Source organism: Nitrosopumilaceae archaeon AB1(1) (assembly GCA_033471095.1).
Taxonomy (GTDB): domain Archaea; phylum Thermoproteota; class Nitrososphaeria; order Nitrososphaerales; family Nitrosopumilaceae; genus Nitrosoabyssus; species Nitrosoabyssus spongiisocia.
In genome coordinates this window covers 519,045-749,730 of record CP136752.1, presented here as the reverse complement: position 1 = coordinate 749,730, position 230,686 = coordinate 519,045, and the positions used below count along the sequence as shown (strand labels likewise).

Annotated in this window: 259 protein-coding genes, 9 tRNA genes, 1 other RNA gene and 4 pseudogenes (1 of these 273 running past the window's edge); 130 read left to right on the top strand and 143 right to left on the bottom strand. The window is 33.5% G+C overall.

Features of this window, described 5'->3' with window-relative positions; all coding sequences use genetic code 11:
• A protein-coding gene (locus tag R1F52_04460) for an AbiV family abortive infection protein (protein ID WOV92379.1) crosses the window boundary here: on the bottom strand, positions 1-245 show its 5' end (the start). The gene continues 529 nt to the left of window position 1, outside the view; the window shows 245 of its 774 coding nt (coding positions 1-245); its start codon is at positions 243-245; its stop codon lies beyond the left edge, outside the window.
• Between the two features lie 591 nt (positions 246-836).
• Complete coding sequence (locus R1F52_04455; GenBank protein WOV92378.1) at positions 837-1,079, bottom strand: hypothetical protein; 243 nt, start codon at positions 1,077-1,079, stop codon at positions 837-839.
• Between the two features lie 373 nt (positions 1,080-1,452).
• Between R1F52_04455 and R1F52_04450 the strand changes: the two genes are divergently transcribed.
• From R1F52_04450 to R1F52_04440, 3 genes are all read left to right on the top strand, one after another.
• Positions 1,453-1,737, top strand: a complete 285-nt coding sequence (locus R1F52_04450; GenBank protein WOV92377.1) for a hypothetical protein — start codon at positions 1,453-1,455, stop codon at positions 1,735-1,737.
• Between the two features lie 10 nt (positions 1,738-1,747).
• The gene (locus tag R1F52_04445; GenBank protein WOV92376.1) at positions 1,748-2,257 is read left to right on the top strand and encodes a hypothetical protein; all 510 of its coding nucleotides are present in this window, start codon (positions 1,748-1,750) and stop codon (positions 2,255-2,257) included.
• 151 nt (positions 2,258-2,408) lie between these two features.
• Positions 2,409-3,794 carry a P-loop NTPase fold protein gene (locus tag R1F52_04440; GenBank protein ID WOV92375.1) on the top strand — a complete coding sequence of 462 codons (1,386 nt, stop codon included), beginning with the start codon at positions 2,409-2,411 and terminating at the stop codon, positions 3,792-3,794.
• 104 nt (positions 3,795-3,898) lie between these two features.
• Here the strand turns inward: R1F52_04440 and R1F52_04435 are convergent, their stop codons facing one another.
• From R1F52_04435 to R1F52_04405, 7 genes are all read right to left on the bottom strand, one after another.
• A complete protein-coding gene (locus tag R1F52_04435; GenBank protein ID WOV92374.1) occupies positions 3,899-4,987 on the bottom strand; it encodes a Fic family protein in 1,089 nt (362 codons plus the stop codon).
• Positions 4,988-5,627: 640 nt separating this feature from the next.
• Positions 5,628-6,737, bottom strand: a complete 1,110-nt coding sequence (locus R1F52_04430) for a tetratricopeptide repeat protein (protein WOV92373.1) — start codon at positions 6,735-6,737, stop codon at positions 5,628-5,630.
• Positions 6,738-7,589: 852 nt separating this feature from the next.
• Positions 7,590-8,699 carry a Fic family protein gene (locus tag R1F52_04425; protein WOV92372.1) on the bottom strand — a complete coding sequence of 370 codons (1,110 nt, stop codon included), beginning with the start codon at positions 8,697-8,699 and terminating at the stop codon, positions 7,590-7,592.
• 511 nt (positions 8,700-9,210) lie between these two features.
• Positions 9,211-10,278: a hypothetical protein gene (locus tag R1F52_04420; protein ID WOV92371.1), complete on the bottom strand. Its 1,068-nt coding sequence runs from the start codon at positions 10,276-10,278 to the stop codon at positions 9,211-9,213.
• Positions 10,271-11,254, bottom strand: a complete 984-nt coding sequence (locus tag R1F52_04415; protein WOV92370.1) for a hypothetical protein — start codon at positions 11,252-11,254, stop codon at positions 10,271-10,273. Before R1F52_04415 ends, R1F52_04420 begins: the two co-directional genes overlap by 8 nt.
• A gap of 93 nt (positions 11,255-11,347) precedes the next feature.
• Positions 11,348-12,703 (bottom strand): pentapeptide repeat-containing protein, encoded by a 1,356-nt coding sequence (locus tag R1F52_04410; GenBank protein WOV92369.1) that lies wholly within the window; start codon positions 12,701-12,703, stop codon positions 11,348-11,350.
• Between the two features lie 616 nt (positions 12,704-13,319).
• A complete protein-coding gene (locus R1F52_04405; GenBank protein WOV92368.1) occupies positions 13,320-13,769 on the bottom strand; it encodes a hypothetical protein in 450 nt (149 codons plus the stop codon).
• Between the two features lie 213 nt (positions 13,770-13,982).
• Between R1F52_04405 and R1F52_04400 the strand changes: the two genes are divergently transcribed.
• A complete protein-coding gene (locus R1F52_04400; protein ID WOV92367.1) occupies positions 13,983-15,155 on the top strand; it encodes a redox-regulated ATPase YchF in 1,173 nt (390 codons plus the stop codon).
• Positions 15,156-15,164: 9 nt separating this feature from the next.
• The gene (gene kae1 / locus R1F52_04395; GenBank protein ID WOV93866.1) at positions 15,165-16,127 is read left to right on the top strand and encodes a KEOPS complex N(6)-L-threonylcarbamoyladenine synthase Kae1; all 963 of its coding nucleotides are present in this window, start codon (positions 15,165-15,167) and stop codon (positions 16,125-16,127) included.
• Here the strand turns inward: kae1 and R1F52_04390 are convergent.
• Both R1F52_04390 and R1F52_04385 read right to left on the bottom strand, forming a co-directional pair.
• Complete coding sequence (locus R1F52_04390; protein ID WOV92366.1) at positions 16,124-16,426, bottom strand: hypothetical protein; 303 nt, start codon at positions 16,424-16,426, stop codon at positions 16,124-16,126. The two genes, kae1 and R1F52_04390, sit on opposite strands and share 4 nt — an antisense overlap.
• A gap of 16 nt (positions 16,427-16,442) precedes the next feature.
• Positions 16,443-17,138, bottom strand: a complete 696-nt coding sequence (locus R1F52_04385) for a hypothetical protein (protein WOV92365.1) — start codon at positions 17,136-17,138, stop codon at positions 16,443-16,445.
• A gap of 118 nt (positions 17,139-17,256) precedes the next feature.
• On the opposite strand from R1F52_04385, the gene R1F52_04380 reads away from it, so the two are divergent.
• Positions 17,257-17,787 (top strand): AAA family ATPase, encoded by a 531-nt coding sequence (locus tag R1F52_04380; protein WOV92364.1) that lies wholly within the window; start codon positions 17,257-17,259, stop codon positions 17,785-17,787.
• Between the two features lie 30 nt (positions 17,788-17,817).
• Positions 17,818-19,320: a tRNA guanosine(15) transglycosylase TgtA gene (gene tgtA / locus R1F52_04375; GenBank protein WOV92363.1), complete on the top strand. Its 1,503-nt coding sequence runs from the start codon at positions 17,818-17,820 to the stop codon at positions 19,318-19,320.
• Positions 19,321-19,379: 59 nt separating this feature from the next.
• On the opposite strand, the gene R1F52_04370 is transcribed toward tgtA, so the two are convergent.
• On the bottom strand, positions 19,380-19,682 hold the full coding sequence (locus tag R1F52_04370; protein WOV92362.1) for a 4Fe-4S binding protein: 303 nt from the start codon (positions 19,680-19,682) through the stop codon (positions 19,380-19,382).
• A 183-nt stretch (positions 19,683-19,865) separates the two neighbouring features.
• Positions 19,866-20,009: a hypothetical protein gene (locus tag R1F52_04365; GenBank protein WOV92361.1), complete on the bottom strand. Its 144-nt coding sequence runs from the start codon at positions 20,007-20,009 to the stop codon at positions 19,866-19,868.
• 243 nt (positions 20,010-20,252) lie between these two features.
• Between R1F52_04365 and R1F52_04360 the strand changes: the two genes are divergently transcribed.
• The 4 genes from R1F52_04360 to R1F52_04345 all read left to right on the top strand — a co-directional run bounded on the left by R1F52_04360 (position 20,253) and on the right by R1F52_04345 (position 22,867).
• Positions 20,253-21,503 carry an MBL fold metallo-hydrolase RNA specificity domain-containing protein gene (locus R1F52_04360; protein ID WOV92360.1) on the top strand — a complete coding sequence of 417 codons (1,251 nt, stop codon included), beginning with the start codon at positions 20,253-20,255 and terminating at the stop codon, positions 21,501-21,503.
• The gene (locus tag R1F52_04355; protein ID WOV93864.1) at positions 21,500-22,315 is read left to right on the top strand and encodes a DNA repair protein; all 816 of its coding nucleotides are present in this window, start codon (positions 21,500-21,502) and stop codon (positions 22,313-22,315) included. Before R1F52_04360 ends, R1F52_04355 begins: the two co-directional genes overlap by 4 nt.
• Positions 22,316-22,346: 31 nt before the next feature.
• Positions 22,347-22,423 (top strand) — tRNA-Arg (locus tag R1F52_04350).
• Positions 22,424-22,522: 99 nt separating this feature from the next.
• A complete protein-coding gene (locus R1F52_04345; protein ID WOV93863.1) occupies positions 22,523-22,867 on the top strand; it encodes a hypothetical protein in 345 nt (114 codons plus the stop codon).
• Here R1F52_04345 and R1F52_04340 read toward each other — a convergent pair.
• Positions 22,864-23,328, bottom strand: coding sequence for a plastocyanin/azurin family copper-binding protein (locus R1F52_04340; GenBank protein WOV93862.1), 465 nt, complete (start codon positions 23,326-23,328; stop codon positions 22,864-22,866). The two genes, R1F52_04345 and R1F52_04340, sit on opposite strands and share 4 nt — an antisense overlap.
• A 168-nt stretch (positions 23,329-23,496) precedes the next feature.
• On the opposite strand from R1F52_04340, the gene R1F52_04335 reads away from it, so the two are divergent.
• The 4 genes from R1F52_04335 (at position 23,497) to R1F52_04320 (ending at position 25,855) form a co-directional block, all read left to right on the top strand.
• Entirely contained in the window at positions 23,497-24,120 is a 624-nt protein-coding gene (locus R1F52_04335; GenBank protein ID WOV93861.1) for a matrixin family metalloprotease, read from the top strand.
• A gap of 52 nt (positions 24,121-24,172) precedes the next feature.
• Positions 24,173-24,586 carry a hypothetical protein gene (locus R1F52_04330; GenBank protein ID WOV93860.1) on the top strand — a complete coding sequence of 138 codons (414 nt, stop codon included), beginning with the start codon at positions 24,173-24,175 and terminating at the stop codon, positions 24,584-24,586.
• Positions 24,552-24,854 (top strand): hypothetical protein, encoded by a 303-nt coding sequence (locus R1F52_04325; protein ID WOV93859.1) that lies wholly within the window; start codon positions 24,552-24,554, stop codon positions 24,852-24,854. Before R1F52_04330 ends, R1F52_04325 begins: the two co-directional genes overlap by 35 nt.
• A gap of 134 nt (positions 24,855-24,988) precedes the next feature.
• Positions 24,989-25,855, top strand: a complete 867-nt coding sequence (locus R1F52_04320) for a CFI-box-CTERM domain-containing protein (protein WOV93858.1) — start codon at positions 24,989-24,991, stop codon at positions 25,853-25,855.
• A 69-nt stretch (positions 25,856-25,924) separates the two neighbouring features.
• Here R1F52_04320 and R1F52_04315 read toward each other — a convergent pair whose 3' ends face one another.
• From R1F52_04315 to R1F52_04285, 7 genes are all read right to left on the bottom strand, one after another.
• Positions 25,925-27,496, bottom strand: a complete 1,572-nt coding sequence (locus R1F52_04315) for a cytochrome b N-terminal domain-containing protein (protein ID WOV93857.1) — start codon at positions 27,494-27,496, stop codon at positions 25,925-25,927.
• On the bottom strand, positions 27,477-28,088 hold the full coding sequence (locus R1F52_04310; GenBank protein WOV93856.1) for a twin-arginine translocation signal domain-containing protein: 612 nt from the start codon (positions 28,086-28,088) through the stop codon (positions 27,477-27,479). Before R1F52_04310 ends, R1F52_04315 begins: the two co-directional genes overlap by 20 nt.
• A 96-nt stretch (positions 28,089-28,184) precedes the next feature.
• Positions 28,185-29,135 (bottom strand): methyl-accepting chemotaxis protein, encoded by a 951-nt coding sequence (locus R1F52_04305; GenBank protein ID WOV93855.1) that lies wholly within the window; start codon positions 29,133-29,135, stop codon positions 28,185-28,187.
• Positions 29,136-29,233: 98 nt separating this feature from the next.
• Positions 29,234-31,801 carry a hypothetical protein gene (locus R1F52_04300; protein ID WOV93854.1) on the bottom strand — a complete coding sequence of 856 codons (2,568 nt, stop codon included), beginning with the start codon at positions 31,799-31,801 and terminating at the stop codon, positions 29,234-29,236.
• Between the two features lie 21 nt (positions 31,802-31,822).
• Positions 31,823-34,024, bottom strand: a complete 2,202-nt coding sequence (locus R1F52_04295; GenBank protein WOV93853.1) for a hypothetical protein — start codon at positions 34,022-34,024, stop codon at positions 31,823-31,825.
• Positions 34,025-34,440: 416 nt separating this feature from the next.
• Positions 34,441-35,760 (bottom strand): ThiF family adenylyltransferase, encoded by a 1,320-nt coding sequence (locus tag R1F52_04290; GenBank protein WOV93852.1) that lies wholly within the window; start codon positions 35,758-35,760, stop codon positions 34,441-34,443.
• A complete protein-coding gene (locus R1F52_04285) occupies positions 35,757-36,965 on the bottom strand; it encodes a threonine synthase (protein WOV93851.1) in 1,209 nt (402 codons plus the stop codon). The genes R1F52_04290 and R1F52_04285 overlap by 4 nt, the downstream gene beginning before the upstream one ends.
• Positions 36,966-37,167: 202 nt before the next feature.
• Here R1F52_04285 and R1F52_04280 point away from each other — a divergent pair, with 202 nt between their 5' ends.
• Complete coding sequence (locus tag R1F52_04280; GenBank protein WOV93850.1) at positions 37,168-37,620, top strand: hypothetical protein; 453 nt, start codon at positions 37,168-37,170, stop codon at positions 37,618-37,620.
• Here R1F52_04280 and hisI read toward each other — a convergent pair.
• A complete protein-coding gene (gene hisI / locus R1F52_04275; GenBank protein WOV93849.1) occupies positions 37,617-37,943 on the bottom strand; it encodes a phosphoribosyl-AMP cyclohydrolase in 327 nt (108 codons plus the stop codon). The two genes, R1F52_04280 and hisI, sit on opposite strands and share 4 nt — an antisense overlap.
• A 109-nt stretch (positions 37,944-38,052) precedes the next feature.
• On the opposite strand from hisI, the gene R1F52_04270 reads away from it, so the two are divergent.
• Both R1F52_04270 and R1F52_04265 read left to right on the top strand, forming a co-directional pair.
• Positions 38,053-38,124 (top strand) — tRNA-Ala (locus R1F52_04270).
• Positions 38,125-38,162: 38 nt separating this feature from the next.
• Entirely contained in the window at positions 38,163-38,513 is a 351-nt protein-coding gene (locus R1F52_04265) for a zinc ribbon domain-containing protein (protein WOV93848.1), read from the top strand.
• A 5-nt stretch (positions 38,514-38,518) separates the two neighbouring features.
• Here R1F52_04265 and R1F52_04260 read toward each other — a convergent pair whose 3' ends face one another.
• The 5 genes from R1F52_04260 to R1F52_04240 form a co-directional block, all read right to left on the bottom strand.
• Positions 38,519-39,034, bottom strand: a complete 516-nt coding sequence (locus tag R1F52_04260; GenBank protein WOV93847.1) for a zinc ribbon domain-containing protein — start codon at positions 39,032-39,034, stop codon at positions 38,519-38,521.
• A gap of 99 nt (positions 39,035-39,133) precedes the next feature.
• On the bottom strand, positions 39,134-39,457 hold the full coding sequence (gene trxA, locus R1F52_04255) for a thioredoxin (protein ID WOV93846.1): 324 nt from the start codon (positions 39,455-39,457) through the stop codon (positions 39,134-39,136).
• Between the two features lie 353 nt (positions 39,458-39,810).
• Positions 39,811-40,233: a hypothetical protein gene (locus R1F52_04250; GenBank protein WOV93845.1), complete on the bottom strand. Its 423-nt coding sequence runs from the start codon at positions 40,231-40,233 to the stop codon at positions 39,811-39,813.
• A gap of 87 nt (positions 40,234-40,320) precedes the next feature.
• On the bottom strand, positions 40,321-40,629 hold the full coding sequence (locus tag R1F52_04245) for a hypothetical protein (protein WOV93844.1): 309 nt from the start codon (positions 40,627-40,629) through the stop codon (positions 40,321-40,323).
• 165 nt (positions 40,630-40,794) lie between these two features.
• The gene (locus R1F52_04240; protein WOV93843.1) at positions 40,795-41,004 is read right to left on the bottom strand and encodes a hypothetical protein; all 210 of its coding nucleotides are present in this window, start codon (positions 41,002-41,004) and stop codon (positions 40,795-40,797) included.
• Between the two features lie 41 nt (positions 41,005-41,045).
• Here R1F52_04240 and R1F52_04235 point away from each other — a divergent pair, with 41 nt between their 5' ends.
• Together R1F52_04235 and R1F52_04230 are read left to right on the top strand one after the other, a co-directional pair.
• Positions 41,046-41,846 carry a hypothetical protein gene (locus R1F52_04235; protein WOV93842.1) on the top strand — a complete coding sequence of 267 codons (801 nt, stop codon included), beginning with the start codon at positions 41,046-41,048 and terminating at the stop codon, positions 41,844-41,846.
• Between the two features lie 778 nt (positions 41,847-42,624).
• Complete coding sequence (locus tag R1F52_04230; GenBank protein ID WOV93841.1) at positions 42,625-43,107, top strand: signal peptidase I; 483 nt, start codon at positions 42,625-42,627, stop codon at positions 43,105-43,107.
• Between the two features lie 57 nt (positions 43,108-43,164).
• Here the strand turns inward: R1F52_04230 and R1F52_04225 are convergent, their stop codons facing one another.
• A complete protein-coding gene (locus R1F52_04225; protein ID WOV93840.1) occupies positions 43,165-44,682 on the bottom strand; it encodes a 4-hydroxyphenylacetate 3-hydroxylase N-terminal domain-containing protein in 1,518 nt (505 codons plus the stop codon).
• An 82-nt stretch (positions 44,683-44,764) separates the two neighbouring features.
• Positions 44,765-46,852 (bottom strand): acetate--CoA ligase family protein, encoded by a 2,088-nt coding sequence (locus R1F52_04220; protein ID WOV93839.1) that lies wholly within the window; start codon positions 46,850-46,852, stop codon positions 44,765-44,767.
• Positions 46,853-47,648: 796 nt separating this feature from the next.
• Between R1F52_04220 and R1F52_04215 the strand changes: the two genes are divergently transcribed.
• Positions 47,649-48,035, top strand: coding sequence for a hypothetical protein (locus R1F52_04215; GenBank protein ID WOV93838.1), 387 nt, complete (start codon positions 47,649-47,651; stop codon positions 48,033-48,035).
• Here the strand turns inward: R1F52_04215 and R1F52_04210 are convergent.
• A complete protein-coding gene (locus R1F52_04210) occupies positions 48,032-48,913 on the bottom strand; it encodes a radical SAM protein (GenBank protein ID WOV93837.1) in 882 nt (293 codons plus the stop codon). The two genes, R1F52_04215 and R1F52_04210, sit on opposite strands and share 4 nt — an antisense overlap.
• Before the next feature lie 23 nt (positions 48,914-48,936).
• Positions 48,937-50,433: a phosphate ABC transporter substrate-binding protein PstS gene (pstS, locus tag R1F52_04205; protein WOV93836.1), complete on the bottom strand. Its 1,497-nt coding sequence runs from the start codon at positions 50,431-50,433 to the stop codon at positions 48,937-48,939.
• A 226-nt stretch (positions 50,434-50,659) separates the two neighbouring features.
• Here pstS and R1F52_04200 point away from each other — a divergent pair, with 226 nt between their 5' ends.
• Both R1F52_04200 and R1F52_04195 read left to right on the top strand, forming a co-directional pair.
• Entirely contained in the window at positions 50,660-50,929 is a 270-nt protein-coding gene (locus R1F52_04200; protein ID WOV93835.1) for a hypothetical protein, read from the top strand.
• A gap of 141 nt (positions 50,930-51,070) precedes the next feature.
• Positions 51,071-51,295 carry a hypothetical protein gene (locus R1F52_04195; protein ID WOV93834.1) on the top strand — a complete coding sequence of 75 codons (225 nt, stop codon included), beginning with the start codon at positions 51,071-51,073 and terminating at the stop codon, positions 51,293-51,295.
• A 180-nt stretch (positions 51,296-51,475) separates the two neighbouring features.
• On the opposite strand, the gene R1F52_04190 is transcribed toward R1F52_04195, so the two are convergent.
• A complete protein-coding gene (locus R1F52_04190) occupies positions 51,476-52,363 on the bottom strand; it encodes a DDE-type integrase/transposase/recombinase (protein ID WOV93833.1) in 888 nt (295 codons plus the stop codon).
• A gap of 290 nt (positions 52,364-52,653) precedes the next feature.
• Between R1F52_04190 and R1F52_04185 the strand changes: the two genes are divergently transcribed.
• The 3 genes from R1F52_04185 to R1F52_04175 all read left to right on the top strand — a co-directional run bounded on the left by R1F52_04185 (position 52,654) and on the right by R1F52_04175 (position 54,291).
• A complete protein-coding gene (locus R1F52_04185; protein WOV93832.1) occupies positions 52,654-52,821 on the top strand; it encodes a hypothetical protein in 168 nt (55 codons plus the stop codon).
• A 107-nt stretch (positions 52,822-52,928) separates the two neighbouring features.
• Positions 52,929-53,471 (top strand): exosome complex RNA-binding protein Csl4, encoded by a 543-nt coding sequence (locus R1F52_04180; protein ID WOV93831.1) that lies wholly within the window; start codon positions 52,929-52,931, stop codon positions 53,469-53,471.
• A 13-nt stretch (positions 53,472-53,484) separates the two neighbouring features.
• Positions 53,485-54,291 (top strand): prephenate dehydratase domain-containing protein, encoded by an 807-nt coding sequence (locus R1F52_04175; GenBank protein ID WOV93865.1) that lies wholly within the window; start codon positions 53,485-53,487, stop codon positions 54,289-54,291.
• Here the strand turns inward: R1F52_04175 and R1F52_04170 are convergent.
• Positions 54,288-54,779: a hypothetical protein gene (locus R1F52_04170; protein ID WOV93830.1), complete on the bottom strand. Its 492-nt coding sequence runs from the start codon at positions 54,777-54,779 to the stop codon at positions 54,288-54,290. The genes R1F52_04175 and R1F52_04170 overlap by 4 nt on opposite strands.
• Positions 54,780-54,821: 42 nt before the next feature.
• Complete coding sequence (locus R1F52_04165; GenBank protein ID WOV93829.1) at positions 54,822-55,559, bottom strand: 6-hydroxymethylpterin diphosphokinase MptE-like protein; 738 nt, start codon at positions 55,557-55,559, stop codon at positions 54,822-54,824.
• A gap of 125 nt (positions 55,560-55,684) precedes the next feature.
• Between R1F52_04165 and folP the strand changes: the two genes are divergently transcribed.
• Positions 55,685-56,464 (top strand): dihydropteroate synthase, encoded by a 780-nt coding sequence (folP, locus tag R1F52_04160; GenBank protein ID WOV93828.1) that lies wholly within the window; start codon positions 55,685-55,687, stop codon positions 56,462-56,464.
• On the opposite strand, the gene guaB is transcribed toward folP, so the two are convergent.
• Positions 56,459-57,898, bottom strand: coding sequence for an IMP dehydrogenase (guaB, locus tag R1F52_04155; GenBank protein WOV93827.1), 1,440 nt, complete (start codon positions 57,896-57,898; stop codon positions 56,459-56,461). The two genes, folP and guaB, sit on opposite strands and share 6 nt — an antisense overlap.
• Before the next feature lie 92 nt (positions 57,899-57,990).
• Between guaB and thsA the strand changes: the two are divergent.
• The 3 genes and pseudogenes from thsA (at position 57,991) to guaA (ending at position 61,777) form a co-directional block, all read left to right on the top strand.
• Positions 57,991-59,681, top strand: a pseudogene (gene thsA / locus R1F52_04150) (thermosome subunit alpha).
• Between the two features lie 52 nt (positions 59,682-59,733).
• Positions 59,734-60,261, top strand: coding sequence for a hypothetical protein (locus R1F52_04145; GenBank protein WOV93826.1), 528 nt, complete (start codon positions 59,734-59,736; stop codon positions 60,259-60,261).
• Entirely contained in the window at positions 60,242-61,777 is a 1,536-nt protein-coding gene (gene guaA / locus R1F52_04140) for a glutamine-hydrolyzing GMP synthase (protein ID WOV93825.1), read from the top strand. The genes R1F52_04145 and guaA overlap by 20 nt, the downstream gene beginning before the upstream one ends.
• On the opposite strand, the gene R1F52_04135 is transcribed toward guaA, so the two are convergent.
• From R1F52_04135 to R1F52_04125, 3 genes are all read right to left on the bottom strand, one after another.
• A complete protein-coding gene (locus tag R1F52_04135; protein WOV93824.1) occupies positions 61,771-62,637 on the bottom strand; it encodes an ROK family protein in 867 nt (288 codons plus the stop codon). The two genes, guaA and R1F52_04135, sit on opposite strands and share 7 nt — an antisense overlap.
• Positions 62,638-62,641: 4 nt before the next feature.
• Positions 62,642-64,246, bottom strand: a complete 1,605-nt coding sequence (thsB, locus tag R1F52_04130; protein ID WOV93823.1) for a thermosome subunit beta — start codon at positions 64,244-64,246, stop codon at positions 62,642-62,644.
• A 172-nt stretch (positions 64,247-64,418) separates the two neighbouring features.
• Positions 64,419-66,167: an adenine deaminase C-terminal domain-containing protein gene (locus tag R1F52_04125; GenBank protein ID WOV93822.1), complete on the bottom strand. Its 1,749-nt coding sequence runs from the start codon at positions 66,165-66,167 to the stop codon at positions 64,419-64,421.
• A 102-nt stretch (positions 66,168-66,269) separates the two neighbouring features.
• Here R1F52_04125 and R1F52_04120 point away from each other — a divergent pair, with 102 nt between their 5' ends.
• Positions 66,270-66,551, top strand: a complete 282-nt coding sequence (locus R1F52_04120) for a 50S ribosomal protein L44e (protein ID WOV93821.1) — start codon at positions 66,270-66,272, stop codon at positions 66,549-66,551.
• Positions 66,548-66,745 (top strand): 30S ribosomal protein S27e, encoded by a 198-nt coding sequence (locus R1F52_04115; protein WOV93820.1) that lies wholly within the window; start codon positions 66,548-66,550, stop codon positions 66,743-66,745. The genes R1F52_04120 and R1F52_04115 overlap by 4 nt, the downstream gene beginning before the upstream one ends.
• Here R1F52_04115 and R1F52_04110 read toward each other — a convergent pair.
• The 5 genes from R1F52_04110 to R1F52_04090 form a co-directional block, all read right to left on the bottom strand.
• Positions 66,728-67,309 (bottom strand): NTP transferase domain-containing protein, encoded by a 582-nt coding sequence (locus tag R1F52_04110; GenBank protein ID WOV93819.1) that lies wholly within the window; start codon positions 67,307-67,309, stop codon positions 66,728-66,730. The two genes, R1F52_04115 and R1F52_04110, sit on opposite strands and share 18 nt — an antisense overlap.
• A complete protein-coding gene (cobS, locus tag R1F52_04105) occupies positions 67,306-68,040 on the bottom strand; it encodes an adenosylcobinamide-GDP ribazoletransferase (protein ID WOV93818.1) in 735 nt (244 codons plus the stop codon). The genes R1F52_04110 and cobS overlap by 4 nt, the downstream gene beginning before the upstream one ends.
• Positions 68,033-68,995, bottom strand: a complete 963-nt coding sequence (locus tag R1F52_04100; protein WOV93817.1) for a cobalamin biosynthesis protein — start codon at positions 68,993-68,995, stop codon at positions 68,033-68,035. Before R1F52_04100 ends, cobS begins: the two co-directional genes overlap by 8 nt.
• Positions 68,995-69,831, bottom strand: a complete 837-nt coding sequence (locus tag R1F52_04095; protein ID WOV93816.1) for a cobyric acid synthase — start codon at positions 69,829-69,831, stop codon at positions 68,995-68,997. The genes R1F52_04100 and R1F52_04095 overlap by 1 nt, the downstream gene beginning before the upstream one ends.
• Complete coding sequence (locus tag R1F52_04090; protein ID WOV93815.1) at positions 69,831-70,856, bottom strand: histidinol-phosphate transaminase; 1,026 nt, start codon at positions 70,854-70,856, stop codon at positions 69,831-69,833. The genes R1F52_04095 and R1F52_04090 overlap by 1 nt, the downstream gene beginning before the upstream one ends.
• Before the next feature lie 89 nt (positions 70,857-70,945).
• On the opposite strand from R1F52_04090, the gene asd reads away from it, so the two are divergent.
• From asd to R1F52_04075, 3 genes are all read left to right on the top strand, one after another.
• A complete protein-coding gene (gene asd, locus R1F52_04085) occupies positions 70,946-72,025 on the top strand; it encodes an aspartate-semialdehyde dehydrogenase (GenBank protein WOV93814.1) in 1,080 nt (359 codons plus the stop codon).
• Between the two features lie 129 nt (positions 72,026-72,154).
• A complete protein-coding gene (locus tag R1F52_04080; protein WOV93813.1) occupies positions 72,155-72,619 on the top strand; it encodes an Lrp/AsnC family transcriptional regulator in 465 nt (154 codons plus the stop codon).
• Between the two features lie 3 nt (positions 72,620-72,622).
• Positions 72,623-73,552: a heme o synthase gene (locus R1F52_04075; GenBank protein ID WOV93812.1), complete on the top strand. Its 930-nt coding sequence runs from the start codon at positions 72,623-72,625 to the stop codon at positions 73,550-73,552.
• Positions 73,553-73,556: 4 nt separating this feature from the next.
• Here R1F52_04075 and R1F52_04070 read toward each other — a convergent pair whose 3' ends face one another.
• The 7 genes from R1F52_04070 to R1F52_04040 all read right to left on the bottom strand — a co-directional run bounded on the left by R1F52_04070 (position 73,557) and on the right by R1F52_04040 (position 78,707).
• On the bottom strand, positions 73,557-73,790 hold the full coding sequence (locus tag R1F52_04070; protein ID WOV93811.1) for a hypothetical protein: 234 nt from the start codon (positions 73,788-73,790) through the stop codon (positions 73,557-73,559).
• A gap of 156 nt (positions 73,791-73,946) precedes the next feature.
• Entirely contained in the window at positions 73,947-75,269 is a 1,323-nt protein-coding gene (locus tag R1F52_04065; protein ID WOV93810.1) for a UbiD family decarboxylase, read from the bottom strand.
• Positions 75,262-75,603 carry a hypothetical protein gene (locus R1F52_04060; protein ID WOV93809.1) on the bottom strand — a complete coding sequence of 114 codons (342 nt, stop codon included), beginning with the start codon at positions 75,601-75,603 and terminating at the stop codon, positions 75,262-75,264. The genes R1F52_04065 and R1F52_04060 overlap by 8 nt, the downstream gene beginning before the upstream one ends.
• Before the next feature lie 13 nt (positions 75,604-75,616).
• The gene (locus R1F52_04055) at positions 75,617-75,856 is read right to left on the bottom strand and encodes a hypothetical protein (protein ID WOV93808.1); all 240 of its coding nucleotides are present in this window, start codon (positions 75,854-75,856) and stop codon (positions 75,617-75,619) included.
• Between the two features lie 228 nt (positions 75,857-76,084).
• Positions 76,085-77,401, bottom strand: coding sequence for a UDP-glucose/GDP-mannose dehydrogenase family protein (locus R1F52_04050; GenBank protein WOV93807.1), 1,317 nt, complete (start codon positions 77,399-77,401; stop codon positions 76,085-76,087).
• Positions 77,402-77,485: 84 nt separating this feature from the next.
• A tRNA-Gln gene (locus R1F52_04045) sits at positions 77,486-77,576 on the bottom strand.
• A 90-nt stretch (positions 77,577-77,666) separates the two neighbouring features.
• The gene (locus R1F52_04040) at positions 77,667-78,707 is read right to left on the bottom strand and encodes a DUF354 domain-containing protein (protein WOV93806.1); all 1,041 of its coding nucleotides are present in this window, start codon (positions 78,705-78,707) and stop codon (positions 77,667-77,669) included.
• Positions 78,708-78,842: 135 nt separating this feature from the next.
• Here R1F52_04040 and R1F52_04035 point away from each other — a divergent pair, with 135 nt between their 5' ends.
• The 3 genes from R1F52_04035 (at position 78,843) to R1F52_04025 (ending at position 82,351) form a co-directional block, all read left to right on the top strand.
• A complete protein-coding gene (locus tag R1F52_04035; GenBank protein ID WOV93805.1) occupies positions 78,843-79,223 on the top strand; it encodes an ATPase domain-containing protein in 381 nt (126 codons plus the stop codon).
• A gap of 33 nt (positions 79,224-79,256) precedes the next feature.
• Complete coding sequence (locus R1F52_04030) at positions 79,257-79,505, top strand: hypothetical protein (GenBank protein ID WOV93804.1); 249 nt, start codon at positions 79,257-79,259, stop codon at positions 79,503-79,505.
• 107 nt (positions 79,506-79,612) lie between these two features.
• Positions 79,613-82,351: a DEAD/DEAH box helicase gene (locus R1F52_04025; GenBank protein WOV93803.1), complete on the top strand. Its 2,739-nt coding sequence runs from the start codon at positions 79,613-79,615 to the stop codon at positions 82,349-82,351.
• On the opposite strand, the gene R1F52_04020 is transcribed toward R1F52_04025, so the two are convergent.
• Entirely contained in the window at positions 82,348-83,733 is a 1,386-nt protein-coding gene (locus R1F52_04020; GenBank protein ID WOV93802.1) for a single-stranded DNA-binding protein, read from the bottom strand. The two genes, R1F52_04025 and R1F52_04020, sit on opposite strands and share 4 nt — an antisense overlap.
• Before the next feature lie 53 nt (positions 83,734-83,786).
• Here R1F52_04020 and R1F52_04015 point away from each other — a divergent pair, with 53 nt between their 5' ends.
• From R1F52_04015 to metK, 4 genes and pseudogenes are all read left to right on the top strand, one after another.
• Positions 83,787-84,731 carry an ABC transporter ATP-binding protein gene (locus R1F52_04015; GenBank protein ID WOV93801.1) on the top strand — a complete coding sequence of 315 codons (945 nt, stop codon included), beginning with the start codon at positions 83,787-83,789 and terminating at the stop codon, positions 84,729-84,731.
• The gene (locus R1F52_04010) at positions 84,715-85,476 is read left to right on the top strand and encodes an ABC transporter permease (GenBank protein WOV93800.1); all 762 of its coding nucleotides are present in this window, start codon (positions 84,715-84,717) and stop codon (positions 85,474-85,476) included. Before R1F52_04015 ends, R1F52_04010 begins: the two co-directional genes overlap by 17 nt.
• A gap of 112 nt (positions 85,477-85,588) precedes the next feature.
• Positions 85,589-85,804: an LSM domain-containing protein gene (locus tag R1F52_04005; protein ID WOV93799.1), complete on the top strand. Its 216-nt coding sequence runs from the start codon at positions 85,589-85,591 to the stop codon at positions 85,802-85,804.
• Between the two features lie 4 nt (positions 85,805-85,808).
• Positions 85,809-86,969: pseudogene (gene metK / locus R1F52_04000) on the top strand (methionine adenosyltransferase).
• On the opposite strand, the gene R1F52_03995 reads toward metK, so the two are convergent.
• Entirely contained in the window at positions 86,946-87,803 is an 858-nt protein-coding gene (locus R1F52_03995) for an NAD(P)H-binding protein (GenBank protein ID WOV93798.1), read from the bottom strand. The pseudogene metK and the gene R1F52_03995 overlap by 24 nt on opposite strands.
• 103 nt (positions 87,804-87,906) lie before the next feature.
• Here R1F52_03995 and R1F52_03990 point away from each other — a divergent pair, with 103 nt between their 5' ends.
• From R1F52_03990 to R1F52_03975, 4 genes are read left to right on the top strand one after another with little or no spacing between them, the layout of a single operon-like run.
• Positions 87,907-88,992, top strand: a complete 1,086-nt coding sequence (locus R1F52_03990) for a cobalt-precorrin-5B (C(1))-methyltransferase (GenBank protein WOV93797.1) — start codon at positions 87,907-87,909, stop codon at positions 88,990-88,992.
• Between the two features lie 41 nt (positions 88,993-89,033).
• Positions 89,034-90,089 (top strand): cobalamin biosynthesis protein, encoded by a 1,056-nt coding sequence (locus R1F52_03985; protein WOV93796.1) that lies wholly within the window; start codon positions 89,034-89,036, stop codon positions 90,087-90,089.
• On the top strand, positions 90,086-90,838 hold the full coding sequence (locus R1F52_03980) for a CbiX/SirB N-terminal domain-containing protein (protein WOV93795.1): 753 nt from the start codon (positions 90,086-90,088) through the stop codon (positions 90,836-90,838). Before R1F52_03985 ends, R1F52_03980 begins: the two co-directional genes overlap by 4 nt.
• Complete coding sequence (locus R1F52_03975; GenBank protein WOV93794.1) at positions 90,828-91,463, top strand: precorrin-8X methylmutase; 636 nt, start codon at positions 90,828-90,830, stop codon at positions 91,461-91,463. The genes R1F52_03980 and R1F52_03975 overlap by 11 nt, the downstream gene beginning before the upstream one ends.
• Here the strand turns inward: R1F52_03975 and R1F52_03970 are convergent.
• Positions 91,452-92,801: a cobyrinate a,c-diamide synthase gene (locus tag R1F52_03970; protein ID WOV93793.1), complete on the bottom strand. Its 1,350-nt coding sequence runs from the start codon at positions 92,799-92,801 to the stop codon at positions 91,452-91,454. The genes R1F52_03975 and R1F52_03970 overlap by 12 nt on opposite strands.
• A gap of 85 nt (positions 92,802-92,886) precedes the next feature.
• Between R1F52_03970 and cobO the strand changes: the two genes are divergently transcribed.
• From cobO to R1F52_03955, 3 genes are all read left to right on the top strand, one after another.
• Complete coding sequence (gene cobO / locus R1F52_03965; protein ID WOV93792.1) at positions 92,887-93,420, top strand: cob(I)yrinic acid a,c-diamide adenosyltransferase; 534 nt, start codon at positions 92,887-92,889, stop codon at positions 93,418-93,420.
• Positions 93,421-93,524: 104 nt separating this feature from the next.
• The gene (locus R1F52_03960) at positions 93,525-94,319 is read left to right on the top strand and encodes a S1 RNA-binding domain-containing protein (GenBank protein WOV93791.1); all 795 of its coding nucleotides are present in this window, start codon (positions 93,525-93,527) and stop codon (positions 94,317-94,319) included.
• A gap of 3 nt (positions 94,320-94,322) precedes the next feature.
• Positions 94,323-94,493, top strand: a complete 171-nt coding sequence (locus R1F52_03955) for an RNA-protein complex protein Nop10 (GenBank protein ID WOV93790.1) — start codon at positions 94,323-94,325, stop codon at positions 94,491-94,493.
• On the opposite strand, the gene R1F52_03950 is transcribed toward R1F52_03955, so the two are convergent.
• The 5 genes from R1F52_03950 to R1F52_03930 form a co-directional block, all read right to left on the bottom strand.
• Positions 94,475-96,619 (bottom strand): STT3 domain-containing protein, encoded by a 2,145-nt coding sequence (locus R1F52_03950; protein ID WOV93789.1) that lies wholly within the window; start codon positions 96,617-96,619, stop codon positions 94,475-94,477. The two genes, R1F52_03955 and R1F52_03950, sit on opposite strands and share 19 nt — an antisense overlap.
• A gap of 56 nt (positions 96,620-96,675) precedes the next feature.
• Positions 96,676-97,119 (bottom strand): YbhB/YbcL family Raf kinase inhibitor-like protein, encoded by a 444-nt coding sequence (locus R1F52_03945; protein ID WOV93788.1) that lies wholly within the window; start codon positions 97,117-97,119, stop codon positions 96,676-96,678.
• A 33-nt stretch (positions 97,120-97,152) separates the two neighbouring features.
• Positions 97,153-97,527, bottom strand: coding sequence for a twitching motility protein PilT (locus R1F52_03940; GenBank protein ID WOV93787.1), 375 nt, complete (start codon positions 97,525-97,527; stop codon positions 97,153-97,155).
• On the bottom strand, positions 97,520-98,785 hold the full coding sequence (locus tag R1F52_03935) for a translation initiation factor IF-2 subunit gamma (protein ID WOV93786.1): 1,266 nt from the start codon (positions 98,783-98,785) through the stop codon (positions 97,520-97,522). The genes R1F52_03940 and R1F52_03935 overlap by 8 nt, the downstream gene beginning before the upstream one ends.
• Before the next feature lie 150 nt (positions 98,786-98,935).
• Positions 98,936-99,199 (bottom strand): S6e family ribosomal protein, encoded by a 264-nt coding sequence (locus R1F52_03930; protein ID WOV93785.1) that lies wholly within the window; start codon positions 99,197-99,199, stop codon positions 98,936-98,938.
• A 664-nt stretch (positions 99,200-99,863) separates the two neighbouring features.
• Here R1F52_03930 and R1F52_03925 point away from each other — a divergent pair.
• The 6 genes from R1F52_03925 (at position 99,864) to R1F52_03900 (ending at position 103,899) form a co-directional block, all read left to right on the top strand.
• A complete protein-coding gene (locus tag R1F52_03925) occupies positions 99,864-100,946 on the top strand; it encodes a DegT/DnrJ/EryC1/StrS family aminotransferase (GenBank protein WOV93784.1) in 1,083 nt (360 codons plus the stop codon).
• A complete protein-coding gene (locus R1F52_03920; GenBank protein WOV93783.1) occupies positions 100,943-101,779 on the top strand; it encodes a sugar phosphate nucleotidyltransferase in 837 nt (278 codons plus the stop codon). The genes R1F52_03925 and R1F52_03920 overlap by 4 nt, the downstream gene beginning before the upstream one ends.
• A 557-nt stretch (positions 101,780-102,336) precedes the next feature.
• Positions 102,337-102,409 (top strand) — tRNA-Gly (locus R1F52_03915).
• A gap of 86 nt (positions 102,410-102,495) precedes the next feature.
• Positions 102,496-103,260, top strand: coding sequence for a helix-turn-helix domain-containing protein (locus R1F52_03910; GenBank protein WOV93782.1), 765 nt, complete (start codon positions 102,496-102,498; stop codon positions 103,258-103,260).
• Positions 103,261-103,262: 2 nt separating this feature from the next.
• On the top strand, positions 103,263-103,727 hold the full coding sequence (locus R1F52_03905; protein ID WOV93781.1) for a metal-dependent transcriptional regulator: 465 nt from the start codon (positions 103,263-103,265) through the stop codon (positions 103,725-103,727).
• A gap of 4 nt (positions 103,728-103,731) precedes the next feature.
• Complete coding sequence (locus R1F52_03900) at positions 103,732-103,899, top strand: hypothetical protein (GenBank protein ID WOV93780.1); 168 nt, start codon at positions 103,732-103,734, stop codon at positions 103,897-103,899.
• Here the strand turns inward: R1F52_03900 and R1F52_03895 are convergent.
• Positions 103,896-104,324 (bottom strand): secondary thiamine-phosphate synthase enzyme YjbQ, encoded by a 429-nt coding sequence (locus tag R1F52_03895; protein WOV93779.1) that lies wholly within the window; start codon positions 104,322-104,324, stop codon positions 103,896-103,898. The two genes, R1F52_03900 and R1F52_03895, sit on opposite strands and share 4 nt — an antisense overlap.
• Before the next feature lie 226 nt (positions 104,325-104,550).
• Here R1F52_03895 and R1F52_03890 point away from each other — a divergent pair, with 226 nt between their 5' ends.
• Complete coding sequence (locus R1F52_03890) at positions 104,551-104,943, top strand: hypothetical protein (protein ID WOV93778.1); 393 nt, start codon at positions 104,551-104,553, stop codon at positions 104,941-104,943.
• A gap of 86 nt (positions 104,944-105,029) precedes the next feature.
• The gene (locus R1F52_03885; GenBank protein WOV93777.1) at positions 105,030-106,073 is read left to right on the top strand and encodes an mRNA surveillance protein Pelota; all 1,044 of its coding nucleotides are present in this window, start codon (positions 105,030-105,032) and stop codon (positions 106,071-106,073) included.
• On the opposite strand, the gene cutA is transcribed toward R1F52_03885, so the two are convergent.
• On the bottom strand, positions 106,063-106,380 hold the full coding sequence (cutA, locus tag R1F52_03880; GenBank protein ID WOV93776.1) for a divalent-cation tolerance protein CutA: 318 nt from the start codon (positions 106,378-106,380) through the stop codon (positions 106,063-106,065). The genes R1F52_03885 and cutA overlap by 11 nt on opposite strands.
• A 43-nt stretch (positions 106,381-106,423) precedes the next feature.
• On the opposite strand from cutA, the gene R1F52_03875 reads away from it, so the two are divergent.
• The 3 genes from R1F52_03875 (at position 106,424) to ffs (ending at position 108,867) form a co-directional block, all read left to right on the top strand.
• On the top strand, positions 106,424-107,626 hold the full coding sequence (locus R1F52_03875; protein ID WOV93775.1) for a site-2 protease family protein: 1,203 nt from the start codon (positions 106,424-106,426) through the stop codon (positions 107,624-107,626).
• Entirely contained in the window at positions 107,623-108,513 is an 891-nt protein-coding gene (locus tag R1F52_03870) for a TIGR00269 family protein (protein ID WOV93774.1), read from the top strand. Before R1F52_03875 ends, R1F52_03870 begins: the two co-directional genes overlap by 4 nt.
• 40 nt (positions 108,514-108,553) lie before the next feature.
• An RNA gene (gene ffs / locus R1F52_03865) (signal recognition particle sRNA) lies at positions 108,554-108,867 on the top strand.
• Positions 108,868-108,875: 8 nt separating this feature from the next.
• Here the strand turns inward: ffs and R1F52_03860 are convergent.
• Together R1F52_03860 and R1F52_03855 are read right to left on the bottom strand one after the other, a co-directional pair.
• Positions 108,876-109,151, bottom strand: a complete 276-nt coding sequence (locus R1F52_03860) for an acylphosphatase (protein ID WOV93773.1) — start codon at positions 109,149-109,151, stop codon at positions 108,876-108,878.
• A 20-nt stretch (positions 109,152-109,171) separates the two neighbouring features.
• Positions 109,172-109,900: a 50S ribosomal protein L2 gene (locus R1F52_03855; GenBank protein WOV93772.1), complete on the bottom strand. Its 729-nt coding sequence runs from the start codon at positions 109,898-109,900 to the stop codon at positions 109,172-109,174.
• A gap of 166 nt (positions 109,901-110,066) precedes the next feature.
• On the opposite strand from R1F52_03855, the gene R1F52_03850 reads away from it, so the two are divergent.
• The 13 genes and pseudogenes from R1F52_03850 to R1F52_03790 all read left to right on the top strand — a co-directional run bounded on the left by R1F52_03850 (position 110,067) and on the right by R1F52_03790 (position 121,339).
• Positions 110,067-110,675 carry a nucleotide exchange factor GrpE gene (locus tag R1F52_03850; GenBank protein ID WOV93771.1) on the top strand — a complete coding sequence of 203 codons (609 nt, stop codon included), beginning with the start codon at positions 110,067-110,069 and terminating at the stop codon, positions 110,673-110,675.
• Entirely contained in the window at positions 110,668-112,671 is a 2,004-nt protein-coding gene (gene dnaK, locus R1F52_03845; protein WOV93770.1) for a molecular chaperone DnaK, read from the top strand. The genes R1F52_03850 and dnaK overlap by 8 nt, the downstream gene beginning before the upstream one ends.
• 54 nt (positions 112,672-112,725) lie before the next feature.
• Positions 112,726-113,769, top strand: coding sequence for a molecular chaperone DnaJ (gene dnaJ, locus R1F52_03840; protein WOV93769.1), 1,044 nt, complete (start codon positions 112,726-112,728; stop codon positions 113,767-113,769).
• Between the two features lie 67 nt (positions 113,770-113,836).
• Positions 113,837-113,921 (top strand) — tRNA-Leu (locus tag R1F52_03835).
• A 77-nt stretch (positions 113,922-113,998) separates the two neighbouring features.
• Positions 113,999-114,250: a hypothetical protein gene (locus tag R1F52_03830; GenBank protein ID WOV93768.1), complete on the top strand. Its 252-nt coding sequence runs from the start codon at positions 113,999-114,001 to the stop codon at positions 114,248-114,250.
• Positions 114,192-114,653, top strand: a complete 462-nt coding sequence (locus R1F52_03825; GenBank protein ID WOV93767.1) for an HD domain-containing protein — start codon at positions 114,192-114,194, stop codon at positions 114,651-114,653. Before R1F52_03830 ends, R1F52_03825 begins: the two co-directional genes overlap by 59 nt.
• 115 nt (positions 114,654-114,768) lie before the next feature.
• Positions 114,769-114,981 (top strand): hypothetical protein, encoded by a 213-nt coding sequence (locus tag R1F52_03820; GenBank protein WOV93766.1) that lies wholly within the window; start codon positions 114,769-114,771, stop codon positions 114,979-114,981.
• Positions 114,978-115,262: a hypothetical protein gene (locus tag R1F52_03815; GenBank protein ID WOV93765.1), complete on the top strand. Its 285-nt coding sequence runs from the start codon at positions 114,978-114,980 to the stop codon at positions 115,260-115,262. The genes R1F52_03820 and R1F52_03815 overlap by 4 nt, the downstream gene beginning before the upstream one ends.
• A 62-nt stretch (positions 115,263-115,324) precedes the next feature.
• Positions 115,325-115,900, top strand: a complete 576-nt coding sequence (locus tag R1F52_03810; GenBank protein WOV93764.1) for a hypothetical protein — start codon at positions 115,325-115,327, stop codon at positions 115,898-115,900.
• Between the two features lie 74 nt (positions 115,901-115,974).
• Positions 115,975-118,161 (top strand): CDC48 family AAA ATPase, encoded by a 2,187-nt coding sequence (locus R1F52_03805; protein WOV93763.1) that lies wholly within the window; start codon positions 115,975-115,977, stop codon positions 118,159-118,161.
• Positions 118,162-118,241: 80 nt separating this feature from the next.
• Positions 118,242-119,468, top strand: a pseudogene (gatD, locus tag R1F52_03800) (Glu-tRNA(Gln) amidotransferase subunit GatD).
• A 2-nt stretch (positions 119,469-119,470) separates the two neighbouring features.
• Entirely contained in the window at positions 119,471-120,826 is a 1,356-nt protein-coding gene (gatE, locus tag R1F52_03795) for a Glu-tRNA(Gln) amidotransferase subunit GatE (GenBank protein WOV93762.1), read from the top strand.
• A 3-nt stretch (positions 120,827-120,829) separates the two neighbouring features.
• Positions 120,830-121,339, top strand: coding sequence for a hypothetical protein (locus R1F52_03790; protein ID WOV93761.1), 510 nt, complete (start codon positions 120,830-120,832; stop codon positions 121,337-121,339).
• A gap of 1 nt (position 121,340) precedes the next feature.
• Here the strand turns inward: R1F52_03790 and R1F52_03785 are convergent, their stop codons facing one another.
• The 6 genes from R1F52_03785 to R1F52_03760 form a co-directional block, all read right to left on the bottom strand.
• On the bottom strand, positions 121,341-121,586 hold the full coding sequence (locus R1F52_03785; protein ID WOV93760.1) for a hypothetical protein: 246 nt from the start codon (positions 121,584-121,586) through the stop codon (positions 121,341-121,343).
• 77 nt (positions 121,587-121,663) lie between these two features.
• The gene (locus R1F52_03780) at positions 121,664-122,815 is read right to left on the bottom strand and encodes a hypothetical protein (protein WOV93759.1); all 1,152 of its coding nucleotides are present in this window, start codon (positions 122,813-122,815) and stop codon (positions 121,664-121,666) included.
• Between the two features lie 128 nt (positions 122,816-122,943).
• Complete coding sequence (locus tag R1F52_03775) at positions 122,944-123,312, bottom strand: hypothetical protein (GenBank protein WOV93758.1); 369 nt, start codon at positions 123,310-123,312, stop codon at positions 122,944-122,946.
• Positions 123,313-123,376: 64 nt separating this feature from the next.
• Complete coding sequence (locus R1F52_03770; protein WOV93757.1) at positions 123,377-123,718, bottom strand: nascent polypeptide-associated complex protein; 342 nt, start codon at positions 123,716-123,718, stop codon at positions 123,377-123,379.
• Positions 123,715-124,188: a PUA domain-containing protein gene (locus R1F52_03765; protein ID WOV93756.1), complete on the bottom strand. Its 474-nt coding sequence runs from the start codon at positions 124,186-124,188 to the stop codon at positions 123,715-123,717. The genes R1F52_03770 and R1F52_03765 overlap by 4 nt, the downstream gene beginning before the upstream one ends.
• A gap of 38 nt (positions 124,189-124,226) precedes the next feature.
• The gene (locus R1F52_03760) at positions 124,227-125,099 is read right to left on the bottom strand and encodes a methyltransferase domain-containing protein (GenBank protein WOV93755.1); all 873 of its coding nucleotides are present in this window, start codon (positions 125,097-125,099) and stop codon (positions 124,227-124,229) included.
• Positions 125,100-125,215: 116 nt separating this feature from the next.
• Between R1F52_03760 and R1F52_03755 the strand changes: the two genes are divergently transcribed.
• From R1F52_03755 to R1F52_03740, 4 genes are all read left to right on the top strand, one after another.
• Positions 125,216-126,241 carry a phosphate uptake regulator PhoU gene (locus R1F52_03755; GenBank protein ID WOV93754.1) on the top strand — a complete coding sequence of 342 codons (1,026 nt, stop codon included), beginning with the start codon at positions 125,216-125,218 and terminating at the stop codon, positions 126,239-126,241.
• A 1-nt stretch (position 126,242) separates the two neighbouring features.
• The gene (hflX, locus tag R1F52_03750; GenBank protein WOV93753.1) at positions 126,243-127,337 is read left to right on the top strand and encodes a GTPase HflX; all 1,095 of its coding nucleotides are present in this window, start codon (positions 126,243-126,245) and stop codon (positions 127,335-127,337) included.
• On the top strand, positions 127,334-127,753 hold the full coding sequence (locus R1F52_03745) for a tRNA (cytidine(56)-2'-O)-methyltransferase (GenBank protein WOV93752.1): 420 nt from the start codon (positions 127,334-127,336) through the stop codon (positions 127,751-127,753). The genes hflX and R1F52_03745 overlap by 4 nt, the downstream gene beginning before the upstream one ends.
• Before the next feature lie 119 nt (positions 127,754-127,872).
• The gene (locus tag R1F52_03740; GenBank protein WOV93751.1) at positions 127,873-128,259 is read left to right on the top strand and encodes a transcription factor; all 387 of its coding nucleotides are present in this window, start codon (positions 127,873-127,875) and stop codon (positions 128,257-128,259) included.
• 128 nt (positions 128,260-128,387) lie between these two features.
• Here R1F52_03740 and R1F52_03735 read toward each other — a convergent pair whose 3' ends face one another.
• Complete coding sequence (locus R1F52_03735) at positions 128,388-128,549, bottom strand: hypothetical protein (GenBank protein ID WOV93750.1); 162 nt, start codon at positions 128,547-128,549, stop codon at positions 128,388-128,390.
• A 32-nt stretch (positions 128,550-128,581) separates the two neighbouring features.
• Positions 128,582-129,127, bottom strand: coding sequence for a hemerythrin domain-containing protein (locus tag R1F52_03730; GenBank protein ID WOV93749.1), 546 nt, complete (start codon positions 129,125-129,127; stop codon positions 128,582-128,584).
• A 230-nt stretch (positions 129,128-129,357) separates the two neighbouring features.
• Between R1F52_03730 and R1F52_03725 the strand changes: the two genes are divergently transcribed.
• Both R1F52_03725 and R1F52_03720 read left to right on the top strand, forming a co-directional pair.
• Positions 129,358-129,921 (top strand): methane monooxygenase/ammonia monooxygenase subunit C, encoded by a 564-nt coding sequence (locus R1F52_03725; GenBank protein WOV93748.1) that lies wholly within the window; start codon positions 129,358-129,360, stop codon positions 129,919-129,921.
• Positions 129,922-130,022: 101 nt separating this feature from the next.
• Positions 130,023-130,241: a hypothetical protein gene (locus R1F52_03720; protein WOV93747.1), complete on the top strand. Its 219-nt coding sequence runs from the start codon at positions 130,023-130,025 to the stop codon at positions 130,239-130,241.
• On the opposite strand, the gene R1F52_03715 is transcribed toward R1F52_03720, so the two are convergent.
• The 25 genes from R1F52_03715 to R1F52_03595 all read right to left on the bottom strand — a co-directional run bounded on the left by R1F52_03715 (position 130,238) and on the right by R1F52_03595 (position 151,245).
• Entirely contained in the window at positions 130,238-130,894 is a 657-nt protein-coding gene (locus R1F52_03715; protein WOV93746.1) for a dihydrofolate reductase family protein, read from the bottom strand. The two genes, R1F52_03720 and R1F52_03715, sit on opposite strands and share 4 nt — an antisense overlap.
• Complete coding sequence (locus R1F52_03710) at positions 130,888-132,054, bottom strand: amidohydrolase family protein (protein ID WOV93745.1); 1,167 nt, start codon at positions 132,052-132,054, stop codon at positions 130,888-130,890. Before R1F52_03710 ends, R1F52_03715 begins: the two co-directional genes overlap by 7 nt.
• On the bottom strand, positions 132,045-132,770 hold the full coding sequence (locus R1F52_03705) for a GTP cyclohydrolase IIa (protein WOV93744.1): 726 nt from the start codon (positions 132,768-132,770) through the stop codon (positions 132,045-132,047). The genes R1F52_03710 and R1F52_03705 overlap by 10 nt, the downstream gene beginning before the upstream one ends.
• Positions 132,767-133,183 carry a 6,7-dimethyl-8-ribityllumazine synthase gene (ribH, locus tag R1F52_03700; protein ID WOV93743.1) on the bottom strand — a complete coding sequence of 139 codons (417 nt, stop codon included), beginning with the start codon at positions 133,181-133,183 and terminating at the stop codon, positions 132,767-132,769. Before ribH ends, R1F52_03705 begins: the two co-directional genes overlap by 4 nt.
• On the bottom strand, positions 133,180-133,854 hold the full coding sequence (gene ribB / locus R1F52_03695) for a 3,4-dihydroxy-2-butanone-4-phosphate synthase (GenBank protein WOV93742.1): 675 nt from the start codon (positions 133,852-133,854) through the stop codon (positions 133,180-133,182). The genes ribH and ribB overlap by 4 nt, the downstream gene beginning before the upstream one ends.
• 65 nt (positions 133,855-133,919) lie before the next feature.
• Positions 133,920-134,507 carry a riboflavin synthase gene (locus tag R1F52_03690; GenBank protein ID WOV93741.1) on the bottom strand — a complete coding sequence of 196 codons (588 nt, stop codon included), beginning with the start codon at positions 134,505-134,507 and terminating at the stop codon, positions 133,920-133,922.
• A gap of 39 nt (positions 134,508-134,546) precedes the next feature.
• Entirely contained in the window at positions 134,547-135,410 is an 864-nt protein-coding gene (locus tag R1F52_03685; protein ID WOV93740.1) for a CoA ester lyase, read from the bottom strand.
• Between the two features lie 6 nt (positions 135,411-135,416).
• Positions 135,417-136,496, bottom strand: a complete 1,080-nt coding sequence (locus tag R1F52_03680) for a zinc-binding dehydrogenase (GenBank protein WOV93739.1) — start codon at positions 136,494-136,496, stop codon at positions 135,417-135,419.
• Positions 136,497-136,532: 36 nt separating this feature from the next.
• Positions 136,533-136,799 (bottom strand): DNA-binding protein, encoded by a 267-nt coding sequence (locus R1F52_03675; GenBank protein ID WOV93738.1) that lies wholly within the window; start codon positions 136,797-136,799, stop codon positions 136,533-136,535.
• A 14-nt stretch (positions 136,800-136,813) separates the two neighbouring features.
• Complete coding sequence (locus R1F52_03670; protein WOV93737.1) at positions 136,814-137,266, bottom strand: 30S ribosomal protein S19e; 453 nt, start codon at positions 137,264-137,266, stop codon at positions 136,814-136,816.
• A gap of 34 nt (positions 137,267-137,300) precedes the next feature.
• Positions 137,301-137,600: an RNase P subunit gene (locus tag R1F52_03665; GenBank protein WOV93736.1), complete on the bottom strand. Its 300-nt coding sequence runs from the start codon at positions 137,598-137,600 to the stop codon at positions 137,301-137,303.
• Positions 137,601-137,638: 38 nt separating this feature from the next.
• A tRNA-Gly gene (locus tag R1F52_03660) sits at positions 137,639-137,712 on the bottom strand.
• Positions 137,713-137,776: 64 nt separating this feature from the next.
• Positions 137,777-138,433 carry a ribosome biogenesis protein gene (locus R1F52_03655; GenBank protein WOV93735.1) on the bottom strand — a complete coding sequence of 219 codons (657 nt, stop codon included), beginning with the start codon at positions 138,431-138,433 and terminating at the stop codon, positions 137,777-137,779.
• Between the two features lies 1 nt (position 138,434).
• Positions 138,435-139,556: a hypothetical protein gene (locus R1F52_03650; protein ID WOV93734.1), complete on the bottom strand. Its 1,122-nt coding sequence runs from the start codon at positions 139,554-139,556 to the stop codon at positions 138,435-138,437.
• A 30-nt stretch (positions 139,557-139,586) separates the two neighbouring features.
• The gene (locus tag R1F52_03645; GenBank protein ID WOV93733.1) at positions 139,587-142,229 is read right to left on the bottom strand and encodes an adenosylcobalamin-dependent ribonucleoside-diphosphate reductase; all 2,643 of its coding nucleotides are present in this window, start codon (positions 142,227-142,229) and stop codon (positions 139,587-139,589) included.
• Positions 142,230-142,504: 275 nt separating this feature from the next.
• Positions 142,505-144,568, bottom strand: coding sequence for an anaerobic ribonucleoside-triphosphate reductase (gene nrdD / locus R1F52_03640; protein ID WOV93732.1), 2,064 nt, complete (start codon positions 144,566-144,568; stop codon positions 142,505-142,507).
• A gap of 397 nt (positions 144,569-144,965) precedes the next feature.
• Positions 144,966-145,091: a hypothetical protein gene (locus tag R1F52_03635; protein WOV93731.1), complete on the bottom strand. Its 126-nt coding sequence runs from the start codon at positions 145,089-145,091 to the stop codon at positions 144,966-144,968.
• Between the two features lie 288 nt (positions 145,092-145,379).
• On the bottom strand, positions 145,380-145,745 hold the full coding sequence (locus R1F52_03630; GenBank protein WOV93730.1) for a hypothetical protein: 366 nt from the start codon (positions 145,743-145,745) through the stop codon (positions 145,380-145,382).
• 416 nt (positions 145,746-146,161) lie between these two features.
• Positions 146,162-146,563: an OB-fold domain-containing protein gene (locus tag R1F52_03625; GenBank protein WOV93729.1), complete on the bottom strand. Its 402-nt coding sequence runs from the start codon at positions 146,561-146,563 to the stop codon at positions 146,162-146,164.
• Entirely contained in the window at positions 146,535-147,689 is a 1,155-nt protein-coding gene (locus R1F52_03620; protein WOV93728.1) for a thiolase domain-containing protein, read from the bottom strand. The genes R1F52_03625 and R1F52_03620 overlap by 29 nt, the downstream gene beginning before the upstream one ends.
• A gap of 465 nt (positions 147,690-148,154) precedes the next feature.
• Positions 148,155-148,961 carry a carbon-nitrogen hydrolase family protein gene (locus R1F52_03615; protein ID WOV93727.1) on the bottom strand — a complete coding sequence of 269 codons (807 nt, stop codon included), beginning with the start codon at positions 148,959-148,961 and terminating at the stop codon, positions 148,155-148,157.
• A gap of 31 nt (positions 148,962-148,992) precedes the next feature.
• Entirely contained in the window at positions 148,993-149,169 is a 177-nt protein-coding gene (locus tag R1F52_03610) for a 4-oxalocrotonate tautomerase family protein (GenBank protein ID WOV93726.1), read from the bottom strand.
• 24 nt (positions 149,170-149,193) lie between these two features.
• Positions 149,194-149,958, bottom strand: a complete 765-nt coding sequence (locus tag R1F52_03605) for a rhomboid family intramembrane serine protease (GenBank protein ID WOV93725.1) — start codon at positions 149,956-149,958, stop codon at positions 149,194-149,196.
• A 36-nt stretch (positions 149,959-149,994) separates the two neighbouring features.
• Complete coding sequence (locus tag R1F52_03600; GenBank protein ID WOV93724.1) at positions 149,995-150,744, bottom strand: PD-(D/E)XK nuclease family protein; 750 nt, start codon at positions 150,742-150,744, stop codon at positions 149,995-149,997.
• Between the two features lie 90 nt (positions 150,745-150,834).
• Positions 150,835-151,245 carry a PIN domain-containing protein gene (locus R1F52_03595; protein WOV93723.1) on the bottom strand — a complete coding sequence of 137 codons (411 nt, stop codon included), beginning with the start codon at positions 151,243-151,245 and terminating at the stop codon, positions 150,835-150,837.
• A gap of 44 nt (positions 151,246-151,289) precedes the next feature.
• Here R1F52_03595 and R1F52_03590 point away from each other — a divergent pair, with 44 nt between their 5' ends.
• Positions 151,290-152,045, top strand: coding sequence for a DUF6293 family protein (locus tag R1F52_03590; GenBank protein WOV93722.1), 756 nt, complete (start codon positions 151,290-151,292; stop codon positions 152,043-152,045).
• Here the strand turns inward: R1F52_03590 and R1F52_03585 are convergent.
• Positions 152,042-152,248 (bottom strand): hypothetical protein, encoded by a 207-nt coding sequence (locus R1F52_03585; protein WOV93721.1) that lies wholly within the window; start codon positions 152,246-152,248, stop codon positions 152,042-152,044. The genes R1F52_03590 and R1F52_03585 overlap by 4 nt on opposite strands.
• 1 nt (position 152,249) lies before the next feature.
• Complete coding sequence (locus tag R1F52_03580; GenBank protein ID WOV93720.1) at positions 152,250-153,902, bottom strand: peptidase; 1,653 nt, start codon at positions 153,900-153,902, stop codon at positions 152,250-152,252.
• 89 nt (positions 153,903-153,991) lie between these two features.
• Between R1F52_03580 and R1F52_03575 the strand changes: the two genes are divergently transcribed.
• Both R1F52_03575 and R1F52_03570 read left to right on the top strand, forming a co-directional pair.
• Positions 153,992-154,786, top strand: a complete 795-nt coding sequence (locus R1F52_03575; GenBank protein WOV93719.1) for a CFI-box-CTERM domain-containing protein — start codon at positions 153,992-153,994, stop codon at positions 154,784-154,786.
• Positions 154,787-154,884: 98 nt separating this feature from the next.
• A complete protein-coding gene (locus R1F52_03570) occupies positions 154,885-155,775 on the top strand; it encodes a PEFG-CTERM sorting domain-containing protein (protein ID WOV93718.1) in 891 nt (296 codons plus the stop codon).
• Between the two features lie 10 nt (positions 155,776-155,785).
• Here R1F52_03570 and R1F52_03565 read toward each other — a convergent pair whose 3' ends face one another.
• Complete coding sequence (locus R1F52_03565) at positions 155,786-156,394, bottom strand: hypothetical protein (GenBank protein WOV93717.1); 609 nt, start codon at positions 156,392-156,394, stop codon at positions 155,786-155,788.
• A 105-nt stretch (positions 156,395-156,499) separates the two neighbouring features.
• On the opposite strand from R1F52_03565, the gene R1F52_03560 reads away from it, so the two are divergent.
• Positions 156,500-156,868 carry a hypothetical protein gene (locus tag R1F52_03560; protein WOV93716.1) on the top strand — a complete coding sequence of 123 codons (369 nt, stop codon included), beginning with the start codon at positions 156,500-156,502 and terminating at the stop codon, positions 156,866-156,868.
• A 7-nt stretch (positions 156,869-156,875) separates the two neighbouring features.
• Here the strand turns inward: R1F52_03560 and R1F52_03555 are convergent, their stop codons facing one another.
• Together R1F52_03555 and R1F52_03550 are read right to left on the bottom strand one after the other, a co-directional pair.
• Entirely contained in the window at positions 156,876-157,082 is a 207-nt protein-coding gene (locus tag R1F52_03555) for a hypothetical protein (protein WOV93715.1), read from the bottom strand.
• Positions 157,083-157,367 carry a hypothetical protein gene (locus tag R1F52_03550; protein ID WOV93714.1) on the bottom strand — a complete coding sequence of 95 codons (285 nt, stop codon included), beginning with the start codon at positions 157,365-157,367 and terminating at the stop codon, positions 157,083-157,085.
• An 891-nt stretch (positions 157,368-158,258) separates the two neighbouring features.
• Between R1F52_03550 and R1F52_03545 the strand changes: the two genes are divergently transcribed.
• Both R1F52_03545 and R1F52_03540 read left to right on the top strand, forming a co-directional pair.
• Positions 158,259-159,023: an N-6 DNA methylase gene (locus R1F52_03545; GenBank protein ID WOV93713.1), complete on the top strand. Its 765-nt coding sequence runs from the start codon at positions 158,259-158,261 to the stop codon at positions 159,021-159,023.
• Complete coding sequence (locus R1F52_03540) at positions 158,998-159,747, top strand: TaqI-like C-terminal specificity domain-containing protein (protein WOV93712.1); 750 nt, start codon at positions 158,998-159,000, stop codon at positions 159,745-159,747. Before R1F52_03545 ends, R1F52_03540 begins: the two co-directional genes overlap by 26 nt.
• Here R1F52_03540 and R1F52_03535 read toward each other — a convergent pair.
• On the bottom strand, positions 159,733-160,548 hold the full coding sequence (locus R1F52_03535) for a HincII family type II restriction endonuclease (protein ID WOV93929.1): 816 nt from the start codon (positions 160,546-160,548) through the stop codon (positions 159,733-159,735). The genes R1F52_03540 and R1F52_03535 overlap by 15 nt on opposite strands.
• A 100-nt stretch (positions 160,549-160,648) precedes the next feature.
• Here R1F52_03535 and R1F52_03530 point away from each other — a divergent pair, with 100 nt between their 5' ends.
• On the top strand, positions 160,649-161,107 hold the full coding sequence (locus R1F52_03530) for a hypothetical protein (GenBank protein ID WOV93711.1): 459 nt from the start codon (positions 160,649-160,651) through the stop codon (positions 161,105-161,107).
• Positions 161,108-161,307: 200 nt separating this feature from the next.
• Positions 161,308-161,541 (top strand): hypothetical protein, encoded by a 234-nt coding sequence (locus tag R1F52_03525; GenBank protein ID WOV93710.1) that lies wholly within the window; start codon positions 161,308-161,310, stop codon positions 161,539-161,541.
• A gap of 9 nt (positions 161,542-161,550) precedes the next feature.
• Here R1F52_03525 and R1F52_03520 read toward each other — a convergent pair whose 3' ends face one another.
• Positions 161,551-161,961 carry a hypothetical protein gene (locus R1F52_03520; protein WOV93709.1) on the bottom strand — a complete coding sequence of 137 codons (411 nt, stop codon included), beginning with the start codon at positions 161,959-161,961 and terminating at the stop codon, positions 161,551-161,553.
• Positions 161,962-162,102: 141 nt separating this feature from the next.
• Positions 162,103-162,651: a hemerythrin domain-containing protein gene (locus R1F52_03515; protein ID WOV93708.1), complete on the bottom strand. Its 549-nt coding sequence runs from the start codon at positions 162,649-162,651 to the stop codon at positions 162,103-162,105.
• A gap of 126 nt (positions 162,652-162,777) precedes the next feature.
• Between R1F52_03515 and R1F52_03510 the strand changes: the two genes are divergently transcribed.
• Positions 162,778-164,124, top strand: coding sequence for a cation:proton antiporter (locus tag R1F52_03510; GenBank protein ID WOV93707.1), 1,347 nt, complete (start codon positions 162,778-162,780; stop codon positions 164,122-164,124).
• Here the strand turns inward: R1F52_03510 and R1F52_03505 are convergent.
• The 3 genes from R1F52_03505 to R1F52_03495 form a co-directional block, all read right to left on the bottom strand.
• Positions 164,121-165,035 carry a TFIIB-type zinc ribbon-containing protein gene (locus R1F52_03505; GenBank protein WOV93706.1) on the bottom strand — a complete coding sequence of 305 codons (915 nt, stop codon included), beginning with the start codon at positions 165,033-165,035 and terminating at the stop codon, positions 164,121-164,123. The two genes, R1F52_03510 and R1F52_03505, sit on opposite strands and share 4 nt — an antisense overlap.
• 176 nt (positions 165,036-165,211) lie before the next feature.
• Positions 165,212-166,657 (bottom strand): type I glutamate--ammonia ligase, encoded by a 1,446-nt coding sequence (glnA, locus tag R1F52_03500; protein ID WOV93705.1) that lies wholly within the window; start codon positions 166,655-166,657, stop codon positions 165,212-165,214.
• Between the two features lie 63 nt (positions 166,658-166,720).
• On the bottom strand, positions 166,721-168,007 hold the full coding sequence (locus R1F52_03495) for a lysine 2,3-aminomutase (GenBank protein WOV93928.1): 1,287 nt from the start codon (positions 168,005-168,007) through the stop codon (positions 166,721-166,723).
• A gap of 151 nt (positions 168,008-168,158) precedes the next feature.
• Between R1F52_03495 and R1F52_03490 the strand changes: the two genes are divergently transcribed.
• Positions 168,159-169,904: a mechanosensitive ion channel gene (locus R1F52_03490; GenBank protein WOV93704.1), complete on the top strand. Its 1,746-nt coding sequence runs from the start codon at positions 168,159-168,161 to the stop codon at positions 169,902-169,904.
• Between the two features lie 40 nt (positions 169,905-169,944).
• Positions 169,945-170,835, top strand: a complete 891-nt coding sequence (locus R1F52_03485; protein WOV93703.1) for a ribose-phosphate pyrophosphokinase — start codon at positions 169,945-169,947, stop codon at positions 170,833-170,835.
• Between the two features lie 273 nt (positions 170,836-171,108).
• Here R1F52_03485 and R1F52_03480 read toward each other — a convergent pair whose 3' ends face one another.
• From R1F52_03480 to R1F52_03465, 4 genes are all read right to left on the bottom strand, one after another.
• Positions 171,109-171,387 carry a hypothetical protein gene (locus R1F52_03480; GenBank protein ID WOV93702.1) on the bottom strand — a complete coding sequence of 93 codons (279 nt, stop codon included), beginning with the start codon at positions 171,385-171,387 and terminating at the stop codon, positions 171,109-171,111.
• Positions 171,388-171,389: 2 nt separating this feature from the next.
• The gene (locus R1F52_03475; protein WOV93701.1) at positions 171,390-171,782 is read right to left on the bottom strand and encodes a PaREP1 family protein; all 393 of its coding nucleotides are present in this window, start codon (positions 171,780-171,782) and stop codon (positions 171,390-171,392) included.
• Positions 171,782-172,003: a hypothetical protein gene (locus R1F52_03470; protein WOV93700.1), complete on the bottom strand. Its 222-nt coding sequence runs from the start codon at positions 172,001-172,003 to the stop codon at positions 171,782-171,784. Before R1F52_03470 ends, R1F52_03475 begins: the two co-directional genes overlap by 1 nt.
• 251 nt (positions 172,004-172,254) lie before the next feature.
• Positions 172,255-172,328: transfer RNA gene (locus R1F52_03465), tRNA-Pro, on the bottom strand.
• Positions 172,329-172,381: 53 nt separating this feature from the next.
• Between R1F52_03465 and R1F52_03460 the strand changes: the two genes are divergently transcribed.
• On the top strand, positions 172,382-172,576 hold the full coding sequence (locus R1F52_03460) for a hypothetical protein (GenBank protein WOV93699.1): 195 nt from the start codon (positions 172,382-172,384) through the stop codon (positions 172,574-172,576).
• Here the strand turns inward: R1F52_03460 and R1F52_03455 are convergent.
• Positions 172,573-173,313, bottom strand: a complete 741-nt coding sequence (locus R1F52_03455) for an SDR family oxidoreductase (GenBank protein WOV93698.1) — start codon at positions 173,311-173,313, stop codon at positions 172,573-172,575. The genes R1F52_03460 and R1F52_03455 overlap by 4 nt on opposite strands.
• A 154-nt stretch (positions 173,314-173,467) precedes the next feature.
• Here R1F52_03455 and R1F52_03450 point away from each other — a divergent pair, with 154 nt between their 5' ends.
• Positions 173,468-173,683, top strand: coding sequence for a DUF5678 domain-containing protein (locus R1F52_03450; GenBank protein WOV93697.1), 216 nt, complete (start codon positions 173,468-173,470; stop codon positions 173,681-173,683).
• 61 nt (positions 173,684-173,744) lie between these two features.
• Here the strand turns inward: R1F52_03450 and R1F52_03445 are convergent, their stop codons facing one another.
• Positions 173,745-173,918 carry a hypothetical protein gene (locus tag R1F52_03445; GenBank protein ID WOV93696.1) on the bottom strand — a complete coding sequence of 58 codons (174 nt, stop codon included), beginning with the start codon at positions 173,916-173,918 and terminating at the stop codon, positions 173,745-173,747.
• 37 nt (positions 173,919-173,955) lie between these two features.
• Here R1F52_03445 and R1F52_03440 point away from each other — a divergent pair, with 37 nt between their 5' ends.
• Positions 173,956-174,174, top strand: coding sequence for an AN1-type zinc finger domain-containing protein (locus R1F52_03440; protein ID WOV93695.1), 219 nt, complete (start codon positions 173,956-173,958; stop codon positions 174,172-174,174).
• Here R1F52_03440 and R1F52_03435 read toward each other — a convergent pair.
• Both R1F52_03435 and R1F52_03430 read right to left on the bottom strand, forming a co-directional pair.
• Positions 174,171-174,449, bottom strand: coding sequence for a hypothetical protein (locus R1F52_03435; protein WOV93694.1), 279 nt, complete (start codon positions 174,447-174,449; stop codon positions 174,171-174,173). The two genes, R1F52_03440 and R1F52_03435, sit on opposite strands and share 4 nt — an antisense overlap.
• Positions 174,437-175,036: a hypothetical protein gene (locus R1F52_03430; GenBank protein WOV93693.1), complete on the bottom strand. Its 600-nt coding sequence runs from the start codon at positions 175,034-175,036 to the stop codon at positions 174,437-174,439. Before R1F52_03430 ends, R1F52_03435 begins: the two co-directional genes overlap by 13 nt.
• Before the next feature lie 48 nt (positions 175,037-175,084).
• Here R1F52_03430 and glnA (R1F52_03425) point away from each other — a divergent pair, with 48 nt between their 5' ends.
• The 6 genes from glnA (R1F52_03425) to R1F52_03400 are packed head-to-tail and all read left to right on the top strand — an operon-like array spanning position 175,085 to position 180,113.
• Positions 175,085-176,545 carry a type I glutamate--ammonia ligase gene (gene glnA / locus R1F52_03425; GenBank protein WOV93692.1) on the top strand — a complete coding sequence of 487 codons (1,461 nt, stop codon included), beginning with the start codon at positions 175,085-175,087 and terminating at the stop codon, positions 176,543-176,545.
• A 12-nt stretch (positions 176,546-176,557) separates the two neighbouring features.
• Positions 176,558-177,076, top strand: a complete 519-nt coding sequence (gene thpR / locus R1F52_03420) for an RNA 2',3'-cyclic phosphodiesterase (protein ID WOV93691.1) — start codon at positions 176,558-176,560, stop codon at positions 177,074-177,076.
• A complete protein-coding gene (cca, locus tag R1F52_03415; GenBank protein ID WOV93690.1) occupies positions 177,073-178,401 on the top strand; it encodes a CCA tRNA nucleotidyltransferase in 1,329 nt (442 codons plus the stop codon). Before thpR ends, cca begins: the two co-directional genes overlap by 4 nt.
• Positions 178,376-179,116: a serine/threonine protein kinase gene (locus R1F52_03410; protein WOV93689.1), complete on the top strand. Its 741-nt coding sequence runs from the start codon at positions 178,376-178,378 to the stop codon at positions 179,114-179,116. The genes cca and R1F52_03410 overlap by 26 nt, the downstream gene beginning before the upstream one ends.
• Positions 179,113-179,715, top strand: coding sequence for a hypothetical protein (locus R1F52_03405; protein WOV93688.1), 603 nt, complete (start codon positions 179,113-179,115; stop codon positions 179,713-179,715). Before R1F52_03410 ends, R1F52_03405 begins: the two co-directional genes overlap by 4 nt.
• Positions 179,716-179,765: 50 nt before the next feature.
• Positions 179,766-180,113 (top strand): dUTPase, encoded by a 348-nt coding sequence (locus R1F52_03400; protein WOV93687.1) that lies wholly within the window; start codon positions 179,766-179,768, stop codon positions 180,111-180,113.
• Here R1F52_03400 and R1F52_03395 read toward each other — a convergent pair.
• From R1F52_03395 to R1F52_03385, 3 genes are read right to left on the bottom strand one after another with little or no spacing between them, the layout of a single operon-like run.
• Positions 180,107-181,189, bottom strand: a complete 1,083-nt coding sequence (locus tag R1F52_03395; protein ID WOV93686.1) for a DegT/DnrJ/EryC1/StrS family aminotransferase — start codon at positions 181,187-181,189, stop codon at positions 180,107-180,109. The two genes, R1F52_03400 and R1F52_03395, sit on opposite strands and share 7 nt — an antisense overlap.
• A 12-nt stretch (positions 181,190-181,201) precedes the next feature.
• Positions 181,202-181,516, bottom strand: coding sequence for a transcription factor S (locus tag R1F52_03390; protein WOV93685.1), 315 nt, complete (start codon positions 181,514-181,516; stop codon positions 181,202-181,204).
• On the bottom strand, positions 181,516-181,794 hold the full coding sequence (locus R1F52_03385) for an RpoL/Rpb11 RNA polymerase subunit family protein (protein ID WOV93684.1): 279 nt from the start codon (positions 181,792-181,794) through the stop codon (positions 181,516-181,518). Before R1F52_03385 ends, R1F52_03390 begins: the two co-directional genes overlap by 1 nt.
• 45 nt (positions 181,795-181,839) lie before the next feature.
• On the opposite strand from R1F52_03385, the gene R1F52_03380 reads away from it, so the two are divergent.
• The 3 genes from R1F52_03380 to R1F52_03370 all read left to right on the top strand — a co-directional run bounded on the left by R1F52_03380 (position 181,840) and on the right by R1F52_03370 (position 182,830).
• Positions 181,840-182,376: a hypothetical protein gene (locus tag R1F52_03380; GenBank protein WOV93683.1), complete on the top strand. Its 537-nt coding sequence runs from the start codon at positions 181,840-181,842 to the stop codon at positions 182,374-182,376.
• Between the two features lie 109 nt (positions 182,377-182,485).
• Positions 182,486-182,671 carry a hypothetical protein gene (locus R1F52_03375; GenBank protein ID WOV93682.1) on the top strand — a complete coding sequence of 62 codons (186 nt, stop codon included), beginning with the start codon at positions 182,486-182,488 and terminating at the stop codon, positions 182,669-182,671.
• A 3-nt stretch (positions 182,672-182,674) separates the two neighbouring features.
• The gene (locus R1F52_03370) at positions 182,675-182,830 is read left to right on the top strand and encodes a hypothetical protein (protein WOV93930.1); all 156 of its coding nucleotides are present in this window, start codon (positions 182,675-182,677) and stop codon (positions 182,828-182,830) included.
• A gap of 3 nt (positions 182,831-182,833) precedes the next feature.
• Here the strand turns inward: R1F52_03370 and R1F52_03365 are convergent, their stop codons facing one another.
• Positions 182,834-183,322, bottom strand: a complete 489-nt coding sequence (locus tag R1F52_03365) for a dual specificity protein phosphatase 23 (GenBank protein ID WOV93681.1) — start codon at positions 183,320-183,322, stop codon at positions 182,834-182,836.
• Positions 183,323-183,345: 23 nt separating this feature from the next.
• Positions 183,346-183,966: a cyclase family protein gene (locus R1F52_03360; protein WOV93680.1), complete on the bottom strand. Its 621-nt coding sequence runs from the start codon at positions 183,964-183,966 to the stop codon at positions 183,346-183,348.
• A 106-nt stretch (positions 183,967-184,072) separates the two neighbouring features.
• On the opposite strand from R1F52_03360, the gene R1F52_03355 reads away from it, so the two are divergent.
• Positions 184,073-184,330 (top strand): Lrp/AsnC ligand binding domain-containing protein, encoded by a 258-nt coding sequence (locus R1F52_03355; protein WOV93679.1) that lies wholly within the window; start codon positions 184,073-184,075, stop codon positions 184,328-184,330.
• Here the strand turns inward: R1F52_03355 and R1F52_03350 are convergent.
• Positions 184,323-185,480, bottom strand: a complete 1,158-nt coding sequence (locus R1F52_03350; GenBank protein ID WOV93678.1) for an aminotransferase class V-fold PLP-dependent enzyme — start codon at positions 185,478-185,480, stop codon at positions 184,323-184,325. The two genes, R1F52_03355 and R1F52_03350, sit on opposite strands and share 8 nt — an antisense overlap.
• Positions 185,481-185,502: 22 nt before the next feature.
• Here R1F52_03350 and R1F52_03345 point away from each other — a divergent pair, with 22 nt between their 5' ends.
• Positions 185,503-186,054, top strand: a complete 552-nt coding sequence (locus tag R1F52_03345) for a hypothetical protein (GenBank protein ID WOV93677.1) — start codon at positions 185,503-185,505, stop codon at positions 186,052-186,054.
• A gap of 89 nt (positions 186,055-186,143) precedes the next feature.
• The gene (locus R1F52_03340) at positions 186,144-186,443 is read left to right on the top strand and encodes a 4Fe-4S binding protein (GenBank protein ID WOV93676.1); all 300 of its coding nucleotides are present in this window, start codon (positions 186,144-186,146) and stop codon (positions 186,441-186,443) included.
• 58 nt (positions 186,444-186,501) lie between these two features.
• Here R1F52_03340 and R1F52_03335 read toward each other — a convergent pair whose 3' ends face one another.
• Positions 186,502-187,899 (bottom strand): aspartate kinase, encoded by a 1,398-nt coding sequence (locus tag R1F52_03335; protein ID WOV93675.1) that lies wholly within the window; start codon positions 187,897-187,899, stop codon positions 186,502-186,504.
• Between the two features lie 30 nt (positions 187,900-187,929).
• Positions 187,930-188,661: a proliferating cell nuclear antigen (pcna) gene (gene pcn, locus R1F52_03330; GenBank protein ID WOV93674.1), complete on the bottom strand. Its 732-nt coding sequence runs from the start codon at positions 188,659-188,661 to the stop codon at positions 187,930-187,932.
• 242 nt (positions 188,662-188,903) lie between these two features.
• Here pcn and R1F52_03325 point away from each other — a divergent pair, with 242 nt between their 5' ends.
• Both R1F52_03325 and R1F52_03320 read left to right on the top strand, forming a co-directional pair.
• Positions 188,904-189,557 carry a hypothetical protein gene (locus tag R1F52_03325; protein ID WOV93673.1) on the top strand — a complete coding sequence of 218 codons (654 nt, stop codon included), beginning with the start codon at positions 188,904-188,906 and terminating at the stop codon, positions 189,555-189,557.
• Positions 189,541-190,365, top strand: a complete 825-nt coding sequence (locus R1F52_03320; protein WOV93672.1) for a hypothetical protein — start codon at positions 189,541-189,543, stop codon at positions 190,363-190,365. Before R1F52_03325 ends, R1F52_03320 begins: the two co-directional genes overlap by 17 nt.
• A gap of 301 nt (positions 190,366-190,666) precedes the next feature.
• Here the strand turns inward: R1F52_03320 and R1F52_03315 are convergent, their stop codons facing one another.
• Positions 190,667-191,632 (bottom strand): hypothetical protein, encoded by a 966-nt coding sequence (locus R1F52_03315; protein ID WOV93671.1) that lies wholly within the window; start codon positions 191,630-191,632, stop codon positions 190,667-190,669.
• A 73-nt stretch (positions 191,633-191,705) separates the two neighbouring features.
• Between R1F52_03315 and R1F52_03310 the strand changes: the two genes are divergently transcribed.
• On the top strand, positions 191,706-192,389 hold the full coding sequence (locus R1F52_03310; protein ID WOV93670.1) for a hypothetical protein: 684 nt from the start codon (positions 191,706-191,708) through the stop codon (positions 192,387-192,389).
• A gap of 486 nt (positions 192,390-192,875) precedes the next feature.
• A complete protein-coding gene (locus R1F52_03305; protein ID WOV93669.1) occupies positions 192,876-194,183 on the top strand; it encodes a serine hydroxymethyltransferase in 1,308 nt (435 codons plus the stop codon).
• Here the strand turns inward: R1F52_03305 and R1F52_03300 are convergent.
• A pseudogene (locus tag R1F52_03300) lies at positions 194,170-197,496 on the bottom strand (DNA polymerase II large subunit). The gene R1F52_03305 and the pseudogene R1F52_03300 overlap by 14 nt on opposite strands.
• Before the next feature lie 53 nt (positions 197,497-197,549).
• Positions 197,550-198,293 carry a geranylgeranylglyceryl/heptaprenylglyceryl phosphate synthase gene (locus tag R1F52_03295; protein WOV93668.1) on the bottom strand — a complete coding sequence of 248 codons (744 nt, stop codon included), beginning with the start codon at positions 198,291-198,293 and terminating at the stop codon, positions 197,550-197,552.
• 60 nt (positions 198,294-198,353) lie between these two features.
• Between R1F52_03295 and R1F52_03290 the strand changes: the two genes are divergently transcribed.
• Positions 198,354-198,716 carry a hypothetical protein gene (locus R1F52_03290; GenBank protein WOV93667.1) on the top strand — a complete coding sequence of 121 codons (363 nt, stop codon included), beginning with the start codon at positions 198,354-198,356 and terminating at the stop codon, positions 198,714-198,716.
• A gap of 1,155 nt (positions 198,717-199,871) precedes the next feature.
• Positions 199,872-200,345: a hypothetical protein gene (locus R1F52_03285; protein WOV93666.1), complete on the top strand. Its 474-nt coding sequence runs from the start codon at positions 199,872-199,874 to the stop codon at positions 200,343-200,345.
• A 79-nt stretch (positions 200,346-200,424) separates the two neighbouring features.
• Here the strand turns inward: R1F52_03285 and R1F52_03280 are convergent, their stop codons facing one another.
• Positions 200,425-200,940, bottom strand: coding sequence for an NAD(P)H-dependent oxidoreductase (locus R1F52_03280; GenBank protein WOV93665.1), 516 nt, complete (start codon positions 200,938-200,940; stop codon positions 200,425-200,427).
• A gap of 97 nt (positions 200,941-201,037) precedes the next feature.
• On the opposite strand from R1F52_03280, the gene R1F52_03275 reads away from it, so the two are divergent.
• From R1F52_03275 to R1F52_03260, 4 genes are read left to right on the top strand one after another with little or no spacing between them, the layout of a single operon-like run.
• On the top strand, positions 201,038-202,030 hold the full coding sequence (locus R1F52_03275) for a MoxR family ATPase (protein ID WOV93664.1): 993 nt from the start codon (positions 201,038-201,040) through the stop codon (positions 202,028-202,030).
• A gap of 10 nt (positions 202,031-202,040) precedes the next feature.
• Positions 202,041-202,919 carry a DUF58 domain-containing protein gene (locus R1F52_03270; protein WOV93663.1) on the top strand — a complete coding sequence of 293 codons (879 nt, stop codon included), beginning with the start codon at positions 202,041-202,043 and terminating at the stop codon, positions 202,917-202,919.
• 3 nt (positions 202,920-202,922) lie between these two features.
• Entirely contained in the window at positions 202,923-203,870 is a 948-nt protein-coding gene (locus R1F52_03265; GenBank protein ID WOV93662.1) for a VWA domain-containing protein, read from the top strand.
• Entirely contained in the window at positions 203,867-205,486 is a 1,620-nt protein-coding gene (locus R1F52_03260) for a hypothetical protein (protein ID WOV93661.1), read from the top strand. The genes R1F52_03265 and R1F52_03260 overlap by 4 nt, the downstream gene beginning before the upstream one ends.
• Positions 205,487-205,529: 43 nt before the next feature.
• On the opposite strand, the gene R1F52_03255 is transcribed toward R1F52_03260, so the two are convergent.
• Positions 205,530-205,604, bottom strand: a tRNA-Arg gene (locus R1F52_03255).
• A gap of 102 nt (positions 205,605-205,706) precedes the next feature.
• Here R1F52_03255 and R1F52_03250 point away from each other — a divergent pair.
• Positions 205,707-205,780, top strand: a tRNA-Val gene (locus R1F52_03250).
• A gap of 3 nt (positions 205,781-205,783) precedes the next feature.
• Here the strand turns inward: R1F52_03250 and R1F52_03245 are convergent.
• Entirely contained in the window at positions 205,784-206,284 is a 501-nt protein-coding gene (locus tag R1F52_03245) for a hypothetical protein (GenBank protein WOV93660.1), read from the bottom strand.
• 78 nt (positions 206,285-206,362) lie between these two features.
• Here R1F52_03245 and R1F52_03240 point away from each other — a divergent pair, with 78 nt between their 5' ends.
• Positions 206,363-206,854 carry a CopD family protein gene (locus tag R1F52_03240; protein ID WOV93659.1) on the top strand — a complete coding sequence of 164 codons (492 nt, stop codon included), beginning with the start codon at positions 206,363-206,365 and terminating at the stop codon, positions 206,852-206,854.
• On the opposite strand, the gene R1F52_03235 is transcribed toward R1F52_03240, so the two are convergent.
• Positions 206,843-207,253, bottom strand: coding sequence for a hypothetical protein (locus tag R1F52_03235; protein ID WOV93658.1), 411 nt, complete (start codon positions 207,251-207,253; stop codon positions 206,843-206,845). The two genes, R1F52_03240 and R1F52_03235, sit on opposite strands and share 12 nt — an antisense overlap.
• A 430-nt stretch (positions 207,254-207,683) precedes the next feature.
• Between R1F52_03235 and R1F52_03230 the strand changes: the two genes are divergently transcribed.
• Positions 207,684-208,883, top strand: coding sequence for an AAA family ATPase (locus R1F52_03230; GenBank protein ID WOV93657.1), 1,200 nt, complete (start codon positions 207,684-207,686; stop codon positions 208,881-208,883).
• Here R1F52_03230 and R1F52_03225 read toward each other — a convergent pair.
• Entirely contained in the window at positions 208,876-209,739 is an 864-nt protein-coding gene (locus R1F52_03225; GenBank protein ID WOV93656.1) for a metallophosphoesterase, read from the bottom strand. The two genes, R1F52_03230 and R1F52_03225, sit on opposite strands and share 8 nt — an antisense overlap.
• An 18-nt stretch (positions 209,740-209,757) precedes the next feature.
• On the bottom strand, positions 209,758-210,294 hold the full coding sequence (locus R1F52_03220; protein ID WOV93655.1) for a hypothetical protein: 537 nt from the start codon (positions 210,292-210,294) through the stop codon (positions 209,758-209,760).
• A 53-nt stretch (positions 210,295-210,347) separates the two neighbouring features.
• Between R1F52_03220 and R1F52_03215 the strand changes: the two genes are divergently transcribed.
• Entirely contained in the window at positions 210,348-210,890 is a 543-nt protein-coding gene (locus tag R1F52_03215) for a stage II sporulation protein M (protein WOV93654.1), read from the top strand.
• Here R1F52_03215 and cbiE read toward each other — a convergent pair.
• Both cbiE and R1F52_03205 read right to left on the bottom strand, forming a co-directional pair.
• Positions 210,887-211,588, bottom strand: a complete 702-nt coding sequence (gene cbiE, locus R1F52_03210; protein WOV93653.1) for a precorrin-6y C5,15-methyltransferase (decarboxylating) subunit CbiE — start codon at positions 211,586-211,588, stop codon at positions 210,887-210,889. The two genes, R1F52_03215 and cbiE, sit on opposite strands and share 4 nt — an antisense overlap.
• Before the next feature lie 3 nt (positions 211,589-211,591).
• Positions 211,592-212,083 (bottom strand): hypothetical protein, encoded by a 492-nt coding sequence (locus R1F52_03205; GenBank protein ID WOV93652.1) that lies wholly within the window; start codon positions 212,081-212,083, stop codon positions 211,592-211,594.
• An 80-nt stretch (positions 212,084-212,163) separates the two neighbouring features.
• On the opposite strand from R1F52_03205, the gene R1F52_03200 reads away from it, so the two are divergent.
• The 3 genes from R1F52_03200 to R1F52_03190 all read left to right on the top strand — a co-directional run bounded on the left by R1F52_03200 (position 212,164) and on the right by R1F52_03190 (position 214,088).
• Complete coding sequence (locus R1F52_03200) at positions 212,164-212,589, top strand: peptidylprolyl isomerase (protein ID WOV93651.1); 426 nt, start codon at positions 212,164-212,166, stop codon at positions 212,587-212,589.
• 66 nt (positions 212,590-212,655) lie between these two features.
• On the top strand, positions 212,656-213,750 hold the full coding sequence (locus tag R1F52_03195) for a CFI-box-CTERM domain-containing protein (protein WOV93650.1): 1,095 nt from the start codon (positions 212,656-212,658) through the stop codon (positions 213,748-213,750).
• A gap of 26 nt (positions 213,751-213,776) precedes the next feature.
• Positions 213,777-214,088 carry a hypothetical protein gene (locus R1F52_03190; protein ID WOV93649.1) on the top strand — a complete coding sequence of 104 codons (312 nt, stop codon included), beginning with the start codon at positions 213,777-213,779 and terminating at the stop codon, positions 214,086-214,088.
• Here the strand turns inward: R1F52_03190 and R1F52_03185 are convergent, their stop codons facing one another.
• Complete coding sequence (locus R1F52_03185) at positions 214,089-214,724, bottom strand: ACT domain-containing protein (protein WOV93648.1); 636 nt, start codon at positions 214,722-214,724, stop codon at positions 214,089-214,091.
• An 86-nt stretch (positions 214,725-214,810) separates the two neighbouring features.
• Between R1F52_03185 and hsp20 the strand changes: the two genes are divergently transcribed.
• The 4 genes from hsp20 (at position 214,811) to cobJ (ending at position 219,543) form a co-directional block, all read left to right on the top strand.
• Positions 214,811-215,329, top strand: coding sequence for an archaeal heat shock protein Hsp20 (hsp20, locus tag R1F52_03180; GenBank protein ID WOV93647.1), 519 nt, complete (start codon positions 214,811-214,813; stop codon positions 215,327-215,329).
• Positions 215,330-216,000: 671 nt separating this feature from the next.
• The gene (locus R1F52_03175) at positions 216,001-217,773 is read left to right on the top strand and encodes an ATP-binding protein (GenBank protein WOV93646.1); all 1,773 of its coding nucleotides are present in this window, start codon (positions 216,001-216,003) and stop codon (positions 217,771-217,773) included.
• 570 nt (positions 217,774-218,343) lie between these two features.
• Complete coding sequence (locus tag R1F52_03170; GenBank protein ID WOV93645.1) at positions 218,344-218,580, top strand: hypothetical protein; 237 nt, start codon at positions 218,344-218,346, stop codon at positions 218,578-218,580.
• A 189-nt stretch (positions 218,581-218,769) separates the two neighbouring features.
• Positions 218,770-219,543 carry a precorrin-3B C(17)-methyltransferase gene (cobJ, locus tag R1F52_03165; GenBank protein WOV93644.1) on the top strand — a complete coding sequence of 258 codons (774 nt, stop codon included), beginning with the start codon at positions 218,770-218,772 and terminating at the stop codon, positions 219,541-219,543.
• Here cobJ and R1F52_03160 read toward each other — a convergent pair.
• From R1F52_03160 to R1F52_03145, 4 genes are all read right to left on the bottom strand, one after another.
• Positions 219,540-220,574: a tyrosine--tRNA ligase gene (locus R1F52_03160; protein WOV93643.1), complete on the bottom strand. Its 1,035-nt coding sequence runs from the start codon at positions 220,572-220,574 to the stop codon at positions 219,540-219,542. The genes cobJ and R1F52_03160 overlap by 4 nt on opposite strands.
• 81 nt (positions 220,575-220,655) lie before the next feature.
• The gene (locus tag R1F52_03155) at positions 220,656-221,120 is read right to left on the bottom strand and encodes a hypothetical protein (GenBank protein ID WOV93642.1); all 465 of its coding nucleotides are present in this window, start codon (positions 221,118-221,120) and stop codon (positions 220,656-220,658) included.
• Between the two features lie 314 nt (positions 221,121-221,434).
• Positions 221,435-221,728 (bottom strand): hypothetical protein, encoded by a 294-nt coding sequence (locus R1F52_03150; GenBank protein WOV93641.1) that lies wholly within the window; start codon positions 221,726-221,728, stop codon positions 221,435-221,437.
• Between the two features lie 28 nt (positions 221,729-221,756).
• Entirely contained in the window at positions 221,757-221,885 is a 129-nt protein-coding gene (locus R1F52_03145; GenBank protein WOV93640.1) for a hypothetical protein, read from the bottom strand.
• A 125-nt stretch (positions 221,886-222,010) separates the two neighbouring features.
• Here R1F52_03145 and R1F52_03140 point away from each other — a divergent pair, with 125 nt between their 5' ends.
• Positions 222,011-223,156, top strand: a complete 1,146-nt coding sequence (locus R1F52_03140; GenBank protein WOV93639.1) for an alanine--glyoxylate aminotransferase family protein — start codon at positions 222,011-222,013, stop codon at positions 223,154-223,156.
• Here the strand turns inward: R1F52_03140 and R1F52_03135 are convergent.
• The gene (locus tag R1F52_03135) at positions 223,153-223,731 is read right to left on the bottom strand and encodes a hypothetical protein (protein ID WOV93638.1); all 579 of its coding nucleotides are present in this window, start codon (positions 223,729-223,731) and stop codon (positions 223,153-223,155) included. The two genes, R1F52_03140 and R1F52_03135, sit on opposite strands and share 4 nt — an antisense overlap.
• A gap of 199 nt (positions 223,732-223,930) precedes the next feature.
• Between R1F52_03135 and R1F52_03130 the strand changes: the two genes are divergently transcribed.
• The gene (locus R1F52_03130) at positions 223,931-224,632 is read left to right on the top strand and encodes an FKBP-type peptidyl-prolyl cis-trans isomerase (GenBank protein WOV93637.1); all 702 of its coding nucleotides are present in this window, start codon (positions 223,931-223,933) and stop codon (positions 224,630-224,632) included.
• On the opposite strand, the gene R1F52_03125 is transcribed toward R1F52_03130, so the two are convergent.
• The gene (locus R1F52_03125) at positions 224,627-225,649 is read right to left on the bottom strand and encodes a sn-glycerol-1-phosphate dehydrogenase (GenBank protein ID WOV93636.1); all 1,023 of its coding nucleotides are present in this window, start codon (positions 225,647-225,649) and stop codon (positions 224,627-224,629) included. The genes R1F52_03130 and R1F52_03125 overlap by 6 nt on opposite strands.
• Before the next feature lie 68 nt (positions 225,650-225,717).
• Here R1F52_03125 and R1F52_03120 point away from each other — a divergent pair, with 68 nt between their 5' ends.
• Together R1F52_03120 and R1F52_03115 are read left to right on the top strand one after the other, a co-directional pair.
• Complete coding sequence (locus tag R1F52_03120) at positions 225,718-226,350, top strand: proteasome subunit beta (GenBank protein ID WOV93635.1); 633 nt, start codon at positions 225,718-225,720, stop codon at positions 226,348-226,350.
• Between the two features lie 8 nt (positions 226,351-226,358).
• Positions 226,359-228,287 (top strand): beta-CASP ribonuclease aCPSF1, encoded by a 1,929-nt coding sequence (locus R1F52_03115; GenBank protein ID WOV93634.1) that lies wholly within the window; start codon positions 226,359-226,361, stop codon positions 228,285-228,287.
• On the opposite strand, the gene sepF is transcribed toward R1F52_03115, so the two are convergent.
• From sepF to R1F52_03100, 3 genes are all read right to left on the bottom strand, one after another.
• Positions 228,279-228,557, bottom strand: coding sequence for a cell division protein SepF (sepF, locus tag R1F52_03110; protein WOV93633.1), 279 nt, complete (start codon positions 228,555-228,557; stop codon positions 228,279-228,281). The genes R1F52_03115 and sepF overlap by 9 nt on opposite strands.
• Before the next feature lie 41 nt (positions 228,558-228,598).
• A complete protein-coding gene (locus R1F52_03105) occupies positions 228,599-229,585 on the bottom strand; it encodes a tRNA (5-methylaminomethyl-2-thiouridylate)-methyltransferase (GenBank protein WOV93632.1) in 987 nt (328 codons plus the stop codon).
• Positions 229,586-229,647: 62 nt separating this feature from the next.
• Positions 229,648-230,016 carry a hypothetical protein gene (locus R1F52_03100; protein ID WOV93631.1) on the bottom strand — a complete coding sequence of 123 codons (369 nt, stop codon included), beginning with the start codon at positions 230,014-230,016 and terminating at the stop codon, positions 229,648-229,650.
• Between the last annotated feature and the right edge of the window lie 670 nt (positions 230,017-230,686).

The following is a 230,686-nucleotide window of genomic DNA, read 5'->3' as shown; positions in this document are numbered from 1 at the left end:
CTATGCAAATTATTATCCCAGTAATCTTTTGTAATGTCTTTTTTCTCAAAATGAAACTTACATAGCTGTGCACATTTAGATGATTCTTCAAAAGATAAACATGCTAATGAAATCGCTGACTGATATTCACAATTTTTACGCAATATGTCACTATGATCCATTAAAGATTTTGCATATTTTGAACTATGTCTAATACCATCCCATATCTCTCTATGGAAAATATGAATTTTAGAACCATCAGACATGATTAAATTTAAAAAGTCAATATATTTAAAATTACACATGACGTTTTTAGAAGTAACCTATATTTTATAGCATATTTATCAGAATCATTAATAGCACCCGAAGATGCAACAGAACCAACTCTATGACTGTAAGGTGACTGATGATTTACACAATGTATCCGTATTAAATTACCTATGACAAGAGATAGAGTAAACGAGTAAACATACATTCTTCAAATATTTATATTTTGTTCACATTCTAACGAAGTTTTGTATTTTCATATAAATGACTTCGTTGTTATGCCATATTTTTGATATGATGTCAGGTCCACCAAAATTTCATGTGTAAATAATGGAAAAGTATACGTTGCGAGTCATTAGACATGAGATCATACATTTTTGTCCCATAATATTATTATGTGACACAAATTAAGATTAGAGAATTAAACTTAGTATTTTTTCAATAAAGATAGTATGTATTCTACATTCCGAGTTAGAGTGTTATTTGACATGTTACAATATTTTATAATATTTGTTTCTGAATATGGTTAGAGCTTATTTTTCATCTCATTCATAATATATTTAAACTAGAATATCTTGAAAAATAAATTACTATTCAGTTATTTGATCCTCTGTATGATCCATTACATAAAACACCAATCCACGTATGTAAGATGTTACACGTATGTAAGGTGTTACACCTATGCTGTTATTTTCATTGACCAAAGTATGTTCCCATGATTTGATAGACTGCCCTTTTCTTCTCATCCACAGATACTCACATTGAGATCTAGTAATTATGGAATCACTTTTTGTAGAACCTGTTTGAATATGGATATTTGTACGTAATTTCACAAAATAAAACAATTTATTGCGAGGTTTTGTCTTCATTTCTGTGTTTTGGGGAATATCTTTACAATAATTCCAAAAGACATCAATATTCATTATTTGTAATTTTCAAAATTTACTAATAAGCATTTCCAAGGTCTTGCTATCTTAACAGAACATTATGGAGATTGTGTAAGATTTAGAATATCAAAGAATTTGTAAAATTTATCTCAAGTATAACCTAAAGACTGGAATTTAATCGTAGATATGATCATTCTCTATAACAACAAATAAAACTCAATTTGTATTTTTGAAGCGAATTTCACATACTCCTCAAACATCACAGAGATTTTAGAATGTGCTAGAAAAATAATTATAGCACTGATAGTTTGTTGTTTGCATGTATGTTAAGTTTTGTGATGAGGAATATGATATAACTAAAAATTGTAACACAATAAAATTTGGTACATTACATGAATATAGAAAGAAGTGTGAGTCAGACATACGAAAGGATCCTACAGAAGGAAAGTTGGAAAAAATAATGCGTAATATGAAAATTATAGATAAAAAAGATACGTCTAAATTCGATATACCTTGGAATAAGAATGTAAAACGATACACCATTACAAATTCTATAGATGCAAATATTCACATATTTAGACTTATCTTACTGTCCGGTACTTAATTCTGATATCTTGAATTCATATAAAAAACATTTTAACACGAATTCATACTGGACAATTACTGATGATTTCATAAAGTTATTTGCACTATACTTGCGTGAAATTTATGCTGCGTCACTTACAAAGGATGATTTTCAATCAAAACACAAAGAATTGTTTAAGTTGAATGATCCTGAATTCCAAGTAGGATATTTTGCTGAACAGATAAAATATGTGTCTGAAAAGAGTTTAATATTACATTGTAACAAAAAAATAAATACTGACAGTAATGACTTTGATAAATTACGTGGTATTAGTAATGATGAAATGTTTAGGAATATATTTTCCAAACCTAATAAATTCAAATTTGAAAATGAATTTCGTATTGCGGTTGCACCGTTTTATGGTTCTAAACATCCTTTACAGTTAGAAATGGTAGATAAGCCAAAAATTGTAAATATTAATAAAAATTATAAATTGGTTAATATACTCAAATTTATAAATAATATACATTACTTTGACAAAATATATCCATATATTTAATTTTGATTAGACTATGAACACAAGTTTTCATATTTTTGAAATAAATTCCATTTGAGAATATGCGTCGAAGAGTTACAGAACCTCAAATACAACCATTTTTAAATTATAATTATGACAAAAATTAAATAGAATTGGATTTTATTTGAGGTCAATGCAACCTAGACGCCGAGCTCATTATAATAATAAGAGATTAAATCTAAAAATCGATCAGATTTTAGAAAGTATGAAATTACTATCTGATCAACCTGGCACAACAAAAGATACTTTTGGTTCTCAAGAATTTGCGGAGAATATTTGTTCACATTTACTGGATCAAGGGGCTATAACTCCATTTACTATTGCAATTAATGCTCCTTGGGGCATGGGTAAAACTACAGTTTTGAAAATGATCCGTGATGAAATCAAAGAAAAGAATCAAAAGCAAAAATTAATTTTATTTAATCCATTGGAATATGAAAAAATGGATGTTACAATTTCATTATTCGTAAAAATTAAAAATGAGGTTGGTGGAGAAAAAGATAAAAATAATAAAAAATTATTTAATATTGTTAAATTAGTTACAGATGTAACTCTTCGAAATTTTCTAAGTATTAGTCTTGAGGATTTACAGAAAAATTTTGATGATTATGCAAAAAATATTACTGATGTTGAAACGTTAACATCTCAATTGGAAGAATTAATCGGAGACGAGAAAATAATTATATTCATAGATGATTTAGATCGATGTTCTGCCGAAAATATTATAAAAATTCTAGAATCTATTAAATTATTTACGATTGTTAAAAATACTATTGTTGTAATTGCTGTTGATATATTGAGACTAGAAAGGGCATTAGAATTAAGATATAGTTCAGATTTGGGAAAGAACGAAGGTAGGGAATACTTAGAAAAGTTATTTCCACTTATAATTCCATTACCCGAAAAATCACCTACACAAATAGAAACATTCATTTTTAAATTGATACCCACATTTGATCAGGTTTATGTTGACATTTTAGTAAATATTTTACCATATAACCCACGAAAAATAAAACGAATGTTAAATCTGGTATATGTTAATTTGCTAACTTGGGCAGATGAAGGAAGTTCGGTGGAAGTAATAAACATAAAGTTCTTATTTAATTTTAGGATATTATGTTGCTGGATATTATTGGTATCATATCATCCAGATTTTGCTAGAGAGATTCAACGCAAACCGAGTAATTTAATCACAGTATCCACATTATGTAATAAATGTGAAATATTTGAAAATTTAAAAAAATTAGTGTTTGCTTTTAAACCAAGAAGAGAAGGAATGAATACTTTCAAATTACAAGATATAAAAATTCTACCAGAAATTATGACACATGAAGTATATGAGTTATTACTAAAAATAGAAAAAGAGTCAGAATTATTTAAAATTTTATCAGAGCTTGCCAATGATTTTGAGTTAGAATTTAATAAAGATTTCCCACTAGAATTTAACAAAAGTACAAGATACAATACTATCACTAAGTATTACCGTAGAATAACAAATATTTTAAATAATATGGTTTGAGGTTCCATAACATTCATCAAATGTTTCAATTATTTCTTCTCCATAATTCTATGAATAACACCCAAAGATGTTACAGAATATCATCAAGGTAGTTTTATTTTCTTCTATGTTTCTTCCAACTCAGCCAAAATTGTTTTGTATGTTTTCTCCCCGATCATATCGCTCATAATTTTTCTCATATTATCATTTTTGAAAAGTGAGTACAAGCTAGTTTTAGTAAGAAAATATGAAAATGTTGCATCCATTCGTGTAAACAAAAAAGTAAATAATGGAATATACTCGCCAGTATTTCCTTGAACTAATGAATTTAGATATTCAGTTCTATTCTCTGGAGTAATATAGATTGGCAGAAATCCTTCTTTTATCAACATATAATTGAGTAATTCTCTTCCCACTCTACCATTACCATCTTGAAATGGATGAATCTCTTCAAATTTCTGATGGAAATATGAGACAGCTTCAAATGGGTGAATTCCATCCTTTAATTTACTTGTATATTCAGCAACAAGGAGTTTCAGTTGGGAAGAAATCATTTCTGGCGGAGGTAGAGTATATTCAATTCCCAAAAGTATTGCTTTACTCGTTCTATATTCTCCTGCATTGATTAATTTTCCATCATATCCACAAATTCCAGTCATCAAAAGTTTATGAATTTGTAAAATCATTTTTTCAGTAATATTTCCAGAATATCCATCCATATACTTTTTAATATGATTGTAATTTCCAACTTCAAATATTTCATTTATAGTTTTATTCTTCGGAGTAAGGTTACTTGCAAGTAGTCTAGATGCTTCAATCTCTGTCAATGTATTTCCTTCAATTGCGGTGGTTCCATATACATATTTTATAAACAATATTTTTTCAAAATCCTCTAATTCTTGTGGATCAAGTAATTTTTTTAAATGTGTAAAAATAAATGATTGTAAAGCTAAAACATTATTATAAAAATCTATATCGATAGAATCTGCAAAAAAATTAAATTTGTATTGGTCTTTCCATGTAGTAGACATTAATTTGAAAATTTTTGGTAAATGAATTGCAAGTGCAGAATGTTTTTCTTCTGCTAATTTGTGTTGTGATGCATCCGCCCTGCATACACAAGTATTGATCACTTTATAGACTCCATCAAGTTTGACAGAATCTTGAAAATAGTAGTAAACTTTTCCTTTAATGGTTTTTTTCACTAGAGTCATAATTAACTAATTATATACATATTTAGTTATTTAAGACTAATCATTAGTTAACTTTTAGTTAACGATATTGTAAAAATTAGTTAATGCTCTAAATCTACAAAGGAAGGAGTCAAAACATACTCTTCAAGAATCTAGCGTCTTTACAAGAGGATGATAAAACATTATACACTGCTCAAAACTCTGAACTTTTCAGTCTAGTGTTAAACTCGGGACATATGTATACGAATAAGAGTCATAATAATTTAATTTTCATGAACCCTGATTTAACACCCCTGCCAAATACCCCTCATTTTGAACGGTATAATTCTTAAAAAAAAATCTTATATAGTTATAGTAATAAAATATAGTATGAAATGTTTACAAGCTGGCAAAGGTGGCGGCGACGGAAATTCTGGTGGAGCTAGTAAAAATGATAATCCATCAGGCGATAATCCACACAAGTAATCTTCTTTTTAAAAATAAATTATGCAACTATTAATATGCATATGTAATTTTTTATATTTTTCCAAACTTAGATCTTTTCAATTTAATGTTCAATTCGACTCTTTATGTTTAACAATTCCCTCCCAAAATATTCTATAATAAATTCCTAGTTGAGCAAGATTCCAAAAAGCGTCGAATTGGGAACAGTGTACGATAATTACATAGAATCACGTTTACCAAGATTAGATAATGCAGTATTCCGACCTTGTATTGCTTCAACATAAGTTGGTTTTAAGGTAATAGCTTTCTCAAAGCATTTTAGTGACTCTTCAAATTTTTGAAGGTTGGATAATATCATTCCTTTATGATTCCACGCTTCAGCAGAATCTGGTTTTAAAGTAATAGCTTTGTTAGCACCCTCTAACGCTTCATCAAATTTGCCTAATTTACGTAATACATCTATTTCCCAAAGCCACGGTCCGACATTATCTGGTATTAAAGTAATAGATTTTTCAAAAATCTCTAGTGCTTCTTTAAATTTATCCATATAGTATAACACGATACCTTTTCCAACCCATGCTTCACCATAATTTGGATCTAAAGCAATGGCTTTGTTAGCACTCTCTAACGCTTCATCAAATTTGCCTAATTTACATAATGTATATATTTTCCAAAGCCACGCATCAACATAATTTGGTTTTAAAGTAAGAGAGTTCTCAAAGAGATTTAATGCTTCTTTAAATTTATCTGTATAGAATAATACGATGCCTTTTCCAACCCATGCTTCAACATAATTTGGATTTAAAGCAATGGCTTCATCATAACATTCTAATGCCATTTTACTATTAGTATTAGACAAATAATTTCCTTTAAACGCATAAAAAGATTGACATCCAAGAACTGATTTTTCTAATATGTCAAGAATAAGTTTTTCAGTTATATCATAGCCGTTATTTATATTATATTTGGTAGGCATTACAGTATGTACTACATCATGTCTACTTGTAAACAATTTGTCCATGTCTGCTAATAGATCATCATCAACAATTTGTATATCATAATCTTTAAGATTAGAAATAGAATTTACACTTTGAAATGAGTATGATGATGAAATTATAAGTTCCTTTGAAAGTATTTTTAAATTATCAAGAGACTGACTTTTTAAAGTTATTTCATTAGGGAGTTTTTTAAATTTTTTATTTTTAATTTGTTCAGATATTATTTGTCTACAAAATTGTTCAAATACAGTAACAAGTCGTATAATTACATAATGTTTTTCATGTTGTTTCTCTGTATTTAGTAGATTTCTTAACGAAAAAAACTCCATCCATTACATTCGTAAATTCTTGATTTATAAGATTATGTGTGAGTGGTGGTGTTGTTCTTCTTTCCAATGAAAAATTATTGTTATGAGTTAATAAAATCCTAATTAAATATGACAGCATACATTTTACTAAAACAAAACTAGTTGAACACATAAACTATTCAAGACATATCCTAATTGAACTCCCTTGTGAAATCACCCAAATTGTGAACAGAATAGTGTTCGTTCAGATTGGCAGAAACACCTATAGAACAATCTCGTACTTCACATATCGCAATTCATATTTGTAATCTCTACGTATTTGATTAATTATTTTCCATTTTTTTTAATTGTTCTGCAATCGATTCAAACCATTTTACAATCTTGGTAAGATCAGATTTTTGCTCTATATCATGGATAGCAATTGTATGCAATATTCCGTGTCTAGCAAAGTATATTCCAACATTTTTGATTTTTGGAGGTTTATTTTTTATTGTTTACAATACACAATAGCCAATAATATCATGATTTCGGTTAAACCACTTTGTAAAGATAATAAACAAAGATTAGTTATTTATTGACAAAAAATAATATAAATATGTTAGAATGAATTTACCTTGTTATAAGACCAAAGCAAATATTACATTTTTCTTTTCCACTAGGCGTACTTGATGTGTATTTAGCATTAGATGTGCTTAAATTACATTTGGGTGGGTCTTTATGATATCAATCACCCTTTACATAATATCCCATGTATATTAAATGACCATCTCATTAATAAATGTTCGAACTAGCGGTTATGTACATTATCAAGTGTTTCAACTATTTCTTCTCTATGGTTCTATGAATAATTCCCAAAGATGTTACAGAACCTCATCAAGGTAGTTTTATTTTCTTTGATGTTTCTTCCAACTCAGCCAAAATTGTTTTGTATGTTTCCTCTCCAACCATATCGTTCATAATTTTTCTCATATTATCATTTTTGAAAAGTGAATACAGGTTAGTTTTAGTAAAAAAATATGAAAATGTTGCACCCATTCGTGTTAACAAAAAAGTAAATAATGGAATATACTTATCAGTATTTCCTTGAACTAATGAATTTAGATATTCAGTTCGATATTCTGGAGTAATATAGATTGGTGGAAATCCTTCTTTTACCAACATATAATTGAGTAATTCTCTTCCCACTCTACCATTACCATCTTGAAATGGATGAATCTCTTCAAATTTCTGATGGAAATACGAGGCAGCCTCAAATGGGTGAATTCCATCCTTTAATTTACTTGTATATTCAGCAACAAGGAGTTTTAGTTGGGAAGAAATCATTTCTGGCGGAGATGGAGTATGTTCAATTTCCAAAAGTATTGCTCTACTCGTTCTATATTCTCCTGCATTGATTAATTTTCCATCATATCCACAAATTCCAGTCATCAAAAGTTTATGAATTTGTAAAATCATTTTTTCAGTAATATTTCCAGAATATTCATTCATATACTTTTTAATATGATTGTAATTTCCAACTTCAAATATTTCATTTATAGTTTTATTCTTTGGAGTAAGGTTACTTGCAAGTAGTTTAGATGCTTCAGCCTCTGTCAATGTATTTCCTTCAATTGCGGTGGTTCCATATACATATTTTACAAACAATATTTTTTCAAAATCATCTAATTCTTGTGGATCAAGTAATTTTTTTAAATGTGTAAAAAGAAATGATTGTAAAACTAAATTACTATTCAAATAATCCATATCGGTAGAATCTGCAAAAAAATCAAATTTGTATTGATTTTTCCATGTAGTAGACATTAATTTGAAAATTTTTGGTAAATGAATTGCAAGTGCAGAATGTTTTTCTTCTGCTAATTTGTGTTGTGATGCATCCGCCCTGCATACACAAGTATTGATCACTTTATAGACTCCATCAAGTTTGACAGAATCTTGAAAATAGTAGTAAACTTTTCCTTTAATGGTTTTTTTCACTAGAGTCATAATTAACTAATTATATACATATTTAGTTATTTAAGACTAACCATTAGTTAACTTATAGTCAACGGGGTTATAAAAATTAGTTAAATTACCTCAAATCTGCAAAGGAAGGAGTCAAAACATACTCTTCAAGAATCTAGCGTCTTTGCAAGAGGATGATAAAATATTACACTGATTAAAACTCGGGACTTTTCAGTCTAGTGTTAAACTCGGGACATATGTATACGAATAAGAGTCATAATAATTTAATTTTCATGAACCCTGATTTAACATCCCTGCCAAATGCCCCTCATTTTGAACAGTGCACACATTACATACCAGCAATCCATACAGAAAATAAAATATTCGGACGGCTGGATCACTACTAATAGTTTGAGATCTTACTATGTTGTGTACTGAATATCTAATCTCTATTGCCCATTGCTTAGAGTACTAGTTTACTAGTTCTTGAGCATAATCTTTTACATATTCTATATGCAAGTATTAATTAAGTTTTGATCGACATTCTTGCTTTTTATTTTTCAAACAATATGACAATATTTTTTAAATATTTACTATAATAAAATAGTGCCTCGTTAAAATTTTCGAAACTATCTATTTGAGGTAATTTCATGTCTTCGATTTTTTGATATTTTTCTAATGAATTTTTAATTTTATCAAAATATTCTTTAAATATAATTGGGTTAAATTCTTTTAGTATTTCAAGTATATTATTTGCACACTGAGATTTCTGTTCTTTATCAAGAGATTCTTTAAATTGTATGTAATTAGTTGCGAGTATCAATTTATTTTTATTTGAATCACCGGGATTTTTTTCAAACAAATCATGGATTTCTTGTATTTTTTTATGATCATATTGTATAATCCAATTTACATAATCTGAGACACTCTTCTTCAATGATGACTCTTCATAATTTTGTGATATTTTATCTGGAGAGATTATTTTGTAATCTTCATTTACTATAAATTTGTTTAATTTAGCATTTAAAATAAAATTGTACTTTGATTGTTTATTTGGATCTACGACATGTGTTGAGAAAGATATCAGACGCATGGATATTGGTAAAAACGCAATAATTTTTTGTGGTAGTTCTGGATCATCTAATAAAATGGCGATCTTTTTATCAGTGAATATAGAATATAAAATTTCATTCAATAATGGTATTGCTATATTTAGATTTGTTGGATTTAGTACTTGTTTAGAATCAATTCTTAGTGTTGATAATTTTCGAATTCTTCTATCTTCTCTATAATACTCATCAAATATTCTACTATCATTATTACATTTTTTGAAATCATTTTTTGAAATAATCATTGTGTGATTATACAATGTATTGCTTCTACCATCGTGACCAATCCCCACATTTTTAATTCTACTATATGCTACTAGATCATCTTCAAGTAAAACCAAAGATCTTGATTCTTTAAAAAATTTTAGTTCCACCCCAATTGGATACATATATAATTTTAATTGAGATATAATATTCCGTGTGATGCCTTCACTTTGTGCAACAATCTGATATCCACTTTTTTTAATATGTGTGCTTGTATAAATAAATTGTTCTATATTTAATTCATTCATTACTATCTACATCAAAAATCCATGAAATAAATTTATTATATTCTGATTCAGTATATGATAAAGGTAATTTTACTTTTAATTTGTTTGAGGCGATTGAAGTCGATTGAACTGACAATTTAAAGAATGTATAATTATTTTTTGGTACATTTATAGTTAAACTTGATTTTAAACCAAGATATAAATCAGCCAATTCATCTACTGTAATTTCTTGGTTGTCTGTAGATAATTCATCTACTGTAATTTCTTGTTTGTCTGTAGATAATTCATCTACTGTAATTTCTTGTTTGTCTGTAGATAATTCATCTACTACTGCAATCGTTTGTTTATCTCTAGACAATAAATCTGATTTGTTAAAAATTATCGCAATAGTTTCCTTCATCTTTTCATCTTCATCGAAATGGTGTATTTTGTTCTTTATTTTTCTAATATTCATAATCATCTTATTTACAGATGCAATATCTGTATCCCAATCTTCTATCTTTGCGCAGTCAATTATAATCACATATTTTTTTGCAAATGCAAGATAATCAGCACCACATGAGAGAATCGTATTTAGTCTTTCATCGATATCAGGATATGCATCGACCAAAAATGTTTCATAATTCTCTCCGGACATATCGTTCAATTTTAATTCAAATTTCACCGGTACACCTTCCGTATTGTGTATCTCAATAGTAAGATCGGGGTACTCCTCTCCTGGAGTATGTGGTGGAAACTTGCCACGTTTCATATCGCGAATTATATCATTAATTTTTTGATCTCCACTCGTGTATACACCTAACCATTTTCCATTACTATTTGGAATAAATGATTTAAATAATGTACGAGCAGTTATAGCACTAATTACAGTTTTACCAGATCCGGCTACTCCAAGGAATGCCACCATTTTTGAATCTTTATATTTTTCTATTCCATTTTGAATTTGTTGTAATAATTCTGGTGTACTCATATCTAAAATTATTAATTGTCTATCCAATAAATATTACTCTAATGTATATAATCAAAACTGCGTCGATGTTTACCTGTTCACGTTATCTGATAATCACCATATATATTTAAACAATCGAATCTAGTGCCTAAATCTTCTTTCAAATTTTCTTCGTAATGTAATAAACCAAATTCCTAAAATAGGTATTAATAAAAGGCGAAAGAAATGATCGGTCAGATTAAATTCATTGGTATAAGAAAACAATGCAAAATACCTGTTCAACGCCATAAATAATTTATTAGAATCAAATACCACATTTGCGTTCCCTGACATCATTTCATCTATCATACAGCTGTCTAATTCTATATAAAAGAAAATTATAGTTAAAACAGATATTCCAAGTGTCCATAAGAAAATTCTGTGTAGACTCTCACCATAATTTGCTAGTATACTATAACATTTTGATAATATTACATATCCATGACGTCTTCTAGACTTTGCTAGTATACTATAACATTTTGATAATATTACACATCCATGCCGTCTTCTATACTTTGTATTGTCATCATTTTTGATATATCCAATATATTTTCTTCTCAAATTCATCTCTCCTATAAAAAATTTCCCAGCCTCCTCATACATAAGCCGAAATTCATAATTTTCTCGAAGATTTCTATAAACCGTAAGAGCTACAGATAATTTATGTTTATCAGGATCAGCAAAAAATTTTCTTTCATCAAATATTGTATAACCATGATTTTCATCCCACGATGTAAATTCATTAAATTTTATCCGTGTAATATCCGTATCCACAAAAGAAACTTTTGATAAATCTTCTCCAAAGTTAATGAGATGTTGTTCTTTGAAATCAGCATTTCTAAATTCTGCAATTGTTGAAAACACACATTCAGAAAAATTTGTTTTACCTACAAATGTGCAATTTTGTACACGCAATTCGACAAATTGTGTTGCTTGAAAATTTGTATTCTTTAATTCACAATCTATAAATTTAAGTGATTTAAAATTCCCACCGATAAAATCATTTTCTGATAAACTACAATTTTCAAATTTAAGTTCTGATATCTCATCTTTACATTTAACATTGTTAAAACGAAAGCTATTTGCAACATCAAGTTTCTTACCATACATACCTTCAGAAAATCTAGCATGGGAAAAATCCATTGCTTTAAACTTTACATCAATGAATTTGACACTACCTCGAAATTCTGCAAAATTAAAAAATATGGATATGTTATCATATTCCTTTTCACGTAGAGTAATAGATGGAATCTTACATCCAATAAATTCAAGTGTTCCACCTAAGATGATTACTTGATCTAACTCTTTTTCAAATTCTTCCCTAATTCTATCTTCATTTAATTTGAAATTCTTATGATGAAATAAACAAAAATTTCCATCGTCTAGGCACTTCCTATTGCATTCATACGTTTTATATTCTGCCGTTTGACATAATCGAATATTCGATTTCGTATTCACATTTCCCATCTCTGCTCATAATTTACCTTAATCATTCTCTCATATTATATAAATTGAAAATTCTCTCATAGTAACCCGTTACCACTTTTCTTGTGTGGTCATTCAGGTCTAATCCAAACTAAAGAACGAAGAGTGACATCAGGTATTGTCAAGTTATCGGGACTTATTCATAAATAGAGAATTTCATTAAAACTACTCAGTTTCAAATCATACATAATTCTCTAAGAATTTTTTCAACATTAGAAAAATAACAATCAGGACATGGGTTTGTCGGTTCTATATCTATTCGATTTGGCGCTTTACGTGTAGTTTTTCCATATTTTCTAAGAACATCTGCTATCCAACAAGGCTTAACCGATTTATTATATCTTTGTCTGTGAATTAGATCAACTTGTTTGTATGTCATAGTGTATGGTGGTGAGAACCTCTTTAATTAATTTATAGTATATAATAAATTATTTTTATTAAATATGTGATTTATACTTGAGAATAAACCATCAGAAGTTTCAGGGATTGTCACTGATGGTAAGAACCGATAGAAAATATTAGCGCAGAATTCTAGTATAAACCAAATATGAATAATTGATAATTTGATTTAGTTTTAAAGTTGATAAAATCATATTGGTGCGTATTTAATTGTAACAGCATAATGATATTCTTTTTTATAAATATCCTCGTATGAAAAAATAATAGCCATATTAGAATCATGATTTTCATTATTATCGTTCCAAGTTCCTTGAAAAGGGCAATAGGTGTAATCTTTACTGGATTTTAAATATGAGATTTTAATGTTTTTTGTTTTAAATGTAAGTTTGTCTGAACATAATTCTATATCTATATTTTTTGCTAGACCGCCATGATTCTGAATTATTAAATTTACTATATATGAATCCCGTTGACAATCATTTTTTACGAAGTTAGTTCTAAATGAAAGATAAGGAATTGCATTATGAACTTTTTCATCATCTATGCGCTTAACCAATTTATTACTGTAATGTGCATGTACAAGGACTGTACCGATCAGAACTAGAATAGTTATGATGGATAATAAAATTTCACCAGTCATATCATACATATCATACATTTCATGCTCACTATATAACATATTAAATTAAGAGTTTATCAGCATAGTTCTGATCACAAGAGAATCATGATTTATCCGATTATATCAGGAATGTTATACTTACTTATCGATAACTTGACATTATCTACAAGTCCCTCTAACTTGACAATACGATATTTAAAAATACAAAAATACAATACATTTACACCATAAATCATGCAGATTGGACTATTAGGAAAAGCAAACGTTGGCAAATCCACATTCTTCTCAGCAGCAACAAACACTAGCGTGCAGATTGGCAACTTTCCATTTACCACCATAAAACCCAATGTAGGGGTGACACATGTAACTACAAAATGTGTATGCAAAGAGATGAATCTATCTCATGATATACCTGCATGCAAAAACGGTACACGCTACATACCAGTAAAGATTATTGATATCGCCGGACTAGTCCCAGGAGCGCATGAAGGAAAGGGATTGGGAAATCAATTTCTAGATGATGCACGGCAGGCAGATATTCTAATACACGTAATAGACGGATCCGGCTCTACTGATATCCAAGGACAACCAACAACTCTAGGATCACACGATCCAAAAGAGGACATAACATTCGTAGAGCAAGAATTTGACAAATGGTTTCTAAACATTCTAGATCGTGAATGGTCTAGACTAATCAAAGAGGTAGGGCAGAAAAAGATTAGCCTAATAGAGGGAATTACAAAACGCTTCAGCGGACTTGGCGCACAAGATTTTGATGTACAATCTACTTTGCAGGACACAAATCTTGCAGGACGCAAACCAGCTGAGTGGAGTGAGGACGAAAGAGAATCATTCGTCACGGCACTGCGAAAAAGAATCAAACCAATAATTAACGCTGCAAACAAGGCGGATCTATACGCAGATACAATCCCAAAGAAACTTGATGCTAATCCGTGTAGTGCAGAGACTGAACTATTACTCTCAAAGGCGACAAGTGCAAAATTAATCAATTACACACTAGGGGGATTATCATTTGTTATAACATCAGAGATATCTGATGCACAAAAAAACGCATTAAACATGGCAAAAGAGGTATTGAATAAATTCAACGGTACTGGAATTCAAAATATACTGAATATAGCTGTATTTAAAAAATTAAAGAGAATAACGGTATACCCGGTAGAGGATGAGAAAAAATTATCAAACAAAGACGGGGTCATACTACCGGATGCAAGATTACTAACAACTGGCTCCACGGCAAAGGATTTGGCATTTACCATTCATCAAGATATAGGAAGTGGATTTTTGCACGGAATTAACATAAAGACAGGACAACGAGTAGGTGCAGATTACACACTACAAGATTTAGATATTATCAAGATTGTATCGACAAAGAGTAGAGGATAATGATTCTGTCTGGGAATAGAGAGTACCGCACATACATTTTCTTGTGCCATAATTAATGATAAAGAAATTCTCGCAGACGTCAGAAAGATATACCGACCAAAGAAAGGAAGTGGCATTCATCCACGGGAAGCGTCAAGACACCACATTAATCATGCAACGAATGTATTATCACAGTGCTTTAAACAATCAGGATTAACAGTCAAGGATTTAGATTTGATTTCATACGCTGCAGGTCCCGGTTTAGGACCCTGCCTTAGAGTAGGAGCAGTTGTTGCAAGATCATTATCCATACATCACGATATACCAATCTATCCCATTAATCATGCCATTGGACATATTGAACTGGGTAAAATGCTGACAGGCGCTAAAGACCCACTAATTTTACTCGTATCGGGGGGTCATACCATGATACTTGCCTTTGTAATGAATCATTGGAGAATATTCGGTGAAACACTAGACATTACTTTGGGACAATTGTTAGATCAGTTCGGCAGAAGTCTGGGCTTTGCATCACCGTGCGGCCCACAAATTGAACAATTGGCACAGAAAAGCTCCACATACATTCCTCTCCCCTATACCATACACGGAAATGATGTATCATTTTCCGGATTACTATCTGCCACAAAAAAGATTACACCTCAGGGAAGAGAAGCTGCCTGTTTCTCACTTCAAGAGACAGCGTTTGCCATGATCTGCGAAGTGGTAGAGCGAGCTATAGCTCTAACTGCTAAAAAAGAGATACTAATCGTCGGAGGAGTGGTAGCGAATAAAAGACTAGTAGAGATGTTTGGAATAATATCCAAAAGATACAAGTGTAAATTTTATGCAGCTCCGCCACAGTATGCTGGGGATTGCGGCTCACAAATTGCATGTACTGCGCTTCAACAAGCAAAAAATGACAAGGGGAGTAGAATACAAGATACATTTGTCAGACAATCATGGAGATTAGATACGGTAAAAATATCCTACTAGGGTAATGCCTTTTGTATTGTTTTCAGCCATTTACGATTACTAAACACACCAAACTTGTACGTCTTGTTTTCATCTGATTTCACACGTATGCATACTTTTTTCATCAGCCAACCCTCTTTCCACACACTATCAATATCATCCAGGGAGACGTCAAGTATAGTATCACCGAATTTCTTGCTAAAGTCTGCAATTCTCCCCCGTGTTTTATCAAACGCAATTCTTTGACTGGTCAGAGTCAAGATGCCCGAACCCAGTGTATCCTCTGAGCAGTCTTCTTGTAGTATACGTTTTTCATCCATGGTTGTCATAAATTCATCATCTAAAAAAATCTATAGTACTGGTAATGTGTCGTTTTAATCTCTTGATATCTAGACTGGTCAGTGTATGATGAGTGATGTACTGGCTCTGCCACAATCCAGATTCTCTAATTGATTTGATTGGGGAGTGATTCCCAAGCCAATGCTTTGAGGGTGTGCATTCTTTGCACTGTGCCAGTGTTCCAATCAATTTTGACTCTAGCCCCATGTAATCGCGCTCTAGTTTCTTATCATCATGAATAATAAATCTAAACGAAAAATTTCTTTTCAACATATCGCCTATCTGCTCCTCTATTCTTTTCTCCAAAGATACATTACGTATGGAGTTATGAATATTCTGATTAATTTTCGAGGCAAACGATACATTCCAAGTATTCAGATAATTAATCTTTTCATTAATAATTATAGCTCTACCAAGATTTTTTCTAAATATACTTCTGTCTTTCGGAGCTGCTTTATTTTTGAATATCTTTATTTTTTCTACATAGTGATCATTCATCTTGGAGGCAAAGTTTGTTTTATAGTGAGTGCCAACTCTGACTATTCTCAACTTTGACTTTCCATGACCCCACAATTCTCCTTTTTCATAAAAAAAGTATATTCCGCTATTAGGCATGCTATAACGATTTGTGGGATAGTGAACCATTGGTAATTTGTCCAATAATTGATGCAATTCACAACATACATCAGACAAAAATTTTCACCATTATACAAAGTATGATTAATCATATAATTAAACAAGATATGATGAAACGTTATTATTCATTAATCATTACAGAAGCAATTTATGATATATTAATAATAATAATTTATTGATAGGAATCACAGGCACGCCAGGGGTTGGGAAACACACCGTCACGAATCTCATATCAAAGCGATTAGACCATTCCATCTTAGATTTAACAAAACTAGTTTTGGAATCGAATCTGGATGCAGATAATGTGGATACTGATACACTGGGAAGAATGGTAGAGGAAAAAGTTGTAAATAATATGATTCTGGTAGGGCACCTTTTACCGTATGTCATTAATAATTTAGACATCACACACATCATCATACTACGACGCAACCCCTATGATTTAAGAGAGATTTATCAGAGTAGAGGATACACAGAGCAGAAGACTCTTGCAAATTTAGGTAGCGAGATACTCGGTACCATTACTAGTGATGTGACGCAAATCTCTAATGTAAAGACATCTCAGATAGATACCACAAAGATAACAGCAGATGATACAGCTACGATGATAATCAATCTACTAGATGGCAAAGAGATACCCTGTGATGTAGACTGGCTGGAAATGATCAAGCAAAAGGGAGATTTACAGGAATTTTTCAAATATTAATTATTATTACATGTAAATTACGATATATCATTGTTTGAGATAAAAAAGACAGACCTGGCAGGACGCATTGGGATATTGCATACCAATCACGGAATAGTCGAGACACCGGCGTTTGTACCTGTAATTCATCCCTACAAGCAGACAATCCCAACTGATACTTTCAAGAAGATGGGTTTTGAGATGGTAATTACTAATGCGTATATCACCATGAAACATTATGGTGATGAGGCGATTAAACGTGGCATACACGATATCATAGGATTTGATGGTAGTGTAATGACAGACTCTGGCGGATATCAGGTATTAGAGTATGGAGATGTGGATGTCACCCCAGATGCAATGGCAAAATTCGAGACTGGTATTCTGTCAGATATACCAATTCCACTTGACAAACCCACAGGATTTGGTCTGCAGTATGAAAAGGCAGATGAGTATGTAAATCACACACTTGACGTCTCAAAGAGAACGATACAGAATAGAAAAGACAACGGGCAGATGTGGATGGGACCAATCCAAGGAGGCGAGCATGAAGAGTTGGTGATAAAATCATCAAAAGAGTTGGTAGAGTATGGTTACGACATTTTAGCGTTGGGAAGCCCTGTAGAATTTATGGAATCGTACAGGTATAATCTACTTGCAAAGATGATTCTATCAGTAAAGAAAAATATACCTGCGTCCATTCCATTACATCTATTCGGTGCAGGTCATCCACTTACCATTCCTTTAGCCATATCACTAGGATGCGATACATTCGATTCTGCATCGTATGTTCTGTATGCTAGATACGGAAGGTACATCACAGAGGACGCTACAAAATTAATTTCAGAGATTGAATACTTTGGGTGCAGTTGCCAGGTGTGCTCAAATCATACACCTAGGGAAATATTAGACATGTCAGAGGAGGACAGAATTAGTAGTATCGCTTTACATAATCTATACGCCATAAAATTAGAAGTTGACAGGGCAAAGCAGGCAATACATGAGGGAAGATTGTGGGAGTATGTCATNGAAAAAGCTCGAGCACATCCAAAGTTGTTTGAATCAATTCCCGTATTTACAAGCAATACAGAATATCTAGCAAAGGCCACACCAAAATTCAAGTCCAAAGCTGTATTCTTTTTTGCAAGAGAAGATCAGTATAGACCGGAGGCACATACGTTTAGAGAAATAGTATCTAAATTTAAAACAGAAAAAAACCAGGTAGCATTCATGGGTGACACTAGCATAAAACCGGTGTACAGCTCTGCAGAGTATACTAAATTATTCACTACTTTATCGAATCCAGACCAGATACAATTTTGTCAGTATAATCCATTTCTTGGTGTAATACCATTAGAGTTGTCAGACTTTTACCCTGCAGCACATAATGTAACTACAAGCGGACCGTTCAATCCATTAGAGTTTCCCACATTTGCAGAATCGTGGGAAAACTTTTTTGAGATGAATAATTTTGATACAATCCACATACCTGATGATCAATTCATCAAACATTTCACAAAAGAGTTTAAAGATTTAGAGATTAATATACTATAATTCTATGCGCATAGATTATGTCTAGAGAATTAAAAAAGAAAGAAAGTAATAAAGACTAATTATAGAGCGGCGTCTTCGGCCCAGCCCTTGATAAATACACCGTTTTTGTGTAGTGGAACAGGTTGTCCAGCGGTATAGTTCATTGGTCTCATCCAAAAGATTGATTTTGTTGGACAGACACCAATGCATGCACCGTCTGATATACAACGTTCTGGGTAAAATACGAATGCTTTACCTCTTTTCCATCCCTCTACGGGTTTTACACGGAGTACGTCGGGGCCAAGAGTTGTACAGATTTCTACACATAGTGCACATCCGATACATCTCTGCTCATCCACATCTGGAAGTATTGCTATTGGCATATAGTCACTACGTGTATAGCCTATTTAAACTATCATCTAAATTCATAACGAGGTTATATGTTTGGCAACGTGTGCAAAATGTAAATTAAAAAAACAGAAAACGTAGAAAACGTTTATTTTCTCATAGCATCAATTTGGCCACTAGTTACCCAATCCAACAGCTCTGCTGAGGAGGGGTTTAGGTCAGACTTTTTTATTCATTAAATTCTGAACCCAAATCCAGTTGATCTGGTTTAAGAGTGGTTTGTTTGATTCGTCTTTAGCACGGACTTTGGCAACTAGAGCGGAGTCTTGTTGCTTAATCCATTCGTCATAGGATCTTCCCATAATTACTTCAATAAGCTTACACTAATTAAAGCTTTTGAAATTCCACGATTATAGACTATGAACATGCTTGACGAATGGTTAACATTATGAGAAAATGCCAATATTAGTCATTTCACACAGATGATTAATGAGAAGAGAGGTTCATCAAATTATACAAGTGTAATGTGTAATTAAATTAGAAAAGCACGATACGATATGTTTATGATACGATGATTTTAGCCATAATTATTGAAGATATCTACTTTGGGCGCATCCCGTGAGGTTGGACGCTCTGGATTTTTAATTGGATGCAAGGACACCAACATATTATTAGACTATGGGGTCATGTTTGGACGACGAGGTAACCCTCCAAAATATCCACAACATGTAAGACCAAAAGATATTGGAGGTATTGTAATTACACATGCTCATCTTGATCATTCCGGATATGTACCATCTCTATTTGTTAGTGGTAATACAAATGTCTATGCAACATCACCGACCATTCAACTAAGCAAACTACTCATTGAAGATATGTTAAAAATTGATTGTAGTGCTCATGCATTTGATGCACCAGAGGTAGAGCATATGATGAATAATTGGAAAGACACACACTATAGAGAAAAGATCAAAATTGGTGAAGCATCATTGGAATTATTTGAATCAGGACATGTAATTGGCGGTAGCACTGTAAAGATACAAACAGAAGGAAAGAGTTTGTTTTATACCGGTGATGTTCATCTTGGTGGCTCTAGAATTTTGCGCAAGATGGATATGGATATCGGAGAGATTGACGTTCTCATAACAGAGAGCACATACTCACAAACTGAGCAGTCCCCAAGGGTACAGTCAGAAAATAATCTAGTAGAGTTTGCAAATGAGGTTATGGAGCGTAAAGGGATACTATTTGTGCCATCATTTTCGGTGGAACGTGCCCAAGAGATAGCATGCGTGTTAAAAAGCAGTAATTTCAAGCACCGCGTAATAATGGACGGAATGGCATTAAAGGTGAATAAAATAATGATGGAGCATCCAGAGTATCTAAGGGAGCCGGACGTATTCAATAAAGCGATAAAGCAGGCCATAGCTGTTACGAGTCACGACCAAAGAGAGAATATGATGAAAGAGCCCTGTGTTGTAGTGTCACCGGCCGGTATGTTGGTCGGTGGAAACGCTGTATATTATTTACAACAATTAGCATTTGATCAGAAAAACGGAATAGCATTGGTATCATACCAGGGAGAGGGAACACCGGGTAAAAAATTACTAGAGGAAGGAGTCGTAAGTACTCGTGGACATGACATGAATGTGAAAGCAGAAGTTAAACAATTTCAGTTTTCAGGGCACTCCGATCGTAAGGAATTATTTGAGATGATTAAACAGATTAAAGGGAATCCACGTGTCTTTGTAGTTCACGGGGATAATGATTCATGTATATCATTTGCCGATGAGATCAAAGAAAAATTCGGTCTGCAGACAAGTGCACCACGAATTGGCCAAACGATCTCTGTATGAATATTGATTTGAATCATACCATTAATAGTGGCCAAGTTTTTTTATGGGAAAAGAGAGGTTCTGCATGGTATGGTATTAATGGAAATCAAATCATTATAACATCTACGAAAATAACAAAAAAGCATTTTAAATTTTTCAGAAAAGATGACAATACATCAAGAATAATTAAAGACATATCCAAAGATGTCAGAGTGCTCAAGGCAGTGAATGCGTATCCTGGATTATCCCTACTACGGCAAGATCCATTTCAGTGTTTAATTTCATTTATCACATCTAGTAATTCCAATATACCACGAATACGTCATACGCTACAAAATCTTTGCAAGACATTTGGCAAAGTAGATACGTACAAAAATGAGAGATTCCATCTATTCCCTCAGGCAGACATACTTGCAGATGCTACAGAATCAGAACTACTAAAATGCGGTCTTGGGTATCGTGCTCCATTTGTGAAATCAGCTGCTCAGGATATAGCAACGAATAGAATTAATTTCAAGTCTCTTGCAAAGTCTAATTATAAAATTACACAAGACGCACTAATCAGTATAGACGGAGTTGGATGTAAAGTGGCAGACTGTGTCATGTTGTTCTCACTAGATAAATTGGATGCATTCCCAATTGACAGATGGACTATGCAGATATTGAATAAATATTATTCAAAAAAAATTAGTCTATCTGAATCATCACTTACCACTACAAGATATATGAATTATCATGATATGATTGTGAAATATTTTGGAATCTATTGTGGTTATGCGCAACAATATTTATTCAAATTAGAGAGGGATCAGCAGAATAGAAAATGGCTCTAAACGTTAAAACGTTAGGATATTTGAATTTCAACGGGCCCATAGCTCAGCATGGATAGAGTGTTGGACTTCTAATCCAATGGTCGAGGGATCGAAGCCCTCTGGACCCGCTGAATTAAATACAAAAATATGATGAATCATATTTGCAGAATGATACCATGGTATAGAAAAATCAAAATAATATATTATAACGATATATAGTTGAATGGTATGGTAAAAAACATCAAAGTTAAAATTGATAAAGACAGTACTGCTAAATCCATTAAATGTATCATAACAGTTTCATATACGGGGACATTTGATAGCGTTGTTGTAAACGTGCAGATATTAGATAGTAATGAATTAATCATATTCAAATCATACAATGATAAAATAATTAATCAAAATGTTTCACGTTTATTCATACCTGCAAAAGATATTGACGGTATAGTACGAGTTGAGACTAGTTTGGGGTATATCATTAAAGAGTCTCAAGAGATAAAATTTCGTGCATCAATAATTGAGCAACACAAAGAGATTGAGAGTGATATTGCATTCATCAAGATAGAATCTTAGAATCTTTGCTTTGTTATGATTAATTTTCCTGTCATCCAAGGATGAGGATCACAGTGATATTCTATCTCTGCCTCTCCGGTAAATACAAACTCGAATGTGTCACCGGGTTTTATGATACCAGCTGAGCCAAAGTCCCCACTGTAACTATCCGTAGCCCTATGATCAGGGGTTACAGTATGCCCTGTTGAATCAACATTTTCCCATTTGACGATATTATCAACGCCGAGTTGGATATTTACCAATTTTGGAATATAATTATCAGTCTGCTCAGCACTACTAGAGCCCTCTATTATTTTGATAACTGTTTCACGAATAGGGTGCAAAATATGTTCATCAACAGATGGTTTTGCCAATGATTCTGGAAGATAATACATTTGATAGAATATTACACTTGCAGATATTCCAATAATAACAGCTATTGTTCCAATTCCATAAGCATTACCAGTAGTTGTTGTACTCATAATGATTCATCATTCTACTTAGGTTAATTAAAGCTTGTTTGAGATACACTGCTCAAAATTTGAGTGATTTAAAATATATAATCCACACATTCCTCATCCAAACTTATCATAGAATGATATAATTGAATATCATCATTAATAACTCATAATGTTAACAAAACTATAATCTTGAAAATTATTATCTATTTATTCATATCAATACTTGGAATTGTTACAATTTCTCAAGCACACGCAGAAAATCTTTACATCTATGTAGAGGAATTACCAGAATATGCAGATCATGCTAGTGATGTTTTATACAAATCTACAAAATTTTGGGAAGAACGTATACCTGGATTAAAATTCTACGCAGTTGACAATCACAGAGGTGCAAATTTTGCCGTTCAATGGGTAAAAGAATTTGGTGGCGAACACGTAGGTTATGCATTTGGATCAGAATTTGTAGAAGTTGGTCTAGGTGATAGTAACTGTATTGAAAAATGGACACCCTATTCATCCGATTATGTTGCAAATATATTAAAACATGAGATCGGTCATATCCTAGGATTTGAACATAGTGACAATCCTGATGATATAATGTATCCAATAGCATTATCTAAAGAGTATGGTCTAGTAGAACAAACTGATACCACTACAGAAAACTATGTTCACTTTTATCCGTTCTGCATCTATTCAGACATCTCTAGCATAAGTTATCAAATATCCTCAGATGATCCAACCTATGGTTTTGATGTGTATGTGGTACCTTCAGTTCAGTCATTTCAAAATTTCAGCAGATGGAAAATCATTTAATCGTTACGATGATCAAGAATGCTACGCGACCAGTTATATTCAATTTGGAGGATTGTGTGAGAATATACCAAATACTGCAGGATTACTAGTCATAATGCCATCAAAGCTCACAAATCCATTAACAGAGATAACTATTAAATTTCAAGAAATATCTTCTGAATCTAAACTTCCCTCACAAGAAAGCTCACCAAAGTCAGGATCAAATAATGCACAACCTATTATAGACTCTTTTACACTATACACAGATCCACAGCAGAGATTTACTGTAGAGTATCCAACAAATTGGGTAATTGATGATGAAGAAATTGATCAACATGTGGTATCATTCTATGATAATTATGATTGGTCGTCATCCTTTTACATATTATATCATAAAGATACTCAATTATCAATCTCTGTCAGACGAGCAATTATTACAAGAGATTTTAAATTTGGAAAAACAATTTTGTGCTGCTGTAAATTATGAAGAAAATGGTTTTATATGCTATGGATTCACTGTCATTCTGACAATTCAAATACAGATAATACAATTATTTATACAACCACTAGAGAATATAACTCCAACATCATCGCAAACCTATGACATCACAACAATACTTTATTTTGAACGTGTTGGAAATGATGTTTGGATCATTTTAAATGATATTGATACTTTTCTAATTAATGACTATATTGATGATATAGCATATATGGTCACTTCATTCACACTAACCAAATCTGGTCAGGGTTCATAGTTCAACTACAGGACAACAAATTATAGCAAAACCTACAAGTCAAACTTTACAAACAGACATTGGTACGATTACAACTGATAAACAAAACTATGTGTTGTCCACATCACAAACTGATGTTGTAAGTCTTTGGTGTGGTGAATGATTCACGAAGAGGTGACAAAATAACCCTTACAATTACATATCCTGATGGAACAACTAATAGTGAGATTCTAACTGTTACAAAATCCGGAGCCTTTCAATCATTTATCATACTAGAGAGAAATTCTTTAAAAGGAGAATATGAAATATTAGCTTCTGTAAAAAATAAAATTATTGGAATGACCACATTCACTGTTGATTCAAACAAAGAATCATCACCTACAAACCCTTCACCCATACCCACGATAACACCTGAGAATAATCTATCCACATCACCAAATTTTGACAAAAAATTCTTGCCTGAATCAATATCTAATAATGAATCTTCTCAAACTAATTTATCTTCTAAAGATACATCTAATTTAGACTATAAACCTGAGATTGAATCGAATACTAATGCAGGGCAAAATACAATCTGTGGAAAAGGAACCACATATGAAAATGGACAATGTATTGTAAAGTCTTCAGATATGGGAGGATGCCTAATTGCAACCACCACATATTCCTCCGAGCTTGCCTCCCAAGTGCAATTTTTGCGTGAGATTAGAGATACAACTCTTCAATCTACAACATCAGGTGCAACATTCATGATGAGTTTTAATCAAATCTATTATTCGTTTTCACCTGTAATATCTGACCTTGAAAGAGGTAATCCAATATTTGCAGATATTATAAAATTACTCATCACCCCAATGTTATCCACCCTATCACTAATTACATTAGCAGATTTAGGTTCAGAACTTGAGGTAATGATATTAGGTATGATTGTAATCATATTGAATCTAACATTATACATTGTTGGACCTATACTAATTATTTCAAAATTATACGCTAGAGTGAAAAATTTCAACATGTCAAATTAAACACGTCCATGTGTTTATGGTCACGTATACATCATATCTTTAATTGACCACATAGATTGAAAAGAAAAATTATACACGAGTAGTATCATGAATATCGGTGTTTGACACATGTACATCTTTTACATCAGCGTTAATGGTTGGAGTAGGAATTTTTCCATCAGAGGATTTAGCAGGGACATCATCATCAGATGAAGGTGCTGCTGTATCATCAGGTAACGCAGGATCTGCAGATGGTCCAGTAATTTTTGGCATTGCTACAACCTCTGGTGGTGGAGGTGGAATTTTTTTCGATTCACTCATTCCATATCTGTATATGTGGAACATTCCTGCAAATACAATTAAGATTAGTCCTGCAAAGAAGAGCGATACGTTCTTCATGCCAGTGATAGAGGCATTGTATGCAGTTATATTGAGGAATACTTGGAATGCCAACAGTGCAACGATTAACCAATTTATCCATTTTTCAGATAAATTAATGCTTGCAACTTTCTTTGGACCCTTGTCCTTTGCCAATTTTGCTTTGCGCTCAGCCTCTTTGGCCATCTTTATCATCATATAGCTAAATCCAAATCCCACAGGTACCAATAATACCATTACAGTATACAAGAACACTGGATCAATTACTAATCTTTGTACAAGAGGGATTGTAGTATCAGACGGAATGTAAAATCCCCAATAGGTGGTAACCATAATTTGCGCAAGTCCAGTAATTCCAAATGCCGTAATGATGGGACGATCTTTCCAGGAGAATTTCTTGTATCTATCTATGAATGGAATTAATAGTAACGATCCAATGAATAGGCCCGGCCACAATACACCGGTTACAAACTTGTCATACTGTGTTCTTAAGAATGCATACAGCGCCGTTAGATACCATTCAGGAACTGTAATTCCCGGCGGCACAGTAGGCTCAAATTTGAAACCCAAATCTATCGGAAACACTCCACCAGTAATTAATACTGCTCCAGATATTGCCATAACCATAGGAACGTCAAATACTAAGAATCGTGGAAAGTGTACAGCCATTAATCCCAACATGACTAGTGGTAAAATGAACACATGTTGCGCATAGAATCGTAACACAAAGTCGGAGAACCCACTGCCAAACATGGCATCACGTATGGTCGGCCCTGCCACAGGTATGGAATTGGTCAGAGAGGCAGCTATGCTAATTGCCAATTCTGCGCGTTCACTAAATATTACATCATATCCAGTAAAGGCCTCTAGAATAGTGACGGTGCCTAAAATTACACCAGTCACCCATAGAATCTCATTTCTGATTTTATATCTGCCGCTAAAATATTGATAATACATGTGAAGAAGGGCTAATAGTACCATTGCGTTTGAGCCATGATAATGAATATTACGTATATGAAAACCAAAAGGCACATCATTATTGATAAACTCAACACTATCCCACGCCCTATCTAGTATGGGTTGATAGTAAAACATCAATAATGCTCCAGAAATTCCTAAAATTACGAATGTGATAAATGTCAACATGCCCAAAAATCCAAATGGGCTAACAAACCTACTTGGGAATGAGAATTTTATTGCAGTAAATATTGTTCGATCAAGTCCATCCCATATCCAATAAAAAAAGCTTACAGCTCCTGTACGTCTACTCAACGAAACGGCCATATCCAACTACTCCATTATTATTTACACCCCATGTAGGAGGCTGTATCCAAATTAATCCTTGATCATCAGTTTCAAATTCTAGATGAGGTAATGTGTTTGATGGGGCAGCTTGCAAAGATGCAGGTCCTGCAAATGCTGTACCGGTAAGTGGTGAATACATACTTCCATGACATGGACATTCACCTCTCTTACGTCCCTCATCTGGCCAATACTTCCATAAACACCAAAGATGTAAACAGATCATACTATAGGCGCGAAAAGAGGACACGTCCTTTGCTGCACCACCAAGTTCTTCAGGAAGTCGTATAAATTGCCATTTTTTAAAAGCCTCTGCGTCTAGCACGCTATCACCGGTTCTAGGATAAGTGATTACCTCGGAGTGATTTAATGGAAACGTGTGAATACTTGCCTGTGTTCCATCAGGTAGTTCTACTGGAACTCTCTCTAATGATGCAGAGGAAGGATTTGGAAGGAAATTACCCCATGGTACAAAAGGTGCAAACGCCAAAGCTGTACCTGCAGCCCCCATTAATTTTAGAAAATCACGCCTTGACATATTACCCTGATGCTTTTTGGCATCTTGATTTGTCATGTATCATTCATCTTGTAAAATTTCATATAAACCTTGCAATCATCCTAATATCTATTCTTTAAAATTCAATGTAGATACTAGATATTTTGGGTATTGTTAACGTCTTCTTGCTAGTATAACAATCTGTAAAGCAATTATTATTGCAATGAGTGCAGATATAGGGAATAATAAAGAGTTTATCTGCAAAGATGCAGACTCTATATTACTAACAGATGTAGTCATGGAATTGACGGTACTCTCCATAGTACGTTGTACATGATCTTGTATGGTACTGAATCCTTGAATTTCAGTCTGTAATGTTGCAAGCTCTACAGAAGTATCATCTAGTATTACATTCAGTTTGTTTACTTGATTAGAGATGTCTGTTATGTCTTGATTTAAAACAGTTGTTGCCGCAGAGCCATGTGAGACTGTTCCTTTATCAAAGGTCACGAAATGAAATACAAATGTTCCTGTAGTTGATGGTGTATAATCTAGATAGAACAATCCCTCATGTAAGAGAGTTATAGAATCTATGAGTGGTACTAGAGAGTTATCAGGTAGATGTACATGTGAAGTTTTCAGTAATGTGTTTGGACGATGTCCAAGTAATTGTCCATCACTAGTAGTTTGTACAAATACTCTAATGTTCGATTCCACAGATGCTGTCTCTGGAGCAAAGACTGTGGTAGAGATTTGTTTAACAACTGAAATTGATGACGTCTCTTCAGATGAGAATCGAACATTGGTAGAATTGTCAATTCCAGGTCTAGTAGTACTGATCACCTCTACAAGATATGTTCCATAAGGAAATTGTATTGATGAGGTAGGCCAGGATACTAGAACGTGAAGATATTCACCTTCAAGTGTTGCTTGAATTTGATCAAATTTGACTATGGTTCCATCTGGAGATACTAGTCTGAGTAGGAGACTCTCTTCTTTCAAGGAATTGCCATACACAAGTAAATGTTCACCATCAGTATAAATCTCTTTTTGTACTTCTAGTGTTAGTTCTGCCTGTGCATATGCAAATGGGATTAATAATAATGATATGAGTAATTTATACACAATAATTCATAGATTCACTATTGTTAATGTCTTGTGATTATCTATAGCTAACGCTAGGGTGTGAAAATAAAAAAAATAAAAAAAATAAAAAGTTTGTTCTAGCTTACAGTTATTGAAATCTCAGTAGCGGGTGCAAGTGCAGTTGGATTGCTAACACCTTCCCAAACAAATACCTGTGCGGTATATGTTCCAGAAGAGGCCGGAATCCAAGACTGTGCGGTATTTAGAGACTGTGATGCAGATAGTTCACCATTCAACCAAGACAATGCGACAGTTACACCATTTGCATCTTGTATTTGTACCAAGTAGGCAAATGATTGTGAACGGTCTTGATTATTTGTCAAAGATGCTTGAATCTGTACTTGCTGATTCACACTAACACTGGATAGTGAATTGCCTAAGGCATCCACTGTTCCCAAGTTGTTAACACCAACTCTCTCTAATGGAGGCGTAAGTGTGCCTATTAGAGTAGTAGCGTAAACATCAAGGTCGTCTCCAGAGCTGTATGGGTCAGGTAAAGTATTGTCTGAATATCTTGCAGTTACAGTGTCACCTTCAGAGATACGAACTCTGTGACCAGATGATTCGTCGGTTAGTGTAAAGAACACAGTACCTTCGAATATACCAGTCGCTTCGTTCGTCTCAGTCACGGTAACATCTACGCCGCCAGCGTCAGTATCAGACCAAATATCAATGTTAAAGTTGTCTATGGATTCAGGGTTTAAGTTCAAATCAGGGTCAATGACTCTGACTAAACCGCTACCAGCAGCTGAATAGCTGGTTTCTAACCAAGTTACCTCGGCTACGTTCCAACGTATCAGTGCAGTTCCAATCACAGTGTTATCCTCAGTATATTCGTATGAAACGGTTATACCATCATCGTCAGATGTTGGTAGTACTCCACCGGTTGGACCAGCACCACCCGTTAGAGGGGTAGTGTCGAAACCATTAGTTCCAGTTGTACCATCGCCGTCTGCATCATATGAAAATCCAGTAAGGATTACTTCACCAGAGAAGATACCAGTATTGGTACCAGTCTCAACTAATTTATAATCAGTAAGACTAGCACTTCTAGTAGATATTCTCAATGGATCTGCGTCAACACCATCACCAATTTCATCAATCAAGTTGTTGTCAAAGTTGTGATCGGGTGCTGTAATAGTGATATAGACCTTATCAGTCCATGTATAGACTCTTTGATCTAATTCTATAGTAGCACCAAAGTTTGAGGTAAACACAACTGCGTTTATATCCTCATCCTCATCACCAACGTAATCTGCTCCAGATGGACCATAATCAGTATACTCAAGATCAATCTTTTCGCCACGTTCAAGCTCATCATTACTTAATTTACGAGGAATTTCGATAACAACTTGGAAGATTCCAGTGTTGTCACCTGTTTCTCGTAGATCAGAAGGTTCTGGGTCGAATGCGCCAGCGGATCCGCCTAGATTACCCATAGTAAGAGTTGATGCATCAGAATCCCACTCGATAAGATCGAGATTGATTGTTTCAGTAGCATCAGAATCTAGGTTTAGATCGGGTTCGATAAGAATTAGAAGCATATCGCCACCGATTACATAGACGGATTTGTCTGTTTGTAGTACACCATTTCGTAGGTCAAAAGTTGCAGAGTCTGTTACAGTATTGAGTTCACCAGATGCATCAGTAGGATCACTATATTCTACAGTGATAATATCACCTTGTAGAATACAGTAAGTCTTGTCTGATTCATCTTGGAATCTTTGAGATCCCATTAGTGGATTATATGTTCCAGAGAGTGGACATTGTGAACTTTGAGGACCATCAGAGTAGTGTATTTCAAGATCTAACTCGAAGACACCAGAGTCTGGTGATATTTCATTTATTGGACCAAGTCTTGGAACAGCTGATAGGTTAGTACCTATGAGACCGGATACTGTGTTTTCACCACCTGCATAACCGAGAATGATAGAATCGCCACCTCTAGAAACAGTGATCTTTACTGGGCCATGAGGCTGTTCAGAAGCTGTAGCAGTATTTGTTGCGATTCGATCAGAACCAGCAGCAGAGATGTCATAATCTGGATCATTTACACGTATGTGAACTTGTAGATGATTTGCAGGTAATGTTTCACCTTCGGTTGTATCAACAGTACCACTAAATGCTGTACTATGAACTGCGAATACTGATGGTGGGCTAACGGTATTGGTTCTATTTGCAAAGTTTGTAGTATCTCCAAATGGAACAGGATAAACCGTTCTATCTAGAGAGATCGTACCAGTATTTGCACGTATTCCAGCTCCGTCTCCAACTTCAATAATTTCACCAGATGCGTCTCTATAGTCAACATAGTTTACTTCAATATCAGTACCAGTAACAGATGCATATGCTGCACTGCTACTAGTTCTTTTACAATACTGATCAGGTACTTGGAAATTACCTTTGAAGACACCACTATCAGAAGCGGTTTCTGCAAGAGTAAATCCAGTGTCGTATAGACCAGTGTTGAATACTGCACCATCACAAGTTTTACCATCAACATCGGCTCCCCAGATTTGATCATCAAATGTTACATCCAATAATCTACCTAGAGGGCCAGAATTAAATGATGGGAAACCTGCTTTACCTACGGTTTCTGTAGCTGCGTCAGCTGCAACATTAACAATAGTATAAATCTCGCTCAAGTCGCTATCGACATTGAGATCTCAATCTTCTAATGTTATAGTTACAGTATCGGCAACTTTGTAGGTTTCACTATCAAAAGAGACCACACCAGAGTGTGATGGTGCCTCTTGTTGAACACCGATTGGTGTTACTACACCATCGGCACCCAAGTCGTTATAGTTTACACGTGGAGAATCTTCGTCTGTATAATCTTCAAAGACAATAAATCCAGGATCATCAGCGATTGTGCTCAAGCCAGAATAAGTACTGGCTTCTAGTACATTCAACTGATTAATCATTGTATATTCCAAAGAACCTTTAAAGATTGCTGTATTATCATCTGTTTCTTCGACTTCAATTCTAATGATTTGGTTTGCACTTCGTTCCGAAGGTGCTTCACCATCATCAGTTATACCAAAGGAGAATAGGTCAAATACAATTGGATATGCAATACCTGATTCTAAAACAACGTGATTACCAGATAAAACTATAGTAGTTGTAGTGGCATCAGATGCAGTTATAGAAGCACGCTCAATATTAGTAATATTTACTAATGAAAGTGATTGTGAATCCACACCGGATGCAATTTGTACACCGCCTAGTGTAATAGTGATTGGATTAGATCCAAAGATACTACTAGCACCGACGTTAACCAAATTGAATCCACGGAAACCAGTATAGGTGTCATAATCATCCAAGTTCTGTAGAGTTGGTGGAATAAGATCCAATACATCTGCTGGAGACATCGTAACAACAATTGTTACATCTGTATTTGCAGCATCGGTAACTGAATTTATCCAAGCACGTTGACTGAATGTTTGTACAATAGTATCTTCACCATTCACCGTGATTGAATTTCCACCAGAACCCAAAGTAAATGGATTTCCGATTTGAAGTGTAGGAATTGTGCCAGCTGTATTACTACTAACAATTAAATCTTCATCAGATTTACTGTTTTTGTTCTCATCTTGATCTTTTAATGTTACAGGTACTTCTTGACCACTTGACCATATTGCAGTATCAACATCAATGCTGATAGTTGCATAGTCAGAACCAACTTGTATTGATTGTGGTGATTCATTATAGTCAATAGTAGCAGTTGTTTCTCTTTGAGCACCATCACTACCAGCAGTATTGGTGTTTATGCTTGAATCATCACTATCATCGTAACTCACAAATTTGGCACTGGTTGTTGCGGTTTCTACAAGTGTAATATACTGATTACCAGCAGAACCAAAGATCCCACTATTATCAGCATTGTTGTTGAATACCAACACATCACCTGTACCTTCGTGATCACGATCTATGCGTAGTTGACCGTTTGTATCAAACATCAAATTACTACGACGAGGGTTTACGTCATCAGCAGTGGAATTTGATAATGATTTACCGTTTTCGTCAAATCGTTGATAAAAGACATTACCATTAGTAATATCAAATGTCCACGAATCTTCGTCTGTTGGATCAATGTTTAGTATAACATCAGTGACAGTTAGATGTACTTCTGCTCCAAAGGGATATTTAGATCGATCAGTAGATAGACCAGCAAAGCCTTCTACAGTATCAAAGTCTAAAACCACTTCTTGAACAGCACCTGCGCCACGATATTGTACACTGACACTAGATCCAATTGCAAGATCATAGAGTTGTATGAATGGCCAAGATTTGGCATTATTTATATCAATTTGACCAAGAGTAACAGTAGTAAACGCAGTATTAAAGATAGATGTTGGTGTTTTACTTTCTCGTACGACATTGATATTATTAACTGCCGATGAATTAGAACAAGAATTAGTGGCGACTCCATTAGTTTCACTGAAATCAAATGTGCCTCCAAGTAAATTTACATCATTGGTACATATATCACCAAAGTCTAGACCTAAACCAGTATCTGTACTAATTTCATCAGCTATTACAGCATGAGCTTTACTAGCAAAGTATCCATACCAAACACCTTCTGTAGATTGAACCATTCGTAAGTCTTTACCATTAATAGTAACAGTTGGTTCACCTTTAGAGTTGTCAGTATCACTAAGATTAGGATCGTTAACAACCACTTCTACAACTTGAGGACCTGCAAAGGTATTATCAAATTGTGAATTTTCTGCGGAGACATATAAGTTTGGAGTGTGATCGGCATATGCTGATGGCATTACGCTCGGTGCAGCAAAGGTCAATCCACCCGCAAACATTATAGTCATTAATGTAAGACTAGTTAATTTTCGTTGTATTTCGTTTGTCATGTTATTATAATTAAACCAAGATTATGATATAAAAACATAATGAATCTGTGGATCAATTATTAATAATTCTAGGCAGAAAATACCCATTACTATAAAAACCGATCTAACATCAAAGCCCAACTCTTATTCTCTTTTATCATTATAAATTCATCAAAAGAATCACAACATCATACTAATTTCAAGACAGAGATATCATAATATCAATTCTAACACATGTAATAAATCAGTAATTTTCAAAAATATCAGATACCAGATATTTAAGATTCAAAATGTACAAAGATGATTTGGAATAAAAATAGAATATTTTAAAACAATATCTGATATAATTAATCTCCAGATTCAAAAATAATATTCACATCACAAAATACAAGATGAAAATATCAAATGATGTATAATTATATAAAAAAATATGTTTGTTATTTATCAAGTAGTTTTTTATAAAGTAGGATAGCATCAGATTCACTTTCAGAACCAACTGTAACTGCAGAACCACGTTTTAAAAAATTTACAGATACAGAATTATTTCGAAGTGATAAACCCAAGTCACCAAGATTTTCTGTTGTGAATCCTAAATTTTTTGCGCGTGCAATTATAGAATCAGAATCGAGATCAAACATTTTCTGCGGAGTAATTGAAAAAGTTCGTTTACCACCATTGCGTCCACATAATTCTTCTAAAATAAATTCGTCAGAAGATTTTTTTTGTAAACTTTTCCCGTTACCACAAACTGGACATTCGGAAACTGGAATTGTTTTTGTAAATGTAAAATCTAAATTGTTCAGATCAATATGTAAAATGCGATCAGACAAGGATGGTTTTTGTCCAAGTAAAATCTTGACACATTCGGCAACTTCAACAGCTCCGACAATAGATAATATTGGTGGATGAACACCTTCCAAACTACATGTTGGCATGCTAGATTCATCAAGACTTGGAAAGAGGCAAAAGTAGCATGCAGATTTTTTCGGAAGTATAGTAAAAGCTTGTCCAGATACACCGACGGCAGCTCCGGTCACAAATGGTATTCCCAACTGCACACATGCTTTATTCAAAGAGTAACGAGCATTTACACTATCTAGTGCATCAATTACAACATCACAGCCTTGAATAACTTCAAAGGCAGTACCATCATTTACAGATACTGGCAACACTTCTAGATTCACACTACTATTCATAGCCTGCAACTTACTAGCAGTTGCCTCCACCTTTACTTTACCAACATCAGACTCGTCAAACAAAGTCTGTCTATGAAGATTAGACAACTCCACTATGTCACGATCCACTATTCGTACAGTACCTACCCCCATTGATACCAGTCTAGTTATTATTGGATGCCCAAGACCACCTACACCTACAACACATACACGAGATTTACCAAGGGTTAGTTGCCCTTCATAACCAATCTCTTCCAACATAACTTGCCTAGAGTACCTATCAAGATCACTTTTAGATAAATCAGAGCCACCTGCTACAGCAGGAAGGATATAGATGTCATCACCACTAGACAATTTTGCATCAAGACCACCTGAAAAGGCGGCATTTTTACCATTAATGTATACATTAATCAGAGAACGAGGAGTACCATTAGCCTCTAATACACGACGTTTAAAGTCATCACCCATGATACCACACGCTTTCACAAAGGCATCAAGTATGTTATCTGCCTCTAAATCTAGCTTTTTTTCACCTTTACCATGATTAAGTACTGATGGAATGGTGAAAGTTAGTGTGGTCATACTGTAACACTCTCTGTATCCGCTTGTACTAAACGTGGCTTTGGGAGTAACTCCATTAATGGTTCTATAGATTTTAGGCCATTTCCAGTGACATAACACACAACAGACTCATCAGATGATATCATGTCTGCTTCTACCATCTTTTTTAGTACTGCAACAGAGACACCACCTGCTGGTTCAGTAAAGATACCCTCTGTTTTTGCCAAAAGTAGTATACTCTCTAAAATCTCACGATTATTGGATTCATCAGCATGGCCATTATACTGTTTTAGACGTTTCAAGACATAACGACCGTCACCAGGATCACCTATTGCTAGACTTTTAGCCACAGTATCAGGTTTAGCCACAGGTGTGACTAAATCAGAACCATTGTTAAAAGCAGATACAATAGGGGCACAACCGGTAGGCTGAGCGGCCACTATTTTCATATTAGATACATCATTAATTAGAGATGCAGACTGAAGCTCTTCAAATCCCTTACAGATAGAATTTAGCATAACTCCACTACCTACAGGAATGATTAGACAATCTGGCACATTCCAGTTCAATTGTTCAGCTACCTCAAATGCCAAAGTCTTTGAGCCTTCCACATAGTAGGATCTCATGTTGATATTCACTATACCTATGCCTTCTTTATCGCCAACTCGTGACGCTATCCTATTTGCATCATCATAGGTACCATCTACGGCTATAAAATTACCACCATAGGATAGAGCTTGAGCAATTTTAGCATGTTCAATATCAGATGGAGCGAAGATATGACATGGGAGACCGGCCTTTGCAGCATGAGCAGCAGTGGCAGATGCCAAATTACCTGTAGATGCACATCCAACTGCCTTGAGACCAAACTCTTTGGACTTTGAGACAGCGATGCCAGCGGGTCTGTCTTTAAATGAAAATGTAGGATTTACAGAGTCATTCTTTATGTAAAGATTTTTTAGACCTAGTTCCTTCCCAAGTTTCTCTGCTTTTACCAATGGCGTCATGCCTGCATGAATACTTACGATATTTGATTTATCAATTATTGGTAGTAACTCGTGATAACGCCAGTATGTCTGCTCTCTATTGGAGAAAGTATCACGAGTAACATCAACTGTATCATAATGTACATCTAGTGGACCAAAACATTCGTCACAAACATACTGAAAGGTAGGAGAATATTCTTTTTTACATTCTCTACAAATTAGATTTATGCTGTCTGCCATGATAACATCACCTAATTATTCATTGATAAATGGTTTTGAACCATAGTTTAGTTAGATTAAACTTTACTATATACAAGTATGATAAGTCATAGAATGGATATACGGAAAATATGCAAACATTAGAGAGTGATAAATTAGATATTTTGCTATTCACACATAGAATAACGTATAGGAATATTATACACAAAGTCGTCATACAGTTATGAAGAGAGGGATTATTGGCGCAGTAGCTGGGGGAATTGCCTTTGTAGGATTGTTAGCCGCTTTGATTGTGGCAACAGGAGTATTCATAGAAAGAGGAGATTCAAATTATACAGAACCACTACCACTAGTCTTTACAAAGGAACAGTACAAAGTCGGTAATCTAATATTCTTTTCAGTAAAGGGAATACTGGACACAGAGAGTGGGGATCTTTTATTTGTAACACCAAAAAATGAAATATACACTACTATTTCATATGATGGAAGTGTAAAGAATTCATTTAATCAATATTTTAGAATAAGTTTGTCAAACAACAACATATGTAGCGTTGAGGATATTGTAGGGATTTGGACAGTGTACTTTAATGGAACACATGCAAGACAACCGGTAATATTTGAAGTTCTTGATGAATTAGAAGTTGGGGAATCAGAGAGATACCAAACACAATGTTAGACAAGATTGTTGTGAAAACAATGTTCTTTACCAGTGTGACATGCAGGACCGGAAGGTTCCACTAGATAAATCACAGAATCAGAATCACAGTCAACTAGAATCTCTAAAACTTTTTGAGTATTACCAGATTCTTCACCTTTCATCCAAAGTTGCTTACGTGAACGACTCCAAAACCAAGACTTTGAAGTTTTCTGTGTAAGGGCAAGAGATTCTTTATTTGCATACGCTAAAGTTAAGATTTGTTTTGTAGATGCATCTTGAACTACAACTGGAATCAGACCATCATGTTTAGTAAAATCAATATCGTCAAGTGTTTTTTGCATGATGTTATAATGGAATAATGAGGTTTTAATGTTTTGAATGTATAATTAAATTTACAATTCATGAAAAGTCATGATAATAAATAAAAAACCACAAACTAGACATTATGTAGGGCCGATGGTTTAGTGGTATAATGCTGCGTTCGCAACGCAGATGTCGGGGGTTCAATTCCCCCTCGGTCCATCACAACTATTATACATGAAAAAAATTTAGTATATAACATGAAACTGTTTGATGGTAGAAAAGCAGCAGAAGATTACATGTCTGCACATACACTCACATTCTCTACACCAGATCTTACTCTGAAAAGATTTGCGTTTTGGTTGGCAGATGTAGTAACTGATCCATCAGGAGGAAAGGACGGAGTGTCACGATTACTTACATACATGGAAGAGAAAGATTTTGCTCCAGTAGAGATTATAGATGAGGATACATACAAACCGAGTGGAGCAGTATTAGGTTCTGGAATGTATGGTGATCCCACACAGAGCGGGGATAGTTTTTGTGGCGAATGTGGTTCAAAAAATTCACAGGGTGCAAAGTTTTGTACTCAATGTGGAGAGAATTTATAATTTTATTAGAGTCTAGTACCACAAGATGTACAAAACTTTGAGCCTGCACGTAATGGATTACCACAATTGGAACACTGTGCAGTAGATTGAGAAACTAGGGAAGGATCTGGAGTAGGAAGAGTACCAGGAGATGAGAATTCATCAGTAGATACGATTCCAGGTGGTCTGCCTACAGGATTATCTACAGTACCCATTCTAGGATCAACACTTGGATTCATTCCAGGGCTCATCATGCCAGGTGCCATATTTGTTCCAACACCCGTTGAAGCATTTGGGTTGCCTGATATTTTATTGACTGTTTTTTTTAATTCTTGAAGTACCTTTATTGCAAGAAATTCAAGTGCAGAATAGGCCACTACATAATCGCCTAGTTTTTTGAAAAACTCTTCGTTTGTAATCTTGCCTGATTTAAACAAGTTATTGGCATCTAAAAATGACTCATAATATCCCTGAGAGTCATTAAACAGGGCATCCAATTTATCAGATAATAGATTTAATGTATCTATATCACCAAGCGACATGATACAAATAATTCATGCGATTATTAATTACTTTGTATAAAATTAGAAATTATACTAATATATGAAATATGATGAATGATTAATTTAGATATAGATGAATCACAAAACTTTGTCAATCATTGACTTGTAGGTATCTTTAGAGCCGGCACCAACTTTTTGATCAACGGATTTACCACCTTTGAACACAATTAGTGTTGGGATGCTAAATACGTTATACTGTGATGCAAGAGCATTTGCATTATCCACATTTACCTTTACAAATTTCACTTTACCATCATACTCTCCGGCTAGTTCTTCTACTACGGGACCTACCATACGACATGGACCACACCATTCAGCCCAGAAATCTACAAAAACGGGTATAGGGGATTGCATGACTTGGCTCTCCCATTCTTGTGGATCAGAGATATCGACTATTCCCATGATTAAGTGATCTAGTAACACCCCTAAATATGTTAAGAAAAAATTATGATTTGAGAATTAAAGGGTTCTGTGAAGTTATAGTGACTTGTGAGTGAGTTTTAATTTAGTCAAGTTATAAGACTTATTTACAATATTTTAAATGGGTAAGATAATGTGTTGTTATAAACTATGATAAAATAGTTTACCATTGACATCATGTTCAAATTTCTTAATCTTGCCTGTCTTAACAATTTGTCCCAATTAGGCACATTCTATAAAATTTTAAATAATATATTAGTCTAACCATCAAACAATTGGAAATTAATTGCATCGTAATTAAAATACAATATTTAGGTAATTTAGACGACTAAATTTTAATATCTACGGTATGCCTTAGAATATCCTAATGCTAAATATACAATTACAGTCGAAGCAGGCGTTATAATTGCAATTAGAATATCCCCCCAACTAATTGTCTTTTCTAAATATTTTACTGTTATATTTACACCTACTGTAGCACCATATATTCCAAGTATTGTCCAAATTCTATCTAGTGCAAAACTACTAAACTTTTCAAATTTTGTCTCAGGTAATGTTGTCCAAAACTCTTTTTCATTATCTACCGGTACAGCTTCATATCGGCCAAAAATTTTTTTTAATGCTTGTTTAGGCGATTTCCCCCTTGCCAATTTTACTGTAATGACATATGCTTGTTTAGAATTTTTAATATCACATTTATTTGTATAAGAATTAATTATTTTAAAATCAGGCCGATTATTAATAGTCTTTCGTAACATACGGAATTTATTTGGATTTACTCTAATATTACATTCTACACGCACCAATATTGAATCTCACTCATCATTTAGTAAATTATTCTATAGTTATATTGGTGTATACACACCAATGCCTTCAATACCAATATCTTCATTTTGTAAATTCGTTATATCTTTACGAAGTTGCATTAAATTTTGTTTTTGACCTGTGAATTTAATAATTATATCAATTATACCATTTGGCTTATCTGCATGACGTATTTTACCTATTGTTAAACCATTTTTCTTCATTTGTTCAATAATCATTTGTTGTGTAGAAAAACAGCATTTTTCTCTAATATTCAACATTTCTTTTACACGCTCATCAGTATATCTCACTATTACACGCCCTTCTGCTGATTCTAATTCTGTACTCATTATCGGTCACTAATTATACACGTAATGTGATAAATACGTATTGGAACAAATTTGTGAGTCAATATATCTTAAAATAGATTTTACCATTATAACTTTAACCCAAAAGTACTTTTATACACAATTATTATAATAAATTGCATAAATTTGTGAAAAAAATTTACTAAATTAGGCACATATTGTAAGAATTTTTCTTGTCATATAATGGTCTAAACGCCTTCGGTGTTTACCATCACGTCTTAATCCTTTGAATGGTGTTAAAAATACATCTTGAGTATCAACTCTGAATTTGTTAAATTTATCATTAAGATCATCTATTTCTTTATTCGTCATATCCATATTTATTCGTGTTATTGACCTAGAACTAAACTTGACCAATTAAAGTTATCCTTAAATATAATTATAATATGTGAGATGTATTGAGTGCTGATCAGCGAATAAAAAAATTAAGAGGTTCTGGAGGTTATGTAGTTGCTACTGTAACTGAGGAACAGCAACAAGTTGGCAATTTGGGTGGCCCAGATTTATTTTTAGCACCAATCGGAAGAATTGGGTCAGAACAGATTAGCAAATATTTTTGTAACAAGTGTGAAAAAGAACACAAAGATGCACCAAAGATTAATTATGAAACTCCAAATGAAACAGTGGCCGACAATCTAGTCTTAAAAGAGAGAGGCAAGTATGTATGTAATTGTGGTAATATTATAGCAGAATATCGTCAATTTGAGAAACCAGATGAAGCATCAGAGGTTGGATTGGCAAAGCCTATGAATACAGAATCTAATGTCCAGACAGAACCACCACAACGTATGCCAGAGCAGTCAGAAGGAATGCAACCAAATGTTACAATAGAGACAGAACATCATCATTCAGAGGTAAAGATGGATTCATGTTCTAGTACAGAGGGTCATTCATGTGGTTGTTCAGATGGTGAACAAATAAACTCATTCATTGGCAGAGTTGTTTATGATGGTGCATCATTAATTGGTAAGATTAGAAAAATTATTGTAAAGAAAGATTGCTCTATAACAGTAGTAATAAAGAGTGATGATGGCGCAAAATCTTTTGTTCCATGGAATAAAATAATAGGTATTGGAGATATAATTTTGCTAGAAAAGGGTGCTACGGAGGAAAAATCTGGGATGATTTGTAATAGTTGTGGAGCAGAAAATGCCCAAGGTTCCAAGTTTTGTGAGGGCTGCGGCTCGAATTTATCTTGAGAAAAATATATCAAATTATACACTGTTCCAAACTCGGCGCTTTCCAATCTACTGTTCAAATCGGCGCTTTATATCTAACAATTCAGTCTCAGAATACCCTCTAACAAGTTTTCAATTGAACAGAGTTCCACAAAGCGCTGAGTTTGGAATAGTGTAAAATATTTTAAACCTTATATAGTGTTATGCAGATTTTGCTGTATGAATACACAGCTCAAAGATATGACAGCAGAGGAGATAATATCCAAAGTTGAATCAGGTGAAATAGATTGTTGTGGGTATAGTTCCATTACAGAATATGTAAAAGGAATGGAGAAATAAAAACTATTTTTGAAGCATTTTTTTATGATTTTAAAACCCATACACGATTATAAAATTCAACGTTCTAAATTAACCGTTGAAACACAACAGTACCAGTAAATGGTAAAAAAATTCGATTGTGTTTTAAACCTGCAAAAAACTCGACTCTATATGTGATGATTCAGTAAATAAAATTATAGATATAAGATTATTTTACTAAAGTCAGAAACTACAAATTTAGATATATATGTAATTTATCAAATTTTGTTGATTTTGTATAATTATCCATACATATGATAAAAATTATCTCATAATGAAATAAGTCAAAATGAGATATTAATCATCATCAATCTATATAATCAGAATATCTTATTTATAAATTAGAATTCATATAGCAACATGAATAGGTCTTGCAGACTGAACAAAACCTCAAATTAAAACATTTATCTTATAATTAATTTGCCATTTTAACAGATTAAAAATGATTAGTCGTAAAATAGTCAGAGATGTTGCAACAATAGGAATAGGGATGCTAGCCCTTTGGATAGTGGTTCAAGTAGTATTTGGAACATCAAGTCCATTTTATGTAGTATCAAGTGGAAGTATGGTACCAGAACTAATGGTATTCGATATGCTTGTAGTACAAGGAAATATTCCATTCTCAGATATTGATGTTGGAGATATCATTGTATTTGATCGGCCATCGAATCATGACAGAGTTATTGTACACAGGGTAGATACAATACTTGTAGATGATCCAAAAACACTTCGTACAAAAGGGGACGCAAATCCTAATTCAATTCCAGGTACAGACTATCCAATTACTGAAGAAGAGTATTTGGGTAAAGTAGTGTATGTGGTTCCTCAGATAGGATATGTAACTAGAATTTTAACACCTCCAATAAATTATATCATAATTGTAATAATCATAGGAGTAATGATAGCGAATCATTTTATCAANTAAAAAAAAGAGAGAATTAATCCATTCAAAAAACGAGACAACTCAAAAGATGAAATATAATTATTGTAATTTGAATACACGATTAAAATAATCTGAATTTTCTTCAGGTTTTTGTATATCATTTGCCCCAGCAAGTTTTTTAGCTAAATTCATCTTATACCCTAATTGCATCTGTCTGGCTATTTGTAATCTTTGAGCTTGAGGAGAGCCGGCTCCGTGCATTGATTCTGTAAGGTATCCAACGGCATTTCTACCCAAAGTCATATTTTCAATTAGACGCAGTATACGGACACGATTCTCTACATCAACACCCTTACGACCAGCAAGATATTTGTGAAGTAGTGGACCAATTTCCGGATTTTTAAAATCTTGTTCAGAGGGTAGAGTAACAACAAGACCACCGGCTATATCTTGAGCAAGACGACCAATTTCATATGGAAGTCTAGTCACATTATGTTTGCAGACTTGGGCTAGCATGTTATCATTCATCCATACACCAGATTTCATCTCACTTGCCTGATACGAGGATGCAATACCTGCCGCATAGATGGATTCATTCAGATGTGTCATCTCGATTAGTTTATCTTTAATGTGGGAGACTTTGGGAACTCCGTTATAATCAGCAATGGATGCGGCGACTCCTATCAAGACATCTCCAAGACCAGTTTTGCATACATAGCTTCGTCTGTGATAACATGTGAATCTGTGAACAAGCATAGAGGCAAATTCATACTCTCCATGCATGAATACCTTGGTCCAAGGTATGAATACACGATCAAATATGATTAGTGCTTCTTGTCCCGCATACATTGCGTTACCTGAATCAATATCACCATCTTCCATACTACGGGTATCGCATGATTGTCTTCCATAGATGTAAGTTATGCCAGGGGCATCTGCAGGAAGAGCTCCGACAATTGCATAGTTTGTATCTTTTTCACCAAGGCGAATAGTTGGCATGATAATTATCCAATGTGAATTTATACAACCAGTTTGATGTGCTTTGGCTCCAGTGACGTATACTCCTTTTTCATCTTTATCCACAACATGAACAAACAAGTCTGGATCTGCTTGATCTGAAGGGCTAAGACTTCGATCACCTTTAGGATCAGTCATTGCACCCCCAATGACATAGTTTTTTTCCTGAACAAATTTTATGAAATCCAGTAATCGTTTATGATAAGTGGTACCGTGCTTTTCATCAATCTCAAATGTAGTAGAATGTAAGGAGTTTAACGCATCCATGCCAACACAACGCTGAAAACATGTTCCAGTATTCTGCCCCATTTTACGTTGCATTTTATTTTGTAATACAAAATCTTCTGCACTCTGTGCAATGTGTAAAAATCGATTTACACGCATGCCACTGATAGAAGATTCTACAGATGCCAGTTTTTCTTCGCGTATTGCTAAATCATATGTTTCTGCTACAGCGTTAATTGATGGACGAATCATTGGGTGTTCTGTAGGTTCATCTACTAATTTACCAAAGAGATAGACTTTGAGTGTACGATTCTTGAGACTTTGAATATACTCCTTGCCTGTTCGTATTGGTTTGACAAAATCTTGAGTGCTCATTGTATTGATATGATACATCTTGTATAAAAATTAAATCACTAATAATTTAATGAAAAATTTAACAAGTATGATTAATGATACACTAGAGACCTATACGTACATCCAATATACGACATCCCTTCTTTAAAACTAAAACAGGATTCATATCCAACTCTTTGATCTCTGCAAAGTCGGTGACTAGTTGTGATAATCTTGCAAGACAATCTTCAAGTGCGTTAATGTCAGATGCCGATTCACCACGAACACCTTGTAATAATTTACGAGATTTAACAGAAGATATCATATCTTTGATCTCCTTATCATTAATGGGTGCCAATCTAAATGTCACATCTTTGAATACTTCAACATAGATTCCCCCCATACCCAACATGATTACAGGGCCCATGCCAGGTTCTTGTTTGGAGCCAATGATCATCTCTTTGCCACCTGTTACCATCTCAACTACAAGAACACCTTTGATCTTTGCCTTTGAGTTGTATTTTTTGGCATTTCTAATTATACCATCAAAAGCTTTCTTTACTTCCATTTCATTTTTCATATTAACGGCAACGCCGCCGGCGTCAGATTTGTGTACCATATCCGGAGATGCAATCTTTAACACTACAGGATATCCAATCTTTTTTGCAAGCCTGACAGCAGAACTAGAGCTTGTGGCCAAACCACTGTGTGGCAATGACAACCCATACGCTTTGAGGATCAGCTGTCCCTCCTCTTCCAACAGATTTGTACGTCCATCTTTTTTCACTGCTTGAAGAATTTTAGCAACTTTTCCTTTATTGACGGTATATTTTTTAATTTTACCAGCAGATGAATGAATCCATTGTGAGAATTGTAGCATGGAATTTAAGGTACGAATGGCACCTTCTGCATAAGAATAGTAGGGCACGTTTCCATTTGCAAGTATTTGCCGATTCTTTATACCCTCATCAAGTCCCATTAGACTTGCTAGCATAGTTTTTTTATGTTTTTTTGACATTTTTATAATTACTCGGGCAAGTTTATCATAATCCAGGGTTGCTGAAGGTGTGCACATTGTAATTACAGAACCGACATTCTTGTGTTGCAGAACCGTATCAAGTACGTTATCGAATCTATTAAAATCGGCATCACCTACTATATCAACAGGATTTCTAGAACTGCCCCAGGGNGGAATAACAGCATCTATTTTTTTACGAATACTAGTAATGTTGGCCATGTGTATACCAAATTTGGAGCAATAGTCTGTGGATATTATTGCAGGGCCTCCTGCATTAGACACTATAGCTACACCTCTGTCAGGTAGAGGTTGTTTTGAGAAAGCAGTCGCATAATCAAATAATTCCTCCATTGTATCTACACGAATTGCACCGGATTGCCTCAAAAGAGAGTCATAGATTTCATCTGAACCCATAAGGGCCCCAGTATGGGACATGGCAGCCTTTGCACCCTCAGGGCTACGACCAGATTTCAACACCAGTATGGGTTTTTTGTATTTTCGTGTAATACGCTTTGATATCTTTAGAAAATCAGGACCATATCCTATATCTTCAAGATACATTACAATAACTCTGGTCTGTTTGTGTTCGGCTAGAATTTTTAAAACATCAACCTCATTCATTGCAGCTTTATTTCCCATACTAATTACAGCAGAGAATCCTATTCCTTGTGCACTAGCATCTTCTACAAGAGCAGCACATATAACTCCACTTTGAGATACAAGTGCTATATGACCTGACTGTGGAGTGATTTTTAGAAATGTTGAATTCATCATTGTTTTAGGATCAAGATTCATGACCCCTAAACAATTCGGTCCAATAATTTGTATTTTATATTTTTTGGCAATGTCAACTAATTTTTTCTCTAAAAGTGCTCCTTGTTTATTCACCTCTTTGAATCCAGCGGTAATAATAATTGCCCCCTTTACATTCTTCTTGCCACATTCTTCCAGTACGATAGGAACGATAACATTTTTTGTAATAATTACAGCAAGATCAATAGTTTTTGGAACATCAAGAACACTGCTGTACGCTTTGAGGTTAAATACGGAGGATTTGGATTGAGAGATTGGATATACTTTGCCCGTATATCCTTTGATAATATTAAAGGTGATTGCTCTGCCTACGCTGCCGATTCTATCAGACGCACCTATGATTGCTATTGATTTTGGAGAGAGAAATACAGAATCAGACAAATCTAATCTATCAAATAAAAAAATTGGTATTAAATTTATCCATTATATGTATTCATAATTAGGTGTTATACAATCTACGGTGGTTAGATATTGTATGAATACGCTCTGAATAATATCTCAAGATATAATAGAATTTGTTGTTACATTGTTCAATATTAAGAACATTTCATAATTTTAGACCCAAAATTATGCAAATGTCTAGAATTTAGGACAGTGTATGTGTCACCCTAATTCATTCATAACATACGTTAATTCACAGAATCAATTTTATAGCTTGTAACTGTGAATCAGTTTTATCGTAAGTATATTTTATAAAATATGATGAATTCTTGACTTTTACTTTCATGGTTAAATTTTGTATATTGATATAACGTAATGAACATTTGAACATTTTTTCAACATCGAGAAAATTAGATAAAACAACATTTGCTTTTGCTTCACCAATTAAGGTTAATTGTTCATTAAAAAGTTGAGTTGGGGAGATGTATTTCATGTAAATAATGATTTGCGTATTTCTTTTATAGCTTCTTTTGCGCTTTTGTACTTACAAGCAATTACATCCTCACCCTTTTGGAATTTGTCTGTTTTGAAAATTTTAGCCATTATGATCGCGATCATATCATCGCTTATAATTCTTTATGAAAACTAACTGGATGTGAGAGAAGGAATATAAATAAATGAAGATGAAATGTATTCCATTGTGTTTTGGATCATTCTGCGCATATCCATACAACACCTAACCTCCATAGAACACATAATGCTAAACATTATATTATAGAGGAAGAATTATTAATCTATGAATTATACCATTCTGCTAGGAATTTTTGCATGTCTAATGACAATCACTTTTGTACACACAGATGCTCAAGAAGAAACATTTACAGAAAATATCGTACTAGAAAAAACTTTACTAGAGTTAAATGTGTCAGAGAATAACATTTTACCTTGGGGATACATAGAGGGTAAAATTAGTAATCCAGTAAGAGAGTATCCAGTAATTATACAGATTTACCAGAATGATAAACCTGTACAATTTGCTCAAGTATCTGTTAATGAAGATAATACATACGAGTACAAATTCAGAGTGCTAGATGTAAATTCTGATAGAATTATAAATATATTTGAAGGATCATACACTGTTTTTATCTACAAGGTTGTATACGCAACTCAATTAAATATCTAAAATCCACGTAGTCCACTGGGTCTTGCAGTATCAGGATGTTGTTTCATCCAAGATATCTGTTTGAGCATCTGTGATTTATCAGCAGGTAGAGTACCTTTTACCATAAATGCATTAGAGCCATGATTTGCACGAAAGATTATGGGTTTAGGTGAATCAATCAGAGTTACTAGTTGTTCTAATTCATCAAGGGCCTCTTCATCAGAGATGGGAGTGAATGGCTCATCAAATTTCTTTAAAAACTCATCATGAATTCCATTCTCCAGATATAATGTTAGAGCTCCCACATAATCAGGACTGGATTTACTAATAACATCAGCAGTGCCTGCAATGTGTTGTTTTGTGTAAGTTTTGCCTCCAAGACCAAGAATTACCATGCACGATAGTGTAAAACCTGCATCTTTGGCTTTAAGACATGCACGAATTATTGTTTGAGGTATGGCGCCTTTGGTAACTTTACGCAGTATAATATCAGAGCCGCTCTCTACTCCAAGGTATAACATTTCAAGTCCTGCATCATATAATTGTCGTAATTCTTGCGAAGTTTTTTTAAGTAAATTCATAGGCATTGCATAGCAAGATATTCTCTCCATATTGGGAAATGATTTTTTTAAATATTGAATTATAGATATTAAATAGGCAGTATCAAGATTGATTGCATCTCCATCGGCAAGAAATATTCTTCTAGTGTCTGGTAATTGTTTTGCCATCAGATCAATCTCTGTTTTAATTTCATCCCAAGTGCGCTCACTATACTCTTTAAATCTATACATATCACAAAATGAACATTCGTTAAAGGAACATCCAATTGTTACTTGAAAGATTAAAGAATTGGCCTCAGATGGTGGTCGGTATAAAGGATAATCATAGTTTAATTGCATATGTTTTATACAGAGATGAGGGCTTATTTAGAATTTACAACAAGACGTCTACTAGAAACTAGTCTGTGAGTAATTACTCCTGATGATATAGGAATTCCTACATAGAATAGTATGTTGAGTATTATTACTAGCATACCAAGACCAAGAATCGTATGGTCTGAATCAGCATATTGCATCAAGTGTAATAGATTCAAGCCCGGATACAGCAAAACACCAAACATATCATTAATGACAGGATTTGTGCGCTGTACATCTGCAATTACAGGCGATACAGAATAGTAGATTTTATTAAAATTAGTCATGAATGAACTACCAGGTATGCTACTCATCAATGTGTCATCTCTTATTTCACGTAAGAATTGTACCTGCAAAGACATTTCAGTGCCAAATGTTGCTGTAGCAACTAGGCACCCACCATTAGATGGACTAGTTTCAGTCATATTACTAGCAGCGTCACTGAATAAAAATTCACCATTGTAAGTTATTCTGTCCAATCCTGCTTTGCCAAGTTTGGTTATTTCAGATGGGATTGGTACGTATTGTAGAGTTTCAGAGTACCGCTGACCATCATTAATCATCCAATTTATCATGTGAACCAGAGCTCTTGCCTCCAAGACCGAGTCTGTTACTTGAGCCAGATCCTCATAGAGTAAAAGATAGCTAAAACTAGCTATAGGGTATGCGTTAGAACCGGCAGAATTTACTATAGAGATTTCATCCCAAGACTCGTGTGCTGCTGGAAGTGCAGATACTGTGCCAACAGAGGCATCAGCGACTGACTCTATTGAGGGTTTTACAAAGTTAGTACCATCTGCATTCTCAATATACGCAAATGTCATATCTGTTTGATAGGCATATGCAAGTTCTACATACCCAATAGAACTAGGAGTACTTAGAATGATTCCTGCAACACCTTCATTTCCTGCAGCCGCTACACCCTCTTGCCAAGATACACTCTTACCCACACCAATCTGCTCTTGGAATTCTGAACTTTGTTTAGACAGATAATCAGTTAGAACAAATGTAGTTCCAGAGCCATCTGAACGTCTAACTGGAATAATTTGTCTATCAGGTAAAGACAGATCAGGATTTATATCAATTATCTGTGGATCATTCCATCTTTCTATTTGACCAAGATAAATACCAGATATTATCTCACCGGTAAGTCTCAGACCACTAGTAGGGATGTCAGGAATATTATAAGATAGTACGACTCCGCCGATAGTCTCCGGTATGTGTAGGGTGTTTGGAGCAAGCGCACTTTCAGATTCCTTTAATGGAACATCGGTAGCTGCAAAGTTTACCGTTTTTTCAATATGCTGTTTAATTCCACCACCACTCCCAATAGATTGATAATTTAAATTCACATTTTGAAACTCCTTGTTGTACTCTACACGCCACAGGTCAATTAGAGGAAATGGAAATGTTGCACCGGCGCCTACCAGTGAGAATTTTTTAGATACATCAGGGACAGGAATGGCATCAGCATAAACTGAGGGGATTAGAACGAATAGTGACATTATGAGAATCATGACTATTTTTAGAATCACAATTTAAAGAATAACTATAGTGATTAAATTGATTATGGGTATAAAGTATATTGGACTATATAGTTTATGATACGAGTTGAGTCAAGGGTATGTTACAAGGTTCTATGTCATTATAGAGAGTTGAATTCAAAATGGATCTAACATCCTCCAAATTTACAATATCTTTAAAAGAAACTGTTACGGTATAACGATACATATGACAAAATCTGCTCAAGTAATTTTAACTGGTTATGATAAACCAAAAATGAATAAATCAATTGTAATGATGAAAAAATATTTCAAAACAATTAATGTAAAAATAGTTGAAGATGGTACAACAGTAAAAGCTAAATCGAAATTATGGGGATGTGAAGAAGGAAATATTGAACAAGAAGTTATATCTCTAAGTGGTACAATGGATAATTTACAAAAAATTCTTTATGCTAAACCTACAGATGGAATTTATTTACAATTATTACTAAAATAATTAAAGGGTTCTGTTAATTTAGAGATTGGTTTTTACCATACTAGATATTAGTATGTGGGTTATAAAGGTAAGTGTAATTTACTGATTCTATCAACGTAAATCATTCCCTTAGTTTAATATATCGTTTTTTATACGTTAGGCATGGCAACATATCACATCAAAAAACAATCGTATGATGGATATTGTATTGGGAAATGTGTTGAAGAACCCAATATAATGTTACATGCAAAATCTGACGAAGAACTTCTAAAAAAGTTTGCTCGTGTAATACCTGCATATAAACAAGGGATAAAAAAAATAAAAATAACAAGAACCAGACTACCAAAAGAACCTAAAATTGAGGTATTGAAACTTGAAACAAATTAATTATACTAGTAGCTATCAATTACAAAATTATTTTAAAAGTTTAGGATATGAAATCCATACATCCCCTAATCCATTAACAGTACTGATTCGTAACTCTAAAACTAATTTAATCATTCCTATTCCATCTTCGGGTAACCTGCCAAACAAATTAGTACAGGAATATATTTCTAGATTAAAATTTTAAATATACAAAGATGAATTTTGTATCAATATTTTCCACTTATTCTTACCATCAATAACAATACCTGCTGATTCACTAGGGGTTAATCCGTCAATACCTCTATGTTTTCTAGTAAAGTTGTAATAGATTTTTAGACCATCAATAATAGGATTATCTTTTTTCTTTAATCCTCTAAATGATTGTTCTCTACTTCTGAACGTACCGTTAAATCTTTCCATCTTATTATTTTGTTTATCGCCTTTCAAGTGAATGTGTCTAGTATGTAAGGTATCTTTACCAAATATTTTTTTACTTGATTTCATGTATGCTGGAAGTCCATCAGTAATGAAATTTCTAGGTGATCTATTACCTGCAACTTGTTTAGTCATTTCTAATAGATAATCTGCGTTATGTTGAAATTTAGTATCTGCTATCTCTTTGGCTATCCAAAATCTAGTATCATCACAGATACTAGCAAATAGATATTTTTGATAACCATTAACATTAAGATATACTTCATCTGCTCTAAACCATGTAGATAATCTAGGTGTTATATTTGTCAAATATTCAGATATAGATTTAGAGTATTTACATATCCATTTGTAAATTGATACATGAGATACATCAGTTCCCAACATCTCAAAGTGATCAGATATTTTTCTAACACTCATGCCTGAAAAATACATTTGTAAAGCACTTGTAATTATAACATCATCATATCTCATAGATTCAAAACCATAGTTTGTAGTGAATATTTTATTACACTCTAAACATTTAAATCGTTGATTATTTCTTTTTTTTGTTTTTTTAAATCCATATTTAGTGATATTGCCTGAATCACAGAATTTACAGATTTTGAAATCATCTCTACTCATTATTTTGAATTTCTTTGAAAAACTATTTTTCATTATTCTAGTTTTAATTACATGAATGTGCTTACAATCTGAATGTCCAAATTGATTATCATAACATGAGCATTTTAGATCATTACCAGTAGAATAAACACTATACTATTTGTTTGGATCATGTTGCGATCTTACTCTGTATCGGCCTAGTTCATTCATCTCTGCATGATGATATTTCTTTATCATTTCCATTGCTTGTTGTTGTCTTTGATTCATGTATTTGTTTATCTACGTTGATATATTAATCTTTGTAATCAACGTAGATATAAATAAACCCTATAATGATGTATAATATGCCAAAATGGAAAAAAGATGCAACCGAATTTATTGTTGGTGTAAATTATCATTCAGTTAGAGGAGCTCAAACAACATTACCTAAACCAATAGCTAAAATTCTCAAAGAACCTACAAGTATTAAATTCAAGGTTAAGGGTAAAAAAATAGAAATATCTACTGTATGATAAAATGAATAGATTTTGTGTAATGATTAATTGTTATGAATACCAACCCATAAGCTAACAGAACCCATTACAATATAACATATAAAGTAAGACGATTAATTACACATATGTCAGAATATCAACCAGGAAATAAAGTTGCAACAATTGAAGAGTATGAAATGGGCAAGAATGTTTATGATGATAATGGAATTATACGTTCTGCAGTTGTTGGCAAGTCAAACGTTGACACACAAGAGCATAGTATTTCAGTGAATAATCCTAAATTATTATCAGTTCCAAAAAAAGATGATATCGTGATTGGTGTTGTAGCAATTGTAATGTCATCTATGCTCGCAGTATCAATAAGATATATCAACGGAAAACCAGTCACATCTCATACAGAGTGTATATGCTCTATTAGAAATATAAGAAAAAGAGTCATAGCATTGGCCAACGATATAGTAAAGGTAAAAATAATTGGAGAAAATAATGGAGCAATTCATGCCAGTATTGCAGAATCAGGATTTGGAGTATTATTAACAAAATGTAGAAAATGTGGTAAAGAAGTTTTACCATTCAAAGATGCCATAAAATGTACAGAGTGTTCTTGGATAGATAATTGCAAGCTTGCAGATGATTTTACTAGTGAAGATTTTCTAAGTGCAGGATGATATATTGACATCCGTGTCATTTCAAGGAGAACATGGTGCATATAGTGAAGGTGCGGCAAGAGTATACTTTGAAGATGACATAACAACTAAACCAAGAGAGACATTTGTTAAAGTTGTAGAGAGTGTAGAGAGCAGAGAAGATAATTTTGGAATCTTACCAGTTGAGAATTCTATCCAAGGTAGTGTTGGTGAGAGTATTGATGCAATGTTTGGTATGAAGTTGAATGTGATAGGAGAAATTTATCATAAAATAGTACACTGTTTGATGGGTAGGGGAGAGTTGGGAGAAAATCTCAAAGTATATTCACATCCTCAAGCTCTAGGTCAGTGTAAGGAATTCATTCAAAAATATAACATGAAGACCATCGCCACTTATGATACGGCAGGCAGTGTATCTTTAATTAAAGAGTTGGGAGGTGAGGATACAGTCTGTATCGCCGGTGAGAATGCTGCACACATGTATGATATCCCTATTATTAAACAAGATATTGCAGATAATACAAATAATTACACAAGATTTCTTATTCTAGCAGATAAAACAACTGAGGAGACTGGACAGGATAAAACATCAATAACATTTTCAGTTAAACATGAAAAGAATGCACTATACAAAATTATGAAGATCGTTAACGAGTATGGAATAAATTTAACAAAGATAGAATCAAGACCATTATTAAATCATAATTGGGAATATAATTTTTTTGTGGATTTTGAAGGTCATAAGAATAATCAAAAAACATCACAGATGTTAAATGAAATAAAACAAAACACAATTTATTTTCAAATACTCGGATCCTACAAGACGAAGAAAATTATCTAAAATCCACGCGGTTTATGCATCGTAAAACCTAAACTGAATCCAATTATGATTATTCCGCCTATTGTAACGATAACATGATAGACCAGCAAGATAGGATCACTGATGAATCTAAAAGTAGGCTCAAGCAGAACATCAGATTCACCGACGTTCAGGATTGCAAGTCTGCTCTTACCATCCTCAGTCTGTTGCCACTCTAGATTCAGACTATCTGCATGAGTGGTAGGATTTGTTTTTTCTGGTATACCAGGATAGTACAATTCTACTTCAAACAGATCACCGGTTATCGTTATAGTTTGTATTGTATCGGCAGGAGCAAGTAATGAGAAGGAACTAATATCAGCACTTGCCAAGGTCTCAGATTTATCAAAAGTTTGAATACCAAGTGAGCTGATCAAAGATGCAGATCCCAATCCAATAATGACACAGCCGGCAACAAGACCGATTATTGTTCTCTTTGCAAGCATGATTCTATAATCTTTTAGAGGCATATAAAATCGATATGATAAATGACTATACACTGAAGAAGGGATTTAACGTGAAAACAGTTTATCGAGTTGAGTGATGTTTAATTGTTGAAAATATTTTGGTGTATTAGAAATGGTGTAGATTTTAGATGTAGTTTTTTCAGCAAGCCATTCTAGTAGAATTTCACCTCGTCTTAATTTTTTTAATTTTAATTCTTTATTTTCAACTATTCCTTTAGAATACTTGCCAATTTTCTCACCAAAATCCATACCAAAAAGTATTATATTTTTAGCACCAAAATGACTAGCAAGAAATACACATCTATCACCATCAGAGAAACCACCAAAATTATCCACCTTACCTACAGAATTGGTCTGTGTAGTACCGATACAATTAGGAAAATCATTTACCATATTCAACTTGTCCATATTATCACCGTGGGCATGAACCACCATGAGTGAACCGTGTTGTGCGGCAGTTTTCAGAGAATCAGGATCACCGTCCAGATCAGTTACAATTATTTCAGCTTTCATGTCATTATGAATAATTGCCTGTGCTGCTCCATCGGCCACTATCTTTGTTGCAGAATATTTATTCGCAATGTGTATAGTTGAGTTTAAAGATGGACCGGCTCCAAGTACAAATACAGTTTTCTCATGAATCATATCATGCAATTTAGTTGTATAATCAACATCTTTTAGCATAGAGTCAAGGAGAGTGGCAGATTGTAAATCTAGGTTGTAATCATAGCCGAATTCTTCTCTAATGATATCATATTGTTCAGACCAACCAGATATTGTCATGGTATGAGATTATATCATAATTATATAAATATGAAATTACAAATTAAAGTATAACTATGATTAATAAAAAAAATCGAGTGATTAGATTGGGGCATGTCAAAATTGACAAGAGACACCCAAGAATAATGGGAATACTTAATGTAAGTAGAGAATCATTTTACAAAAAATCGATAAAAACTACAACCAGTCAGATAAGTGATAGAGTAAAAGAGATGGAAATGGAGGGGGCAGATTTTATAGACATTGGAGGTATGTCAACTGCTCCATATAATGATATAATATCAAAAGAGATGGAGACTAGACGAATCACTAGGGCAATTAAAATAGCAACAGACTCGTGTAATCTTCCAATTTCAATAGATACACCAAGGGCCAGTGTTGCAAAGGCAGCTTTGGAGATGGGTGCAGGAATCATTAATGATGTGACTGGTTTACAGTATGATTCACAGATGCCCCAAGTGATTAAAAAATATCAGCCATCGGTAATTCTATGTGCGTATGGTACTGGGACTAATCACTATAATTCAGCACATTTGATCAAACTATTACAGAAAAGTATCAAGATTGCAAAATCAGTAAAGGATACTAGTGATATAGTGTTGGATCCGGCTATTGGATTTTTCAGACAGTCTAGTGGAAATCCGATGCATACTAGAATACGTATACCATGGTATGAAAGAGATCTATATACGATTAACACATTGAATGTATTGAGTAGTAAATTTACTCAGCCAATATTAGTATCTGTGTCAAACAAATCTTTCATGAGTCATATAAATAAATCAGATAATCTAAATCAACTTCTTGCAGGATCTCTCAGCTCAGAGACTGTGGCAAGAATAAAGGGTGCATCCATAATTCGTACACATAATATACATGAAACTAGGAAAGCATTACAACTATAACAAAGAAACATCGTGTGGTTGACTTTCTGTAAACCCAGACTCTGACATTTTAATAAATTCAGCATTGTTTTGCATTTGAGGTATGGTAGTTGCTCCACAATAACTAAGACCAGAACGAAGCCCACCAGAAAGTTGTTTTAAAATATCAGGAACACCACCTTTGTATGGCACCATAGCCTCTACACCTTCTGCAACATAATCATTAATGTCGTCAACCTCTACACCTTCCTTGGTTTTTCGCCCTATCGAAGCTGCAAGAGAGGCCATACCACGATATAATTTGAATCGTTTACCATTTTTGGATAAAAGAAATCCAGGAGATTCATCAGTGCCACCCAAAATGCCACCCAACATAACAGTGGATGCACCAGCTGCAAGTGCTTTGGTCACATCACCAGAAGTTCTAGTACCACCATCAGATATTATAGGTATGTCATTGTCCTGTCCAATCTTGGCGCAGTCCATGACTGCTGTGAGTTGAGGCACACCAGAGCCAGTAATTACACGAGTAATACAGATGGAACCGGAACCCACACCTACTTTGACAGCATCAACACCGGCAGAGATTAAATCTTTTGTTCCCTGAGCAGTGGCTACGTTACCTGCAATTAATTCACAGTTTGGAAACGCTTTTTTTAGATTTTTAACGGCATTTATGGCATTTTCACTGTGTCCATGAGCAATATCTACTACTAGAACATCTACCTCAGCATCTAGCAGAGCTTCTGCCCTCTCCATAAAGTCATTTTTAACACCAACTGCAGCTCCAACAAGTGGTCTTCCTTTAACATCTTTAGACGCAAGTGGATAGTTATCAACATCAGATATGTCTCTGCTAGTGATTAATCCTTTGATCATGTTAGAGTCATCAACCAAAGGAAGTTTTTCTATTCTATGTTTATGTAAAATTTCTTTTGCCTCATCATGAGTAATTCCAGGTTTAGCAGTAACTACGTCTTTTGTCATTACATCAGACACAAGATTATCACTAGTGGAACCGAATTGTAAATCTCTATCTGTAAGAATTCCAACAAGTTTAGAATCTTCATCAACTACAAGTAAACCAGAGACGTCTTTCTCTGAGATATGATTATATGCATCAGTTATTGTTTTATTATACATTATAGTATATGGATTTTCAATCATTACACTACCAGAACGTTTTGTTCTGAGAACTTCATTCGCCTCTTCTTCGATTGTTAAAAATCTATGAATAATTCCCATACCACCTTCACGCGCCATTGCAACTGCCATGGAAGATTCTGTAACTGTATCCATGTTTGCGCTTAGTAGAGGAATGTTGAGAGAGATGTTCCTAGAAAGTTTTGTACTGATATTAGTTTGGGATCTACTAGTTATGACAGAGTATTTCGGTACAAGTAGTACATCATCAAATGTTAAGCATTCTCGAATTTCCATGAGACCATTAGTCACAATTAATCATAGTGTTATAATCTTTGGCATGGATCAAGATGTTTGGAAAAAAAATCTTATAGTTTAAATATACAGAATAAAGGTATGAGTCTATGAGTGTTCAACCTGTTAGTGGGAATATGCCTGTAGTTTTACTCAAAGACGATGCCACACAAACCAAAGGCAGAGATGCACAAAAAAACAACATTGCAGCAGCTAAAATCATAGCTGATATCGTACATACCAGTCTAGGTCCACGAGGAATGGATAAAATGCTTGTAGACTCGCTAGGTGATGTTACCATTACTAATGATGGTGCTACCATACTCAAAGAAATTGACGTACAGCATCCAGCAGCTAAAATGCTAGTTGAGATATCAAAGACTACTGACAATGAGGTAGGCGATGGAACTACATCAGTAGTAGTATTGGCCGGTGCCATGCTAGAGAGTGCAGAGTCTTTATTGGATCAAAACGTTACATCCCACTGTAATAGTTGACGGCTACAAGAAAGCGGCAAAAAAGGCTAAAGAGTTATTACAAGAGATGGCAAATAGAGTAACTCCCAATGATACTGAATCACTAACTAAAATTGCAAAGACTGCAATGCAGACCAAAATAGTTAGAAAAGAATCTGATAATCTAGCCCGTATAGTAGTAAAGGCAGCTTTGGCCGTTGCACAACAAGAAGAGAATGGATTCACACTAGACGTCGATGAGATAAAGGTGGACAAGAAAGCTGGAGGCAGTATAAAAAACTCTGGCATAGTTCGAGGAGTTATTTTAGATAAAGAAGTAGTTCATTCAGGCATGCCAAAGAGAGTAGAGGAGGCTAAAATCATTCTATTGAATGCGGCAATTGAGATAACAAAGACTGAAACTGATGCTAAAATTAACATTTCAAATCCAAATCAACTCAAAGCATTTCTAAAAGAGGAGAGTAATATGATTAAAAACATGACAGATAAAATTATCCAGTCAGGGGCTAATGTAGTATTTTGTCAAAAAGGCGTAGACGACATGGCACAACATCACCTCAGCTAAAAGTGATATCCTAGTTGTAAGACGAGTCAAGGAGAGTGATTTATCTAAATTATCAAAATCAACTGGAGGCAGAATTGTATCGAATCTACAAGATCTTACAGCCGAAGACCTCGGTAATGCAGGACTAGTCGAGGAGAGAAAGATTGAAGAGGACAAGTGGGTATTTGTACAAAAATGTAAAGACCCCAAATCAGTAAATATTCTACTTCGTGGTGGAACACAACGTGTAGTAGATGAGGTAGAGAGATTTGTTCACGATGCAATAATGGTAGTCAAAGATGTAATGCAGACACCACTAATTGTTCCAGGTGGCGGTGCTCCAGAGACATTTATCGCAGCCAAACTACGTACATGGGCGAAAAACTTTGTAGGAAGAGAACAATTAGCAATTGAAAAATATGCCGAATCACTAGAATCTATCCCATTAGCACTAGCAGGTAATGCAGGTATGGATCCAATCGATACTCTCACTGCTCTAAGATCACGTCAAATTGCCGGTGAGACATGGACTGGAATTAATGTACTTGAGAATACCATATCGAATATGGAGTTTGGAGAAGTGGTAGAGCCTTTGGCAGTAAAGAATCAGATTCTATCCTCTGCAACAGAGGCAGCATGCATGCTATTGCGAATTGATGATATTGTTACCGGCTCAAAGTCTACAGCCCCACCCGGTGGTGGCGGTGAAGGTATGGGCGGTATGCCACCAGGTATGGGTGGCATGGGCGGTATGCCTCCCGGAATGGGCGGAATGATGTAAGTAGTACTACTTACACAAATTAGTTTTAATACCCAAATACGAATTAAAATACATGGTTGATGAAAAACACATGCAAATTGCTCTAGAAATGAAAGAGGAATTTGTGAATAAAATTGAAGAGTATCAGAAAGAAATTGAGAAATTGGAAAGAAATATGGAATTATTAGATACAATCATAAAACAATCAAGTTTTACCAAGGCATCATCACTACTTGGAAAAAAATCTACACAGGATAAAGATGAAAAAGTAGTTGCAATTACAAGTGGGAATAATGTTGTTGCTAATGCTCACATCACAGAAAAAAATATGATCATAAAATTATTACCAGAAATTCATTTGAATCAAAATGTACCTCCTTTCAAGACATTTTTTCTAAATAGTATAATTAAAGAGATGCAAGAAAAAGATGTTCGTGATGGGAACACAAAATCTATTGAATGTATAATTAATGATGAAAATGATTCGATTAAAGAAATTGTGATTAAAAATTATCACAGTGAAGAGAGAGAAAAAGAGATTATTAATGCGACGAGTTGGGTATTATCAAAAATGATGGAAAATGATAAAAGAAATGGATAAAATAATTGTATTAGATTTTGGTTCACAATATAGTCATTTGATATGTAGAAGAATTAGAGAATTGTCAGTATATGCTGAACTAGTAGATCCAAATATTTCAATGGATACGATACAAAAAGATAACGTAAAAGGAATTATTCTCTCAGGTGGACCTAATAGTGTCTATGATAAAGGAGCACCCATACCAGATGACAAGATATTTGATTCAAAGATTCCCATTTTAGGCATATGTTATGGCCATCAAATTATAGTAAATAAATTTCATGGAGAGATTAAACGTGCAAACAAAGAGTATGGTTCGGCAACTCTAACAATTGATGATGGTTCAAGTCTACTTGAAGGAATAGGAGGCTCCACACGAGCATGGATGAGTCATGGAGATGAGGCATCAAAGATACCAGAGAACTTTAAGATAATTGGTCACACAGAATCGTCAAAGGCCGCAGCAATAGCATCAACCAAAGAGATGATTTTTGGAATACAATTTCATCCTGAAGTAATACATACAGATAAGGGAATGCAGATTTTGAAAAACTTTGTAGAAAATATTTGTCATGCATCTAGAGACTGGACTATGAAAAAATTTGTAGATGTATCTGTGGAAGAAATTAAAAGAATCAAAGGAAATGTATTGTGTGGTGTAAGTGGAGGAATAGACTCTACAGTTACAGCATTATTAATTCATAAAGCAATCAACAAGAGATTAAAGTGTATATTTGTAGATAATGGATTATTACGACATAACGAAGTTGAAGAAATTGAAAATATGTTTAAAGATAATTTCAATATGAATTTTGATACCATAAATGCACAAGAGGAATTTCTAGGAAAATTAAACAGAGTAGAAGATCCAGAGGAGAAACGAAAGATTGTAGGTAGCGTATTTGTAGATACCTTTGTAGATTTTGCGGAAAAAAAAGGACCATTTGACTATTTAGCTCAAGGAACATTATATCCAGATGTGATAGAGAGCGGGGTGTCCAAGGGACCGGCAGACGTTATAAAAACACATCATAATGTTGGAGGTCTAACAAAGAAATTAAATCTCAAAATACTCGAACCTCTACGTGATTTATACAAAGATGAAGTACGGGATATTGCAAAGATATTGGGTGTTCCAGAAAAGTTGAGAACACGTCATCCATTTCCAGGTCCTGGTCTTGCAGTTCGTATCATTGGTGAAATTACTAGTGCGAAATTGGAGATTTGTAGACAAGCTAGCAATATTGTAGAAGAGGAATTGAGGAAGAGCAATCAGTATGATAACGTATGGCAAGCATTTGCCATAGTAGGGAATGATAAAGCAGTCGGAGTGGTAGGTGATAAACGGCAGTATGGTCACATAGTCACAATAAGAGTAGTAAATTCACTAGATGCTATGACGGCAGATTGGACTAGACTACCAAATGAGGTCATAGAGAGAATCAGCAATAGAATAACAAATGAGATTAATGGTGTAACATGGGTGTCATATGTAGTATCTAGCAAGCCACCGGCAACTATAGAGCCTCAATAATTCCAAAGTAGTCCTGCACCAAATACACCAGCAGAATCACCAAGTTTATTTTTCAATAATTTAGTATCCTCAGAATTTGAAATATTCTGATAGATATGATCCTTACCCTCAGTGTATAGAAAATCAATATTGGATAATCCCCCTCCCAAAATGATAACATTTGGATCTAATATGGATATCACATTTGCCATACTACGACCAAAATTATTTAAAAATTCATTTTTCCATTGTTTGATTCTTGAATCACCTAATTGAAGTATAGATTCAAGTGGCAAATGAGTACCACTGATTTCACTCCATCTTCTCTCCAATGCAGGACCACTAATGTATGTCTCTACACATCCTTTTTGCCCACAATAACAAGAATTACCATCGCGATTCAAAACATGATGACCCCATTCACCTGCCATCAAATTAGCACCACTCCAAATTTTATTATCAAAAAATATTCCACCACCAACTCCAGTTCCAAGAATTACACCAAAGACAACATCATGATCTTTGGCATGACCATGTGTGGCCTCAGCTAGTGTAAAACAATTTGCGTCATTATCAATCAAAATGTCTTGATCAATTTTATTTGAAATATCAGTTTTGAAAGATTTGTTTATGAGACATTGAGTATTACTATTAATTATTTTTTGAGTCTTGTTAGATATTACACCAGGCGTGCATATTCCTATCTTGACATTGGATTTAATTGATTTGAGATCACCGACTAGACTAGATATAGAATCTAGTATATCTTCATAAGCAGTTGGTGTAGGGATTCGTATTTTATGAATAACTTTTAGAGTGTCGGTGAATAATACACCTTCAATTTTTGTGCCTCCTAGATCAATGCCTATTAGAGACGACAAAAATCTATGGACCAGAAGATCCGCCAGATACGGCTATGACATCATCTATGCGTAGAATCATACATGCCACTTCAGTGGAAGATTTTATCATAGTCTCTTTAACCACTGTAGGCTCTAAAATACCAAGTGTAGTCATATCTACAATTTCGGTAGTTTTTGCATTAATACCAGTAGATATTACGCCACCGGCTTGTCGTGAACGTAGAGTAGCAATACTATCAATTGGATCCATTCCAGCATTTTCAGCAATAGCAATTGGGATTGTTTCTAATGCTTCAGCATATTTTTTAATTGCCAATTGTTCACGTCCATTAAAACTATCTGCCCATTCTTTTAATTTAGATGCAATATATGCCTCTGTGGAACCGCCACCAGGTACGATACGTGGAGATTCCATCACATCTTTTATTACCATTATTGCATCATTAATTGAACGATCAACTTCATCAATTACACGTTGTGAGCCGCCACGAATTAATAGTGTAACAGATTGTGGGTTTTGACATCCTTCAATGAATACCCATTTATCAGATTCAACTTTTTTCTGGTGTACTAAATTTGCATTACCAAGTGAGGTGGTCTGTAGATCATCTAGATTAGTAGTAATAGTAGCTCCAGTTGCTTTAGCAAGTTTTGTCATGTCACTTTCTTTAACACGTCGTACTGCCAAGATTCCATTCTTTGCCAAGTAATGTTGAGCGATATCATCAATTCCTTTTTGACAAATCAACACATTAGCTCCTGCAGCAATAATCTTTTCCACCATTTCTTTAAGCATAGACTGTTCTTCATCTAGGAACATTTGCATTTGTGAAGGATTTGTGATTCGAATCTCTGCACTAATCTCAGTCTTGGCAACTTCTACAGGAGTATTAATTAGGGCAACTTTAGCATTAGTGATTTTTGTTGGCATACCAGAGTGAACAATCTCTTTATCCAAAACAATTCCTTCGATCATCATTGTATCTTGTATAGAACCACCAGTTTTTTTCTCCACTTTAATATTATCTAAATCAACTTTGGTTTTTTCACCTTGTTTAGTAGCTATACGTTGTACTGTATCTACAACAACTTTGGATAAAATATCACTGTCTTCAGAAATTAGTTTGGATTGCATACTAGTAGATGCAACTTTAAGAAGTGTAGTTTGATCAGTAGTTTGAATCTTGGTTGTAATTTCATCGTATAATTGAAGTGTCTTCTCTGCAGCTATCTGATATCCTTCTACAATTATTGAAGAATGAATCTCTTTTTTTAATAATTCATCTGCCTTTGAAATCAGAGAACCGGCCAATACAACAGCAGAGGTAGTACCATCGCCTACTTCATTATCCATTGTCTTTGATATCTCTACAAGCATTTTAACTGCTGGATGTTGGACATCAATCTCTTTGAGCATAGTAGCTCCATCATTAGTAATTGTAACATCGCCTAGTGAATCTACAAGCATTTTATCTAAACCACGAGGACCTAGACTAGAGCGAACTAGATCAGAGACTAGTTTGGCGGCCTGAATATTGTTATGTTGAGCGTCTTTGCCTTTTTGCTGTAATGCGCTCTCTTTTAAAACTAAAACAGGTCCTTGAGGAGTCTGTTGAATCGATGCCATAGTGATATAGGGAAAAATCCTATTTTTAACCCTTACGAATACAGGTTCTGTAACATCTTTGGGTGTTATTCACAGAACCGTAGAGGAAAAATAGTTAAAATACCCAATAACGCAACAGAACCCGAATACAATCTAGAGAAAAATCACTCATGTTAGATGTGTAAGATCTAAATCATGCCAAGACAGGAAGGAATTTGCGTTGCTTAACATCGACAAGTCCTGTATGTAGTAATCGTATAGAGGGTAATGACAAAAAAGGCAAAAACATTGGAATTAGGTGTGGTCGTAAAAAATTACAATGTAATTGACCAAGAGATTTTTGTAAATGTGAAAAATTATCATACACTTTATCAAATGATTCAGTAGATATTATTCCTCCAAAATTGAATTTCAAATGAGATATGATATGTTTTTTATCAATCAAAATAATACCACCTTGACTTTGTTTCAACTTGTTTACAGCTAGGGCCATATCTGTATCATCACTTCCAATTACAATTATATCATTTTCATGAAAGGACCATGATGATGCAAACGCCCCTACATTAGAACCAAAATTTTTCAAAAGAGCTATAGTTCTTTTCCCAGATCCTTGTCTATCAAATGAGGCAACTTTACACAGATTATTATTCAAAACGACATCATTATTATTTACATCTAGATGAATTTGATCAACGTGTGTTATAATTTCAGTATCTAGATGTATGACATTTGCCAACACCGAACTTTTGGTAGATGATATCATAAAATCACTTGGTTGGACTGTATCTAATCGTACAGTATTCAACATGGATTTTGGAATTTGTGGTTTTGGTATTTTCACAATTAATTTACCACGATTCACTACCATTTTTCCTCCCACAAATACTAAATCAGGTTTTATAGATTTCAAATTATTAGTGGTAATAATATCAGCATATTTGCCAGGTGCGATACTACCAAATCTATCAGACATGTTATAGTAATCAAAGCAATTTCTAGAACCCATCATAATAGCACGAATAGGATCTAGTCCAAGTTTTATGGATTCATTAATACAGTGATCAATGTGACCAAATTTCTTCATATCATAGGGATCAATTCCATCTGAGCAGAACATTAGATGATCTACAGGTGTATCATGACTAATCACATCTGTTATGATTTCTTTTAGATCACGTCTAATTGAGCCTTGTCGAATCATTACCCACATGCCAAGTTCAAGTCGTTGTAATACTTGGGAATAATTTATTGGCTCATGACAGGATAATATTCCAGAAGAGACATAGGCATTTAATTTTTTATCGGACATGCCAGCGGTATGACCATTAATTATACAATGATTATCTAACATCATAGAAATTGTTTTCATGATTGTTGGATCACGATCAATAACTTTTGTCCATGAAAATACTTCACCAAGTCCTACAACATTTGGTAATTTTAAAGCATCTTTAATTTCAGATTGTTTCAGTCTATTACCAGTACTCAGTTTAGGATCAATTGGTAGTCCTCCAGGTATCGTATTGAATATACGAATTGGTAAATTGTTACATAATTTTACAAATTTTTTAAATCCAGAATAGCCAAGAGTTCCAGTTATATCAATTGGATCAGAGAATAATGAGGTAACACCGTGTAATAGACATTGTTTTGCAAGTTCTGACGGTACTACAAATTGATCAATGTGTATGTGTGGATCTACAAGTCCTGGTAATACAAATTGGTTATTCATAGTAATGACTTTGGTGTTTTTCGAGATGGTATGACTTGCATCTTTGCCCACATAGGCGATAATACCAGAGGATATGGCAATTTGATACTTGGGTTGCACTTTGCCAGTATACACATTGACCAGATTACAATTAGTCAATACCGAATCAGCCTTTAATTTACCCATAGCCGTAGAATTTAATCGTGTTATCTTAGATAGAGTATTCATACATTGTATCATACTATGAATCGTATTTATGTAAAGATTTGATGATTAAAAGAATATTTACGATTCAATACTTAAATTAAGGAATTTAAAGAATAAGTGATATTGAATATACCAAAAAAAATGCGAAAATTTTGTCCAAAGTGTAATACTCATACTGTGCAAAATGTATCAGCATACAAAGCAGGAAAGAGACGTGGCTCTGCTATTGGAGAGAGACGACACGCCAAAGATAAAAAAGGGTATGGTGGACAAAAATTCCCCAAACTTGCAAAACCTGCAAAGACTACGAAAAAATTTGCAGCTATTATGTTATGTACAGTTTGTAAAAAGAAATTTAGTAAATCAGGTATTAGAATGAGAAAATTTGAGTTGGTAGCAGCATGAAAAAGAATCACATACTTATTCCAAAACCAACGAGTACATTTCGTAAAATTGAATGCTTTGAATGTAAAGAGGTTCAGGTTGTCTACTCGCACATTTCAACAGAGGTAATTTGTAATTCTTGTGGAAATTTACTTGCAAGTCCAACCGGTTCAATAGCTAAAATTCACGGCGCCAAACTAGACTCTGCAGAATGAGTCATAATCGTGTTTAGTATTCAGATTTGTTACAACTCTAACATCATCAATTATTTCCAAATGCTCACTAATTAGATCAAGATTAGTAATGTCTCTGGAATTAATTATATTTATTCCAGTGTAACATAGTGTGGTGTTATTCATCGTACAAGTATATTCAGAATGTAAATTATGACGTGTGAGAAAATCTATATTTGAAACTATACATGTCCACGGTTTTGTGTATTTGGAATATATTTCAGATATGATGGTATCATCAAGTAGTGGTAAATCACCGGGTACAACTAGTACATCATCATGTAATTGCTGCAACACTTGATTTAGATCCTCTGCGTGCCCAAGACCCCTAGTTGATATGACATCTAGTGATTCATCTCTAAGAAATGACTGTGTTTTAGGTGATTTTGGACTAACAGCGCAGATGATTCTAGAGAACTGTTTAGATTTTTCTAGTGCTTGTACAACATGAATAATTAATGGCTCTGAATGAATATCCAAGAGTAATTTTTCAGTATCCAAATTCATACGGCTTCCGGATCCTCCTGCCATTACAACACCAATCATAGAACCATCACAGATATTGCAAACAAACGACTCAGCTCGTTAGTCACTCCAATTACATCTCCGGTTAGACCACCAAGATGTTTTTTTGCAAGATAACTAATGATTAATACTAATATCACTACACTTGCTAGTGCAGCAAAGCCAACAAAGTCACCAGTTATGGCAAGTAATGATATAGGTATAATAGTTATTGCAAAAGCTACAACAACTCTACGTCTGTCTTTCATTATATGAACAAAGGGGGTATTGCTACCTAATGTTGCAGAATTATTCAAGGATGTAATTAGTACCATAGAGAATTTGGCCAGTGTCTCTGCAATTAATAGAGTATAGATAAATCCAATACCATCAAGTTTTGATATCACTATGATCATACCTAATAGATACAACAGTAAGGATAGAGTTCCAGCAGTGCCAGTTTTTACATCTTTCATAGCCTGACGTTTATTCTCTGCAGAACCTGAAGTCATCATACCGTCAGCAAAATCAGAAAGACCATCAATATGATGAAGGCCAGTTACAATAGTTATGACACCGACTAGAATTAATCCAATTATTAATGAATCCAAAGCTACATAATCAAGACCAAATCCAACAAGTCCAAATATTACACCTAGAAATATGCCTACGACAGGAAATAGATGCATATTATTTGCAGTATTCTCAAGAGTAGAATTCCTAGTAGGGAGTATGGTTAGAAAGGATACGAGTGAGATCAAACCTCTATACATGTAACCACCATCCAATGTATGATAAGAAAAGTGCCAGTGGAATGACAATCATTCCGCAGAACAGAATTGAGGTTAGAATCATGATTTTTATCGAGTCTTGTACATGTTGAATGCTAATATGATTAATATCATCGCCAAGAGAATAATGATTAGATTTTTCAAGTTGCACACCCAAAGCGCCTGCAAGGGTTGCCATTGGATATCCAGCATTTAACGATTCAGTATTTTTTGCGTCACGAATCATAATGCTATACGCACCACGCCAGTCGTATCCAAGTAGTATTGAGGAGATAATCATGACTCCACAGGTAAGTCTAGATGGAATGTAATTTAAAACTCCATCACATTTTGCTGCAAACCAACCAAATTTAGCAAAGAGTTTGTTGTTATACCCTATCATAGAGTCTAATGTATTAATACATCGATATGTAAATGCTCCAGGCAATCCAAATAATCCAAAATAAAATAATGGGGCAGTAATACCGTGAACAGTATTCTCACTAATACTTTCCAGTACACCAGACAAAATATGTTGGGAATCTAAAGTGCTAGTATCACGTTTTACTATCATGGCAAGACTATTCCTAGATGTCTTTAAATCATTATTTTTCAACGCATTCAATACTAACATGGCATGTTTGTGCATTCCTCGTATAGCAAATGTTGTCTTTAATAAAATTGCACTAACAAAAATAATTACAACTCCAGTATAGAAATTATTAGAAAATAATGATGTGGTATAATCGAATAAACCAAGTGTAATTATTGGAACAAGTACTGCCAAACAGACTAGAATAACACCGGCTAATCGTTGATTTGCTAATGGTTTTAGTAATCTAGTATACCATGCTATCAACCTACCAATCCATGCAGTAGGATGATAACGAGTTTTCACATCACCAAATGTTACATCAAGGAGTAGTGCGATTAATACTATGGGAATTATTTCATACATCAAGTAATCATATCCTGTATTTTTTTAATGTCAATACTTTGATGAATAATCTTGCTCATTTTATCAATTTCTGTATTCATAAATTTCAAGTTTTTTTGGTTAAACAAGATAGGATTAGTAGAGTCCAAAGAGTCCTCATCAGGCAGTCTCATATTTAGCATAGGTATTACCCCCAAGACTGGTTTTTTAATTATTTTCTGTAATTTTACAAATCCAGGTTTTAAAATATCTGGATCTCCTCTAAATTTATTCATGATAACGCCAGATACCAGATTTTGATGTTTTTTTGACAACAAGGAGATAGTGCCAGATATACTTGCAAAGGAACCACCTCGTTCAATATCAGATATTAATATTACACTAGCTTTGGCTCTACTGGCCATCTTCATGTTTGCAATATCATATCTGGTAAGATTAATTTCAGCCGGTGAACCGGCTCCTTCTAGTATAACAGAATCATTTTGATTCAATAATTTGTTTAAAGATGATACGGCCGTATCCAAGCCTTTCTTTAAAACAAATTTGTTATAATAATCATTAATCTTCATTGTTTTGTACAGCTTTCCTAGGAGAATTATTCTACTTGTATTGTTTGCACGTGGTTGCAAGAGTATTGGGTTCAGATCTGGAGAAATATCAGTTCTAGCAGCAATAACTTGTAATGCTTGACTNTGAGAGATGTACAAACCATGATGTTTGATGGCAAGATTTGACATGTTTTGTGATTTAAATGGAGAGACTTTGTAGCCTAGATTTGAAAATATTCTACACAGTGCAGCAACTAGAATTGTTTTTCCAGAACCAGACGAAGTACCCTGTATCATTATTGCAGCCATCAGATAACCTCCAAGGCCTCGACGAGTTTAACATTGTTCTTGTGTGTCTTTACAGATACTCGGATAAAATGATCATCAAGACCTCTAAATGTACTGCAATCACGTACAAGAATATGATGTGATAGGAGTTTTTTACAAACCAATTTTGACGATTTTCTACTATTAATAAGTATAAAATTAGCAGATGTCTCTATACATTTGAACCCAGATATCCCAGATATAGAGCAAGTCAGATATATCCTCTCTTTTTGTATCAATTTTCTAGCATTAATTATATATGATTTATTTTTCAATGCCTCTATTGCTATTTTCTGCGCCAATCCATTTACGCTCCAAGGAATTTTTACTTTGTATAACGTAGATGTTACAATTTTTGAAGATAACGCAAAGCCAATTCGTATTCCAGCAAGAGCAAAAGATTTTGTAAATGATTTTAAAATTAATAGATTAGTATATTTATCAAGTAGAGGTATTACGGATTGATTTGATGTAGCAAGATCCATAAAACATTCATCTACAAATACAAAAGAAGAATTCTTACGAGCAGTTTCAAGTATTAATCGCATCTGTTCTTTCCCAAGTAATTTTCCAGTGGGATTATTTGGATTACAGATAAATACACATCCGTTGTGTGGGATTTTCTTTAAAAATGATTTTAAATTTTTAGACAAATCCATAGTCTTAAAGAAATGAATTTTACAGTTGGCTAATTTTGTCGCAGATTCATATTCACTAAATGTAGGTGTAGGAATTAATACATCAATAGAATTATTCAAAAACGCTTTACAAAAATCATAAATTATTTCCACAGCTCCATTACCAATTATAACATTTGAGGGAGAAATTTTGAACTGTTTGGATAATTGTTTTCGTAGTAAAGTATGCTGTGGATATGGATACTCTGATATTAGTGAAAGATCTTTCATCGAGTCATTTACAAATTTTGGTAGTATAGGACTTGTACTTGAGCTGAAATCAAGTATTTTAGGATCTGTTATAGCATTTTTTCCTCCGTGTGATGCCACACGATAAGAGGATAAATTTTTATTTACTCTCAACAGTTAGGGTACAAGTAGTTAGGATTATTAATTGAATCTAGGTTAATTATGGGTATATGAAAAAGAGAGTAGCGGTAATAGGGGTAACAGGAGCAGTTGGACAAGAATTTGTGCAGTCATTGAATAGTCACCCATGGTTTGAAATTACACAAATTGCAGCTTCGCAGAGATCGTCTGGGAAAAAATACATCGACGCAATAAGAGATGTGGATAGTGGAATTATCAAATGGGAGATTGGCGGAGAGGTTCCAGAATATATAAAAGATATGCAAGTATTATCTGTCGATCAAATTGATACGTCAAAGTTGGATTTAGTATTTTCAGCCGTAGAATCTAATGCAGCTCGAGATATTGAAACTAAATTTGCCAAAGACATTCCTGTAATTTCTACATCCTCAGCATACAGATATGAAGATGATGTTCCAATATTAATACCAGGTATTAACGATGAACATATTGAATTATTAGAGATTCAGAAAAAAAACCGTAATTGGAAAGGATGGGTTGCCCCATTACCAAACTGTACCACAACTGGTTTAGCAATTACAATGAAACCATTACATGAAAAATATGGTGCAAAAAAAATTCTAATGACCAGTATGCAAGCAATTTCTGGCGGAGGTAGATCACCTGGAGTTTCTGCCATGGATGTAACTGACAATATAATACCATACATACCAAAAGAGGAGGGCAAGGTAAGAGTGGAGACGAGAAAGATTCTTGGTAAATTAGATAATGGTAAAATTAAAGATGCAGATATCAAAATATCATGTACGTGTACACGTGTTCCAGTAATTGATGGTCATACTGAATCAGTATTTGTAGAGACAGAAAAAGAGATAGTCCCTGATGATGCTAAAAAGACAGTCGAGGAATTTAGTAAAAATATTTCAGTATCTTCACTACCATCTGCTCCAAAAGACTATTTTGTAGTTCACCAAGATCCCACAAGACCTCAGCCTAGAATGGAACGGAATGTCGGAGATGGCATGACAACAACAATGGGCAGATTAGAGAAAGAAGAGTTGTTTGATCATGGTTTAAAGTATGTATTATTCTCACATAATAAAAAAATGGGTTCTGCCAAGGGAGTTATACTGTTAGCAGAGATGCTTCTTGAAAAAGGTAAGTTTTAGATTTTATCAACCTGACAGTTTATTAATTTTCAAATACTCAGTTATATGATGGGTGTGTGTCATATCAATTGCCAATTTCACATATCTAATGTATTAAATTTATAAATTGAGACGAAATATGTCTAAATTATGCCAACAAAGATTGACAAAACTGATGTGAGTATAATTACAGAATTAGTGAATGATGCATCAATATCAATACCAGATTTGGCAAAAAAAATAAACATTAAACAAAGTATGATATATTCTAGAATTAATCGTCTCTTAAAAAAGAAAATTATAAAATATTACACCATAGTAGTTAATACTCAAGAGTTAGGTTATAATGTAAAGGCTCTGACAGGTCTAAAAATGAATACAAAAAAACGTGATTACGTAATAGAGGAATTACTAAAAATTGGAGAGGTGTGTGGAATTGCAGAAGTCACAGGTAGGTTTGATATTATAGTCACTACATATTCAAAGACTTTGGATGATTTACATAAATTGACGTCAGAAGAATTTGGTAGAATTGATGGTATTTTATCATCAGAGAGTTTTATAGAGATGAATGGAATTACAAAGGCAATACCAAGATTGATGGGGAAGTTGTAAGAATTGCAAATATCACATGTACAATCACAAATTGCTGTTTATTATGAACTTACCAAGCCAAAAATTTGGTATCTATTACTTTTTACAGCAATTTCGGCAATTGTCATAGCCTCCAATATTTACGGTATACAAGTATCACCCATAACGTGGATTTTGGTCATCGTATCAGTAGGGACAGGATCTGCAGCTGCAAATACACTAACAAATTATCATGACAGAGATATAGACGCTATAATGGAGCGAACAAAAGACAGACCCATCCCATCAAAACGAATCTATCCAGCAGAGAACGCAAGAGACTTTGGACTTGTACTTGCAGGGATTTCCCTAGTAACAGCTGGGATGATCTCATTTACTACTACAATAGAACAGGGATTATTAGCAGCAGGATTTATTGCGTTTGGATTATTCAATAATGTTTTAATCTATTCACATATGTTAAAACGAAATTATCGAAGTAATATAATTTTAGGAGGACTATGTGGAGGATCCCCTCCATTGATAGGTTGGGTTGCAGTTACCACTAGTGATTTATGGACTGTAGGATTAATCATGGCAGGACTAGTATTCATTTGGATACCAATGCATATTTGGGCACTTACACTTCACTTCAAAGAAGATTACATTAAAGTAAATGTCCCAATGTTAACAGCGGTTCAATCTGAATCATCTGCATCAAGGACTATTGCAATATCTACAATTGTTATGACTGCATTTAGCATCATACCGTTCTTTCTAACATTACAAAATGGTGAACCTGTTACCGGGCAAATCTATTTGTGGACTGCCATAGCATCAGGAATACTTATGCTAGTATTAAGCGGGTGGGTTTTACGTAATGCAACAGAGAAGACTGCATGGGTTTTGTTTAAATTTTCAAGTCCATATTTGGCAGTTTTATTTATCGGATTAATGGTAGATTCAGTGCTGTAAAATATTATTTTGCAGGAAGAGTTGTGGAATTACTAATTATTTCTTGCAAGTCGAGTTCAACTACAGAGCCCAAGTGATCATATTCAACCTTGTTTTTATCAATACGAAGGTATGATGTACCCATAACATGATTTGCTGAGATAGACTGGCCTCTTGTCCATGTAGATAATGACTGATAAATGGTAGAGTAAGTTTTACCGTGTTTGATATTAGTAAGAATTGTAGAGCGATTTATCACATCACCATTAGTAATTCCTTTATCAGTCTCAATGTGTTAACGCGCTTTAACAATTTTACGATCATCATCATATTGAACAGCAGAGATTAGATAATCAGCCCAAATAGTCAATAGTTAGCTAGAAAATAATTCGGTTATTTAAAAGCTATATGGGTATCAAGTATAGTCTTGAAGATCTGCATCAAATGGTATGTGTGCCAATTCAAAACCTTCAGACTTTTTATCCAGAGGAATAGTAGCATCAATGCCAAGTTTAGAGGTTGTAAGAGTGTCTTGATTACTAGACGGATCCAAACTTGAACCGCGTACATTATGAATGACTAGTAGATCTTTATCAGCTTGAAAACGTGTAGCCATAGCATATTCAATTGCGGTAGCAGAATTAGGATCAATATCAATATCTACGACAGTAACTTGTTTTAAAGAACGGTGTGCTGTGAAAGTTTTGTTTATAATTTCTGGTACATCACTTGTAGATGTTTTTTTGATTTGAACCACTGCATGTAACCAATTACAACCACCGTCACTCAAAACTATACTAGTCACATCAGAGAATAATTTTTTTAAATTATGATTCAATTTGGCCTCTATTGGCATTCCCATTAATAGACGATGTTCAGTATATCCGGATAGTATATCATGAAATATCGGATTATCTTGATAGTATAGTCGCTCTAATTCAAACACAGGCTGAGAACGTTTGTGATCGTAGGTTTGTAGCATTTCAACCATCCATTCTTCATGTGTGACATCTGATAATATCTTGCCTTCTAGTACAATTTCAGTAGTTGCAGGAACGTATAGTCCAGTATTTGGTAATTTACAAAGTGATAATTTCTTATCTAGTAAGACATTTGCTATATTCATTTCATCATAACCCCATACAGCTTGATATGCTGATGCGATGGATATTGCCGGATGTACACCAATAGTAATTGCAACAGGAAGATCACAGTTTTGTTGCTTGCTACTTTGAAAACAACGATCTAGATGTCTTTCTTGAACCATACGTATAGAAAAATGAGTATCATCTATTGGCATCAGTCTATGAAAAGAAGAGTTTTGTTCATTTGTTTCAGGATTTTTTACATGTACAATTGATGAAGTGATGAATGGGCCAGATTCTTTTTCAAAATGAGTTACAACTGGCAATATAGAGGCACTAGTTGATTGGTTTTTTAAAAAAAGACCATCTTGTAGTAATTTTGGTTTTTCAGCAATGTCTATACTTTGAATAATTTTGTCATGAATAGTCGAGACGGTAGCATTTAATGCCTGCGCAAAACGGTTTTTACTCCCTACCAAGTTGGAGACTAGACGAAAATCACTTTCTGCAATATTATCAAATAGAATGGCAGACAAACCATCAACCTTGGATGTTATAGAGGCAATTTCATATTTTGTACTAACTTGCTTTGTAATAGTTGTAAGATCTCCAGAATTTTCTAAAATAGATATATAATTTCTTAAATCAGACATTTTGAGTCAGAGCCTTCACTTCGGTTAAAAGTAACTTTATTTCACTATTTGTCAATTCGGATTCGGTAAACATAGATACCAATACAATTCCTTTGATGCTTGTACTAATTGGTTCAGCTATTAAACGCAATACGGTAAAATTTTTTTTAGAAGGAGTAAGCATAGTAGCTATTGGAGTAGGTCCTGTTCCTATTGATAACATCATTGAACCAAGTTTATTCAGATTTTCAGAGATTGAGAGAATTATGCCGTTCTCAAACTTTAGAATATTAAATATAAGAGATTTAGATGAGATTTTAATAATTTTAGTTGAAAAATTATTTGATTGCTCCAATTACAAATATCGCCTATTCATCAGTAGTAGCTTCTGCACTTTTTGCGTCTGCTTCAACTCTTGCTCGTAATTTTGCCTTATATTTTAGATTTCTAGGTTTTGTTCGAAGTCGATATCCACAACAAGGACACCAAAGACCTTCCCATTTTATAAAAATCTCACAAATTTGGCATCTACGTTGACCAGAAGCATAACGACCAGTACCAACTGGTTTTTGAGCTTTATAGCGTACACATATTCCTTTACACGTCAAAGATACATCACTATACTATCTCTAAAAAATGTAGTATATAACTATGAATATAAAATTTAGAGAAAATAAGTAAATAAATTTGACAAAAATTTAAAAGATGTGTATAAAATAAATAAATTTAAATTAATAATAATTAAATTTAAATTAACAATAAATTAATTTAAATTAATAATAAATTAATTATGATGTTTATAGGCGCAATAATCTAGAGAGTAATAATTGTATAGATCAGCACGATGATCCAAGACCAATTGCATGAAAATTAAATTTAGCGAATTCAGATGGATTGAAAACTCTACGTGCATCTATAACATTTGGATTTTTTAATAAACTAAAAATTCTATTAGGTTTTAACATTTTATATTCATCCCATTCTGTTAACACTATACAACAATCAGAGCCATCTAAACAGGATTTAATATCTAAACTATATTTAATTTTATTATTAAATATGGATTTAAAATTTGGAATTGCCATTGGATCATGAACTCGAATTTTTACATCATATCTTAATAACAATTTTACCAACTTTGTAGAGACAGCACTACGTATATCATCAGTATTTTTTTTAAATGATAATCCCAGTATAGAGATAGTTGTGCCTGAAAGTAAATTATTTTCAGATAAGATATGCACAATTTTTTTTGGTTGCGTTTCATTTACAGAATTCACAGCCTTGAATAAAGAATTCACTCCATCAAATTGCTTGGAGAAATTAATCAATGCGTTTAGATCTTTAGGAAGGCAACTACCTCCAAAACCAGGTCCTGCCTGTAAAAACATGGGACCAATACGTGGATCCAAACCTAGTGCTTCGGATATAGTGGTAATATCAGTACCAGGTAAATTCTGACACAGATTTGCAAAGGAATTGATAAAACTAATTTTTGTAGCTAAAAATGCATTATTCGCATATTTGATCAATTCAGCACTAGTAATGTCGGTGTAAATAATAGGCGGCATTTTTTTATAAAAATTTTTATAAAAAACATCAAGTGCCTTACTATTTTTGGTGTATTTACCGATTACAATCATGTGTGGATTTAAAACATCATGTATTGCTCTACTTTCTTGCAAAAATTCAGGATTTACAAATACATCAACACGTTTTTTCTTTATGAGAGTAGAGAAAATTGGTAGTATAACATCTCTAGTTGTTTGTGGAATAACAGTACTCTTCACTACAAGAGTATGATATGTTTTCTTTTTCTTTAGAATAGAATTGATATCTTTAGCAGCTTTGATTACAAAAGATAGATCAATACTAGAGTTTTTTAACGGAGTACCAACACACAGAAATGTCATACTGGAGGCAAGAATTGCATGATGCAAATTATCAGTAAATTCAATTCGTTTTGATTTTATTGCCTTGTTGAGATATTTTGGAAGATTTTGTTCAAAAAAATCAACGTGACCTTGTTTTAATTTTGCTAATTTGGACTTGTTGGTATCAACGCCAATTACATTATACCCCTTATCTGCACTTACAACAGCCAACGATAAACCTACAAAGCCCAGACCAATAATTGAGATAGATTTTACCAATTAGTATCAAGGAAAATATTTTTTCTAAATTATATAAATCATTTATTTAGAAAATGGTACAAGAAATTAAAATGTTATAAGAAATAGCCCGGCCCAGACTCGAACTGGGGTCAAGGGCTTCAAAGGCCCCTATGCTTGACCGCTACACTCGGCGGATATAATCCACTACCGGGCTGCCGGATGATCAAACTGTGCCATATTACCTTAAAATATTATTGCATGTATTATTTACATCAAATCTAAAAAGAATATTGTAAGGTGAACATTAAGAATTATTTATTGATTTCATGACTTTGATGAGACTTTGATATGGATCTTCCATTGAGTTTAACATATCTTTAGCACGTTTTTTAAATTTTTTATTATCAGATTCAAGTAATTTACTAATTTTTGGAATTAATTTTTTGGGATCTGTTATTAGATGTGTCAGTTTTTTATTAATTAAATAGTCACCAATTACATTTTGATTAGAATTATAGGATATATTTGGAATTCCACGAAATGCAGATTCTGCAGTCATTGTTCCTCCAGAGCCAACATAAACATCAATTAATGGTAATAATTCCTGACTAGGTATAACACGATCAAGAATGATGATTTTATTACCAAATTTATTTTTCAATTCCTGTAATTGATCCACATATCTAGTTAAAACTAGAATATTCCAATCTTTATTCGCATTTACAATTGCCTCTAACATTTTATACATTCTAGTGACCCCTTGTGTAGTAGCATAAGATGCATGGGTCTCATAAGTTCTAAAGAGAATTGTTTTTTTCTTAGGAAATGATAGTGATGATTTTATTTTTATTGCATTTTTAATAATCGGAGCAGCATCAATTGCCTTGTACTGAATGATGTGTTTGGCAGGTATGCCAAATTTTGTAAAAGATTTTTTTGGAATTATCCAAGGTGTTAAAAGACGATCCACGAGTGACAAACTCAGTTTCAACGGAATAGTTGCACTAGGTATATCAGTAAACGCAATATGTTTCAATCCCAATCCAAACGCGACTCTAGATGCATCAGATGAGCAATCGCTTATTACTAAATCAGGAGAAAATTTCAATACTAAATCTGTTAATTTTTTCATTCTACGAATAGACACGTTGAGTTTGTCTGCCTTGGTGATACCAGTATAACTCTCTACATATGTAAGTTTAAGACCCAATACATTTGCCAATTCATCTACTTCTCTATAGTGTCTAGAGGTACATAGAATTTTATGTTTTTTTGCAAGTTTTTTTATCATAGGACCAAAAAACAAGACTTGTTTAGGCGTAAGTATTTCAAACCAAATTTTCAATTATTATATTGAAAAATTATTCAGTAATAAGTTATTGCCCATAGATTTCGTTCAGAAAATAAAAAATTATATAAAATGCAAACGCATCTTATAATTATCCAAACTTCTTTAATGTTATAGTTTGATAGAAATAGTATGATTATACCTACAGGATTGTATAATTTAGATAAAATTCTCAATGGAGGATTACATGCTGGAACAATCACAGATGTGTCAGGTGCACGTGGAACTGGAAAATTTCAGTTGGTTGTACAGACAATTTTGAATGCGTTAACTAGTGTGGAGAAAAATGTGTTATATCAACACACAGCAGGAAATTTTAGTTCTGAATATCTACGAGATAATATTAGGAATAGAGATATGGATGAAAACATTATGGATAGAATTAAGGTTTTGAGAATAACAGATTCCATGCAACAAGCTAGTATGGTAGATAAACTAGATGATCAATATTCATTAATTGTTGTTGGTAGTGTGGCAGAATTATTTTCGTTCGAGTATGGAAAAAAAGATTGAAATATAGAAAAAAATATTGAATTTATGAGATATATGCATAAACTAGCTCAATTTGCCATACACAAAAAAATCCCCATACTCGTAGTAAATACAACTAGATACACACAAAATGTAATAGCAGAAAACATGGCAAAATCAATATCCATGTATACGCATACACGAATACATCTAGAAAAAAATGATTCGGGATTCTCATATACAGTTCTTGTACTAGATCAGTACAAAACGTTCAAGTACAAGAAAACACCTGTAGGACTAGAAGACGCAGATCAAGATATTTAATGGTGTGATAAATTATGTTTAGTCATGGCTGGAATCTTCGAATCTAATTCCAACGATTACTCTAGTGCTGTTTGTGGCAGGTATAATTGGAGCGATGTTTTATGAACGTGCAGTCACACGAAAAAATAACGAACAAAAAACATGATGTAACATTTGAGCAAAAATTCAAAAAGTTAGGATTTCAAACTCTAACCGATATACAGAAAAAAGCAATCCCTGTAATTTTACAGAAAAAAGATACTCTTATAATTGCCCCAACAGGATCAGGTAAAACAGAGACTGCAGTCATTCCAATTTTTTCTTTTGTAAATAAATCAAAGGAAAAGGGAAAAATAAAAGTATTATACATCACACCACTCAGAGCTTTGAATCGTGATGTGTTTAAAAGAATAATTCGATATGCTGAACATGAAAAATTAAGTATCAAGATACGACATGGAGATACATCACAATATGAAAGAAAGAAAATTGTAAATAATCCTCCAGACATACTAATCACTACACCAGAGACACTAGTTGTAATGCTAGTACAATCTAAAATTTTAGATTCACTAGATTCACTTGAATGGGTAGTAATAGATGAAGTTCATGAATTAATGGGGAACGAACGTGGATCACAATTAACAATATCACTAGAGAGATTGCAACTGAATTCAAAATTCCCTATTACTCGCATAGGGTTATCTGCAAGTATTGGCAATACAATAACTGCTGCAAAATTTGTTGTGGGAACAAAGCGGAAATTCAGAATAATCAAGGATGATTCCATTAGAAAATATGATGTTGATGTGAAATATGTCAATGGCACCATTATGGATGTGGCCCAGGCAGTAGTAGAGTATAAGAGTAAATTCCCTAAAGAGACCATGCTATTATTTACCAATACAAGGGGCGAGGCTGAATTTTTGGCATCTGCACTAAGAGATAAATCAAGTATGAAAATAGGGATGCATCACGGATTACTATCAAGAGAGGTCAGAGAGGAGACAGAGGGTAAACTTCGAGAAGGAAGATCAGAGATTGTCATATGTACATCTTCACTAGAATTAGGACTTGACATTGGCTCTATAGAGCAGGTAATTCATTATGGTTCACCGCGTCAGGTATCTAAATTAGTTCAGAGAATTGGAAGAAGTAGACACAAAAGAGGAGAATCTGCCAAAGGTCTAATTTTAACAAATAATTTTGATGACGAATTTGAATCAAAAGCAATTCTTGATAAAGTGTTTAGTAATTCGATTGAGGAGCAGAATATACACTCAAATCCACTAGATGTATTAGGACATCATTTAACGGGATTAGCATTACAGTTGAACACTAGTGTTACAGTAAATCAAGCATTGAGTATAATTACCGAAGCGTATCCGTTTAGAGATTTGACCACAGAACAAATTGTAGATGTGTTGGAATTATTGGATTCGACCAATTTATTATGGTTTGAAGATGAAAAAATGGAATATAATACAACTAGAAAAACTTTATTTTACTATTATCAGAATTTATCTACCATACCAGACATTTTAAAATTTCGAGTGTTTGATTCTATAGGCAAGAGAACTATAGGATATTTGGATCAGAGATTTGTAGGTGATCATGGTAAACCAGGTAGTGTATTTGTGTTAAAGGGAACAAAATGGTCCATTTTGAATGTGGATGAAAAGGGATTCATGATAAATGTAGAACCATTCAGAACGCAGGGAACAGTAGTGCCTTATTGGGAAGGTGAGAGCATACCAATTGATCAGAGCATAGCGAAAAGAGTAGGACAATTACGTACAGGTGTAAAAAAAAGACCATCGTTATTTGTAAATGATATAATTGAATCGTTAGAGATACCCATACCAAATGAAGATACAATAGTAATAGAATCAGTGAAAAGTAGTGGTTTAGTAATACATTGTTGTTTTGGAACGAAAATAAACTCTACGCTGGCCATATTGGTATCTTCAATATTATCATCAATACTTGGATTACAAGTAGAAACACGTTCTGACGCATATAGAATAATGTTAAAATCATCCATACCCATATCCAAAGATGTACTAGTAGATATATTCAAAGATGATTATGATTTATCAGATATTTTAATATCATCACTGTCTGGAACTCATAATATCAATTGGAAGGTTTGGTCAGTTGCAAAGAGATTCGGTATTGTAGGACGTGAAGCAGTTTACCAACAGAAAACTGCACGATTTCTATATGAGAGATATGCAAATACCCCCCTTGCTAAAGAAGCTGTACGAGAGTTGTATCACGATAAATTTGATATTGCAGGCTCAGAGCAGGTTTTAAAAAGAATCAAAGCAGATAAAATTACCATACAATGGAATGACATATCTAAATTTACCAGATTAGCAGAACCGATACTAGATCATACTACAAAATACTATTCTACACCCACGAGTCTAGACAAAGGGCTACTCAAGATGGTCAAAGAACGACTATTGAAGACCAAACACAGACTACTTTGTGCAAGATGTGGTATTTGGCAGATGACATATCTTACAGAGGAAATAAAATCGATCAAGTCATGCCCGTATTGTAAGGCGCGTCAGATAACTAGCACATTTTATGGAGACCATGATTTATCAAAAATTATACAAGACAAATACAAGGGGAAAAAGATCACACAAGAACAAGAACACAAATACAAAAGAGCATGGAAAGTTGCATCATTAATAGAAAATTTCGGCACAGTTGCAATCCTAGTACTCTCTGGATATGGAGTCGGAGCAGATACTGCAGGAAGAATATTACGAAATATGATTAGTGAGAAAGACGTTTACAGGCAGATATATGAAGCAGAGAGACTATATGTTATGACACGTGGATTTTGGGATTAGTTTTTTATTGTTATTGCAGAAAATGCATTTAACACAAAATCTTTTTTGCCTTCCAGACCAGGACGCACACTTCCACCAAGAATGGAAATTACTGAACCCAATGCAATATCTCCAATCAATTTAGATTGATCACGCCAACCCTTGACCCATATTTGTCCAGTATCATCTTCCACAAGCATTTCGGATAATTGTATGGAATCGCCTGCACGTGTTTGAATTTCTCTAGTATCATTAATCTTCAAAACAATTGCCTCAATACAATAATCATTATCCAATACAAGGTCATCGATTCTAGTCCTAACATCAGAAATGTTTGGTAGGTTGGCATCACTTTTTCCAATGTATGAATCAGAATCTACAGTTAGACGATTTCCTCTCATTGTAGATGGAATGCAGGTTATGACATCATTAATGGCAAATGTACTCATCTTGGCAGATGTGTCTGTAATTGTGAATAGTTTTTTCTTTTCATCTATGGCCAATGATAGTAGAGATCCATTCCTTCCTTTGGAGATGGACAATAAACGTAATGTCATATCATCAACACTACTTTTACCAGATATTACGATGCGTGTAGCATCATTTCCATGAATTTCTAATGCGTTTTGGTTTCCCATTTTTACGCGAACATCATAAAGAATAGCCTTGTTATCAGGAGAAATAACTTTTGGTATCATAGTTTCATCTTTTCCCCATAGTACAGCACGCATAGATACCCCATCACTTCCCCGCAGTCTCAGTCTCAGAGCAGTACTTGGTTTTCCAGTCTTAGAATTTGTATAATTCATAGTAGATATACCATCTGCAATGCCAGAAATGATTACATGTGCAGTCTCTGCTTTGATACTACTAATATCTACGATCTTACTTTCTATTGATACAATATCACTATCTTGTTTCAGAATTTCTACTACACCACCGGTTCCAATGTGTAATGAATTAGTATCATCAAAATCTTTTTTTACAAATGCATTAGTTAATCGTAATAATGCTCCTGGAATCAGAGATGATTCATCCAATGGAATTGATTCTTCCCAAATTTTCACACTTGCAATACCAGTATTATCATATACAACCATGCTACGTAGTGTAAATTTTGTTCCATCTTTACGCTCAAATTCTTTTGGTAATGAACTAGATATCAATCTTGCATCAAGAGTGATTTGTTTAGAGCCTACAAGCAGAGTACCAATGGTTACCTGACTTACTTGATGAAGATCAAGTTTGTAATCGGCGGCAACTAGATGAATTGCTCCTTGTTCTGTAAGATATCCAGAACCGACAGTTTCCATTTTTTTCTTTACTGCCATCTGAATTGCCTCTGTAGTCAAGTCAGGTTTTTGTTTTTTAAGTTCATTTACAAGATTATCAGATTCAGTCAAACTATTATTACTCAATCCCAACGTTTAATAAAAATTTTCACGAGTAAAATTGTATGAAATGTGTTGTAACTCATAATCTAACTAAATTATACAAGAATACAAAAGCAGTGGATCAGATAGATCTTGATTTGGAATCAGGTAAGATATTTGGTCTTTTAGGACCCAACGGAGCAGGAAAATCCACCGTGATTAAATTGATGACCACACTAATTAAACCAACTAGCGGATCATTGGAAATTTTAGGAATGGATGTAACAAAGGATGCACTTGCAATTCGTAAAAAAATAGGGGTGGTACTACAACAACCCAGTTATGAACCAAATTTAACAGTAGAGAAGGCACTCAACAAGTATGGTATGATGTGGAATATTCCACGTAAATTAAGAGGACAGAGAGTTGATGTTCTCTTGATTGAATTTGATTTTACAGATATCCGTAAAAAAAGGAATGAAGAGTTGTCCATTGGTCAACGAAGACGTGTTCAGGTAGCAAGAGAGTTTATGCACGATATGGATCTATTAATTTTAGATGAACCTACTGTTGGTTTGGATCCTGCCGCAAGAAGAAAACTATTGAATTATATCAAAGCAAAGGCCAAATCTGGATTGACGATATTTTATACAACACATATCATGTCAGAGGCCGAGTATCTATGTGATAAAATCATAGTATTAGATAAAGGCAGAGTGATCGCAATGGACAATTCTGATGAGTTGAAAAGGAAATTTGACAGTAGGAAGAAAATAGAAATTCGTATGCAACAAAATGATTATGATTTAAAATCAAAGTTGGAATCATTCGGTGATGTATCAATAAAGAAAGATGATTCAGATTACATATTGACGTTATATACTAATAATACTGGAAAATCTCTAATAGACATAATAAAGAATTTGAATGAAAAGGACATATCAATAGAAGACATTTCTATAATTCCGACTAGTCTTGAGGACATATTTTTGAATATAATAGAGGAGACAAATGCACCCAGTGATTAGACTTGTAAATAGAAATCTTACCATCACTCTTAATCCAGGATTTCTAACCTGGCAAATAATATTTCCATTAATTTACATATTTATTGCAGGATACGCATACACATCTCTTATAGATACAGTTCCATTCTTTGGTAAAAATATTTCATATCCAGCATTTTTAGCAACTGGTATGATTGGATTTAACATTATGAATAGTACTTTGATATCAGGTATTATAATATGGACTGATAAAAGAAATGGAATGTTTGCGCAAATACTTTCAGGACCATTTACAAAAACACATTACATACTAGCGAATGTAACTACAATAGGCATAGTAGGAATGGGAAGTGCTTTATTAATTGGAGTAATCGCATTGCCAGTATTCGCAGAATCTATAGTTTTAGATACTTTCTCAATACCAATATTGATATTTGTAACGATTACCGGCTCAATAACATTTGGATCAATTGCAACTATGATATCAACAAAATTGAAAACTAGCGAGGGTTTCAACATAATAATTAACACAGTTTTTTTATTTTTCGCATTTGTCAGTACAGCTTTTTATCCTGCACAAGGAGCACCAGAGCCTTTGGCTACTTTATTTTATCTAAATCCACTCACTCATGTTGTAGATGTGATTAGAGCAGGACTTTTCAATTCTATAACAGAATTTACCATTTTACAGATGATCATACTAGCTGTACTTGCAATTACATGTTTTACGCTGGCACTGCAGTTATTGAGAAAAATGGATTTTTGAGGGATGGAAAAATGCGATTAATCAAGGTACATTCTGCATAAGGCTTTTATCTTGGCAAAATTTAAATCCGTTCAAGTGATTAATAATAGCACAAACTAACGTAAAAAGACCATTGTCCACACTACAAAAATGCACAGCCAAGAAAGTAGTGATCAGACTGAAAAATGATATTGAATATAGCGGTAAGATGGATAGTGTTGATGCATACATGAATTTGATTATGTCAGATACAGAAGAGATTCAAGATAAAAAAACTATTGCAAATTATGGTAAAGTTATAGTTCGTGGTAACAATATTCTTTTTATCGAATTGAAGAGCGATTTTTAGAAAGATGGTAATTAAAAATATATTCACATCTGAATCAGTAACAGAAGGTCATCCAGATAAGATATGTGATCAAATATCTGATGCAATTTTAGATGAATACCTACGACAGGATCCAGATGCACGTGTAGCAGTTGAGACACTAGTAACTACAGGATTTGTAATTGTTGCAGGAGAAATTACCTCAAAGGTGACAATAAGCAAAGAAGATCATGAAAAAACGATTAGAGATACAATACGTGATATTGGATATAACAATTCAGAGTTGAAATTTGATTCGGAGAGTTGTGAGGTAGAGATACGATTGCACGAACAGAGTTCAGATATAAGTCAGGGGGTAACTGCTACGAATGAAAAAGAGCAAGGAGCAGGAGATCAAGGAATGATGTTCGGATATGCCACAGATGAAACTAGGGAAATGTTACCACTCCCAATAGCACTTGCACACAAATTGACAAAAAAGTTGTCTACTGCAAGAAGAAACAAAGAGATAGAATGGCTCAGACCAGATGGAAAATCTCAAGTTTCAGTACAATATGAGAACAATTATCCAAAAAAAATAGTGGCAATCGTAGTATCTACACAGCACAAACCGGATGTAACAAATAAAGAAATCCATGAAGAGATTATTAAAAAAATTGTGAAACCGGTATGCGGAGATTTGTGGAGTGAGGATATAGATATTCATATCAACCCAACAGGAAGATTTGAGATAGGGGGACCTCATGGCGATGCAGGACTTACTGGTAGAAAAATAATTGTAGATACGTATGGCGGTTATGGTCGCCATGGTGGTGGAGCGTTTTCAGGTAAAGATCCATCAAAAGTAGATTGATCTGCATGTTATATGTGCAGATATATTGCAAAAAATATCGTAACAGCAAAATTCAGTGATAGATGTGAAGTTCAAGTTGCATATGCAATTGGTGTTGCAAAACCAGTTTCATTAATGGTAAATACATTTGGTACGGGCAAAATCACAGACGAAGAGATTGTAAAACTAGTAGGAAAACATTTTGACATGCGACCATCTGCAATTGTAGAGAAACTCAAGCTCAAAAGACCAATATACAAACAAACTGCATCCTTTGGACACTTTGGCAGAGAAGGTTTTGAATGGGAAAACACAGACAAGGCAAATGTCTTACAAAGTGACGCTGGACTTTAAAATATCATTAATAGTCATAAATTTAACATCAGAGCATGATGCCAGTCTATTATGATTACCAATAAAATCACCTACAAGAATATGTAGATCATCTAATCTAAATTCACCATTACCACGAATTGCGGTATAATATGCCTGTTGAAGACTGATTTTCAAAGTCGGAGTGCTTTTATTTCTAAATTTACAAAATAGAGATACAAATTTTGTATATGTAATAATTTGTGGTCCGACTAGATCCAATGTAATATTTGAGAATTTAGACGATACAGTAGAGTCGATCAATAACTTTACAACATTACTAATGTGAATAGGTTGAAGTCTATATGTACCGGTACCAGGTATTCGAATAAGATTTTTCTTTATCTGTTTGTTTAGAAATTTAGTAAATTCATCATCTTTCCCAATAATATATGAAGGACGAAATATTGTATAATCTAATCCAGATTTTATAATGTGTTGTTCTGCAACATACTTGGAGATGTAATAATCAGTGACATTATTTGAAGATACACCAAGACCACTCAGATAAATCATTTTTGGAATATGAGCTTTTTTACATAAAGATATGACATTCTTTGTGATTTGTGTATTAGCATGAATAAAAGAGTCGTCGTTTGTTTGTTTACCAATTCCAACTAGATGAATAATTGCAGAGCAATTTTTTAGATAACGTACAAGACGTTCCTCAGAATAATTAATGGTTGTTTTACATATTTCATTGTGTTTAGGTTTTAATGATTTCCGTGAGAGGCATAGTGTTGGAATTTTTTGTTTTGAGCAAAACGATCTTAAATTTTTAGAAATAAAACCAGAAGAACCAGTAATCGCAATCATATGAATGATTAATCATAAAGCAAATTTCAAGTTTCGGATCAATCTGTGAGAGCATAAATGAGTAATTAGGAATTAATAATAGAAAGATTTTTCCAATAAAATCATGTCAGAGGAGAAAGGATTACGAACTGGATTCACTACCGGTACCTGTGCTACAACTGCGGCCAAAGCAGGTATTGAGTGCATTTTACAGCAGACACGTATAGAGAAGATACCAGTAATATTACCAAATCGTAGTATAGTTGAGATCAATATTACTAGTTGTAAATTTGATGAGAAATCTGCATTTTGTTCTGTAATAAAAGATGGCGGAGATGATCCAGATGTTACTCATGGTGCAGAGATTCAAGTTGAGGTGAAATTTACCAATAATTCAGGTACGATAGAGATCAAAGGAGGAATGGGGGTTGGAGTTGTTACAAAACCAGGGCTTGGACTTGAATTGAATAAACCTGCAATAAATCCAACGCCAAAAAAAATGATACGTGAGAATATTCAAAATTCATTAGGTGAAATATTAAATGAGAAAGGTGTATCTGTAATGATTACTGTTCCTGATGGAAAGGAGATCGGTCTGAAAACAGATAACCCAAGATTAGGAATAATTAACGGAATATCAATACTAGGAACAAGTGGAATTGTAAAACCATTCTCTACAGCAGCTTATGCTGCATCAATAAGGCAGAGTATAGATGTATCTCGTGCAATGAATGAAGATGTTGTGATATTAACAACTGGTGGTAGAAGCGAAACATTTGCAAGAAAAATAATTACCGATAAACCCGATCATGCCTTTATTCAAATGGGAGATTTTTCAGGATACACCATACAGCAATGTGCAAAAAAAAATATTAAAAAAGCATACATTGTAGGTTTCATAGGCAAGTTGGCAAAAATTGCAGCAGGGGTAAAACAGACACATGTTAAAGGATCTAAAATTGATAAAGAATTTCTAGCAAAATTAGCAGATAGTTGTGGTGCGACATCAGATATAATTGAACAGATCAAAAAAGCAAATACAGCAAGACACATCATGGAGATTGTAATTAATGATAAAATAGAAAATTTCTTTGATAAAATATGTCTCAAGGTATATGAACAAATGAGAGATCATTCAGAGAACAAGGTAGACATTGATGTTATTTTGTTTAATTTTGATGGAGATATTCTTGCACGATACAATGTATAGATATATAACATTCATAAACATTAACGATGAAATCATACATTATGAATAACAATAAAGTAATAATTGCTATAACAAAAAATGGTATCAATATTGCACAAAAGATAACGAGTATGGACGATACCTGGACAGTTTATGCACCAGAAAAATTTTTTGATGAGACGAGATTAAAAATAAATTGGTATACAGATTCTACATCCAACAAAATAAAAGATCTTTTTGAAAATAATAATGCAGTCATTTGTATATTTTCACTGGGGGCGGTAATTAGATTAATTGCGCCCTATTTGAAAAGTAAAAAAACGGATCCGGCCGTTATGGTAATTGATGATCAGGCAAATTTTGTTATAAGCGTTTTATCAGGACATATTGGCGGGGCAAATGAAATTACAGAAACAATTGCACAAATTTTAGATGCAACACCAGTAATTACAACAGCAGCTGATGTGAATAAAACAATAGCAGTAGATCTACTAGGTAGAGAATATAATTGGAAGATCACTTTGGATGAAAATGTAACTAGTGTTAGTGCTTGTATGGTAAATCAGGACAGTATTGGTGTATATCAAGATGTAGGAGATGTTGGTTGGAGGAAAAATTTGCCAAAAAACGTAACAATTTATCAACATATAGAAGAAATAATAAACTCAAATTCGTCAGGATCGTTAATAATTACAGATAAAATTTTACATGATATTCCCAAAAATTCAGTGGTGTATAGACCACCAAGTTTGATTGTAGGTATTGGCATACACAGGGACACAAAATTTAATAAAATATATTCATCCATACAAGATTGCATGGAAAAATTTGGATTAGATATTAATTGTATAGCACAATTTGCATCGGTAAAAAAAGATATTCCAGTTGAGGGATTGGAGGAACTATCGGAATATATGAAAATACCAATACAATATTTAGAAAAATCAGAGTTGGCTGAAATTCAAACACCAAATCCTTCAAAAATTGTACAAAAATTTGAAGGTACAGCTAGTGTTTCAGAAGCTGCAGCTTTGAGAATATCTAATGGTAAATTAATAGTTCAAAAACAAAAGTTTCCGCCAGACTTGACCATAGCTATTGCAAGGATAGAGAAATGAAACGTGGTATGTTACTAATTGACAGAGGAAGTAGAGAGGAAGAGGTGATACAAGAATTGGAGCAAATTTGTAAAGACTTGGATGAAAGAGGTGATTATAAATTTGTAAATTACTGTTTTCTAGAAGTGAGACCACCATACATCAAGGATGTAATTCCTAAATGCATCGGTTCGGATATTGATGAGTTAATAATAGTTCCATATTTTCTTTACCCGGGTAAAAAAATCAAACTAGCTGTCAATCAAGTTATGAAATATCAATCTGATACAGATGTAAAATTATTAGTCACAAAAGTGATGAGTATGAATCCCACCATGCGTAAGGTTGTAGATAATAGAATAGAGGATGCTTTAAAAAAAGAAGGAGGTCAATTATCTAAATCAGATGTAGATGTGCTAATTGTAGGACATGGTAGTATGGATCCAAATGCACAGTTGGCGTTAAAATATGTGGTCGATGGTCTTGCAGATAAGTATAGAAACATGAATTATTGTTTTTTAGAGATAGAGCAGCCAGACATATCAAGTGGAATTAAAACGTGTGAAAAAAATAATCCCAATATACTAGTTGTAGTATTTTATTTTTTACACAATGGGGCACACGTACAACGAGATATTCTTGAGGATTTAAATCCAGCGTTAGAGAAATCAACAATTAAAAAAAGTATAATTACAAAACACATAGGTGTTGATGATATGATGACAGATTTAATCTTAGAGCGTGGTAGGGAAGTAGAGCATGCAGACTAGAAAAGGTCAATCGATTGAAGATGAAAGTATGAGAATTATAGATGCCGAAGTTGGTAAACATACGTATGATGATAAACAGTGGAATATTGTACGTAGAATAATTCATTCAACAGCAGATTTTGATTTCATAGATAAAAATAAAATAATTTTTCACAATTACGCAATAGAAATGGGTATTAATGCTCTGAAAAATGGTAAGAGTATAGTAGTTGATGTAAATGGTGTTGCAGGATTACTAAATAAACAAAATCTAGCAGAATTTAACAATAAATTAGTTTGTAAAATATCCGATCCTACTATTGCAGAATTGGCAAAAAAGAATAATCAAACTAGATCTGAACTATCCATGTTGCAATCTAAAGAAGATATTGATAGAGGAATAGTAGTTGTAGGAAACGCACCTACGGCGTTGATGCAGGTAATCAAGATGATAAAGGATCAAGTTGTAAAACCGGCCCTAGTAATTGGAGTACCAGTAGGATTTGTGTGTGCAGTTGAGGCAAAAGAGCAGTTGCAAAAAATACCCACACCATTTATTACTAATTTAGGAAGAAAGGGCGGAAGTTCTACAGCAGCTGCAATTGTAAATGCATTATTCAAGATACTAAGAGAATCAATGTCGTGAATAAATTATGCATTGATTTACAAATTCATTGGCAAAATTACAACTAGGGAAATACAAATGTCCATAAGAGGCCAAAGTATTGTCTTGAATTATTCCATCTTTATTGTGAATTATTCCATGACCCCGAGTTAAATCATAGGCAAATGTCATATCATTTGGAACAAAAGTAATTTCAGAATAATGATACTCGTGTCCATGAAATGCCCGATTTGATGATGACAATAAACAATGATTAGTAATGTTACCTTTGGTATAATTGAGCTTTACAGTTTTAGTCATTCTAGTCCTCAGATCATAAAGACCGACCATGTTGTAACATTTTTTCTCAGAAGTGATAGAACGAGTGAGGTACATTAATCCACCACACTCAGCATATAATGGAATATTATCAAGAGCTAGTTTTTTTACAAGGCGACGCATTTTGGTATTTTTCGATAATGAATTACCCAACACTTCAGGGTAGCCACCACCTAAGTACAATCCATGACATTGTGGAATCTGGGTATCACTAGTTGGGCTGAAAAACTCTAGTTTTGCACCATGGTATCGTAGTGCATCTAAATTATCGTTATAGTAAAAGTTGAAAGAATCATCTAGTGCAACACCGATTGTAATTTTGTTGCGAGTTTTTTTCAAAGATTTAGACTTAAATTTTAACGGCACAGCAGATTTACTATATTTTATAATTAAATCCAAATCAATAAAATCAGAAATTGTACTTGCAACTTGTTTGATTTTTTGCATACTATGTGAATCATTTATCAGACCAAGATGACGTGATGATAAATTAATATCTGCTTGTTTTGGAACCACACCAACAACTGGTATGTTTATTTGCTCAAGGGCATCTTTGCATAGACGTGCATGTTTGGGGGTAGATATTTTATTAAGAATAATTCCTCGGATGTGTGAATTTTTATGGAAATTTTTAAATCCTTGAGCTGTTGCAGCAACAGATCGAGCAGCTTTACTTGCATCAAGAATTAAGATCACAGGTGCTTTGAGGATTTCTGCGACATGATGTGTGCTAGAATGATTAGTAGTTCCAGAATAACCGTCGTAAAATCCCATTACTCCCTCAATTACTGACATGTCTGCACGAGAATTTTTTACAAATGTATCTAGTACCTGAGATTTACCCATAAGCCATGGATTTAGATTTCTTGGGGACTTTTTTGATATTATTGATAGATATTGTGGATTGATATAATCAGGTCCCACTTTGAATGGTTGAACAGTATATCCGTGCTTCATCAAAGAATGTATAATTCCACATGTTATGGACGTCTTACCTACACCACTGCTAGTTCCAGCTATAACGATTCTAGGAATATTCATTCTCTATTTCCTCTAGGAAATTTCGTTTAAAAGAATTTTCATGTAAAGTAATTAGAATAATATACAATGATGAATATAACATAGCATGGGAAAAGATGGTTTAGTAATTGTATATACTGGTGGCGGAAAGGGCAAAACGACCGCTGCGCTTGGAATGGCATTAAGAGCAATAGGATATGATCACAAAGTATGTATGATTCAATTCATAAAAGGATCATGGCATTATGGGGAATTGGATTCTATCAAAAGATTAGAACCTGAATTTGAAATTGTAACTGCTGGAAAAGGTTTTGTTGGTATTTTAGATGATAAGAGTCCTAAAAGTGAACATGAAAAAGCTGCCAAAGAGGCTATAGAATTTTGTAAGAAAAAAATGCTATCTAAAAAATATGATTTAATTATATTTGATGAAATTAATTATGCGGTAGATTTGAAATTAATAACCATACAAGATGTAATTGAATTGATTAATGCAAAGCCAAATGATTTAGACATAGTACTTACAGGTAACCATGCAAAGAATGAGATAATCGAGATGGCAGATTTAGTAACAGAGATGAAAGAGATTAAACATCCGTTCAAGATGGGAATTAAGGCTAAAAAAGGTATAGACTTTTAATTATTAGTATATCTCTTGCAAAACGAATAATGATACAATAATTGAGTCATACCATACCAAAGTATAAGACAACATTAAATTACGGATGTTTAGGTTTAATCCAAATGAGCATAGAATCAGGTCTGCCAGAGCAGGGAGAAATTGTACCTGCAACTGTAACAAGAATTACAGATCACGGGGCGTATGTTACACTAGACGAATTTAATGATGTACAAGGATTTTTACACATATCAGAGGTCGCACCGGGATGGATTAAATCTATCAGTAAGTTTGTCAAAGAAGGTGAAAAAAAGGTGCTGTTGGTAAAAAAAGTAAACAAAGATAGAATTGATATAGATTTATCACTAAAACAGGTATCAAACGANTCAAAAAAGAAAAAGATTATTGAATCTAAACATTATGAAAAAGGTAAAGCGTTGCTACAAAGTGTAAAAGAATCTGGTAAACTCAATGATAATGATATTGAAAAATTGGAAGACGGTCTTTATTCAAAATATGATTCAGTATATGATGCATTTTTAGATATAGCAAGAAAAGATACATCTATAATTAGTGATCTAAAATTATCAAAGATAGTTACAGATACAATAACTAAAATTTGTAAAAAAATGAGATTACCATCAGTGGAGATTAGAGGTATTCTTAATATTACATCTCCACAATCTAACGGAGTCGAAATTATTAAAAAAACATTTTCTAGTGTTATGAAAGAATCAGATGTAACTGCAAATATTTCATATTTAGGCGCACCAAAATACAGATTAAGTATCTCTGCAACAGATTTCAAATCTGCTGAATCTGCAATAAAGCCAATACTACACACAATTCAATCAACAATAGAGAAAAAACACGGTACTTTCAAATTTGTTCGTGAAGATTCTAAAAAAACTAGGGAATAAGATATGCGACCATTAATTAGAAAATGTCCAAAATGTAATACATACACACTCAAACAGAATTGTCCTAAATGTGAGGGGGTTACAGAATCAGTTCACCCAGCAAAATTTTCGCCAGATGATCGATACATGAAATATCGCATTGCCGCAAAAGATTTTTACTCTAAAGGTACATAGTCTTTATTTATTTCATAAATGAGTATAGTATTCAAGACACCTCTCTCATCAGTAAAGGAAGGTGAAGAGTAGGCTAATCTGAATGGACCGTCACCGTCTGCAGGATATTTAACATCTTTAATATAGATCGGAGTTGAGCCAAGTTGATATTCAGCAACTTGAGTTTGATCTTGCAGCAAGTAGGTAACAGGAGTAAAAGGAATCATACTACCCAAGGCCGTCTCTTGCCACAGATAATCTGTACCAGAATTACCATCTAGTTGTAGAAATTTACTCTCAGGTAAACCACCAATACGTATAAACCATATCTTTTTTGAAAAGTCACCACCACCATTCAAAACATAATATCCATCTTCTTCATTTAAGGAATTAACACGATGTCCTGCGATGTATAATAAAACGTAATCTGCATCCATTGTATTTGAAAATGCACTCCATGCTATATCAGGAGGACTAAGAAATGCACGTCCAATCTCCGCTATGCGAGTAGAATTACTTGTACTATTATCTGCCAAACTAGCTCTCTCCCCAAGTGTTTGAATCCAATATCCATAATCCCACCACGAACCCACTACAGATCCCTTTGACGTATTATTCTTCATCCACTCGAATGTATCTGGCCAGTCAGGGCTATTGATGAAGTATCTACTACTACCATTTGCAATTGATGGAGGTTGGTGAATAGCAGTAAGCCAATTTGCGTTTACAGGATGAATCAAAGGAACTACTAGTAGAAGAATAATTAGAGCTCCGAATATCATCTTAGTTGGAACATTTGGTACAGGCATAATTTTTTTACGTAATTGTACACCGGGTTTACATATTTGGCGAATCAAAACAGTCAGTCCAATACTTGCGACACTAATTACAGCAATTGATGCAAATAATTCAAGTCGAATAAATGCAGAACTCATGTAAACTCCAAACATACCAAAGATTAATGCAAATGCCATCATATCATTAGGAATACGTAATGGAGAATCATCATTTTCTAGAGAACGAACTCTAAAAATAAACCAAATTCCAATCACTGCAAATATCAACATAGTAGACATCACATAGAACGAAAACTCTATTGTGACAGAGGCGTGTTCTGCTACCGAGGTTGCAAGTACACTTTTTTGTATAAGAAAAGGATTTACAGCACTAAGATAGCGAAAGGATGCAGGAACAACATTTGCTGCAAGTAATCCTATGGCAGAGACAATAGTAAATAGAATAAATAATAAAGAGTTTCGTAATTTATTTTCCAAATTGCTAAAACGGTGTACCAGTATAGTCAAAACCATAACGATATACGAACCGCCTAAAAGTAGTCCACCTAAACCCAGTACAAAGTCAATGCCTTGTCGTTGGAAAAACATAGCTGTAACAAGACAGGCTATTAGGAATAGTGGTGTGTATTTTAACAAAAATGTATAATCTTTACGTACGAATGGTAACGTTACGATAAACATGGCAAGTAGTAGAATGAAAAAAGAGCTTCCTCCCCAAGCAGAAACAGAAAATGTAAGTAGTATTCCACTACCAATTATCTTGGGAATCGCTACTTTGCGATTTTGTGATTTAATTCCACTGATGAATAAATATACTGCAAATAGACCATAAAATATCCCAACCGGTTCTGATTTAAACCAGCCAATCATGCCTCTAGTTAAAAGTGGAATTGAAAATGACATGAGTAATGCTGCGATAAGGCCAGAAGTTGTTCCTGCGATACGACGAACAAGTGCAAATAAAACAAGGGCCGATAATGGACCGAAAATCACAGGAACCAGTATAGTGACATCTAAAAGAGAAATAGACTCTCCCAATACATAATAAATAGATGCAGCAGACAGATACAACATTAGCTGAGAGCCAGCAGAAACATCACGACCATAAGGATGCCAACTATATTCATCATTCCATTCATGAAATGCGATTATACCGTTATCTACAATATATTGTGTTGCTCTATAATGAAAGTAAGGATCATATTCATTTAATACAAAACCAAAATCAGCAGGTAGGGAGCGAAGCATTGCCGAATTAGCTACAGCAATTGATAGGATTCCTATTACAAGTAAATGTCGAAGGTTAAACTCATACTTGCCTGCATGAAAGAGGACCCTATCAGATAACATATTATCAAGCGTGTTTTAGCATTGACTTATTATTCTTTGTAATTAGTGAATAGTACCTAAGGAGTAAAAGTGCCTTTCAGGCTAGTTTCTTGGATAATATGTCCATCTATAGTAGATTTCAACTGTTCCCTGTCAGAGCCTAGAGGTAGATCTAAAATTGTATCTATAGCATATAGCTTAAAGATGTATGTGTGCCTTTTATCAGGTGGTGCAGGACCACCATAATTCACTTCTCCAAAATCAGTCTTTCCCAATACAGCTCTAGTAGAGGAATTAATTTTATCAGATGGCGAAATATTCCACATCAACCAATGAACCCAAACTTTACCCACTATATCCATTGCATCAGGATCATCCATTATCAGAACAAGAGATTTGGTATTTTCAGGTATATTACTAATAGATAGGTTGGGAATTTTATTACCATGTTTGTATCCACATTCACGTGGAATCTCTTGACCGTCATCAAAGTCAGGACTCGATAAGGTAAGTATAGACATTATCATATTATGATAAATTCCTCAAAATAAATTTTACTGATTTTCAAGTATTATTCTATCATTATACAAAGACATTATTGAACCCCCTGCACTNCGAACATTATTTTTTAAATCACGATCTAGTGTCACTACTATACCACCATACTTTTTGATATAATTAATTATAGAATGATTTGCAGGTATCCTAATAATGGAAGAATCAATACTGAATTGTTTTGCTAGAGTTAATGCACTAGTAGCTTGACGACTTTTTTTAGGATTATTTATCAAATGTTCAAGTTCTAACATAACAGATTTAGGAATAACAAATTCATATTGTCCGATTTCAGTTATAGATTCATCTAGATTTTTTATTCTACGAGTTGCAAGTGATATAAGAAAACTAGTATCACAGATTATACTAACCAAATAATCCAGCACCGATAAGTCTCCATCGATCTGCAATTCTACGACTTATGGCTACGCGTCCATCTTTAAACAAGCAAGTAGGACGGCGTAATGCAACTGTAATTGTGTCATTTTTTACTTTGGATACAGTGGATAAGATTGGAGCTGTCCCTATGTTTAACCTAAGATGTTCACCCATTTTGATTGGTGTGACTTTGATTTCATCAACACCAAATCCAACAGCTGAATCAAATAATTTAATAGAAAATGTAGCAGTTGCAGATACATCCGGAAGCGTACCGGGTTTACCAATGACAGAGCCAGTAAAAGAATCACTTCTAGTAAGAGATGGATTTAATTTTGTACCTATGGCAGTAAGTCCACCGGGTCTAATATTATCTACAATACCACCAGAAGTTCCAAGAGAAATAATATCTGTTGTAAGTGGAATGTATGTTTTCTTTCGTTCATCATATAAACCAGGTTTAATCTCAATCTCATCATCTATCTTTAGACTACCTTGTACAAGACTACCACCTATTATACCGCCCTTGATCTTTTCAATATTACACCCAGGTTTATTGACATCAAAGGAACGTAAGACATGCATTATTGGGTCAGCGGATTCTTCTCTTTGTGGTGTTTTAATAGTAGATTCTAGTGCTGCAATTAAGGCAGAGCGATTCAATCCAGATTGAGCAGAGATTGGAATTACAGGCGAGTCGGTAGTGACGGTTCCTTGAGCGAATTTAACAAGATCAGAATAATTTTCAAGAGCATTTTCATACGATACAAGATCCACTTTATTTTGTACTAGTACGATCTGTTTTATGCCAAGAGTATCGAGTGCTAAGAGGTGCTCTTTAGTTTGAGGTTGTGGGATTTTTGAATTGGCAGCTACGATTAGCATAGCACCATCCATGAGAGCTGAACCAGATAGCATATTTGCCATCAAACTTTCATGTCCTGGACTATCTACAAAACTTACTACTCGAGTCAATTCACTTTCTTTACCACAGTTGAGGCATTTTGGTTTAGTGGAATAACCAAGCGTATCTTTACAAGATTTGCATTTATAGATAGGAGTGTCTGAATATCCAACTCTTATTGTAATCCCACGTTTTAATTCTTGACTATGAACACTTGTCCATGTACCAGTAAGAAGTTTAATGATAGAGGTTTTACCATGATCTACTTGTCCTGAAGTGCCAATATTTACACAAGACTGTCTACCATATTTTTTAATATACCAATCAGGTAATGATTCACACCAGCTCATAGAAATGATTTAAGAGATCAGGCTATTAACCTATTCATCTTTTTTTTCTGGTTCAGGAGAAATTTCCTTTGGTAGTTCACCATCAAATTTACAGTTTATTTGATAGGTTTCCTCAGATATTGTATTACCACAGATTAATTTACGTACACGTTAACCTTTTTCTACATCCTGTAATCCTACACCTTTTGAGAGTAGTATGTATTTACGCGCTGAACCGTGTAAATCACTACGCATTGGAATTCCAGATGTGTCACTACCACCTGTAATGGACATAGTTCCAGATAATCCCACGACGGATGCATCAGTATCTGAGCCAATAGATAAACCAACTAGCTGATTTGCATCAGAATCTTTAAGTTCCTTAGTAATGGATTTTCCTTTTTTATCAGATATTGTTAATTTAAAGCTAGCCAAGTATTACTTGGACACTGACAACTATTAATTAACTTTGGTATTATACATAAATGTACATAGATGAATAATAAAGATAAATCAAAAATAGAACAGTTAAAGGAATATGTAATGTGTCCCAAATGTAATTCTAAAATGCAGAGTATTCAGACATGTCATATGCAATGTATGAATTGTGGATCTCATTTAGATTGTTCAGATAAGGGAAGTTTCTGGTAATTAGAAGCCAGAACGTTTAGGAATATAATCAGTAACCATATTGATAGCATTTTGTTTCATAATTTCAATATATTCATCGTAACTGGATTGAAAATTACAATGAGGGCATTTCACACTAGTAATATCATCATCAAGAATTGCAGCTTTATCACATTCAGGACATCTTGCATCCATAATTCTTGTATGTATTCAAACTATATATATAATGTATATCACAACATTGATTCTTACACGTAAAATGACACCAAAACTACAAGTCTACGACTAGTGCTATTAATAATATAAAAAATGTACTAGGTCTAGTCTAATAATTTTTGAGTCAAGAGTATAATTTTAGATTCATTTGGCTTTTATGCCCAGATCATATTACAGTTATATTTTATATCTAAATCAGCTAAAGATTTGATGACATACATCTAATAATACAGAATATATTTTTACAATGTATATGAAAGTCACACTATCTAACATTGAAATAAACAACAAAGTCACAAAAGCAGTAAATAACGTACTAAAATCAAAGAGGTTCATTCTAGATAAGGAGACTGAAAAATTTGAGGATGAATTTGCAAAATTTTGTAGAGTACGATATGCATCATGCGTCAATTCTGGCACTGCTGCATTATTTCTATCACTATTAGGATTAGGAGTTAAAAAAGGCGATGAGGTCATTTTACCTTCTCTCTCATATATTGCAACAAGCTTGCCAGTATCTATGCTAGGAGTTATACCAAAATTTGTAGAAGTAGATAAAAAAAATTATACAATTGATCCTACAAAAATAGAGGAGGCAATAACAAAAAAAACTCGTGGAATTATTCCTGTTCATTTGTATGGGCACCCAGCAGATATGAATGAAATAAAAAAAATTGCAAAAGAAAAATCCTTGTTTGTTATAGAAGATGCAGCACAAGCACATGGTGCAAAATATAAAAATAAATCGGTGGGTTCTTTTGGAGATGTAGCATGTTTTAGTTTTTATCCTTCTAAAAATCTAACAGTGTGTGGAGATGGAGGTATCGTCACATCAAACAATTCAAATCTTATAAAAAAAATTAAAATGTCAAGAGATCATGGAAGAACAGACAAATATCTCCACAAAATTTTGGGGCATAATCTAAGATTCAATGAAAATCAAGTTGCAATTGGCAATGTAATGTTAAAAAAATTGCAGAAAGACAATACATCTCGAAGAAATGTGGCAAAAATTTATGATGAACAATTAAATTCAAATGTTATAATTCAAAAAGTTGAAAAATGGGCAACTCCAGTATACCATATGTATACAATTAGAACTAGATTTAGGAGTAGATTACAAAAATTTCTAAAAGAAAGAGGTATACCCACAGGTATTCATTATCCAATACCAATTCATAAACAACCAGTCTACAAAAGATATAACAAAATCAAATTACCTATAACCGAAGAAATTGCAAATACAACTTTATCAATTCCCATGTTTCCAAGTTTATCTAACAATCAACAAAGGTACGTCATAAAAAACATCAACAAATTTTTTGAACAAGTATGAATAAAATAAAAAAATGTGTCATAACAGCTGCAGGGACAGGAACTAGATTATTACCATTTACAAAAGAGAATTCAAAAGAAATGATGCCAATTTATGCAAAAAATAAAAATCAGATATTGTTAAAACCAATCTTACAAGTAATTTATGAATCCATATTTGATTTTGGCATAAACAATTTTTGTTTTGTTGTTGGCAGAGGAAAAAGAAATGTTGAAGATCACTTTTTGATATCAGAAAAAAATAAACTGAAAAATAATGCTGCGATGAAAACTTTTTTTCAAAAAGTTGGCAAAAGTAACATAAATTATGTCCAACAATCAGTATCTCGTGGTTTTGGAGATGCTGTGGCAAAATCAAAATTTTTTGTCAATAATAATGATTTTTTGCTTCATGCAGGAGATGATGTTATACTATCTCCAAACAACGACCACTTACAAAGATTGGAAAAAGCATTTTTTGAATATGATGCAGATGTGGCATTTTTAGTAACAGAAATAAGTGATCCAGAATCATATGGTGTAATTCAAGGCAACGAGATCAAAAAGGGAATCATCAGGGTTGATAGTTTCGAAGAAAAACCGAAAAAACCAAAATCAAAATTGGCAGTGATTGCCATCTATATTTTTAAAAGTTCAGTTTTTAAGACTCTGAAAAAGACCAAACCAGATAAAAAAGGAGAGATTCGTCTTGCAGATGCAGTAAAATCAATAATTAGTAATGGAAATGCTATTGCAGTGAAATTAAAAAACAACGAAAAAAGAATTGATGTTGGAATTCCAGAAAACTATGTAGATTCAATTAACACTTCATATCAATTTTTTAATAAAAAATAATGTACGAGTCTACTCTATAGATACATTTTGTCGTATCTGATATGTAATTCAATTCTTACCCTCCATGTATCAAACAGGTAAGAATTACAAAGAGTAATTGTTGTAATTCTGTTATGTTATTTTTAATGTAATGTATCATATGTTTAAAAAGTTGTGATGCAAGTTGGATTTTTTCACTAAAAACAATTTACATACTAGTATAGGTAGGCTCATACAAAGTAATTTATGAAAAAACAATCAAAAGATACTATGAAACAAAAAATGTAATTATTTATGAGAATGTAAAAATTGGTAAAAACAGGAAAACAACCAATAACCAATGCAGATATAGGTTATAGAACTGTAAGAATCGCAGAATTAGCAACCAAGTCGGCACAACAAAATAGAGTTATCATGACAAAAAATATAGGATAATCTGCAGAAGAGTTGCTCCAATATTGGATCAGAAATGAAATTGTTTTCAGGTATACAATTCATGCTTAATTAAAGAATGAGCCTAAAATTTTAGGATAATCTAGTAATTATTGTTTTTAGTAGGGTGGTATAATGTGTAGTATGCGGAATTAGTTTAGTCGGTATGACGTCAGCTTCCCAAGTTGAAGGTCGCGGGTTCGAATCCCGCATTCCGCATTGTTAATTATAAATTATTACAGTTAATCAGAGAATTACACTATCAATAATGTGATCTTTAAATATTTAAATAAATATTTCAAAGAATGGCCATATCGAATACAACTAGAAACGCATTAGAACAGATTGGAATGACAAGCTATGAAATTAAAACATTCTTGACATTACTAGAAATGGAAAAAAGTACTGCGTCAGATATTAGTAAACGATCAGGTGTGCCATATTCAAAGATTTACGAGATACTTGGAATGCTAGAGAAGAAGAGTTGGATAGAATCTGATGATTCTAGACCTACAATTTACATGATAAATTCACCAGAGACAGGGGTGAACACCATACAACAAGAGACGGAGGAATTATTTAAAAAAAATAAAGAAATGATACTCAAAGAATTGATGCCAATATACAAAAAGAAAGGAATTAGTGAGCGACCAAATATTCTAGTAATTTCAGGAGGAATTAACATTTTAGTAAAAATGTCAGAAATAGTTGAATCTTGTAATAAAGAGATCTTAATTGCACTGCCAAGTATGGTGGATAGTGAACTGATAAAACAGGCATTACCAAAACTCAGATTACTATCTGATAAAGGAATAGAGATTACTACATTGATAACAAATGATTATGATAAAGATCTTTTAAAAGCAGTATCTAGACTGTCAAATTTAAAAATTAAAAAAGATTTGTTTGCTGGAGGAATTATTTCAGATCAGAGATATGTCATGATACTCTTAGGTTCACACTCTAAAAATATAGAAGAGTCTGTCGCAATATGGGCAGAACACCCAGGGTTGGCAAACTTTGCTAGAGAATACTTTGAATACTTATTAAATGATTCAAAGAAAGTATAGAAATGGAAGCTTTGAATGAAGAAGTACTATTTGTAGGAACTGCTGAGGCAGAGCACATAGAGATGTATCTAAAAGCAGTATGGCGTCTCAAAGAAAAAAATCAAGATGTGAAGATTAGTAGTATTGCAAAGATGTTAAACATTAGACAGCCAAGTGTTGTACAAATGCTTAAAAAATTACGTGGGAAAAAATTAGTAAATTACACCAAGGCAGAAGTTGAACTTACTGAGGAGGGAAGGAAAATTGGATCATTAATGATGCGTAATAGTAGATTATTAGAGGTACTAATGAGAGATGCACTCAAAGTAGAAATTGATGAGGAGATGGTATGTGGTATAGAGCATCATATGAAGAATCAATTTACCAACGCATTATGTACCATGTTGAATCATCCACGAAAATGTCCACATGACTACGATATACCTATGGGTGAATGTTGTCAGATGAGTAATATAGATAAGGAGTAGATGAATGATGGCTTGTTTTTGTGGTTGTAAAGAATTTGTAAAGGACAAAAATGGATTTAAAATTGGCTGTGTAAATTGCTCACACGGCAGACAGAATCATGATGACGAGTATAGAGAAATGGCCAGAAAGAACGTTGAACAGAGTCAAAAACGCGAGACAGACTTTGGTTAGTCACCGATAATTTTTACCAATACTCGTTTTGCACGATTACCATCAAATTCACCATAAAAGATTTGTTCCCATGGACCAAAATCTAATTTTCCTTTAGTGATCGCAATGACAACTTCTCTTCCCATAATTTGGCGTTTAAGATGAGCATCGGCATTATCCTCACCTGTATCATTATGTGAATAATCAGATATGGGATCGTGAGGGGCAAGTCTCTCTAACCATTTTTTATAATCTTTGTGTAATCCATGTTCATCATCATTAATGAATACACTTGCCGTTATATGCATAGCATTAACAAGACATAGACCTTCTTGCACAGTACTAGATTTGATCAATTTTTCTATCTTTGGAGTAATATTGATGAATGCGTAACGTGTTTTAGTATTAAATGTAAGATACTCGGTAAGTGATTTCACAGTTTGCATCTGTACGTCTAGAATAAAAATCCAAATGCAGGCTCAGAACTCAAAATCCATATCATCAATCATAGGGATAGCATCATCAGCACCTGCAAAGATATTATAAAATTTAGTATAATTAATCTTTCAGGGTATGACTCTAAATTGGAGTTTGTACATCATTCTTGGGCATGACAAACAGTTGAGATAGTTGGTCAAAAAGCTTGATATGGATCACTATGATACGTAACGCATGGTCAAAATAGACACATCCACATCACTAGAAAATTTCAGGCGATTCATAATGACAAGTACATGCAAATCATTTGCTCCTGAAAGTTATGTAGATGATAATGAGATTTTTCCAGAAAGAGAAGACAAGCTTGGAGCAATCTATGTAGAGGCTGCAGACAAGGTTACAATAAAAAAGATCAGAGACATCACTTTTGTTAATGCAAGAGACATACTAGGAATAATTTATAATTCTAGAAGTGGAAATACAAAACTCAATTGGAGACAAATTCAAAAATTCTCAGGTAAGGTAATAGGAGAAGCATCAGAGAATACAGTGAAGAATTTGGCAGCATGCGGTATACTTACATTAGAATGGATAGAAGATTATGCCCAACAAATACGTAAAAATTAGACAGTTATTTTATTCCTAATTATTTTTATCATTTTATAGAAAAATTACATATGATCATTTGACTAAAATAATGAATGATATAATGAATGATGATGATTACGAAATGGATAGATAAATTATCTGTTGGGGTATCTGCTGAAGATCCCGATGATTTAATAATTTTGCGCCGAATAATTACAAAGGGGGATATAATCACAGCGGATACAACACGGGTACTAAAACGTGATAAAGTAAATGCTAGACCAGACAAGGGAGAACGAATCAGGGTACGAATAGTTTTGCAGGTAGAAAAATTATCTCTAGATGCAATGTTGGATAGACTACGAATTACCGGAACAATACAGGAGACTAGTAATGAGGATTTGGCAAAGAGTGGGCATCATTCATTATCTCTAAAGATTAATCAGCGAGTAAAGATCACAAAGCAAAATTGGCACCCAATAGAAAAAAAGAGACTAAAATCAAATCAGCATACGCAAAAATATATTTTGATTGCAATAGATAGACGAGAATGCGGTATTGCTAAACTCGATGGTGTACATTTGGACATATTACCTAATGTAGATTCTGGGGCTAGTGGTAAACGCTACAAATCAGATTTTGATGTGGAAAAATATCTAAGAGAGATTCAAGGTATCATACAAGAAATTTCAAAGGATAGAAACAGAATAGTTATTTTTGGACCCGGTGAAACAAAAAAATTGTTGGGTAAAAAGTTGGAAACACAACAAATCAAAATTGAAATAATAGATGGGATAGATTCAGCAGGTGAGGATGGTATACACATATTTGTAAAATCAGAGGTAATGTCAAACATTATGTCCGATACAAAATTAGCAAGTGTTCATAAAATAATTGAACAGGTGATTCGACTAGCAGGTCAAAAGAGTAAAAGATTTACCATGGGGATTGATGATACAAAAAAAGCAAATGAATTAGGGGCAGTAGAATCTATTATTTTTTCAGATAAAATAATACAAACACATGATGAACAACAAGTGATTAATTTATTAAATGATGCAGAAAATAACGGTGTCATTACATATGGAGTGGATAATACAACAGATATCGGAATGCGTGTATCTGGACTCGGTGGTATGATATCTTTACTCAGATATTCTATAGAGTAGTTGAATCTACAAGCCATTGCATGTAAGAATCATTTATTGATGTAACATCAATCTCTGCAATTTCTGGTGTATCATATGGATGATGTTTGGCAATCTGTTCTTGTAATATTTTCTTGTTTTTTTGAGTAGTTTTGTAAATTACTAGATATTCACCTGCTTGCTCCATCTTTCCGCCCCACCAATATGTCGAAGAAATTTGAATAATATTGGCACATGCAGCTAGGCGTTCACCAACTAGATGTGAGATGGCCCTGTCCGCAGTCACTTTGGTCGGATATGTGGATATGATCATAGATGGTTTTTCCATAGTAAGTGATAAATTGCCGTAATTAAAAAAACTAGCACTTGAGTTGGAGTTAGACTTTATAACAAATAATGCGATCATCTATGTACTAATAGTATGGGTTGGAATCATCGTTGCCGCAAAAGCCCTCAAGTTACAAAACCACGGTTTTGAGATCAAACCATATAGTCTAGTTTATAAAAATACTCAAGTGTATGACATTTTAATTCGAATACTTGGTAGAACAAAGAGAGGAATTCGAGTACTTGCAGATGTTAGTGTTGTAGCAGGATTTTTAATGATGGGATTTGCTTTTTGGTTTTTAATAAATAATATAACAAATTTCTTCCTAGTACCAACAGAATTTTCAGAATTAACTGTATTGATACCCGGTGTTACATTAACATCAGCATCAGCAATCGCATACTTTCTTCTCTCACTTCCAATCGTACTGATTGTACACGAAGGAGCTCATGGAATAGTAGCGGCGTTGGAAAAAATTAAAATAAAAACTGGAGGATTTGCAGTATTCATTGCTGTATTTGCAGGATTTGTTGAACCAGATGAAGAGGAATTTGATAAAGCAAAAAGAATATCCAAACTTCGTGTTATAGGAGCAGGGGCTACTGCAAACGTAATATTTGCACTTGCGTTAGGAGTCATACTATTAACAAATCCATTATTTGCCATTGTTTTACCAGAACCCATTTTGGGCACATTTTATGATGTTACAAATGGCGTTACAGTATTATCAGTAATTGAAGGATCTGGCGCAGAAAGTGCAGGTATTCTAACAAATGATATCATTATAGGAATTGATGATTATACGATACGCACGCCCATAGATATGCAAAAAATAGATCTGATTCCTGGAGATACCAATACAATATCTGTTCTAAGGGGCGAGGACACACTACAAATTCCTGTGGAAATAATATCTGCACCAGATGATCCAGACAGAGGAATAGTAGGAATTATGAGAGATGGCTCACTAGCATTTACCCCTGTATTTGATTATATAACATGGGATAATCACCATCTGTCATTATTTCTTTTATGGTTATGGATGATTTCATTCTTTATAGGAATAATCAACATGTTACCTTTACCAATATTAGATGGTGGGAAATTCGTCTATAGTATAATAGAGAAAAAAATGTCAGATGGAATGCTCAAAGGTGTAATGTTTGGAATCTATGCTTTCACTTTTCTGATATTTGGACTAAATATAGCATTGTCATATATTAAATCCGGATGGTTTACGATTTGATAAATGAGAAATGTCAAAAATGTGATAATAATTCAGCGTACGTAAGAAGATATTCAGGGGAGAGGTTATGTTCAGAGTGTTTTTCACATTCAATACTTCGTAAAACTGCAAAAACAATTTCAAAATATAAAATGATTAAACACGATGATTCTGTTGCCGTTGCAGTGTCTGGTGGAAAAGATTCTCTATCGTTACTGCACATTCTTGAAAAAATGTCCAGAGCACATAACTTTAGAATAGAGGCATTTACAATAGATGAAGGAATTCCCATATATCGACAAGAAGCATTGAAGATAGTAGATAATTTTTGTAGATCAATAAACGTGAAGCACAGTACATATTCATACAAGGACATGTTTGATTTAACACTAGACGAGGCGCTAGAAAAAAGAGAAGAAAAAATATCATCGTGTTCTATTTGCGGTGTTTTACGACGAAGAGTTATGGATCAAGCAGCTGCGGAAATAAATGCAGATGTAATTGCAACAGGACATAATTTAGATGATTCATTACAAACATTTCTAATCAACATGTTAGCAGGGGATACAGGTAGGATTGGTTTTACAAATAGTACAAGAAAACCCATAAAGATCAAACCATTTTGTGAGATTTATGAATCAGAGATTGTATTTTATGCATTTACAAATAATATTCCATTTCAAACAGAATCTTGTCCTCATATGAATGAGGGAATACGCACGGAGATCAGAGAGATGCTAAATAAACTTGAGGAGAACCACTTTGGGATTAAGAATAATCTATATCGATCTATTGGCAAATTATCGAGTCCTATAACAAAAAAAAGTGTCAGATGTAGCATTTGTAATGCAGAATGTACCGGTCAGGTATGTTCTGTATGTAAGACACTAAGAAATTTGAGATCATAGACCTAATGCAAATATAACACTAATCATGTCAGTAATGATGGTAGCAGGTAGGATTGGGGTGCTAGCCGTGCCCTATTCTGAAACCGGCTATATGCAGAGATCAGTAACTGATGAATAAATCTCAAGAGAGTTAGTACTCGCTTGATGGGTGGAAATGAAATCACGCCGAAGCGGGTGGTTGCAGAATCAGAGTCATCCGAAGGGATGACGTATAGATTCGAACTGTCGAAATGGATGAGATCCGGGAGGGGGCAATTCTAAGATAGAGCATCCACGCTTCTTCGTCAACGTGGCGGATCTTACACATCTTGAAATGAGACTAGTTCTTTTGACTGGAATCATCAGATCTGCTACCACTATTCTTAGTATAATACCTCAAAGGTATTAAATTCGCCAGTAAAATGTTCATGTCTCACATCTACATACTCTACTCTGGAATTTGTAGGACCAACACTGCACCAATCTACAACACGCATGACATCGAGATCACTACCTTCCAGTGTAGATTCAACTCTGCCATCTTGCAAATTTTTAACCCATCCAGTTACATTATTTTTGATACAAGTAGCCTTGAGGGATTGTCTAAAAAAGACTTGTTGAACTTTACCATTTATCAAAATATGAATACGAATCGTCATGTAAATTCAAAATGAAGTTACTATCGTTTTTTTAATCGTGCTCTACCAGTCTTTCGAGCAGCTATACTTCCAACCTTTGCACCAGGAGGCGCATCACGAGAAACTGTAGAACTTTGACCCACATGCTGATGTCTACCTCCACCGTGTGGATGTACATAAGCTGCTTGTGCTACACCACGAACAATTGGATATTTTTGGCCTCTAGATTTAAAATGTCTCCATTTACCACCAGCGGACATGAACGGTCTATCAGATGCACCACCGCCAGCTAGAGTTCCAATCATTGCGCGGTTTTTTGGATTTAATTTTATAAATTTACCAGATGGGAGTTTTAAGGTGACACCATCATCACCGTGTGAAAATACAATTGCGTTGCCGCCTGCAGATTTTACAAGTGATCCACCATCACCAAAATGTCTCTCCACATTACAAACAATTGTCCCGTCTGGAATATTTTGTACGCTTATTACATTACCTTCATTAATTGTTGATTTTAATCCAAAGTTCAATACCGAGCCAACACCAAGTCCAAGAATAGCAGGTACAAAAGATACAAAGCCATCTTCGAAACGAATCTTTGCAAGTGGTGCATCTCTACCTCGTTCATGCACTAGATTAATAACAGTACCTTGATGTTGTTCTGCAAGAGTGAAAGTAGGATAAACAGCTGGTTTGAGTTTGCCAGTGTTGGCAGCACGGAACTGCATACCTCCGCGACCTCGTCTTCTAACTAGTGGTCTCTTTCCCATAAATTAGCAAATAAGAATATGGATTTTAATCTTGTGTGTGTATGTTAGGCATAAGCGAGGAATTATCACGTAAATGAGGTGTAAACAAAGAATCAGTAAACAGATTATAGATGACTCGGCTATATGTGCATAAGATAAAATTAGCGTTATTAGATTTTGTAATTACATGGAAAAGATGGAACAGAAAGACAATTTAGAGGTATCAGAGGAATTTGTGGATGAACAAGATGTAACAAAAGTAGATACACAAGAAGAATCTAATGTGGATGTAAAAATTGATGGAGAAAATGACATAAATAAACAAATTGATAATTTGCAAGAGCAACTAGATGCTGAAAAAATCAAATCATGTGAGTATCAAGATAAATTCAAACTTGCATTGGCAGATTTTCAAAATCTTGAAAAAAAAACACATACTATGATTTCAGACAATGTAAATAATATTGTATCAAAAATTTTGTTAGATTTTTTAGTAATATATGATGATATGCTACGTGCAAAAGATACATATGAAAAAATGAATGTCAATATTGATGGATTATCATCTATGTTAAAAAATATGAATAAATTTTTAGAAAATAATTCTCTAACTCCTATTGAAACACAAGGGAAGATGTTTGATCCTAATTTTCACGAAGCAATAGCATCCGTTAATGATTCATCTTTAGAGGAAAACACGATTGTTGAGGAGATGCGTAAAGGTTACACTTATAAAAATACAATATTAAGGACATCTCTAGTAAAAATAGCAAAAAAGGATGATAAAATTGAGTAAAATAATTGGTATAGATTTAGGAACAAGTAATTCAGCTGCTGCTGTTATGATGGGCGGAAAACCCACCATTATCCCAGCGGCAGAAGGGGTTACTGTAGGTGGCAAAGCATTTCCATCTATTGTGGCATTCACAAAAGACGGTTCACGTTTAGTTGGAGAACCGGCAAGAAGACAGGCAGTAACAAATCCAGATAATACAATTATGGCTGCAAAGAGAATGATGGGAACAGATCATACATTCAAGGTTAACAATACAGAGTACAAACCACAACAAATATCGTCATTCATTTTACAAAAGATTAAAAAAGATGCTGAAGCATTTTTGGGGGATACAATAGAGAAAGCAGTGATTACTGTTCCAGCATATTTTGATGATAATCAACGTCAAGCAACAAAAGATGCAGGAACCATAGCAGGATTAGATGTTGTTCGAATAATTAATGAGCCTACCGCCGCATCATTGGCATTTGGTCTAGATAAATCTAAGGAAGATATGAGAATTTTAGTATTTGATCCTGGTGGAGGAACTCTTGATGTTACAATAATGGAAATGGGAGGTGGTGTATTTGAGGTAGTTAGTACTTCTGGCAATACAAAATTGGGTGGTACTGATATGGATAAAGTGTTGATAGAGTACATTGTAGATGAATTTAAGAAGAAAGAAGGTATATCACTTTTAGAAGATTCAACAGCCATGACGCGTATTAAAGAGGCTTCCGAAAAAGCAAAGATAGAGTTGTCTAATGTTATGGAGACAGATATCAATCTGCCATTCATTGCTCAGGATTCATCAACGGGGGCAAAGAATTTAGAATTGAGATTGACTAGAGCAAAACTTGAAGAGTTGATCAATCCCATTGTGGAGGGATGTAAAGAATCCATAGTAGGGGCAATAGAAGATGCAAAGATCAAAAATGCAGATATAAATAAAATTGTACTTGTTGGAGGTCCCACAAGAATACCTCTAGTGAAACAATTTGTCAGTAAAATAATAGGCAAAGAAGCAGAGAGAGGAGTAGATCCAATGGAAGCAGTTGCTATAGGTGCAGCAATTCAAGCAGGAATCATTTCGGGTGATGTAACAAAAGATATCGTATTGTTGGATGTCACTCCATTAACATTAGGCATTGAAACACTAGGTGGTGTTCGTGAACCATTGATTGAGCGTAATACTACAATACCCACATCAAAATCCAAGACATTTACAACAGCTGCAGATAACCAAACAGCAGTTACAATACACATAGTTCAAGGCGAAAGACCCATGGCTGCAGATAATGTATCTTTGGGTAGTTTTAATCTCACCGACTTGCCTGCAGCTCCAAAAGGTGTTCCACAAATTGAAGTTAAATTTGATATTGATGCAAACGGTATAATCAAAGTAACAGCAAAAAATCTAGGAACACAAAAAGAGGCAAAAATAACAATTGAATCTAATAAAAAAATGTCAGATGACGAAATTGAAAAATTAAAGAAAGATGCTGAAGAGTTTGCAGAAGAAGATAAGAAAAAGAAAGACAGTGTTGACATTAAAAATGAGGCAGAGGGATTTATTTATAGTTCAGAGAAGATGATTAGTGATACATTCAAGGATAAGATAACACAAGAGCAAGGTATCAAAATAACAGACGCTATAAGAGAACTTAAAGAAGTATTAAACAAAGATGTAGACACGATAAAGTCAAAATTAGAGGAGTTACAAAAAATAGTAAATGAAATTACAACAGAAATATACAAAAATATAACACCACCGCCTGGTGCTGAAGGTACAACTGGTGCCAAGGACTCACAAGGAACACCTGGTGCTGAAGGTACGACTGGTGCCAAGGACTCACAAGGAACACCTGGTGCTGAAGGTACAACTGGTGCCAAGGACTCACAAGGAACACCTGGTGAAGAGAAGACAGACGATACACAAAATACAACAGATTCTCAAGGGTCTAGTGAAGATGACAAGACAGACAATATGCAAGATGATGATTCCACAAAGAAATAATCACTTGTATTCTATGATAAAATACAAATTATATAAAAAAACTAGAGTGATTCTATGAGCGCAAAGCGTGATTACTATGAAGTACTAGGAGTTAACAAGTCTAGTTCGCCGGCAGATGTAAAATCTCAGTATAGAAAATTAGCATTAAAATTTCACCCAGATCGTAACAAGTCATCTGACGCATCTATACATTTTAAAGAAATTTCTGAAGCCTATGCTGTACTTTCAGATTCAGAAAAGCGCAAAGTGTATGATCAGTATGGTCATGATGGCATGAATAATCAATTCGGTGGTGAAGATGTATTCAGAGGCAATGCAAATTTTGGTGACATTTTTGGAGACATATTCAAGAATTTTACAGGTTTTGGATTTACTGGTGGTCAACGAGGTGCAGATATGTTGTATGAAATGTCTATATCGTTAGAGGATGTTCTACATGGAAAGAATACCAGTATAGACATAGATCAAAATGTGAGCTGCCCTGATTGTGATGCCACAGGATGTCGTCCAGGAACATCAAAGAGTAAGTGTTCTAGTTGTAATGGATATGGAAAAGTGAGACAGACACGTAGAATGGGTCCTGCATCTTTTATCACTGAATCTGCATGTGGGAGATGTAGTGGACAGGGTGAAAAGATTGATGATCCGTGTAGGAAATGTAGTGGTAAAGGGCTAGTTCGTGGAGTAAAACATGTGCCAATATCATTACCACCGGGAGTAACAGATGGAGATTATTCCGTCCCAGGGGAAGGGGAAAGAGTAACTAGTGGACAAAACGGTGATCTAATTGTACGTGTTCATGTAATGCCACATAAAGAATTGAAACGTGATGATGCGGATTTACATTATAATGCAGAGATTGATATGATTGATGCAGTACTAGGTACAGAAATTAAAATACCCACCATAGAGGGCACAGCGAAGATTAGGATAGAGTCAGGTAGTCAACCATTTCAATCCATTACTCTAAATGGAAAAGGTTTACCAGGTTTGAGATTTGGGAGGAGAGGAAATCAGTATGTACATCTCAAGGTAAATATACCAAAAAAACTCAGTAGAAAACAAAAACAATTGTTGGAAGATTTTAAAAAGTCATAAATCATTCAATATGATATATTATAAAATAATGTTAAAGAAACTTATTGTATTATAAATCAGATAACTTGCGGGGGTCGCCCAGCCTGGTCAAAGGCGTAAGGTTCAGATCCTTATCTCTTAGGAGTTCGTGGGTTCAAATCCCATCTCCCGCACATAATTAATATTTAGATAATATCAGGTTATTACATAATACCGTGATTTTAAAAACATAAACAATATATGAAAATTGTTGAAAAGATTTCGGGATCCAATTCATAATTTCATAGATGTGAGCGATGAAGAGCTAGCAATAATTGATGATCCTGTGTTTCAAAGAACTCGAAATATCAAACAACTAAGTTTAGGAAATTATGTATATCATGGGGCTGAACATTCACGATTTGGTCATATGTTAGGTGCTATGCACATCAGCTGGAAAAGTCATGGAATCATTGGAAAAAAATATAGAGAAAAGTCATGGAATCAACCTAGAAGCACGTGATAAAAAAACGATAAGGATGGCAGCACTTTTACACGATGTTGGTCATACACCATTTTCACATTCATTAGAAAAGATACTAGGGGAAAGTCATGAAAAATATTCTAAAAATTTAATTGAAAATCATTTTGCTGATATAATTGAAAAAGTTGGTGTTGATCCTAAAGAAGTAAGTGAATTGATTGATGGTTATTCAAAGAAAAATTATCTTAGTAAAATTATTAATGGACAATTAGACGTAGATAGAATGGATTATTTACTTAGAGATTCACATTACGCAGGTGTGTCATATGGTAAATTTGATTTAGGAAGAATAATAAATCAGTCAGCAATAGTAGATAATCAATTTGTAATATTGGAGGGAGGATATGAAGCAATTGAACAGTTTATTTTTGCTAGAGATTAAATGTATAAACAAGTATATTTTCATAAAACAAAAATGGTATTTGAACTTATGTTAGAGAAATGTGGAGAATTATTGAAAGATTCAGAATAAATTCAATTATGTAAGATTAGAAGATTTGAAGAGTAGTGATACAATTAAAGAATTTATCGAACAGGACGATAGATGGTTTTTAAATCAAGTATTTGATTCTGATTTACCAAGAGTCAGACAGATTGCTACGTTGATTAAAAAAAGAAAACCATATTTGGAGATATATTCACCAGTTTTAATTAGAAATAAAGAACTTAAAGATGTGAATGCAAGGTTGGAAATATTAGAAAGAGAGTGAAAGAGGATTTAGAGGATTTTGATATTAGTAGGCATGAATTTTTAATAGAGAATCATACTAGGGAAGCATACGCTGTTGATGATTATGATTCAAGTGGAATTCCCATATATTATAAAAATAATAAGTTTATAGAAAATATTGAGAAGAGATCAAACTTTATTCAAAATGTTATTAAAAACAGATACGTTATGATTAGGGGATTTATCATACCAGAGAAATATGATAAAATAAAAGATTATCTTAAAGAAAAGGGTTATAATTTACCAGAGAGAATTGTATGAATAACATAATTACCTACAAACTAAATATAATAATTTATTAATAGAATGGATGAGAAAATAACATGTTAACAATAAATGAATCAATAATATTACAATATATCAAAAAGGCAACTGATAATTCAAGAGTAAATAAAAGGGGGGTTTTGGGGAAAAAAGCATTACAAAAATGCATGTATTTTTTTAATTTGAATGAGAATTATTTTTATTTCAAGTGGGCAGACTATGGTCCATTTTCAAAAGAACTACAAAATATTGCAGGATTTCTAATAGACAGTGAAAAAATTAATGTTGAGAAAGAAAAAACAGGGAAGAAAAATGCAATCACTCAGATCTTAACATTTAAAGATGAAACTAAAATATATGATAAATTACCAGAGAACGTAAATGCAAAAATTGATGAAATTATAAAATTTTCGTCAGGATTGAACCCTAGAGAACTAGAATTACTAGCATCTGTTCATTTTTGGGCAGAAAGAGAACAGGGGTATCTAGAGAAATATACGTCAGAGTACATACTTGAGAAATTGACAGACTTAAAACCAGATGCAGGTTTTAAGAAAGACGACGTTGAATGGGCAATTGAAAAATTAGAAGATAACGGCTTTCTTGCCAAAAATGATGATAATAGTCAAAATTAGACGAATTTAAGATATATACCAATATGGATCCAATGTGCCAAAGATATAAAAAATAGAAATTAAGTATTTATGATATGACTGAAAATGGTGTGCCTCTCAAAGTTCTTGAGGCATATACAAGAGATGTTGGTAGAGGAGTAGCTCGAATTGATTATGATTCAATGGATACTTTGGGAGCATCAACTGGTGATGTAATTGAGATTAAAGGTAAACGTAGAACAGTTGCAAAATGTCTACCATTATATCCATCAGATGAAGGAAAGTCCATCATAAGAATAGATGGACTTGGTAGAAATAATGCAGGTATTGCAATTGGTGATACAATTAATGTTCGTAAGATAAAAGCAGTTGGAGCAGAAAAAATTGTGGTAGCTCCATTAGAGACAATACCACCTATTGATGAAAGATATCTTGCAGATGCACTTGAAAGTGTTCCTCTGATAAAAGGAGATAATGTCATGGTTCCATACTTTGGTGGTAGATTAACATTTCAAGTAATCAATATATCTCCAAGTTCTGATGCAGTCCTTGTAACTCAGAAAACAGTATTCAAAATAGCAGAAAAAGGTGAAACACTAAGAGGTGTTCCACAAGTAACGTATGAAGACATTGGTGGATTAACAGATGAGATAAGAAAAGTAAGAGAGATGATCGAGTTACCATTACGACATCCAGAAATTTTTGAGAAACTAGGAATCGAAGCGCCAAAAGGTGTTTTATTATACGGTCCACCAGGAACTGGAAAGACACTATTAGCAAAAGCTGTTGCAAATGAAAGTAATGCTCATTTTATTAGCATATCTGGACCAGAAATTATGAGTAAATTTTATGGAGAGAGTGAAGTTAGATTGAGAGAAATTTTTAAAGAGGCTAGAGAAAAATCACCGTCTATCATATTTATTGATGAAATTGACTCGATTGCACCAAAAAGAGAAGAAGTTACAGGCGAGGTAGAGCGTAGAGTGGTTTCACAGATGTTATCACTCATGGATGGATTAGAGGCACGAGGAAAAGTTATTGTCATATCTGCAACAAATAGACCAAACGCAATTGATCCAGCTTTACGTAGACCAGGTAGATTTGACAGGGAGATTGAAATCAAGGTCCCAGATAAAAAAGGTCGTTATGATATACTTTCAATACATACTAGAAACATGCCACTTGGCGATGATGTAGATATAAAGAAAGTGGCCGCATTAAGTCACGGGTATGTTGGTGCAGATTTAGAATATCTTTGTAAAGAAGCTGCCATGAAGTGTCTTAGAAGACTACTTCCAGAATTAAACTTGGAAGATGAAAAAATAGCACCTGAAACACTAGATAAATTAATTGTAAATGGTGCAGATTATCATAAAGCATTAATCGAAGTAACACCATCTGGAATGAGAGAAGTCTTTATAGAAAATCCAGACGTAAAATGGGAAGATGTTGGTGGATTAAAGAAAGTAAAGCAAGAATTACAAGAAGCCGTAGAATGGCCAATGAAATATCCAGAACTATATACCAAACTTGGTCACAAAATGCCAAGTGGAATATTATTACACGGTCCTAGTGGAACTGGAAAGACACTATTAGCAAAAGCTGTTGCCACACAAAGTGAGGCAAACTTTGTTTCTGTAAGAGGTCCAGAACTATTATCAAAATGGGTAGGAGAATCAGAACGTGGCATAAGAGAAATATTCAGACGTGCAAGACAGGCATCTCCATGTGTAATATTTTTTGATGAAATTGATTCAATTGCTCCAATCAGAGGTGCAGGAGGAGAAACTGCCGTTACAGAACGAGTCGTAAGTCAATTGCTAACAGAACTTGACGGTATGCAAACAATGCATGGTGTAGTTGTATTAGCAGCAACAAATAGAGTTGATATGATCGATTCTGCTTTATTACGCCCAGGTAGATTTGATAAGATCATATCTATTCCTTTACCAGATAAAGAAAGTAGAAAGAGCATATTAGAGATTAACGCTAAAGATATTCCAGTAGTAGAGAAAAATAGTTCAGAATCTATTGATTTTGACAAACTTGCAGAAATTACGGATGGTATGAGTGGCGCTGATGTGGCGTCAATTGCCAATACTGCAGTATCACTTGTTATCCATGAATTCCTAGATGAAGGTGTAGATGATATTAAAAAAGTAGAAAAAGATGCAGAGAATGCTAAGATTACAATGAAACATTTTGAAAGTGCAGTCAAGAAGGTAAAAGAGCAAAAGGATTTGAAAACGGGTCAGAAAATTGTTGCATCATATTATAGATAACTTTGTCAGTGAATAAAACAAATTATACAGGTTATTCNTGAAAAGCTAGAGAATTTCTAAAAAAGAATAATGTAAAGGTTGGAGATCGTGTCAGAGTAAAGGGTGATCTTGTTCATACAGGAGTACTAATGGCACGTTTTGAGCAGAATGAAGACGACCATATTGTGATAAAGTTGAAAAATGGATACAATATAGGTCTAGATATATCTGAAATAGAGTCGTTGGAGATCATTGAAGAAAAGCGAACAGGCATAGTACCAGATATCAAGAAAAAAATGGACAGTAAACTTGAAAAAATTCTCATCATATCGACGGGGGGAACTATTGCAAGTAGGATAGATTACAGAACAGGTGCTGTTACGCCTACTTTGGATATTTCAGAGTTGATTGCACAGATTCCAGAATTAGAGAAAATTGCAAATATAGACTATAAAGTATTGATGACAAAGTATTCAGAAAATATAGTACCAAAAGATTGGTTAGTGATTGCAAAGGAAATTGACAAACATGCGTCTTCAGATTATGCAGGAATTATTGTTGCACATGGAACAGATACCATGCAATACACATCTGCATTTCTTTCATTTGCCTTAAAGGGATATCCAATACCTATTGTACTGGTCGGATCCCAAAGATCATCTGATCGTCCATCATCAGACGCTGCTTTGAATCTAATTATTGCAGCTAAATTTGTTACAAATTCAAAGGTCCAAGGTGTATTTGTTGCAATGCATCAAAATGAAAATGATGATGTCATTGCTTTTCATTTAGGTACAAGGGTAAGAAAGAATCACACCAGTAAGAGAGGGGCATTTCAGACAGTAGGGGATGATCCAGCATTTTTGATTAATCATGAAGAGATGAAATCAAATTATCAGACAGAATTGATTAAATATACTCCAAAAATAGCATTATCCACAAAAGTATTTTTCGTAAAATATCATCCAGGATATGATTCTAGTATGTTGAATCACGCAATAGAATCAGGTACATGTAAGGGAATCATATTTGAAGGAACCGGATTGGGACACGTTGGAGATACACTATACTCTAGTATACATTCAGCTAAAGAAAAGGGAATCTTTGTCGGTATGACATCGCAATGTATCGATGGTACGATAAATATGTCAGTTTATGAGAGTGGAAGAGATCTTTTGAATTTGGACGTAATTCCGCTTGGAGATATGATTCCAGAGGTGGCATTGGTAAAATTTATGTGGGTTTTAGGTAATGTACAAGATTTATCTGAAATTAAACAACAGATGACAGATAATATTGCATCTGAAATAAATCTTCGGAGAAATTGAAAATGACAAAAAGTGGCCTCATGGTAGGATTAGAAATTCATCAACAGTTAAGCACAGGGCGTAAATTATTTTGTAACTGTAAACCAACAGAATCCGAAGAGTATGATATTTTATTTCAAAGAAGGTTACGTGTGGCCAAGAGTGAAACAGGAAAACGTGATAATGCTGCTCTTTTTGAAAGATCAAAGGATATGCAAACAGAATATCACGGAAATTCACATTCAAGTTGTCTGGTAGAACAAGATGAAGAACCACCACATGAATTGGATTCCAAATCACTTGACCTAGCGCTGATTATAGCTGCATCCATGAACTCGAAAATATTTACAGAAATTTATCCAATGAGAAAAATAGTCATAGACGGATCAAATACTAGTGGATTTCAAAGGACTATGCTAGTATCACAGGGTGGCACATTACAATACATGAATGGTAAAAGTATTGGAGTACAGGCAATTTATCTTGAAGAGGACGCTGCAAAAAATCTGGGTACTAGTGGAACTGTAAGAAGATTTGGTCTTGATAGACTTGGAATACCACTACTTGAAATTGCTCTAGAACCATCAAATCCGAAGAACCCACAAGAAATAAGAGAGATTGCATTGAGTGTTGGACGATTATTAAGATCAACAAATATGGTAGCAAGAGGGATTGGTAGTATACGTCAGGATGTAAACGTTTCAGTAGATGGAGGTAATGTTGTAGAAGTAAAAGGAGTACAACAGTTGGAGCAATTAGAGAAGGTGATAGAATTTGAGGAGAAGAGACAGATGGGAATGATATCCATAGCGGAAAAAATAAAAAATTCAAAGACAAACGTATCCCAAGATACAAAAATTATTACTGAAATTATGAAAAATTGTCAATCTAAGATAATTAAAAAATCACTTAAAGACGGATGTTTGATACGTGCCATCAAGATAAACAATGGCAAAGGTATATTTGGTTTTTCACCATATCCAGATATACGATTAGGCTCAGAAATCGCTCAAGTTGTTAGATTCTTTGGGGTAGGTGGAATATTTCACTCTGATGAACTCCCAAAGTATGGAATTGAGCAAGAAGATGTGAATCATATTAAAAATACTTTGGGGGTAAAAGAAAATGATGGTTGGTTGATAGTAGCAATACCATCATCAAAAGATGATATCGTTACAAGGGCAATAATCAATAGACTGGAACAAGCAAAAGACGGAGTGCCAGCTGAGACTAGACTTGCAACACAAACGGGCAGTACCATATTCCTCAGACCAAGACCTGGTGCTGCCAGAATGTATCCAGAAACAGATATTCACCCTATAGTAATAAAAGACAGAATAGAATTTGCTAAAAAAAACATACCAAAATCATGGGATTAGATTTTGAGAGAATTACAAGACAAATATCAATTAAATATCCAGCTTGCAGAACAAATCCTAGATTCATCATATTATTTATTATTTGAGGAAATTTGTAAAAATAAAAAATGCCCACCAAATTTTGTGGCCTCTACTCTATGTTCGACCATAACAAATCTAGAAAGAAAGGGATTAAAATCATCATTATTACATACACAAATTATAGTTGAATGTTTTAATAAATTTGCCAAAGACATCATAGCCAAGGAATCTATAGAATTGATTTTTGAAAATATTATGCAAAATAAAACACAAACTGTAAATGATGCAATGGATGAATTGAATTTATCTAGTAAAATAGATATTGATAAAATGCTAAATGATTTGATAATGTCTAATATCAAAATGATCAAAGAACAAAAAGAAAGAGCAATCAGTCCGCTTATGGGAATGATTATGAAACAAGCTCGTGGGAAAATATCAGGTCAGATTATTAACGAAAAATTAAAAGAATTAATTAAGAAAAATTTATAATCTAAAGACGACGTTTACTTGTGCCTCGTCCCATAGAGACAAAACGACCACGTGCAGATACTTTTTTAGATTCAGATAGATCTCCCATTTTTATTGTTTTTGTACCTCTACCCATGGTAACAAATGCATTTTTTGTATTTTCTTTCTGTTTCTTTATGTATTCACGGTATGAATCTCCTGCCCATGCGGTTTTTTTCATATCTTTAACAGCTCTTCGAGATGTACCTCTTCCACCAACTAAACCCATAATTAATCAAGTAACAAACTTACTTTTAAAGTTTAATCACATCAAAGAGGAATAGCAATGAATAACTTTGTATAAATTCAGTCAGAGACGATGATTTTTTCGTCATAAATCACTGGATTTGCCCTTATAACTATACGTTCAGAGTTGTTTTTATTCTTTTTAACTAAAGAATAGTCATTATTTGAGCAGGTAAGAATAACAGTGGTATTATCAGTATGAAATATGTTGTGAGATTTATCATTGTATAGTTCGACATTTCCAATTGTGTCATGTAATTTAGTGATCAAAAATTCTAGCATTTCCATTTTGTCACCTCTCATTTCATATTCATCAAATTTCCATGAAATTGCAATTGTTGTTTTTCCAGGTTTAAGATTATATTTTTTTAAAATTAATTTTATAGTATCTGTTAAATATTTTATGTAACCTTTGATAGTACGAATATTACTATTAATCATACGTGTTAGTGTATTGTTTTCTTCAGAGGAAGAATCAAGTAAACGTAAATCATGAATCAATGTAACGATATCATCTAAAAATAAATCACTAATAGATGATGGTAGTATTGTAGGATCAATTTTATCTTCAAAGAGTATTTTACAAACCTCTAGACAATTACAAATCTTTGCAAATTTATCTAAAATAGATAAAGCGTAAAGTGTTTCTGAAATAGAAAGAGATACAGTATTAATAGCTTGATCATCATTTAAATTTAGCAACTTTAATAATTCATCATTTTGTTTAGCATCAAAAGAACCAATATGTTTAGGTAGAAGATTTACCGATTCGAGTGGCATATAGTAGTAATTAACGGTCTTACCAACCTCATATCCAGTTACATATTCTAATAAAGATAGATTATCATTATTCCCACCAAATCCAGTTGGATGACAGTATATTACAGAAGTATTTTTCGCTATAGATGATATAGCATTTTTAAATTTTGTAGTGATTTCTGGTTTGCGCTCTAAATCTTTCATTCTTATTGTTGGTGTGAAAAATAAATACTGACAATCTTTAAGTGAATTGTTTATAGATTCAGTACTAAGTAATGGTTCATCTTCTTTGAATGATAATATATCAGGATAAGTTGTTGCAATCTCTGCATTCATAGGTATTGGTGTAGCTGTTGAATCATCAATTATAGAGACATTGGTATTATTTTTCGCCAGTAAAGAGGCAAGACCATATCCTTCAGTACTTAATCCATAAACTACAATCTTCGACATAAAAAATTATAGTTATGTGAAGTAAATAAAACCTATTGAGAAACTATTCAAAATATACATATTTAGACAAAATTATGTTATGTTTGGATAATATAAAAAGTATTAAATGATGTATCATCAAATTTAGTTTACTCAGATATAGTAGAACTCATGATCATACTGGTAGTTTGTTTTACCGCATCATCAAAATTGGCCTCGATCTTTGATTTTATATCTGCAAGTTGGGCTTTACCGGCAGCTAGAATTTTATCAGATTCTGCGTTCGCTTCACTTTTTGCCTTTTCAATTATAGATTCGGCCTCTTTGGTTGCTAACTGATGTATTTGCTCCATTATACGAGAAATTTCCTGCTGACTTTTACTTTTTAGATCCTGTTTCATATCTGCAACCGTAGCATCAAGAGATGCAATATCACTTTCCAAGATAGATAACGATTTTACTATATTTTGTACTTTGGACGGTTCTGTGGAAGGAGTTGCCATTATTTTTTTACCCATATGACGAATTATCATTATCTAATAATTAAATCATTGGAAATTTAATGATAACATTTGAGAGCATTCAGTTTGTGTCTAACATAAGAATAGCTCTTGCTAGGTCACCATTTGTTTCTGCTAGTGCATTCTTTGCTTCTTCTTCACTTACTTTAACTCGTTGACAAACTACAGCTATATCTTGCTCAGAGAATACGGGAACTTCTAGTTCTTTTTCTTCATATCCATCTGCAACTATCTGAAATATTGTATTATCTTTACCATCCATGGACATTACAGTTGGTTTATCCAATAAGATCTCTTTCTTGTCAGTTTTAATAGTTACAGACAAAACATTATCAATCTCCTTCATATCAAAACCCATTTTGTCTAACATACGTCGCATTTGACGATTTCCACCACGCATCATGATGAATCACCTACCATGTGGTCAGATTTTAAACTATGCCTAACTTTTACTGCGACACCACGAGTTTGAGTTTTAATTATAAAAGATGGTAATACTGCACGACCAACAGCGATAACATGATTTTGATGTAAAATTGGTGTATCGGCCGATACCATTACATTTTCACCGCACCATGTGACATGTTTACAAAATACCGATTTTCCTTCCTCAACAAATATCTTAGAATCATCATCTATTTCAAGACAATTATCTTTGAATGTGTCAGATTTTAGTAATATTTGTGCGAAATATGGTGTTATTGCTAAACCTCCATCAATACGAAGCGTACACAGTAGATTATCATTTTCATATACACTCTTAATTTTCCCAGTTCTAGAAAAATCCATAGAATAATTTTTAGGGAGTTGAGCAGAAGTGCCCTCTCCAAATAAGGCATCTAATGTATGTATAATTTTAAGATGATTATCCACACTCTTGCATAGATTGAGAATGTATAATAATTTTACGTTTAGAGTTTTTTACATAAAATTAAATCATTAAAGTATTTCAATTCTATTCTTGAATTTATCTTCAAAATCCAAGGTATCATAGATGGTTTAACGGTAGTAGATGTTATTTTAAATTTATTGGCTCTAAGAATTTTCCGAAGTGTATATGCATCTACTATATCATTCACAGAATTTATACCACGTTTAAAATCATATGGATCAGATAGTAATAAAGTCCCAGTTTGAATTTGTTTGGATACCATATCCACAAACATTTTTGGTTCTACAATATCTAGTATATTCAGACCCAAAATAATTGGAAACTTGAGATCTCCAAATGGATTATTCAGTATATCACCTACCAAATAGTGAATATTGGGTAAAGCATTTTTCCTAGCTATTTGAAGTGCATAAAAAGAATGATCAATACCAATTACTGTTTCATGTTTCTTTGCAAGATATGTTGAAATAGTTCCTATGGAACAACCATATTCCAATGCTAAATGTGTTTTTGGAATTTTATCTAAAACTCTACGTATGGTAGAATAAAATCTAGATTTAACACTATTTTGATATACATCAACCCAGTGTTGTTCATTACTTTGTGTAATGTGCAACTTTTTAGCACAAAGTAGTGATTTTTTTAAAAATGTACGAATCTTAATATTTTTAGATGATTGAAATAATTCTCCTCCAAGTATTTGTCTTTTAGATATGTAATTGACAAAGTCATCAAGTAGTATAGGTATACCACTAATAATTGGATAAGAATAATTACAATATCGACAGTGTAAGAATCCCTCCTCTATCTCAAGGGACGTATCTAGCACCTCTAATTCAAGAGTTCTAGCACATTTAGGACACGATATATAGAATAAACAAGACTCTTGCATAATGACTACACTTAATGTTCTGTTATACATTTTTTATGTCAATATTCAAATTTGAGCATGAATCAACTATATAAAATCTGATAAAAATATATAGATAAATCAAGACTATATTAACAATGGAAATCAGGAAAATACAGTTTACCGGTAAGGCATCATATATCATAACACTTCCAAAACAATGGATAAAAGATTCTAAAGTTAAGAAAGGTGATCAAGTAAAAATAATACGAACTGGAAAGATTTTACAGGTACAGCCATACAATTCTAATGTACAAGAGGAGAAAAAAATAGCAGTGTTTGAAATTGATTCAGAAGATAAACCTGAAACAGTAATTAGAAAATTAATTTCATGTTATTTTTTAGGATTCAAAACAATTCAAATTAAACCCAAATCAAGAATGAAACCAAATCAGAGAACTGCAGTAAAGAATGCAGTACGACATAGATTAATGGGAGCAGAGATTGTCTCTGAATCAATTGAAGGAATGACTATTCAAATCATGTTAAATCAGGTAGAGCTATCAGTGGATGGTGCTTTAAAACGTATGGTGCATTTGATAAAATCAATGCTAAGTGATGCCATTTTAGCATTAAGAGAAGAAAATTATGAACTAGCAGAAGAGGTTATCAGTACAGATGATGAAGTTGATCGTTTTGGTTTTCATATAATTAGACAATTAGAAATTATAATTCAAAACGAAAACATTAGACAAGAAATTGGATTACATGATATAAGAGACTGTTTAGGGTATAGACTAATTGTAAAGAGTGTAGAGAGAACCGGAGATCACATCATAACTCTAGCCGAAGATTTGTTGGAATTTAAGAAGAAAATTAAAAATGATGTAATCGATCTGTTGGAGGTAATGGCCAAAGTTGCTATATCAAAATTAGATGATTCGTGTTTGGCCCTCTATAAGGGAGATTATACTCTAGCAGAGAAGACAATATCAGGGGCAAGTGAAATTCTCAAATTTGATAAAAAACTTGGAGATTATACAAGAAAGACACAAGATGATGAGACAGTATATAGAATTAGACGAATGTCTGAGAGTATAAAGAGAATTTCAGAGTACGCAAATGACATATCCGAAATTGTGTTAAATATGAATGTGCAAAAGATTTTGAAACAACCGAGATAAATTGACACATAATAAAACAGCTCTGCTGATTGCATATAATAGAAAACAGGATATAGATGAGGCCATAGCTTTGGCTAATACAGCAGGATATGAGATTACACATTTAATAAAGCAAACTTATCTAAAGCGCCCAAAATTTGGCATCAGTGAAAAAATTGTTGAGAAACTTGTTGATTTAGCGACGGAATTTGATCCAGATGTAATAATATATGATGAAGTGTTGAGACCTAGTCAAAATTATAATTTAGCATCAAAAATACATAGAAATGTACTAGATTGTGAAGCACTAATCTTAGAAATTTTTGAAAATAATGCATCTAGTTCTGAATCAAAATTACAAGTAAAGCTTGCAAAAATGCGTTATGAGTTATTACGAGCAAAGGAAAAAGTGAGACTTGCAAGAGCAGGTGAACAACCAGGATTCCTAGGTATAGGACAATTTGAGGTAGATGTCTATTATAACGATATTAAGCATAGAATGCATGGTGTAAAGGCAAAGTTAAAAAAATCAGAAAAACAAAGAGCATTACATAGACAGGCACGACAAAGAGTTGATTTCCGTACTGTATCACTTGCAGGATACACTTCTGCTGGTAAAACAACGCTTTTCAACAAGATGACTGGTGAAGATGCCGCTGAGAGTAAGGAGTTATTCACTACTCTCTCAACTACGGTGAGAAGAGTTGAGGATAAAAACAAAAAAAATGTATTTCTATTATCAGATACGGTCGGATTTATCAGTAAATTACCTGAATATATGATTGAAGCGTTTAGATCAACATTGGAGGAAATGATCGATACAGATTTGGTTATGTTGGTAATTGATTCAAATGATCAGTTTTCAACTATGAAAAAAAAATTATCTAGTTGTAGGAATACATTGAATAATTTGGGAGTGGATGAGAAGAAGATTATATTAATTTTTAATAAATTAGATTTAACCGATGATGATATAATTAGGGAGAAAATTGAAGATTTAAAATTAGAAAAAGAACAAAAATGGATGGCAATATCATCAAAAACTGGTGCAAATATCCCTAAACTTTTAGAAGTTGTAAATGGGATTTTAAAGTATAGTCAAGGTGTATCTGTATGAATATAGAAGTATTAAGGATGGGAGAACGTCTAGTACGAGATGATCGTGCTACAACACATGTAGCTCTAGTTGCAAGAGCTCTTGGAGCTAATCGTATCTACATGAATGGTGTAAATCCAGATATAATTGACACAATATCTAAAATTAATAATACATGGGGTGGAAGTTTTGAAATTAAAATTACAGACAAATGGAAATCCATAGTCAAAGTTGTAAAAAAAGAATCTATGAAAATTGTACACCTTACAATGTATGGTGAGAGTATAAACAAAGTATCCATCAATGAGCAAGATTTATTAATAATTGTGGGGGCTGAAAAAATCCCAAGAGAAATTTATGATGTTGCAGATTATAATGTAGCAATCGGGAATCAACCACATTCAGAAATTGGTGCTTTAGCGATATTTTTAGATTGATTACAGGTAGGCAAACAGTTTGATAGTCAATTTGATAATGCCCAAAAAAGAATCATTCCTACCTCAAATGGCAAAAATGTAGTGGAAAATTAATAATAGGATGGCAATCAAGAATAGTATTGTCCTCAGATAAATCCGATGATCCATTTGTTCGAATATCTGCTATGATTGGTGGAGAAGAGTATCTCAAAGTTGCCAGAGCCCTATTAAGATCAGAGGACGCAACAGATGAAGAAATTGCCAGCTCTACTGGACTTCGAATTAATATGGTCCGTAAGGTCTTGTATGATTTATTTGGTAAATCTTTGATAACTGGTGTACGCGTAAAAGATGAAAAGAAGGGATGGTTTGTGTATAGATGGCGCTCAAGAAGAGATGAGGTGGAGAGCTTTATTGAGAATCAAAAGAAAAAGATTATGGCAAGATTACAAGTAAGACATGATTATGAAAATTCATCAGAATTTTATTATTGTGGTAATAAAGTGTGTCATAGAATTACCTTNTGAGCTGCACTAGATAATATGTTCAAGTGTCCATCGTGTGGTAAAGTTGTAACATTGAAATCTAATGAAAAATCACAATCTGCATATGCAAGAAAAATTGAGATTATAGAAAAAGACATGCAACAGATATTCTAAAATAAAAAAGCTAAAAGAAAACCCAAAATTCCTATTGTAATACTTGCCAAGCCAAGTTGGAGAAGACGTTTTTGTCGTTTATTTTCTTGGCACTCACATTTATCTATTAATTTTCCACATATTTCACAATATGATTCATTTGAAGAAGGATAATCCATGACAATATCATATTAGTACACTAATTTAAAATTTATTCAGAGGTTTTTTCTAGATTATTTGCAATGTCTTGATAATGCTGTCTAGATTTACCAAGTTCTTTGAGTTTAGATTCTTCAATTTCATTTAATTCCTTATCAACTTTTACAGCCACGTGTTGAAGTCTAGCTTCGGCCATAAGAAAGAGACGATTGTTCTCTTTCCACAGATGTTCAGTAATGTGGACAGTATACTTGCTCATATCAGATATGAGTTGCTGAGAGGAGCCATTTTCTAAATAATCTTTGGAAGAGATCTCAATTTTCTTTGCAATCTCTCTAGATTTTTCATGATCCATAAGCATCATAACTATAGGACCCATGTTTGTAGGCATGCCTGATTCTGCCAAAGCAGGAAAGAACGAACCTTCTTCTTTACCATGATGACATACATCAATGAAATTCTTTGTGAAATCTACCACGGGTAATAGAATACTTTCAGGTATACTCTTACCATCTTTAAGTAATTGAATAGTAGTTTCCATCGATTTTATGACTTTTTCAATCAAATCATGATCACGTCTAAGAGATACTGTGGACATGATATGAGTAATTTAACAATCCCTTTATAATGTATAGAGAGATATCATTCATTGTATATCATCTATGTTTAACATTGAATAGTTGTTGAAATTGAATGTGAATTAGAACTAGAATTACATTAAAAATAAAATATTTTAGCATTATTTAGGTAATTATTTGTAATATATCATAATTATTCGCTAAAAAAAGAAATCACTGATTTATATATTATATTTACGTAATAGTCACTATGGCACAAATGCCCGCACTAATTCCGAAAGAAGTCGAAATCCAGAGACTCAAAAAAATCTGGCTAATCGTCATCGCTATGGGATCAATTGCAGCATCTGTAGAGGTTGACAACTTTGTAGACGGTTCTCTACACCAAACATCCATTAGAGACAGTGCATTTACACCTGCTCATTGGTGGCTATATTCCCACTTTGTGGCTCTACCACTAGGTTGGGGTTCTGTAGCAATCTATGATTGTAAAGTACCTGTACTACGTGGACCAAATAACTCCATGAACACTGGACTGAAGATGACCATCTTAGGTTATCTTGCAACCATGTTTACCATTGGTGTCAATGAAATGTGGCACTTTTGGTTCGTAGAGGAGATATTTGCAGTTCCAAATCATTGGATGTTCAATATGGGTGTAGTTGTAGCGTTTATAGGAGCACTAGCTTATGTAGTTAGAGTATATGCTCGTCTAGTTGAATTAGGAGCTGAAACTCCTGGTGAAAACCCCTACGTTGCTGAAATGTACAAGATGGCTCTAGAAGGCAAACTGTACAGCAAATCAATACCCTAGTTATCTAGATTATTTTTTCTTTTTTTAATTTACATTGGTGGGGATCTCTATAACTAAAAGTTCAAAAAGCCCATTATATGTAAATCAAAATAAGTATGAACATGATATACGTTATTGGATTTGCGACACTAGCTGTAGGAGTAGGACTAACAGCTTTTGTAATAGGATACAAACAGTTGGTAATAGAGCCATTAGCAGATATAGAGAGAGCAGAATATCTACAGATGGAATGTAGCGAGTTGTCAGAATATGTATCAGATGGTCTGTTTTGGTCTCCAGAAAATTCTAAAGAGGCAAGAGAGTTATCCAAGAATTGTTAACGACTCAGATAACGTAGTGTAACCTCATTTTTAGTTACTTTGGTAGAAACAAGTTTGAATTTTGCCGAGTCTTTGATGTATTTGAATCCAGTTCCTCCAACCAACGAAATTGATTTTGTACCACCAACTACAAAAGGTGTTATAGTTAGGATTAATTCATCTATCAAATTCATTTTAATAAAATTCCAATTTACAAAACTTCCACCTTCTATCAACACACTACGTATTCCACGTTTTGCTAAATATTTTAATAAAATTACTGGATTGATACTAGTATCTCCAAGTGTAACCACATCAAGTGGATACTTTGATAATTTTAGAAAATTTTTCTTTGTAATTTTTTTAGATACAGCGAGTAGAGTCGGTATAGAATTAGATGTTTGAATAATTTTAGAACTAATAGGGATTGAACCGGTAGAGTCTAAGATTATTCGTAAAGGGTTTTTGCCTTTGACAGATCGTACAGTAAGAAGTGGATCATCACTAATTAGTGTATTTTTGCCAATCAGAATTGCATCATGTTTAGAGCGTAATTTGTGCAGTGAAATAAGATCAGCTCTGGAAGACAATTTAGAATCACCAATACTAGTAGCAATTTTACCATCTATACTCATTGCAGCACAAAGTACAACATATGGATTAGATTTTACCATGTTACAATCTCCCCCTGAATCATTATTGCCCGGATAGATGATTCAGATGCACGATGAACAACAGATGCGTGTGGATCCAACATGGGCTCTAAATCTATACTATGTTTTTCAATAAATATGCCATCAGCAATCATACCTGGCTGTATTGAACCAATATTTCGTCCAAGAATCATACCGGCATTTACTGTTGCCATTTTCAATATATCTTTAGGCAAGATATGGTGTTTATGTATCCCCATGGTAACTTTCCATAAATAATCCATCTCTCTGAACATATCTGGTGAATTTATCATGATATTATCAGTTCCAATTCCAACACAACAACCTGCATCAAGCATTGCTATGACATCCGGTATACCTTCAGCTAGTGCTGCATTTGCACGAGGACATACAACGATACCACGAGTCTTAGTAGCTGCAAGATTAAAATCACTAGTAGTTGCATGTGTCATGTGTACAAGAAAATCAGGTTTCAAATTCATCGCTCGTTGTGTTTCTGTTTTATCAGTAAGGCAGATAGATTTCTCAGCACTCTGTATGGTCTCAGCTGCATGTATAGCTTTGAGTTTATTGCTCTTTGAGAAATGCTGAAGCATAGAATCAGAATTTTCATTAGTCCCACTAACACCAATACCATCTGAGGACTCTACTATTTCATTGAATTCTGACTCTAGTGGTTGTGAAAATGACTCATTTTGCTTAATTTGAGTTGAATCGTGATAGTGTGGAAATCTACCTAACACAACACAATGCACCGGGGTAGATTGTAAGGCTTGACGTAATAGATTCAACCCTTCTAGTCCTCCTTCTCGAAAATCTACAAAGGTAGTGGTTCCTTTTCTCAACATACTGTTACATGTATTTACCATAAAGGATACAAGATGTTCTGGTTTGGTCTTGGAAAGAATTTTTTGTTTAATACCTATAACAGGATGTATTTTTTGGTCTACTGTTACCTGTAAAGATATGTCTTTGGCAATGGAATCACCAATGTGTGTGTGACAATTTATCAGACCAGGAATGAGTACTAGACCTTGACAGTCAATTGCCTTGTCGCTGTCCGATATATTGGCATACAAACCGTTAGTGATTTGTATCTGTGTAGAATTTACATAATCTAGGTCTTGACCTAAAAATGAACTAATATTTTTTAATTGCATGATAATTGATGAATTCTCGAATAGTCTTTTCCCGAAGATCGGTTTTTACGTACAATGTCAAGGGACTGTGTTGCAAAGTTTGCAGACTCTCTAGCAGTTCTGCCAGTACCAATACCACAATTAAATACTATATCAGAATCCGTACGCGTAGAGTCGATAAAGGTCTTGGCAGACTCTAGTGCACCGGCGTATTGGGCAATCACCATAAAATTATCACCACCCATGAAAAATGTCATAGAGTCATGTTTGGCAAAAAAAGTAGCCATTTTTTCATACAATTGTATCATTAGTATAGATATATCATAAGAAGAATAATCTTTACAGCGTGCAGTTAGATCATTAACGTCTAGATGCATGATTGTTACCCGATCATTTTCATTAATTATTACATCATCACATGATTCAATTTTTTGTGTAGATTTGTTTGCAAGATATGGATTCTTATCATATCCAATAGAAAATGATAACTTTAGATTAAATTTTGACTCGATTGATTTTTTAATCTCCTCATGTTTTGATTTATCAAGTCCATTAGTTATTACAAAAAATTCATCAAATCTATTTGGAAATACCAAACAGTTTTGAGAAGAGAATACAGATTGCATCTCTTTGTACAATGATGCTTGTAACATTTGTAATTCATGTTCTCGATCACTACCAAGTGTCAAAGTCCAAGGACCATAGTTTATAATCTTAATTATAGTAATTTGTATCAATTCTCAACTCTCTGAATTTCATTATATAAAATTCTAGCTGCATTCACTGCGCGTTTTGCTACAGGTTCAGCCCTCTTCTTTGCCTGATCAGATGTCATGCCAGGACCAATAATTCCCAATGAGACAGGTTTACCATATGTTACAGATAGAGTAGATAATGTACTAGCTGTACTATTTGCAATAATTTCATCATGTTTTGTCTCACCCTTTATTATTGCACCAAGTGTTACTACCGCATCTATATCAGATCTTGCAAGTAATTTATTTACAATAATTGGAATGTCAAAGGCTCCAGGAACATGTGAAATCTCTATTACAGAAACATTAATAATTTCAGCCTGATCTTTTGCCACAGTTAGCATATTACCTGTTATGAAATCATTAAAGTCAGATACCACAATTCCAATATTCAATTCCGAGTCACCATAAATTGTTGTAAAAGATCATTAGTATTAACTAGTGAAATGTTGTTTTGTTTTGCATATTGTTGAGCTTTATCTATAGACAGAGCAGTATGAGTCTCTATATCCATCATTTCACAAATAGTCATAATTGGTATGAGATTGGCAAGTTTGGCCAGATAAACAGACATCTCTGTATGGCCACGTCTTGCTTTAAGAAGTTGTGTGTGTGCTAGTAAAAGTGGTACATGTCCAGGAGTTTTGAATGTGGATGTAAAAATAGTTTTAGGATCAGGGAGATTAAACAGGGCAGAGAATTTTGTTATTGTTTTTGATTTATCAATATCTGTAATACCAGTATAGGTATCTATATGATTAATTGTTATTGAAAAACTAGGACGATCACCATAAGGAGATATTCCGGCGATCATGTCTTTATTATTAAACACCTGTGATGACTCTAGTATATCGTGCATAAATTTTAAATCAAGTTTATCGGCAAACATTCCATCTATGGCAGTACAAAGTAATCCTCCGGCTCGATTCCTCATTATACCAATATGTTCAGGTGTGGTAAATTGAGATGCCACTACCATATCAATCTCATTTTCCCTGCTCTGAGAGTCATGAATTAGTATGAATTTACCACGTTTGAGGGATTCTAGTGCAGATTCAAGTGTCAATAATATTAAAGAATATTTACACAGTATTAAACCTACCAAAATAATGGTAATTACCCATAAAACAGTTAATTCTGTTTCAAAGTATATTTGCCTAAAATATCAGTTTCTATATTTAATAAATCACCGGGTTTTTTCTTGCTAAAATTTGTAATCTCAAGCGTATGTGGAATTATACATACAGATGCAAGAGAATTGTCCAAGTCAACCACAGTAAGACTAATTCCATCAAGTGCAATAGAGCCTTTTTTTACAACAAATTTTAATAAATCATCTGGAATTTGAAACCAAATTTTTGTCTCCTCTGAGCTAGTTTCAATTTTTGTTATTGGAGCAATACCATCTATATGACCTAAAACAAAATGACCTTCAATTCGCTCCCCCACAATGACGCTTCTCTCTATATTTACGAAATCATTTTTTTTTAATTTATCTAAATTTGTCAAATTTCTAGTTTCCTGAATCATTTCAAATGTACAAGAATTTTTGAAGATTTTAACACTAGTAAGACAGACACCATTTATAGATACACTCTGACCAATTTTAAGATCTTGTATATGTTCACCTAGATCAATGACTAATTGTGTTGTGTTTTGTCTAGAATTTGGAATGATGTCATTGATTTGTCCAAGACCCTCAACAATTCCTGTAAACATGATTTGTCAATATCAATCATGTTTAAAAAATCATTGTAATTATTCAACGGATTTTAATATGTCACAGGCCTGTTTGTAATGAACCTCATCGATCATTTTACCATCAACGGTTGTTGCCCCTTTGCCCTCTTTGATGGATTTGGTGTATACATCACACACCTGCCTTGCCCATGCAATAGAATCATCACTAGGATGATAGATTTTGTGTACAGTGTCTAGTTGATTTGGGTGAATAACACACTTGCCCGAATAACCGAGTGAATGACCAAGAGCACAATCTTCAACAAGTCCGCTTGTATTATTGATATCTTGCCATATGGCATCAATTGCAGGCACACCGGCTGCTCGAGCATCTACTGGTACTTTGGATCTCGAATAATCAGTATTAGAGATTTGTGGTGTATATTCAACTTGTAAATCGTGCAACAAATCAAAGATGCCAAAGACTAACATGCTAACCCTAGAGGAGAATGAGGCAATCTCATATGAATTTACCACACCTTTTGTGGATTCTATTGATGGTGCTATCTTTATTTTACCTTCAGACAAGTTTTGTTTCTTTTCTAGATTCATTATCATTTGTTCTATTTTTTGTAATTCATTAATATCATTTATTTTTGGTAAAACAATTCCATCAAGTCCATTATGAATAATTTCTGTTAAATCATCTTGAATCATATTAGAGGCCAATGTATTTACACGAACAAATAACATTGAGCAGATAAATTTATCACGATCTGCCAATATATCATTAATTAAATTTCTTGCGTTTTTCTTTTCTGCACCAGGAACAGAATCTTCAAGATCAAGACATACAATATCAGCAGAGAGTGATTTAGATTTTTCTAAAAACTTTGGGTTATTTCCTGGTACAAAAATCAAACTACGAAATGAGTTGATCATTATTCACTAGGCGCCCGTAGGTTTTAGCAAAATTTTGCCAAAGAGACCTTTGCCTGTTAACATTTTGGTATGAGCCTCTGCAGCACTCTCAAACGGAAATACTGAATCTACAATGGATTTGATTTTACCCTGACCCATCCAATACAATCCATCTTCTAATTCTGCTTTTGTCCCCTGTGTAGAGCCAAGTATGTTAGTCCCTTTGAAGAAGATATGACGCAGATCTGTTTTTGCATCATAACCGGTTGTAGCGCCACAACTGACTAGAGTAGCACCATATTTCAATAATGTTAGTTGTTTATTCCAGTGAGTCTCACCAATGTGATCAAATGATATGTCAATTCCAGGAGCATCATTCTTCTTTTTAGCCAACTCTTTGGTTATACCACGAACCTCTTTGTGCCAATCATCTTTTCTATGATCAACTGCATAATCAGCTCCTAACTGTAGACATTTATCTAATTTGTCAGGACTTGCAGTTGCAATAACATCACATCCATATAATTTGGCAATTTGTATTCCAAAACTACCAACACCAGATCCACCACCCATGATCAAGACAGTCTGTCCGGGTCGTATGTTTGCTCTACCCACCAACATATGCCAAGATGTCAAGAGAGTCATTGATGCAGCTGCTGCGTCATCAAAACTTACATTATCAGGAATTTTTGCAATATTTACTTCTGGAAGATGTGTTAATTCAGAAAATGCTCCCCATAAAGGACCAGTTTGAAATCCCCAAATAGTTCTCTTTGTACAATCAAATTCTCTGCCACTTGTACATGCTTTGCATACTCTGCAAGACATATTTGCGTGAGAGACAACTCGATCACCAACTTTGACACTAGTGACATCTTCACCGATAGCAACAACTTCACCGGCCGCATCAGAACCGGATACATGTGGAAGTGGAACTGGAACAGGTGTTCCACGCATTCCCCAGATATCATTATAATTTAGAGATGCAGCTTTGACACTAAACACTACTTCGTCAGGTTTAGGTTTTGGATCATCAATATCTTTAACTTTTAAAATTCTATTATAGTCATCATTTGGTGCATATTCTTCATAGGTGACTGCTTTCATAATATTTCATTAAAAACCCCATATATAAAATTTAGATTATACACGATTAAATTTAAATTGTTTTTTTGGTTGCTGTAGAGACAAAAGAATTTCTTTTAATTGAGCATCATCAACAGGTGAATTTATACGACCTTGGGCAGATAGACCCAGCAGATATTCTTCTACAGAATGTACTAGTTCAGGTTTTACCAGTTTCACATTTCCCAAACGCATTCTAGCTTCTGCTGTTAAAAGTTGTTTTAGCATTTGATCTTTTTGTATCGATTCTTTCTTGTTCTGATTGTTAGGTAATATATCGCTCACACAAAATACACCGTTTATAGATAAACCTTGAGTATTGGATTTTCTTTAGATAATTCTTTAAGAATATCTGTGGCTAGACGATCAAGTTTTTTCATACCGGTACTACTAACAACTCTACCTTTTTTTTCCTTTTTTTCAACATATCCGAGACGTTCCAACTCGTGTACGGCAGTACGAATTATTGATCCTCCTGCATCTTTGTGATGAGCTGCACCATAACCGTGAGGTTTACCACCACCATATACGCCCTTGAGATCATTTATTCCCATAGGACCGTAAAGATAGATTTTTCTAAATATAGATGCACAACGTTTGTACCACCAATTACGATCTTGTGGTTGTCTGTCAGCTTGTACACCAGATTTTACAAATGATATCCATTCTGGAGATACAACCTTTTCTTCTTGTAGAATAACAGATAGACGATCAATGAATACGTCTGGTGGAGCATCAAATACCTTTGCCATAACAACAAAAGCGACTTTATCGCTTTATAAATCATCATTCAATTACTTTACGGTACGTATGCCCACACAAAAGACAAGTAATTCTAATAGATTTAAGACTAGTCCGACCAATACGAATTCTTGAATTTATACCAGGAGCTATAAAATTTTTACATTTTTTACAAAACGAAATTTTCATCTCATATGGAATGGGTACACGATTTTTGGTGGCAATTTTTCTTGCCAGTAATGCCTGATTTGATGCCAAAGATGGATTGGATCTTGCATTAGTAATTGCCTGATTTAACAAAATATGCATTCGCTCTAGTAGAATTTTTTGTTTTTCTTTTACCATGAATGATATTATATCCGCTTCGTTAAAAACACTAATTATGCAGTCAGCGGGATTCGAACCCGCGTGGCAGGGTTGGAAACCCCGAATACTAACCAGGCTATACTATGACTGCGTAATTTATTTATAAAAATGAGCCTCATAAAAATCATATTTCTAATATTAATAATTTAGAAAAACTAAAGATGAATCTCATATTCGTATAAAATACGTCCAAGTACAATATGTGCATCAAGAGATTCTTTATGAATTTGTAGTAGAGAAGACATATCTTGTGTATTTTCAAAATGACCCTTTTGAAATCCTCCTACAACTATGCAATCATTTTTACCAACAAGTAAGGAGGCGTCTTTAATCGTCATTTGTTTACCTTGCGTAGTAAATCCAAATACTTGTGTCGGCTCAAGTTTATTAATTAATTCATGTAATGTCATATGACTAATATCTAATAATGGAGTGGTGTTGTCATTAATTGTACCATATTCATATAGCTGCTCGAATAGACCAATAAATCTATGATAGGATTTTGGTAGACGTACCTGAGGATGTATGGTAATCACGTGATTGTCACGTGTGTGTATGTATAATTGAATATCAGAATTCAAGAATAATGGAGTAGAGCAGACTGTATGTAGGCACATGTGAATTAGATTGGGTCTGCCACGTCGGAATGAGTCATCAAGAGATTTCATAGCAGAATAATGCCACGATATATCCAAGAGACATTTGTCTGGCCCTTTAGACATTCTTTTACTATATGCCATTACACTTGAATGCGAATGCAAAGATTTTGGTATCAACTCTAACGCAGATTCAGCAATTATTACAGATGGCAAATTAGGTCAGATCCACCTGTTTGGCAAATTCATTCCATGCTAATTTCTTTTCATTAGTGGTAGTGAGTAGACCAGAATTACATATGTAGTGATTTAACCTCTCTAGGACAAATTCATTTCCTGCTATGGATGAATTAATTGATCCACTGTGTGAAGAATTAAAAAAACTTAGATCTACATTACAAACATCTGATGATTTATCATACTGTCTAAACCATGTAATGTGTTCAATTTTCTCTTTATTCTCTCTGTAAAACTCAAAAAATTGAATTAGAAATTCATGTTGATCTTTTTGCGTTCCAGAGATAAAGTCCGAGGTGCTCCAACTCGATTCAAATAGTATGATTGGTTTATTCGTGACTAGTTTTAGAGTCAAATCTAAATCGACTCTGGCCTCCAGAGGAGTTTTAGATATTTCATATAATAGATCCGTTGGAAAATAGGTGAATGCAACAAAATCCCCCTGATTTAATTTATTAATAATATGTTGTTGTTTTTTAATTATTATTTCATTTAATGAAAAGGCATTACCAAATTTAACATCAGGGTGTTGTAATTTTAATTTCTCAAAAATAAAAGGATACAAATTTGCGTAATCATCAATTAGGTGCTCACGATTTGAAAAATGGACATCGGTATTTCCTGCTATTATTACAGTGTCGATGTAACCGGCATATCTACTCAATATTTTATCGAGGACATCCACGAGTTTATCCTTTGGAATTTCACGAATAGATGGATCTCCAATCCAATCAGGGAATGGTCCCAAAGCTCGTCCATTTATTATAGAAAAATATAATGTTGCAGTCATGTTATATTTTTTAATTAAACTTAGCTGTATGTCACTATTTTTAAAATTATAATTATTATCTTGAGGTTCGATAGAATTCCAAAACATATACAGATTTGTTCTTCCGACACCTAGTGTTGATGCATCTTGATAGAGTTGATCAATTTCCTGTAGTGTGTATTGGGATGAGGGCGGATTAATCACTAAACCTAAATTATTATTTTGTACAGAGATGTCTGATGTGATAAAATTCTGCTGGAAGGATAATCCAACAGCAAGTATTACACCAATCACTCCAATTAGAGCAATTCCAAGCAGATGTATTTTTTTCATGAATTATGAAGACTAGAATGTATAAAGAATCTATCCAGATGTACAGCCTGAATATCCACAATCAATGCAGGTAAAACAGCCTTCTGCAAATACTAGTGTATTTTTACATAGTGGGCATATTGTATCCTCAGCCGGTTCAGTGCCAATTACAACATCCTCTACTGTTTCAACTAGAGCCTTGGCCTGCAGAGTTTTNTCAACATTTTCAAGAACGTATCTATTTGTAATTTGATCTTTAATTGTGGTAGAAGCATAACTACTTGGAATGACCTCAAACTGTTTTGTTGAATTTTCACTAGTCATATGAAGTACTTGGGTATGTCTAGAACCATCTCTATACACCGTAATTCCTTTGAGTCCCATTTCATGAGCAAGCAGATATGCAGCTTTGATATCTTCTGGAGTTACATCATATGGCATGTTGATGGTTTTAGCAATTGCGTTTCCAATCCAATCTTGCCAAACACTTTGAGCAATCACATGATCAGCCCAGTGAATATCCATTGCAGTTACAAAACGTTCTTCTAGTTCTTCTGGTATTCCTTCTAGACCACGTAAAGAACCATAATTATTTACAATTCTTTCAATTAGTTCTTCACTATACACATTACTCTCCTTTAATACATCCTTTAGAATCTCATTAGTGTAAAAGAATCTACCAACGGTAACACGTTTTTCAAATACAAGAGCAAATGTAGGCTCTATACCATTAGAACAATTTGCAAGCATGGATAGTGTTCCAGTTGGTGCAACTGTAGTAGTCAAAACATTACGAATTCCAAATTGTTTAATTTTTTCAATGAGTCCATCCCATTCTAAGGTATGAGTACTCTTTGGTCTAGTGTAGTATCCAGAAATTGGTATTTTGCCCTCAGGGTATTCAGTCTTGGAACATAGAGGAAACTCTCCACGTGATTTTGCAAGAGATACACTTTCATCCATAGAATAATATGACAACGCTTCAGCTAATTTGGCTTGCAAGTCATATCCTTTCTTAGAATTGTACTTTATGTTTAATTTGTACAATAAATCTGCTACACCCATCACACCTAAACCAATACGTCTAGAATCTCTAGATGCAGTATCAATTTCAGGAACTGGATACGTATTCATATCTATAATATTATCCAAAAATCTAGTAGTTTTTCTAATCGTCTCTTCGTATTTCTGCCAATCAAAGCCGTATGTACCATCAGCTTGACGATTAACAAGATTTGCAAGATTTATGGAACCTAGATTACAAGATTCGTAAGGATATAGGCTCTGTTCACCACATGGATTTGTAGCACGTATTGGACCATTTCGTGCTTTGGCAAAAACATTGTACTTGTTGATTAAATCAAAGAAAATTATACCTGGTTCTGCACTAGCCCATGCAGAATGAGCTATATGATCCAAAACTTGATGGGAGCTAATCTCTCGTACAGGTAGATGTTTGGATGTATGTAGCATATACTTGCCATCTTTAGTATTTACTAGTGCATCCCAAAAATCTTCCCAAATTCCAACACTGACATTAAAGTTTTCTAAAACTCCTGGCTCTGTTTTATTGGAGATAAATTTTTCAATATCAGGATGCCATGATTCCAGAATGCCCATGTTTGCACCTCTGCGTTTACCGCCTTGTTTTACTACCTCAGTTACAGTGTTGATAATATTCATAAAAGATACAGGTCCTGAAGCGACTCCAGAAGTAGATGCCACTATATCTCCTTCATGTCGAAGATCAGAATAATTAATTCCAACGCCTCCTCCAGATTTAAAAATTAGTGCTGCATCAGAAGTGGATTTCATAATACCGGCCATATCATCTGGCATATCTAAAACAAAACATGCTGATAGCTGACCTAATCTGCCCCCTGCATTCATCATGGTAGGAGAATTTGGCAAAAAGTCTTGAGATGTCATCAAAACAAGATATTCTTCTATACGATCGGCATATTTATCAAGTTTTTTAGAAGCAAATTCTGTTAAAAGATTTTTGAAACTTAATTTCATCTGCCCTTTTTTTGCAAGAACAACATATTGATTGATTAATGATCTGAAATGCCACTGATTTAGATAAAATCTACCAACGGCAAATTTGTTATTAAAATTACTTAGTTTATCCAGATAAGATTCGGCCTCTGAGACATCTTGAATTACACCACCCTGTTTTGAAAAGATGGCATTATCATAAAATATGTCTCCCAAACCTACCAATATTGCAACACGCTCAAATAGCTGTAGAGGGGTCTCATTAATCTCATTTTTAGCATTACGGAATAGGTATCTAGATGCTAATACTCGTAGACAGTTTAAATCAAAGTTCTTGGCTACGGATTCGAGTGTTTTTACGTTTAAAAGTCTCATTTTTTGATCCCTTACCTTACGGTGCTCATGTCTGTATAGAATGAATGCCTTGGCCACATTACTATGACCTTGTTCAATGAGAGTACTTTCAACTATATCTTGTATGTCCTCTACGCTTGGGTTGATAGTATCTGAAAATCCATGTTCGGCCAGTTTATCTAGAACAGTTATCGTAAGGGATTCTATTATGTGAGGATTTGGTATCTGTGTAGTAGAGAAGGCCTTACTGAGAGCAGATGTAATTTTATCCTTATTAAAGATTACTGATTTTCCACTGCGCTTGATTATCGTATTTATGTTATTTTCTATTTGGGATGTCAATAGAATCGTTCCTTAAACATTTGTGGAACGAAATTAGGCACATAGAATTTAGAGCCGCAGTAAAATGATGATTCAAAGGTGAAAAATAATGCTAGACTTGAATTTGAATTACATCTTGAAGAAAATTTTTGATGGGAATCTTCTTTTTGAGATGATGAAATAAACAAGATAACAACTAGACAGAGAATCAGTATTAAAAGATTTTGATGAGAGCCAAAAGTTTATTGACTCAAAAAAATCAACTAACGCAAATTACGTATTTAAATGAATATGGGCTATATTATAAAATGAGAGTTACAGGCTGAACATTTATCCACAAGTTTTGAATCCTTTAGGCCACAATTTCCACAAATTGGTGTTTTTTTGATAGGAACAAAAAAGTCTGTTAAAGTTGTCATTTTTTCTATAGATTGCTGTATCAAAGTGATATTTGCATTTTGAGCGATATGAAGTTGGATCCGTACACCTCCGTTTAACGTATTGAAAAGATGATTACACAGAACAACTTGTTTAGTACTAGTAGTATATTTATCAATTGCAGATGCATCAAAGTTGATACCTTGTGAATATCCTGTATCTATATAATCACTGACAGCACTTTTACCAAATTTTTGTACATCAACAGAAACAAAACGCAAAGGATCATTAGTTGTAGATAATGAGATTGAGATATTTTCTTCAAATTCCTTTGCAGAGGTATTTACAACATTAATTAAAGAATTAATCATGTCGGTGGAGATCTTTATATCAGAAGTTTGTTTCAATATGTCAAAGATCGCTTCTTGGAATCCTACAAGATTAACAACCATAGAAATTGAAACACGTTGTAAGGATTGAGTGTTTTTTGCCAATATTGGATTTAATCCCCGATGAGTAAAATCTACAATCTCTTTTTTGCGTAAAACCATCGCAGCAATGGTTGGTTTAATCGCCATAGCAAGAGTAGTTTTGAAATATGAATAGTCAGAGTTTGAATCAAGAGCTAGACGAGGTAAATTTATTGAAAATGGATATAATTTGATTGCTGTTGTAAGATTGGTCTTTTTTGGCATGTGTACAATTCCTCCACTAGAGGCAGTTTTCTTGGTAAAGTAGATCAGACCGCTAATTGATACAATTTTGGCTATGATTTTAGAGGTATCAGCGATTTTGGCCTTTTCATAATTAATAGCAAGACCAATAGTAGGTTTTGGAGTGATTTTGGCAAATGTATAGTAGGCATTTAGGATTTTGCTGACAAGTTTGGAATCAGAATTTAGAGGAATTTGAAGGTATATAGTAGTAGAACCGTGTATGGTAGAAGATGTCGTAGTGAATACATCAACAAGATGTTTCTCCAATTTTGAATCAGTGCTGTAATCGGATAAAAGTGATATGAAATCGTTTAAAATAATTTCTTGAGATACTTCTCTTGAGATTAATGGAATTATTATTGTTAAAATGTTACAAATATCAGAAAGTGTATCCGGTGCAGACATGCGCGGAATGCTTAACATTTTACCATGTAGATTCAAACCATCTTCAACTAGTTCTTTTATACTTAGAAATAATATATCAGGTAAAAGGGATCCAATTCCAGTTTGTTCTATATGAATATCACCAGATAAATGTGAATCAATTATATCTTTTGAAAATACATTTGAAAAAAGATATTCAGTAAAAATTTGATCACTAGTTGTGTTTAGTAGACTAGTTAGACCGTCCTTGTCACCAATGTTTACCAACATTTTTTGTATATCAAATGGGGGAATACCCAAGCGTGACATTTTACTTCTATATTCTTCATAACCGTGCTCCAATAGTACAGAGTTAACAATTTCACGAATTAGTGATGATGTAAGATTAATAATTTGATATTTGTAAATTTTATTTTCTGTTTCTTCGGTCATTTTCTGAGCTAATTCTTGTGGGAGATTACCTTCATGAACTAGTGATTGTAGTATCTTGTGTGGATCAAATTCTTCTTTAGAGTTGTGAGATGTTCGTACATAGGATTTTCCTCCTTCAACAATAGAGCGTTCCTCAATTTGTCTAGCAAGACTTAGCACCAATTTTCCAGTGTTATTTATGAAATATTTTCTCTCAAATCTATTTAATTTGACAAGACTTTGACTTAGTAATTTCCTAAGATGATAAGCAAATTTACCACTCTCTTTTTTTGATTTAAATCCTGCAAGGGATTTGAGTTCTGAGTAAGTTAATAGACCTTGTGAGTTTAAGATTCGAAGAATTTCTATTCTATTTGGACTTGCCATTACTGAAAATATCATTCGTGCTCGTGTAGACTTTGATTTTCTAATGCCTGAACGTTGTGGTTCTATATTTTCATCTAATTTCATAATGTAAATTAAATTGACTAATTATTAAAACTATCAATTATTGATTCTGTTACAACTTTGTGTGCTATTCGTAAAACGATCCTTTGCTGAAACTCAATATCATATTATACAAATATCAATAAAGAACATATGTTAGTTTTACGATTCAAATTGTACTTTTACTATGCCCAGATTCTATGAATTCGTTCTTAGTCGTGATGTATCACTTATGAATTTTCAGAGTCGTGTGGTGACAAATATACGAGAAAAATGAAAAGAAAAATATATAAAAAGTGGTATTAAAAACAGAGATTCATTCCAAAATGATTTCGAGATTACACATATAAAATTATTTTATTGTAGAAATACGAAATAAATCTATCACATAAAATTTTAAGAAGTGACAAATTCACAAAGACTATTGGAATACAAGTCGCATTTTGGGATCTTGAACATTCTTTTTAGAATCTAATTCCAAAAATGTAGCAAAATCTACTTTAGACATATGTGAAATTGTAGTATTTTCAAAACTACGTTTATTCAAATTAGTTTTCATTTTAACGCTCTCAATATACCTTCCACAGTATTTGAATTAAATGTTTCTATGAATTTATTGAATTCTAACAAACTAGTAGTTCTGTATCCAATTATCATCCAAAATTTATTCTCAGGATTTGACATTAACGGCTCTAATATTATTTTAAACTCACCAGTATTCCAATTTGTGTTTGATAATGTAATGTTTAAAATGGTCATACCTGGAGTGTTTAGAACACTACTTATTTTTTTTAAAACATCTTGATTCACTGTATTAGTTAAAGTATGAGAAGGATTATCGAGCTGTAGGGATTTCAGTTTTACACATAAAATCAGTTATGTTTATGGATGTTGGGCCAATTTGTAATTTGTCTAAAACCTGAGATATGTCTGTATATATAGCATTTAGATCTAAAGTATTAATTATAATGAATCGTATCAAGTTTTCTCCATAGTTTGTAAGAACCATTATGTTATTTTTTGAAAAAAGTACCGTTGGGACAGGAGGAGCATTAGGATTTGTAGAAATCTGTGCATTAGTTGGCGTTCCAACATAACCCAATTCTGTAATTGTTCTGTTAAAAATTTCAGGTGTATAAGTAGGAGTTTTAGTTTGAATTGTTAATATCATTTGAGATGATTGATTTCCAAGGGTGCTCATATTATTTAATAAATATATTTATTATAAATTGTATGTATTCAGGTTCTATCAAGTTAGAGTGTGTTATTAACGAATCAATTTCTTTATTAGAAAGATATCGTTTATAAAATTATGACAAATCCAATAAATGTTATAACTAGCATAGCAGGTGCAGTTCTTATAATGATAATAGGTGCAATTGTAATTTCTGGAGTATTGCAGGTCACAACCAATCTGTAACTTTCTAAATATTATCTAGTCTAATGTATAATAGATTTATTCTACATCTATCGTAAAATCAGTCACGTTTAATTTTTGACCACATGAGGGGCAATGTTCATCATATTTACGCATTACATCTTTAGGGGGTCTTAGGGTTTTCATATGTTTAATCTTTACACCACATTTACCACAGATAATTTCTACATTCAATTATTTTATACCTGCTGTTTCTCCATTATTAAACCACGGTGATCAAAGCCTGCAACTTTGATAGGTGTTCCCACAGGTAAATCTGAGGGTGAATGTATACCACTCATAAAACCAGATACTCGTAAAGTGATGTCTTTTAATTTCATTACCACCCATGCATATGGAACATAATCTTCAAACCCACTTGGAGGAATTGTAATTATTGTAAAAGTAGCCACAGTGCCAACTCCATCAACTATATTTTTTTTAAAATCTGAATTCCCACATTTTTTACAAAAATATATGGTCCCCAAATGATAATGTAGACACTTAGAACATTGTAATGTTAGTATCTTACCTGTTTTGGCTTGCTCTACAAATTCTTGTTTGGTAGACATTTTATACACTTTGAAAAATATGAACTGCACAACTTGCGCCAGTGGCGCCGAAATTCTGTGTTAAACCAATTTTTGCATCATTAACTGTTCTTTGACCTGCGTTTCCAGTAAGTTGATCATACACCTCTACAACTTGACCTACACCAGTAGCTCCTATAGGATGACCTTTAGATTTTAATCCACCAGATGGATTTATTACAATTTTACCGTCTCTGCAAGTTTCGTTATTACGAACAGCTTCAATACCTTTACCTTTTTCAAAGAACCCTAAATCTTCAGTATCTACAACTTCAGCTATTGTAAAGCAATCATGAACTTCAGCAAAATCAACATCTTTAGGTGTGATATTAGCCATTTTGTATGCAGCTTTGGCTGCGATTTTTGTACTAGGAATAGTAGTGATGTGATCACGACCCTGAAGTGCGGCAGATGAACCACCTCTACCAGAACCAATTACTTTGATATAATCACCACCATGCTCTTTTGCAAATTTTTCACTACATAAAATAACAGAACTTGCCCCATCAGAGAATGGACAGCAGTCGTATAATTTTAGAGGACTTGCAACTACAGGAGAATTCAATACATCATCAATTGTAATTTTTTTCTGCAGGTGTGCTTTTGGATTCAATAGACCATTTTCATGATTTTTTACTGCAACTCTAGCAAAATCTTCTTCTGTTGCGTTAAATTCTGTCATATAGGCACGAGCCATTGATGCGAACAGTCCAGGAAATGATACTCCGGATTGACCTTCATAAAAGAAATCAGAACAATAAGAAAAGTATGTTGTTGTCCATTCTGTACCAGTATGTGTTACTTTTTCTGTTCCAGTAACTAATACAGCATCATAAAATCCTGCAGCTACATTTGCAAACGCTTCACGAAATGACACAGAGCCACTACCACAAGCAGATTCAATAGATAAAGATGGTTTTTCAGGAATTCCAAGATTACTCATAATGACGGGTCCAAGATGTACTTGTTTATCGGCAATTCCAAATACATTTGAGATGTATCCGGCCTCAATCTCGTTAGGAATAATACCGGCACTTTTTATAGCATCAACTGATGCTTGAACAGTAATATCGCTGATGCTGTCATCTAATTTACCGTATTTAGTACTACCTGCTCCAAGAACACAAACTGATTCCACATAGTAAACGCATCAAAATCCATATAAAAATCGTTAAGAGATGTAAAATGGGATATTCATTGCAAGTCAAAACAAGTGCCGTAAGTGTAGCGAAAAAAAATGTTCATGTGCTTCAGGAGCAATTACTCCAGTACTTGGATGTAAATGGATATGTTTCATGGTCTGAGAAGAAGAGAAAGTACATCATTTTGGGCTCAAATAGACCGAAAAATGGGCTCGCTTCGTGCCCAGAATGTAAGATGGGTATGTTGATGATTATTAGATCAAAAACAACTAGAAAGAGATTCATGGGATGTTCGAATTATTATAGCGGTTGTAAGGCATCATCACCATTAATACAGAGAGCAAAATTACGTGGTCTTAAACAGAAATGTCCAGTATGTATGTGGCCTATGGTTCTGTTTAGATATTCACGGAAACAAAAATGGAGTAGGCAGTGCTCAAATTTCTTTTGTAAAAGTAGAGTCAAGCATGAAAAGTAGAATACACATCCTTACGACGATTTTTCATCAGTGGTAAAGACTTGCGCACTTGATTTACACGATTCAAATTAATATGAATAATGGATATACCTTGACGTTTTTTCATATCGAGTAGAATTTTACCAAAAGGATCAATGACCAAACTTCTACCACAGTATACGTGTCCAACTGCATCAGGTGCTACAACAAAACAACCATTTTCAATTGCTCTAGTTTTATTAATTGTAATCCAGTGATCCTCTTTCATGTAACCTTTGACCCATGCAGAAGGGGCAACTAGTATGTGTGAACCCATGGAAGATAATATTCGTGACATTTCAGGGAATCTCAAGTCATAACAAATCATCATTCCCACAGTACCAAGACTAGTTTTCGCCGGTCTACTAATACTTGAACCGGCCATTAATTTTTTAGATTCTTTAAATCCCAACGCATCATACAGATGAATTTTTCTATATTTAGATACTAATTTACCTGATGAATTAATTAGAAATGCTGTATCGTACACACGATTTTTTTTACCAGTTTCATAAAATGTTCCTACAACTTCTATCGAATACTTTTTTGCATATTGTTCTATTTGTTGTATAAAATTACCACGTATGGTCTCAGACAATGCGTATACTTGTGATGGTTTTTGTTTAGATGTGGAATGAAACATCATAAATTCTTGAAAAGCACATAGACTAGCTCCACGTTTGGATGCTTGACGGATATAATTGAGAATTTTTCTCAAATTTTCATCCTTGTCGGTAGATGTTGTAAATTGTACTAGAGCAAGTTTGGACATTATTTATACAAAAATTGTTTGGAATAAAAAGTTAAAGTGGCTCTCCTGATTGATACCAATTATTTTTTGGGTTTTCGTCAAATACCACTATTACATGATTAGGTTTAGTTTTCAATATATCAACTGCTGATTGTGTCACTACTTTGGCAAAATCTTTTTTTTGTTCATCGGTTCGTCCAGGGTATAGGTGTACTTTGATCAGAGGCATAATTTCGGTACAATAACCCCTGATTTAATCGTCGCCTCTCCAGCCATAACGTGTCCCATATGAGTAATCTGTTCTGTGAGTTTTTTTATACAGATACCCTACGGCAATTCCTAGTGCAAAACCACCAATGTGAGCTAAAAATGCTACACCTCCGCCTGACACGCCGAATCCTGATATGAAGAAAGGCAACAAATTTTGAAATACGAGCCAGAATGGAAGGAAGAATTTGGCAGGGATGTGAATCGTCCTCCAAAAGAATCCCAACATCATGAAGGTAAGTACTTTGGCTCGTGGAAATATTACAAGATAAGCACCAAGTATGCCAGAGATAGCACCGGATGCACCCACAGCAGGAATTGAGCTTGTCGGATCACCCAAGACATGTATTAGTCCTGCACCAATTCCCCATGAAAGATAAATAATTAGATATTTTACTCGTCCAAATTTTAATTCTATATTATCACCAAAGATCCACAGAAACAACAAATTTCCTCCCAAGTGTACTATACCACCATGAAGAAAAGTGGAACTGAGTAGAGTTAGGGAAGAAAATGCAGGACAACTAAGTTGTTGCGCTCCTAGATCAATCACTCTACCCCCAATGATACAATTCGGCACAGCTCCCCACTCATAGAATAATTGTGCGGCTCGACCATTTGTAAAATCTAAAATTTGACCTGTATATGCAACTTCTAGAAAGAATACAATTACATTTGTTATAATTAGAGCTATAGTTAATTTTGGTTTAAATCCTGGTGGATGTGGATTTTCATCCTTTAATGGAAGCATGTGTAATTTATTAGAAATCACAGTATTAAGGATATATTATTCTTGTACTCGATGTTTACACATATCTTTAAAACTACATGCATTACAGCGATGAATAGAATTATGATGCTTATATTTTTCCATGTTCAAAACAAGACACCCAAATCTTTGTATATTTTCAAAGAGGAATGACTCAGTTTTACTATCTTGAACGCCTTGAAATATCTTGCATGGCTCATTATTATTTTTTCTATCACGTATCTGTAATATCCATCTCTTAGTTTCATGAGGTATCTCAAACCAGTCATTCGGATCAAAACTATTTGTTGTTGTAAATGAAGAGTTTAGGTACACTAGCAGTTGTAAAAGCTGACTGGTGTATGGTCTAGTCAGTTGCATGTACTGTGAGGGATTAGCGGGAAATTTATCATCAAGAATGATTAACGAGTTGTCCTCACGAAATATCTTATCACATCTTCCTGCCAGAGATATGGTTGGATTTGTACCACCAATAGAGAAAGAGAACTGTAATCTAGTGTGTAGTACCTCTCGTTGAAATTCAATCTCTTTTGTAACATCTTGCAACTCTTGAGTGGTGATTGGTTTAAACTCGTAATGTTCTTTTTCATAAATTTCTTCTTGTTTGTGAGCTTTGGTGCCTTTTTGTATATTTACACTTGGAGGTGGTTTTACACCTTGTAAATAAAATGGTATTTGATATTCACAGTAACCAATTGCACTGATAAATTCTGATACACTAGCATTAATCTTTGGATTTTTTGAACTAGAACTATTTACGGTAATCATAATATTTAGTATTAACTTTTGTAAAATAAAGATTGCTCATCTAGACCATCGTCAAATTCACGAATAATTTTTGGATAAAATTTCTTCAATTTAAAGATTTCCAGAATATTTGGGATGAAATGCAACAGCATTTATCATGTTACATACACGTAACAATGCCTTGTCAAATGTAATTAAGATATAGTCTTTTGCTTGACATAATGCTAGAATTTGACTGTCACTAAAATGAGAATCGTGAAATTGTGAGTGAATTTGTAATGCAGATGTTTTGTGTGGCTTTACAGAATCAAAAAAGATTTTTTTACCAAAATATGATAATAGTTTAGGGATTTCAGATTTAGTTATTTGTGCTACATGATATAATTCCTGGACAACAACATCTGGAATGATAAATGTGACATTTTTACCTTTTAGCATTTTTTTTAAACGTACTACTTCTTTGTGATCTTTAGATAGTTGTACTAGTACACAGGTATCAAGTACGATATTGCGTGTGTTCATAAATTAATTTCAAAAGACTGATTATTATATAACATCTACATAGTATGCATAATATGGATACTATAAATAATATCAGTGCGTTTCGAATTCACATAGCCCCCATTGGTTTTGAGATAGACAGAGTTGTCATTCCAGCGAAGAGAGAAAAGGCAGATAAAGTTTGGCTACTAATTCATGAGAAACCTGCTGAAGAAAAAGCTGAAAANAATACATTGCAGAGATTCAAAAAACGTCTAGAAAAAGTAAACATAGAATATGAAATGAAAGAGCACGATAGACAAGATTTATTCAGTATCATTAAAGTGACAAAAGAAATAATCAGAGAAGAAGAAGGAAATAATATCTATGTTAATTTAGCCTCTGGATCAAAGATACAATCAATAGCATTAATGATGACATGTATGATGTATAGCGAAAAGAAAGAGATTGTACCATTTTATGTTGAAGCAGAAAATTATACAGCTCCTGGAGAACCACTATCAAGCGGAGTTAAGGAAATATTTCCACTACCTAAATACAAAATGCAAAGACCAAAACAGGAATTAATTTTAGCATTAAATGTAATTCAAGAAAAAAAACGAATCAGTAAAAATGATTTGTCTAATATTGCAGTAGAAAAAGGAATTATAAAAATAAACTCCAAGGAGAATATTAATCAGGTTAGATTGACTAGTTTAGAGAAAAATATTATAGAACCGTTAGAGGATATATGGAATTTCATCGAAATAGAAAAAATTGGACGTACTAGATGGATAACTCTGACAAAAGCGGGAGAAAACGCTACAAAATTTTTAGACTAGGTCCAAGATTGGGAATTTTTCTTCCAAATACGATTTCCGTCAATATGAATTTGATCTTTTTCCTCAAATACAGTATGCCATTTGCCGTTATCAGGAAAGATCTTATTCATTTCTTCTACCTTTTTGTTGGTAGGCGGTGTATTCATAAGAGCACCCCATCGCATATCTGGTATTTTTGGTAAAATATCGTTAATGTCCTTCATATTATATCACAATAATTCCAAATTGTATCAAGTATTGAATTCCAGCTGCAAATGTAGAGTCATCAATCACACCATCGTACCAAAACTTTGCATTGTTCTTTACCCATGATGGAATAGTAGATTCGTCATTAATTTGAGTCTGATCAGTTGGTGGAATAATTATGATTTCATTTTGTATAAGATATTGAATTCCAGTGATAAATGTTGGATCATCAATATCACCATCGTACCAAAACTTTGCATTATTTTTAATCCAATTTGGTATACTAACAGTAGGCTCTGTAGAAGATTCAGTAGGTGTAACAGGTTGCAAATTAGAATTTAATGAACCAATTTCAATTAATGTGCTACCAAGTCCTGAAAGTGTGGTATCAAGATTTAAGGTACTAGTTCCAAAAATACTGACAGATACTTTATACTCACCTTCATTAGAAATGACTAAATTTTGAATATCTATTCCTTCAGATGCCCATATACCAATATACTCTGTAGAACTACCAACATTTTCATACAACACATCACCAGATTTTGTCTCTATTCTATACCCATACAATACATCTTTTAATAAATCACCAGAATTATCAAAGAATTCAAACTGAAATGCTATTTCATCGCCTGTCGAATATGTAGCATCCCAATTAATTGTAGCACTAGCACTAGAGCCTACATTAAATGCAATAGAATTTTTTACAGCTGAATCTGTAGGAACTAATTTGAACGTCATTAAATTACTATCAAAATTATCTTCGCCTAAAATGGAGTTTATACGTTCAAGTTCGTTACTTGATATAAGAAAATGTATAACATTATAATCCTCAAAAGAATATGGATTTACTAGAAGAATACGATTGGATAGTTCCACTCCATTAACAAATCCATTGAAATGTTTACCCTCATAGTATGGATCAAAGAATTTAGGCACTCTAATTTCTTCATGTACCACTTGAACAAGAGAAATGTATTCAGGGTTCCAGTCAAATGGCATGTCAAAAGTCATTGAATTATCAATTGGGGAGAATGCAAAATTATCAACTTGGTCATAATATGTTTTTATCACTATTGGTATCTCAGCGGACGCAGTTGGAAGAATAAAGTTTTGTTCTTGAGCCACACTCACAAATGTCTCAAATGATAATCGTTGAGTTACTAGTGTTTTTGGAGATATTGCGCCTTCAATATCGACTTTAAGATTGTACAATCCACCTTTGTCAAATATAGGACCTTGAATTAATGGTCTGCCTTCCCCTTGTGCAAACAATCCTCCGGATATAGTATGTTCTGCACCAAAATAAGTTGTACATTTCCAAAGTATATCCTTTATGCAGTCATAAACAGGTCGTATTTCTACATCTAGTTTACCATTTACAGCATAGAATAATTTATTGGCCAATAGATTACCACTTCTCCAAACTTGAATTCTATATGTTACTTCTTTAAAATTTTTGTTGGAATTCAAATCAAAAAATCGTACTTCCATATTTGCCGTATAAAGATCACCTACGGTAATATCATAAGGATCTAAAATTGTGCTGACAGTAACATTTAAACCATCAAAATTTATTGGCGGTGCTTGATCACCACCAAGACCATGACCAAATGCTACATTAAGTGGTATGAAAAATATGAAAAACAGAATCAAAATAATATATTTCATATACTACAATAGTAAGATCTCATATATAATTTATGAATAAAAGATTTAATTGTGGTTTAATTTTAATTATAGTTATATAATTTATAGATATGAAATGGCTATTTAGTCTGCTAGTATTACTAGTCGTTATTCCAGCTGCTGCTGAAACTAATTCACAGATTATATCTACATCAGGGGATATTCTAAAATTAAATATTTCAACAGAGCCTATATCACCTAAATCAGGGGAGGCTGCAAAGTTAAAAATAGATTTCATAAATCCAATCTCAAAAAACATACAAGAACATATCGATTATACTATCACAGTTTCAGTAGATGATCAAAATGTGTTCGGTCCGATTCCCCTGACGCACACATCAAGTGGTTCAGTTACATTTCCAATCATATTTCCCAAAGATGGAGAATACAAAGGTGTAGTGAAGATTGAAGGAATATTATTTCAACCTATACCGATAGAGACAGCAACATTTATGATAAATATTGGTCAGAGTATTGCACAGCCCAACAATTCTCAAACAGATGTAAAACAACCCACTATTGATAACAACACAGGAGGTTGTTTGATTGCAACTGCTGTATCTGGTACAGAAATGTCATCACAAATACAACATCTACGAGAAATTCGTACCGATATCACCAATACACATTCTGGTAATGTGTTTTTACAACAATTCAATCAGATTTACTATACATTTTCACCAACAATATCAGATATGGAACGAGGTAATGACACATTTCAAAATCTAGTGAGATTAATAATAACTCCACTGATATCATCAATATTATTACTAGATTATATAGATCCTGAATTCAGAAGGTCAGGTATTAGGTGTTGGAATAGGAATTATAATTTTAAATCTAGGTATGTATGTTATACTTCCTAGTCTAATAATTAGACAATTTGTAATATATAAAAAAAATACTAGGCAATTATGTTAATTTTAGACATACATATTTATTTAAAAATACGATTTTATTAGTAATGATTACACAAAAAATAAGCGTTGTTTTTGCAACATTATTAATTCTTACAAGTTTATCAGTAGCATCAGTTTATGGCGATCATAGTATGGTGGATGTAGAAATACCACAAGGTGCAGGTGTACCAGCATGTGCAGAGACTAATGAGTGCTATATTTCATCTACAGTAACTGTAGACGAAGGAGGAGAAGTAATTTGGACAAACAACGATGCAGCTGTACATACAGTAACTGCAGGTGTTATCTCAAGTAATGTTACAGGAGAAGATTATCCAAATGGTTTTGATAGTGGTATATTTGCTGCAGGTCAAACTTTCAAAAATAAGTTTGAAGTTGCAGGAGAATATCCATACTTTTGTATTGGACATCGATGGATGGTAGGTACTGTTGTAGTTGGTGGTGAAGAGATGATGGAAGATGAGATGAAGCATACAGATGAGATGATGGATATGGAATATTCAACAATGGAGATTGCCAGTATGGATGATATCGTAGCTCGTATTTCAACTACAGGCGGTTCTGTGGGAAGTCCACTTTCAATTGATGTAGAATTCCAAGATACAGAAGGTCTAGTTGTACCTCATGTAGAGTATGAAATAGTAGTGATGCAAGATGGAAATATGTTATTAGAAGAATCAACACATGAACATACTGGAACAGGATCACACAATACACTATCATTATCGACATCAGCACAAGATGTACCAGTAGACATCAAAGTCACACTTGTACGTATAGGTCTACCTGATGAATCATATAATGGACCTACAGGTGTTGTAGCACAATACAAAGCTGTACCAGAATTTGGAACAATCGCAATTATGATTCTAGCTGTTGCTATAGTAAGTATAGTAGCAATTAGTTCTCGAATGAATATCATATCAAGAATCTAGAAATTTTATTCTATCTTTTTTTAATAATGGCAATAACACCAATGATCAGGCCTATGATTCCCATTGAAGCACCAAGAATTGCAAGATCAAAAGTTGTCTCATTATTAATCATATTACCACTTTGTAATTCTTGAATGTCTTGTTCTAGTAGATTTAATGCTCCTTGAATAACAGTTAATTCATTACTAGATGAAGATTGTCGTAATGGAAAATCAAGAGAATCTGATGTCTCTACATCTTCTATAGGAATTTCAATATCAATAGGAGTGTTATCAATCATACCACTAAGACTAATTATGTATGAACCAGTCTTTGTTGGAATAATTTTAGAAGAATAGTGTCCAGGATTAGAATCAATATTAACATCAAGGGTTTTTGAAATACCACCAAACTTTATCGTAGCTTCTAAATCAGTAAATGCATTAGTGACAGGTTCGAAAATGGAAGGAGATGGGCTTTGAGTAATTTCAAATACGATTCTATTATTAAAATCAACTATTGGCAGTTCAATATCCCACCCGGCTTCAAATTGATAGGAACCAACGTTTACTGTAGTATGTGCAGATGCAAATGGAATTGTAAATAATAATAAAAGCGTACAAATGAATAGTGATTTCATGAATAGTGTAAAATATGCTAATATTTGTATATAGTTAAATTAGGTTTTGTTAAGATAGCGAGGCCTATTCATAACAATTAAACTAGTGATATCAGAAAAGATAACATGAAATTTGAGGAATTTTGGAAAATACTACAAAAGTCATTTGATAAATCAAATAAGCAAGTAATGGAATTTGAAGAACACAGTATAATATTTATCCGTAATTTTGTACCTTCTAACACACCATCATCGCAATCTGATCCACAATATATTATACAAGCAAATGTTAATGACACATCTAACAAAAACAAAATATTTCAAATTTCTAAAAGTGATTTTGAAAAAGCATGGGATAATCTTAAAGGTATAACAATAGACAATCGACCATCCACACTTTATAACATAGTTGGAAATGATAATGATAAACAACTAAAAGCAAGATCTATTTTGAATTTATTCAGCCACTTTGTATTTTCAAATAGCATAGAATAATTAAATTTTATTTCCCAACAACTGAGTTCTGAATCAAAACCTTCCATTTGTTTTTCTCTTTGATTTTGATTCCTGCCACTTCTGCTGGTGTCATGCCATTCAATGCACTATGTTTTTTTGTAAAGTTGTAGTATATTTTCATACCAGTAATAATTGGACTGTCTTTTCTTTTCAGCCCTCTGAATACTTTTTCTCGAATCTCTGATTTCTCCATTCAGTCTCCCATTTTGTTATTGTTCATGTCCCAACGAAGATGTATGTGTTTGTGGTGTTGAGTTTTTTTACCAAATACTTTCTTAGACGATTTTTCATATGCAGGAAATCCATCAGTTGTAAAATATCGAGGTGTTTTATTTCCAATTGCTTTTTTAGTTAATTTCAATAAAGTGTCAGCATTGTGATGAAATTTAGATTCTGCCATGTATTTAGCTAGCCAATAACGTATGTCATCATCCATTGATGCAAATAGATAATTCTGCTTCCATTTACTTTGACCCAAATCTCATCTGCTCTTACTTGGTTGCCTACTAGTGGCACAATCTCATCAAGATATTTCTTAATTATTATTGTATAACTTGTAATCCAGCGATATACTGAACTATAATTCACATCAATTCCTAACATTTCATAATGTGTGGAAATATCGCAAACCGACATACCAACATAATACATTTGAAGCGCTCTTGTTATGATGTTTGGATTATATCGTTATTTTCAAAACCAAATTTGGTAGTGAATTTTCTATTACAATCTTTACACTGATATATTTGAACCTTGCTTATTCTATTTTCTTTTATTCCTTTTTTTGATTATTTTACCATATCACAATATTTACAAAGATTCAGTTTAGCACGTTGAATAATCTTGAAATTATTATTTGCATAACCTCTATTTCTAATTATCATTAGTTGGACAAATTGAATATGCTTACAATCTGTTCGTCTTACTTCCTAATCTTTACACTAGCAAATCAAACCATTATCAGTTCTATTTACCATGTATTCTTTTGTTGGTTTACTCTGTAATTTGATTTTAAATTTGTTGTAATCAACTTATGCAAAATGATCTCCTGCTGTGATCATTTCCATCGCTTTTTGTTTACGTTTGTTCATTTCTTACGTTATAGGCATAATTTATACATAATATAAGTATAACCTGTTAGTCAATGTTTATATAACTATGTACTATAAACAATATGTGAAATGGCACGAATACAAATTCAAGGATTTCAATGTGAACGATGTGACCATAAATGGTGTCCTAAATCAATCAATCAACAAAAGTCTAAATTTATCGATCCACCCATAATATGTCCAACATGTAAAAGTCCGTATTGGGATAAACCACGAAAAAACAAAAATACCAAATTTAAAAAGGAAAAGAAGGTAGAATGAATCAATTCAATTCAACAATACAAAAACAACGGAATTATAAATCACAAATAAACATGAAGGCATTAGGTCAATATTTTACACCAGAATTCTTAACTGAGCAGATGACATCAATGATTAGTAAATCTAAAAATTCTGCAATATTGGAACCATCTGCTGGAAAAGGTATTTTTTTAACTACTTTACAATCAAAAGGATTTCAAAATATTTGTGGAGTAGAGATAGATAATACACTTACGAATGAATCAAATGTAGATATAATCTATGAGAATTTTTTAACATGGAAACCACCTAAAAAATATGATGTAGTTATCGGCAATCCACCGTATATACGTTGGAAGAATTTACCACAAAATATTCGTAATGAATTAAAAGAAATGAAACTATGTAATGGATTGATGGATATTTTACATGCATTTATCTTAAAAGCAATTGATGTTTTAACCGATGATGGAGAGATGATTCTCATCACACCTGATTACTGGTTACGAACATTGCATACTAAAAAATTACGTGAAATTATGATGGAAAAAGGTCATATTGAAAAGATTATCATGTATGGAGAGAAACCAATTTTTAAAAATGTCGCATCAAGTATTATGATATTTAAATTTGTTAAAAATCATTCAAAATCAAAATTCACTGTTGTGGATATGACTGAAAAAATTCAATATAAGCAAAAACAATTTACGGACAGTTCCATCTGGTCTATGTTTCCATTTAGCATATCTAAACAAATTGATAGAGATCAAAAACAACAGTGATGTACGATTAGGAGATATTGTAGACATTGGTAATGGAATGGTTTCAGGTTTGGATCGAGCATTCAAACTTGAGGATGATTCAAAACTATTAAAAAAAGAATTGAAAAAAACAATTAAAGTAATCAAAGCGTACCATCTTAACAAATACACACATGATGGATTTGTACGATATATTTTACTCAATCATGATGATGATGTCAAGAAATTTCCAAATTTTTATGAACAACTTTTTAAGTACAGGACAGATTTAATCAAACGATTCGATTATAAAAATAATATAAAGTGGTTTGAATGGTCTTTCATGAGGAATTATAATTTGATGAAAAATAACACTGAAAAGATCATTGTGCCATGTAAAGAAAGAATAAATAAAAAACAATTTGTTCGATTTAGTTATTCAAATGGAAATTATTTTACAGCACAAGATGTAGCAGTTTTAGTAAAGAAACCTCATATGCAAGAATCTACAAAATATCTTTTAGGTCTATTGAATTCAGATACAATATTTGAATGGATTAAAAATAAAGGTTTGATTCGTGGCGGTGTGGCAGAATTTTCTGAACGACCACTTGCAAACATACCAATTAAATTAATTAATTGGAATAATAAAAGAGAAGTTTATTTACATAATCGCATAGTTAAAGAAGTTGATGCTATACTTACACAAAATATGACTGACTTTGATAATATAAACAAATATGTTAAAAAACTATATCGTATCTAAAAATCCTTTTATATCTCCAAGTAATGTGTTAAAACGTTCATCTTTTGAAGTTTTATGTTTAATCCATGCATGATCAAATTTGTCTACTAATTTATCAACAAACTGTTTTTTTGATTGATTGTGTATTTCACTCATTTTAGATGGATGCCATTGTATTTGAATTGCTGAGTCAAAATTAATGTTAGGCATAGAATCCACATCAAGCAAAAACAAATCTTTAACATTCACTTCTGTGATTTTAGTTTGTTTGATTATTTTATCATATTTATATGAAAATCCAATTATCCAGTATGATATACGATTTAAGTTTTTTTGTGGATTTTTATTGTGTAATACGCCATTCAAAAATTTTAAAAGACGATATGCAGATAAAATATTAGGATCACGACCATCTTTATCTGCGTTATGAGATTTAACATTAATCAAAATCACGTTATTCATATTTGTTAGGATAGTTTTTGTATCGCCATAGTGCAACAATAGATCAGCTCCATCTTGTTGGGTTCTATCATAATTAATCACATCTTTAATTTTTGAATTAAAATGTAAATCAGCCCACCATGTTTGAGTTAGTGATTTAGTAATAGAATTGCCATTGTTTTGTTGTACTGCTAAATTTAAAAATTCATTTGGTCGCCAAATTTCAAAATTTGAATCTTTAGATTTGAGATTATTAAATGTCCATTCTTCGAATATGTTACCTGCGCTATGTCCAAAACTTGTTTTATCTATTCCCAATATTACTGGATTACTTGATACTGATTTGTTTAAATACGATTTTATTTTATTTTTGCTTATCAATAAAACATCATATTTGTAATAGTATTTATTAACCAAAAATCATATGTTTGTGAGTTTATACATAAAGTTTTTTAAGTTTAATATTTTAGATATAACATAATTGGAACATCAATTTGGAGAATTAATTTTAATCATTAGTACGATTGTTTTGGCAGGTGTGGGTATATTAACATTTTTGCACAACAGACAATTATATGAAATAATTAAAGAAGAACGAAATGATAATCTCACACCATTATTGGTATGTAAAATAATTACCGAGGATCAAAAGTCTACAGCGAGTACATCAGCACATTTTATAATTCATAATCAAGGCAAGGGAATTGCATATAACATAAATGTAAAATTAACTTCAGAAAAAGCCATAATAAAAGGGAAAACGGAGTTTGAGGAAATTGTTTCAGCAATAGGTCCAAATGGAATATATCAAATTAATTTAGGACTCATCATCGAGCAGGAAAATGATACCGTTGATTTTAATTTTGAATATGAGAATAATAACAGATATGAAATTTTAGAAGCAAATGGTACTGTGAGTTTTTCATCATACTATGGCTAAACTTAATTTATTCAAACCTTTTGACTAGGTCTCAATAATGCAACAGAACCCTAAATTAGGTTGTGTGAAGTCATCTAGTGATATGCATAATATGGATTATCTTTGAAAACTCTAATTTTTTTACAAATTAATGAATTTGACTAAATATGCTGATAAAACTTTGAATAATATGTTAAATATTAGAATGAAAAATATTGCACATGTCTTTAAAAACTCTATGTGGATTAATCTACTCTGCTATACAATCACACTATAATGCTAGGAAATGTGATCGTAGGGGATATCACGAACCAGTTGAATTTGATAGATTAGAGTTTGAAGATGATCCAAGATACATAAAGCCTACATCGTGTGTTGATTGTGGTATGAAATTAGTTTTAATTAATGATCCTGATGTAGATGATGAATATTATGTCAATGAAGATTATGATTAATTATTCATATTAAATTGGAGATTTTATAGTTCTGCCAAGTATTAGTGATCCTATTTGGAGAAGATAGGGAAGAATTGTCAATATCAACAAGAAGGATAGAATTACTTGTACACCATAAGTAAAAGCATCAGGGAATGGATATACTGTATTAATTACACTCATGATGAATCCACCAGTTAGTGTACCGAAAAGAACTCGTACCAATTCGTATGTCCAATATGTGTATGATTGTATAATGTCTAATGGATTATCGGATGCAAAATCTGAATTAATTTGTCCAATGATGTGTGAAAAACTAGGATAATCAGGTGCGTTAAAATCAGCACCAGTTGCTTCTTGAACTACATGTAATCCTAAATTGATACAGAGAAAGAATATGAATATTCTTACATAAATTTCTGATAATCTACTTTTTGACATAGTTTTGTAAATGACTAGTAATATATCAAGTATATGTGCGAGTATTCTATAACATTATCAGGTGTTTAACTATTTCTTCTCTATGGTTCTATGAATAATATCCGAAAATGTAACAGAACCCTAAATTATTAGATGTATAATTTACAGAGATTGAGTATACCAAGATCGATTTTCAAGATTATCAATTTCTTTTACAATTTCTGAAATTTTCATATTAATCGTATCTGAAGAATGAAATAAATTATACATTTCAACTTCCTCATCCTTATTCAAAACTGTTGAAGACGCTTCTTGGAAAAACTTGTCCTCCTTTTGTAAATGATCCATCAGATATATCGAATATGTACGCAGAAATCTAGCTACGGGTTCACGTGAGTCTTTACCATTTTGCCATTCTTCAAGATGAAATTTAATTTTATTAGCAATTCTTCTACCAAATTCATGTTCAATCATGAATACACGAACCTCATCTTGCAGACGATTATACCCTGCAACACAGGCAAAGTATGAATCCTCTTCCCTAGAATAATGAATAGAATCAAAGAATTCAGCCATTATTACTATCATCTTTTGTATATCAGAGAATGGCACATTACCACCGGTGTAAAGAACTTGAGATGCTTTAGATGCAAGTTTCTCTATACGACGAGCCTGGATATGATCTTGCTGTAAGGTATTTGTGGCACTCAATATAGGTAGAAAACACACTAGTCCTAATTATATCATGAGTAAATCATTAATGAATAATGAATCATCATACAAGACAATTTGATTTAACAAATTGAAATAAATGTATATAATTTAATCGTAAACTAGATGATTCTCGATCCAACTATGATTATACTATTAATTGAATCATTTGATGTAGATACAATTTTTGATATTTTACGCAATCTACAAAATGGTTTCGAGTCACTAACTAAAGGTACAATTTCTGCACACGTTTTACTTCTTACAGCAGGAGTCATAATATTTTTAGGGATAGCAGGGGAGGCATTTTTCAAACGCACGGGTATACCAGATATTGCTTTCTTGATGATATTTGGAGTAATTATTGGGCCAATTCTTGGCATAGTAGAGCCAAGTACAGTTACAAGTGTTGTTCCATACTTTGCAGCATTAGCTTTGATCATAATCATGTTTGATGGCGGATTAAATCTTGATCTTAAAAGTATGGCAAAGATTGCACATTTTTCATTTTTACTAGCTATAATCGGTTTTGTTATGTCGGTCGTTATAGTAGCGACACTTGCTTTCTTTTGGTTAGAGTGGGAGATACTAGATAGTATATTACTTGCAGCAATTGTAGGTGGAAGTAGTTCGATTATTGTATTTGGTCTAGTACGTGAATTAAAAGTGTCTGAGGACACAAAATCAGTTCTAAGTTTTGAATCTGCAATGACAGATATTCTGTCCACCATTATAGCATTCATTTTGTTCGGAGCTGTACTGGTAGGATACTTTGATTTATCTACATTAAGCGCTATAGGCGATTCGGTGATAATTGGATTAGCATTAGGACTTGGAGTAGGAATTCCATGGATGTTCCTCACATCAAAGCTACCAAACACAAAACACGCATACATGTTAACACTCGGAATGCTTTTTGTATTATTTTTCCTAGCTCAGACATTGGGCGAATCTGGCGCACTTACAGCTCTTGTATTTGGATTAATGTTGGGAAATAGAAAGAGATTATTCAGGTTACTACACATAAAAATTCCATATATTTCAAATGATGATACTATGCACAATCAACTTACATTTCTAGTACGTGCATTCTTTTTTGTCTTTGTAGGATTACTTGCAAGTTTTGGAAATATAGAATATATCATATTTGGAATTGTAGCAACCCTTGGAATTTACCTAGGACGATTAGCTCTTACCAGGGTCACACTTACAAGTAGATTTTCAAGATTAGATAAACGTGTCACGTCTGTAATGATTCCTAGAGGTTTGGCAGCTGCGGTACTAGCAACATTTCCAATAACACTTGGATTACCAAACGCTCACATTTATCCGCAAATTGTATTTGTAATCATATTAACATCAGTAATTCTAACTACAATTGGTCTGTCAACGGCCAAAAAAATACCCAACAAAGAAAGTGATAGAGGTGGATTTGTAAAACCAAATGTAGATGAATCTGAAATCAAAGACTAGATGTTTAAAGATTCTTTAAGACCTTTGTATCTATTACGGATTGTCACTTCAGTAACATTTGCAGCTTCGGCAATATCTCGCTGAGTTTTCTCTTCATTATATTTTACACAAGACAGGTATAGTGCTGCTGCTGCTAGACCCATTGGATCTTTTCCTGCAGAAACTTCATTTTCTTGTGCCTTTTTTAACACTTCAACTGCATAACGTTTTGTAGATTCTTTAATATTAATGAGACTTGCTATTCGAGCAACACATTGAATAGAACTTGTTACAGGCATTCTCAAATCTAATTCTTTAACAAGTAATCGATAACATCTTGCAATATCTTTACGTTTTATGTTTGCGGCTTGTTCAACATCTTTTAGATTTCTTGGTGTTGATGTATCTCTACATGCAGCATAAAGAGCAGATGCCATTAAAGCAGAAATAGAACGACCTCGTACCAGTCCTTTTTCAAGTGCCTTACGATAAATGTATGCTGCCTTTTCAATAACAGCGTCAGATATTGCTAGTTTATCTTTTAATCTATTCAATTCACTAAATGCTTGACGAAAGTTTCTATCTACTGGTTCGTGTACTTGACTTCTACTATCCCAAGTACGAAGTCTCTCAATTGTACTTTTCATAGATGCTGCAAGAGGTTTGCCTGAAGCATCTTTATTTATTGGATTAATTATTGTAGCAAGACCCATATCATGCATTGTTAGTGATGTTGGAGCACCAGCTCTTGCTCTATCTCCGTGTTCATCTTGTGTAAAGGAGCGCCACTCTGGACCAGATTCTTCAATCTTTTCAGATACTACAAAACCACATTTTGTACAAAACATTTCACCAGATTCATTATCGGTCACTAGTTTGCCTTTATTACAACGGGGACATTTAACGCCTGATGATTTTTCTGTTTTAACCATAGAATATTATTCTTAACTACTAGATATTTAAAACTTATGATTCAATTGTTCATTTTAAGTGATTATTATTAATGAATAGTGAGGGAATCATTGTCTAGTTGTATTTTCAGCAAGTATAGAGTAATTCTTGTATCTAGAGTTTTCAGAGTATTCAGTGTATAATGAGTAATCTGGATTTATGCGTCAGCATACATGGATACTTCCCATGCAGTAGGGGTCTGTGCGAATGCAGAAAACTCTGCATGTTTCAATTCAACGTATGTGTCTAGGAAATCTGAGGTAAATTCTTTTTCAAGAAATGCCGAGTCATTTTCTAATGCGTTTAGTGCAATTTGGAGATTAGAAGGAAGTGATTTAATTCCATATTCGCGTTTTTTACTATCAGGCATTTTGTAGATATTATCTTTTATAGGATCTCCAGGATCAATTTTCTTATTAATTCCATCAAGACCGGCAAGGAGTAGTGCGCTCTCTAACAAGTAGATGTTTGCAGTTGGGTCAGGTACACGATACTCGATTCTTTTACTATTTTGATTATCACGATTATACATTGGTACTCGTACTGCTGCAGAACGATTTCCAATTCCCCAACATATGTAAACGGGGGCCTCAAAACCAGGGACTAGTCGTTTATAGGAATTGGTTGTAGGATTCGATATTGAACATATTGTAGATGCGTGCTCTAGTATGCCTCCAATGTAGTATCTGCCCATCTGACTTAGTTGAGTGATATCATCATCTTTGTCAAACATTTTATTCGAATCATCGCTCCAAATACTTTGATGTACATGCATAGCAGATGCATTATCACCAAAGATTGGTTTGGGCATGAATGTGGCCACTTTGTTTGAATTTTTGGCTTTAACTTTGGTCACGTTTTTGACCGTAATTACATTATCTGCCATTATTTTCATGTTATCGTATAGTAAATTGATTTCACATTGTCCAGATGTTGCAACTTCATGATGTTCAGCTTCTATTTTTATTCCAAAGTAATGATATAAATCATCACAAACATTTTTTCTAAATACTTCAAGTGTATCTTTGGGTTGTGATGGATAATATCCTTCTTTAATGTCGATGGCAGTACTAATATTCCCCTTTGCCCATGGAGATTCTTTGGATTCAATTGAATAACCAGAACCACCATACGAATGAGTAGCTGCATATGGTGATGGATATACATTGATTGCATCAAACACAAAAAATTCTATTTCAGGTCCCCAGTGTGTATGTGTTAGATTAAATTGTTTCAAACGTTCTTCAGCTTTTGCAACAATCCCTCTAGAATCTCTTCCGTATCTAGTTGGGGATTTAGTATTTGCCTCATAAAGATCACAAAATATCCTACCATTCTTTCTTGTACCATTATCATAATCTGGTGGTAAAATACAAAATGAATCAGGATCAGGTTTTAGTATCATATCGGATTGATTAACATCTTTAAATCCACGAATAGAGCTTGCATCGAGTTTCTCTAATCCATCGGTAAAATTAGATTCAGATACAGCATAACTGGGCATTCCCATTCTGTGTAATTCACCGAAGATATCTACAAACCAGAAATCAAGGAATGTTATATTCTGCTTCTCTATTATCTCAAAGACCTGATTTGTATCCATGCGTTAAATTGTAGTTTTTTATACTAAACTGATTTAGTAAGAAAGTTTAAACTATATAGTAAATTATGTCAATTTAGAGGCTGGTTTGTATATGGGATCCTTCTCAAAGAAAAATTTATCTTCAAAGGCCGGTTTAAGTTCATCTAACCATATCGCATTTTCATCATATTTAGCATAAAATGGTTTTTGAACCCAATCAGGGTTTCTACCTTGCAAAAAGCGCATACTCAATACACGTTCACCGTTAATAGTAGGTATACCATCGATCAAAACTTTACCTGGTGTTGCAGACATGCTAGGACCTCTAACGGTTCTAGCAAGACCACTGACCTGCATGTACGCAGAACGATATAATTCATAGGCTTGAACTAGTGGCACGCTAAAGTAATGTTGTGCACCAGTATCTCTTGCCATAAACATGTAGTATGGAATACATCCCAATTGAACCTGCTTCTGCCACATAGTTTTCCATATGTTTGCATCATCGTTTATGTGTGCAAGTAATGGAGATTGTGTTCTAATTTCTGCTCCAGTTTGTTTAATTTTGAATATAGCACTCTTGACAGAATCGGTGGACAATTCCACTGAGTGATTAAAATGTGACATTATTGCTAAATGAATTTTATTAGATGTCACATGTTTGAATACATTTAACATTTCATCAGAATCGTCATCTGTGAGAAATTTGTAAGGCCAAAAAGTTAGAGCTTTAGTACCAATTCGAATTGTTTTCAGATTAGGTACATCTGCTTCAAGTAAAGTATTCACATATGTCGAGAATATGCGTGCTTTCATTATCATTGGATCACCACCGGTAAATAACACATCAGTAATTTCTGGATGCTCTTTTAGATATTGCACTAGTTGTTCACCTTCTTTCATAGCAAATTTCATGTCATCCATTCCTACAAATTGTGGCCAGCGAAAACAAAAGCTACAATACGCATGACAAGTTTGACTTTGGCTAGGAAAAAACAAACAAGTTTCAGAATATTTATGTTGAATACCAAATAATTGAGTTCCGTCTTTTAATTTTGGAACATTTAATTCCATTTGACCTGCAGGATGTGGATTTAGTTGTAATCTGATCGTATTTGCAGTCTCTTGAATATTTTTTTTATCTCCGCTACTCAAAGCAGCTTCCATAAGATTAAAGTGATTTGATTTCAACATATCACGCTGAGGAAAAGTCAGTATGAACATAGGATCATTCGGTATGTCATTCCAGTTTATCAGTTGTTCAATGACATAATTATTTGACTTGAACGGTAGTACATTTCCCACAACTTTTATCTCGTGAATTTGTTTGTCTGACAAATTATTAATTTGCTCTAATTTTTCGAAATTCATTAATGTGTATGATTTTATACGCGGTGAGTCGTCTTGTGTAAATTCTGTAGTGATTTGACTGGCCAATGTACTATTATATCGTATCCCGTGTTTAAAGTTAACTCAATATTATAAAAAGTATTTTTAGGCGTTTTAATCTACAAAATACAAATTGGCAGAACAAGAATTAGGACAAGCAGTAACAGGTCAGATCAACCAGTTTCAAGGTATAGTCGAGATCATAAGTACGTCACCATCATTACAAATTGCTCTAGCTATACTTGTTGTGGGATTAATTACTATTGCAATCGGTTATAAAAAAATTGGTAAAGTTACAATGTCACATAGATTTAGTTATACAAGACCACACACTGCAAGATTTGTTCGTATTGCAATATTACCATTATTCGCAATTGCACTTATAACTGGAATAAATGGATACATACAACTATTTGATCTAGATGTAGATATAGAATCGTCTAGTATTAGTAATCCAGCAAAAGAATTATTCGCAATGATACTGAATAGTATAAATATTTTAGTCATTGGGTATACAGTTGCACATTTAGTTCCAATTATAATTACAAAACGAGAAAAAAGAATGCTTGAGCGTGAAGATTTTGAAGGATGGAGAATGATGAAAGGATTCAAGGATGATGTAGATGTTCTATTTCATAGATTATACAAATGGGTTCCACCTGCAAATCCTCCTGAAGATATCGATAAAATAGAGTATGAGAAAAATTTGGAGACAAAGGAAGGTAGATTAATTTTAGAAAAATTCAGTACGTCAAGAGGTAACTCTATAGGAAGTTTTGAAAAACTAGTAGATGATCCATACTCTGAATGGAAGGAATCAGAACGTATCAAGTATGTAGAATATCTAGAAAAGTGCACTAGTGGAGATAATTTATCTGGTCGTAAAATGAGCCTAGATGGAAATCCTGAGGAGATTTATCGAATAGACACATGGCGTGAGGAGAAGAGAATAAATGATTATGAAAAGATAGAGGCCGGTGCTCGTCCTCCCGGATATGCCAAAAAGAAGAGACAAGAGTTGCCAAAATCTTTCAAACAGCTTTTACCAATAGGGATTTTTCTAGCTGTAGCAATTGGAGTTGCAAGTTGGTGGGGAATAGATTTGTTTGTATTGGCCACTGCCACCGGTGGTATGGCTGTAGGAGTTGGTTTTGCACTACAAGAGACCATGCAGAATTATTTTGCATATATAATAATTCGAAAAGATAAGATTTTTGTCGAGGGGGATAGAGTAAAATTAGAATCAGGTTATAATGGGTATGTCCATAAGATAACTCCACGTGTAACTTATGTACGACATGGATTAAACGAATCAATTGCTATAATACCAACACGTCAACTAGTAAATGCACAGATCATAAACTATTCTAAAAATATTAAATTGGTACCGGCTATAGTTGATGTGGGTGTATCATATTTGAATGATCCAAAACAAGTTGCATCGATACTAGTCAAAATAGGTACACGCGCAATGACGGAAATAAAAGATTCAAAGGGAAAACATTTGATTATACAAAAGCAATGTCCAAATATTAAACGTAATCAGGCCAGTTGTGGTTGTGATACAATATATACAGTAGATCTAAATCAACCAACAGTACGATTTAACGCATTTAGTGATTCATCCTTGGATTTTGCTCTATGGGTATACGTAAGAGACTATGGGTCTCAGTTTAAAGTAAAAAGTGATCTTCGATTAATGATTTATGAGGAGTTTAAAAAATATGATATACGAATACCATGGCCAATTAGAACTGTGTATCAGGGTGATGAGAAGCGAGAGGCAGAGGAGATTTCTAGTCTAAACGATGAGAGGGAGAAGACCATGAGAGAGTTTGGTATTGGTGATCTTGGTCGTGGTGAAGGCGAATCAGAATGACACATTAAAGATTTAAGATGTGTATTGTTTAATTTTTGTTATGTTAAGTCTCACAGTGCTTGGTGGGAGTGCATCTGTTGATCTGGGAAAACGTATCTCAAAGTTACTTGATGCCAAATTTGTAGAGGCAAAGGTTCAAACTTTTCCTGATGGAGAGAGTAAGATAACAATAAACTCTAAAATTAAAAGTAAAAAGATAGTAATTGTTCAATCATTATATCCACCAGTAGATACACATCTTGTACAACTTTTATCATTAATTATAGAGGCCAGATTAATTACTAATAATATAACTTTAGTTATACCATACATGGGATATGCGCGACAAGATCGTGTATTTTTATCTGGTGAAATTATAACCATGAAAACTGTAGCAAAATTAATTACATCTGCAGGTGCTAAACGAATAATCACAGTAGACATACACAGCAAGATGAGTTTGCGTCATTTTAAAATACCAACAAAAAATATTAGTGGTGTTTTTGATTTGGCAGATCATTTTACAGGTAAAAAATTAATCAATCCACTAATAGTTTCACCAGACAAGGGTGGATTAGATAGGGCCAAAAAATTTGCGTCTGTTCTAAAATTACCGATTACTCATTTAACAAAACACAGAGATAGAAAAACTGGTGCAATTAAAATATCAACTAAGAGTATAGGGGATATCAAAGACAGAGATATCATCATGGTAGATGATATGATAAGTACAGGCAATAGTATACTGAAAGGAGTTCAATTTCTCAAAAGACATAGGTGCGGTAGAATTTTTGTAGTGTGCACACATGCGTTACTGGTAAAGGACGCTGCTAAAAAAATACGTAAATCTGGCGTTGCTAAAATTATCGCTTCTAACACAATACCAAAAAGTGATACGATCATGATTGATGTATCAAGAAGAATAGCTGATGCGATTAAAAGTTCACGCTGATGAATAATGATGAGACCGGCAGGATTTGAAGGTTTTAGTGATTGTTCTGTTAGATTATAGGGTGTTTTCAGATTCAATTCAGTTTGTGGAATGTACTGACAACTGTCAAAATAGGTTTAGAATAACCTATTTGGAATTCTAAAGTTACCAATTATGAAAAAAGATGGTTGGATCTTCTGCATATAGGTACAATATATATAATTCCATGATGTGATGATCATAGATTCGATTTCTTTCTTTTAGAAGATCAGTACTTTAGTCTCAAAATAAACATTAATTCTTTTTTGATAATTTTTTATTGATTTCATCTAATTTGTCATCAATCTTAATGAGTTCTTTTGTTGTTTCAAAATTTAATATGAGTGCAATTATAACAAAAAACAAACCAATTGCTAATGCAAGTGAGCTAGAAAGGAGAATTTCATCTGTAGAAATATTTGGTAGTAAAGAGAAAAGTGCTGTATAAATAATATAAAATATTGCTCCCACACTAGCTATTAATATTAGTGAATTTCTAGATTTTTTAGCTTTGTCAAATTTCTTTTGAGTCATGATCATGGAGCTCTGTATTTCATGTTTCGCATTAATTTACCAATAGTTTTTGCTACATCAAAACACATTGATTTTACCAAAACTGTATCTAAATTAGATTCATAGAAATTCCGATGTAGCACATTACCATATGAAAATGATATAAAAATTTCTTTGTCTTGTTCTTGTTTAGATAATGTTTTGGCGAATTGTCCAAGTGTTTTATGACTATTAATGGATTTATTTCTTTTTGCTGCCGCTGTTTTAAGAACACAAGACATAGCACCCCACATCATCTCACTAGCTTTGTTATAATCTTTTAATTTCAAATATTTTTCTGCATTATGACTATAATGTAAAACCATACTTGCATATTTATCAGTCTTATTTTTTGTTGCATCAATTTGGGCAGACATTAATCTTTATCTTCTGAATCTATGTCAGTATATTCAGTAATTTTTCTTGAATTTGCATCGACTTTAATTTCCTTCAACTGTTCACTCAAGAAACCAACATCAAAAATAATAGACCAAGTTCCATTTTCTAAATTTGAGGATTTCAGATTTGTCGTACTATGATATTCTTCAAGAAATCCTTTTGCTTTATCTATTGCTTCTTCCATATCACATTCTGTCATAAATTAAATCACTGAATGGTGTCATTAATTCTTTATGCAGTTTTGATATATAAACTAGATATTCAAAAGATTGAATTAATACTAATTAGCTGTTGCCAACCCTTTCAGTAACTCATTCCGACTAGTACATGCGTCTAGTTTCCATTGCTTCTCATAGATTCTAGAAAATTATCAACAGATATTTTCTCCAACATCTTCCAAGTCTAATGTTTGTGTTACGTTGTGGAATTATTTGAGTCACTAAAGTATGATGGGACCGGCAGGATTTGAACCTGCGACCACTAGCACCCCAGGCTAGCATCATACCAATCTAGACGACGGTCCCACGAGTAAATTCCAATAGTGAAATTATTAAATCATATTATTATACAATTAATCATGGCAAAATGTTCAATTTGTAATAAGATTTCAGCAACAGGGGACCATACTGATTGTAAGGAGAAATTACGTATCGATCTAGAAGACAAAAATTTCAAGGATTCACTTTTAGAAAAGCTAGACATTGCTAAAGATGCAGAATTGGCACCAGAAGTCAAAGTGATTTTAGAATATTTGACAAAAGAGAAAGACTAGCGTTCTTGTTCAACTGGTCGTATCAAGATCTCATTTACATTTACATGCTTGGGAGCTTGAGCAGCATATAATATCGTATTTGCAATATCTTCTGCTCGTAGTGATTCCATCTTTTTAGCCCCTTCTACAAAAGTTTGTAGTGATTCATCGGTTATGGTATTAGTTAATTCAGTAGTTACAACTCCAGGTTCAATACATGTCACTCTAATGTTACTGCGTGCACTCAACTCTTGTCGCAACCCTTCACTAAAAGCTGTAATTGCATGTTTTGTAGCACAGTATACACTACCGGCAGGAAAAACAAGTCGTCCCGCAACAGAGGATATGTTAATGATGTGACCGGATTTTTTCTCCTTCATATGTAAAATAACTGCTGCCGTACAATACAAGACACCTTTAATATTCACATCAATCATTTGATCCCATTCATCTACTTTGAGATTTTTTATAAAACTCAGAGGCATGAGTCCTGCATTATTTACTAAAATATCAATAGAGTTCCATTCATTAAGAACTTTCTTTGCAAAAGATTCACATTCAGATCTTACAGTTACATCGACTTTTTGTACCAATACCTCTGCACCAATTTTTTTAATTTCTTCTTCTAATTGTGCTAGTTTATCTGTTCTTCGAGCACAAATTGCAACTTTGGCACCAGCTTTTGCAAGTGCAATGGCAGTGGCATAACCTATACCACTACTAGCACCGGTAACTAGTGCTACTTTGCCAGTTATCATGATATTATTAGTAATGAAAATCATAAAAATGTATTCCGATTCCTTGTCTAACAACTCAAATTTTTCACTATTTATGAGCAGAATTTTAAAGGATTTGAATACATTCGATTGTTTAGTAAAAACATCAATATCAGGGTTATGAATATAGTTTACAATGTCCAGTACAGAAGATATCTATTTGTCATCTATGACCGAACAAGATAAAAAAAAGTATAGTGGAAAATGGATTGCGATAGTAGGTAAAAATGTAATTGCTAATAGTGACGATATGATTGAGACATATAATATGGCTATACAAAAATCCCCCTCATATACCCCATTATTAAAAAGAATTCGAAGTGTAGACGAAAACGAAGTATTGTTATTATGAATTCAAGATGAACAAATTTATCATATAAAAAAAGAGTTTATGACGAATTAAAATTTGATTATCATAGTGGTTCTGTACCTAATTCTGACACATCTGTACGTAGGCCTAAGACTGAAGTTGTTTTTACTAAACAATCGAATGTATTCGGATCCTTTAAAATCATAAATAGCCAATTCCATGCCTCTAATTTAACACCCATATCAAATACCTCTTCATTTTGAGCAGAGTATTTCATAGAATAAGATTTATGTGAATTACACTAGATATTATTAATGAAAATAGAAAAGTGCGCATATTGTGGTGACGAAACAGACATGCCTTTTGAATGCAATTATTGTAAAGATCCATTTTGTGCAGAACATAGATTGCCTGAGGAGCACAGATGTGTAAAATTGACACAGATACATGCAGGACGATTTGGAAAAAAAGGTATAGTACGCAAAGATACGTCATCATTTTTTAAAAAATTTCTAGATCGATTCAAGCGTTAGTATAATTCAGTTTTATTGGGAAATATACGCATTCTGCGTGCTTGATAAAATAAGGATATAGCAAGAGCAGCGAGTACTAGTGATGTAAGCCAGTGTGCGGTAATTAGTGTAACATAGGCTACTGCAAATCCAAGCATTGCAATACCTTGTATAGATAACTTTATCCAATTAGGAATTTTTACCGCTCTACTAATTAATTCTATAATTAATAATCCAGCTCCGGGGTATAATGCTATTAGTAAAAAATCAAATACATCTACATCTAGATGGGACATGTTTGATTTGAATTGTCGTGTATTTTATTTGCAGCTGATTGTTCTATAAAAACAGCAATGTTTTGAGTAACAAGTGCATGTGCATTTTCAAATGGGATGGTAGCAACATCTTCAGACTCGAAAGGACCGTACTGTTTGAGATTTACCCCCATCATAACATCAGCAGGTTTTAAAAAACGTGTCAAAACCATTTCTTTATTTTGTTCTTGAGACATAGATTTCAACAATTCTGTTTGACCATTTAAGATTGCCTCTGAAACTGATTTTTCCCGTCCTATCATTTTCTCATTCATAGATAGAATATATTTTTCTAAATTTAGTAGATTTAGAGTATACATGCCATTATTCCGATGAGCTTTCTCTAGTCTAATGCGGAGTAGTAACGAGGCCATTGTCTTTATCAGATTAATCATGGCATCTCTAATACTATTTCGGGTATCATCGTATTGTTCGTTAGCGAATTTGTCTAAAAACTCTGCTATAGATGTGTAAGTCTCAAGCGGCATCTCGTGTGGAATATCATTTTGTATCTCTCTATTAAGATAAGAGTGGAGAGCGTCTAGGGTAATATCCTTAGTCTCTGACATACTCAAACCTTAAATGGTGGGTTATTTGTTCCTATTTGACGATATAATTTGCCTTACAAGCTAAACCACGGTGAATCTTTACAAATTAAATATTCTGTAGATGATGTTTTCTCACTGATTAGTCATGAAAATATAAAGTTTATAGATTTTCAATTTACAGGTCTAACTGGACGATTTCACCACACAACCATCTCTGCAAGTACATTTACACAAGATCAGATGGTTGATGGATTACCGAAACTTGATGGTTCATCAATTGTTGGATTTACAACCATTGATGATTCTGATCTTATTTTAAAACCTGATCCAAATACATTTGCAATTATACCATGGCTAACAGAGAAAAAAACTGCTAGATTACTCTGCGATATTTATTGGGGCAGAGGACGTGGACGATTGGACAGTGACCCGCGCGGAATATGTCAAAAGGCAGAAAAATTTGTGAAAACACAAGGATTTGATTTTAGTTATTGGGGACCGGAGGTTGAATTTTTTGTATTCGATGAAGTACATTGGGCTGTACTTACACCATACAAAGGTCAATCATATTCAATAGAATCAGTTGAATCTCCATGGAGTAAAGAGGGTACAGGTTTTCCAATGGGACTAAAGGAAGGTTACTATCCTAGTACACCATCAGATACACTCACGCCATTTAGAAATGAATGTGTCGATATTTTGAATGAAAATTTTGGCGTTCTTTGCGACAATCACCATCACGAAGTTGCAACAGCAGGACAGTGTGAGATTGATATCAAATATGACTATATGACAAATGCAGCAGATGCCACACAGTCTTACAAGTTTGTCGTGCGTAATGTAGTGAAAAATCATAACAAAATTGCAACTATGATGCCAAAACCAATAGCCATGGATGCAGGATTTGGAATGCATACGAACGTAAGTCTATGGAAGAATAAGCAAAATGCGTTTTATGATAAAAAAGAGGACGCAGAATTGAGCCAGATTGGTAGGTACTTTTGTGGCGGAATAATTAATCACGCAAAAGCTCTATGTGCCATAGCCAATCCTACAACAAACTCTTACCATAGATTGGTACCAGGATATGAGGCCCCAGTATACATTGCATGGAGTTCAAGTAATAGATTTGCTATTGTTAGAATTCCTGAACACTTTTCTGGTGATAAATACTCTAAACTCAAACGACTAGAATTCAGAGCCCCTGATCCATCTGCAAATCCATACCTTGTATTTTCAGCAGTCTTAGCAGCAGGATTAGATGGTATAAAAAAGAAGTCAGATCCAGGAGAACAAACTAAAGAAGATATTTTCAAAATGACAAAAGCTATGCGTGACAAAAAGAAAATTGATATTTTACCTGCTAATCTAGGTGAGGCACTTGATGAATTGGAAAGCGATCGCAAATTCCTCAATCCAGTATTTTCTAATGAAGTAATTGATAAAATAATTGTGTTGGAGAGACAAGATCAAAAAGAGATTTCAGTGAGACCACATCCACATGAATTTTATTTATATTTTGATGTATAGATGCGAGCATTTGTGTGCATAGAAATTACCAGTAGATACATACATGATATAATTAGTAAAATTAGAGACACGCTTGAATTAAAAGAAAAGCCGATAAAAGTAGAAAATCTACACTTTACACTTGCATTTCTCGGTGAGATTGATTCATCAGATAGAGTAATGGCCGCGTTACAGAGAGTAAAGATGGAGCCATTTCATATAACATTAAGTGGATTAGGTGCATTTCCTAGTGCAAAGAATCCTAGAATTTTATGGATGAATACCACTCATGGGAGTGAATCACTAATCCAATTGGCACATACCATCCAAGAATCATTAATGGCTATTAATTACTATACACCAACAAAAAAATTCAAACCCCATCTTACCATATGTAGAATCAAACATGAAACAAATTTTGGCAACAAGTTGGAAGAGTTTTCGAATGAATCATTTCATTCACAAAGTATAACAAAATTCAAATTAAAACAGAGTGTGTTGGATTCAAAAGGAGTGATATACTCAGATTTAGGTGAGGTAAGATTGGGATGAGGAGTGTAATTCAGGAAAGAGCAAGGAGACTGCTAACTCCAAATATTTCAGAGAAGAGAAGAAAGAAAAAGATTGCAGATATGACACTAAAGTTGGTTGAGGCAAGTAGTTCAAAATTAGACATTGTGACGGGTGTAGAGTTGGGTGGATTATATGCAAAGAATACTTGGCTTGTAGGTGCAGATATTGATATTTTTGTTAAAGTAGAGAAAAATGTTAGCGATGAAAAATTCACAAAATTAGTACTTGATATTGGATATACATCCATGAAGAAATACAAGCCGTATGTACGATTTGCCGAACATCCGTATGTAGAGGCAGTAGTTCAGGGTACACGTGTTAATGTAGTTGGGTGTTATGATGTCAAAATAGGGGATTGGCATAGCGCTGCTGATAGATCACAGTACCACACCACATTCATGAAGAAGCATCTCACATCAAAAAAACAGCAAGATGTTAGATTGTTAAAGGCATTTTTAAAAAGTAATATGATTTATGGTGCAGAGATTGCAAAGGAAGGATTCAGTGGATACGTATCAGAGGTATTAATTTGGAATCTTGGTAATTTTTCTAATGTTATAAAAAAAATGGCAACAATAAAGGAAAATGAAATAATAGGAGATACTAGTTTAAAGTTTAAAACACCAATTGTAATCATAGATCCAGTTGATAATAATAGGAATTTAGCAGCTGCAATATCTACCGAAAATTTAGTGAAATTCGTTCTTGCAAGTAGAAAATATCTTAAAAAACCTACACATTCATCATTTGCAAACAAGAAAACTATGAAACCAAATGGCAATTTAGATGACTGTCTAGTTGTGCAGTTTAGTTTCAAGTCAAGAAGTCCAGAAATCATATGGGGTCAGAGTAAAAGAACAGCTACATCACTTTCACGACAATTAATCATGGCAGGATTCAATCCATTACAAAATATGGTTATTATTAATCAGGGTGTGGTATACATGTTGTTTGCTTTACAAAGTATGGATATTAATAAAAACATGATAAAGAATGGACCTACAATTTATGGTGGTGATCACGTGCAGAAATTTATAAATAAAAATTTCAAAACTAGCATATCTATGTGGATAAATTCTAGTGGTAATGTTTTATCATTACACAAGAGAGATGCAACACATGCAGGTAAATTTCTTAATGACTCATTAAAGAATAACTTGTACGCCATGGGGGTATCAAAAGGTATTCAAAATGATATCAAACAGTTCAAAGTAATACTTGGCAGGCAAGTCAAAAACAAATTAATTAAAAAGGCATTATACGAATTTGTGTCTGTAGATGAAGCATTCTTTTCTAAATATTAACCGACTTGGAGAGGAACCATACAGTGGCATAGTAGGATTTCCAAATGGGAGTCGTGCTCAAGTGAAGAGACGCATTGCACAGATGAGCAAACTGGATATACAGAAAATAGCATTTGTAGGATGTACCAGAATATTGAATCAAGATATTCTTGGAAAAGGTTATTCAGGTATAGTACTACTAGGTAGAATGAATGACATCAAAGTCGCTGTAAAGATTCGTCGTTTAGATTCACGTAGAAGGAACATGAATAATGAATCCAAATTGTTACAGTTGGTAAATAATGTTGGGGTCGGTCCTAGATTCATTGCATCGAGTAGTGATATTCTTGTAATGGAGTATACCAGTGGTAAAAGAATTTCAGATTGGTTGGAAGACTCGACGAATATCAATAGACATTTGAAAAAAATCTTGACAGATTGTTTCAAGCTGGATATGGCAAGAGTTGATCATGGGGAATTGAGTAGAATATCAAGACATGTAATTATTGGTCGCAAGACTACTTTGATGGATTTTGAAAGTGCAAGCAGTAACAGACATCCATCAAATGTTACATCTGCAACACAAGGATTATTCATTGTTCCCCGAATTGCAAAAAAAATCAAAAAGTATCGTAAAGTTCCACGAAGAGATGTTTTGATTAAAGCATTACGTGCATACAAGAAAGATATGTCCAGAGTACAATTTAATAAATTACTCAAAGTGTTAGATTTATGATTCCAGCCAAAGCAATCAAAACTTTGAGTAAAGATCAGGTGATGAGAGATGTCATATTAAAAGTAGGAGAATGCAAATTGAAACATGTGAAAAACAGATACGAGTCACTAGTAAGAGCTATAATTTCACAACAATTAGCAGGTGCCGCAGCTCAGGCCATCTTTAAGAGATTCTCCAAACTTGGAGATGGGAGATTTCCAAAACCAGATGAGACATTGGGATTCTCTCATAAGAAATTAAGAAAAGTTGGTCTATCAGAGAGGAAAATAGAGTATATTAGAGATTTGTCTGCAAAGATAGAGTCAAGAGAGTTGAAACTTCGGTCCATATCACGATTATCTGATGAAAAAGTTGTAGAGCAGTTAGTAATGATTAAAGGAGTAGGCAGATGGACTGCAGAGATGTTTCTAATGTTTACTTTGGGTAGATTGGATATTTTGCCTCTTGGAGATTTAGGTGTACGAAATGGATTCAGAAAGATGTACTCTAACCAGTCAATGTCTGAAAAAGAGATGTTAGTCATTGCTGAGAAATGGCGTCCCTTTAGGAGTATTGCAACATGGTACATTTGGCAATCATTAACTTTGAATATTGATTAAATGTTTTAAAAACATAAAGACATTTAGGTAAACATACAAAAATGTCAACATTGAATAATTTTGAAGAGCCAGATACACTAGAGTTACTATTTACGATGCAACGTAAATTGGCAGATGCTATAAATTCAGACAGGTATCCAAGTGGTACTGAAGAACGTATATCTGCATTATGTACTGCCATGATTCATGAAACAATTGAACTGCAACGACTTACTAATTGGAAGTGGTGGAAGAATCCAAACGAGTTTGATACAAAAAATGCAAGAGAGGAATTGATTGATATTTGGCATTTTCTAATTCAAGCATCTATTGAATTGAATCTACAACCTAAAGATATTCTAGAAGAGTATACGAAAAAGAATAAGATTAATCATCAGAGACAAAAAGATGATTATTGACGTAATGCACTAGTAAGAGTTTTTGCGATATAATGCAGATTGTTCTCTGTAACTTTGGGGTGTACTGGTAGTGACAATATACGATTCGATACACGAACAGTTATGGGTAATTTCACATTCGATCTATACAATGGGGTCTTGTGTATAGGTGTGGAATAGTATGCCGCAGCTCCCACCCCTTTAGATAACAGATATTTTAGAATCTTATTACGATTTTTAACCTGTACAGTATACAAGAGCCAATTTACTCTCTCACCGCTTCTCTCTACTGGTACATTAATGATATCAGATAATAATTCAGATAAGATTTTAGCATTTTTACGCCGTTTTTTTAGAAATGATGATAATTTCTTTACTTGAATGGTACCAATAGCAGCACTCATCTCTTGCATTCGAAAATTCAATCCTAAAATTCTGCTGTCATAACCGTTAAACATTCCATGATTTCTTATCATGAGAATTTTATCGTGCAACTTTTTGCTGCGACTAATTATAATTCCTCCCTCTCCTGTAGTCATTACCTTACCTGGATACATACTAAAGATTCCTGCATCTCCAAATGTTGCTGTGTGTTTATTATTCAGAGTAGAACCCATAGACTGTGCTGCGTCCTCTAACACTTTGAGATTATGAGATTTTGCTATATCTAAAAGTGGTTCTAGATATGCAACATTTCCAAACATATGAACAGGTATTACTACTTTGGATTTTTTCGTGATCTTTTTTTGTAGATTTATTGGATCCATGGTATAATTATTATTACTAATATCAACAAAGACGGGTTTTGCACCAACAGATAAAACAGCATTTGCAGTTGCTAGGAACGTAAATGAGGGTAAAAGTACCTCATCACCAGATTTTACCCCTAATCCATAGAGAACTGCCTGAAGGGCAGCTGTGCCTGAATTGACAGCTAGAACATATCGTGAATTTACAAATGAGGATACTGCTTTTTCAAACATTCTCACACTAGGTCCCCCTGTCCTTGCTGCAGATGTTAATACTCCAGTATTCAATATTTTTAGTACAGCATTTTTTTCACGTTTATCTAAACTTGGGATATTAATTGGAATCATGATTAACCAACATTAGGAATAATCACGCCACGTATGTTTGCACTTTACACATCGATAAAATTGAGTTGTCGGTTCATCTGCACTTCTAGTTTGTAGCATCCACCATACAGCTTGATCATTACCACATTTTTCACATTCAATACTTATTGTTGGTAGTGATTCATCTTTATCTTTTTCATCAAACACATTAAATTCAGATGTGGTGTTTTTAGTTTTTATTTCAGATTTATCTTTTGATACTATTCCTTCAGTAAAATCACATTTTATACATGCCAAAGCAGTACCGTTATTTTTCAGGCGTGAAGAGCATATAGGACAGAATTTCATTATTCTTTCTTTATTGAAGATTGAAACACTGAGATTAAGTTATCAATTACTTTGAGAGAATCATCAACTGATGACATTAGTTTTGGCAGGGGATCTTTGGTAGAATCAACCTTTACCCAACACTCGTTGGTAAGTGGATGTTTTACGATAACTCCTGCAAAATCAATATCCTTTCTAGATAATAATTCGTGCTGTATGATGTATAATAGACCTATATCAGATTCTATGACCGATAATTGGACTTGTTTAGGTGAAGATTCCAAGACTTGAATTTCCATGTGAGATAAAGTAATTATTGCGGTTATAAATAATTATCAATACAATTGACTGACAACTACATATCAAGCATCAACATATCTACAGAAAATGAATCATACTCTATGGCAGACAAGATTGTTGTGCATACAAAGTTTTCACTCAAAGGGGAACTCAGAGATGTATTTACAGAAAAAAACTGGACGAAATCATATGAGAAAAATGATGTTACGTTTAAGATGAAATATGGGGTTAAACTTTCTAGTGGAAAATTACGAAAACAGAATTTAGGTGAGATTGTAGATACGTATAAAAAAGCTGCAATTTTTTGGACACGTAATCCAAACTTGGTAAATCCTATGAAAGAGAAACGGGTGTGGGTACAAGTATCAAAAAATTTCAAACCAGTAATTAAATTAACTGAGGAAGAAGTTAAAGGTGAACTATTTGATTTTGAGGAAGACTTTGAATTTGATGCCTCTGTTCTTGGAATTGGTACACACAGTACAAGTGCTGAGGTATTTGTGTCATGGGAAAAGCATGACTATATTGAAAAAGATAAAATCTCAAAACATTCTGATTCATTTAAGGTAACAATAAAATAATTATTAATAATACATCATAAATCATTATACATGTTGAAAATATTATGTCAAGTATTTCGAGTGGGTAAAAATTGGTAACCATTTAGTGAAATAACATGTTTTCCAAGTGTTGGATTATAAAGAAGATGTCATAATGATTAGTATGGCAAAATATGATGGATTGTTAGGTCAGCCTGTATTAGAAGTTGAAGAACCAGATAAAGAAGGAGGTATCACACTAATCTTTAAGGATAATAGATTCCTATTCATTAGTATTAATGGTACAAAGATAAGCACGGTGTCAATACCGGAGTGATGAATGATGGTCAAATTTGATAGTATACGTATGATGGAATTAGTAAAGGTTGAAGATCCAGACTCAGATGGCGGTTTGACACTGATTTTTAAGGATAATCAGACCATCAAAATAAAAATTATTGATGGAAAATTAGTATCCGAGTGTACACCAGAATAGTTATCAGACTGCTTTCTCGTAATGATAAATTGCTTCTTCCTGTGATTCAGATTGTATGGAGCCGGGGCGTTCATTTCGTATCTTTTCAATTGCATCTTTGGCAGAATATCCCTTATGTGCGATAAGATAGCACGTGAGAATTGTACCGGCCCTACCAAGACCTGCAGCGCAATGAACCATCACAGGTCGTTTCACTCGTATATTCTCATCAATGAATTGAACAGCTTGATTAATGTCATCTAGTGTGGGTGGTGAAAAATCTGGTGTTGGTAGATGTAAATATTTGATATCTTTTGTCCAAGAACCAGGCAGAGCTTGCTCAGTCATGGTTATGACACATTTAATATTATTTGATAAAATCCAATTAAATTCATCTTGTGATGTTGGTATTCCAGAACCGGCAAGATTATTATCAATTACCCATGAAAAATTTGTGGGTTTTTTTGTAATCTTTCCATGTATGCGTCGCCATACATTACCAGGTTTGCTCATTGCTATTGTTTGGAATTATCTACTTAAATAGCAATTGCTCTTACTGGTGAACCGGATGCGTTTCGTATCTTTAATGGTAAAACTACTAGTTTGAATAATTCCTGAGGTATCTTATCAAGATTGACTAGATTCTCTACCACAAGTGTGTTAGATTTTGCAAGAATATGATGTGCTGGATATTTCTTAGAATTTCCCGGATCAATACTTGGTGTATCTATACCAATCAGATTCGGTTTCTTTGTTGCGATATATCTTACAGCAGAAATAGATAATCCCGGACATTTTGTAAAGTAGAATTTATTCTTCAAGTGGGCAGACCACCCTGTTGCAAATACTATTGAGGCATGTTTGGGCAGTATGCCATGAATTTTTTCAAATTTCTTTATATCATGTGTAGTAATATTTTGATTGGCTGATTTTTTTATCTTGATTACAACTGCACTTCGTACAAGTCGTTTTGGTGATATTTGATGAATTTTCAAACCATTGTGTCTAAAGTGATATGGGGCATCCATGTGAGTACCTGTGTGAGTGCTAAGAAATAACATCTCTAGATTATATCCGTCCTCATTCAAATCACTCCAGAGAATTAATTCTTGTTTTGGAGAATCAGGATGATTAGGTAAGATTTTAGAAATCTCCAAAGTAAAATCCAGCATGATAGCATTTGATTAATTAAAGTATTTAATTATTTGATTGAATATTTACATCACTACATAAAGATAAATAGTATTTAGAGTATATCATATCGTGTCAATTTCGTTTGTTTTGTTAAACTCTCAATTAGGTTCAGAGAAAACGATCGCCGATGAAATTGATAATATACTAAAGAGTATAGATGGTATAACATACGAAGTTCAAGAGGTATATGGAGTATATGATCTAATACTAAAGATTAGTTCTGATAATTCAGAGTTGTTAGAGTCAGTAATCACTACAAAGATTAGACGAATTGATAATATTCAGGCAACACTAACAATGGTTGTAATTGATGAACAGTCTACTTGATAATTGTTTTAATGACACTTGTAACATGTAAAATTTCTTCCTCAGTATTGAAAAAATGCGGTGATGCACGTACAATCTTTTTATCGTATATTTCACGAGTTGCAAGTACTATACCCTGTGATTCTAGCTGTTTGACTAAATCATCTGCAGACTTGCTAGTTGTGAATGATACAATACTAGTTCGTAATTTAGGATCTTCTGGTCCATGAATGGTAACATTACTCATGTTTGTCAATTCTTCACGCATAATCTGTGCAAGATTCATTATATGATTTCTGATATTACTAAATCCAACATTAGATAGATATTCAGCAGACGCTGCAAGGCCAACCATTCCCACATAATTTCTAAAACCAGTTTGAAATTTAGACGGTATGTCTTTGTAGATTAATTTATCATCATCATAAATCATAGCAGACTCGCCTCCAATTCTATCAGGAGTTAATAGATGAGCAGATTCTTTTTTACAATATAATATTCCGGTTCCCATGGGACCACAAAGCCATTTGGCCCCTGTAAATGCAGCAAAATCACATTTGATGGATTTAACATCAATGGAATTTAGACATCCTACAGTTTGTGCAGCATCAACCAAAAATGGTATGAGTTGTTCTGATAGTATGATCCCTGCCTCCTCAACAGGAAGTATTGCTCCAGTATTGTATAGAGCATGACTGAGAGATACAAGTTTAGTTTCCTTGTCTATAAAATTCTCTAGTTGTACAAGATTAAAAACTCCATTTTCATCTATTTTTAAATTTTTAACTTGTGCTCCTATTTTACCTAGATTTAGCCAAGGATAATAATTTGCATGATGTTCATGTGCTCCCCCTCTAGTAATAATATTTGATGATGACGTTAGATTCAGACCGTTTGCTACAATGTTAATTCCGTCAGTAGTACTATTTACAAGAACAAGTTCTTCAGGTTTACAATTAATTAATTTAGATATAATCTTTCTAGTATTGATTAATTTGTCATTCACATACGAATCACAGGTTTTAGAGTCTGCCCCTAGTGCATTATATTGTATTAGAAAATTATTCATTGCTTTAATCGCAGGCTTGGGTACAAGTGACACAGATGCATTATTCAGATATATTTTATCGCCAAAATTGAAATCTTCTTTCACGTCATTTATTTGAGTCATTATATTAGATGAGATGATATTCGTGACCGTAAATAAAAATCTTAAACATATAGATATTATCAAACTGCTGAATAAAAACACACTAAATTACTTGTTATATGAAGAGCCAGCTTCCAAGATTAGTATAATATCGCAGATAATGAATAATTGTGATATACCCATACTATATCTGGATTTTGATTTATTATTTAGTGGATATATTAATACTGGTTTGATAAAAACGAATCATAAAGTTACAATAAAAACACCTACACCATACACATGGAAAGATACTCTAAAGTCAGCAATGAGTTACACATCTAATAAAAGATCAATAATTGTTTTAGATTCACTTAATGGATTATCCAGTATGCTAGAGAGAAATTCTACACGAATAATTTATGCACATATTATGTTATTAGGATTAATAGCTAGACATTCAAAATCAACTGTAATAATACCTTGTATGATAAAAAAGAAAAAAAAGAAAGAGTGGACAGTTGCCATTACTGGTGGTAAAATTATCAATCGAGAGAATGAAACTAAAATTCATTTAAAATGGAGTAAAAAGGGAACTTTGATTAGTCTAGTATAGATTCTAAACGGAGTTATAAAAAATTCAAACAGCGTTATAATCATACTAGATTAGGTAAATTATATTAAGCAGAGATTGAAAGTTCAACTATGCCAGTTGGTATAATACCTGATATAGGTGAACAAATGTGTATAGGATGCGCTCTTTGCGTTGAAATATGCACTACATTAGGACCAGACGTCTTAAGAGTAAAGCCAGTCGAGGGTTGGAAAAGAGGTAAAGCATTCGTGTTTTATCCAGAACGTTGCATCTCTGATGGAGCATGCATAGGCGTTTGCCCAACCAAGGCCATCTTTTGGATGCGCCCTATGGACTTTACTGTTGGTCAGCCAGTTCCTCTTTACAAAAACTCTGTCTTTGTTAAGGGTTGGACTGAACTAGTCGACTAGTCTTTTTTATTTTTTGTTTATTTTTTGTTTTAAAAATTATGGTCTTTGCCAAATATTATCATGACTTTGATAAACTAAATTCTTCATGAAGTGCATTTAATACTATTTTATGATCTTTATCTTTTATAGCAAATGCAATATTCAACTCTGATGACCCTTGGGTTATCATTATAATATTGATATGATTTTTTGCAACAGATGTAAACACTCTTGATGCAATTCCAGTAGTTCCACGCATTCCAGAACCAATCAAAGTTACCACAGCTACATCTGGTGTCAATTCCAAATTTTTAAACATCTTACCTAAGAGATTTGTTTCTAATGAATGAGTTGCTTTTGAAACATCTTCTTCCTTTATCATTATTGATATACTAGACTCTGATGGGTTTTGAGATATCATCATTATATTCACTCCAGCTTGCGCAAGATTTGCAAATATTTTAGCTGCCGTGCCAGGCTCTGAGGTCATACCCCATCCTACAATATCAATTAGACAACAATGACGTATTGCGTATACACATTTAGCTGGATTTTCAGTTTCATGTATTGACTTTGAGATCAGAGTTCCCTCATTATTCATTTTGAAAGCATTACGTACACGAATCGATATATTTTGTTCTAATATGGGTTCAAATGCTAAGGGATGAATTTGCTTTGCTCCAAACAATGCCATCTCTATTGCTTCCACAAAGGATACATTTTTGATTATAGTTGTGTTATTCACTATTTCAGGATCAGCACTCATCATTCCATCAACATTGGTAAGTAACCAGACCTCGTCTGCCTGTATACAGTGAGCAATTATAGTAGCGGTGTAATCAGAACCGCCTCTACCAATAGTTGTTATGTGACCGTATTGATCGGCTCCAGAAAATCCACCTACTACAGGAATGGTACCGTTTGAAAATAATTTATTTATAGCTTTAGTTACATGTAATTTTGTAGTGTCTTTCAAAATACGTGCTTGACTAAAGTTTGAATCTGTAATTATTCCAATTTCTTTACCAGTATGTCCAATAGCTTGTATGCCATGATCAAGTAGAATAGTTGAAAAGAGATATGCAGAGAATTTTTCACCAAATGAGAGTAAATAATCTAGTGAGCGCGGTGTAGATTCGCCTAGTAGTAATAATCCATTTGTTAAATCTCTCAATTCGTTAAGTGTAACCTTGAGTAAATTGAGTGCTAATTTTTTGTTAGAATCAGTATGAATTAATTCATGAATAATATTTTCATGTTTAGACATGATATTTGAGAGAATATCATCAATGAATACTTGATCTTTGTTTGTAATGTGTTCAGAGATTTTTACTAGATTATCAGTCACTCCAGAAAGTGCCGAACACACAACTACAATATCAGCATTCTTGTTCAACTCTACGATATTTTCCACAATCTGGCTTATACTCTTAGAATCATCTAACGTTTCCCCACCATATTTTAAGACTAGTTTCAATTCAGTATCCTACAAAATCTACCTGTGTTTTTAGTTTTCTACTCTAGGTGCAAGATAAAAGTGAATTCTACCTACATTGGCCACCTTGAATTCTAGACGTAATGGTTTAGAAGAGGAAAATTCACACATTATTGAACCAGTTGTATTCCCAACTGCTTTTACAACCGGATTTAGATAATCAAGACTGTATGTGCCGGTTCCCTCCTCATCCACTTGTAACTCTATTAATTCATCATTGTTTTTCTTAAAATCAACATGTGCATCACCACTATCCCCTGAACCAGAAAAGATAACACCATTAGTCTTTGTTGTTATCGTTAAATAATCAGATACAACTTGAATATCACCAAGAACTCGATTAAATGATGCAGATTCAATTGTAAATTTTGAATTATATGGAACTTTGGGTAATGGTGTATCTGTACTAGAGGACTCTAATAATCTAATTTTATAATTCTTATTTTTACCTATTACAACTTGAAGGTTATTATCATCAGTTACATTAATCTTTATTGCATCTTTTTTATCAGCTCGTCTAATTAGTTTGGAAAAATCTACAATATTTACACCAAATTCAATCTTGTCATCACATTCATAATTTTCAAATGCAGAATTTGGCCAAAGAATATCTATCAATGCAACATGAGAGGGATCCATTCCTCGAAATGTTATTCCTTCCTCAGTTGCAACAAAAGTCGCCTCTTCCATTAATGTAGATATTGCAGAAATTATAGCTTTGAGATCATCTGATCCATTTGTCATAACTGAAAATGTCAAGTTATAATTTAATGCATATAGGTTATTTATATTTCTAAAAGATGAGTACATTGTTCAAAACTCGGTACTTTTCAGTCTAGTGTTAAATTTGGGACATGTATACGAATAAGAGTCATAATAATTTAATTTTCATGACCTTAATTTAACACCGCTGTCAAATGCCCCTTATTTTTAACAGTATATTATATAGCAATCTATTTAATAAGATAAACTAATTAATTTTGTATATGGTCGATAAACAAATTATTAATAAAGAGAACTTAGAAACCAAATTTAAATTAGCAGAAATTAAAGAAATAATTACGGTCTGTGATCAAATTAAAGAGCCATATAAGAAATCATGTTTTGAGTTTTTATTAAATTTTCATTTAGAAGGTTCTTTAAAATCTAATAATGAATCTATAAATAGTAAAGATGAACAGAGCGTTATCTTAAAAGATAAAATAGATATGCCAAATCATGTTATAATATTTCTTCAAGAATTTAAATTAGATAAAACCATAATTGAAAAATTATTTGAGAGTAAAGATGGTGAGATAAAAATACACTGTACTCTCCCTCCTGCCGCAAGGGGCAAACAAGTTATTCAACTTACATTACTTCTTACTCTTAAAAATTTTATTAAAGATGTGAATAATAACTTTTCATGTACGCGTAGGGAAATAGATGAACTTTGTAAGAAATATCGTGTTCTTGATGATAATATTAGTACTCATTTAAAAGCAGGGAAAAGACTGTTTATAGCTAATAAAAATACTTCTTTCAAGCAAGGTAACAATAAATCACGACAAGATATAAAATATAGATTAAATGTTCAAGGTCAACAGAAATTAGTAGAAACTATAGAAAAAATTATTAAGATAGATGAACCAAAGAACTAAATTAGAAGATTTGCAGAAGGATTTAACATGTATTAAAACTAAATTAAAAACTACCGAAAATACAAAAATTCCAAGAAAAAATATCAAAGAAGATTGTAGAGTTATTTCTTGGAGATGGTCTGACGAAATACAGCCAAGTTTAACTGATTATTTACAAAATGTTGATTCTGTTGATGAATGTACAAAATTATTTACAATGTTATTAGAAACATGTTCAAGTCATGCTCGTGTTAAAACATATGTTAACATAATATCGAAAATACTTAAAATCTTAAAAAATAAATTGATTCCAGCAATATTTAATACTACTAGTAATCAAATTAGGCAATTAGATATTTCAGAAAATATAACAAAGAAGGAAGAAGATTATTTTGGAGAGGCAAAAACTTGTTACAAGTGGAATTGTTACCGTGCTAGTATTCTATTAGGTTGGAATGCTACAATATCTCGAATTCAAATAACTATAAAAAATAGAGGATTCGAAGAATTTAATACGAAAAGTACTACTATGCATGAAACTAAAAGTGGCAGATATAAAAAATTTACAAAATCATTCAATGTTCAAAATATAGCTGGATTACAAGTAATTCCTGACAGTGATATATTACAAGTTCTAGAATTTGGGGATTTAATTGATTCTAGTCAATTTGATCGTTTAAAGTCTTGTTTAAAGACAAGAAATAATGTAGCACATCCAGGAAAGGCAACAGTCACGGAGCATAATATATTATCTTTTTATTCTGATATAAAATCAAATATTTTTGATAATGAAAATTTTGATATAAATAATTCTGAAAATGTAACATAACAACTATGGACAATAAACCATAATTTTGTATAGTTAATTTTTGTTGTATCTATTCAGGTCCTCTTAAAACTCATGGCTAAATCTCCCAAAATTTTGAATCGCTAGGCACGAGATTTGAATCCATACTTTTATTTTATTCTATATTTATAAATATCAATTGCTGACTTGCTAAGTCAATATCCAAGGTTCTCCCATATTAACTCATTACCACTTTTTTGTGGACAATACATAGTAACTTTGACCGGATCAGGACTCAAAGTTTAGTTGGTTTTGTACATTTGATGCTTGCTTTTAAAATTAATTAAAAACTAAGTTCTTTATGTTTAATATACAAATAATAACTTTTGATAGTAATTATAGTAAATAATACTGAAGATAATGAACCAATCGGAGTTTGTTTCCATATTTCAGAAGTTTCTTTATCAACTCCATGATTACTAATAATTCTAGCACCACCAACACCATGACCTATGTTGGCTAAAGAGTGTGAAATAAATTTGTCATTCTCAAGTTTTTTAACAATACCACCAATTCCATCTAATTTGGTCACATCAATACTAAGATCTTTAGTAATTTTTCTGAGAAAAAACTCAAAAAAAGATAATCCCTCAAACATGGAATCTCGAGGATTTTTTTCGTGTTCTAATAATGCTTTTGTTATGTTGTTTAAATCCAGTCCTTGTTCGCTTAGAAATGTGAAAGTACGTCCATCCAAAATATCTATTAGAAAGTTTTTTACTCCTATTTCATTATTTAATGATTCAACTAATTTATCCAAATATTGTCTTGGTAGAATATTTGTGGGTTTTAGTGTGATATAATCACCTGTTTTATCTTTCTTTAACGCACCTGATGAATTACCCCATTTATTGAGAATTAACATAATTTGTTTTTCTGAATTATCTATTTTCATAAGTGTTTTGATAAAACCTACAGATTCTGATTTAGTTAGTCCCTGAGTTAAGAGATTAACATAAAGTAGAAAAGGTGGAAAATCTTGTAAGAATTTTCTAAATAAAACTAACAAATCAGATACATGACAATTTCTAATTTCATCAACCATATCTGGTCTTATCTTGAAACAATTATTTGATTTTACTATAATTTTCAAATCCAAACATGTTTTCAATGATCTCTCTAACATTTTTTTAGTCTGTTTGGAACCGAAGCCCATGAAAATATCTTCTTTAGATAAATCTCTGTCTGTATTGGCAATTAATTTAGCCATTTTCATAACTTTATCTACCGAAATATCTTGTAATGTCAATTTGGAATTGCTTTCACCACTCATACAATCATTATCCAAAAAGGTAATATAATAGAACTCCACAATTATGAACATGAAAAGTGGAGACGATGTTTGGTATATTCCTCAGAGTGTTTTTTTGGATGACATTAAATCAATCCTTGCATATTGTTATACTTGCCAAAAAGCAAATAAGGATATTACTACTGTGAAAATTATAAAAACAATTTCAAAATCACCATTTATTGTCAAAAACACTGTAAAATTGCTAGAAAATATTAAAATGCTCACCACAAATAATGAAAACGATACTTATCATTTGAGTGATGTTTCTATGAAATTTGCTGAAAAGTTAAAAACTGGTGAAGACATTACAAAAGAAGCAAACGAGATTATAGAAGAGTCATACCTATCAGATATTCTTCATATTATTTTGGATAATAATAGCATAACAAAAGAGTCGTTTATTGAAAAAATTCTAATAAATTCATCTGTTGGAAATCCTAAAAGAAGACACCCATACATCACTACAATTAATTGTATCTTGGATATTCTAAATTTAACTGGGACGATTTCTGAAGAAAAATTTTTAAAATTAAGAGATAAACAAAAAAAAGACACCAAGAGTAAAACAACTTCCAATGTTAGATCTAAATCACCTAAACAGAAAGAAAAATTGAATAAAGAAATATTCTTAGGAGTAGGTGTATATGGAATTATAAAAACAAATAGTGCTGAAATTCATATAAAAACAGATGATGATTTGAAATTCAGCTAAATTAGTTTTTAATAATATTGAAAAAAGTGTACTAAATAATTAGTAAATCTGGTTTTTCTCATAAGTGTAGAATGTAATTTTGTAGTATACTTGAACACTGCTAACAAACATTTTACAATTCACCGACTATTATTAAAATGTGGAAATTGTAAAAAACATAGTGGAGATTACAACTATGATCAAGATTGAGATAAATTTACTAAAAAGAATTGTGATATAATGTCTAAAACATGGCTAGAAAGATCTGGTCAATTTAGGTGATCAGAATCACTATTTTGTACCAGAACCACTAGGAATTTCAATCCTTAGAAGATCCACATCTACCATTCCAGAACTTCATAGAATTTATTGCATAGTTATGATGTTTATCATCTTATGATAATAACCCAAAGTCAGTAATCTTTAGAGGATTGTGTTATTGGGTTTAGATAACTTTATAGAACCATATCCAATAATAGTTAAATTAGGAATTGGCTAGTTAATTTTGTGCCTTCTAATAAACAAGAGTATAACGGTATATTTGCAAATCTTCAGACTCATCATAAATGGTTTGCAAATTCCATCCCACTAATAGCAAGTGAGAATATACCAAGTCCGGCTGTACGAGAGGCTATAATATCTGATTTTGGAAATCGTTATGCAGAAGGTTGGCCCGGCGAGAGAGTGTATGCAGGTTGTACATACATTGATAAAGTTGAAGTAAAGTGTATGCAACTTGCAAAGAAATTATTCAGAGCAAAATTTGCAGATGTAAGACCAGTATCTGGTGTAGCAGCTAATCTTGCAATATACTCTGCATTCTCTGACCCTAATGATATAATGTTAGCTCCATCCATACCTGCAGGAGGACACATATCACATGGTAAGAAAGAACATTCTGGAACTGCAGGACTTGTACATGGTTTGAATATAGAATTTTATCCTTTTGATGCACAAGAGATGACGATTGATGTAGACAAGACAATGAAGAAAGTAAAAAGTTTAAAGAAAAAACCAAAAATTGCAATGTTTGGTGGCTCGCTGTTTTTGTTTCCTCATCCAGTAAAGGAGTCTGGTGATTTTCTAAAGAGTTATGATATACACATAAACTATGATGCTGCTCACGTTGCAGGTCTTATCGCCGGAAAACAATTTCAAGATCCTCTGCGTGAAGGTGCAGATACTATGACTATGAGTACACACAAAACATTATTTGGTCCTCAGGGTGGTTTGGTGCTTGGTTCTGAAAAACATGCAGAAGTAATCAAAAAAGCAATGTTTCCTGGTCTTACTAGTAGTCATCACATACATCACATGGCTGCAAAAGCAGTAACATTTGCTGAGGCACTAGAGTTTGGCAAGGATTATGCAAAGATTGTAGTAAAAAATGCAAAGGCTTTGGCCGTTGCGTTAAATGATAAAGGATTCAAGGTATTGGGAGAGAATAGAGGTTTTACAAAGTCCCACCAGATTGCTGTAGACGTACTACAGTATAGTGATGGTGGAGTTGTAGAGGCTAAATTAGAAAAGGCCAACATTATTGTGAATAGACAATTAATACCAGGGGATATCAAGGCTGGTAGAAATTACTTTCATCCAAGTGGCATTAGACTTGGGGTTTCTGAAATTACTAGATTGGGTATGAAAGAACCACAGATGGAAATTATCGCAGATTTCATAAGTCAGGTCATTATTGAGAAAAAGAGTACATCTGTAATTAAAGCTAAAATAAGTAAATTAAGACAAAAATATCAAAAGGTGGGTTTTTGTTTTGATAAAAAACTTGGTGGTTATGATTATGTCAAGTTGCGCTAAAATCACTTAGATATGATTGCTCTCCCTTACTCTTCCCAAACACTAATTCAATTTCATCAGCAAGAGCGTGGATCCTACTCTTTTGATATTCACCAACATCATATTTTTCAACTAATCGTTTTGCAAGTTTAAGATATTTTTCTATAGACGGTCGTGTTATTGTTTGAATTAGTACATGTTTACATTTGCATTTCTTTGTTAAAGGAATACGTCTGTAACTTTCACCACACTTTGTACATCTCACCTTTTGTCGTGTGTATGATCTAAGATTTCCCATAATATCAGGAACAAAATGTGTAGAGATTACATCTGATACGGTTTCACTAGGATTTACAACATTGATCAACTCTGCATTTTTCACCTGCATATCAAATTTATCCATCATGGAATCTAGCGTAGAGTATGCACTACGCGATTCTGATGTGACAAGATTTAAAGTGGTATGTGTAAAATAATAATCAGAAAATTGCTTTGATGTGTCTAGTCGTGATTTTATTACATCTACACATGTAATGTCTGATGCTTTTATTTTTTCTCGTGTTTTTTGGAAGAATTCTAATGGAAATCTATGCATTACCTCAAAGTTATGTGCTTGTGATTGTGATTCGTGTGGCATAACAATAGGTTGTACAAGTAGAGGTATATCCATCAGTCCGCCAATTCTATCTGATAGAAAGTGTCTAGAGAAATTTAACAACGGATCTAATAATAACATGATAGAATCTGCATCACCGTCTGCGTCACGTCTTTTTGCAGAGTGCCAATTAGGTGTTGCAAAGCAAACATGTGTATTAGTGTACCCAATTATTCTACCAACTATACCTACAGAAGTGTGCGGGGCAAGACCAATGATGAATTGGCCTAGAAGGGAATCAGTATTATTTACATTGTAAAAAGGCTTTTTTTCATATAGTAATTTTAGTTCTCGATCAATATACTTTGTAGTTGCCACAAGATATGTAGCACATGATAATGGTATTATAACATCTTGCATTAGGATTTCTACTGTTTGATCTAAATTTTGCAAGGGATCTCCGTTTATATCTTTTGTATATCCAAGCTGATGTAATTTATCCAAGGATGTTCCAATCCATCTAGGCTTAAAGTGTGTCAATGGTGAATTAGTTGCTTCATATCTTATTGTTCCATCTTTAAACATTGTAAGATTTAGATTCTGACGTATCAGTCCTTTTTCTAATGGTTCTGCAATTCTATTAGTGTTTACAAGTTCGTTGACTCCTTTGAAAGGACTCTGTACGCGTATGCCTGTTCTCTCTTGTGCCTTGAGCAATTTTTTTTTCAACGGAAAGGGTTTAAAGGAATATTGAAGTGCTTTTCTTTTACACCGCTTACATTCTGACTCTGTCAGTTCTGTGTGACAGCTAGGGCAGATGTAATTGGATATGGTCTTTTCATCACAATTCCTACATCGCAGCTCTATAGATAATTCATTACATTTCGGACATATGCGATTCGATATGCTAGTGAAAAAATCAGGTATGGCAGCGGCCTTTGTCAGATCTTGTGTGTTTGTTCCTTTATCACCAACTGGAAATAGTATGTGGGTAGGAGGGTCCATTTCACGAGCTGCTGCTTTCTCTGGTCAACCTACTCGGACTCCAACAGAGGTAGAAAATTTTTCTCGTATAGTAATTCCAGAAGAGTTTGATATTATTTGAAGAATTGATTCATCGTTATTTACAAGAGGATTGTCTAACAGTAATTTATGAAATATTCTGGCCTCATTACTTTTCAAGATAATCATACCGTCTTGTATTGTGTGAGGTACACCCAATGTCTCTAGGGTAGTTTTACACTCCATGGTATATGTAATGAGATCTCTTGTTGGATTCACTGGGGTGATTAATAATTGCAATTCTTTTTGTGATATATGATTCCAATAGTAGGTATATTTTGGATGAAGTGGTATTTGGAGTTCTTTGGATAACTGTAATGATTCATCTAGAGTAGGTATGTCTGTTAAAAATTTACCATACTTGGAATCCTTTATTTTTTCTCGCAACTCCTCCTGCCAATATTCCTCTACATATCCAGATGGAATTAATTGTGCATTATTTTCAACAAAATCTCCATATGAAATTAGTATGTCTCCTAGATGTAATATTTTTGCAATATTATTTTTTACTTTAATTGCTTCTTTTACATCTTGAATTTTTATCACGTCGCCATTTTTCAATTTGACAATGGGGGTTTCTATACTATCTACAAAAGCAACGGTAGATCCTTTACCTGGAATATTTGTTTTAATCTGAGTTCCCACGACTATGGTATGATCTAAAATTTCAGCTACAGCTGGATGTAGTCCCATTGAGGCGAAGCCAGTGTTACAAGATCTTCCATAGCGTAATCTAAAACCGCCGAGTTTTTTTGGAATTGAAAGTATGGAACGACCAGCTATAAGGTCATGCATTCTTTTCTCTCCTGCGTCTTCATCATCAGAATCTTTCTGTACGGCTCCATGAAGATTTTTCAACCACTCCCAACCTTCCATTTTGTAATGTTCTACTCGTTTAGTGAGTTTCTTGGAACGCCCAATAAGACCATCATTCAATACACGCAGAGCTCCTCCACGAACTCTATCGGTAGAAATTCTAGTCATGTTTTTGTGATTTACTACCTCAAATGGATTTGTATCAACACCGTTCAACTCTACTGGCAAGTTTGTGATTACCGTTGTGATGTCATCATCTTCCACGTGATATTGAAATGAGCTTGCTTCACGCTCATAGATTCTCAATTCTTCAATAAATCTACCTGTTTCATCATCAAAACAATTTGCTTGGTATTTTGATAGACCTAGAATTTTTCTTACATGATCTGCTATCAACATTGTAACAGCAGATTCTGTTCCACCTGCTGAGCGCATCGGTCCGGCTATGTATACTGATAGATATTCAGATGAGTCTTTATTTTTTTTAATTTTAATATCACTGATTCCTTGTAATGGAGCTATGGTTACTCCTTCTGTTACAACTGCCAATCCAACTCTAACTGCCAAATCAGCCTTTTCTTCCTTGGTAGCATCAATGGGTAAAAATTTACCCTCTGCTATTTCTTTAGAGAGTAGTAATGCAGATTCTTCTTTACTATGGCTAGTGAGAAGTTCACGTAGATGATCAGCTATATCAATATCATGCATTTTAGCCACACGATCTGATAGATCAAATGCAATTTTTGGCTCCACAATACTGGAGGAATCACGCAGAGTTGCTTTAGCGTCAGCTGCAACTTCAAACATTTTATAAGACTGTTTTGCTATATCTATGTAATATTTCGAATAGTATTCTGGCATATCCATATTTGAAATTCGATTTAGAGTGGTAGATTCTGACATTAGATATGAGGCTACTTTTGTATGGAATTAATGATATCTCGCAGTGTCTCTAGATTGTTATTTTTCTCTAAAATCGTGCCTAAAACTAGGGCATCTGCCCCTGCATTAGCAAGGCTAGTAGCTATTTTAGCATCTCCAATTCCTCCACCTACGATGATGAAACCGTCAAAGACTTTACGAACAGTCTGGACCATTTCTGGTGTAACATTCTGAGATGCTCCAGATCCTGCTTCAAGATATACAAAACGCATACCAAGGAATTTAGCAGATAAAGAATATGCAGCTGCAATTTTCGGTTTGTTGTGTGGTATGCCTTTTGCAGAACCAACAAACCATGCAGTGGTATCATTTCCAATTATGATGTATGCTGTTGGTAAAGCCTCTATTCCATACTTTAGGACATTGTATGATCCAAGTGCTTGAGCCTGTGAGATAAAGTATGGATTATCAGAATTCAATAATGACATAAACAAGATTGCATCAGCACCTGGAACTATACCGGATACATTACCAGGGAATAATATCACAGGTATGCTAACTGAACTCTTTATGTTTTCTACCACTTTTAACATTTCAAACTGATCAATAGCAGATGAACCACCAACAAGAATGGCAGATGCTCCAATTTCTTGTACCTGTTTTGCCAAAGATGTAGATTCTGTAGAATTTGAGACTTCGGAATCAATTAGTACAAAAACTAGAGTTTTTTTCTTCTTAATTTCTTCATTTAGGTACTGTTCAGTGCTACCTGGCATGATTTAATTAATAACACCTTTCATTAAAGTTTAAGTTATGCATACTATATTGTATAGCTGATGGGTAAGGTTCAAAAGAAAAAATTTACAGGTATCATAAAGGAAATCATTGAGAAATCATTGTTTACTGAACGACAAATAGAAATTATTCTAAAACAGAGGCACATGTCTGATATGGAGTTTAACGTGACTAGGGGGGCTTATTACAGGCAGGTACAGCAGTCACAAGAGAAGTTGGAGGGGTTATACTACTCTATGATACTACTGCGTGGACTAGACCTTATTGATGATGAACACTACAAGGTAGTAACTAAACTAGGCAAGCACATTGATGTGATATTAGATAGTGATATCTTTAATGAACGGGAGAGGGATGTTGGTAAGATGATAGACGAAGTAGTGCAAAAGCTTTCTAAAATGTGATATTATAGCCAAAACTTAATAAAAACTGATTAAAAACTGTGATATTAATAATTTCTAACATGATATTATGTATAATTATATGATATTATTAATTATCACATGATATAATGAGTGATATTGTGCTAATCATGTAGTATCACAGTTATTTTAGTGATATTTTGGCTATGGAATTCAACGTAATTAGGTGATAAGATCGTGATGGTATAATGATTAATCACATAGTAATGAATTAACAATAGGGTGTGTAATAGCTAATGTATATATCATAGAATATCACATGATATGGTATGGCAGATGTTCCTGATGTACTAATAATTGGTGTTGCAGCTTTCTTTATTGGTTTCATGGGTTTGTATCTCTTTCATAGATTCCAAACATCACAAGAAAAAAAAATATTACCATCTATGCAACACTTGGAACAATTAAATTATTATGAACAACAAATTATACAACTAAGAATCAGGATGGATGCGTTATCACTTGAAAGTGAAAACAAAAAAAATGATGAAAATAGGTATGAAATCAAGCCTAAAATTACTCAAACAGTAAAGGTAGATCAACAAGAAAATAGTGAGGAAATAGTGAAACAGTTTGAAAAGATTAAACCAACAACTAGTGCAGAAATTGAAAATGAAAAAATTGAAAGTGAAAATAGTAAAACAGTTGATCAAGAAATTGATTTAGTTGAAGATGTTTCTATTGAAAGTGAAAAACAAATTGCTTCTACACCAAATTTAGATCATGATGATATCACACTACAGATATTATTATTAATCACATCAGCTGATAGGACATCACGTGATATTCAAATTGAGTTGGTNAAGAGTCGTGAGCACATATCACGTATAATGACTAATCTATTTAGGAAAAAGTATCTAAAGAGAACTAGGATCAGACCTTTTGAATACTCTGTAACTCCAAAGGGTAAAAAGACACTCAAGGTACTCAAGCGAGCATCACGTGTAAAACAACGTCAGAAATGATATGGATTCATTAAATTTGTACATTTATGCTTGAATTAATCAGGATGGTATCAACAAATCCTGTTTGTGAACGTGCGTTCCAATAATTATGGTAAATCATGAGATTTAACTGTATTATTCAAGTATAAATATTGAGGTTAATATTATATTCTACATATGGTAGGTGTCAATTATGGGTTATCTCTATAATCAACTGGCAACTGTTGTAAGTGGAATATTTGCAATAGTACTAGTTATTTTATGGATATTTTTAGGCCCCACATTTCCAGTGTTACAATTTGTTTTCATTATGGCAATACCTATAATGATATTTCTTGTTATTACATGCTGGTTCTCTCAAAAGAGTGCAGATTATTCAACATCTAATCCAAGTCATATAATGAAAAATGAAGAAATTTCTTTGGAGCGGTACAACAATATGATCACCCCTCCAAAAAGGGATAAAATGTTGATGGAGGAGGAATTGATGGAGGTAAAAAGTGAATTCGGGGAAGGAATCAAAGTGCTACGCAGTAAGGCAGATTTGAAAGACGATCAAATTATAGCGTTAGAAAAACAAATCAAAGAATTAGAGACGCAGGTTCAAGTTGAAGTTGTAAGAACAGAGTTGATAAAATTAAAACAAGAAGTTAAGAAACTAAGTTGAACAATGACATTTCACACCATGTTCATTTTTACATGATGGACAGCTATGAGCTCCACCAAAATGACATTTACACGTACATTCATTCATGATTACTCATGGATATGGTCTTATCAACTAGATTATGTAATCGAAGTATAGAATCATCATTGGGTTTTTCATCCACAATAGAGCTAGTCTTCATATAAACTGCTTTGGGATTTACAATCACACCAAAGTATGACATAAGTTGATTCAGTAGAGAGCCTACAAAAGTAAATCCTATATCTCCAGCTGCCATTATTGCAACACCTGCAATTTTACCTGCAGTTTTCTTATAATCGATATACTCAAACAGGTTCTTCAAGGCCGCACTGAAAAATGAGTTGTAAATAGGGGTACCAATAAGCCAAATATCTGCATCCATGATTGCCTGAGCTGCATGTTTGGTTGTTTCACTAACATTACTAGAACCAGTAAAGTAGTCAATTCCACCTTTTGCAAGATTAATAAATTCAACATTTGCCTCTTTTGTTTTGATATAATCATATACAGCCTGCATCATAATCTCTGTATTCCCTCCGGTTCTAGGACTGCCTGATATCACCACGATCTTCATATGTTAAATCAAGATGGTTATTATTTAAATTGGCATATGATTCTTAGATAAAAATATCAACAATTAGTTTTTAAATAGATATTATATCATTTATCATATGAGTATTAGCCCAGAAATTGAAGATCTCAATATTAGAGCTAAGAGATACTCGGAAACATTACAAAATATTCATACTGAGATTAGCAAAATTATTGTTGGACAAGATAAGATTATTGAAGATTTAATATTGACATTAATGGCAGAAGGACATGTATTATTGAAAGGGGTTCCAGGTCTAGCAAAAACTCTATTAATCAAGACTCTGGCAGGATGTATAGATTTAGGGTTTACAAGATTACAATTTACTCCAGATCTTTTACCTGCAGATATAATTGGAACAAAAATTTATGATCACAATACAACTTCGTTTAAAACGCTCAAAGGACCAATATTTACAAATTTTGTTTTAGCAGATGAGATTAACAGGGCTCCACCCAAAGTTCAATCAGCACTGCTAGAGGCCATGCAAGAACAACAAGTTAGCATACAGGGGGATACTCATCATATTCAAAGACCATTCTTTGTAATGGCAACACAAAATCCAATTGAGATGGAAGGCACATACAATTTACCTGAGGCTCAAATCGATCGATTTATGTTTAATTTAGTAATGACGTATCCCAAGAAAGAACAAGAGGCAGAGATTATACAGCGATTTACAGAGGGAAGTGTTCCCCAAGTAACCAAAATAATTACTATTAATGATTTATTGGAGATACAAAAATTTACTCATGAAGTTTATGTTGATGAAAATATTAGAAATTATATAGCTGATATTGTAGATGCAACACGTCATCCAAAGGAGTATAAAATAAAGTCAGGAGTAAATATAGAGTATGGGGCATCACCTCGTGCGTCACTATGGCTTGCGTTAGGATCAAAATCACGTGCAATACAGAATGGTAGAGGATATGTAATACCAGAGGACGTACAATCTGTGGCATATCAAGTCCTCAGACACAGAATTATTCTTACATACGAGGCACAAGCAGATAACATCATTACTGATAATATTATAGAAGAGATTCTTAAAGCTGTAAAAGTGCCATGATGTGATTTATGTGGTACAAGATATTGTAAAAGATGTTTTAAGGCAGGTAAAATATTTACAGGTCTCTACGAAAAATAAATCTCATGGATTGCTCTCTGGAAATTATTACTCTATATTCAAAGGTCAGGGTTTAGAATTCTCTGAGATACGAGAATATCGTCCAGGTGATGATGTTCGAACTATAGATTGGAAAGTTACTGCTAGATTTGATTCACCATATGTAAAAGAGTTCATCGAGGAACGTAATACTCATGTGTATGTTATGTTAGATATGTCAGGATCCAATAATTTTGGAAATAATATATCCAAAAAACGTCGTGCCTTGGAGGTTACTGCATCATTATTATTCAGCGCATTTCAAAATAATGATTTGATGGGTGCTTTTCTATTCACTGATAAAATCGAAAAATTTGTACCTGCCGGTGGAGGAAAAAAACACATGTTAAAGATACTAAATGATATAGTGACATTTGAGGGAGAGTCACGTGCAACAAATATAGAATCTTGTTTAAAAAAAGTTTCAAAAATATTAAAGAGATCTTCGATGATAATAATAATCTCTGATTTTTTCGATTCTAGTGATTTCTATAAACCGCTTCGAGTTTTGGGTAAAACAAATGATATTGTGGCAATAATGATAACTGATGAGCACGAACAGAAACTGCCAGATGTTGGTCTAATAGAGTTGGAAGATGAGGAGACCGGTGAGCAATTATTGGTAGATACCTCAAATAATGAATTTCAAAGGGAATATCAAAATGTGGTTTTAAAACATCAAAATGAGTTGGTTAAAAATTTAAAAAAAAATAGAGTATCTTTTGCCAAGGTTTTATCTAATGAACCATATGATATTCCTCTGAAAAAATTATTCAAATATAGGGCTGTATGATTCATGGCAGGTTTTGATTCTACAATCTATTTGTTTGGGCTTTTGGTTCTTCCTCTACTGTATGTTCTTTATTCTAAAATAATAAGGAGAAGAAAAAAAGCTGCGATAAAATTCAGCAACTTGATGTTTGTCAAATCTGCAATGGACAGAAAAAAAGTTACTAAAGATTTATGGTTATTTATCATATCACTTGCCACAATTGCTCTATTAATCATTGGATTCGCTGATCCTCACATACCATTAGAGCAAAGTAAAGAGGGTGTAAATGTAGTATTTGTGATTGATGTTTCTGGTAGTATGTTAGCAACAGACTATACACCCAACAGACTAGAGGCAGCAAAGAGATCTGCTGGAATATTATTAGATGCACTGCATGAAAAAGATTATGCCGGTGTTGTAATCTTTGAGAATGGTGCTACCACTGCTGCATATCTAAGTCCGTTTAAGGAAAGAGTTGCTGATAGTCTAAGAAGTATAACTCCAAAACAAGGTCAGACTGCGCTTGGGGATGGTCTTGGATTGGGAATAGATATGGCAACTTCTATACCAAACAAAAAGAAGATCGTGATTTTGCTCAGTGATGGTGTGAATAACGCAGGGGTAATCTCTCCGCGTGAGGCTATAGAGTTTGCCAAGATAAATGCAATTCAAGTATACACCATAGGTCTGGGTTCTTTGGATCCAGTAGTAATTGGATATGATTTATTTCGAAATCCACAATATGCAGAATTAGATGAGAGAACATTACAGGAGATTGCAAAACAGACTGGTGGTAAATATTTCAAATCAATAAATATCGATACGTTGGATGAGATTTACCAGAACATAAGTGAAGAGATTGAACGTGAGAAAGAGGAAGTTTACATAAAAGATTGGTTTTTCGGTTTAGCTCTACTATTAATTCTTGTTCAAGTATATCTGCGCTACGGACGAGGTAAGATTATTCAATGATTAAACTTGTTTTGATATTTCTTTTTAGTTTATTTTTTACAACACAGGCATTTGGTCAAGATGTTTCCATATACTTGGAGCAGACTGAATATGATTTTTTAGTTGGAGAGAATGTTGTAATTCCTGCAATTATTAATAATACACATGGACTACCAATTATTGGACAGATACAATATACAATTACAACTAGTGTGCAGCAAGGATCATCTAGTATTACTAATGTTAATTCAGCCACGGTGCCATTTCAGTTCAACACAGGAGTAGAGACTATAACGTTGGGATTCGGTTCACAACCGAATCCGGGAACTTTGAACGCACAATTACTCTTCAATTATATCGATACAGAACCCAAGGTTTTAGAGCAAAATTTAGTTATTAATATTATTCTAAATCCATCACAAAAAAATAATCAACAAAACCCAACTCAAACTACTTCACAACCAAGCCAGCAGAATCAACCACAACAACAAAATGAACAGTCAAGAGATCCTTTCTCTCAATCAGTATCATCTAGACTACAAAATAATCAAATCCCACAAGATGGACAAGCTATACAAGAAAAATACGAGGAAGCAGTTCAAGAAAATAGACAGACAGAAGAACAATTTCAAAATGAATTGGCCAAAAATGAGGATTTTGATCAGCTTCATCAAGAATTATTAGATGAAGGATTTCAACAGACTGATTCGACAATAAATGCTGAATCAGAAGACACGGGAAATTTTACTGTAGATTATCAAAATGAGGATGGAGAGTTGGGTAGTTTGGAGGGAAGAATGGAAGATGGAAAAATTACCGAAATTCAAAAACAGACACAGTCTATGCAAGAAGAGTTGTTGAATAATTTGAAGAGTAGTGAGCGATTCCAGGAATTAGATCAGCAGTTATTAGATGAAGGTTTTATTGAAACTGAAACACAATTTCAAGGAAAAACGGATTTAGGAGAACAGAGTCTAGATGATTCATCTGAGCAGAATAATTTGTCAGAGCAAAATTCCTCAGAGGAGCAGACCTCAGATATTGGTGAGAGTATGAATCAGTCTAGTTTAGAGCAAGAAACACGGGTGTCTGTACAGTATGAGAATCCTGAAACAAATGCTACTGCTAGCATTACAGGAGTTTTTGATGAGGAAGAATTGAAAGAAGTTATTTTAGATTCATCAGATTCGTCATTTGAATTTCTGTGGTGGATGATCCCTCTTTTAATAATCATAGGATTTATTGTGTATTTGATATATAGAAAATATTATATTAAAAATCAAAAAGAGATAATTCTCGATGAACCATTCGATTACAAGGTGGAGGCTAGAAAATTAATTATAAAAGCACAGTATAATTTTAAAGAAGGAAATTATAAAAATGCGTTTTCTGATGGTAGTAGTGCAATAAAATTATTGCTAAGTTATCAATTACAACTAAACAAAGAGATTACAAACAAAGAATTGTTGGCTCAGATTGATTGGAGATCACCGAACTTTATGAAGATATCAGAAGCGTTGGGAACAGCCAGTTTAATTGACTTTGCCAAAGCCAAGCCAACTGATACGAATTTTGATATGATTGTATCTGTATTTGAGATAATTTATAAAGAAAAACGACCAAGAAAATTGTTGTAAATTTATTATAATTATACTCATATAAGAAAATTGTTAGAATTAACGGGTTCGAAGGGCTTCGATCCCTTGACCTGTAACTTAGGAGGTTACCGCGCTATCCAAGCTGCGCCACGAACCCATTTGAAAATGATTTGTTGTGATTATTAAGGCTAATCAAGTAAGAGATTTGAAAAAAATGTTGTTTAAACCTTAAATGTTTGTGATGATTTTGTTGGTTATTGGGCCGGTAGTCTAGTTGGTTAGGATACCGCCTCGACACGGCGGTGATCGTGAGTTCGAATCTCTCTCGGCCCATTTTTATCGTTTTAGTATAGTTTCAAAATTCTTTTCTATCAGGGTCCATGCAGTTTCTATTGTGACTGTTCCTTTAGCAGAAAATTCTATTGGATCTTCATTTATAATTTGATTATATTCTCGTGTGTTTTCATTATTTAGTGTAATGTAAAATATACTTTGTAATGGGATGGTTGAGTTGGGGAAAAATGCAGCTCTTCCAGGCATTGAAACGTCCTCAGTAGAATAAGAACCGGTTCCCAAATTTTTTCCGTTTACAAATAATTCATAAGATATTAGTGATATTGTAAATGTTTTGTCAGTAGGATTGTGTATTGTAAATTCTACTTTTAATTTTGCTTCATTTAATGCAGAGTCTGTGTTTAATAGTTTTGTTTCAGTCAGTTGAATTTCTGCTTGATCTAATGCAGGGTTGTCGAGGCTGGCATAATATACAATACCACCCATCAGTATGAATAGTCCTGCTATGGCACCGAACACGATTATTTTTCCTTGTGTTACCATTTTGTTAATGTTACATATTGTGTTTATAAAATGTTGTTTGTTAATAATAGATATTATCTCTAAGATTCAAGCTTGATTATGATAGAGCAGACCATATTAGTGTGGATACATTTGATCGCTGCAAGTATTTGGGTAGGCGGCTCGTTGTTTTTGGGTGTAGTATTAGCGCCATTACTGAAAACAATGTACACATCTACAGAAGAGAGAATAAGAATTATGATTATTGTCGGAAGGAGATTTAATAAATTTGCAATTCCTGCGTTATTAATATTAATTGGAACTGGTTTGTACAAAGCATATCCTATTTTAAAAAATACAGATTTGGTGTTTAGTTCTGATTATGGCAATATTTTATTAATAAAAATAATTGTTGTGATCATATTACTAATTATTTATGGATTACATATTCGAGTAATACGTAAAAAAGTAGAGAATGATATCATGAGTGGTAATATGTCAAAACTACAACTACAAAAACTAAGAAAGAAAATTATAATTTTGGGAGAAGTTGTTGTTGTTTTATCTTTAGTAATTTTATTTCTAGCTGCTGTTTTAGATTCAGGGTTGTAAAATTTTTTTTGATTGTAACATTGTTGTTTCCAGTTCTGTATTTTTATATATCCATTCGCGACCTCTGCGTGTTCTAGCGATTCTTCCTCTGTTTGAGAAACGAAATAGATATGTAGATATTACACTGAGTTTAATTGGTTCGTTATATTCGTCCTCATATTTTTCAAGAATATAGTTTGATGTAAAATTAGATGTTGAATAGTGTTTATTTACAATAAACCAGATTTTAGACCCTATAGAGGAAAGATTGGATTTTGCCGGTTTGGTGGTTATATCCATTGCATTCATTAATTCAAGGACTTTGAGGACTTTGGCCGGTGTTATGTTACCGACCAATTTAATATCAAATTGTATACCATCAGCGTCTTTTCCATCAAATCTAATTCGTTTTTGACCCAAGTATACTAACGTTGTATAATGAATATTTTAATCATAACCTAAAGATTGTTAATGTCAATATCTGTGAATATTGACTAGGGAAATAACGACATACTTCACAAGTAGATAACAATATAATATGAAGAAGAGGATTTATCCTCTATTTCATGCCTAGAGTGGAAATAAAGGGGTGTAAATTGAGGTTTAGGGGTTGTTAAGAGGGGAAAATTCGGTAGAGTGGAAATAAAGGGGTGTAAATTGAGGTTTTAGTAGTGATTTATGAGGTATATTAACAACTAATTAACAGACTGACACACCTGTATTTCCACTCCATGTTATTAAATTTTATCATAAATAATATTCATTACTACATAAAACCAACTTACTATTCTGACTATAACCTAATTTGTGTATCATATATCGTTGAGTAGTAATGAAGGTGTGTGAGTAGATGGACCCAGTAGAGATTTTACTGGAGAGAACAAAAACAAACAAATCTATTATTAAAAAACGAGACACCTTAACCTTTTCTTTTATCCCTAAACTTATCTTGCATCGTGATTTAGAACAAAAACAAATTACTCAGACCATGTTACCACTACTTCAACAATCAAAACCATCAAATTTGTTAATTTATGGTAAGACAGGAACAGGCAAAACACTTGTTGTTCAGAAAGTATTATCTCAAATAAAAGATCATCTCTCTAAAAATAAGATTCCAATTAAATTATGTTATACAAATTCTAAAACAGAAAGTACTGTTTATGGAGTGCTAGTTAGTTTAGGCAGACAATTAGGACTAGATGGAAAATCTTTACCATCTAGTGGTCTCTCAATTAGCGAAGTCTTTAAACGTCTTTTATTGATAATTAATAAAACAAACTCTTCTGTAGTTTTTGTTCTTGATGAAATTGATTATCTTGCAACACTAATAGCGAAAACACAAAAAGATATCATGTATCAATTAACACGAGCAAACGAACTACTAAGTGGTGGTTCTTTAACAATTATTGGTATATCAAATGATCTAACATTCAAAGAGCGCCTGGATCCAAGGGTGCTTAGTAGTTTAAGCGAAGAAGAGATTGTATTTACAAATTATACTTCACTACAACTCCATAAAATTTTAGAGGACAGGGCAAAACACGCTTTTCTTGAAGGTGCTGTGACCAAATCTGCCATTAATCTTTGTTCTGCAATGGCAGCCAAAGAGCACGGGGATGCACGCAGAGCTATAGATCTGCTTCGTGTTGCCGGAGAGATTGCAGAACGCGAGCAGGATAATCGTGTAACTGAAAAACACATACGTCTGGCCAGCAAAAAAATAGAAGAGAATAAAGAGGTAACAGCACTACAATCATATCCTCTTCATGAAAAAATATTAATTTTCTCTGTAATGAAATGTGGGGGTCTCTCTACTGGCATGATTTACTCTACATACAAAAATACTTGCAAAACAACTAGACAAACCCCTCTGACTCAAAGAAGAGTTACACAGATACTGGCAGAGATTGAAATGTCTGGGATCATATCTAGTAAGATAATACATAGTGGAAGTCATGGAAGAACAAAAAAATTTAGTCTTTCTATACCTACTAGTATTATTAAAAATGTATTTGCCGAAGATCTAATTCTTGGGGATATTATTTAAAATCACTTAAAACTCGCACATCAAATGTTTTTAAATTTACAAACACAGCAAGATTTGTAGTGGGTGTTATTCCGGCACCAGCTTGGAAAGGAGTTTGTTTTTGCCATGTTCCAGAATTAATCATCAACACACCACGATATCTACCAAACTCTCCAACATGCACATGTCCTGTGTGAAATATGTCTGGTATGTCTTCTATAACTAACATATCTTGAGTTTCTGGAGCAAGGGGAGTCTGTCCACCATAAATTGGAGACAGATGTCTTGTCTTTAACAAAACCTCCATCACATCTGCAGGTGAGGAATAATCAAGACCTGGGGACACCCTTACAATATCATCAATACCCTGTCCGTGATACATCAAAACTTTTACCCCATTCAATGAGACGAGAGCAGGATTTCCAATCATGAAAAAATTTTCGCGCTTCCACAACATTTGATTATATTTTTCTGGTATAGCTGGTTGAGGAAGGGCTCTTCTGCCTGGATCGTGGTTTCCAGGCGCGATGAAGACTTTTACTCGCTCTGGTATGTCTTTGAGGATATCATACGCTTTNTTCCACTGTTTCTCTAATGTTAGGCACACCAAATCTTTGTCTTGATTTTTATACACCCCAACACCATCCACAACATCACCACAAATTAATAAAAATCTAACACGCAGAGTTATGGGATCATTACCGGATAACCATTTTACACAATTCCTCAACTCCTCTTCCATGAAAAATTTACTACCAATATGTAGATCAGATAAAAACATAGCATAGGCATCTGTTTTAGAGAAATTTTGTTTATGTTTTGGTATGTCAGGATATATTATTTCCTTAGCGACACATCCGCCATTTTTATTAGGCATGATTCGAACCATTACAAACTAATCTCTAACTAATTTTTTTGCTACATCTCGTACATCACTTTTAAACACGCTAATCTCAATGGAGCCTGTAAAATCTTCAATTACTAATTTCATTCTTTCATCACCTACACATTCATCTACTAGACCACACACAACAGTAGCTTCTTTCAACTCACCTACATCAAACGAATTAATATTTTTAATTTTTTTTGCATCAGGTCTTTCAGAAATTATTGATTGAAGTTTTTGAAATCTACTTGTAAATAATTTAGAGAACCCATCTATTCCCTCCGCTGAGGTAATGTGTGGTGTTGGGTCTAAAATTATTTCATGTTCATTCTCTAATGTTGGATCCTCTTGTATTCCTAATAGCAACTCTAATCCTGTTTTAGTTATTATGTTACTGTTCTGCTCTATACTCTGATTTACAGCAGCCTTTATCACCCGGTCCAATTCATTGGTATCGACTTGTTTCAATACATCTACTGCCTCTGGCTGGATCTGCAGCCCTCTGCGTAGAGCATAAACTATAGATTGTGATACATCAGTTGCCATGTTTATGAATTTTAATAGTTTTAATTAAATTTGAAGTAAACCCAGACTATACAATGACAAATATGCAGTTCAGAGCCCTAACATTTTTTATTTTTGTAGGTGTTTTTGCATCGACTTTTTTTTTAGGGACAATCTCTGAGCCTACTTTAGAGGAGGCTCAAATACTTGCAGATGAGCTTGATAAATTAATATTAGATATAGGTGCCATTGACATATTTCTTCACAATCTTACAATAACATTCTTGATGTTTATTCCCGCAGCCGGTATTGTAGTGGGAATAATATCTGCGTGGTCTACTGGATTTGCATTTGCATCCTTGGGTCTGCTAAACCCAGAGATTGCAATGATTCCACCACTATCTATTTTCCTAACTCCATTTGGTTTTTTAGAAATAACTGCATATGCAATTGCAACGTCAAGCAGCTTTCACTCTATATATGCAATAATAAAAAAACAACCACTAACCTCATACATTAAACCTTTTGTAATAGAAATTAGTCTAGTCGCAGCTCTTTTATTAATAGGCGGCTATGTAGAATATTTTCTTATACAAGAATTACAAAACGGAAACCTAAGTCCATCTGATATTATTTAGTCAAATTCTAAATATGATTTGGATTTTGATTTATTTATAACCATGATTGATAAATCAGAAAACTCTTTTCCTTCTAAATCTTTTACAACACCGACAAATTCTGTCTCGATATCAGTGGTTAGATTTTCATAAACGAATGTCTGTAAACTAGCAGTATCAAAACCCTGATCTGCTAAATAGTGAGCAATCTCGGATTGCATGAAATGGTTTTCAGGTTTATTAGGCCAAGGTCTTGGTATGATAATAACACTAATCTCATCAGATAGTGCCTTTACCATCTCTCTTTTTTGATACTCGATGGAACCGGTCACATGCATAGTGAGGATTCGTGCCTTGTCTATTGGGACCCTTGAGCGTGAGGCGGCCACTTGTATGGCACTAATACCTGGTATTATGGTGACGTTGCCGAAAATCTCTATCAATCTGTCTACTACCTCAGACTCGGAAAAATTTGAATCTCCTGTGAATGGCACCACCAAACTCTTCTCCCCTAAATTAGTGGCCATTTTTGTATAAGCTGATTCTTGATTTTTCATAGTTATTACTATTACTTGTTTTCCATCTAACAAATGCTGAATTGTATTTAATGTATACTGATATCCTATTATATAATCTGCATCAAGAATTATTTTTTTTGCCTCCTCAGTAATTAGTAGTGGAGATCCCGGTCCTACACCAACTGCAAAAACTTTACCCAATCTCTACTCCTTTATACTGCGTGCATTATTTATTGATTCTACAAATGGTGTCCAATTTACTTTAAGAAATTTTGTAGGATTTTTTATAGGATATTTTACCCAATCTTGTGCTACTGTAAAGCGATATTTTTCAGTTTTATCATTATCTAAATAATCTAAATTTAATACAGAACCCCATGTTTTCTCCTCCCAGTTAATTTTTAAAATATTATTAAATGAAATCTCTACATTTTTTTTATTTTCTAAATCTACTAGCAATTCCTTCTCTCCATATCCATCTTGTGCACCCATTATGTCATGCCCTCTCAATAAATTCATAACTTGTCTCTTTGATGCTGCCTGCCACCATTTTATCTTCGCTTTTGTCTTACGAACAAATGAGACATGTCTGTCAGTTAAAATCAACATCCCCTCTTTACCACCAATTGAGAATGTTTTTCTTGATTCACGCCATACAGACAATACATGAGAGCGTATTATTTCGTCTTCTTCCACACACTAAATCACACCAATAGGCATTAAAAACTAACGAATCTCTACAATGGCTTTTATTTATCAACGTGAAACGGAAAATAGTGAATTCATATCTATTACCCATATTATTTAGCATGTTACTATTCAGTACAGGAGCTGCCTTGGGCTCTGAGGACGACAAAATTGTAATAATTACTACACAGCACGGAGATATTGTTATGGAACTATTCCCAAAAGATGCACCGAATACAGTAGATAGTTTTTACAAACTAGTGGAATCAGGATTTTATGATGGTATCATTTTTCATAGAGTTATTCCTGGATTTATGATTCAAGGCGGAGATCCGAATACAAAACAATCTGATCAATCTATCTGGGGTCAAGGCAATCCCGGTTTTAGCATTGATGCTGAATTCAATTCCATATCTCACCTAAAAGGTATTGTTTCTATGGCAAGATCAACTGATCCAAATAGTGCAGGTTCTCAATTTTTCATAATTCATTCTGATTCAACATTTTTAGATTAACAATATACTGTATTTGGAAGAATTATTACACAGGAAAGTTTTGATGTTGTAGAAAAGATTATCAACTTGGAACGTAATTCTCGTGACGTCCCAAATGATCCTAAACAGGCCACAATATTATCTGCAAGTATTACTACTAGAGCACAGATACAAAATTCTCTAGATTTGGATGAACCTAAAAGAATCACTATAACTACAATACCAGAGTCAAACTCTGATTATACTCAATATACCAATGAGAAATTTGGTGTATCTTTTGCTGTACCTACAACTTGGGCTGGACAAAGTTTAGATCCCGTGGACGAAAATACCCCTGATTTTGTTACTGTAGGCCCACTGATTAATGGAAATCCAACGGTTCTTCAATTCAAAACAGTTTCACTGAGTAATATTACGGCAGACGAATATCTTGATAATTTCAAAGCAATCATTAATGAAGATATCACTAGTGGCTTTTTGGATGTTATATCTGAGGAGGAGATAGTAGTGGATGGAAACGTACACTTGTCTTTTCATCAGTATGGAATCTTTCTCAATTGTGGGAATTCCTACCATACTAACACGATACAAGCTACAATCGTTGGTACTGATGAAATTTATCAACTTGTTTATCTAATAGATGGAAATAGAACATCTGAAAAACAATCTGTATTTGAAAGAGCGCTTGAAACTTTTACAGTATCTGATTCCAAACAAATTACATCTACACCTGATGATATTAATGACAAGTCATTACAAGATAATAGTCAAGAGGGTGGCTGTCTTGTAGCAACAGCTGCATTCAACACTGAACTTTCACCAGAGATTCAACAACTACGAGAGTTTCGTGATGATATAGTATTGAAAACTGAGTCTGGATCCATATTCATGACTAATTTCAATCAAATCTATTATTCCTTCTCTCCAATTCTTGCTGATGCTGAACGTGACAATCCTGCTCTTCAATTAATGATTCGTTCAACTCTAACACCGTTATTTTCTTCCCTTTTACTACTTGATCAATTAAATATCGATTCAGAAATTGAGATGTTGACGTATGGTATTGGTATTATAATATTGAATCTAACATTATACATAATTGCCCCAATTCTTCTTGCTTATAAAATCAGAAACATATTTGGTGTTAAATTAAACCTAAAACACACATCTAAGATACAATAAAATAGCTTTATTGTAGCATAATTTTATTGAAAAAAGAGTTTGTTGTTGTACGAATTGATGCTGCACCTGATGGGGCACCATACGTGATTGCCTCTCTATCACTTAAAAAAGACATGAATGAAAATACAGANTTCCCCCCATCTCCATTTGGGACTGGTGTTATGGGTTTTTCAAATATGGATGATATGATGAAAGGTCTGAACAAGATGATAAGTGGTGGATCCAATTCAAATCAAACTTCACTTAAACTTGACATGCATGAATACAAATCTTTGAACTTGTCTGTTGGCGATAAAGTATTCTTGGAGATATCCAAACCTGAAACTTTGGGCGTATAATTATTTCATAATTTTTGTTCGAAGTATTTCATACGCTTTAGATGCAATTAGTTCATTTAATACTAGAGTAATTCCATCTTGACCAAAAAATACATTATTAATTTCTATATTACTACGATGTAATATCTCTATTACATGTGATATGATTTGTGATTTATTTTCATTATTTGCAACATGAATTTTGATCTTGGCTAAACCTGCATGATAAACTCTTTCTTTTGACATATTATCAATAAAACTACGTATATCATCCATGTCATCTATCAACATACGAAACGTATCATCAAGTTTGAAAAATTCATAGTTTACGTTATTTGCAAAATGATTTTTCACCCATCTAGTATCCTCTCCAAATTCTGGTGGTAATATCACATCCATAATACTACCTGTCATTACCAGTTTTACATTTTTAAAATCAGAGTCTGGGTATACTGTAGTTTCCTCTTTAAACGAGTCTGCATATCTCTTAATTGCAACTACTACAGTATTCAGATTCACTTTATACCCTACCTCTTGTTCAACACCGGATAACATCCTTAATGCCAAGGCTGTATAATTGATGATATTCATTTTCATACAGTCATGAATGGATTTATCTCTAACGATAATCTCTTTAACTGCCTCTGTAACAGACATACACATTTACATGAGTGTCAATAATATAACCTTATGTCATATTACTACTAAACCTATAAATAATGTAATATACATTACATTATGTAATGACACGGACATTATTTGATGATGTGGAAGAATTACTCAACGAGTCCTTTCAGTCCATCTTTGGGCAGAATGATCTCTTTGATGACTCACCACAACTCACCGAACCTACAAACGCTCCAGTATGCTGGGGCTATGTAATGCATATAGACCAAAACGGAAAACAGACCGTTAAGACGTATGGCAATGTAGAACCAGAACTGTCACCGGCAAAACCACAACAGCTATCTGATATCAAGGAACCGATCGTGGATATACTAAAAGACGAAAAAACCAAAGAAGTAAAATTGATTGCAGAGATGCCAGGTGTGGAAAAAAGTGACATCAAGGTAAATGTTGAACGAAACATGGTACATATTGATGCGGCCAAAGCCATTAGAAAGTATCATGTGGACGTTCCATTAAACTACAAAGTACAACCAAATACTTCTAAAGCCAACTACAAGAATGGAATTCTTGAATTGACTTTAAAACTTGCCGACGAAGAAAGGTCTAGAGGCAAACCAATCGAGATCGAATAGATCTCTTCCTCTTTTTTTTAATTAATTATATTTTTTATAAAATCTAGAATTGATTTTGAATTATTATCTACAATCAGAATCATTCTGGAGAATAATCATTCCATAATATGGTACGATTATTGGAGTAGTTTTACGATATATCTGGCATCCACCGAGTTGCAGAACCTAAGGACACCCGAAGATTGCACAGTGTAAAACTACTAGGACTGATTCACAATAATCTCCTGTGATAACGTATCCAAAATCACAGGGGCCACTAATAGAGATAATTACTGCTAGAAATATTATGATAATTATAACTGACAATAAAATTTTAGGTCTTGATAGTTTACTCATTGAATGTTACAATGTATAATTACTATAAATATTTGTAGTCACAATATATAATTTAGATAATTCTACAAGCATGTTCAATTAAGATGTTAGAATTTGGATTGTCATGATTGTTTTTCCAATTTATAATACCAAATTAAACACTAGTCTGGAAACACTCTAAGATTAAACAGTGTAAAAAATACTACACTGTTCAATTAGGGTCATGAAATTAAATTATTATGACTCTTATCCGTGTGCATATGTTCCGAATTTAATATCACTTGAAAAGACCTAAGTTTGAACAGAGCAATGTAAGATAGAATTATAATGTTTAATATGTCTACAAATTATGACAAATGTTAATCAACTCACTTTTAATAAAAAACTATCGCTCCATTACTAAAGCAGAATTGCCTTTACACAATTATAGTATTCTAATTGGTCCCAACAATCAAGGTAAATCAAATATTCTAAGAGGTTTAGTAGTTGCTCTTAATATCATTAAATATGAAAGCCTCCGTTCACATCGCTTTCCTCATACGATTAAATTCCCATTACGATTAAAATACCGACAATCATTAGGTCGAAGGACAAAAATTCTAGATTGTAGGGAACAAGATTATATTTATAATTATGAAAGAGATTTTCCACTTAAACTTCAAAATAATGATAAAAAAAGAGAAGGACAAACCAAATTTGAATTAACATTATCTTTATCTGATGAAGAAAAGGTAAAATACCAAAGAAAAACCAAAAACAAACTTAAAGGTGATTTAAGAATTAAAATTTCCATCGGGCATTTTCATTTGCCGTTATCAGTGGTGATAGAAGATTCTGCCTCACCAAAAAAAATAAAAAACAAAGAGGAAACATTCACCTTTATTATAGAAAATATTGAATTAACGTATATTGAGGCAATAAGGGATTCTGATAAAACAATTCAAATCGTTGAAAAAATGATTTCTGATGAGTTATCTCTTCTAGAACGCGAAAAAAAATATAACGATTTGATGAAAGAAATTGAACTCATGCAAAAACCAGTTTTAGATGATATATCTAAAAGTTTAACAAAAAGTGTATCAGAATTTCTTCCAGATGTAAAAGAAATTCATTTGAATTCCGGAGAAGAATTAAAAAGAATCGCCAGTTCATCTACGACTCTAAACATAGATGATGGTACTGACACCGAATTAAAACTAAAAGGAGACGGAATAAAAAGTCTACTAGCAATTTCAATTATTCAACATGTTACACAAAAAAATGCAAGGGAAAAAAAAATAGTTTTGGCCATAGAAGAACCAGAATCACACTTACACCCTGAAGCTATTCATAAACTAAGAATAGTACTTGAAGATATTTCATCTAAAAACCAAGTAATTATTTCAACTCATTCTCCACTATTGGTTAATAGAACCAATTTAGCTAGGAATCTAATAGTAGATAAATCTCAAGTTACTGCCGCAGAAAACATATCTCAAATTAGGAAAGTACTTGGAGTACAAATTGCTGATAATCTTACAAGTGCGAGCTTGGTTATTCTTACTGAAGGAGCCGCTGATTCAAAAAAATTGGAAAGATGGGCCACTGAACTTTCATCAGATATCAAAGATGCAATATTTAATGGAATAATTATTTTTTCTAACTTGGGAGGCGTTAATAATTTAGCCTCTGAATCTTCTAAGTGGAAACTTCTACTTTGTGATGTTTATAGTTTTTTAGATTATGACAAGGAGGGTCGGGAAGCATTTGAAGTTGCAAAAGAAAAAAAATCCATTTTTATAAAGGATGTGTCATTCGCAACTTTAAGTGGTTATTCAGACTCTGAATTGGAAGATTTAATATCACCAAGTAGCTATAAAAATGAAATTTCAAAAATGGGTGTTGATATATCACGATCTACATTCAAAAATAATAGGGAAAAATGGTCGGTTAGGATGAGAAATACTTTCAAAGATCAGGGTAAACCATGGAATAATGAAGTTAAAAATTCTGTGAAAAAAATTATTACTGACGTATCTATAGAATTGGGAATTAAATGTATACACAAAAAAAATCAAGAACCCATACTAAAATTTGTTGAAGCCATTGAAAAATATTTAGGAAAACGTTCAGAAACAAAAAAAAATTAAACCAAGGTAATTTGGTAAATTTTATCTCTAGATAATTATTATACAATTAGTGATAATAATTAATTGAACTTTCTATCTTTTGTAAAGACAATTTAAAATGATGCAGCATCTCTCTCAAATTCACAGGGTAAAATGTTAAGTATATTACTTGTAAGTTTTGTAATGGCAAACAAATCTACATCATGGGAATAGAAACTAACTGAGACACAAAACCTGCAAGAAAAATTTTAACCATTTACATATTGTTTATTAAATGCTTTTAATTTCTACCCAGCTGAAAATAATACTGCATAATTTTCAGATTTTCTCATAACGAAAAACTCATTTTTTATAATTCTAGTTCAGCTCTCTTTAACTGATCAACAATTTATGATCACTTGTAATGATGAATTGGTACACTTCAAAACTTGGGTGTTTTCAGATTAGTATTTAATTCAGGTGTTACAATTGGGAAAATGGTTATGACAATCTAAATTTTAGCATTATAATTGAACAGTATGTTGAAATCATCTGGGTTTTGAACAGTGTAAAAAACACATATAATTAAATATTATATTTACATGTATAATTATGAAACAAACAAGTATTGCAGTATCTAAAAAATCAAAGAAAGAGTGGGAGCGAATTAAAAATTATAAACAAGAATCTTTTGAAGCAATGATAAATAGAATTTTAAAATCTCAAGCAGAGGAAGATCACGAACTACTTACTAGAAAAGATATTTTAGATATAAAAAAATCAATTTCCAAAATAAAACAAGGTAAATTCAAGACTTTAAAACAAATGAAAACAAAGTACAAATTATAATGATTTGAATTGTAACATTTACTAATAATGCCTACAAAGATTTTGGAAATACCTCTACACAATTATTTTAAAGATTGAAGAAATTTCTAAAAACAACCCATTCTAACTTCTTTTCATTCTATCTCTACACAACAAACACGAACAAATCATTTCAATAAGAATAATTATCAAAGAATAATCTAGAAATCAATGGCAGGCAAACTCTACATCGTGGGCGTAGGCCCTGGAAGTAACAATCATATGACATTTCATGCAAAACAGGTAATACAAGAAAGCAATGTCATTATTGGTTATGAGACGTATGTTCAATTAGTAGAAAATCTCATTGATGGAAAAGACGTGTATCGTTATGCAATGACACAAGAAGTAGACAGAGCTCATCAATGTATTGATCTTGCAAAATCTGGCAAGATAGTATCACTAGTCTCAAGTGGTGATCCTGGAATTTATGGTATGGCCGGCTTAATCTATGAAGTATTAGCAGATGAAAAATGGGATCCGGCAACTGGACTTTACGTTGAAGTTGTGCCAGGTATATCTGCTCTAAACTCTTGTTCATCCATAGTTGGATCACCACTCATGTCAGACTTTGCAGTATTGAGCATGAGTGATCTACTTGTACCGTGGGAAGTCATTACAAAACGAGTCGAGGCAGCTGCAAAGGGTGATTTTGTACTAGTCATTTATAATCCATCAAGTAAAAAACGCATACACCAACTAAAAGATACAAGGGAGATTGTCCTAAAATATCGTGGTCCAAAAACACCTGTTGCAATAATTAAAGGTGCATACAGAGAATCTCAAAGTGTTGTACTAACTACCCTCGGTGATTTATTGAATCATTATGAAGAATTGGGAATGATTAGTACAGTGATAATTGGTAATTCTTCTACATACACCTACAAGGATTTAATGATCAATCCACGAGGCTATACCTCAAAGTATAACATATCTAAAGATTAGTCATTCTCGTGTATCGCCTGATACACTTTATCACTTAGTGTTAATTTTTCACGTATCGGCTTTACCATCTTTGTCATGTATCGAGTCACTAGTTGTTTTAGGTCTACAGGGTGTAGGCGTTTTTCTTTAAAATCATCCTCCATAGTCTGATATTGTGAGAATGTTGCATTGCCTCCAAATTTCTCTGGTCTCTCTAGATTCATTTCTGGAAACTCTCTAAACATGAGTTTTGCAAGTGCTAAAAGTGGGTTATTTTCAACTTGACCCTCTGGACACCATGCTTTTTTAATCTTGGATGTAATCTCTTCATCGGTGTCATGTACACTAATGCTAGAGGCAATACTACTTTTACTCATCTTTCCTACTTTGCCATCTGCAACAGGCTCTGTTAATCCTGGTAATAATTTATGATGTATAGCAATTGGCACTTTCCATCCCATTTTAGGAAATAACTCTCTTACCAGTACATGAATTTTTCTCTGGTCCATTCCTGCGTGCATGATATCCAAATCAAGTGTATGAATATCCATAGCCTGCATTGGAGGATATAGTAATTTTGCTAAATCAACTTTTTCTTGTTCCTCATTTCTACCCATTATGGTAAGCGTCCTCATTGTTCGCGCCAGTGTCATACGCTTTGTTAATTTTACAAACTCTCTCCAATATTGTGGATTGTCATCATACAGATCAGAGCCATAAACTATATTCACACCTGGGCATACTAGGTTGAATGCGTCTGCATAATATTTTGAAACTATTTTGATCTTCTCATTACTACTTCCCATTTTATCATTAATGATAGTGTGCCAATCTGCAAGAAATACGGTACAATTAATTCCTGCATTTATGAAATCTCTAATTTTAAAACCGGTACTTAGTAGGCTGCCTAGGTGTAGAAATCCTGAAATTTCTAGACCGATATAGTGCTTGGGACTTGAATTTGTCTCTAACAATGCCTGTAGATCCTCACGAGTTATTACTTCCTCGGTAGGTTCTGCTTCGATTAGTCTGATCTTTTCTGTTATATCCATCTATGATTTTTTACTATATACAGTATAAAACTAATTGGCTAACCTGTCTCATACATGATAATATAATATGTAAAATAGACTCTAATCCAATTCTTTTAGATTCTCATCTAAGAAAACAATTTCAACATGATACCGTTTCTTTTCATCCTTCTTTTTTTGTGCGTAGATCTCTACAATTTGTGCATCATCATGGATAATCAAAGGTATTTTGTAATTGATTTCATCTTGTTTCTTTAGCTCAATGTGAACATTATCCTCTGTCACATTTTTTTCTGCTGGTCCTAAATAATCACAGATACCTGAAATAAAACCATCTAGATCTCCTGAATATTTACTTGGATCATCTCCTTTGACAAGTTCTCTATCTGAAATATTTGAAGTATACACCGTTAAATCTATCTTAACACGATGCTCATCTCCTTTACTTATGCCTGCTTTATTTCTAGCTGCAAGAGCTTTTTCTCTAAATTTTTTTGTTAGACCCTCTTTATTATCCCAACCAGACTTACTTGGAGGTTTTCCATCCACATCAAATTCAATTCTCATAATTTAGATTGTGTAATATTACTCATAAATATTTAATATATCTGATAATCATACTAATTTTTAACCATCGTTCATAACAACGATAGTGAGTATATTGATAGATAGTTTATCACACACGTATTTAATCATCAAGGATCATTTGTCCTCCAACAGACTACTCACGATTGATAAGTTCAAACTTTGTTAACAAACACATCGAGTTTACCCTTATTGGCGCTTAATATTAGTACATAATTTCATCTATCAATACACATAAGAAATTTATCTCATTATGATTAGCTATTATTAAAAAAGAATAGAACTCAACACAAAATCTAATCACAACTAACAATTTCAACATGATATTTCGTAATATCACGTTCCACTTTTTTTGCTGTAATTTCAATAATTTGAGAGTCATTTTTAATAATCAATGCTCTATTGTGAGAAATTTCATCTCCTTTCTTAAGCATAGGATCAATCGTAATCTCAGGGTTCTCTGGTGCCGGTTGTAAATATTCACACACACCAGAAATTAAACTATCTAAATCTCCTACGAATTTGTCAGGATCATCATCTCCACTTTGTTTATACCCAATGTCTACAATATTTGTGGCATATACTGTCAATTTTATTTTTACCGGTTTATCATACCCTTCATCTATACCTGCATCTTTTCTCAGCTGTAAATGCTGCTTTTCTAAGTTTTACTATTAAATCTGCATCTTTCTTACCCCAATTTGATTTTCTTGGTGGTCTTCCATCCACATCAAACTTAATTTTCATAATTCAAATAATAAAAATTTGTATATAAGCATCGCTTACATTAACAATAGATACTATATCTCATTACTAATATTTCAAAAACATTAATTTTTATAACAATGTAAAATAGCGATTCTTGTGATTATTTGGAATACCTAGCCATGCTCCCCGGACCAACAAATGTACCAGAGAGAGTAACTCGTGCCATGTTTACTCATGTAATTAATCATAGAAGCCCAGATTTTGTTGAATTATATCAAGAAATAATAGCGAATACTCAAAAAATATTTGAAACACAAAATGACATAATAGCTTTATCTTGTTCTGGAACCGGAGCAGTCGAGGCAGGAGTTGTAAATATAGTTAAAAAAGGCGATAAAATTATCATTCCAGTTAATGGAGAATTTAGTAATAGACTTGCTACTCTAATAGAATGGCAGGGAGCAAATGTAGTAAGACTTACTACTCCATTTGGTCAAAACGCTACACTTGATCAGATACGTGAAGCATTTGATAACAATAAAGATGTAAAAGCATTCTATGTTGTTCACAACGAAACATCTACTGGAACAATGGTGAATTATTTAGATTGCATATCAGACCTTACCTCACGAAATGATTCATTCTATGTTGTCGATTCAGTATCATTATTGGGCGGAGCAAAACTTCCCGTAGACAAGTGGAACATTGATGTATGTATGACAGGATCACAGAAAGCTCTTGCTGCACCACCAGGCATATCTCCAATATCAATTAGTCCTAAAGCCAAAAAATACATGATTGATAATCCACCACCAACTTTCTACTTTAATTTGGCAAGATACTTTGCCTATTATGAAGAATCAAAACAAACCCCCTTCACTCCAGCTCTTCCATTACTATATGCGTATAGAGAAGCATTACGAATAGTCTTAGAGGAAGGACTAGAGGCCAGATTCAGAAGACACTCAATTTGTTCTGAAGCTCTCTATGATAGTCTAACTGCTCTTGGTCTTGATCCATTTGCAAAGAAAGAGGATTGTTCCATATCCATTGTAGCCTTGAATTATCTAGACGGTCTTGAAGATGGCAAATTCCGTAATACACTAGCACAAAAATTTCGTGTACTAGTTGCAGGTGGATTTGGTGATTTGAAGGGTAAGGTGTTTAGAGTTGGCTGTATGGGAGAAGTGCAAAGATATCATATAATGCGTACAATCTCTGCTATTGCCTCTACACTAAACATGATGGGTTATAATGTGAATTCTGAGGAAGCACTAAAGATTGCCGAATCAAAATTAGCAGATTTTTAGTTTATTGAATATTTTTTACAAAAGTCATTAAATTCTTTTTTAGTTTCTTGTTTGTCTTCTTTTTTAATATGTGATCCAGTTAAGTGTCTTATACAAAGAATAGGAATATTATCCTGCTTCATTCTAATCCATATCCTTTGTTTACTTTTTCCATACATACTAAATTTGATCTTTTCTATTGTTAATGGTAAAAGTAATTCGTTAGAAATTAATGCTTCATAAGTATTAAAGCCTATTATTAACAAGGCTTTTGGTTTTACCATCTTTATAATCTCAATTGTTTTCTCATAACAGAAAAATTCAATTTTACAACGTTCCTCTGGAGCTGATCCGAAGAAATCATTTTTCCATTGCTCCATACTTTTACTTCTAAAAAACAAAATTGGGATAGCAACAGATTTTTTCAATAAACCTTCGTGATTCTCAAAAAGTTTTATAATTGCTTTTGCAAAAGGTCTGTTCTTATTTTCAAGATAAAAATTCTCATCTTTAATTTCAAAACATTTTTTTTCGAATCGTTTACGGTCTTCCTCAAAACTATCTTTTTTTCCACCTGGATTTAATGATATTATCATAATTGGAGGATTCTTTTCTAAGTTTGGTATAAAAAATCTTAAAACCTGCTTTCAACCTAGGATGTTTAATCCATTTCTTATACACTTCTTCATTTAATTTCATTCCCCATTCTTCAATACCCGTCATATGTGATATGCTAAATTAATTTATCTAATATGTTTGTCTAAATTAATATTAGGAATTTCCAAATCTTGACTATTGTCATTTAAAACAGGAACTCTCATACTTGTAGACTATACCGCTAAAATAAAAGATACGGATAATGTCATAGATACCACCTTTGAGGAGATTGCAAAAAAACACTCTGTCCACGAAGAGCAAAAACTGTACGGTCCTAAACTAGTTGCCGTAGGTGAATCATGGGTGTTGGGTGGTCTTGATAAAGCACTAGCTGAAACCTCTGTTGGAGATAAAAAAACAATCGAGGTCTTACCAAAGGACGGTTTCGGTGAACGTGATCCTAAAAAAGTACGTATGATACCACTACGAAAACTAGGCGAAGATGCAGAAAAAGTATCCATTGGAGATACCGTAGAGATTGATAATAAGGTTGGAACAATTCGTTTCATTGGTTCTGGTCGTGTCTCCGTTGATTATAATCATAGACATGCAGGAAAAACAATACTCTATGAAATTGATGTTAAACAACAGCTAGATAATGATAAAGAAAAAATTACAGAGTTGTTAAAAAAACATACAGGTGAGACTGGAGCTTCTGTAACGTTTGAGCTTGAAGGGAGTGATGTAAAAATTGCAATTCCTGAATCTATATTTCAAATGGAGGGTCTTGGGATAATCAAACGATTCATTCAGATGGATATATTCAAATTTACTAGTATTACTAAAGTAACTTATACTGAGACCTTTACAAAGTCAGAAGAGCCTACTAAAAAATTATAAAACTTTTGTACTCTCTGCTAGACTAACAGCAGATGCCTCATCCAATTTTACCTCATTTAGTATAGTGTACCGCTCAGGTCTTAGAGTAGGTGCTAAGAGTAGTGCCTGTATTATATCATCTTTCTCTAGATTAATCTCTCTTGCACTAGTTGGAAATCCTACTCTGACTAGAGCATCTCTAATTTTCTGCCAATCCTGACCTTGTAGTTTTGCCATCAATATACTACCAATACCACATTTCTCTCCATGCAGACCCTTTCTCGGAGCTAAAACATCTAGAGCGTGTGAAAATAGATGTTCTGCACCAGAGCATGGTCTGCTACTACCTGCTATACACGCTGCAACACCGGCGCTAATTAATGCCTCAACCACAACTCTTGGTTCTGGTTTATCTTTACTCTCTACTACCATCTTTGCGCTTAGTGATGCCAACTCTGCAGCATATCTTCCATAATATTCACCAGTGGATTCATGTCCTAATTTCCAATCATGAATGGCAATAATATTTGCAATTAAATCTCCACAACCACTAGATAAAAGACGACCAGGCGCCTTCTCTATAATACTCATATCAACAAACACACCCATAGGTGCGCTTGTTACAATAGAATGTGGTTTATCACTCTTTATTGATACAAACGGACTTGCTATTCCATCATGTGATGCAGCTGTGGGTATACTGATAAATGGTTTTTTCAAATTAAATGATACCATCTTGGCAACATCAACTGAGCTGCCTCCACCCACACCCAATATCATATCTGGATTAACTGATTTAATTTCTCCTTGTACTATATCAATCAGTTCTGTTTTATTCTCAACTGTATCGTGCCAGTGTATTGATACATTTGTCTTTTTTAGAGAATCCTCTATACCATCTTGTACTATCTTCATTACATGCTTGCCAGAAATGATAGACACAACTCGTGAATCACTCAACGTTGCTAGAAAATCTCCAATCATACCTATACAGTCTTTCCCGATGGTAATCTTTCTGGGAAGTTCCATAGTATGCATGATTACTCATAACAAAAAGTTATTTAAAAGGGTAGATTGAATGTAAAATAACTTTACAGGTGTAATTTTTGTCAAATAATGTCGAAGAAAAAATACTACATGGAACTACTACGGTAGGAATACATGCCTCAGATGGCATAGTACTATGCGCAGATATGCGTGCTAGTGCAGGATATTTTATAGCCAATAATAATACAATGAAGATTCAAAAGATAGCAGATCATGCAGGTCTTACTCTTGCCGGTGGTGTGGCAGATGCTCAAAACCTAACTGATGTACTGCGATATAACGCAGGGATTCATAAAGTTCAAAAACACAGAGATTTACCCATACCATCACTGGCACGATTTTGTTCTTTAATATTTCATCAAAATCGTGGTTATCCATTTATGGCTGACATTCTAATTGGTGGTTTTGATGAGAATGGTCCTTCATTATTTAATATTGACATGTTTGGTACTGTAGAGCGCAAAAAGTATGTAACCACTGGAAGTGGTTCCCCCGTTGCGTATGGTGCTCTAGAAGAGAATTATAAAGATGATATCACACTTGAAGACGCAAAGTTACTTGCCCTCAAAGCTGTCAAAGCTGCCATTTTAAGAAATATTGGAACAGGCGATGGAATCAATCTAGCAACCATAGATAAACATGGATTCCAACTGTTAACCGCAGAACAAAAGAAAACTATACTACCCCTTTAATAATAAATATGGAAAAAAAATCAAAAACAGATACTAGTCAAAATATGATTGCTATAGTACTACAGAGTCTACCTGCTGATGCAAGTGTAACTAGGATAGAGTACGCAGGTCCCTATATTGCAATATATACAGACAAGCCTCGCCGTCTACTCTCTGATACCAGTATTATATCTAATCTAGTTAGTACGATTAAAAAGAGAATCATCGTTCGTACAGACGAGTCTATGCGTAAACCTGCAGATGAGGCAAAACAAATCATATCCAAACTAGTCCCAAAAGAGGCCGATCTGCAGAATGTCTTGTTTGATCCCGTCTCTGGAGTTGCCTCTGTTCAGGTAAAGAGACCCTGGCTTTTGCGTGCAGATTCTGGTAAATTCGATTATGTAAAGACTGTAGAGGAATCTGGTTGGAAGATTAGAGTCCGCAAGGCATCTACAGGCACATCTAATACTATACAGACCATCCAGCACGCTCTGCAGACATCTGTCCCTGAGCGTTCAAAACAACTACGAAGTATAGGCGATGATATCTTTAGAAGTAGACTTGTTCAGAGGACAGAGGCATCTTTATTCACCCTTGGTGGATTTGGCCAAGTCGGTAGATTTTCAATGCTACTAGCTACCCCTGAAAGTAAAGTCTTGATAGACTGTGGGATAAATCCCGGAGCTCGTCATCCAACGGATTCATTCCCTAGACTAGATTGGCTTGACTTAACTCTAGATGATCTTGACGCAGTAGTAATTGGTCACGCACATCTTGATCACACAGGATTTTTACCGGTACTGTGCAAGTATGGATACAAGGGACCGATATACTGTACGGAACCAACATTGCCAATGATGAATCTAATTCAACTCGATGCAATCAAAGTAGCCTCTGCACAGGGTAGAGTTCCAATGTACTCTGATCGTGATGTAAAGCAGATAATGCGCCAAACAATCACATTACCATATGGGACAGTCACTGACATTTCACCGGACATTAAACTTGTCTTGGCAAACGCAGGTCACATTCTTGGCTCATCTCTGTGTCATTTTCATATCGGTAATGGTGGTCATAATTTTGTGTATTCTGGTGATATTAAATTTGCAAAAAGTATTCTGTTTGAGGCAGCCAATGTAAATTTCCCACGTGTTGAGACTCTACTAATTGAAAGTACATACGGTGCTAAAGAGGATATTCAACCATCACGCGACGAGGTAGAGACATCATTTAATCAAGCTGTAAATGAGACATTAAAGGGAGGCGGTAAAGTACTAATCCCAATACCTGCTGTTGGCCGTGCACAGGAAATCATGATGGTAATAGACCAGTATATGAAATCCGGCGATATGGTAGAGGCACCAGTATTTACCGAAGGTATGATATCAGAGGCCTCAGTTATTCATGAGAGTTTTCCAGAGTATTTGGCACGTGATTTGAAGCAGAGAATACTAGAGACTGACGATAATCCCTTTGATTCAGAATACTTTACCAATATAGATCATGTCGATAGACGAGATGAGGCTATGCGAGAGGGATCACCTTGTATTATCTTGGCGACATCCGGTATGCTAGAAGGCGGTCCGGTGTTGGAGTACTTTAGAAATCTTGCACCACATGAAAAAAATAAGATTCTCTTTGTATCGTATCAGGTAAATGGTACAATGGGAAGAAGAGTATTGGATGGCGCAAGGCAGGTCTCTATGATGACTCAGACTGGTAAAGTAGAAGCTGTCTCGATAAACTGTCAGATGGAAAAGTTGGATGGATTTAGTGGTCACAGCGATTATAATCAATTATTATCATTTGTCCATAAATTACGTCCCAAGTTGAAACGAGTATTGGTCAATCACGGAGAGCGTCGTAAATCTGAGAATCTATCTGCTGTGATACGTAAGATGTATCGTCTTCCAGCTCATTATCCACAGATTCAAGAATCTATAAAATTATTTTAGATCATACTCTGGCTTCCAAATTTTTATTCCATTTGGAGTTACGATGATTCTCTCTTCACCTAATCGGGCAATGTCTGCATTTTCTCTCTTTGCAATCTGGTGAATCTCTTCTACCATGTTTCGTAGTTTGGCTACGTCTTTTTGCGCTAGAGGTGTTACCTTTAGGATGAGAATCATGCCTTTTTTGATGTCAGCTTTTATCGCATCTAGATCGCTAGGATCCTTGATGGTGAACGCTTTGAGGTATGTCTCGTTTTCTTGCTTTTGCATAGGAACGAACTTTGCAGAAGTAGTTTAAATAATTTCTGAACCTATAGAATCCGGAATGACTCCATATCGTCCGGTTCTGCACGACTGACTTGTGCCTGAGTCGTGCCTGTACGTACCGTATGAATTCCTGATTTTGGTGCATCAGAGTATCGTAGGGTGATTCTCGCTGCTTTCTCTAGGTGTTCCTTATTGCCTCTGAGCAGTGAGGTCGGACCCATGTATGTTTCAGTCTCTAGTATGATATCCTCAGGTAGTGCAAGGGCCGATATGGTCTGATTTTCCTGGTGGTCTCTGCCTACTATTAATTTCGTGATTTTGTCAAATCTGAAATGTCTTCCAACCTTTAGTAGGTCTATCTCATTAATTGTTGGCATATCTGTGTGCTCGAATAGATCTTTAGTCTTTCTTCCAAATGATGGATTTGTTAGGAGACATCCGCCTCCTGCATTTGGTGGGTTTTTGATGTTAAACTCTTTGGCCATTTGAAGTTGTATCTTTCTTGAGCGTCCTCTGATTGTTCCCATGTCTTCTCGTCTGATTAGTCCGTCATTTTCTGGAATTGTTGGTGGTAATAGTCCTGCAGATAGTGGTCTGACTATTTTGCCCTTTAGATCTGAATCTTTCTCTATCACTCCAAGCGCTTGACCGTGTTGGCTCATGGGTCTTTGACCTAATACTTCTCCAGATATAATAAACTCTGCACCAATCTCTTCCATGTGTTTCTTTGCTGCATCAAACATCATGGAACGACAATCAATACAAGGATTATATCCTGCACCTCTTCTATGTTTTGGATTTTTTAGCATTTTGATATATTCATCTCCCAAGTATACTGTTTTGAGATCTACTCCTAGCTCTTCAGACCTTTCTCTAATTTCAAATCCACAACCTCTTCCGCAATCAAAGTCACAAAATGGTGTCTTGATTGCTACGGCAGACACGTCAAATCCCTGCTTTTGCATCATTCTGACTGCTAGCTGGCTGTCAAGACCGCCGGATAGGAGGGCTACTATTTTCTTTTTAGACATATATTATCTTAAATGAGCTACATTATAAAATAGTATAATTATTAAATATCTAGTATTCGTTTCTAATTTAAAAGATCTAAATTCTGTTCGAATTCCTCATAATCTCTACGTTGGAGCCAATAATTTTCCTTAATTTTCTTAGTTACTCTAATCACTTTTTCAATATTTGCTATAAAGCTCTCTGGACTATCTGATCCTACAATTCTACAAATAATTAAAAAATCTGCGTTTATTGATTTAGGATCTCTTTGACCAAATGGAACTGGTGAGGTTTGAGAAAGAGTTTTAATTTTAATAATGAATTTTTTGGGTTTTTCTATATACAAATATTCATCTCTTCCATTTCTTTGTTTTTTTACTATGTGACCTTTAGACGATAGTAATGATATAATATAATTTACTCCTTTATCTCGTATTTCATTTCTTGTCATTTTATATACACTATATCCAACAATCTTATTAATGTGCTTTTAGTGGATTATTCTACATTACTCTGGCTGTCAGTGGTAAAATAGTGTTAAATCATCCAAATTATGTATTGATTGATTCACTCAATTCGTATCGTGGAGCAATTAGAAAAGAATTTAGATGTTTTAAATTAAAAATCTCATTTTTAATATTATTTTTTTTTAATAAATTTACTATAATATCTGTCTACAACCATCTTTTCGTGAAGAAATAAATCTACTAAAGTTTTTCCCGCAGAAATTAGTAATGACAACGACAGAAATAATGCAGAATAGACCATCTATAGATATTATGGTGGAAAAGATAAATTATGTAATGAGATTGCTCTACCTGGAGATAACAAAATTATTTACAAGCTTAATTTTCCATTTGACAAAATAGATCCCAGTGATTGAAATAGAATTACATATTAGAATATTTCTTTATTGTGATATGAAATGTATTTATTTACTACACAGTTAACATTATAAAAAAACCTAAATATTTTTAGATGGTGATCTATTTAGTTATTATCCCTACGTTTTCCTGATGGTTTATCTGTTTTACTAGGCTTTCCACCTTTTCCTTTGGATTCTATTTTAGACATACATTTGATATAACTATTAAATATTTAAATTTATCTCAACAGAATCT

What these genes read in the sequence shown, in the direction of transcription:
- R1F52_04450 (WOV92377.1), top strand. Translation starts at nt 1,453, where the DNA reads ATGTATGTTAAGTTTTGTGATGAGGAATATGATATAACTAAAAATTGT.
- R1F52_04440 (WOV92375.1), top strand. Translation starts at nt 2,409, where the DNA reads ATGCAACCTAGACGCCGAGCTCATTATAATAATAAGAGATTAAATCTA.
- R1F52_04435 (WOV92374.1), bottom strand. Translation starts at nt 4,987, where the DNA reads ATGACTCTAGTGAAAAAAACCATTAAAGGAAAAGTTTACTACTATTTT.
- R1F52_04430 (WOV92373.1), bottom strand. Translation starts at nt 6,737, where the DNA reads ATGGAGTTTTTTTCGTTAAGAAATCTACTAAATACAGAGAAACAACAT.
- R1F52_04425 (WOV92372.1), bottom strand. Translation starts at nt 8,699, where the DNA reads ATGACTCTAGTGAAAAAAACCATTAAAGGAAAAGTTTACTACTATTTT.
- R1F52_04420 (WOV92371.1), bottom strand. Translation starts at nt 10,278, where the DNA reads ATGAATGAATTAAATATAGAACAATTTATTTATACAAGCACACATATT.
- R1F52_04405 (WOV92368.1), bottom strand. Translation starts at nt 13,769, where the DNA reads ATGACTGGTGAAATTTTATTATCCATCATAACTATTCTAGTTCTGATC.
- R1F52_04400 (WOV92367.1), top strand. Translation starts at nt 13,983, where the DNA reads ATGCAGATTGGACTATTAGGAAAAGCAAACGTTGGCAAATCCACATTC.
- R1F52_04390 (WOV92366.1), bottom strand. Translation starts at nt 16,426, where the DNA reads ATGGATGAAAAACGTATACTACAAGAAGACTGCTCAGAGGATACACTG.
- R1F52_04370 (WOV92362.1), bottom strand. Translation starts at nt 19,682, where the DNA reads ATGCCAATAGCAATACTTCCAGATGTGGATGAGCAGAGATGTATCGGA.
- R1F52_04365 (WOV92361.1), bottom strand. Translation starts at nt 20,009, where the DNA reads ATGGGAAGATCCTATGACGAATGGATTAAGCAACAAGACTCCGCTCTA.
- R1F52_04355 (WOV93864.1), top strand. Translation starts at nt 21,500, where the DNA reads ATGAATATTGATTTGAATCATACCATTAATAGTGGCCAAGTTTTTTTA.
- R1F52_04345 (WOV93863.1), top strand. Translation starts at nt 22,523, where the DNA reads ATGGTAAAAAACATCAAAGTTAAAATTGATAAAGACAGTACTGCTAAA.
- R1F52_04340 (WOV93862.1), bottom strand. Translation starts at nt 23,328, where the DNA reads ATGAGTACAACAACTACTGGTAATGCTTATGGAATTGGAACAATAGCT.
- R1F52_04315 (WOV93857.1), bottom strand. Translation starts at nt 27,496, where the DNA reads ATGGCCGTTTCGTTGAGTAGACGTACAGGAGCTGTAAGCTTTTTTTAT.
- R1F52_04310 (WOV93856.1), bottom strand. Translation starts at nt 28,088, where the DNA reads ATGACAAATCAAGATGCCAAAAAGCATCAGGGTAATATGTCAAGGCGT.
- R1F52_04295 (WOV93853.1), bottom strand. Translation starts at nt 34,024, where the DNA reads ATGACAAACGAAATACAACGAAAATTAACTAGTCTTACATTAATGACT.
- R1F52_04290 (WOV93852.1), bottom strand. Translation starts at nt 35,760, where the DNA reads ATGACCACACTAACTTTCACCATTCCATCAGTACTTAATCATGGTAAA.
- R1F52_04285 (WOV93851.1), bottom strand. Translation starts at nt 36,965, where the DNA reads ATGGCAGACAGCATAAATCTAATTTGTAGAGAATGTAAAAAAGAATAT.
- R1F52_04280 (WOV93850.1), top strand. Translation starts at nt 37,168, where the DNA reads ATGAAGAGAGGGATTATTGGCGCAGTAGCTGGGGGAATTGCCTTTGTA.
- hisI (WOV93849.1), bottom strand. Translation starts at nt 37,943, where the DNA reads ATGCAAAAAACACTTGACGATATTGATTTTACTAAACATGATGGTCTG.
- R1F52_04265 (WOV93848.1), top strand. Translation starts at nt 38,163, where the DNA reads ATGAAACTGTTTGATGGTAGAAAAGCAGCAGAAGATTACATGTCTGCA.
- R1F52_04260 (WOV93847.1), bottom strand. Translation starts at nt 39,034, where the DNA reads ATGTCGCTTGGTGATATAGATACATTAAATCTATTATCTGATAAATTG.
- trxA (WOV93846.1), bottom strand. Translation starts at nt 39,457, where the DNA reads ATGGGAATAGTCGATATCTCTGATCCACAAGAATGGGAGAGCCAAGTC.
- R1F52_04250 (WOV93845.1), bottom strand. Translation starts at nt 40,233, where the DNA reads ATGTTACGAAAGACTATTAATAATCGGCCTGATTTTAAAATAATTAAT.
- R1F52_04245 (WOV93844.1), bottom strand. Translation starts at nt 40,629, where the DNA reads ATGAGTACAGAATTAGAATCAGCAGAAGGGCGTGTAATAGTGAGATAT.
- R1F52_04225 (WOV93840.1), bottom strand. Translation starts at nt 44,682, where the DNA reads ATGAGCACTCAAGATTTTGTCAAACCAATACGAACAGGCAAGGAGTAT.
- R1F52_04215 (WOV93838.1), top strand. Translation starts at nt 47,649, where the DNA reads ATGAATTATACCATTCTGCTAGGAATTTTTGCATGTCTAATGACAATC.
- R1F52_04210 (WOV93837.1), bottom strand. Translation starts at nt 48,913, where the DNA reads ATGCAATTAAACTATGATTATCCTTTATACCGACCACCATCTGAGGCC.
- pstS (WOV93836.1), bottom strand. Translation starts at nt 50,433, where the DNA reads ATGTCACTATTCGTTCTAATCCCCTCAGTTTATGCTGATGCCATTCCT.
- R1F52_04200 (WOV93835.1), top strand. Translation starts at nt 50,660, where the DNA reads ATGACAAAATCTGCTCAAGTAATTTTAACTGGTTATGATAAACCAAAA.
- R1F52_04195 (WOV93834.1), top strand. Translation starts at nt 51,071, where the DNA reads ATGGCAACATATCACATCAAAAAACAATCGTATGATGGATATTGTATT.
- R1F52_04190 (WOV93833.1), bottom strand. Translation starts at nt 52,363, where the DNA reads ATGAAAAATAGTTTTTCAAAGAAATTCAAAATAATGAGTAGAGATGAT.
- R1F52_04185 (WOV93832.1), top strand. Translation starts at nt 52,654, where the DNA reads ATGCCAAAATGGAAAAAAGATGCAACCGAATTTATTGTTGGTGTAAAT.
- R1F52_04180 (WOV93831.1), top strand. Translation starts at nt 52,929, where the DNA reads ATGTCAGAATATCAACCAGGAAATAAAGTTGCAACAATTGAAGAGTAT.
- R1F52_04170 (WOV93830.1), bottom strand. Translation starts at nt 54,779, where the DNA reads ATGCCTCTAAAAGATTATAGAATCATGCTTGCAAAGAGAACAATAATC.
- R1F52_04165 (WOV93829.1), bottom strand. Translation starts at nt 55,559, where the DNA reads ATGACAATATCTGGTTGGTCTGAACAATATGATATCATTAGAGAAGAA.
- folP (WOV93828.1), top strand. Translation starts at nt 55,685, where the DNA reads ATGGGAATACTTAATGTAAGTAGAGAATCATTTTACAAAAAATCGATA.
- R1F52_04145 (WOV93826.1), top strand. Translation starts at nt 59,734, where the DNA reads ATGGTTGATGAAAAACACATGCAAATTGCTCTAGAAATGAAAGAGGAA.
- guaA (WOV93825.1), top strand. Translation starts at nt 60,242, where the DNA reads ATGATAAAAGAAATGGATAAAATAATTGTATTAGATTTTGGTTCACAA.
- thsB (WOV93823.1), bottom strand. Translation starts at nt 64,246, where the DNA reads ATGGCATCGATTCAACAGACTCCTCAAGGACCTGTTTTAGTTTTAAAA.
- R1F52_04125 (WOV93822.1), bottom strand. Translation starts at nt 66,167, where the DNA reads ATGAATACTCTATCTAAGATAACACGATTAAATTCTACGGCTATGGGT.
- R1F52_04115 (WOV93820.1), top strand. Translation starts at nt 66,548, where the DNA reads ATGAAAAAGAATCACATACTTATTCCAAAACCAACGAGTACATTTCGT.
- R1F52_04110 (WOV93819.1), bottom strand. Translation starts at nt 67,309, where the DNA reads ATGATTGGTGTTGTAATGGCAGGAGGATCCGGAAGCCGTATGAATTTG.
- cobS (WOV93818.1), bottom strand. Translation starts at nt 68,040, where the DNA reads ATGTATAGAGGTTTGATCTCACTCGTATCCTTTCTAACCATACTCCCT.
- R1F52_04100 (WOV93817.1), bottom strand. Translation starts at nt 68,995, where the DNA reads ATGTATGAAATAATTCCCATAGTATTAATCGCACTACTCCTTGATGTA.
- asd (WOV93814.1), top strand. Translation starts at nt 70,946, where the DNA reads ATGAAAAAGAGAGTAGCGGTAATAGGGGTAACAGGAGCAGTTGGACAA.
- R1F52_04080 (WOV93813.1), top strand. Translation starts at nt 72,155, where the DNA reads ATGCCAACAAAGATTGACAAAACTGATGTGAGTATAATTACAGAATTA.
- R1F52_04065 (WOV93810.1), bottom strand. Translation starts at nt 75,269, where the DNA reads ATGTCTGATTTAAGAAATTATATATCTATTTTAGAAAATTCTGGAGAT.
- R1F52_04035 (WOV93805.1), top strand. Translation starts at nt 78,843, where the DNA reads ATGATTATACCTACAGGATTGTATAATTTAGATAAAATTCTCAATGGA.
- R1F52_04030 (WOV93804.1), top strand. Translation starts at nt 79,257, where the DNA reads ATGCATAAACTAGCTCAATTTGCCATACACAAAAAAATCCCCATACTC.
- R1F52_04015 (WOV93801.1), top strand. Translation starts at nt 83,787, where the DNA reads ATGAAATGTGTTGTAACTCATAATCTAACTAAATTATACAAGAATACA.
- R1F52_04010 (WOV93800.1), top strand. Translation starts at nt 84,715, where the DNA reads ATGCACCCAGTGATTAGACTTGTAAATAGAAATCTTACCATCACTCTT.
- R1F52_03995 (WOV93798.1), bottom strand. Translation starts at nt 87,803, where the DNA reads ATGATTGCGATTACTGGTTCTTCTGGTTTTATTTCTAAAAATTTAAGA.
- R1F52_03990 (WOV93797.1), top strand. Translation starts at nt 87,907, where the DNA reads ATGTCAGAGGAGAAAGGATTACGAACTGGATTCACTACCGGTACCTGT.
- R1F52_03985 (WOV93796.1), top strand. Translation starts at nt 89,034, where the DNA reads ATGAATAACAATAAAGTAATAATTGCTATAACAAAAAATGGTATCAAT.
- R1F52_03980 (WOV93795.1), top strand. Translation starts at nt 90,086, where the DNA reads ATGAAACGTGGTATGTTACTAATTGACAGAGGAAGTAGAGAGGAAGAG.
- R1F52_03975 (WOV93794.1), top strand. Translation starts at nt 90,828, where the DNA reads ATGCAGACTAGAAAAGGTCAATCGATTGAAGATGAAAGTATGAGAATT.
- R1F52_03970 (WOV93793.1), bottom strand. Translation starts at nt 92,801, where the DNA reads ATGAATATTCCTAGAATCGTTATAGCTGGAACTAGCAGTGGTGTAGGT.
- cobO (WOV93792.1), top strand. Translation starts at nt 92,887, where the DNA reads ATGGGAAAAGATGGTTTAGTAATTGTATATACTGGTGGCGGAAAGGGC.
- R1F52_03955 (WOV93790.1), top strand. Translation starts at nt 94,323, where the DNA reads ATGCGACCATTAATTAGAAAATGTCCAAAATGTAATACATACACACTC.
- R1F52_03950 (WOV93789.1), bottom strand. Translation starts at nt 96,619, where the DNA reads ATGTTATCTGATAGGGTCCTCTTTCATGCAGGCAAGTATGAGTTTAAC.
- R1F52_03945 (WOV93788.1), bottom strand. Translation starts at nt 97,119, where the DNA reads ATGTCTATACTTACCTTATCGAGTCCTGACTTTGATGACGGTCAAGAG.
- R1F52_03935 (WOV93786.1), bottom strand. Translation starts at nt 98,785, where the DNA reads ATGAGCTGGTGTGAATCATTACCTGATTGGTATATTAAAAAATATGGT.
- R1F52_03925 (WOV93784.1), top strand. Translation starts at nt 99,864, where the DNA reads ATGAAAGTCACACTATCTAACATTGAAATAAACAACAAAGTCACAAAA.
- R1F52_03920 (WOV93783.1), top strand. Translation starts at nt 100,943, where the DNA reads ATGAATAAAATAAAAAAATGTGTCATAACAGCTGCAGGGACAGGAACT.
- R1F52_03910 (WOV93782.1), top strand. Translation starts at nt 102,496, where the DNA reads ATGGCCATATCGAATACAACTAGAAACGCATTAGAACAGATTGGAATG.
- R1F52_03905 (WOV93781.1), top strand. Translation starts at nt 103,263, where the DNA reads ATGGAAGCTTTGAATGAAGAAGTACTATTTGTAGGAACTGCTGAGGCA.
- R1F52_03900 (WOV93780.1), top strand. Translation starts at nt 103,732, where the DNA reads ATGATGGCTTGTTTTTGTGGTTGTAAAGAATTTGTAAAGGACAAAAAT.
- R1F52_03895 (WOV93779.1), bottom strand. Translation starts at nt 104,324, where the DNA reads ATGCAAACTGTGAAATCACTTACCGAGTATCTTACATTTAATACTAAA.
- R1F52_03890 (WOV93778.1), top strand. Translation starts at nt 104,551, where the DNA reads ATGGTCAAAATAGACACATCCACATCACTAGAAAATTTCAGGCGATTC.
- R1F52_03885 (WOV93777.1), top strand. Translation starts at nt 105,030, where the DNA reads ATGATGATGATTACGAAATGGATAGATAAATTATCTGTTGGGGTATCT.
- cutA (WOV93776.1), bottom strand. Translation starts at nt 106,380, where the DNA reads ATGGAAAAACCATCTATGATCATATCCACATATCCGACCAAAGTGACT.
- R1F52_03860 (WOV93773.1), bottom strand. Translation starts at nt 109,151, where the DNA reads ATGACGATTCGTATTCATATTTTGATAAATGGTAAAGTTCAACAAGTC.
- R1F52_03855 (WOV93772.1), bottom strand. Translation starts at nt 109,900, where the DNA reads ATGGGAAAGAGACCACTAGTTAGAAGACGAGGTCGCGGAGGTATGCAG.
- R1F52_03850 (WOV93771.1), top strand. Translation starts at nt 110,067, where the DNA reads ATGGAAAAGATGGAACAGAAAGACAATTTAGAGGTATCAGAGGAATTT.
- dnaJ (WOV93769.1), top strand. Translation starts at nt 112,726, where the DNA reads ATGAGCGCAAAGCGTGATTACTATGAAGTACTAGGAGTTAACAAGTCT.
- R1F52_03825 (WOV93767.1), top strand. Translation starts at nt 114,192, where the DNA reads ATGGAATCATTGGAAAAAAATATAGAGAAAAGTCATGGAATCAACCTA.
- R1F52_03810 (WOV93764.1), top strand. Translation starts at nt 115,325, where the DNA reads ATGTTAACAATAAATGAATCAATAATATTACAATATATCAAAAAGGCA.
- R1F52_03805 (WOV93763.1), top strand. Translation starts at nt 115,975, where the DNA reads ATGACTGAAAATGGTGTGCCTCTCAAAGTTCTTGAGGCATATACAAGA.
- gatE (WOV93762.1), top strand. Translation starts at nt 119,471, where the DNA reads ATGACAAAAAGTGGCCTCATGGTAGGATTAGAAATTCATCAACAGTTA.
- R1F52_03785 (WOV93760.1), bottom strand. Translation starts at nt 121,586, where the DNA reads ATGGGTTTAGTTGGTGGAAGAGGTACATCTCGAAGAGCTGTTAAAGAT.
- R1F52_03780 (WOV93759.1), bottom strand. Translation starts at nt 122,815, where the DNA reads ATGTCGAAGATTGTAGTTTATGGATTAAGTACTGAAGGATATGGTCTT.
- R1F52_03775 (WOV93758.1), bottom strand. Translation starts at nt 123,312, where the DNA reads ATGGGTAAAAAAATAATGGCAACTCCTTCCACAGAACCGTCCAAAGTA.
- R1F52_03770 (WOV93757.1), bottom strand. Translation starts at nt 123,718, where the DNA reads ATGATGCGTGGTGGAAATCGTCAAATGCGACGTATGTTAGACAAAATG.
- R1F52_03760 (WOV93755.1), bottom strand. Translation starts at nt 125,099, where the DNA reads ATGCAAGAGTCTTGTTTATTCTATATATCGTGTCCTAAATGTGCTAGA.
- R1F52_03755 (WOV93754.1), top strand. Translation starts at nt 125,216, where the DNA reads ATGGAAATCAGGAAAATACAGTTTACCGGTAAGGCATCATATATCATA.
- R1F52_03745 (WOV93752.1), top strand. Translation starts at nt 127,334, where the DNA reads ATGAATATAGAAGTATTAAGGATGGGAGAACGTCTAGTACGAGATGAT.
- R1F52_03735 (WOV93750.1), bottom strand. Translation starts at nt 128,549, where the DNA reads ATGGATTATCCTTCTTCAAATGAATCATATTGTGAAATATGTGGAAAA.
- R1F52_03730 (WOV93749.1), bottom strand. Translation starts at nt 129,127, where the DNA reads ATGTCCACAGTATCTCTTAGACGTGATCATGATTTGATTGAAAAAGTC.
- R1F52_03725 (WOV93748.1), top strand. Translation starts at nt 129,358, where the DNA reads ATGGCACAAATGCCCGCACTAATTCCGAAAGAAGTCGAAATCCAGAGA.
- R1F52_03720 (WOV93747.1), top strand. Translation starts at nt 130,023, where the DNA reads ATGATATACGTTATTGGATTTGCGACACTAGCTGTAGGAGTAGGACTA.
- R1F52_03715 (WOV93746.1), bottom strand. Translation starts at nt 130,894, where the DNA reads ATGGTAAAATCTAATCCATATGTTGTACTTTGTGCTGCAATGAGTATA.
- R1F52_03710 (WOV93745.1), bottom strand. Translation starts at nt 132,054, where the DNA reads ATGCAATTAAAAAATATTAGTTCATTTTTAGGTCAAGACCTAGATTAT.
- R1F52_03690 (WOV93741.1), bottom strand. Translation starts at nt 134,507, where the DNA reads ATGTTTACAGGAATTGTTGAGGGTCTTGGACAAATCAATGACATCATT.
- R1F52_03685 (WOV93740.1), bottom strand. Translation starts at nt 135,410, where the DNA reads ATGATCAACTCATTTCGTAGTTTGATTTTTGTACCAGGAAATAACCCA.
- R1F52_03680 (WOV93739.1), bottom strand. Translation starts at nt 136,496, where the DNA reads ATGAAAGCAGTCACCTATGAAGAATATGCACCAAATGATGACTATAAT.
- R1F52_03670 (WOV93737.1), bottom strand. Translation starts at nt 137,266, where the DNA reads ATGGCAAAGGTATTTGATGCTCCACCAGACGTATTCATTGATCGTCTA.
- R1F52_03665 (WOV93736.1), bottom strand. Translation starts at nt 137,600, where the DNA reads ATGGTAAAAGAAAAACAAAAAATTCTACTAGAGCGAATGCATATTTTG.
- R1F52_03650 (WOV93734.1), bottom strand. Translation starts at nt 139,556, where the DNA reads ATGAAAAAAATACATCTGCTTGGAATTGCTCTAATTGGAGTGATTGGT.
- nrdD (WOV93732.1), bottom strand. Translation starts at nt 144,568, where the DNA reads ATGAAATTAGATGAAAATATAGAACCACAACGTTCAGGCATTAGAAAA.
- R1F52_03630 (WOV93730.1), bottom strand. Translation starts at nt 145,745, where the DNA reads ATGAGCACCCTTGGAAATCAATCATCTCAAATGATATTAACAATTCAA.
- R1F52_03615 (WOV93727.1), bottom strand. Translation starts at nt 148,961, where the DNA reads ATGTCCAAACTTGCTCTAGTACAATTTACAACATCTACCGACAAGGAT.
- R1F52_03610 (WOV93726.1), bottom strand. Translation starts at nt 149,169, where the DNA reads ATGCCTCTGATCAAAGTACACCTATACCCTGGACGAACCGATGAACAA.
- R1F52_03605 (WOV93725.1), bottom strand. Translation starts at nt 149,958, where the DNA reads ATGCTTCCATTAAAGGATGAAAATCCACATCCACCAGGATTTAAACCA.
- R1F52_03600 (WOV93724.1), bottom strand. Translation starts at nt 150,744, where the DNA reads ATGATTACCGTAAATAGTTCTAGTTCAAAAAATCCAAAGATTAATGCT.
- R1F52_03595 (WOV93723.1), bottom strand. Translation starts at nt 151,245, where the DNA reads ATGAACACACGCAATATCGTACTTGATACCTGTGTACTAGTACAACTA.
- R1F52_03585 (WOV93721.1), bottom strand. Translation starts at nt 152,248, where the DNA reads ATGAAGGACATTAACGATATTTTACCAAAAATACCAGATATGCGATGG.
- R1F52_03580 (WOV93720.1), bottom strand. Translation starts at nt 153,902, where the DNA reads ATGAAATATATTATTTTGATTCTGTTTTTCATATTTTTCATACCACTT.
- R1F52_03575 (WOV93719.1), top strand. Translation starts at nt 153,992, where the DNA reads ATGAAATGGCTATTTAGTCTGCTAGTATTACTAGTCGTTATTCCAGCT.
- R1F52_03570 (WOV93718.1), top strand. Translation starts at nt 154,885, where the DNA reads ATGATTACACAAAAAATAAGCGTTGTTTTTGCAACATTATTAATTCTT.
- R1F52_03565 (WOV93717.1), bottom strand. Translation starts at nt 156,394, where the DNA reads ATGAAATCACTATTCATTTGTACGCTTTTATTATTATTTACAATTCCA.
- R1F52_03560 (WOV93716.1), top strand. Translation starts at nt 156,500, where the DNA reads ATGAAATTTGAGGAATTTTGGAAAATACTACAAAAGTCATTTGATAAA.
- R1F52_03555 (WOV93715.1), bottom strand. Translation starts at nt 157,082, where the DNA reads ATGGAGAAATCAGAGATTCGAGAAAAAGTATTCAGAGGGCTGAAAAGA.
- R1F52_03545 (WOV93713.1), top strand. Translation starts at nt 158,259, where the DNA reads ATGAATCAATTCAATTCAACAATACAAAAACAACGGAATTATAAATCA.
- R1F52_03525 (WOV93710.1), top strand. Translation starts at nt 161,308, where the DNA reads ATGTCTTTAAAAACTCTATGTGGATTAATCTACTCTGCTATACAATCA.
- R1F52_03520 (WOV93709.1), bottom strand. Translation starts at nt 161,961, where the DNA reads ATGTCAAAAAGTAGATTATCAGAAATTTATGTAAGAATATTCATATTC.
- R1F52_03510 (WOV93707.1), top strand. Translation starts at nt 162,778, where the DNA reads ATGATTCTCGATCCAACTATGATTATACTATTAATTGAATCATTTGAT.
- R1F52_03505 (WOV93706.1), bottom strand. Translation starts at nt 165,035, where the DNA reads ATGGTTAAAACAGAAAAATCATCAGGCGTTAAATGTCCCCGTTGTAAT.
- glnA (WOV93705.1), bottom strand. Translation starts at nt 166,657, where the DNA reads ATGGATACAAATCAGGTCTTTGAGATAATAGAGAAGCAGAATATAACA.
- R1F52_03495 (WOV93928.1), bottom strand. Translation starts at nt 168,007, where the DNA reads ATGAATTTCGAAAAATTAGAGCAAATTAATAATTTGTCAGACAAACAA.
- R1F52_03485 (WOV93703.1), top strand. Translation starts at nt 169,945, where the DNA reads ATGTTAAGTCTCACAGTGCTTGGTGGGAGTGCATCTGTTGATCTGGGA.
- R1F52_03480 (WOV93702.1), bottom strand. Translation starts at nt 171,387, where the DNA reads ATGACTCAAAAGAAATTTGACAAAGCTAAAAAATCTAGAAATTCACTA.
- R1F52_03475 (WOV93701.1), bottom strand. Translation starts at nt 171,782, where the DNA reads ATGTCTGCCCAAATTGATGCAACAAAAAATAAGACTGATAAATATGCA.
- R1F52_03470 (WOV93700.1), bottom strand. Translation starts at nt 172,003, where the DNA reads ATGACAGAATGTGATATGGAAGAAGCAATAGATAAAGCAAAAGGATTT.
- R1F52_03460 (WOV93699.1), top strand. Translation starts at nt 172,382, where the DNA reads ATGGCAAAATGTTCAATTTGTAATAAGATTTCAGCAACAGGGGACCAT.
- R1F52_03455 (WOV93698.1), bottom strand. Translation starts at nt 173,313, where the DNA reads ATGATAACTGGCAAAGTAGCACTAGTTACCGGTGCTAGTAGTGGTATA.
- R1F52_03450 (WOV93697.1), top strand. Translation starts at nt 173,468, where the DNA reads ATGTCCAGTACAGAAGATATCTATTTGTCATCTATGACCGAACAAGAT.
- R1F52_03445 (WOV93696.1), bottom strand. Translation starts at nt 173,918, where the DNA reads ATGAAATACTCTGCTCAAAATGAAGAGGTATTTGATATGGGTGTTAAA.
- R1F52_03440 (WOV93695.1), top strand. Translation starts at nt 173,956, where the DNA reads ATGAAAATAGAAAAGTGCGCATATTGTGGTGACGAAACAGACATGCCT.
- R1F52_03435 (WOV93694.1), bottom strand. Translation starts at nt 174,449, where the DNA reads ATGTCCCATCTAGATGTAGATGTATTTGATTTTTTACTAATAGCATTA.
- R1F52_03430 (WOV93693.1), bottom strand. Translation starts at nt 175,036, where the DNA reads ATGTCAGAGACTAAGGATATTACCCTAGACGCTCTCCACTCTTATCTT.
- cca (WOV93690.1), top strand. Translation starts at nt 177,073, where the DNA reads ATGAGGAGTGTAATTCAGGAAAGAGCAAGGAGACTGCTAACTCCAAAT.
- R1F52_03410 (WOV93689.1), top strand. Translation starts at nt 178,376, where the DNA reads ATGAAGCATTCTTTTCTAAATATTAACCGACTTGGAGAGGAACCATAC.
- R1F52_03405 (WOV93688.1), top strand. Translation starts at nt 179,113, where the DNA reads ATGATTCCAGCCAAAGCAATCAAAACTTTGAGTAAAGATCAGGTGATG.
- R1F52_03395 (WOV93686.1), bottom strand. Translation starts at nt 181,189, where the DNA reads ATGATTCCAATTAATATCCCAAGTTTAGATAAACGTGAAAAAAATGCT.
- R1F52_03390 (WOV93685.1), bottom strand. Translation starts at nt 181,516, where the DNA reads ATGAAATTCTGTCCTATATGCTCTTCACGCCTGAAAAATAACGGTACT.
- R1F52_03385 (WOV93684.1), bottom strand. Translation starts at nt 181,794, where the DNA reads ATGGAAATTCAAGTCTTGGAATCTTCACCTAAACAAGTCCAATTATCG.
- R1F52_03370 (WOV93930.1), top strand. Translation starts at nt 182,675, where the DNA reads ATGATGGTCAAATTTGATAGTATACGTATGATGGAATTAGTAAAGGTT.
- R1F52_03365 (WOV93681.1), bottom strand. Translation starts at nt 183,322, where the DNA reads ATGAGCAAACCTGGTAATGTATGGCGACGCATACATGGAAAGATTACA.
- R1F52_03350 (WOV93678.1), bottom strand. Translation starts at nt 185,480, where the DNA reads ATGACTCAAATAAATGACGTGAAAGAAGATTTCAATTTTGGCGATAAA.
- R1F52_03340 (WOV93676.1), top strand. Translation starts at nt 186,144, where the DNA reads ATGCCAGTTGGTATAATACCTGATATAGGTGAACAAATGTGTATAGGA.
- pcn (WOV93674.1), bottom strand. Translation starts at nt 188,661, where the DNA reads ATGACAAATGGATCAGATGATCTCAAAGCTATAATTTCTGCAATATCT.
- R1F52_03325 (WOV93673.1), top strand. Translation starts at nt 188,904, where the DNA reads ATGGTCGATAAACAAATTATTAATAAAGAGAACTTAGAAACCAAATTT.
- R1F52_03320 (WOV93672.1), top strand. Translation starts at nt 189,541, where the DNA reads ATGAACCAAAGAACTAAATTAGAAGATTTGCAGAAGGATTTAACATGT.
- R1F52_03310 (WOV93670.1), top strand. Translation starts at nt 191,706, where the DNA reads ATGAAAAGTGGAGACGATGTTTGGTATATTCCTCAGAGTGTTTTTTTG.
- R1F52_03295 (WOV93668.1), bottom strand. Translation starts at nt 198,293, where the DNA reads ATGCCAGGTAGCACTGAACAGTACCTAAATGAAGAAATTAAGAAGAAA.
- R1F52_03290 (WOV93667.1), top strand. Translation starts at nt 198,354, where the DNA reads ATGGGTAAGGTTCAAAAGAAAAAATTTACAGGTATCATAAAGGAAATC.
- R1F52_03285 (WOV93666.1), top strand. Translation starts at nt 199,872, where the DNA reads ATGGGTTATCTCTATAATCAACTGGCAACTGTTGTAAGTGGAATATTT.
- R1F52_03280 (WOV93665.1), bottom strand. Translation starts at nt 200,940, where the DNA reads ATGAAGATCGTGGTGATATCAGGCAGTCCTAGAACCGGAGGGAATACA.
- R1F52_03275 (WOV93664.1), top strand. Translation starts at nt 201,038, where the DNA reads ATGAGTATTAGCCCAGAAATTGAAGATCTCAATATTAGAGCTAAGAGA.
- R1F52_03265 (WOV93662.1), top strand. Translation starts at nt 202,923, where the DNA reads ATGGCAGGTTTTGATTCTACAATCTATTTGTTTGGGCTTTTGGTTCTT.
- R1F52_03260 (WOV93661.1), top strand. Translation starts at nt 203,867, where the DNA reads ATGATTAAACTTGTTTTGATATTTCTTTTTAGTTTATTTTTTACAACA.
- R1F52_03245 (WOV93660.1), bottom strand. Translation starts at nt 206,284, where the DNA reads ATGGTAACACAAGGAAAAATAATCGTGTTCGGTGCCATAGCAGGACTA.
- R1F52_03240 (WOV93659.1), top strand. Translation starts at nt 206,363, where the DNA reads ATGATAGAGCAGACCATATTAGTGTGGATACATTTGATCGCTGCAAGT.
- R1F52_03230 (WOV93657.1), top strand. Translation starts at nt 207,684, where the DNA reads ATGGACCCAGTAGAGATTTTACTGGAGAGAACAAAAACAAACAAATCT.
- R1F52_03220 (WOV93655.1), bottom strand. Translation starts at nt 210,294, where the DNA reads ATGGCAACTGATGTATCACAATCTATAGTTTATGCTCTACGCAGAGGG.
- R1F52_03215 (WOV93654.1), top strand. Translation starts at nt 210,348, where the DNA reads ATGACAAATATGCAGTTCAGAGCCCTAACATTTTTTATTTTTGTAGGT.
- R1F52_03185 (WOV93648.1), bottom strand. Translation starts at nt 214,724, where the DNA reads ATGTCTGTTACAGAGGCAGTTAAAGAGATTATCGTTAGAGATAAATCC.
- hsp20 (WOV93647.1), top strand. Translation starts at nt 214,811, where the DNA reads ATGACACGGACATTATTTGATGATGTGGAAGAATTACTCAACGAGTCC.
- R1F52_03175 (WOV93646.1), top strand. Translation starts at nt 216,001, where the DNA reads ATGTTAATCAACTCACTTTTAATAAAAAACTATCGCTCCATTACTAAA.
- R1F52_03170 (WOV93645.1), top strand. Translation starts at nt 218,344, where the DNA reads ATGAAACAAACAAGTATTGCAGTATCTAAAAAATCAAAGAAAGAGTGG.
- cobJ (WOV93644.1), top strand. Translation starts at nt 218,770, where the DNA reads ATGGCAGGCAAACTCTACATCGTGGGCGTAGGCCCTGGAAGTAACAAT.
- R1F52_03160 (WOV93643.1), bottom strand. Translation starts at nt 220,574, where the DNA reads ATGGATATAACAGAAAAGATCAGACTAATCGAAGCAGAACCTACCGAG.
- R1F52_03155 (WOV93642.1), bottom strand. Translation starts at nt 221,120, where the DNA reads ATGAGAATTGAATTTGATGTGGATGGAAAACCTCCAAGTAAGTCTGGT.
- R1F52_03145 (WOV93640.1), bottom strand. Translation starts at nt 221,885, where the DNA reads ATGAAAATTAAGTTTGATGTGGATGGAAGACCACCAAGAAAATCAAAT.
- R1F52_03135 (WOV93638.1), bottom strand. Translation starts at nt 223,731, where the DNA reads ATGATAATATCATTAAATCCAGGTGGAAAAAAAGATAGTTTTGAGGAA.
- R1F52_03125 (WOV93636.1), bottom strand. Translation starts at nt 225,649, where the DNA reads ATGCATACTATGGAACTTCCCAGAAAGATTACCATCGGGAAAGACTGT.
- R1F52_03115 (WOV93634.1), top strand. Translation starts at nt 226,359, where the DNA reads ATGGAAAAAAAATCAAAAACAGATACTAGTCAAAATATGATTGCTATA.
- sepF (WOV93633.1), bottom strand. Translation starts at nt 228,557, where the DNA reads ATGCAAAAGCAAGAAAACGAGACATACCTCAAAGCGTTCACCATCAAG.
- R1F52_03105 (WOV93632.1), bottom strand. Translation starts at nt 229,585, where the DNA reads ATGTCTAAAAAGAAAATAGTAGCCCTCCTATCCGGCGGTCTTGACAGC.
- R1F52_03100 (WOV93631.1), bottom strand. Translation starts at nt 230,016, where the DNA reads ATGACAAGAAATGAAATACGAGATAAAGGAGTAAATTATATTATATCA.